The 230,686-nt window shown below is 59.5% G+C and carries 200 protein-coding genes and 2 tRNA genes (2 of these 202 running past the window's edge); 102 read left to right on the forward strand and 100 right to left on the reverse strand.

What is annotated here, in order from left to right:
* The 15 genes from LOC68_RS22390 to LOC68_RS22460 all read right to left on the reverse strand — a co-directional run.
* A protein-coding gene (locus LOC68_RS22390) for a sialidase family protein (RefSeq protein WP_230222876.1) crosses the window boundary here: on the reverse strand, window positions 1-103 show its 5' portion. The gene continues 1,178 nt to the left of window position 1, outside the view; the window shows 103 of its 1,281 coding nt (coding positions 1-103); the start codon lies at window positions 101-103; its stop codon lies beyond the left edge, outside the window.
* A gap of 8 nt (window positions 104-111) precedes the next feature.
* Window positions 112-519, reverse strand: a complete 408-nt coding sequence (locus tag LOC68_RS22395; RefSeq protein WP_230222877.1) for a FixH family protein — start codon at window positions 517-519, stop codon at window positions 112-114.
* Between the two features lie 73 nt (window positions 520-592).
* Window positions 593-1,504: a DUF1559 domain-containing protein gene (locus tag LOC68_RS22400; protein WP_230222879.1), complete on the reverse strand. Its 912-nt coding sequence runs from the start codon at window positions 1,502-1,504 to the stop codon at window positions 593-595.
* A gap of 89 nt (window positions 1,505-1,593) precedes the next feature.
* Window positions 1,594-2,250, reverse strand: a complete 657-nt coding sequence (locus tag LOC68_RS22405; RefSeq protein ID WP_230222881.1) for a GntR family transcriptional regulator — start codon at window positions 2,248-2,250, stop codon at window positions 1,594-1,596.
* A gap of 37 nt (window positions 2,251-2,287) precedes the next feature.
* Entirely contained in the window at window positions 2,288-3,379 is a 1,092-nt protein-coding gene (locus LOC68_RS22410) for a sialidase family protein (RefSeq protein WP_230222883.1), read from the reverse strand.
* Window positions 3,380-3,568: 189 nt separating this feature from the next.
* Window positions 3,569-4,648, reverse strand: coding sequence for a dipeptidase (locus LOC68_RS22415; RefSeq protein WP_230222884.1), 1,080 nt, complete (start codon window positions 4,646-4,648; stop codon window positions 3,569-3,571).
* Window positions 4,645-5,604 (reverse strand): 3-hydroxyacyl-CoA dehydrogenase family protein, encoded by a 960-nt coding sequence (locus LOC68_RS22420; RefSeq protein WP_230222886.1) that lies wholly within the window; start codon window positions 5,602-5,604, stop codon window positions 4,645-4,647. The genes LOC68_RS22415 and LOC68_RS22420 overlap by 4 nt, the downstream gene beginning before the upstream one ends.
* Before the next feature lie 12 nt (window positions 5,605-5,616).
* A complete protein-coding gene (locus LOC68_RS22425) occupies window positions 5,617-6,462 on the reverse strand; it encodes an amidohydrolase family protein (protein ID WP_230222888.1) in 846 nt (281 codons plus the stop codon).
* On the reverse strand, window positions 6,459-7,376 hold the full coding sequence (locus LOC68_RS22430) for a dihydrodipicolinate synthase family protein (protein ID WP_230222890.1): 918 nt from the start codon (window positions 7,374-7,376) through the stop codon (window positions 6,459-6,461). Before LOC68_RS22430 ends, LOC68_RS22425 begins: the two co-directional genes overlap by 4 nt.
* The gene (locus tag LOC68_RS22435) at window positions 7,373-8,485 is read right to left on the reverse strand and encodes a D-TA family PLP-dependent enzyme (protein WP_230222892.1); all 1,113 of its coding nucleotides are present in this window, start codon (window positions 8,483-8,485) and stop codon (window positions 7,373-7,375) included. Before LOC68_RS22435 ends, LOC68_RS22430 begins: the two co-directional genes overlap by 4 nt.
* Window positions 8,479-9,264, reverse strand: coding sequence for an SDR family NAD(P)-dependent oxidoreductase (locus LOC68_RS22440; protein ID WP_230222894.1), 786 nt, complete (start codon window positions 9,262-9,264; stop codon window positions 8,479-8,481). Before LOC68_RS22440 ends, LOC68_RS22435 begins: the two co-directional genes overlap by 7 nt.
* Window positions 9,265-9,271: 7 nt before the next feature.
* Window positions 9,272-10,276, reverse strand: a complete 1,005-nt coding sequence (locus LOC68_RS22445) for a Gfo/Idh/MocA family protein (protein WP_230222896.1) — start codon at window positions 10,274-10,276, stop codon at window positions 9,272-9,274.
* Entirely contained in the window at window positions 10,276-11,106 is an 831-nt protein-coding gene (locus LOC68_RS22450; protein WP_230222898.1) for an HpcH/HpaI aldolase family protein, read from the reverse strand. Before LOC68_RS22450 ends, LOC68_RS22445 begins: the two co-directional genes overlap by 1 nt.
* Before the next feature lie 79 nt (window positions 11,107-11,185).
* Window positions 11,186-12,070, reverse strand: coding sequence for a hypothetical protein (locus LOC68_RS22455; RefSeq protein WP_230222900.1), 885 nt, complete (start codon window positions 12,068-12,070; stop codon window positions 11,186-11,188).
* 33 nt (window positions 12,071-12,103) lie between these two features.
* Entirely contained in the window at window positions 12,104-13,252 is a 1,149-nt protein-coding gene (locus LOC68_RS22460; protein WP_230222902.1) for a substrate-binding domain-containing protein, read from the reverse strand.
* A gap of 388 nt (window positions 13,253-13,640) precedes the next feature.
* On the opposite strand from LOC68_RS22460, the gene LOC68_RS22465 reads away from it, so the two are divergent.
* From LOC68_RS22465 to LOC68_RS22495, 7 genes are all read left to right on the forward strand, one after another.
* Window positions 13,641-14,618: a DUF1559 domain-containing protein gene (locus LOC68_RS22465; RefSeq protein WP_230222903.1), complete on the forward strand. Its 978-nt coding sequence runs from the start codon at window positions 13,641-13,643 to the stop codon at window positions 14,616-14,618.
* A gap of 46 nt (window positions 14,619-14,664) precedes the next feature.
* Complete coding sequence (locus LOC68_RS22470; RefSeq protein WP_230222904.1) at window positions 14,665-15,096, forward strand: hypothetical protein; 432 nt, start codon at window positions 14,665-14,667, stop codon at window positions 15,094-15,096.
* A 61-nt stretch (window positions 15,097-15,157) separates the two neighbouring features.
* The gene (locus LOC68_RS22475) at window positions 15,158-16,609 is read left to right on the forward strand and encodes a hypothetical protein (RefSeq protein ID WP_230222905.1); all 1,452 of its coding nucleotides are present in this window, start codon (window positions 15,158-15,160) and stop codon (window positions 16,607-16,609) included.
* A 74-nt stretch (window positions 16,610-16,683) separates the two neighbouring features.
* Entirely contained in the window at window positions 16,684-17,685 is a 1,002-nt protein-coding gene (locus LOC68_RS22480; protein ID WP_230222906.1) for an exo-alpha-sialidase, read from the forward strand.
* A gap of 116 nt (window positions 17,686-17,801) precedes the next feature.
* Window positions 17,802-18,536, forward strand: coding sequence for a phytanoyl-CoA dioxygenase family protein (locus tag LOC68_RS22485; RefSeq protein ID WP_230222907.1), 735 nt, complete (start codon window positions 17,802-17,804; stop codon window positions 18,534-18,536).
* 73 nt (window positions 18,537-18,609) lie between these two features.
* Complete coding sequence (locus LOC68_RS22490; RefSeq protein ID WP_230222909.1) at window positions 18,610-19,074, forward strand: RidA family protein; 465 nt, start codon at window positions 18,610-18,612, stop codon at window positions 19,072-19,074.
* A gap of 184 nt (window positions 19,075-19,258) precedes the next feature.
* Entirely contained in the window at window positions 19,259-20,668 is a 1,410-nt protein-coding gene (locus LOC68_RS22495) for a D-arabinono-1,4-lactone oxidase (protein ID WP_230222911.1), read from the forward strand.
* 5 nt (window positions 20,669-20,673) lie between these two features.
* On the opposite strand, the gene LOC68_RS22500 is transcribed toward LOC68_RS22495, so the two are convergent.
* The 4 genes from LOC68_RS22500 to LOC68_RS22515 form a co-directional block, all read right to left on the reverse strand.
* The gene (locus LOC68_RS22500; RefSeq protein WP_230222913.1) at window positions 20,674-21,567 is read right to left on the reverse strand and encodes a dienelactone hydrolase family protein; all 894 of its coding nucleotides are present in this window, start codon (window positions 21,565-21,567) and stop codon (window positions 20,674-20,676) included.
* A gap of 134 nt (window positions 21,568-21,701) precedes the next feature.
* Window positions 21,702-24,782 (reverse strand): error-prone DNA polymerase, encoded by a 3,081-nt coding sequence (locus LOC68_RS22505; RefSeq protein WP_230222915.1) that lies wholly within the window; start codon window positions 24,780-24,782, stop codon window positions 21,702-21,704.
* Between the two features lie 2 nt (window positions 24,783-24,784).
* On the reverse strand, window positions 24,785-26,335 hold the full coding sequence (locus tag LOC68_RS22510; RefSeq protein WP_230222917.1) for a Y-family DNA polymerase: 1,551 nt from the start codon (window positions 26,333-26,335) through the stop codon (window positions 24,785-24,787).
* The gene (locus tag LOC68_RS22515; protein ID WP_230222919.1) at window positions 26,271-27,002 is read right to left on the reverse strand and encodes an ImuA family protein; all 732 of its coding nucleotides are present in this window, start codon (window positions 27,000-27,002) and stop codon (window positions 26,271-26,273) included. Before LOC68_RS22515 ends, LOC68_RS22510 begins: the two co-directional genes overlap by 65 nt.
* Before the next feature lie 111 nt (window positions 27,003-27,113).
* Here LOC68_RS22515 and LOC68_RS22520 point away from each other — a divergent pair, with 111 nt between their 5' ends.
* On the forward strand, window positions 27,114-27,794 hold the full coding sequence (locus LOC68_RS22520) for an SOS response-associated peptidase (RefSeq protein ID WP_230222921.1): 681 nt from the start codon (window positions 27,114-27,116) through the stop codon (window positions 27,792-27,794).
* A 21-nt stretch (window positions 27,795-27,815) separates the two neighbouring features.
* Here LOC68_RS22520 and LOC68_RS22525 read toward each other — a convergent pair whose 3' ends face one another.
* Together LOC68_RS22525 and prfH are read right to left on the reverse strand one after the other, a co-directional pair.
* Window positions 27,816-28,724 carry a hypothetical protein gene (locus LOC68_RS22525; RefSeq protein WP_230222923.1) on the reverse strand — a complete coding sequence of 303 codons (909 nt, stop codon included), beginning with the start codon at window positions 28,722-28,724 and terminating at the stop codon, window positions 27,816-27,818.
* A gap of 703 nt (window positions 28,725-29,427) precedes the next feature.
* Window positions 29,428-30,048: a peptide chain release factor H gene (gene prfH / locus LOC68_RS22530; RefSeq protein ID WP_230222925.1), complete on the reverse strand. Its 621-nt coding sequence runs from the start codon at window positions 30,046-30,048 to the stop codon at window positions 29,428-29,430.
* Window positions 30,049-30,368: 320 nt separating this feature from the next.
* Between prfH and LOC68_RS22535 the strand changes: the two genes are divergently transcribed.
* Window positions 30,369-31,640 carry a lactonase family protein gene (locus LOC68_RS22535; RefSeq protein ID WP_230222927.1) on the forward strand — a complete coding sequence of 424 codons (1,272 nt, stop codon included), beginning with the start codon at window positions 30,369-30,371 and terminating at the stop codon, window positions 31,638-31,640.
* 85 nt (window positions 31,641-31,725) lie between these two features.
* Here the strand turns inward: LOC68_RS22535 and LOC68_RS22540 are convergent.
* From LOC68_RS22540 to rpmG, 3 genes are all read right to left on the reverse strand, one after another.
* A tRNA-Pro gene (locus LOC68_RS22540) sits at window positions 31,726-31,799 on the reverse strand.
* Window positions 31,800-32,016: 217 nt separating this feature from the next.
* Complete coding sequence (gene recJ, locus LOC68_RS22545; protein ID WP_230222929.1) at window positions 32,017-33,777, reverse strand: single-stranded-DNA-specific exonuclease RecJ; 1,761 nt, start codon at window positions 33,775-33,777, stop codon at window positions 32,017-32,019.
* Between the two features lie 132 nt (window positions 33,778-33,909).
* On the reverse strand, window positions 33,910-34,074 hold the full coding sequence (gene rpmG / locus LOC68_RS22550) for a 50S ribosomal protein L33 (protein WP_002651666.1): 165 nt from the start codon (window positions 34,072-34,074) through the stop codon (window positions 33,910-33,912).
* Window positions 34,075-34,478: 404 nt separating this feature from the next.
* Between rpmG and LOC68_RS22555 the strand changes: the two genes are divergently transcribed.
* From LOC68_RS22555 to LOC68_RS22605, 11 genes are all read left to right on the forward strand, one after another.
* Window positions 34,479-36,005, forward strand: coding sequence for a hypothetical protein (locus tag LOC68_RS22555; RefSeq protein ID WP_230222931.1), 1,527 nt, complete (start codon window positions 34,479-34,481; stop codon window positions 36,003-36,005).
* 240 nt (window positions 36,006-36,245) lie between these two features.
* Window positions 36,246-37,745 (forward strand): prenyltransferase/squalene oxidase repeat-containing protein, encoded by a 1,500-nt coding sequence (locus tag LOC68_RS22560; RefSeq protein ID WP_230222933.1) that lies wholly within the window; start codon window positions 36,246-36,248, stop codon window positions 37,743-37,745.
* Window positions 37,746-37,761: 16 nt separating this feature from the next.
* Window positions 37,762-38,481, forward strand: coding sequence for a HisA/HisF-related TIM barrel protein (locus tag LOC68_RS22565; RefSeq protein ID WP_230222935.1), 720 nt, complete (start codon window positions 37,762-37,764; stop codon window positions 38,479-38,481).
* A gap of 425 nt (window positions 38,482-38,906) precedes the next feature.
* Window positions 38,907-40,262 carry a Na(+)-translocating NADH-quinone reductase subunit A gene (locus LOC68_RS22570; RefSeq protein ID WP_230222937.1) on the forward strand — a complete coding sequence of 452 codons (1,356 nt, stop codon included), beginning with the start codon at window positions 38,907-38,909 and terminating at the stop codon, window positions 40,260-40,262.
* 2 nt (window positions 40,263-40,264) lie between these two features.
* The gene (locus LOC68_RS22575; RefSeq protein ID WP_230222939.1) at window positions 40,265-41,518 is read left to right on the forward strand and encodes an NADH:ubiquinone reductase (Na(+)-transporting) subunit B; all 1,254 of its coding nucleotides are present in this window, start codon (window positions 40,265-40,267) and stop codon (window positions 41,516-41,518) included.
* On the forward strand, window positions 41,505-42,314 hold the full coding sequence (locus LOC68_RS22580; protein WP_230222941.1) for a Na(+)-translocating NADH-quinone reductase subunit C: 810 nt from the start codon (window positions 41,505-41,507) through the stop codon (window positions 42,312-42,314). Before LOC68_RS22575 ends, LOC68_RS22580 begins: the two co-directional genes overlap by 14 nt.
* Window positions 42,307-42,936: an NADH:ubiquinone reductase (Na(+)-transporting) subunit D gene (locus LOC68_RS22585; RefSeq protein ID WP_230222943.1), complete on the forward strand. Its 630-nt coding sequence runs from the start codon at window positions 42,307-42,309 to the stop codon at window positions 42,934-42,936. The genes LOC68_RS22580 and LOC68_RS22585 overlap by 8 nt, the downstream gene beginning before the upstream one ends.
* Before the next feature lie 3 nt (window positions 42,937-42,939).
* The gene (nqrE, locus tag LOC68_RS22590) at window positions 42,940-43,548 is read left to right on the forward strand and encodes an NADH:ubiquinone reductase (Na(+)-transporting) subunit E (protein ID WP_230222945.1); all 609 of its coding nucleotides are present in this window, start codon (window positions 42,940-42,942) and stop codon (window positions 43,546-43,548) included.
* A gap of 48 nt (window positions 43,549-43,596) precedes the next feature.
* The gene (gene nqrF, locus LOC68_RS22595; protein WP_230222947.1) at window positions 43,597-44,820 is read left to right on the forward strand and encodes an NADH:ubiquinone reductase (Na(+)-transporting) subunit F; all 1,224 of its coding nucleotides are present in this window, start codon (window positions 43,597-43,599) and stop codon (window positions 44,818-44,820) included.
* On the forward strand, window positions 44,804-45,832 hold the full coding sequence (locus LOC68_RS22600; RefSeq protein WP_230222949.1) for an FAD:protein FMN transferase: 1,029 nt from the start codon (window positions 44,804-44,806) through the stop codon (window positions 45,830-45,832). Before nqrF ends, LOC68_RS22600 begins: the two co-directional genes overlap by 17 nt.
* A gap of 3 nt (window positions 45,833-45,835) precedes the next feature.
* Window positions 45,836-46,099 (forward strand): hypothetical protein, encoded by a 264-nt coding sequence (locus LOC68_RS22605; RefSeq protein ID WP_230222950.1) that lies wholly within the window; start codon window positions 45,836-45,838, stop codon window positions 46,097-46,099.
* A 186-nt stretch (window positions 46,100-46,285) separates the two neighbouring features.
* Here the strand turns inward: LOC68_RS22605 and LOC68_RS22610 are convergent, their stop codons facing one another.
* Together LOC68_RS22610 and LOC68_RS22615 are read right to left on the reverse strand one after the other, a co-directional pair.
* Complete coding sequence (locus tag LOC68_RS22610) at window positions 46,286-48,049, reverse strand: AAA family ATPase (protein WP_230222952.1); 1,764 nt, start codon at window positions 48,047-48,049, stop codon at window positions 46,286-46,288.
* An 828-nt stretch (window positions 48,050-48,877) separates the two neighbouring features.
* Window positions 48,878-50,356, reverse strand: coding sequence for a sulfatase family protein (locus LOC68_RS22615; protein ID WP_230222954.1), 1,479 nt, complete (start codon window positions 50,354-50,356; stop codon window positions 48,878-48,880).
* Window positions 50,357-50,483: 127 nt separating this feature from the next.
* Here LOC68_RS22615 and LOC68_RS22620 point away from each other — a divergent pair, with 127 nt between their 5' ends.
* The gene (locus LOC68_RS22620; protein WP_230222956.1) at window positions 50,484-50,957 is read left to right on the forward strand and encodes a nucleoside deaminase; all 474 of its coding nucleotides are present in this window, start codon (window positions 50,484-50,486) and stop codon (window positions 50,955-50,957) included.
* Window positions 50,958-50,982: 25 nt separating this feature from the next.
* Here the strand turns inward: LOC68_RS22620 and queF are convergent, their stop codons facing one another.
* Window positions 50,983-51,354, reverse strand: coding sequence for a preQ(1) synthase (queF, locus tag LOC68_RS22625; protein ID WP_230222958.1), 372 nt, complete (start codon window positions 51,352-51,354; stop codon window positions 50,983-50,985).
* A 94-nt stretch (window positions 51,355-51,448) separates the two neighbouring features.
* Here queF and LOC68_RS22630 point away from each other — a divergent pair, with 94 nt between their 5' ends.
* Entirely contained in the window at window positions 51,449-52,135 is a 687-nt protein-coding gene (locus LOC68_RS22630; RefSeq protein ID WP_230222960.1) for a 7-carboxy-7-deazaguanine synthase QueE, read from the forward strand.
* Between the two features lie 7 nt (window positions 52,136-52,142).
* Here LOC68_RS22630 and LOC68_RS22635 read toward each other — a convergent pair whose 3' ends face one another.
* The 11 genes from LOC68_RS22635 to LOC68_RS22685 all read right to left on the reverse strand — a co-directional run bounded on the left by LOC68_RS22635 (window position 52,143) and on the right by LOC68_RS22685 (window position 59,976).
* A complete protein-coding gene (locus LOC68_RS22635; protein WP_230222962.1) occupies window positions 52,143-52,499 on the reverse strand; it encodes an amidohydrolase in 357 nt (118 codons plus the stop codon).
* A gap of 6 nt (window positions 52,500-52,505) precedes the next feature.
* Window positions 52,506-53,084 (reverse strand): hypothetical protein, encoded by a 579-nt coding sequence (locus LOC68_RS22640; RefSeq protein WP_230222964.1) that lies wholly within the window; start codon window positions 53,082-53,084, stop codon window positions 52,506-52,508.
* 97 nt (window positions 53,085-53,181) lie between these two features.
* Window positions 53,182-53,958, reverse strand: coding sequence for a PIG-L deacetylase family protein (locus LOC68_RS22645; RefSeq protein WP_230222966.1), 777 nt, complete (start codon window positions 53,956-53,958; stop codon window positions 53,182-53,184).
* A 13-nt stretch (window positions 53,959-53,971) separates the two neighbouring features.
* Window positions 53,972-54,898 carry a glucosamine-6-phosphate isomerase gene (locus tag LOC68_RS22650; protein ID WP_230222968.1) on the reverse strand — a complete coding sequence of 309 codons (927 nt, stop codon included), beginning with the start codon at window positions 54,896-54,898 and terminating at the stop codon, window positions 53,972-53,974.
* Between the two features lie 77 nt (window positions 54,899-54,975).
* Window positions 54,976-55,671, reverse strand: coding sequence for a hypothetical protein (locus LOC68_RS22655; RefSeq protein WP_230222970.1), 696 nt, complete (start codon window positions 55,669-55,671; stop codon window positions 54,976-54,978).
* A gap of 41 nt (window positions 55,672-55,712) precedes the next feature.
* Window positions 55,713-56,405: a hypothetical protein gene (locus tag LOC68_RS22660; protein ID WP_230222971.1), complete on the reverse strand. Its 693-nt coding sequence runs from the start codon at window positions 56,403-56,405 to the stop codon at window positions 55,713-55,715.
* Window positions 56,406-56,431: 26 nt separating this feature from the next.
* Window positions 56,432-57,103: a hypothetical protein gene (locus tag LOC68_RS22665; protein ID WP_230222973.1), complete on the reverse strand. Its 672-nt coding sequence runs from the start codon at window positions 57,101-57,103 to the stop codon at window positions 56,432-56,434.
* Window positions 57,104-57,140: 37 nt separating this feature from the next.
* The gene (locus LOC68_RS22670) at window positions 57,141-57,848 is read right to left on the reverse strand and encodes a hypothetical protein (protein WP_230222975.1); all 708 of its coding nucleotides are present in this window, start codon (window positions 57,846-57,848) and stop codon (window positions 57,141-57,143) included.
* Window positions 57,832-58,557 carry a hypothetical protein gene (locus LOC68_RS22675; RefSeq protein ID WP_230222977.1) on the reverse strand — a complete coding sequence of 242 codons (726 nt, stop codon included), beginning with the start codon at window positions 58,555-58,557 and terminating at the stop codon, window positions 57,832-57,834. Before LOC68_RS22675 ends, LOC68_RS22670 begins: the two co-directional genes overlap by 17 nt.
* Window positions 58,554-59,279 carry a hypothetical protein gene (locus tag LOC68_RS22680; protein ID WP_230222979.1) on the reverse strand — a complete coding sequence of 242 codons (726 nt, stop codon included), beginning with the start codon at window positions 59,277-59,279 and terminating at the stop codon, window positions 58,554-58,556. The genes LOC68_RS22675 and LOC68_RS22680 overlap by 4 nt, the downstream gene beginning before the upstream one ends.
* A gap of 4 nt (window positions 59,280-59,283) precedes the next feature.
* On the reverse strand, window positions 59,284-59,976 hold the full coding sequence (locus LOC68_RS22685; protein WP_230222981.1) for a hypothetical protein: 693 nt from the start codon (window positions 59,974-59,976) through the stop codon (window positions 59,284-59,286).
* A 68-nt stretch (window positions 59,977-60,044) separates the two neighbouring features.
* Here LOC68_RS22685 and LOC68_RS22690 point away from each other — a divergent pair, with 68 nt between their 5' ends.
* The 7 genes from LOC68_RS22690 to LOC68_RS22720 all read left to right on the forward strand — a co-directional run bounded on the left by LOC68_RS22690 (window position 60,045) and on the right by LOC68_RS22720 (window position 66,541).
* Window positions 60,045-60,974, forward strand: coding sequence for a hypothetical protein (locus tag LOC68_RS22690; protein WP_230222982.1), 930 nt, complete (start codon window positions 60,045-60,047; stop codon window positions 60,972-60,974).
* Window positions 60,975-60,995: 21 nt separating this feature from the next.
* Complete coding sequence (locus LOC68_RS22695) at window positions 60,996-61,916, forward strand: hypothetical protein (protein WP_230222984.1); 921 nt, start codon at window positions 60,996-60,998, stop codon at window positions 61,914-61,916.
* Complete coding sequence (locus tag LOC68_RS22700) at window positions 61,917-62,885, forward strand: hypothetical protein (RefSeq protein WP_230222986.1); 969 nt, start codon at window positions 61,917-61,919, stop codon at window positions 62,883-62,885. It begins immediately after the preceding gene.
* A 189-nt stretch (window positions 62,886-63,074) separates the two neighbouring features.
* Window positions 63,075-63,962 (forward strand): MlaE family ABC transporter permease, encoded by an 888-nt coding sequence (locus LOC68_RS22705; protein ID WP_255670759.1) that lies wholly within the window; start codon window positions 63,075-63,077, stop codon window positions 63,960-63,962.
* Between the two features lie 8 nt (window positions 63,963-63,970).
* Entirely contained in the window at window positions 63,971-64,798 is an 828-nt protein-coding gene (locus LOC68_RS22710; RefSeq protein WP_230222988.1) for an ABC transporter ATP-binding protein, read from the forward strand.
* A 6-nt stretch (window positions 64,799-64,804) separates the two neighbouring features.
* Window positions 64,805-65,881 (forward strand): MlaD family protein, encoded by a 1,077-nt coding sequence (locus LOC68_RS22715; RefSeq protein WP_230222990.1) that lies wholly within the window; start codon window positions 64,805-64,807, stop codon window positions 65,879-65,881.
* 126 nt (window positions 65,882-66,007) lie between these two features.
* Window positions 66,008-66,541 (forward strand): hypothetical protein, encoded by a 534-nt coding sequence (locus LOC68_RS22720; protein ID WP_230222992.1) that lies wholly within the window; start codon window positions 66,008-66,010, stop codon window positions 66,539-66,541.
* Window positions 66,542-66,555: 14 nt separating this feature from the next.
* Here LOC68_RS22720 and LOC68_RS22725 read toward each other — a convergent pair whose 3' ends face one another.
* Entirely contained in the window at window positions 66,556-67,443 is an 888-nt protein-coding gene (locus tag LOC68_RS22725; RefSeq protein WP_230222993.1) for a hypothetical protein, read from the reverse strand.
* A gap of 323 nt (window positions 67,444-67,766) precedes the next feature.
* Window positions 67,767-69,071, reverse strand: coding sequence for a radical SAM protein (locus tag LOC68_RS22730; protein ID WP_230222995.1), 1,305 nt, complete (start codon window positions 69,069-69,071; stop codon window positions 67,767-67,769).
* Between the two features lie 183 nt (window positions 69,072-69,254).
* On the opposite strand from LOC68_RS22730, the gene LOC68_RS22735 reads away from it, so the two are divergent.
* The 10 genes from LOC68_RS22735 to LOC68_RS22780 all read left to right on the forward strand — a co-directional run bounded on the left by LOC68_RS22735 (window position 69,255) and on the right by LOC68_RS22780 (window position 81,672).
* The gene (locus LOC68_RS22735; protein ID WP_230225188.1) at window positions 69,255-71,087 is read left to right on the forward strand and encodes a prenyltransferase/squalene oxidase repeat-containing protein; all 1,833 of its coding nucleotides are present in this window, start codon (window positions 69,255-69,257) and stop codon (window positions 71,085-71,087) included.
* A 13-nt stretch (window positions 71,088-71,100) separates the two neighbouring features.
* Window positions 71,101-72,951: a polyprenyl synthetase family protein gene (locus tag LOC68_RS22740; RefSeq protein WP_230222997.1), complete on the forward strand. Its 1,851-nt coding sequence runs from the start codon at window positions 71,101-71,103 to the stop codon at window positions 72,949-72,951.
* 44 nt (window positions 72,952-72,995) lie between these two features.
* Entirely contained in the window at window positions 72,996-73,538 is a 543-nt protein-coding gene (locus tag LOC68_RS22745; protein ID WP_230222999.1) for a hypothetical protein, read from the forward strand.
* Between the two features lie 265 nt (window positions 73,539-73,803).
* Window positions 73,804-74,034, forward strand: coding sequence for a DUF3311 domain-containing protein (locus LOC68_RS22750; RefSeq protein WP_230223000.1), 231 nt, complete (start codon window positions 73,804-73,806; stop codon window positions 74,032-74,034).
* A gap of 2 nt (window positions 74,035-74,036) precedes the next feature.
* Complete coding sequence (locus LOC68_RS22755) at window positions 74,037-75,587, forward strand: sodium:solute symporter family protein (RefSeq protein WP_230223002.1); 1,551 nt, start codon at window positions 74,037-74,039, stop codon at window positions 75,585-75,587.
* A gap of 149 nt (window positions 75,588-75,736) precedes the next feature.
* Window positions 75,737-76,006, forward strand: a complete 270-nt coding sequence (gene rpsR / locus LOC68_RS22760; protein ID WP_002651629.1) for a 30S ribosomal protein S18 — start codon at window positions 75,737-75,739, stop codon at window positions 76,004-76,006.
* Window positions 76,007-76,125: 119 nt separating this feature from the next.
* The gene (locus tag LOC68_RS22765; RefSeq protein WP_230223004.1) at window positions 76,126-76,548 is read left to right on the forward strand and encodes an acyl-CoA thioesterase; all 423 of its coding nucleotides are present in this window, start codon (window positions 76,126-76,128) and stop codon (window positions 76,546-76,548) included.
* A gap of 18 nt (window positions 76,549-76,566) precedes the next feature.
* Window positions 76,567-77,490 carry a prenyltransferase/squalene oxidase repeat-containing protein gene (locus tag LOC68_RS22770; protein WP_230223006.1) on the forward strand — a complete coding sequence of 308 codons (924 nt, stop codon included), beginning with the start codon at window positions 76,567-76,569 and terminating at the stop codon, window positions 77,488-77,490.
* A gap of 15 nt (window positions 77,491-77,505) precedes the next feature.
* The gene (locus LOC68_RS22775) at window positions 77,506-78,174 is read left to right on the forward strand and encodes an ABC transporter ATP-binding protein (RefSeq protein WP_230223008.1); all 669 of its coding nucleotides are present in this window, start codon (window positions 77,506-77,508) and stop codon (window positions 78,172-78,174) included.
* A gap of 24 nt (window positions 78,175-78,198) precedes the next feature.
* Entirely contained in the window at window positions 78,199-81,672 is a 3,474-nt protein-coding gene (locus tag LOC68_RS22780) for an ABC transporter permease (RefSeq protein ID WP_230223009.1), read from the forward strand.
* 110 nt (window positions 81,673-81,782) lie between these two features.
* Here LOC68_RS22780 and LOC68_RS22785 read toward each other — a convergent pair whose 3' ends face one another.
* From LOC68_RS22785 to LOC68_RS22795, 3 genes are all read right to left on the reverse strand, one after another.
* Window positions 81,783-83,177 carry a DUF11 domain-containing protein gene (locus LOC68_RS22785; RefSeq protein WP_230223011.1) on the reverse strand — a complete coding sequence of 465 codons (1,395 nt, stop codon included), beginning with the start codon at window positions 83,175-83,177 and terminating at the stop codon, window positions 81,783-81,785.
* Window positions 83,178-83,198: 21 nt separating this feature from the next.
* A complete protein-coding gene (locus tag LOC68_RS22790) occupies window positions 83,199-84,092 on the reverse strand; it encodes a hypothetical protein (protein WP_230223013.1) in 894 nt (297 codons plus the stop codon).
* A 154-nt stretch (window positions 84,093-84,246) separates the two neighbouring features.
* On the reverse strand, window positions 84,247-85,395 hold the full coding sequence (locus LOC68_RS22795) for a hypothetical protein (protein WP_230223015.1): 1,149 nt from the start codon (window positions 85,393-85,395) through the stop codon (window positions 84,247-84,249).
* A gap of 315 nt (window positions 85,396-85,710) precedes the next feature.
* Here LOC68_RS22795 and LOC68_RS22800 point away from each other — a divergent pair, with 315 nt between their 5' ends.
* The 4 genes from LOC68_RS22800 (at window position 85,711) to LOC68_RS22815 (ending at window position 90,211) form a co-directional block, all read left to right on the forward strand.
* Window positions 85,711-86,562: a hypothetical protein gene (locus tag LOC68_RS22800; protein ID WP_230223017.1), complete on the forward strand. Its 852-nt coding sequence runs from the start codon at window positions 85,711-85,713 to the stop codon at window positions 86,560-86,562.
* Between the two features lie 118 nt (window positions 86,563-86,680).
* Window positions 86,681-87,172, forward strand: a complete 492-nt coding sequence (locus LOC68_RS22805) for a hypothetical protein (RefSeq protein ID WP_230223019.1) — start codon at window positions 86,681-86,683, stop codon at window positions 87,170-87,172.
* A gap of 130 nt (window positions 87,173-87,302) precedes the next feature.
* The gene (locus tag LOC68_RS22810; RefSeq protein WP_230223021.1) at window positions 87,303-87,926 is read left to right on the forward strand and encodes a hypothetical protein; all 624 of its coding nucleotides are present in this window, start codon (window positions 87,303-87,305) and stop codon (window positions 87,924-87,926) included.
* A 137-nt stretch (window positions 87,927-88,063) separates the two neighbouring features.
* Entirely contained in the window at window positions 88,064-90,211 is a 2,148-nt protein-coding gene (locus tag LOC68_RS22815; RefSeq protein ID WP_230223023.1) for a TIM44-like domain-containing protein, read from the forward strand.
* A 3-nt stretch (window positions 90,212-90,214) separates the two neighbouring features.
* Here the strand turns inward: LOC68_RS22815 and LOC68_RS22820 are convergent, their stop codons facing one another.
* The 4 genes from LOC68_RS22820 to LOC68_RS22835 all read right to left on the reverse strand — a co-directional run bounded on the left by LOC68_RS22820 (window position 90,215) and on the right by LOC68_RS22835 (window position 96,672).
* Window positions 90,215-91,147 (reverse strand): ABC transporter ATP-binding protein, encoded by a 933-nt coding sequence (locus LOC68_RS22820; RefSeq protein WP_230223025.1) that lies wholly within the window; start codon window positions 91,145-91,147, stop codon window positions 90,215-90,217.
* 18 nt (window positions 91,148-91,165) lie between these two features.
* Window positions 91,166-93,394: a hypothetical protein gene (locus LOC68_RS22825; RefSeq protein WP_230223027.1), complete on the reverse strand. Its 2,229-nt coding sequence runs from the start codon at window positions 93,392-93,394 to the stop codon at window positions 91,166-91,168.
* A gap of 120 nt (window positions 93,395-93,514) precedes the next feature.
* Window positions 93,515-93,844: a MazG nucleotide pyrophosphohydrolase domain-containing protein gene (locus LOC68_RS22830; RefSeq protein WP_199186942.1), complete on the reverse strand. Its 330-nt coding sequence runs from the start codon at window positions 93,842-93,844 to the stop codon at window positions 93,515-93,517.
* On the reverse strand, window positions 93,841-96,672 hold the full coding sequence (locus LOC68_RS22835; protein WP_230223029.1) for a tetratricopeptide repeat protein: 2,832 nt from the start codon (window positions 96,670-96,672) through the stop codon (window positions 93,841-93,843). Before LOC68_RS22835 ends, LOC68_RS22830 begins: the two co-directional genes overlap by 4 nt.
* Window positions 96,673-96,807: 135 nt before the next feature.
* On the opposite strand from LOC68_RS22835, the gene LOC68_RS22840 reads away from it, so the two are divergent.
* The 4 genes from LOC68_RS22840 to LOC68_RS22855 all read left to right on the forward strand — a co-directional run bounded on the left by LOC68_RS22840 (window position 96,808) and on the right by LOC68_RS22855 (window position 100,439).
* The gene (locus LOC68_RS22840; RefSeq protein ID WP_230223031.1) at window positions 96,808-97,128 is read left to right on the forward strand and encodes a Rieske (2Fe-2S) protein; all 321 of its coding nucleotides are present in this window, start codon (window positions 96,808-96,810) and stop codon (window positions 97,126-97,128) included.
* A 52-nt stretch (window positions 97,129-97,180) separates the two neighbouring features.
* On the forward strand, window positions 97,181-98,119 hold the full coding sequence (locus LOC68_RS22845) for a mechanosensitive ion channel family protein (protein ID WP_230223033.1): 939 nt from the start codon (window positions 97,181-97,183) through the stop codon (window positions 98,117-98,119).
* Between the two features lie 75 nt (window positions 98,120-98,194).
* Window positions 98,195-99,292: a hypothetical protein gene (locus LOC68_RS22850; RefSeq protein ID WP_230223035.1), complete on the forward strand. Its 1,098-nt coding sequence runs from the start codon at window positions 98,195-98,197 to the stop codon at window positions 99,290-99,292.
* Between the two features lie 55 nt (window positions 99,293-99,347).
* Complete coding sequence (locus LOC68_RS22855; RefSeq protein WP_230223037.1) at window positions 99,348-100,439, forward strand: hypothetical protein; 1,092 nt, start codon at window positions 99,348-99,350, stop codon at window positions 100,437-100,439.
* A 63-nt stretch (window positions 100,440-100,502) separates the two neighbouring features.
* Here LOC68_RS22855 and LOC68_RS22860 read toward each other — a convergent pair whose 3' ends face one another.
* The 5 genes from LOC68_RS22860 to LOC68_RS22880 all read right to left on the reverse strand — a co-directional run bounded on the left by LOC68_RS22860 (window position 100,503) and on the right by LOC68_RS22880 (window position 107,806).
* The gene (locus LOC68_RS22860; protein WP_230223038.1) at window positions 100,503-102,749 is read right to left on the reverse strand and encodes a glycoside hydrolase family 5 protein; all 2,247 of its coding nucleotides are present in this window, start codon (window positions 102,747-102,749) and stop codon (window positions 100,503-100,505) included.
* Window positions 102,750-102,972: 223 nt separating this feature from the next.
* On the reverse strand, window positions 102,973-104,436 hold the full coding sequence (locus LOC68_RS22865; RefSeq protein WP_230223040.1) for a neutral/alkaline non-lysosomal ceramidase N-terminal domain-containing protein: 1,464 nt from the start codon (window positions 104,434-104,436) through the stop codon (window positions 102,973-102,975).
* Between the two features lie 55 nt (window positions 104,437-104,491).
* The gene (locus LOC68_RS22870; protein ID WP_230223042.1) at window positions 104,492-105,958 is read right to left on the reverse strand and encodes a neutral/alkaline non-lysosomal ceramidase N-terminal domain-containing protein; all 1,467 of its coding nucleotides are present in this window, start codon (window positions 105,956-105,958) and stop codon (window positions 104,492-104,494) included.
* 172 nt (window positions 105,959-106,130) lie between these two features.
* Window positions 106,131-107,213: a protein arginine kinase gene (locus LOC68_RS22875; protein WP_230223044.1), complete on the reverse strand. Its 1,083-nt coding sequence runs from the start codon at window positions 107,211-107,213 to the stop codon at window positions 106,131-106,133.
* A 59-nt stretch (window positions 107,214-107,272) separates the two neighbouring features.
* On the reverse strand, window positions 107,273-107,806 hold the full coding sequence (locus tag LOC68_RS22880; RefSeq protein WP_230223046.1) for a UvrB/UvrC motif-containing protein: 534 nt from the start codon (window positions 107,804-107,806) through the stop codon (window positions 107,273-107,275).
* Window positions 107,807-108,151: 345 nt separating this feature from the next.
* Here LOC68_RS22880 and trpE point away from each other — a divergent pair, with 345 nt between their 5' ends.
* Window positions 108,152-109,651 (forward strand): anthranilate synthase component I, encoded by a 1,500-nt coding sequence (trpE, locus tag LOC68_RS22885; RefSeq protein ID WP_230223047.1) that lies wholly within the window; start codon window positions 108,152-108,154, stop codon window positions 109,649-109,651.
* Window positions 109,652-110,222: 571 nt separating this feature from the next.
* Window positions 110,223-110,876 (forward strand): hypothetical protein, encoded by a 654-nt coding sequence (locus LOC68_RS22890; RefSeq protein WP_230223049.1) that lies wholly within the window; start codon window positions 110,223-110,225, stop codon window positions 110,874-110,876.
* Window positions 110,877-110,997: 121 nt separating this feature from the next.
* On the opposite strand, the gene LOC68_RS22895 is transcribed toward LOC68_RS22890, so the two are convergent.
* Together LOC68_RS22895 and LOC68_RS22900 are read right to left on the reverse strand one after the other, a co-directional pair.
* Complete coding sequence (locus LOC68_RS22895; protein WP_230223051.1) at window positions 110,998-112,881, reverse strand: metallophosphoesterase; 1,884 nt, start codon at window positions 112,879-112,881, stop codon at window positions 110,998-111,000.
* Window positions 112,882-113,017: 136 nt separating this feature from the next.
* Entirely contained in the window at window positions 113,018-113,506 is a 489-nt protein-coding gene (locus tag LOC68_RS22900; RefSeq protein WP_230223053.1) for a M50 family metallopeptidase, read from the reverse strand.
* Window positions 113,507-113,706: 200 nt separating this feature from the next.
* Here LOC68_RS22900 and LOC68_RS22905 point away from each other — a divergent pair, with 200 nt between their 5' ends.
* Window positions 113,707-116,631, forward strand: coding sequence for an FAD-binding and (Fe-S)-binding domain-containing protein (locus LOC68_RS22905; protein WP_230223055.1), 2,925 nt, complete (start codon window positions 113,707-113,709; stop codon window positions 116,629-116,631).
* Between the two features lie 161 nt (window positions 116,632-116,792).
* On the opposite strand, the gene LOC68_RS22910 is transcribed toward LOC68_RS22905, so the two are convergent.
* From LOC68_RS22910 to LOC68_RS22925, 4 genes are all read right to left on the reverse strand, one after another.
* Window positions 116,793-118,250 (reverse strand): sulfatase family protein, encoded by a 1,458-nt coding sequence (locus tag LOC68_RS22910; protein ID WP_230223057.1) that lies wholly within the window; start codon window positions 118,248-118,250, stop codon window positions 116,793-116,795.
* A gap of 125 nt (window positions 118,251-118,375) precedes the next feature.
* Window positions 118,376-119,266 (reverse strand): diacylglycerol/lipid kinase family protein, encoded by an 891-nt coding sequence (locus LOC68_RS22915; protein ID WP_230223059.1) that lies wholly within the window; start codon window positions 119,264-119,266, stop codon window positions 118,376-118,378.
* A gap of 158 nt (window positions 119,267-119,424) precedes the next feature.
* Window positions 119,425-121,758 (reverse strand): hypothetical protein, encoded by a 2,334-nt coding sequence (locus LOC68_RS22920; RefSeq protein WP_230223061.1) that lies wholly within the window; start codon window positions 121,756-121,758, stop codon window positions 119,425-119,427.
* 418 nt (window positions 121,759-122,176) lie between these two features.
* The gene (locus LOC68_RS22925; RefSeq protein ID WP_230223063.1) at window positions 122,177-122,761 is read right to left on the reverse strand and encodes an RsmD family RNA methyltransferase; all 585 of its coding nucleotides are present in this window, start codon (window positions 122,759-122,761) and stop codon (window positions 122,177-122,179) included.
* A gap of 161 nt (window positions 122,762-122,922) precedes the next feature.
* Here LOC68_RS22925 and LOC68_RS22930 point away from each other — a divergent pair, with 161 nt between their 5' ends.
* Complete coding sequence (locus LOC68_RS22930) at window positions 122,923-123,180, forward strand: hypothetical protein (protein WP_230223065.1); 258 nt, start codon at window positions 122,923-122,925, stop codon at window positions 123,178-123,180.
* Window positions 123,181-123,298: 118 nt separating this feature from the next.
* Here LOC68_RS22930 and LOC68_RS22935 read toward each other — a convergent pair whose 3' ends face one another.
* The 3 genes from LOC68_RS22935 to LOC68_RS22945 form a co-directional block, all read right to left on the reverse strand.
* Window positions 123,299-124,834 (reverse strand): ammonium transporter, encoded by a 1,536-nt coding sequence (locus LOC68_RS22935; RefSeq protein WP_230223067.1) that lies wholly within the window; start codon window positions 124,832-124,834, stop codon window positions 123,299-123,301.
* A gap of 549 nt (window positions 124,835-125,383) precedes the next feature.
* Window positions 125,384-126,043 (reverse strand): pilus assembly protein TadG-related protein, encoded by a 660-nt coding sequence (locus LOC68_RS22940; protein WP_230223069.1) that lies wholly within the window; start codon window positions 126,041-126,043, stop codon window positions 125,384-125,386.
* A gap of 35 nt (window positions 126,044-126,078) precedes the next feature.
* A complete protein-coding gene (locus LOC68_RS22945) occupies window positions 126,079-126,564 on the reverse strand; it encodes a TadE/TadG family type IV pilus assembly protein (protein WP_230223071.1) in 486 nt (161 codons plus the stop codon).
* A gap of 355 nt (window positions 126,565-126,919) precedes the next feature.
* On the opposite strand from LOC68_RS22945, the gene LOC68_RS22950 reads away from it, so the two are divergent.
* The 13 genes from LOC68_RS22950 to LOC68_RS23010 all read left to right on the forward strand — a co-directional run bounded on the left by LOC68_RS22950 (window position 126,920) and on the right by LOC68_RS23010 (window position 137,780).
* Window positions 126,920-127,105: a hypothetical protein gene (locus LOC68_RS22950; RefSeq protein ID WP_230223073.1), complete on the forward strand. Its 186-nt coding sequence runs from the start codon at window positions 126,920-126,922 to the stop codon at window positions 127,103-127,105.
* A gap of 96 nt (window positions 127,106-127,201) precedes the next feature.
* Entirely contained in the window at window positions 127,202-127,666 is a 465-nt protein-coding gene (locus tag LOC68_RS22955; protein WP_230223075.1) for a hypothetical protein, read from the forward strand.
* Between the two features lie 16 nt (window positions 127,667-127,682).
* On the forward strand, window positions 127,683-129,269 hold the full coding sequence (locus LOC68_RS22960) for a hypothetical protein (protein WP_230223077.1): 1,587 nt from the start codon (window positions 127,683-127,685) through the stop codon (window positions 129,267-129,269).
* A complete protein-coding gene (locus LOC68_RS22965) occupies window positions 129,266-130,528 on the forward strand; it encodes a hypothetical protein (RefSeq protein WP_230223078.1) in 1,263 nt (420 codons plus the stop codon). The genes LOC68_RS22960 and LOC68_RS22965 overlap by 4 nt, the downstream gene beginning before the upstream one ends.
* An 11-nt stretch (window positions 130,529-130,539) precedes the next feature.
* Window positions 130,540-130,947, forward strand: coding sequence for a hypothetical protein (locus LOC68_RS22970; protein ID WP_230223080.1), 408 nt, complete (start codon window positions 130,540-130,542; stop codon window positions 130,945-130,947).
* Between the two features lie 114 nt (window positions 130,948-131,061).
* Entirely contained in the window at window positions 131,062-131,451 is a 390-nt protein-coding gene (locus LOC68_RS22975; protein ID WP_230223082.1) for a hypothetical protein, read from the forward strand.
* Between the two features lie 178 nt (window positions 131,452-131,629).
* Window positions 131,630-131,986: a Flp family type IVb pilin gene (locus LOC68_RS22980; RefSeq protein ID WP_230223084.1), complete on the forward strand. Its 357-nt coding sequence runs from the start codon at window positions 131,630-131,632 to the stop codon at window positions 131,984-131,986.
* A gap of 137 nt (window positions 131,987-132,123) precedes the next feature.
* On the forward strand, window positions 132,124-132,480 hold the full coding sequence (locus LOC68_RS22985) for a Flp family type IVb pilin (protein WP_230223086.1): 357 nt from the start codon (window positions 132,124-132,126) through the stop codon (window positions 132,478-132,480).
* Between the two features lie 238 nt (window positions 132,481-132,718).
* Window positions 132,719-133,255, forward strand: coding sequence for an A24 family peptidase (locus LOC68_RS22990; protein WP_230223088.1), 537 nt, complete (start codon window positions 132,719-132,721; stop codon window positions 133,253-133,255).
* 179 nt (window positions 133,256-133,434) lie between these two features.
* Window positions 133,435-134,358: a Flp pilus assembly protein CpaB gene (gene cpaB / locus LOC68_RS22995; protein WP_230223090.1), complete on the forward strand. Its 924-nt coding sequence runs from the start codon at window positions 133,435-133,437 to the stop codon at window positions 134,356-134,358.
* A 44-nt stretch (window positions 134,359-134,402) separates the two neighbouring features.
* Window positions 134,403-135,845 carry a CpaF family protein gene (locus LOC68_RS23000; RefSeq protein WP_230223092.1) on the forward strand — a complete coding sequence of 481 codons (1,443 nt, stop codon included), beginning with the start codon at window positions 134,403-134,405 and terminating at the stop codon, window positions 135,843-135,845.
* Entirely contained in the window at window positions 135,845-136,777 is a 933-nt protein-coding gene (locus LOC68_RS23005; RefSeq protein ID WP_230223094.1) for a type II secretion system F family protein, read from the forward strand. The genes LOC68_RS23000 and LOC68_RS23005 overlap by 1 nt, the downstream gene beginning before the upstream one ends.
* Window positions 136,778-136,811: 34 nt before the next feature.
* Window positions 136,812-137,780, forward strand: a complete 969-nt coding sequence (locus tag LOC68_RS23010) for a type II secretion system F family protein (RefSeq protein ID WP_230223096.1) — start codon at window positions 136,812-136,814, stop codon at window positions 137,778-137,780.
* A 6-nt stretch (window positions 137,781-137,786) separates the two neighbouring features.
* Here LOC68_RS23010 and LOC68_RS23015 read toward each other — a convergent pair whose 3' ends face one another.
* The 3 genes from LOC68_RS23015 to LOC68_RS23025 all read right to left on the reverse strand — a co-directional run bounded on the left by LOC68_RS23015 (window position 137,787) and on the right by LOC68_RS23025 (window position 141,207).
* The gene (locus LOC68_RS23015) at window positions 137,787-138,830 is read right to left on the reverse strand and encodes a tetratricopeptide repeat protein (protein WP_230223098.1); all 1,044 of its coding nucleotides are present in this window, start codon (window positions 138,828-138,830) and stop codon (window positions 137,787-137,789) included.
* Between the two features lie 61 nt (window positions 138,831-138,891).
* The gene (locus LOC68_RS23020; RefSeq protein ID WP_230223100.1) at window positions 138,892-139,518 is read right to left on the reverse strand and encodes a hypothetical protein; all 627 of its coding nucleotides are present in this window, start codon (window positions 139,516-139,518) and stop codon (window positions 138,892-138,894) included.
* A 66-nt stretch (window positions 139,519-139,584) separates the two neighbouring features.
* Window positions 139,585-141,207: a type II and III secretion system protein family protein gene (locus LOC68_RS23025; RefSeq protein WP_230223101.1), complete on the reverse strand. Its 1,623-nt coding sequence runs from the start codon at window positions 141,205-141,207 to the stop codon at window positions 139,585-139,587.
* Between the two features lie 381 nt (window positions 141,208-141,588).
* Between LOC68_RS23025 and LOC68_RS23030 the strand changes: the two genes are divergently transcribed.
* From LOC68_RS23030 to LOC68_RS23065, 8 genes are all read left to right on the forward strand, one after another.
* The gene (locus LOC68_RS23030) at window positions 141,589-142,191 is read left to right on the forward strand and encodes a hypothetical protein (protein WP_230223103.1); all 603 of its coding nucleotides are present in this window, start codon (window positions 141,589-141,591) and stop codon (window positions 142,189-142,191) included.
* 162 nt (window positions 142,192-142,353) lie between these two features.
* Entirely contained in the window at window positions 142,354-142,854 is a 501-nt protein-coding gene (gene ruvC, locus LOC68_RS23035) for a crossover junction endodeoxyribonuclease RuvC (RefSeq protein ID WP_230223105.1), read from the forward strand.
* Between the two features lie 62 nt (window positions 142,855-142,916).
* A complete protein-coding gene (ruvA, locus tag LOC68_RS23040) occupies window positions 142,917-143,543 on the forward strand; it encodes a Holliday junction branch migration protein RuvA (RefSeq protein WP_255670754.1) in 627 nt (208 codons plus the stop codon).
* 27 nt (window positions 143,544-143,570) lie between these two features.
* Complete coding sequence (locus LOC68_RS23045; protein WP_230223107.1) at window positions 143,571-144,692, forward strand: zinc ribbon domain-containing protein; 1,122 nt, start codon at window positions 143,571-143,573, stop codon at window positions 144,690-144,692.
* A gap of 7 nt (window positions 144,693-144,699) precedes the next feature.
* Entirely contained in the window at window positions 144,700-145,683 is a 984-nt protein-coding gene (locus tag LOC68_RS23050; RefSeq protein ID WP_230223109.1) for a zinc ribbon domain-containing protein, read from the forward strand.
* 105 nt (window positions 145,684-145,788) lie between these two features.
* On the forward strand, window positions 145,789-148,683 hold the full coding sequence (locus tag LOC68_RS23055) for a hypothetical protein (RefSeq protein WP_230223111.1): 2,895 nt from the start codon (window positions 145,789-145,791) through the stop codon (window positions 148,681-148,683).
* 111 nt (window positions 148,684-148,794) lie between these two features.
* Window positions 148,795-149,481, forward strand: a complete 687-nt coding sequence (locus LOC68_RS23060) for a hypothetical protein (RefSeq protein ID WP_230223112.1) — start codon at window positions 148,795-148,797, stop codon at window positions 149,479-149,481.
* Between the two features lie 27 nt (window positions 149,482-149,508).
* Window positions 149,509-149,985, forward strand: a complete 477-nt coding sequence (locus tag LOC68_RS23065) for a TIGR03067 domain-containing protein (protein WP_230223114.1) — start codon at window positions 149,509-149,511, stop codon at window positions 149,983-149,985.
* A 91-nt stretch (window positions 149,986-150,076) separates the two neighbouring features.
* Here LOC68_RS23065 and LOC68_RS23070 read toward each other — a convergent pair.
* A tRNA-Ser gene (locus tag LOC68_RS23070) sits at window positions 150,077-150,158 on the reverse strand.
* Between the two features lie 433 nt (window positions 150,159-150,591).
* Between LOC68_RS23070 and LOC68_RS23075 the strand changes: the two genes are divergently transcribed.
* Together LOC68_RS23075 and LOC68_RS23080 are read left to right on the forward strand one after the other, a co-directional pair.
* Window positions 150,592-150,825, forward strand: coding sequence for a carbon storage regulator (locus LOC68_RS23075; RefSeq protein WP_230223116.1), 234 nt, complete (start codon window positions 150,592-150,594; stop codon window positions 150,823-150,825).
* Window positions 150,826-151,037: 212 nt separating this feature from the next.
* Entirely contained in the window at window positions 151,038-151,370 is a 333-nt protein-coding gene (locus tag LOC68_RS23080; protein ID WP_230223118.1) for a hypothetical protein, read from the forward strand.
* Window positions 151,371-151,564: 194 nt separating this feature from the next.
* Here LOC68_RS23080 and LOC68_RS23085 read toward each other — a convergent pair whose 3' ends face one another.
* Window positions 151,565-152,089 carry a GrpB family protein gene (locus LOC68_RS23085; RefSeq protein WP_230223120.1) on the reverse strand — a complete coding sequence of 175 codons (525 nt, stop codon included), beginning with the start codon at window positions 152,087-152,089 and terminating at the stop codon, window positions 151,565-151,567.
* Between the two features lie 165 nt (window positions 152,090-152,254).
* Between LOC68_RS23085 and LOC68_RS23090 the strand changes: the two genes are divergently transcribed.
* Window positions 152,255-156,136 (forward strand): family 10 glycosylhydrolase, encoded by a 3,882-nt coding sequence (locus LOC68_RS23090; protein WP_230223122.1) that lies wholly within the window; start codon window positions 152,255-152,257, stop codon window positions 156,134-156,136.
* 157 nt (window positions 156,137-156,293) lie between these two features.
* On the opposite strand, the gene LOC68_RS23095 is transcribed toward LOC68_RS23090, so the two are convergent.
* The 6 genes from LOC68_RS23095 to LOC68_RS23120 all read right to left on the reverse strand — a co-directional run bounded on the left by LOC68_RS23095 (window position 156,294) and on the right by LOC68_RS23120 (window position 162,864).
* Window positions 156,294-157,319, reverse strand: coding sequence for a phosphatidate cytidylyltransferase (locus LOC68_RS23095; protein ID WP_230223124.1), 1,026 nt, complete (start codon window positions 157,317-157,319; stop codon window positions 156,294-156,296).
* Window positions 157,320-157,330: 11 nt separating this feature from the next.
* Window positions 157,331-157,948 carry a lysophospholipid acyltransferase family protein gene (locus tag LOC68_RS23100; protein ID WP_390623401.1) on the reverse strand — a complete coding sequence of 206 codons (618 nt, stop codon included), beginning with the start codon at window positions 157,946-157,948 and terminating at the stop codon, window positions 157,331-157,333.
* 130 nt (window positions 157,949-158,078) lie between these two features.
* A complete protein-coding gene (locus tag LOC68_RS23105; RefSeq protein ID WP_230223128.1) occupies window positions 158,079-159,287 on the reverse strand; it encodes a glycosyltransferase in 1,209 nt (402 codons plus the stop codon).
* On the reverse strand, window positions 159,284-160,837 hold the full coding sequence (locus LOC68_RS23110) for a lipopolysaccharide biosynthesis protein (RefSeq protein WP_230223130.1): 1,554 nt from the start codon (window positions 160,835-160,837) through the stop codon (window positions 159,284-159,286). The genes LOC68_RS23105 and LOC68_RS23110 overlap by 4 nt, the downstream gene beginning before the upstream one ends.
* A complete protein-coding gene (locus LOC68_RS23115; protein ID WP_230223132.1) occupies window positions 160,834-161,721 on the reverse strand; it encodes a polysaccharide deacetylase family protein in 888 nt (295 codons plus the stop codon). The genes LOC68_RS23110 and LOC68_RS23115 overlap by 4 nt, the downstream gene beginning before the upstream one ends.
* A gap of 33 nt (window positions 161,722-161,754) precedes the next feature.
* The gene (locus LOC68_RS23120) at window positions 161,755-162,864 is read right to left on the reverse strand and encodes a GNAT family N-acetyltransferase (protein ID WP_230223134.1); all 1,110 of its coding nucleotides are present in this window, start codon (window positions 162,862-162,864) and stop codon (window positions 161,755-161,757) included.
* A 407-nt stretch (window positions 162,865-163,271) separates the two neighbouring features.
* On the opposite strand from LOC68_RS23120, the gene LOC68_RS23125 reads away from it, so the two are divergent.
* The 3 genes from LOC68_RS23125 to LOC68_RS23135 are packed head-to-tail and all read left to right on the forward strand — an operon-like array spanning window position 163,272 to window position 166,982.
* On the forward strand, window positions 163,272-164,753 hold the full coding sequence (locus tag LOC68_RS23125) for a hypothetical protein (RefSeq protein WP_230223136.1): 1,482 nt from the start codon (window positions 163,272-163,274) through the stop codon (window positions 164,751-164,753).
* A gap of 46 nt (window positions 164,754-164,799) precedes the next feature.
* On the forward strand, window positions 164,800-166,203 hold the full coding sequence (locus LOC68_RS23130) for an O-antigen ligase family protein (protein WP_230223138.1): 1,404 nt from the start codon (window positions 164,800-164,802) through the stop codon (window positions 166,201-166,203).
* Entirely contained in the window at window positions 166,200-166,982 is a 783-nt protein-coding gene (locus LOC68_RS23135; protein WP_230223140.1) for a WecB/TagA/CpsF family glycosyltransferase, read from the forward strand. Before LOC68_RS23130 ends, LOC68_RS23135 begins: the two co-directional genes overlap by 4 nt.
* A 158-nt stretch (window positions 166,983-167,140) precedes the next feature.
* Here the strand turns inward: LOC68_RS23135 and hemE are convergent, their stop codons facing one another.
* Both hemE and LOC68_RS23145 read right to left on the reverse strand, forming a co-directional pair.
* Window positions 167,141-169,069 carry a uroporphyrinogen decarboxylase gene (hemE, locus tag LOC68_RS23140; protein ID WP_230223142.1) on the reverse strand — a complete coding sequence of 643 codons (1,929 nt, stop codon included), beginning with the start codon at window positions 169,067-169,069 and terminating at the stop codon, window positions 167,141-167,143.
* 113 nt (window positions 169,070-169,182) lie between these two features.
* Window positions 169,183-170,847, reverse strand: coding sequence for an alkaline phosphatase (locus LOC68_RS23145; RefSeq protein WP_230223143.1), 1,665 nt, complete (start codon window positions 170,845-170,847; stop codon window positions 169,183-169,185).
* Window positions 170,848-171,212: 365 nt separating this feature from the next.
* Between LOC68_RS23145 and LOC68_RS23150 the strand changes: the two genes are divergently transcribed.
* Genes LOC68_RS23150 through LOC68_RS23185 form a run of 8 tightly spaced genes read left to right on the forward strand, consistent with a single transcriptional unit; the run spans window position 171,213 to window position 182,098 of the window.
* Window positions 171,213-172,253, forward strand: a complete 1,041-nt coding sequence (locus LOC68_RS23150) for a vWA domain-containing protein (RefSeq protein WP_230223145.1) — start codon at window positions 171,213-171,215, stop codon at window positions 172,251-172,253.
* Complete coding sequence (locus LOC68_RS23155; RefSeq protein WP_230223147.1) at window positions 172,237-173,361, forward strand: hypothetical protein; 1,125 nt, start codon at window positions 172,237-172,239, stop codon at window positions 173,359-173,361. The genes LOC68_RS23150 and LOC68_RS23155 overlap by 17 nt, the downstream gene beginning before the upstream one ends.
* A gap of 9 nt (window positions 173,362-173,370) precedes the next feature.
* Window positions 173,371-174,165, forward strand: a complete 795-nt coding sequence (locus tag LOC68_RS23160; RefSeq protein ID WP_230223148.1) for a MotA/TolQ/ExbB proton channel family protein — start codon at window positions 173,371-173,373, stop codon at window positions 174,163-174,165.
* A 15-nt stretch (window positions 174,166-174,180) separates the two neighbouring features.
* Window positions 174,181-174,597 (forward strand): ExbD/TolR family protein, encoded by a 417-nt coding sequence (locus LOC68_RS23165; RefSeq protein WP_230223150.1) that lies wholly within the window; start codon window positions 174,181-174,183, stop codon window positions 174,595-174,597.
* An 11-nt stretch (window positions 174,598-174,608) separates the two neighbouring features.
* Window positions 174,609-175,034, forward strand: coding sequence for an ExbD/TolR family protein (locus LOC68_RS23170; protein ID WP_230223152.1), 426 nt, complete (start codon window positions 174,609-174,611; stop codon window positions 175,032-175,034).
* Entirely contained in the window at window positions 174,988-177,630 is a 2,643-nt protein-coding gene (locus tag LOC68_RS23175) for a hypothetical protein (RefSeq protein WP_230223153.1), read from the forward strand. The genes LOC68_RS23170 and LOC68_RS23175 overlap by 47 nt, the downstream gene beginning before the upstream one ends.
* 25 nt (window positions 177,631-177,655) lie before the next feature.
* Window positions 177,656-181,171, forward strand: a complete 3,516-nt coding sequence (locus LOC68_RS23180; protein ID WP_230223155.1) for a hypothetical protein — start codon at window positions 177,656-177,658, stop codon at window positions 181,169-181,171.
* Window positions 181,172-181,174: 3 nt separating this feature from the next.
* Window positions 181,175-182,098, forward strand: coding sequence for a hypothetical protein (locus LOC68_RS23185; RefSeq protein WP_230223157.1), 924 nt, complete (start codon window positions 181,175-181,177; stop codon window positions 182,096-182,098).
* A gap of 4 nt (window positions 182,099-182,102) precedes the next feature.
* Here LOC68_RS23185 and LOC68_RS23190 read toward each other — a convergent pair whose 3' ends face one another.
* The 7 genes from LOC68_RS23190 to LOC68_RS23220 all read right to left on the reverse strand — a co-directional run bounded on the left by LOC68_RS23190 (window position 182,103) and on the right by LOC68_RS23220 (window position 189,253).
* Entirely contained in the window at window positions 182,103-184,613 is a 2,511-nt protein-coding gene (locus LOC68_RS23190; protein ID WP_230223159.1) for a response regulator, read from the reverse strand.
* A gap of 21 nt (window positions 184,614-184,634) precedes the next feature.
* Complete coding sequence (locus tag LOC68_RS23195) at window positions 184,635-185,552, reverse strand: ATP-binding response regulator (protein WP_230223161.1); 918 nt, start codon at window positions 185,550-185,552, stop codon at window positions 184,635-184,637.
* Between the two features lie 741 nt (window positions 185,553-186,293).
* Window positions 186,294-186,959, reverse strand: coding sequence for a sulfite oxidase-like oxidoreductase (locus tag LOC68_RS23200; RefSeq protein WP_230223163.1), 666 nt, complete (start codon window positions 186,957-186,959; stop codon window positions 186,294-186,296).
* 179 nt (window positions 186,960-187,138) lie between these two features.
* A complete protein-coding gene (locus tag LOC68_RS23205; RefSeq protein WP_230223165.1) occupies window positions 187,139-187,408 on the reverse strand; it encodes a hypothetical protein in 270 nt (89 codons plus the stop codon).
* The gene (locus LOC68_RS23210) at window positions 187,389-188,258 is read right to left on the reverse strand and encodes a radical SAM protein (protein WP_230223167.1); all 870 of its coding nucleotides are present in this window, start codon (window positions 188,256-188,258) and stop codon (window positions 187,389-187,391) included. The genes LOC68_RS23205 and LOC68_RS23210 overlap by 20 nt, the downstream gene beginning before the upstream one ends.
* Window positions 188,259-188,270: 12 nt before the next feature.
* Window positions 188,271-188,786, reverse strand: coding sequence for a MarR family winged helix-turn-helix transcriptional regulator (locus LOC68_RS23215; protein WP_230223168.1), 516 nt, complete (start codon window positions 188,784-188,786; stop codon window positions 188,271-188,273).
* 74 nt (window positions 188,787-188,860) lie between these two features.
* The gene (locus LOC68_RS23220; RefSeq protein WP_230223170.1) at window positions 188,861-189,253 is read right to left on the reverse strand and encodes a hypothetical protein; all 393 of its coding nucleotides are present in this window, start codon (window positions 189,251-189,253) and stop codon (window positions 188,861-188,863) included.
* A 351-nt stretch (window positions 189,254-189,604) separates the two neighbouring features.
* Here LOC68_RS23220 and LOC68_RS23225 point away from each other — a divergent pair, with 351 nt between their 5' ends.
* Entirely contained in the window at window positions 189,605-191,179 is a 1,575-nt protein-coding gene (locus LOC68_RS23225) for a 30S ribosomal protein S1 (RefSeq protein ID WP_230223172.1), read from the forward strand.
* A 230-nt stretch (window positions 191,180-191,409) separates the two neighbouring features.
* On the opposite strand, the gene LOC68_RS23230 is transcribed toward LOC68_RS23225, so the two are convergent.
* Complete coding sequence (locus LOC68_RS23230; protein ID WP_230223174.1) at window positions 191,410-192,018, reverse strand: MarC family protein; 609 nt, start codon at window positions 192,016-192,018, stop codon at window positions 191,410-191,412.
* A gap of 72 nt (window positions 192,019-192,090) precedes the next feature.
* Complete coding sequence (locus LOC68_RS23235; protein WP_230223176.1) at window positions 192,091-196,137, reverse strand: PVC-type heme-binding CxxCH protein; 4,047 nt, start codon at window positions 196,135-196,137, stop codon at window positions 192,091-192,093.
* A 220-nt stretch (window positions 196,138-196,357) separates the two neighbouring features.
* On the opposite strand from LOC68_RS23235, the gene LOC68_RS23240 reads away from it, so the two are divergent.
* A complete protein-coding gene (locus LOC68_RS23240) occupies window positions 196,358-197,572 on the forward strand; it encodes a VCBS repeat-containing protein (protein WP_230223178.1) in 1,215 nt (404 codons plus the stop codon).
* A 125-nt stretch (window positions 197,573-197,697) separates the two neighbouring features.
* Complete coding sequence (locus LOC68_RS23245) at window positions 197,698-198,705, forward strand: Gfo/Idh/MocA family protein (RefSeq protein ID WP_230223180.1); 1,008 nt, start codon at window positions 197,698-197,700, stop codon at window positions 198,703-198,705.
* 173 nt (window positions 198,706-198,878) lie between these two features.
* Here the strand turns inward: LOC68_RS23245 and LOC68_RS23250 are convergent, their stop codons facing one another.
* From LOC68_RS23250 to LOC68_RS23260, 3 genes are all read right to left on the reverse strand, one after another.
* A complete protein-coding gene (locus tag LOC68_RS23250) occupies window positions 198,879-199,388 on the reverse strand; it encodes a hypothetical protein (RefSeq protein ID WP_230223182.1) in 510 nt (169 codons plus the stop codon).
* A 229-nt stretch (window positions 199,389-199,617) separates the two neighbouring features.
* Entirely contained in the window at window positions 199,618-200,775 is a 1,158-nt protein-coding gene (locus LOC68_RS23255; protein WP_230223184.1) for an HlyD family secretion protein, read from the reverse strand.
* On the reverse strand, window positions 200,776-201,198 hold the full coding sequence (locus tag LOC68_RS23260) for a DUF3302 domain-containing protein (protein WP_230223186.1): 423 nt from the start codon (window positions 201,196-201,198) through the stop codon (window positions 200,776-200,778). It lies immediately after the preceding gene.
* A gap of 512 nt (window positions 201,199-201,710) precedes the next feature.
* Here LOC68_RS23260 and LOC68_RS23265 point away from each other — a divergent pair.
* Window positions 201,711-202,073: a hypothetical protein gene (locus LOC68_RS23265; protein WP_230223188.1), complete on the forward strand. Its 363-nt coding sequence runs from the start codon at window positions 201,711-201,713 to the stop codon at window positions 202,071-202,073.
* Between the two features lie 1,184 nt (window positions 202,074-203,257).
* On the opposite strand, the gene LOC68_RS23270 is transcribed toward LOC68_RS23265, so the two are convergent.
* Window positions 203,258-204,919 carry an alpha-keto acid decarboxylase family protein gene (locus tag LOC68_RS23270; RefSeq protein WP_230223190.1) on the reverse strand — a complete coding sequence of 554 codons (1,662 nt, stop codon included), beginning with the start codon at window positions 204,917-204,919 and terminating at the stop codon, window positions 203,258-203,260.
* A 124-nt stretch (window positions 204,920-205,043) separates the two neighbouring features.
* A complete protein-coding gene (locus tag LOC68_RS23275; RefSeq protein ID WP_230223192.1) occupies window positions 205,044-205,637 on the reverse strand; it encodes a hypothetical protein in 594 nt (197 codons plus the stop codon).
* 336 nt (window positions 205,638-205,973) lie between these two features.
* Here LOC68_RS23275 and LOC68_RS23280 point away from each other — a divergent pair, with 336 nt between their 5' ends.
* Window positions 205,974-206,321 carry a P-II family nitrogen regulator gene (locus tag LOC68_RS23280; protein WP_230223194.1) on the forward strand — a complete coding sequence of 116 codons (348 nt, stop codon included), beginning with the start codon at window positions 205,974-205,976 and terminating at the stop codon, window positions 206,319-206,321.
* A 12-nt stretch (window positions 206,322-206,333) separates the two neighbouring features.
* Here LOC68_RS23280 and LOC68_RS23285 read toward each other — a convergent pair whose 3' ends face one another.
* Window positions 206,334-206,969, reverse strand: a complete 636-nt coding sequence (locus LOC68_RS23285) for a TlpA family protein disulfide reductase (protein WP_230223196.1) — start codon at window positions 206,967-206,969, stop codon at window positions 206,334-206,336.
* A 352-nt stretch (window positions 206,970-207,321) separates the two neighbouring features.
* Between LOC68_RS23285 and cyaB the strand changes: the two genes are divergently transcribed.
* Both cyaB and LOC68_RS23295 read left to right on the forward strand, forming a co-directional pair.
* On the forward strand, window positions 207,322-207,870 hold the full coding sequence (cyaB, locus tag LOC68_RS23290; RefSeq protein ID WP_230223198.1) for a class IV adenylate cyclase: 549 nt from the start codon (window positions 207,322-207,324) through the stop codon (window positions 207,868-207,870).
* A gap of 313 nt (window positions 207,871-208,183) precedes the next feature.
* Window positions 208,184-209,521, forward strand: coding sequence for an MFS transporter (locus LOC68_RS23295; protein WP_230223200.1), 1,338 nt, complete (start codon window positions 208,184-208,186; stop codon window positions 209,519-209,521).
* A gap of 12 nt (window positions 209,522-209,533) precedes the next feature.
* On the opposite strand, the gene LOC68_RS23300 is transcribed toward LOC68_RS23295, so the two are convergent.
* From LOC68_RS23300 to LOC68_RS23320, 5 genes are all read right to left on the reverse strand, one after another.
* A complete protein-coding gene (locus LOC68_RS23300; RefSeq protein WP_230223202.1) occupies window positions 209,534-210,598 on the reverse strand; it encodes a metallophosphoesterase in 1,065 nt (354 codons plus the stop codon).
* 84 nt (window positions 210,599-210,682) lie between these two features.
* Entirely contained in the window at window positions 210,683-211,174 is a 492-nt protein-coding gene (locus LOC68_RS23305) for a hypothetical protein (protein WP_230223204.1), read from the reverse strand.
* Between the two features lie 40 nt (window positions 211,175-211,214).
* Complete coding sequence (locus LOC68_RS23310; RefSeq protein ID WP_230223207.1) at window positions 211,215-211,691, reverse strand: hypothetical protein; 477 nt, start codon at window positions 211,689-211,691, stop codon at window positions 211,215-211,217.
* A 2-nt stretch (window positions 211,692-211,693) separates the two neighbouring features.
* Window positions 211,694-212,185: a hypothetical protein gene (locus LOC68_RS23315; RefSeq protein ID WP_230223209.1), complete on the reverse strand. Its 492-nt coding sequence runs from the start codon at window positions 212,183-212,185 to the stop codon at window positions 211,694-211,696.
* 6 nt (window positions 212,186-212,191) lie between these two features.
* Window positions 212,192-212,536, reverse strand: a complete 345-nt coding sequence (locus tag LOC68_RS23320; protein ID WP_230223211.1) for a histidine triad nucleotide-binding protein — start codon at window positions 212,534-212,536, stop codon at window positions 212,192-212,194.
* Window positions 212,537-212,836: 300 nt separating this feature from the next.
* Between LOC68_RS23320 and LOC68_RS23325 the strand changes: the two genes are divergently transcribed.
* Window positions 212,837-213,454, forward strand: coding sequence for a hypothetical protein (locus LOC68_RS23325; protein ID WP_230223213.1), 618 nt, complete (start codon window positions 212,837-212,839; stop codon window positions 213,452-213,454).
* 82 nt (window positions 213,455-213,536) lie between these two features.
* On the opposite strand, the gene LOC68_RS23330 is transcribed toward LOC68_RS23325, so the two are convergent.
* Together LOC68_RS23330 and LOC68_RS23335 are read right to left on the reverse strand one after the other, a co-directional pair.
* Window positions 213,537-214,736, reverse strand: coding sequence for a hypothetical protein (locus LOC68_RS23330; RefSeq protein ID WP_230223215.1), 1,200 nt, complete (start codon window positions 214,734-214,736; stop codon window positions 213,537-213,539).
* A 362-nt stretch (window positions 214,737-215,098) separates the two neighbouring features.
* A complete protein-coding gene (locus tag LOC68_RS23335) occupies window positions 215,099-216,547 on the reverse strand; it encodes an arylsulfatase (RefSeq protein ID WP_230223217.1) in 1,449 nt (482 codons plus the stop codon).
* 319 nt (window positions 216,548-216,866) lie between these two features.
* On the opposite strand from LOC68_RS23335, the gene ruvB reads away from it, so the two are divergent.
* Window positions 216,867-217,865 (forward strand): Holliday junction branch migration DNA helicase RuvB, encoded by a 999-nt coding sequence (gene ruvB, locus LOC68_RS23340; RefSeq protein WP_230223219.1) that lies wholly within the window; start codon window positions 216,867-216,869, stop codon window positions 217,863-217,865.
* Window positions 217,866-218,489: 624 nt separating this feature from the next.
* On the opposite strand, the gene LOC68_RS23345 is transcribed toward ruvB, so the two are convergent.
* The 4 genes from LOC68_RS23345 to purD form a co-directional block, all read right to left on the reverse strand.
* A complete protein-coding gene (locus tag LOC68_RS23345; protein ID WP_230223221.1) occupies window positions 218,490-219,038 on the reverse strand; it encodes a DUF4190 domain-containing protein in 549 nt (182 codons plus the stop codon).
* Window positions 219,039-219,102: 64 nt separating this feature from the next.
* On the reverse strand, window positions 219,103-219,654 hold the full coding sequence (locus tag LOC68_RS23350; RefSeq protein WP_230223223.1) for a hypothetical protein: 552 nt from the start codon (window positions 219,652-219,654) through the stop codon (window positions 219,103-219,105).
* Window positions 219,655-219,758: 104 nt separating this feature from the next.
* Window positions 219,759-220,349: a DUF4190 domain-containing protein gene (locus LOC68_RS23355; RefSeq protein WP_230223225.1), complete on the reverse strand. Its 591-nt coding sequence runs from the start codon at window positions 220,347-220,349 to the stop codon at window positions 219,759-219,761.
* A 338-nt stretch (window positions 220,350-220,687) separates the two neighbouring features.
* Complete coding sequence (gene purD, locus LOC68_RS23360; protein ID WP_230223227.1) at window positions 220,688-221,986, reverse strand: phosphoribosylamine--glycine ligase; 1,299 nt, start codon at window positions 221,984-221,986, stop codon at window positions 220,688-220,690.
* 852 nt (window positions 221,987-222,838) lie between these two features.
* On the opposite strand from purD, the gene LOC68_RS23365 reads away from it, so the two are divergent.
* The 7 genes from LOC68_RS23365 to LOC68_RS23395 form a co-directional block, all read left to right on the forward strand.
* On the forward strand, window positions 222,839-223,627 hold the full coding sequence (locus LOC68_RS23365) for a cupredoxin domain-containing protein (RefSeq protein ID WP_230223229.1): 789 nt from the start codon (window positions 222,839-222,841) through the stop codon (window positions 223,625-223,627).
* A 374-nt stretch (window positions 223,628-224,001) separates the two neighbouring features.
* Window positions 224,002-225,312, forward strand: a complete 1,311-nt coding sequence (locus tag LOC68_RS23370) for a c-type cytochrome (protein ID WP_230223231.1) — start codon at window positions 224,002-224,004, stop codon at window positions 225,310-225,312.
* Window positions 225,313-225,361: 49 nt separating this feature from the next.
* Entirely contained in the window at window positions 225,362-226,183 is an 822-nt protein-coding gene (locus LOC68_RS23375; RefSeq protein WP_230223233.1) for a cytochrome c oxidase subunit II, read from the forward strand.
* 3 nt (window positions 226,184-226,186) lie between these two features.
* The gene (locus tag LOC68_RS23380; protein ID WP_230223235.1) at window positions 226,187-227,974 is read left to right on the forward strand and encodes a cytochrome c oxidase subunit I; all 1,788 of its coding nucleotides are present in this window, start codon (window positions 226,187-226,189) and stop codon (window positions 227,972-227,974) included.
* A gap of 15 nt (window positions 227,975-227,989) precedes the next feature.
* A complete protein-coding gene (locus tag LOC68_RS23385) occupies window positions 227,990-229,012 on the forward strand; it encodes a COX15/CtaA family protein (protein ID WP_230223237.1) in 1,023 nt (340 codons plus the stop codon).
* Window positions 229,009-229,917, forward strand: coding sequence for a heme o synthase (gene cyoE / locus LOC68_RS23390; protein ID WP_230223239.1), 909 nt, complete (start codon window positions 229,009-229,011; stop codon window positions 229,915-229,917). Before LOC68_RS23385 ends, cyoE begins: the two co-directional genes overlap by 4 nt.
* A gap of 26 nt (window positions 229,918-229,943) precedes the next feature.
* Window positions 229,944-230,686 carry the 5' portion of a cytochrome c oxidase subunit 3 gene (locus tag LOC68_RS23395; RefSeq protein WP_230223241.1) on the forward strand. The gene runs 469 nt beyond the window's last position, so 743 of the gene's 1,212 nt are visible here — the first part of the coding sequence; it begins with the start codon at window positions 229,944-229,946; the stop codon falls past the right edge of the window.

Raw genomic sequence — 230,686 nt, forward strand, 5'->3', positions numbered from 1 at the left:
TCACGCAGGGCGTTGGCGACTCGTTTGCGTACAGGCTTGCGCAGCTGGAGACGACAAGAAGCGCCAAGCAGACGCGAACGCTTGGAGCGGCGGCAGTTGACATGCTGTTTCCTAGTTAAGTTCAAAGTCTTTTTGCTGCGCGCGGTCTCCCTGACTGACCGTGAGCGGTTCGAGCTTTGACTTGGCGTTGTACTGGGCCGGCAGAATTTGCTTGCGTTGCGAGGCTTGTTGTCCCGCTTCGCTCAGCGGCAAGTCTTCGCCTTCAAACCCTTCAATCTGAATCTGATACGTACCAGGCATCAGCGAAAAACGCCCCGCCAGTTCGTAGCTGCCGTCGATCACCTGAGCGACGCGAACCGGCGCACTCGAGTTTTCGGCGGGGACAAAGCGAACGACGCCGTCGGTGATCGGCTTTCCTTGGTATGAAACGGAACCGCTGATCGGGATCATGTTCGGATCAGACGATCCGCAACCAACGGCCAACAGCAAAACGAACGTGGTAAGTGACAAAGATTTCATGAGTGAGCGGCGCTCCAGCAGGCGTAGATCAAACAGGGAGTAGGAAACGAAGGAGTAGAGAGTCGTCGCCCCATTAGTATTCGGGGACGACTTCATTTCCTTTGATGGTGGTCAGATCGAGCAGCGTTGACAGCTGAATCGTTTCGGCGATGAAGCGAACCGAGCCGTCGGCCAACACCGCCTGACAACCGCCGGGGTGATAGCTGGAGGGGCCATTAAACGCATCGTTGCCTGAAAAGGCCCAGCCGCTCAAATTCGGGAAGTTCGCGTTGATGCCGCCGCTAGTTCCCATGCCGCCGCTGTAAGTTCCCCAGCCCCACAAGCGATGACTGCCCGGCTTGTTGCCGACACTTTCGGCGATCGCGAGGGTATTGGTCGTGCCGTCGACAATGTCGCGGAATCCATTTTTGGAGTTCAGGTAGAAGAGACCGTCTTTGCGATAGCCGACCGAACTGGCCAAGTCGCGAGCGACGACGCCGTTGCGTCCGCTATGGGCGACCGGAACGTAATGCGTTCCCCAGCAATCGTCGTCGCCAGGAATGCTGCCGGTGTAGCTGACCCCTTCGTCCTGCGGATTGCTTGGGCATAGAAAGGCTTCGACGCGAGGTTGATATTTTCCCCAGTTGACGGGGTCGCCGAACCCAGCGTTAAAGTCGATCGTATCGTAGAGCGCCTTTTGTTCGATAAACGGCAAGAGCGCGGTCAGGCCGGTCTGCGAGCGATAGAGTTGGGGGTTGGGGCTTCCAAGTCCCGATCCTTCGGCGGCGCCGCTGCGTCCATACGGAAAGACCAGGTGCGTGTCATGATAGTTGTGCAGCGCCAGACCAAGCTGCTTCAGATTATTCGAGCAGGACATGCGCCGAGCCGCTTCGCGGGCCTGTTGCACGGCCGGCAGTAACAGGGCGATCAAGACGCCGATGATGGCGATGACGACCAATAGTTCGACCAGCGTAAAGCCCGGGCGATTTTGGGATCTGTTCAACATGAAGGAAGTCTCCCGAACGTAAAAAGTAGAAAAGGATGCGTTGGATAAGGGGCGTTTGCATGAAAAGGGGGCGGGAAGCGTCGTCGTCGCTAGTCGCTGACCGACGGTTGCGACATATGGCGTTCCAGCAATTGAATCGCCTGGTCCGTTTTTCCGGCCATCACTAGCCGGCAGATTTCGCGATGTTCGTTCATTGTTTGAGCTCGTTTGCTTCGGGCCACTTCGACCGTATCGACCGGCGACAAGTTGAAAATCAACTGCGCCGAATGAGAATACATCTGAATCAGACGCGAGTTTCCCGAGAGCGAAACGAGCGTCTGATGGAACATAAAGTCCGCTTCGCAAAAGCCGAGCTCGATAGCGGCTTCGTGCAGCCGCTGCATCGTCTCGCACAAGTCGAGTAGCGGCTGAAACGCCGACTGCGGAAGTTGACGAGCGGCAATCAACTTGATTGCGCCGGTTTCCAGCACGCAGCGGGCCTGCATGATTTCTTCAAATTCAAAGTCGCCGAGGATCGGAGCGAAAAAGCCCCCTTTTTCGCCTTGCGTGAGTAGACCGTCATGCTCCAGCAGCACGAGCGCCTCACGCAGACCGCCGCGATGCACTTCGAGCCGTTCCGACCATTCCACCTCCGGCAGCCGCGAACCAGGCAGGATCTGCCCGCAAATCAGCATGCGGCGGAGGACGTCGTAGCACTTCTGACGTGCGGACAGTTTCGCGTTGTTGGAATTTTCGGCAGTAGCCATGGGGCGACTCCTGAAGTCAGGGCATGAGCGGGGGCGGTTACTTCTCTTGGTCGTAAATCCAGTCGAGACCGAACTTGTTGACCTTGGTGGCGATTCCTCCTTTGGACATGTCCCAGTAGGAGATCAAGACGTCGTCACCGTCGAAATGAATTGCGGTATAGCAGAACCAGCCGTTCGGATTTCCTTCCAGCGTCTTCTGGTGGGTCCATGTTTGGCCTTCATCGCTCGAAACGGCGACCGAAAGCGGCGAACGTTGACGACCAGGGTTGTCGTTCCAGATCAGCAGCAAGTCGCCGGTCGAAGGGATTCGCTTGATCGAAGCGGGCGCCAGCGGGCTGGCGAAGTTCCACTTCTGCGGCTTGGTGAACGTTTCGCCGTCGTCGTCCGAGTAGGCGTAGAGTTGGGCTTTCACGTCGGCGCGAATCCAGAAGAGGATGCGGCCATCTTTCAGCTCGACGACGCCCGGCTCTTGGGTCACGATGCGGCGACCGTTTTCGTCATGGGCGGCGAACGTTTGCTTGCCGCGGCGCCAAGTTTTTCCGGCGTCGTCAGAAACGAAGCAGACCATGTCGGCGGCGCCTTGCCATTTGTCGTCTCGCATGTGAACCGCAGCCGGCGCGATCAAGCGACCGCTCTTGGTCTGAATGATGCGATCGTTGTTGACGACGAAGTAGTTGTCTTCCCCCGGCATGCAATCGACCGGTTGGCTCCAGGTGGCGCCTTCGTCGCTGCTGGTTCGCATCGCCAAGCGGCAATCTTTGATCGAGTTCTTCACCAGGTAGAAGAGGGCGATCCGCCCATCTTGCAGACGGAGGAGCGAGACCGACATGTCATTTTCTTTGCCAGTCTTCGGGACGAGTGGCTCGTCGGTTTCTTCCCAGGTCTCGCCGTGATCTTTGGAGACGCAGCTGGCCAGGAAGCCGAGCGCGTCGTCGCCGTGATGCTTCCCTTGGAACCGGGTGTAGATGTAGAGGATCGAGCCATCTTTCAGCGTAACGAAGGCGCCCTCTGAGTTGCGCGGATTGTTGGGGCCGGTTTCCTGGATCAGGACTGTTTTCGGCTCTTCGGCCATTGCGGCCAGCGGAAGTGAGACAGCGAAAAGGAAGAGGAGCGGAAGTAGGCGGGTCATTGGCGTCTTCTTTCGGCGGGAGTGGATTTGCCTTGGATTGAAGTCATTGGCCTCTCTGTTCTGTCGCCAATATATGCTTAAAAATGTCGACAGCAATAGTTAGGTCAAAAAAAGACCACATATCCCTCTAGGGGGTATGTGGCCTGCGTGGTCTTCTTCAGATATGGGAAATTACCGAGATTTATCGATTTAGGGGAGATTCTCCAGGAAAAGACGGAGATAATTGCCGTCAAAAATGCCCGTAATATCGGCGTCAGAAGATCCCCGCTCGGAGAGGGTGTCGGCCAGCTGCTGGAGGTCGGCGATCGAGTTCAGGTCGTGCGGAGTCTGCTCGGTGCCGAAGCCTCCATCGAGGTCGCTGCCGATGCCAACGTTTCGCGTGTTGCCGGCGATCTGGCAGATGTGATCGACGTGGTCGGCCGCCGCGGCGAGCGAAACGGAAGCAGGCGAAGTTTCGCCCCGAACCCAGCCCGGCTTCAACATCCAAGCGTCAAACGCCATGCCGATCACCGCATCGCGAGCAACCAGCGCTCGGATCTGATCGTCGGAGAATTGGCGATCGCCGGGGACCAGCTCGCGGCACATGTTATGGCTCGCCAAGACGGCGCCAGGAAACAGTTCGAGCACTTCAAAGAAGGCTGGCTCCGCGCAGTGGGTCAGATCGACGACCATCCCCAGCCGCGCAAACTCTTTCAGCATCTCGCGTCCGCCGGGAGTGAGCGGACCTTGAATGCCGGTCCCAGGTGCGTAGGGACCTTGTGCGTAGTGCGACAGCGAAACGCACCGCAGTCCCAGATTCCACCACATCTCCGCTTGCTGCGGCGTGTGAATCGGGTCGGCGCCTTCCATCGCCAGGATGACGCCAAGCGGTTCGCTCGGGTTCTCGCTGACGGCGGCGAGGTGTCGCTTTAGTTGTTCCGCCGTGCTGATCAGCTTGATCTCGCCGAGTTTGTCGAGCAACTGGTAGTAAGCGACTTGTCCCATGCCGGTCGCGTGGGCGATCGTCTGGTTGCGAAAGTCGAGATCGGTTCGCGAGAAGCCCTTTTCGGGGCAGACTTCCGGCTTCGATCGCGTCAGGACCGTCGCAAGGCAAGTATGAATTCCGGCCTTTTTCATTTCGGGAAGTGTGACCGTTCCGCGGCCGCGCGCCGGATGATCGGTCATGTGGGCTTCGTGGCGGCGCATATCGTCGAGCGATTGCGTCAGGTCACGATTCCACTGAAGTGCGTTCCAGGCCAAATCGAGGTGGGCGTCGAAGATCGGTCTCACGCGAGGTCCTTCGCTGGGTGGTGGGATTGAGAGGAGAGCTGGCGGACGGCATGGACGTTGGCGACCAGTTTGTCGCGCCACGCGTCCGCCTCTTCTGCGGTGTAGGAGTAAAAGCCGCGTCCATTAGCGATTCCGCGGGCCCCTTCGTCAATCATCCTTTGGAAGGATGCGGGCGTTTCGGTCGCTTGGCTCAGTTCGGGAAATAAACGCCCCATCGCTTGGGCGTAAGCGGGCAATCCGCTCAGGTCCATCCAGCGGAACGGACCGGCGACATTCGCCCAAACCGAGATCGCGTTAACGAACGCCCGGTCGATCGTGTCGACATCGGCGACGTTGTTCTCGAGTAGCCAAAACGCCTCGCGATACATCGCGTACGCCAGGCGATTGACGATAAATCCGGGGACGTCGCGCAGTACGATTGTTGGATCTTTGCCGAGCAGTCGACCAAGATCAGCGGCCGCTTCTGCAGTTGCGTCGTTGGTCTTCTCGCCCCGAATGATTTCCAGAAACCGAGTGAGATGACATGGTTCGGCCCAGTGCATGCCGACGATTCGCTGCGGATACTGACACTGCTGCTGCAGCAGCGAGATCGGCAGCGCCGACGTGTTGCTGGCGATCGGCACGTCCTGCGGGAGAAGTTGTTCGAGCTGCGTGATCGCTTGTCGCTTGACGACCGGATCTTCCGGAATGCTTTCGATGACGAAATCGCAATTGCTCATCGCCGACAGGTCGTCGGTTAGTTGAAGGTTGCTTTGCCAGTCCGTGGGAATGACTTCCGAATCGACGGGATGCTGGGCAAGCTCTGCCAGCGAGTGGGCGATATGCGACTGAGCGGCGTCGAAGCTGACGGGGTCAATGTCAAAGGCGACGACCTGCATATTGTTCGCCAACAGCGACGTGCAGATGCCGCGCCCCATCAGCCCCAAGCCAACGACGCCGACCTTACGAATGTTCATGTGGAGGGATCTCTAGGCGAGGTTTAATAGAGGGAGGCTGTCGCGATAGATCATCGCTTCGATCTTTTCTTCGTTCAGTCGCGGCAAATTGGTCCCTTGCACCATGTTGTTCAAGTTGCGAATGCCGGCGATCGAATCGTTGACGGTCGTGAAGGGATAGTCGGTGCCGAACAGCACCTTGTCCCAGACTCCATACTCCTGCACCAGCATCAGCGAGTGATAAAGCTGAAATGGGCGATAGTGAAGCGCGGAGACGTCGGCGTAAACGTTCGGGTGCTTCCGGATCACCGCGACGCATTCCCCTTCATACGGATGTCCCAAATGTGCCAGGATCATCCGCTGCTGCGGATATTGAGCTGCTACGCGGTCAAGATGTCGCGGCAGCGTGCAGTCGAGCGGCGCTTGAGCGACGAACGTGGTGCCGGTATGAAGCAGTACGGGCAAGTCATGTTGCGATGTGTATCGCCAGAACGGCTCCAGGTGTTCGCTGTCTGGACGAAAGCCGGCGTACATCGACAACAGCTTCACGCCGCGCAGTCCGAGCGTTTGGTGCCCGTAGACCAGTTCGTCATACCAATCGGGCTGCGTCGGATCGACGGACAAAAAGCCGATCAGGTGATCCGGATGACCCGCCACGTAGTCGGCGACCGATTGATCGTCGACCCAGATGCCGCTCAGTCGCGCCTTGCCGCCAAAGACGATGGTGCGAACGTCGGCAGGCGCGGTCGCGCGATATTCTTCAAAGCGAACGGTCAGATCAACTTCGACGCCGGCCCGAGCTCGCGACGCTTGTTGGCGAAAATCGTCGGTAAAGTGCTGAGGATAGGACCAGACATGGCTATGGACGTCGATGATCACGGCTTCTCCAATACGTCGCAAAGCAGTTGGTACAAGCGATCGATCTCGGCGACCGTTTCGCGGTCCAGACGATAGGCTCGTGGACCGCGGACGATCGTGTTCTGGAAGATCCCTTGTTTGACGAGCAGATACTTTTCAATCGCCAGGAAAGCGTCGAGGCTATGTTGCGCCGCGACAATTGCCGAGATTGGTAGCGACAATTCGTAAACGCGCCGCTCGTTCCCTGCTTGGAGCGCCTGATAAAGCGCCACGATGCCGCGGATCAGGTCGGCGCCGGGCATCGTGCCGACAATGCCGCGGCGATAGCTGTCGACCAGCGCGATGCCGCCGGTTCCTTCAAAGATGCGCGCCTGGCCATCGGTCGCATCGCGTAGAGCCGAAAGTCGCGGACCGATCGGCGTCGCTTCCGGCTTGAAAAAGATTCGTTCAGCGCCAAAGCGGTGGAGTAGGTCGGCCTGCATGTCGATTGACATCGGTTTGCCGACATAGCCGCTGGCGTCTTGCACGACGACCGGCAACGAAATGGCGTTCACAATCGCTTCGTAGTAGGCGACTAACTCGACTTCCATCGCGCCGATCGAGACCGGCGGAATCGCCATCACAGCGGTCGCGCCGACGCTTTCGGCATGCTGGGCATTTTCAATCGCGATCTTGTTCGACTCGCCGCCGACGCTGATCACGACAGCGCCGCGGCCGTCGACTATTTCGCAAACGCGCAGGGAAAGCTGACGACTCTCGGCAGTCGTTAGTCGAAGCACTTCCGAAACCATCGCCATGACGACGCCGTCACTGCCGCATTCCAGCAGCCAGTCGATTTCACGCTTGAGCGTGGCGTAATCGATCTCGCCATTTTCCAGATAGGGCGTTTGGAAGACCGGCAACACGCCGCTGAGCGACCCTTGGTAGCGGTTCATGCAAGCAATCCTCGTGCGTCGACGTTCAGCTTTTCGATTCCCTCGGGCGTCTGCAGATAGAACTGATCTTGCAGGTTGACGCAGGGGCAGATGTGGTTCGGGATGATGGTGACCCGCTCGCCAAGCTGCGGAGTCTGGTCGCAACCGGAGAAGTCGATCTCGCCATGCTCTTCGCTGAGACGAATGATGCGAGCCTGCGGATATTCGACGACGTGTCCATGCCCGGAGTCCGGTTGCAGCACGTTGCGATCGCTGGTCAGGGTCTTGTTGCCGGCGTCGATCACGCATTTGCCAGGAACGGCGGTGCTGACGACGGTGGCGATCACCGCAGCGGCGCAGTCGTCCAGTTCGCAGAAACCGGCCCGGACGGTGTTCATATCGTTGAAGATGTTGGTGCCGGGGCGAATTTCGGTCAGTGAGCGAACGAAGTGGGACTGAAACGCGGTAGGGGTTGAGCCGCCGCTGACGATGTCGACGCTGAGACCGTGTGCCTGCCAAAGTTCAATCGTCTCGGCCAGCTTCTGATCGATCTGCGTCAAGATTTCCTCTTGTTGATCGGCTGGCGCCCAAACGTGACCGGGATAGATTAAGATCCCGTCGAGTCGCAGGTGCTTGCCGGCTTGTACGACTTGCTGCGCCAGTTCCAATGCGGCGGCTGGAGTTGGTACGCCAGTGCGTGGGAAGCCGATGTTCAGGTCAACCAGGATGCCGATGGTTGTGCCGGCCGCTTCCGCCGCGGCGGCCAAGACGCTGACCCCATACTGCGAGTCGACCGCAACGCGAACGGTGTGGGTGCGGGCTAGTTCAGCGACGCGGCGGCGACGATCGGGATCGATCGCCGGATAGGCGATCAGAATGTCGCTCGACTCTTGTCCCATTACTTCCGCTTCCCCCAGCTTGGCGACGGTCAGGCCGACGCTGCCATGCTCGACTTGCATGCGGGCGAAGCGTCGCGATTTGTGCGTCTTCGTGTGGGGGCGAACCTTCAGGCCATGCTGGTCGGCGTAGCTATGGAGACGCTGCAAGTTGCGCTCGACCGTCGGCAGGTCGACGACCAACGCCGGAGTAGCGACCAACTCCTGTTTCGCCAATTCAAAACGATTTACCACGCGGTCCATCCTCCATCGACCAACAAGTTTTGTCCGGTAACGTAGCTCGCTGCGTCGCTCGCTAAAAAGACGAGCGGGCCGACAAGCTCTTCGGGGCGTCCCATCCGGCCCATCGGCGAATGGCTGCAAAGTCGCTCAACCATCTCCGGCGCCGCTTTTTCGGAAGGGAAGGGACCCGGCGAAAGGCAATTGACGCGCACTTTGTCCTTCGCCCAATAGACCGCCAGGTGGCGCGTCATCTGCACGACGCCCCCTTTCAACGCATGATAGGCGACCGGGCTGGCCGAATTGACTCCGGCGTAGGCGTCCGGATACGAACCGACGACGCCATACATTGAACCGAGAAAGATCACGCTTCCTTCGCCATCGCGGGCAACGACATGTTCATGCAGCAAGCGAGCCATAAGGAAATAACCGGTCGCATTTTGCAGCTGCCGCGTGAATTGCTCCGGGGTCACGCTGGTCCAATCGGCGGCCAGCGGTTCGTGTCCGTTGGCGATTAGCGTATCGATCTGGCCGGCAAGTTGAATCGCTTGCTGGAAGCCTTGTTCCAGCGAAGCGGCCTCCTGATGATCGATTGCAACCGCATGATGCTTGGCATTGCCGACGATGGGGAGATTGGCAGCGATTGATGTCGCTTGTTCGAGATTGCGACTGCTGACGACGACGCTCGCGCCCGCTTCGGCCAAGCCGATGGCCATTGCGGAACCGAGATAGCCCGAAGCGCCGGTTAACAGAACGGTACGATCTTGCAGCGAAAATGGATTGCGAGTGGTCATGTTGCGGCTATGTGTTTCGCCAGGCGCCGCTGCGCCAACTTTCGAGGGCGGCGATGTTGGCGCGAAGCGTTGCGATTCCTTCGGTCAGTGAGCATAACGGCGCCGATTTCTCTTCCATCGCGTCGAGGAAGGCGTTGGCCTGGCGAATGAAAAGTTCGTCGCGCTGAAGCGGCTCGAACTGACAGTCTTTCCAGCGAACATCCGGTTCGGTCACGACGCGCCAGCGGTGTTGGTGATTTTCCCAGCGCAAAACGCCGCGCTCGCAAACGACGGTGAAGGTCATCTCGTTGGCGGCCTGGTGCTGGTTGAGCGTGTAAGTCGCCATGACGCCCTCTTCGTAGCGGGCGATCGCGTGCACGGTATCTTCCACTTCCACGCCGTCCAGGACCAGGTGGTCGGCGTCGACGACGATCTTCTGCATGTCGCCGACCAGCCATTGTCCGGCGTTAAACAAGTGCGTCAGCGCATCTTGAATCGCGCCGCCGCCGCTGGCGTGATCGCGGTAGTAGGTGTCGCGATAAGCGGGGCGATAGGTCGGAAAGTTTTGGCCGCCGTAAGCGATCAATTCCAATGGACGACCATATTCGCCGGAGCGAATCGCATCGCGCATTTGGCTCAGAACCGGATTCGCGCGGTAGACGTAAGCGACGCCGATCACCGCAGGCGATTTTTCGGCCGCGGCCGCCAACGCTTCCGCTTCTTTCAGTTCCAGCGTCAGCGGCTTTTCGATCAGCAGGTGAAATCCGCGCTCAAGTAGCTGGAGCGATTGCGGCACGTGCATCGGCGCCGGGGTTGCGATCACGGCGCCGTCGAACTCGGCCGAATCTATCGCCCCTTCGAGCGAAGCATAGCCGATCGCCGCCGGATATTCGGCCTTGATGCTTGCCCGAATTTCGTCCCGCGGTTCGACGAATGAAATCGCCGTTCGCTCGGTCGCCAGGAAGCAGCGGAGGTGGCGAAGCCCAATCGAACCGGCGCCGACGATCAGCAGGTGATGCGCGGGCTGCGGCATTAACGCGTCTCCTGGTAATGCTTCGCGGCGCCGTTCCCGAGAATGCCGGGGATCGGTTGATTCAGGGCCTGGGCCATTTCGTTTTTGATTTTTTCGAGTCCCTGCTTTACGCAAACAATGTCGCAGCCATGGAACAGCATCCGAGCGCCTCGGTCAGCGAACGCCTTCGCTTGGGCGACCGAACCGCAGGTCGCAGCCCAGGTTTTGCCGGCGTTCAGGGCGGCCTGAATCACTTTTTCTTGCGCTTCGAGAACCAGTGGATGATCGAACTGGCCAGGAATGCCGGAGAGGATCGAAAAGTCGCCGGGGCCGAGCATCAGCATATCGACTCCGGGGACCGCGGCGATTGCATCGACATGCTGGAGCGATTCCGGATCCTCAAGCTGAATGATCAGGAACGTCTCTTCATTCGCGGCGGTCAGGTATTCGGTCAGCGGAGTCAGCATGTAAGGAACGTCGGGACCGCTGGCGTCGCAGCCTCGCTTGCCAAGCGGAGCGAACTTCATCCACTGCACCACTTCGGCCGCTTCTTCGGCCGAGCAGCAGCGGGGATACATGATGCCGCTGGCGCCAGCTTCGAGCATGCGGCCGAGTCGCATGTATTCTCCCTTGGCGGGGCGAGCGACGACGTCGGCGCCGCCGGCTCTGGCGGCGCGAATCAAATTCGCGGCCGACTCCACGGTGGTCGCATGATGCTCCATGTCGAGCCAGATGGCGTCGAAGCCCATCAGGCCGGCCATCTCGTAAACGTCGGGCGAATTCAAATGCAATGCGGTTCCGAACGCCGGGACGTCGTTTCGTACTTTCGCCAAAACCTTGCTGCGTCGCATGGTAATTTCTTCTGCGTGAAGGAAAGGGGGCGGCCAGAGGCCGCATGGGAAAGGAAGGGGGCGAGCAATCGCTCGAAGGTTATCGGCTCGAGTTCGCTTGGCGATTTCGCGGTTGGGCGAGAATCGCAAACGCCGCCGCTTGACGTAGCGCCAAGGGGCGCTCCTCGGCAAGCTCGGCGGTCAGATCGAGTCGATTATCAACGTGACGCAGCGTCAATTCCTTGATCGCGAGCGCCTTGTGGGTTGGATTATCGGAATCGGCAAGTTTTGGCAGGTTGGCGGGATCGGTAGCGATCGCCAGAAAAGGATAGGCGATTGAATCGTGCGGTTCTACCGCCAAAAGTTGCTCCAACTTGGCTTTTGTTGCTTGGGGGAGAGGATGGCATTGCCCCAATACGAACGCCGCACGCAGGCGACGGACTTCGTCATCGCTTGCAGCTTCTTCCAGTAGTGGCTCATAATCCTTCCCCGTTGGCTTGGACGGAATTAAACGCCAGAGCGCGAAGGAGCGGCCCGGGTCGGCTGGCGTTGCCGCCACCTCCTCGACAATGCGGCGTTCTTCCGGCGTGGTGATCGGCGCGTTCAGTTTGGCGAGCGATTCCAGTGCGTGCAGGCGGTCCGGGGCGTTCGTATTCAGGAGCACGCTCCGGATTTGCTCGACGAACGCTTGGCGTCGCTGGGGCGACGTTTCCGCTTGAGCGAGGACGCGCCAGACGCCGATTCGGTACTGCGGAATCTTGCACTGCGCTTGCGGCTGAAACGCGGCGAGCGCCTTGGGCGCCTCGTTGAGTCGAATCAGGTATTCGGCCGCATGAACGCTGCTCCACTCGCCGGTTGCCGCTAGGGATTCGGCCAGGATCGCTTCGCTTTGCGCTTCGAGAGGTAACGGCGGTTCTGCGGCTCGCAAAGACGCGAGGAGCAGGAGGGGCGCGATGATCGTAAGGTATCGGCAGTTGCGAAGCAAAGGACGAAAATCCTGGATAGGGGCGAAGAAGGGCTACTTCTTGACAGGTGCGTCGGCCAGCGTGCTGCCGGCGTTAAAGGAGAGGGGGAGCTGGCGGACTTCGGTCGAATCGATCGGCAATTGTCCGTTTCGCATTTTGGAGAGCAATTCGATCGCTTGTTCCCCCATGCCGATTTCGTCGATCGTCACCGACGACAAGTGGTTAGCGATTCCGCCGCCGCGATGCGTTCCGCCGAAACCAATCAGCGAGACGTCTTGCGGCACGCGAATGCCTCGTTGCGCCAGGAGCATGTAGATCGTCTCGGCCAGCGAGTCGAACCCGCAGAAGATCGCTGTCGGCGTGTCGGGTTTGCCAAACAGAGAGTCGATCGCTTCCGAGCATTCCCGCTGGAGCCTGGCATAGTCGGTCGGCTGGCCAGTGCCGACGAAGACGTCGACCTGAACGCCGCCGCCGAGCGCCTTTCGCAGTCCTTTTTCGTAGTAGTCGGTCGCAATGCCATGCGCGCTGCCGAAGAAGGCGACGTGCTGGTGACCGGCCTGGCGGATTTTCTCGCCGGCTCGTTGGCCGACTTCTTCAAACGGGATCGCCAGCAGCGGCGCTTGCACTCCCTGGACGGGGCGCGAGCAGCAGACGACCGGAATGTTGTTTTTCTGGAGTTGGCGAATATGGAACGACGGAGTCGGGGGATTGGTGGTCGGCACGATGGCGACGCCGTAGACTCGCAGGTCGATCAACTGCAGAATGGCGCTGGCCTGCTTATCGATGTCGTTGTTGGAGTTGCAGACGACGACCTGGTTGTGGAGTTCGGCGGCCGCGCGTTCAAAACTGCGCTGCAGCGATGGGTAAAAGGCCGTTTCGGTTTCGGGAACGATCAGAGCGAACAGGTCTTGCGACTTGCGGAGACGCTGCTTCGCTTCGTCATGAACGAAGGTCCCTTTGCCATGAACGCGGAGAACGAGCCCGTCTCGTTCGAGCGCTGCGAGCGCTTGTCGCACCGTGCTGCGGGCGATCTGCAAATTTTCGGCAAGTCGGTTCTCGGAGGGGAGCGCGGCGCCGGCCTTTAATGCCCCTGATTCAATCTGCGAAACGACGTATTCACGCAGTTGTTCGTACTTCGGCTGGCTCGAAGTTTCGTCCGAGCCGGCCAGTTCGGTCATTTCTTTCAGATTTAGGGTGGACATTCCAGGGCCTTTTTAGGGTGGTTGTATGTACAAGATGATACCAGGAGAAATGCGGCGGTCAATTGCTGGCTGTGGATGGATGATGCAATTGCGGTATTTTTGCCTTGTTTTAGCGTGCTTTTTGGGATTTGCGTTTGGTGGATGGCTCAGGGCGAGTTGTTTGTGTAACTGCCGGAATTTAATTTTGCGAAAAGTTGTGTGTACCTATTGCAATCATGTTGGGGCAGGGATAGCCTAGATGCGTTACCTTCGGAAGTCGTATCTGAAGGTTTGGGATTCGGCGGTTCCGAGGCGATATCAAACGAGCGAGGCAGATCTAGGCGACAAGCGAGCTATTCCCCCTCTCATGCAATGGTCTTATCTATCCGTTATCTAGGGAGAGCGTTTCATGTCCGTGATTGCATCTGGTCGAGGCGTTTCGCGTTGCGGCTTTACGTTGGTTGAGTTGCTGGTGGTGATCGCCATCATCGGCGTGCTGATCGCGTTGCTTCTTCCCGCCGTCCAGCAAGCGCGGGAGGCGGCCCGGCGAATTCAGTGCGTCAACAACATGAAGCAAATTGGGTTGGCGCTGCACAACTATCACGACACCTTTTTGACTTTTCCGCGAACTCCTTACTGGTTCAACGGCTCTGGGAGCGGGAACTCGTCGACCGAGTTTTTCAGCGGCTTTGGCTGGCGCTCGATGTTGTTGCCGTTCATCGAGCAATCGGCTCTGCATGATCGAATCAACTGGAGCCTGCCCATCAATGACGCCAGCGGCAGTCCCTCGAACTACGAAATTGCGCGGACGCCGATGGAGCCGTATACTTGTCCGAGCGATCCCACTGGACTGTTTACCAAGAGCGGCAATCAGTACCTGTGGAGCAACTGGTGTTTTCCAAATTCCGGTTGCCAACAGAACAATCCGATCGGCGTTACGAACTACAAGGGGTTCGTCGGGGTCAAATTCGATTTGGCCCTTTCGGGGACGACGGCAGTTCCGTACCCGTCGGCGATGTTTGATCGCCGCAAAGGTCAGGCGTTGCGGATGCGGGACGTCATCGATGGAACTTCCAACGTGATCTACATCGCCGAGGTGACGCCGGAGTTCTACGCGTGGTCGGGCTGGGCCTCGTGGCATTCGGACGTCATCTCCGAGAATAGCCCCAACTATGCGTTCCGGTATTTTGGCGCGGTCAACGCGAGATCGTCGACGCAGCATGGCTTTACCCAGGGAGAAAACGCCGGCAGTTTTCATCCTGGCGGCGTCAATATCCTGTCAGTCGACGGCAGCGTTCACTTTATCCCGGAAACAGTCAACCTTTCCACGTATCAAGGACTTGTCAATCCGCAGGACGGAGCGCCAGTCGGCGGCTTCAATCTGTGATCTCGCATCGAACGTAGTTTCCTAGACTTAAGCAGGAGTAAGTTGGATGCAGATCAAGCGAATGGGATGGCGCGTCGGCGCCCTTACGATAGTGATCGCGACATGCCTGGCGATGGGTTGCGCTCCTTCGCGAGATGAAAACCTTCCCGAAACGGCGCCAGTTTATGGCGTTGTGACGCTGAAAGGAGAAAAACTGCCGGAAGGAACCGTTCGTTTCCTGCCTGAAAATCCATTGGCGAATCCTGCCAGTGGAATGATTCTGGCGGACGGCAGTTTTAAGCTTTCGACCTACGAGCGGCATGACGGCGCCGCCTTGGGGAAACACAAAGTGACGGTCATCGTAGAACCGCGACTCGATGGAAGCTCGCCCGATCCGCCGTTTCTCATTCCGAAGCGATACCAAAGTGAGAAGACGACTCCCCTGGAGGTCGAAATCGTCAAGGGAAAGCGTAACGAAGTAGTATTCGATCTGGACTAGACGCAAAAGTCTCCGCCGCTGCATCTGTGCAGAGAGGCGGGAGTTTGGAGGAGTAAATATCGTGAACTGGAAACTTGCCGCGATTCTGCTCGCCTGCTGCCTTTCGCAGACGGCGCAAGCGGAACCGATCGCCATCGACGGGCGACGCGAATTATTCGTCGACGACTATTTGATCGACTCCCTGGAAGGGGCGGAGCTGTTTTTGCATCAGCCGCACGATGAAGGAATCGTCTTTCGGTTCGACAGGCCATGGGAAGGCCTGTTCTGCGGTTACTGCACGATCATCCATACGGACGACAAGTACCAACTCTATTACCGCGGCATTCCCACCTCAGGCTCCGACGGCCGCGACAGCGAAGTGACCTGCTACGCCGAGTCGAAAGATGGCGTCCATTGGGAGCGGCCGGCGATCAACCAGTATGTCGTGCATGGGATCAAAGAGAACAACGTCATCCTGGCCAACGCCGCTCCGGTGACGCACAACTTCTCGCCGTTTCTCGACACCAACCCCAAGGTCGATCCGAAGCAGCGTTACAAAGCGATCGGCGGAACGTCGACCAGCAACCTGGTCGCGTACGTCTCGCCCGATGGGATTCACTGGAGCAAGTTGCAAGCAGAGCCGGTGATCAAAGACAAAGGGTGGGTGTTCGATTCGCAGAATGTCGCCTTCTGGTCGGAGAGCGAACAATGCTACGTCGCCTACTATCGTCGCGCGTCGGAGAAAGTTCGCGCGATCGCCCGAACGACGTCGAAAGATTTCATCCATTGGGATGAGCCGGTTCAAATGACCTACGACAACACCGGCAGCGGAACCCCACGCAACCATCTCTATACCAATCAAACGCATCCCTATTTTCGGGCCCCGCAGATCTATGTCGCCACCGCGGCTCGCTTTATGCCGGGGCGGCGCGTGATCACGCCGGAGCAAGCGGCGGAAATCGGCGTTCACCCGCAGTACTTCAACGATTCGGCTGATGCGATCTTGATGACGTCACGCGGCGGATCGGAATATGACTGCACGTTCGATCAAGGTTTCGTCCGCCCAGGCACGGCGCTGGGGAACTGGGTTTCTCGCACGAACTATCCGGTGTTGAACGTGGTGCAAACCGGCCCGGAAGAAATGTCGCTGTACGTCAACCAAGAGTATGGCCAGCCGACTTCCAACATCCACCGCTATTCGTTGCGGTTGGACGGCTTTGCGTCGGTCCGGGCGCGTCGCGAAGTCGGCACGTTGGTGACGAAGCCGCTTATGTTCGCCGGCGATCAGCTGGAATTGAACTTCGCCACGTCGGCTGCTGGCGGCGTTCGTGTGGAGATTCAAGATGAACAAGGTAAGCCGATTTCCGGCTATTCGCTGAACGACTCGAACGTGACGATCGGCAACGACGTCGCGCGGATCGTTTCCTGGAAAGGGAAGGGAAGCGATCTGGGCGGGTTAGCCGGCAAGCCGATTCGCTTGAAGTTTGAGATCGACGACGCTGACCTTTTTGCGTTTCGATTCGTCCCCAAGTAGACCGACTGGCGTTCTCCTACTGACCTGCCAGTCCCCCTCCATTTCCACCCTGCCATTTTTAACGTGAGAATCCAATGTTGCGTACAAATCTTCTTCGCTTGGCGGTCGCCCTGACGATCGCTTTGCCGGCTACCATGGCCTCGGCCGCAGAGCCCGCCGAAATCGTCAGCGTCAAAAAGATCTGGGATCAGGCGAACCACAATGCGTTCACCGACCTGGTGCGGTTCAAAGATCAATGGTTTTGCGTCTTTCGCGAAGGGGACGGGCACGTCTCGAAGGTCGGCTCGCTCCGCGTGTTGAAGTCCAACGACGGCGAGAACTGGGAGTCGGCGGCGCTGATTACTTCCGATACTTCCGATCTGCGGGATGCGAAGATCTCGGTGACGCCCGACGGCAAGCTTTGCCTGGCCGGCGCCGGCGCATTGCATCAGCCGGCCGCAGCGAAGCATCAGTCGTACGTTTGGTATTCCGACGATGGAAGCAAATGGAGCGACGCGATCGCAATCGGCGATCCGAACTTCTGGCTGTGGCGCGTCGTGTGGCATGATGGCGCCGCGTACGGCGTCGGCTACAGCACCGTGACGCCGCGAGCGGCTCGTTTCTACAAGAGCGAGGTTGGCAAGACCTTCAAGCAGGTCGGCGAAGAGTTCGCCATCGACGGCTACATGAATGAAACAGGCCTGGTCTTTCAGGCAGATGGGACGGCGTTTTGCCTGATTCGTCGCGACGGCAATCCGAATGACGCGTTGCTCGGAACCGCCCAACCGCCGTACGTTGATTGGAGCTGGAAGAGCGTCGGTCAGTATGTCGGCGGACCGCAGATGATTGAGCTGAAAGATGGACGGTTCATCGTTGGAGGTCGCAAGTTGCCGGGCGGCGCCAAGACGGCGATTTGGCAGCTCGATCCGAAGACCGCCAAGCTGACCGAACTGGCTGTGCTTCCCTCGGGCGGCGACACCAGCTATCCCGGCCTGGTTTTCCACGACGGCAAGTTGTGGGTCAGCTACTACTCATCGCACGAAGGTAAGACGAGCATCTACCTGGCGCAAGTCAAACTGCCCAGCGCTAAGTCGTAGCTCGAAAGCGTCCCGGAGGAAGCCTGCCTGGCGATTGCCGCTAGAGCAGGCTTCCTTCTTTTCGGGACGCAATTCATCCACGTCTATAATCGAAGCGATTCTTAAGGTGCGCAGCGATGCGAAATGAGGAGCAATTGCTTTCCGACTATCGTCGCGACGGGGTCGTTTGTTTGCGTTCTTTCTTGTCCCCGGCGAAAGTGCAGGAGATTCGGGACGAGATTGATCGCTACGTTCGCGACGACCTGCCGACCCGACCGGAGGACGCTTGTACGCGAGAAGCGGACGGGCAAACGGTTCGCAATCTTTGGCGGTTGGAGCGATATGACGACTACTTTCGCCAAATGGCTCAGGATGAGACGCTGCTGGAGGTAGTCGCTCTGCTGCTGGGCGGAGAGCCGGTCCTATTGGGCGTCGAAACCTTCAGCAAGCCGGCGCGCGTCGGTTCCGGCGTTCCCTGGCATCAAGACAACGCCTATTTTTGTCAGTCGCCGCCAGACGTGTTGACCTTATGGATTGCGATCGACGCCGTGACCGCCGAGAATGGGCCAGTTCGATTTATCCAAGGATCGCATCAGTTGGGAATGCTGCCGACGGTGATGTCGGGCGTGCGCGGCAATTCGATCGGCCTGGCCGAACCGCCGTCGACGGAAATGGGGAAGGAAGTTCCAGCGATACTTGCTCCCGGCGACGCGACGATTCATCACTGCCAGACCGTTCATGCGTCGAGCCCGAACAATACCGACAGTTCCCGTCTGGCGTTGTTGTTCGTCTATCGCGCCGCGACGACGGAAACTGACCCCACCCTGAAATCGACCTATGCGGAAGCGGTCGCCGTGACGCCGCCCGCCTGATCGGCTTGACCTGAAAGAGGGCGAGCGAAACGAAATCTTTACGCTGTTTTAGAACCATTAGAAAAGTGAATCGATGAGTCCAAGAGAAGCTCGCTTGCAGGAGTTGGGATACGAGATCGAAAAGACGACCCCGGAAGGTTCGTTGGTCGACGCCGTTTCGATCGTCGGCAATATTATCTATGCGTCAGGTCAGGTGCCGTTTGACGGAGACCAGCTGAAGTTCGTCGGTAAGGTGCCGTCGCAAGTTTCGCAGGACGATGCGACCCAGGCCGCCGCACTGTGCGCCGCCAATGTCTTGCGGGCCGTTCGCAAGTCGCTCGGTTCGCTCGAAGCGATCGAACGCGTCGTCCGCATCACCGGCTACGTCAACAGCGAAGCGGACTTCACACTACAGCATCTGGTCATCAACGGCGCGTCGCAATTGGTACGCGACGTCTTCGGCGAAGCGGGCCGTCATGCGCGCACGGCGGTCGGCATGCAGCAGTTGCCGCTCGGCGTTAGCGTCGAAGTCGAAATGATCCTGCTGAAGAAGGATTGAGCTTCTGGCTGAAAGGGGCGAATTGGTTTAGGTGCGAACTGTAGCGTTCGTCAATCCGCTTTTTTTTCGTTTTGCGGTTTTCGTCTTTGCGCTCTGGCTTTAAAAAGTAAACGCAGCTTCCCTTTGTTGTTGCTCGCTTGATCTGCGACCTTGTCGCTCCAGCTTGGAAGCCAGGATTTGCCGGATGCCAGAGATCGTCAATTTTGGCGGGAACGTTCGTTTCGTTCCCGCCGAGTATGTGGAGCCTGCCGACGAGCAAGAGCTGTTGGCGGTACTCGCCCGGCATGCGTCGTCCAAGATTCGCGTCGTCGGTTCGCGGCATTCGTGGAGCGACGTCGTCGTCACGGCCGGCTGCCTGATCAATATGAATCGGTTTCGCTCGATCGAGATTCGCGAGATCGATGGTCAGACCTACGTAACGGCCGGAGCCGGATGCCAAGTCAAGCAACTTCTGGCGGAGCTGAATCGGCAGGGGCTGACCTTGCCGTCGGTCGGTCTGATCTCCGAGCAAACGATCTCCGGCGCGACCGCGACCGGGACGCATGGTTCGGGCAAGCATAGTCTGTCGCACTATCTCTCAGCGGTGCGCGTCGCTTGTTTTGCCGGGGAAGATGGCGCCGCGACGATCGTCGACATCGAAGAGGGGGATGAGCTGCGAGCGGCCCGCTGTTCGCTCGGTTGCTTGGGAGTGGTCGTCGCGGTGACGCTCCCCTGCGTGCCGCAGTATCGCGTCGCCGAAAAGGCGACTCCCTGCGAGACGTTGGAAGAAACGCTGGCGCTGGAAGAACGTTCGCCGCTCCAGCAGTTCTTTTTCTTTCCCCACAGCTGGAAGTTCTTCGCTCAAGAGCGGGCGAAAGTGGACGAACCGAAAAGCAGGTCGGAGCCGATCTACCGCATCTATTGGTTCCTGGGGATCGACATTGGTTTGCATTTGCTTGTCAAATTGAGCGCCGCGTGGCTCCGCAGTCGGGCGATGGTGCGGTTTTTGTTTCGCCACCTGATTCCGATGTGCCTGTTTCCGAAATGGCGAGTCGTGGGGCGCAGCGATCAGATGCTGATCATGGAGCACGAACTGTTTCGCCATCTGGAACTGGAGGCGTTCGTTCCGGATCGCAATTTGGCGGGGGCGCTCGAATTAGTGCGAATCATCGTAGGGCAAGCGAGCGGCGCGTTGGAAGAAGTTCCGCAGGAGTGGAGCGAACGCTTTGCGGAAGCGGGGCTGACGGAAAAGTTCGCCAGCCTCAAAGGCGTGTTCATGCATCACTATCCGATTTGCATCCGGAAAGTCTTGCAAGACGACACGCTGATTTCGATGGCGTCTGGCGACGATGCGGCCTGGTATGCGATCAGCTTTATTACCTACGTAAGACCGCGCGACGCCTTCTTTCAGATGGCGACCTTTTTGGCGGAGTCGCTGGCCCTCTTTTACGAAGGGCGAATCCACTGGGGGAAATGGTTTCCGCTCGAGGCCAAACAGGTCGAGCGGATGTATCCGCATGCCGAGAGATTTTTGGAAATCACGCGGCGTTTTGATCCGCACGGCGTCTTCCGCAACGACTTTGTCGAGAAAGTCTTGCCGCGCCGCGATCCGTAGCGATTTTACTTCGCGTCAAGCTGTTTGTGGAAGAACTCCAGCGTGCGGCTCCAGGCCAACTTGGCGGCCGCTTCGTCGTAACGCGGCGTGGTGTCGTTGTGGAAGCCGTGATTGACGTCCGGATAGACGTACGCTTCGAACATCTTGTTGTTCTCTTTCAGCGCCTTTTCAAGCGCCGGGGCGCCTTCCAGGATGCGTGCGTCGAGACCGGCATTTTGAATCAACAGCGGCGTTTTGATTTTCGACACATCCGCCAAATCAGGTTGGCGTCCATAGAACGGCACACCGGCGTCGACGAGGTCCGGCAGTCGGATCGCCACTTGGTAGACCATGCCGCCCCCAAAGCAGAAGCCGACCACGCCCAGTTTGCCGGTTGAGTCAGGACGTGCGTCCAGCCACTTCGCGGCGGCGACAAAGTCGTTGATCATCTCTCCTTGATCACGCTTCGCCTGCATCGCGCGGCCGTCGTCGTCGTTGCCGGGATAACCGCCGAGCGGCGTTAGCGCGTCGGGTGCGAACGCCAAGAAACCGGCGACCGCCAGGCGACGCGCAACGTCTGCGATATACGGATTGAGGCCGCGGTTTTCGTGGATCACCAGCACCGCGGGGAATTTCGTTCCGGCGCTCGGCTTGGCGAGCAACCCTTTGATCGTACCGCCCCCGTCCTTCGATTCGTACGAGACCATTTCGGTCTTGATTCGCGGATCGTCCGGTTTGACTTCTTCAGCCCATGCGTAGTTGGGAGACAAGCCTGACATCAGCGCTTCGACCGTCAGGCCGCCGACGGCGAACGCGCCCAACTTGCGCACGTAGTCGCGACGCGAAAGTCGCCCGTGTGCGTAGTCGTCGTACAAGTCGAGAACTTCCTGGCGAAACTCGGAGGCTTTCTTGCGGGTCATGATTGCTCCTTCGATGTGCGGGGCGAGATAGCTCCGATCCGCGTGCGATCTTACGGGCGTTTGATTCTTCGCTCGCAGTGCGGCGGGGCTATCTACTTTTTACCAGGACGGACGGGGCGTCGCATCGCTTCCGGCTAACGAAAATCGCGAGATTTCACCGGCAGCGCCCGCAGACGGACCGTCATATCCTCCAAACGGCGGACCAAGACGTGGATCACGCTGTCTTTGGTTTCGACTTTGCCATGCACGATCCAGGCCTGCGAATGCCGAGTGATCTGCCGGAAGCGTTCCCACGTTTTGTAGTGCACCACCAGGTTGGCGACGCCGGTTTCGTCTTCGATCGTGACGAAGGTGATCCCTTTGGCGGTGCTGGGACGTTGCCGCAGTAGCACGATGCCGGCGACTTTGACCGCTGCGTTATTCGGCAGGCGGGCCAGTTCCGCCGTGGACACGATTCCCAGTTCGTTGAGCCCTTCGCGATGAAACGATAGCGGATGAGCGCGCAGCGAGAGCCCGGTCGTCCGATAGTCGGCGTGCACTTCTTCTTCCGGCGACATCTGCGGTAAGCGGGCAATGGGTTCGGTCGGCGGCGCCACGTCATCGAACAACGTCTTTTGCCGCATTCGCGGTTCGACGCCAAGTGCGCCCCATAACGCATCACGGCGAACGTCGTTCAAGCTGCGGAGCGCATCGGCTTCGGCCAGTTGCAGGATCTGCGCTTGCGGCAGCGCCGTTCGTCGTGCGAAATCAGTTAGCGAGCGGAACTCTCCTGCCTGGCGAGCGGCCGAAATTGCAACTGCCGCTCCTTGCTGCAGACCGCCGATCATCCGCATGCCGAGTCGTAACGCGCCTTGCTCGATCGTGCAGTCCCAGTCGCTATGATTCACGTCGATCGGCAGGATGGCGACCTCATGGTTGCGGGCATCTTGAATCAGTTGCGCCGGCGCATAAAAGCCCATTGGCTGGCTGTTGATCACGGCCGCGCAGAAATGCGCCGGGTAATGACGCTTGAGCCAGGCACTGACGTAAACCAGCAGCGCGAAGCTGGCGGCATGCGACTCGGGAAAACCATATTCGCCGAAACCGCGGATCTGAAGAAAGACCCGCTCGGCGAAGTCGCCGGTCAGGCCATGCTCGGCCATCCCGTCGATCAACTTTTTACGAAACTGATCAATCACGCCAGGACGTCGCCAGGCGCCCATCGCGCGGCGCAGCTGATCCGCTTCCCCCGGCGTGAACCCGGCCGCGACGATCGCCAACTGCATGCACTGTTCCTGAAAGAGAGGCACGCCGAGCGTTTTCTCAAGGACCGCCTGGATCGCGGGATTGGGATAGTCCGGCGCTTCTTCGCCCGATCGCCGCCGGAGATAAGGATGCACCATGTCCCCTTGGATCGGCCCGGGACGAACGATGGCGACTTCGATCACCAAATCGTAAAACTCGCGTGGTCGCAGTCGCGGCAGCATCGACATCTGCGCGCGCGATTCGATCTGAAAGACGCCGATCGTGTCGGCGCGGCAGATCATGTCATAAACTTGCGGATCTTCGGCCGGTACGTTGGCGAGCGTATATTGCCGCCCGGTCGTTCCTTCGATCAGCGTGAAGCATTTGCGAATCGCCGTCAGCATGCCAAGCGCGAGGCAATCGACTTTCAAAATGCCAAGATCGTCGAGGTCATCCTTGTTCCACTCGACCACCGTTCGCCCTTCCATCGCGGCGTTTTCGATTGGAACCAGATCATGCAGCGGACCGCGGGTGATCACCATGCCGCCGGTATGTTGCGACAGATGCCGTGGAAAGCCGATCAACTGCTGCACCAAGTAAAGAAACTGCTGGCCCACTTCGCTTCGCCCGTCGAGGCCCGCCTCTTTGCACCGCTGCTGAAAGTCGGTCGCCGCACGATAGTGATCGGCGTTCTTCGCCAAGCGATCGACCAGGTCGAGCGACAGCCCGAGCGCCTTGCCGACGTCCCGAATTGCCGAGCGGGGGCGATAGGTGATCGTCACGGCGGTGATGCCGGCCCGATCGCGACCATATTTTTCATAGACGTACTGCAGCACCTCTTCGCGGCGCTCATGCTCGAAGTCGACGTCAATGTCTGGCGCCTCGTCTCGTTCGCGACTGATGAACCGCTCGAACAGCACATTGATCCGATCGGGATCGACCTCGGTCACGCCGATGCAAAAGCAGACCGCCGAGTTGGCGGCCGAACCGCGTCCCTGGCACAGGATGCCGCGCGACCGCGCGTACCGCATCAAATCCCAGACGGTCAGAAAATAAGGTTCGTAGCGCAGCTCTTCAATCAGTTGCAGTTCGTGATTGATCAGGCCGCGGACTTTCTCGGGAACGCCATCGGGATAGCGTCGCTCGGCGCCTTCCCTGGTCAATTGTCGCAGATGCTCGATCGGCGTCATGCCAGGGGGCGCAAGCTCTTCCGGGTATTCGTAGCGCAGCTCATCAAGTCGAAACGTACAAGCGTCCGCAATTTCGAGCGTCCGTTCCACGGCGTGCGGCAGACGAGTGAAGAGCTGCGCGATCGTGTCGCGGCTGCGTAAATGACGCTCGCCGCTGGTTTGCAAGTATTGGCCTGCCAAGGCGACGGTAGTCCGGTAACGAATCGCGGTCAGCACGTCATGGAGCGGTTTCCGCTGCGGCGAATGAAAGAGGGCGCCTCCGGCGGCGACCAGCGGCAGGTCCGCTTGCTGCGAAAGTTGCATGAGCCAATCGATCCGATCTTGATCATGCGGACCGCGAAAGAGTTGGGCCAGCAGATAGGCGGACGAGCCGAAGATGTCGCGATAGCGGAGTAGATCGTCGGGGGAAAGATGTTCGTGTTCGGCGGGAGGGACGACGCCGGCCAGTAAACCGTCGGTGTGAGCAGCGAGATCCTCGAGCGTGAGCTGACATTCTCCTTTCGGCGCACGACGTCGCCCAAGGGTGATCAGCCGGCAAAGATTGGCGTAGCCGCTCCGGTTTTTCGCCCACAACACAACCGGCGGACCGTCGAGCGGCACGATCTCGCTGCCGATCAAGATTTTTAAGCCATGCTCTTTGGCGGCGGTGTTGGCCCGGACCACTCCGGCCAAGGTGTTGCGATCGGCGATCGCCAGGGCGGAGTATCCCAATTCTTGCGCCGTCGCGACCAGTTCGTCGGGATGGGACGCCGCTTCGAGGAAGGAAAAGTTGGTGCGGCAATGAAGCTCGGCGTATTGCATCGCTACAGCAATTCTCCTTGCCAGAACCAACGTGCATCCTGCAAACGCCGGAAGATCCAGAGTCGCGCTCCGCCGGTCGTTTCGATCCAGTAGTAATCGCGGCGGACGTACGCTTGCCGCCACCACCGCGATTCGATCCGCTCCGGCCCCCAACAATCGGCGACGTCGAACCGCAGATGCTTCCAGAAGAGAACGCTCGGCGGACCATCCGGCAGAACTGCTACGACGTCGAGCGGACGAGGTTCGCGAAATAATGCCGTGGGACGATCGAGCGGTTGAAACGGTTGCACGAAAGGGGCGGTAGCGATCGCCTCTTGTTCCTGCAAACTGCAATCGCCGGTCGAGTATTCCGGCACCGGATCAGGCAGGAGCCGAGCCCGCGACACCAACTCTTCTCCCAAGCGACTGCTGAGCCGATTGATCAGCGTCGACAATTGCCGCGCATCGTCTTGCGATTCTCCCCGTAGCCAATCTTGCTGCGCGGCGGCCAGCGGCGTAACGTCGAGCGCTGTAAGCGACATCTCTACCAGCGGCGCCGTCAGTCGCCACGTTTCCAGCTTCAGTCGCAACAACTCTTGCAAGTGCCGCTCATCCGCGGTCGCCGCACAAAGGCGCAGCGACTTTTCCCAGCGGCGACGATCTTCCTGCAGCGCGAGAAACAAAATCCCCTGCAGCCCCAGATGCCGGGGACGTAGCATGTGGAGGAGCCGCGTCAGCAGCGACGTCCAAATCCGCTCGATCGCCGCCGTTTGCGTGATTCCAACTTCCAGGCGGCGCTCCACCTGAAACTTGGGAAGAGGGCGGCAGGGAGTGATCAACTCCGGCAGTTGGCCGCTCCACTGATCGAGTCGCAACAAGACCTGCGTACCGAAACGCTTGGCGAGCGAAGCGCGATCGAGCCCGCGTAACTCGCCGATTGTATAGATGCCGAGACGTTGCAGCTTCGTTAGCGCCGTTTCCGGCAAACGGAGCGCCGGGAGCGGCAGTTGATCGAGCGATTGTCCTGCAGCGATCACCGCTTCGCGATCGGCATGCGCCAAGCAATGAGCGGCGCCCCAAGCGCGACCCAGCGAATCGGCGATCGCGATGCGTCCTTCCAGGCGGCGCTTTTGCAGCGCATGACGCAGCTGCAGGGCCAGCGACGCCTCGTCGTCAAAAAAGTGCGCGATGCCGGTGACGTCCAGCAGCAAACACTCCGGCGCTTCCTCCTCTTCCAGGCCGACGCAAAAGCTGAAGCGTTCGCACCACAACGCGACTTGTTGCAAGCTCTGCCGGTCGGCGTCGGCTTGCCACGGCTCAATGGCTAGGCGATCGCTCCGCTGCGCGAGAGACCGGGCTTCCGATATCGGCATGCCGCGGCGGACGCCGCGTTGCCGGGCGATCCGATTGCAGGCATAGACGAACTGGCCTCGGTGGTTTTCGCTGGCGACGATCACCAGCGAAGTGGCAAGCTCCGGCTGCGCGGCGATCAACCGCTGGACCGGCCACTCAGGAAACCAGAGACAAAGGATTCGTCGCGTGGGGGTTAGTGGAGAGGAGGCTGGCCGATTCATGCACCATCCCCGTAAATCGGTTGATCTGAACGCCAGCCTTGGAGCGTGAAGTTCGTCCCTGACTGTAGACGCTTTCCACCTGGTAAGTTGGAGAGGCGTCGCGCGACCTGACGCTGCGGACCAACAACCGGGCGTCGGCCCAGGAGGTGTGGCGCAGCGCCAATTCGGGGCGCAAGAGAAAACCGACTCCCTGCGACGCTTCGACCGCTAGCTGCCAACGGCGAAATTGCGTGGTCGGTAAATGTTGGATATCGGCCCATACGAGACCGACCGCCGCACAACGCAGCGCTTCTTCGCCTGTCCACCAAGCCTCCTGCTTCGTTTGAGGACGCACGATCCATACTTTCGACAGATCGAAACCTAAATTGGCCAGCGCCGCCGGCGCAATTCGTCGCTCGGCGTCGATGATCACCACCGTTTTTTCGGCCGGGCAAACCTGGCGGGCTGCGATCAGCGACAAGGTCCCGGCGCCGCCGCCATGCGTCTGAGCAATCCATTCGATCAGACCGCCTCGTCGGACTCCCCCGCCTGGTAAAAGTTGATCAACCGCCGTACATCCGGTCGAAACTACTTCAGCGGCGCCCCACGCTCCACGTTCGCAAACCCCAATCTGCCGCTGCAGTTGGGCGATCGTTTCCAGACGCGTTTCGGTGGGCATGTCCATCATGGTTGTGACCTCGCCATTGAACATATACAGATGTTCACTATTCGTCAACCGGCTGATTTTCCAAGATGGAAAAGTCGGGCATCAACTCTTGAATGCGAAACGAGTTAGAAAATGTGCGGACGGTACACGCTGCGAAGTCGCCTGAACCGGGTCCTGGATCAATTCGCGGTCGAAACGGCCGATTTCGAGTGGGAGCCGCGCTACAACATCGCCCCCACGCAAACCGCCCCGGTCCTGTTGTTCGAGGAAGGGGAGCGAACCGTGCAGCCGCTTCGCTGGGGACTGATACCGAGCTGGGCGAAAGAGGCGTCGATCGGCGCTCGCATGATCAACGCCCGGGGTGAAACGGTCGCCGAGAAGCCGTCGTTCCGCGCGGCGTTCAAACGTCGCCGCTGCCTGGTCCCGGCCGACGGTTACTACGAATGGAAAAAGGAAGGGACCGCGAAGCTGCCTTGCTTCTTTCACCAAGCCGACGACCAACCGTTCGCCATGGCGGGACTGTGGGAAGAGTGGACCGGCGAGATCAAAGGCGAAACGAAGCCATGGCGAACCTTCACCATCATCACCACCGCCGCCAACGCGCAGTCAGCGCCGATTCATGATCGCATGCCGCTGATCCTGGGCGAAGAGGAGTGGGACCTCTGGCTCGATCCCGAGTTTGAAGACAAGCAAAAGCTACAAGCGATGATCGAGCCGCTCGCCGATGAAGAGTTCTTTGAAATTGATCGCGTCAGCACAAAGGTGAACTCACCGCGGAATGATTCGGCCGAGTGCGTTGCGCCGGTTGGTTAGACGCAAGTCGAGCGAAGTCGCTCAGTCTTTGTCGTCTTCCCTCGAGCCGTTCTTATCGGTCCTATTGGCTTCGAGAGGCAGCAGCGTTGTTTTCGCAGGTTCCGGCTCATTCTCAAGGGGCATGAGCGTCGTTTCGGCCGGCTTCGGCTCTTCTTGGAATTGCAGCAGGATGACCTCTTCCGCTTGCGAGCTGTCCCGGAAAAGTCCCTCAATGACTTCCTGCACGCGCTCGCGGTGCTCTTTGTCCAAGTCGCCCAGCAGACCCTCGATCTTTTCTCGAATCGTTTTACGATCTACCAGACGCACCACTCCTTGGGCTGACTTGGAGTCCGTCAAGCGTTTTACTCCTTGCGCCGAATCGGAGTCGGCAAGCTTCAGCACGCCTTGGGCGGACTTTGGATCTGGAGCGTCAGCGGGTAGGACCGTCAACTTCCCCAGGGCGCCTCGCGTCGCGGCAAAGCCTGTCATGCTGGAAATAACGTGATATTTCGAGTCTTCGTCGACCTCCTTCATCCGCTCGGCAATCTTTCTCAAGATGTCGTGATCGGCGGGACTAAGCTCCTCTTTCGATTGGGCGATCTTTTGCAGGTCATCAAGTTGCAAATACTTCATCCAGCCGGCGGCTTGCTTCGTACGCTCCAGCGCGTCGACCAACCGCACGACGCTGGCAGCGACGCGTGCTTTCTGGCGTGCGACCCGATCCTCGGCATACTCGGGTAGACCGTTGCGGAGCGTCTGAAATTCCCACGACGCGGTTACGGTTCGATAGTTGGGGTTGCGAGCCGTCTCCTCGAATCGCAATGCGATCTCATTCAGCAGTCGCCGCGTCGCCAGGGATGGCGCTTCAAGACCTTGGCACGCGATGGCGCTCTGCAAAGGCGCCGTCGCCAAGTAATTGCGCCAACCTTCGCCGCCGCGTATCGTTTCCAAATCGTTTTCCAGACTCAGTACCGCGATTAGCAACAAGCGTCGCTGCCGTTGCGGCGAAAGTTCTGCGAATTGTTCGCGCGTTAGCGCGACACGTTGCGATGACGCGGTGCTGACGCGTGAGGGGGCGGATTGAATCGGATAGGTCCGGCGAGGCTCCCCGAACGTACGGTTCGAAGCGTCGTCGCGAACAGGGACGTTCGGCGACGGTAAAAAACTTTCCAGCATTCGCTGGACGTCTTGCGGGGCGATTCCCCGCGGGCCTTGCATTCCTGGGGGAATTGATTGCGAAGAGCCTGACGCGGCTTGACTTGGCTGACGCGAGGTTCCCCAGGGATTGGTGGGCGACAGCAACCGACCTTGCAGAGTTGGTTCATTTGTCAGCAGTAGTCTCTGGCCATTTACCACCGCACACAACGCGAATGTCAGAATAGACGCCAACAAAAGAATTCGAGGAAACATGCGACACCTCGCTTGCCGGAATCACGCCGGCCAAATGACTTGCCATTCAGCCTCTATTTGAATTATTGCATCCAGGGCGAGTGGAGCGACGGGCGGCTCCTTTCGCCTGCAGGCAGGCATCCGCGCAGTTCGTGTCGTTGAGAGTTTGAGCAAACCTCGCCCAGGGGGGCGTCGCAGCTTCTGGGAAATTGAGAAGAGCCAATCTTGCTGCTGCGAATGGTCGATCCTGTCGATCGTCTAAAGTCTAGTCGAGCGTAAAATTAGGCCCCCGGTAGATCCGGACTTCGTTGCCGCGTTCCAGGCTCCAATGTTCCGACCACAACTCTTTCTGCTTTTCGTCGGCGGCGCCTTGCTCGGCTTGCTCGAAGATCTTCGCCAATCGGGCGAACGCCAGCGCTCGGTTACGATGTTGCGATCGTTCTTCCTGGGCGACGACTGAAATGCCGCTGGGCAAATGCGTGATGCGAACGGCCGAGCTGGTTTTGTTTACATGCTGTCCGCCGGGACCGGAACTGCGCATCGTGTCGATTCGCAACTCACTGGGGGACCATGCAGGCGTCTCCGGCGGGGCGATGTTCCGTACGCCGGCGTACCAGTTTTTTCGTTTGTGATTCGCGCGATAGGGACTGGGGCAGATCCACTTGTGCGTTCCAACCCAACGATCGACGAAGAGGGGCAGGTTTTCTCCTTCCAGGCTGAGCAGCGCTGACAATAGCGTATCGCGCCGTTCACCTACGCCGCTGCCGATCAGGCCTCCATCCAGATCATGCGCCGCCGCATCGCGCAGGATCTCCTCGGCGAGGTGCGCGACAAATCGCTGGCACTCGACGGGGCCTTGTCCCGATGTTAGTTGCAGCCAGTTCATAAGGGGCTTTGAGGTCGAGTGATTGCCAGATCGTCGGAATAACAAACATGCCTCCTTTGCCAGGGCGGCAAGTTGCGGCAGACCTGGGACATGCGTACGAGCCGCCAAGTTCGCCTCCAAAATCGCAAATCGTCGTCGATTTTAAGTTTCCCCCATTTGAGCGGCAACGAACTTTTCAGGCAGAGAATCCTGCACGGGGCGGGATGCTATGGTTAAATGGAACAAAGTCGCGACTGACTGCTCAAGCCAGCGCGACGGATCCCTCCATCTCGCCTACCATCCTCCCCTCGCCGTTTCCTATCTCGAAAGCGCCAGTAAACATGACGTTCCAGCATCCGTCTCGACGTACCTTCCTGACTTACAGCATCGCGATCGCCGGCGCGAGCCAACTGACTGGCCCGTTGTTTGCCGCCGAAGGCGCCGAAGGCGCCGAAGGGCCGCTGATGGCCTATGTCGGCACCTTCAGTTCGCCGCTCAAAGATGTCTTGAAGACGCAGGTTGATCTTCCGCCGGGCAACGGCCGCGGGATTCACGCCTTTCGAGTGAACCGCGAAACGGGAGCGCTGAAGGCGGAGTTCGAATATGAAATGGGAACCAGCCCCAGTTGCCTGACGATCAATGCGGCTGGGACGCGTCTTTACTCGGCCAATGAAACCGATCGCGTCGGCGACGACAAAGAGGGAACGGTGAGTGCGTTCGCCATCGATCCGGCCAGCGGCAGCTTGAAGTTGCTCAACACGGTGCGATCTGGCGGCGCTGGTCCGACCTACGTGAGCCTGCATCCCTCGGGTAAGTTTCTCTTCGTCGCCAACTACTTCGGCGGTTCGGTCGCCGTGCTGCCGATTCTGGAAGACGGGCGGCTTGGAAATCCAACCGACGTCAAGAATGACGCCGGCGAGATTGGCCCGACCAAAGCGGTTCATGCGCCGCCAGGAAGTTTCGCGATCAGCGGGCACGATCGCACGCACGCCCACATGATTGAGTCCGATCCGGCAGGGCGTTACGTCCTGCATGTCGATCTGGGATTGGATCTGATCTACATCTGGAAGTTTGACGCGGCCCACGGAAAACTGATCGCGAATGATCCGGCAACCGTTTCGTTGCCGCCAGGCGATGGCCCGCGGCACTTCTACTTTCATCCCAATGGTCAGTGGTTCTACTCCATTCAGGAAGAAGGCTCGACCATCGTGCTGTTCGATTACGACGCGGAGAAGGGCCGCTTGTCAGAGCGGAAGACGATCTCGACACTGCCGCCGCACTTCGCCGGCAGCAACTTCTGCTCGGAGATTCTCGTTTCGCAAGACGGCAAGTTCGTCTACGCCGGCAATCGACTGCACGACAGCATCGGCATCTTCGCGGTCGGAAGCGACGGCGAGCTAACGCACGTCGCCGACGAGTGGACGCGCGGCGACTACCCACGGAGCTTCAACTTTGACCCGACCGGCAAGTTTCTCTACTGCTGCAATCAGCGAGCGGATCACGTGACTGTGTTCCAAGTGAACCGCGAAACCGGACAGCTCAAATTCACCGGCCACTACGCGCCGGTTGGGAATCCGTCGTGCATTGCGTTTCTTGCTCTTCCTAAGCCTTAGTGAGGCGAAGGGGGCGGATTGGCTTGCCAGCAATGTAGAAAAGAAAAAAGCCTCGCAGGCGATTGGCCTGCAAGGCTTTAAAAAGTCGGGGCGACACGATTTGAACGTGCGACCTCTGCGTCCCGAACGCAGCGCTCTACCAGGCTGAGCCACGCCCCGATGTTTACCTGTTTGGGATAAATCCCCCAGGTCGAAAGTCCGTTTATAGATGTCCGATGCCTGAGCGTCAATAGCAGGAGGCGCTTCTGGCGGCGGCGGTTCGCAGAAAAATTGGGAGCGTAACCTGCCGCGAGAAAACGACTTCCGGCGTCACTCCGTTTCTCGGTCATTTTGGCCGAGTTGTGGGAATATCGCCGCGGCGTGTCGGGCGTTTGCGCTACGTTGGCGGCGTGTCGCCGGCGTGCGGTTTCCAGTCGACCAGCTGGAGCTCGACGTTGTTTCGGCCCCGGAAGTTGTTGATGACCGGCTGGAAGGCGATGTCGAGCAGTCCCTCGTGCTTGCTCAGCGGTTCGGCCCAGTCTCCTTGGCCGAAGGCGACGCCCCGGATGCGGACGCCGTGATGTTCCAAATGGACCGAAAGGTGGCGTTCGCCCCCGCCGATTCGCTTCGGTTTGTCGACCAACTTGGCGCCGCTGGCGCACATGATGGGGCGACGATTCCCTTCACCAAAGGGGGCGAGCATTTCGATCTGGTTGACTGTTTTGTAGGTCAGCTGGCTGATCGGGGCTTCGGCGTCGATCGTCAGTTCGGCGACTTGCGACTCGTCGGTCACTTCCGCCGCCGCGTACTCGACGAACTCCGCCCGAAACGCTTCGATCTTGTCAGGCATGATCTGCAAACCGGCCGCAGCCGCGTGCCCGCCGCAGCCGAGCAAATGGTGCTCGCACGACTTCAGCGCTTCGTGCAAATTCAGTCCGCACGCGCTGCGAGCCGAGCCGACCCCGGGTTTGACGCCGGCCTGGTCGAGCGCGATCAGCACGACCGGGCGATTGAATTTGTCGGCCAGGCGACCGGCGACGATGCCGATCACGCCGACGTGCCAGCCATGACCAGCCAGGACAAGCGCCGGATCGTTGACCGGATCAAACTCTTCCTTGGCCTGCTTGGAAGCGGCGAGATAGATGCTTCGCTCCAAGCTGCCGCGGCTGTCGTTCAGCTGGTGAATGTACTCGGCGAGGGCCTGGGCCCGTTCGCGAGAGTCGGTCGTCAGCAGTTCGATGGCGAGTTGGGCCTGGCCGAGTCGCCCGGCGGCGTTCAGGCGGGGGCCGATCGTGAAGCCGATATCTTCGCTGGTCAGCTGCTGTTTGTCCCCGAGCTTGGCGACTTCCAGCAGCGCTTCGATCCCGGCGACTGGGTATTCGCGCAGGCAGTTCAGCCCGTGACGAACGATCAGGCGGTTCTCGTCGACCAGCGGCACGACGTCGGCGACGGTGCCGATCGAAGCGAGGCCAACGGCGGTTAGCAGGAAGTTGCGAAGGCGATCGGTCACGCGCTTGGCGTTGCTCGCCTTTTGGCAAAGCGCCCAGGCAAGTTTGAAGGCGACGCCGGCGCCGCAGAGCCCGCCAAAGGGATAGTTCGTGCCGGGAAGTCGCGGATGGACGATCGCGGCCGCTTCGGGAAGCCGGTCCGCCATCTCGTGGTGGTCGGTGATGATCAGCTCCAGGCCGAGCTCTTTGGCGACTTCCGCCTCTTTGACGCTCGCGATGCCGCAGTCGACCGTGATCAGCAGCTTGGTCCCGCGCTCGACCAGCTTCTCGACCGCTTCGCTGTTCAGGCCATACCCTTCGTCAAATCGACTGGGGACGTAATAGCCGACGTCGGCGCCCAGGATTTGCAGGCAGCGGTAAAGGATGGCGGACGAGGTGATTCCGTCGGCGTCGTAGTCGCCGTAGACGGTGATGCGGCGTTTGGACTGGACGGCGTCATAGATCCGCTCGACGGCGGCGGTGACGCCGGGCAGCAGTTCCGGGTCGCGCAGGTCCGAGAATTTCGCTTCCAGGAAACCGCGGATGGCGCTTGGGTCCGACAGACCGCGGCTCAAAAGAAGCTGGGCGACGACCGCCGGCACCCCGGCGGTTGCCTCGAGTTGCCGAATTCGAGCGGCGTCGTGCGGGTAGATGCGCCAGCGCTTTTCCATCGCGGAAGAAAACTCCAGTCCGTGGCGAAGGGATCGAAACGGACGTGAGTCTGACGCATTTCGGCCCAAAAATCAACGAACCGCCGCAGATGCGGCGGTCGGAGGCCAGCAAGTCGCGGCGATCGGCCGAGACTACTTCTTCTTTTCGTTGTGCCAGGTGTGCTTGCGCAGACGGGGGCAATACTTCTTCAGCTTCAGCTTTTCGCCCCCCGGCTTACGCTTCAGGGTGTAGTTGTAGTCGCCCGATTCTTCGCAGACGAGGAAGACGGTTTCCGCTTTTTTGCTCTTTTTGGCCATGACGCCGGGTCCCAGGACAGCTTTGAGTGAATTAGGACGATGCCTAGCTTATGTGTTGGAATCCCGCAATATAGCGAATCGGACCGGAGGCCCGCTAGTCCCTTTCCGCCCAAATGGCGACCAATCGCGGTGAGTACATATCAAATTGAAAATCGCTAAGGAGTCGTGGAATATTCGCACAGGGTGGAAACGAATGTCTCCATAAGAGGATTGTTGGCGAAATTTCCCCTCTTAGGGGGTTTGGCGGCAGTTGATTCCCTCTAAGATTCATTTAATGATGTAATGATCAGCGTCAGTATTTTTTGCTGACAGCTGCTTTTCCCTGCGGCAAATCTGCTTTCGACCTTTCTTTTCTCCCTTCAAGGACTGATTCCGCGCGGCGTTGCGGAGCGAAGGTAACTGATATGGCGACTCCCAATCCTCCCCAAAATGACATCGAACCGGATCATGACGAAGAGGTCCGTTCGGGCGTAAGCAGCCGTTTCATCCTGCTCACCGCGGTTCCCTCGTGGCTGGTCAGCTTGGTCGTCCACTTCCTGCTGATCCTGATCCTGGTTTTGCTGCCGGTTGCGCAGCGATCGAACCAGAAGCGGGACATCATTGTCGACGATACGGCCGACGCGGAAGAGATCGAAGAATTCGAGATGCAGGAGTTTGAGCCGGTCGACGAGATGAAGCTCGACTTCGACAAGCCGCCAGAGCAGATGGAAGAAGCGGTCATCTCCGAAGAGAACATCATCTCCGACTTCCAGGAATTGGAAGCGGCGCCGACGCAAATGGACCTAGTCGACTTTGCCGATCAGACTGCTCCGTTTACCGATATGATGACCAGCGATGCTGGGCAAACCGGCAACGGCACCAGCGGCCGCGGTCAAGCGCAGCGTACCAAGATGCTGACCGAAGGTGGCGGCAACGGCGGTAGCGAAGCGGCGGTCGTCTTTGGCATTCAGTGGATCGCCGATCACCAGTTGCCGGACGGGACCTGGAATTTCGATCATCGCCGCGGCGCCAAGAAACCGGCCGAATCGAAGAACTTTGGCGAATTCAGCAATTCGCCGCGTGCGGCGACCGCAATGGGGTTGTTGCCGTTCCTGGGCTCGGGTCACACCCACAAAGAAGGCAAGTACAAAAAGCAAGTTGGCGCCGGTTTGACCGCGCTGGTTCGCTTGATGCAGGTCCGCGGACGCGAAGGAAGTCTGGTCGAATCGCAAGGAAACATGTACTCGCACGGGCTCGGCTCGATCGCGCTGTGCGAAGCGTACGCGATGACGCAGGATAAGGACCTGGCCGCCCCGGCTCAGGCTTCGCTGAACTACATCGTCTCGGCCCAAGACCCTGTTGGGGGGGGGTGGCGTTATCAGCCGCGACAAGCGGGCGACACCTCGGTTGTCGGTTGGCAGCTGATGGCGCTGAAGAGCGGTCATATGGGCTACTTGGAAGTTCCGCGCAACACGATCGCCGGCTCGATGAAGTTCCTCGATCAGGTGCAAAGCGACGGGGGCGCCAAGTACGGGTACGTCGATCCAGGCGCCGGTCAGGCGACCACCGCTGTTGGTTTGCTGTGCCGCATGTATCTGGGCTGGAAGAAAGACAATCCGGCGCTGGAGAAGGGGGTCGAGTACCTGGCGAAGACCGGTCCGTCGCTCGGCAACAACTCCAACATGTATTACAACTACTACGCGACTCAGGTCATGCGTCACTATGGCGGTCCGAAGTGGGACGCGTGGAACGTGAAGCAGCGCGACTTTCTGATCAACTCGCAAGTGAAGCAGGGGCAGCCAGAAGCCGGTAGCTGGCACTTCGCCGGCGGACACGCCGACAAAGGGGGCCGCCTCTACAACACCTCATTGTCGCTGTTGACGCTGGAGGTTTACTACCGCCACCTGCCGATCTACAAGAACACCGCCTCGGAAGAAGACTTCCCGCTGTAATCGCGAGGGCGACAAATTGCGTAACCGAAAAGCCGCTCCCAACAGGGGGCGGCTTTTTTCGTTCGTCCGCCAAAGTGCGGGGTTACGGCAGCAAGGCTGGGATCTCAGGCCTTTTCGTCCCTTTTCTTTGCGTAACATTTGCGAGCAACGCGTCGTTTCGGCCAAGCTATAGTTGTCGGTAAACGTGGTACTGCGCGCCGATTTTGCGGCGTTTGCCTGTTGTTCTGAATGTAGTGACTGATGCGCATCCTTTCGGCATCGACGAGCGTCGTCGAGACTCCGGCTTCTAAGAAGGCGGAGAAGAAGGAGAGTGCGCTCGTCGTCTGGCTTTCGCGGCGGTTCAAAGGATCGGCCGGCTGGATGAGCAGCTTGCTGTTTCACATGGTGCTGATCTTGGCGCTGGGGCTGTGGGTGTTGCGGGACGATCGTTCCGAAGGACCGGTGGGGATTATCGTCGGCGAGGCCGACCCGGTTGTGCCGATCACCGAGATCCCGAAGTGGGAGCCGCAGGTCGCCGACATCCAAGGAGAAGTCGTCAACGACTCGACCTTTGCGATTAACGAACTGGCGCAGCAGCTCGCGCAGACGGCGCCGTCGGAAACGCCGATGAGTGCGATTCCGCCGCCAGCGATCATGTTCACCGACTCGGCGCCGCTGACCAGTCTGCCGCCGGCCGGAGCAGGCGGTTTCGCCGGTCGTGATCCCGCCAATCAAGACGGCCTGTTGCAGCAGCGGGGCGGTTCGCAGGCGACTCAAGACGCCGTCGAACGCGCGTTGGCTTGGATCGCAGCGCAGCAAAACGAAGATGGCCATTGGGACTTCAATCATCGCAACGGCCCGCTCGGCGCTCGCGCGACGGATCCTGGATCAGCGAAAGCTCTGATGGGAGCGACAGGCCTCGCTTTGTTGCCGTTTCTGGGTAAAGGGTACACCCATTTGCGTGAGAGTCCCTATCAAGAGACGGTCACCAACGGGCTCTACTATCTGCGAACGCACATGAAGATCAGCAACAAGGGAGGCGACATGACCGGCGAAAGTCCGTTCGGCATGTATTGCCACGGCTTGGCGGCGATCGCCCTCTGCGAAGCGTATGCGATGACCGAAGATCCCGAATTGCGGCAAGAAGCGCAGGAAGCGGTGAAGTTTATCGAGTTCGCTCAACACTCTGGCGGCGGCTGGCGTTATCAACCGGGAGAGCCGGGAGATACTTCGGTCTTCGGTTGGCAGTTGATGGCGCTGAAGAGCGCGTTGATCGGCGGGCTTCAGGTTTCGTCGCCGCGAATCGGTTTGGCCGAGCACTTTCTCGATACCGTTCAATCCGACGGCGGCGCCAACTACGGTTATCAACGCCCTGGCAAGCAACCGTCGACGACGGCGATCGGGTTGCTCTCGCGGATGTATCTGGGATGGAAAAAGGATGATCGGCGACTGCTGCGGGGAACGAAGTTTCTGGCGAAAGAAGGCCCGTCCAAACGCGACATGTATTACAACTACTACGCCACGAACGTGATGGCGCATCAAGGCGGACCCGACTGGACGAAGTGGAACGACGAGTTGAGCAACTACCTGATCAAGACGCAGTCGAACGCCCTGTTTGACGCCGGAAGTTGGCGATTCGACGATCCCTACATTGCGGAAGGCGGGAGGCTCTACACGACCTGCCTGGCGGCGATGATCTTGGAGGTCTACTACCGACACATGCCTCTCTACTCCGATCAGTCCATTGACTTCAAGTTCTGAGCTAAGATCGGCGATCTTGCCGGTTATTGATCTGATGGGAGGGAAAGTCGTGCGCGGCATCGGCGGCGTACGGCATAGTTATCGACCGATTGAAAGTCGGTTGTGCGGATGTGCAGATCCCGGCGAGGTCGCCGCGGCTCTGGTCTCTCACTTCTCGTTTACCGACGTCTACGTGGCCGATCTCGACGCGATTGTGGAGCGGAGCCCGCAGGTTGACTGTTGGCGCAGGATCGCCGCCAGCGGAATGCGGCTACATCTCGACGCCGGCTTGGCGACGCTGGCCGCTTGTCGGGAAGCGATCGCGGCGTTGGGGGCGGAGAATCTCGCCTCGCTGATCGTGGGGCTCGAAACGCTCGAGCGGTGGTCCGACTTGCGGGAAGTCGCCAGTGAACTGGGAGATGCGGCCACGTTCAGTCTTGATCTGCGGCATGGACGTCCCTTGAGGATCGTCGGCGGCGCGATTTCTGCCGAGGAAATCGCCGAGAATGCGATCGAATGTGGGGTGCGGCGTATGGTGCTCCTCGACTTGGCTCAGGTAGGGCAGGGGCGCGGGACCGGGACGGAGACCTTGTGCCGTGAGCTTGCGTCGCAATATCCAGGCATTGAGTGGATTACGGGGGGCGGGGTCGCCACGCGAGGAGAAATTGCGGGGCAATTAGCAATTGGCGCCAGAAGAGTTCTTGTATCTTCTGCGCTGCATCAAGATGAAAAAATATTAATAGCTGCGGACGAGTAATCGCGTTGGAATTGGATTACGGCAGAGAGCTTTTTGTCGTTGTTTTTTAACGGATCGGTATTTTCCCAAGTATCTTTTGCGGTCCGCCGCGCCCTTTTGTTGTCGCTACAAACAGCGAGTTGCGTCCTCTGGAAATGCCTGCGGGAAACGTAGGGCGAGGAATTCTCCCCTTGCGACTCAGTCCTTAGCCGATATTATTTCGAAGATAGCGAGACAAATTTCGGACATGCCTGGGGTGGCATCTTCTTCACGGCGAGCATTTTAACGCACAGCTTCCTGAGTTCGCCGCAGACGATTTGAACGACATATCCCAGGCCTGCATGTCATTTACATTGTGAAACTTTTCACAATCTGAAGTTGCTCGCTCTTTGACGCAGCGATACGCAGTAATTTCCAGGGCCAGATTTGCCCGTTCGGAGCCGCGGATGCCACGAACTATTACGTTGAAACGAGGGCTCGACCTGCCGATTTCGGGTCGTCCTCAGCAGACTATCGAGTCGGCCGGATCAGTGAGCCGCGTCGCACTTCTGGGAGACGACTACATCGGCATGCGGCCGACGATGCTCGTCACCGAAGGGGACACGGTCAAACAAGGTCAGGCCCTGTTTGAAGACAAAAAGAACCCCGGCGTGCTCTTCACGTCGCCGGCAGCCGGCAAGGTGGTCGCGGTCAATCGCGGCCCCAAGCGTCGGTTTCTGTCGGTCGTCGTCGAGAAAGAAGGGGACGCCCAAGTCGAATTCACCTCGCACGGCGATCAGTCGCTGTTGTCGCTGACCCGTCAGCAGGTGGCCGACGGAATGGTCGCCGCCGGGCTTTGGCCTGCGTTGCGGCAACGCCCTTACGGCAAGACTCCTTCGCCGACGGCGACTCCGCTGGCGCTCTTCGTCACGGCGATCGACACGAACCCGCTGGCGGCTGATCCCGCGGCGGTGATCGGTCCGCGCAAGGCGGAGTTCACCGCTGGGCTCGAAGCTCTCAGCAAATTGACTGACGGCCCGATGTTCGTCTGTCGCGCTCCTGGCGCCGACATCCCGGGCGACGATCTCCCGTTCGCCGAAGTCGTCGAGTTCTCCGGTCCCCATCCGGCTGGTCTGCCTGGCACGCACATCCACTGCTTGTATCCGGCTGGCCGCGATCGCTACGTCTGGTACATCGGTTACCAAGACGTGTTGGCGATCGGCTCGCTGTTCAAGACCGGCCGTTTGGACGTCAAGCGAATCTTGTCGCTGGCTGGTCCGGCGGTCAGCTCGCCGCGACTGATCGAAACGACGCTGGGCGCCGACCTGACGCAATTGACCGCCGGTCAGTTGAAGGCTGGCGAGCTTCGCGTGATTTCGGGTTCGGTCTTCGCCGGCCGCACTTGTGCCGATCCGAACACCTACCTCGGTCGTTACCACAACCAGATCTCGGTTCTGGTCGAAGGGAACAACCGCGACTTCATGGGTTGGCTCACGCTCGGCTTCGGCAAGTTCTCGACAAAGCCGGTCTTCCTGTCGGCTTTGACCGGCGGCGGTAAGTCGTACGACTTTACGACCTGCAGCGAAGGTAGCCATCGAGCGATCATTCCGACCGGGATGTATGAAAAAGTAATGCCGCTCGATATCGAGCCGACCGCGCTGCTGAAGTCGCTGGTCGTCAACGATATGGAATCGGCCCAGGCGCTGGGCGCTTTGGAATTGGAAGAAGAAGACTTGGCGCTTTGCACCTACGTCGATACCGGCAAGCACGACTTCGGCAGCGCCCTGCGGAAGAACCTGACCCGCATTGAGGCCGAGGGGTAATCATGAAGTTTCTACGCAATCTGCTCGATAGCGCCGCTCCGATGTTCCATAAGGGCGGCAAGTTCGAACGTCTTTACCCGCTTTACGAAGCGGGCGATACGTTCCTGTTTACGCCGGGCGAAGTGACGCACGGCTCGACCCACGTTCGCGACGGTCTCGACCTGAAGCGAATGATGGTGTTCGTCGTCATCGCTTTGACGCCGTGCATCCTGATGGCGATGTGGAACACCGGCTATCAAGCCAACGCCGCCATCCATTCGGAAGCTGGAACCGCGATCGACAGCTGGCAGGAAAGCCTCTTTACGTGGCTGGGGATGACCCACGACCCGAGCAGCTTCCTGTCCAACGTCATCCTGGGCGCGATCTACTTCCTGCCGATCTACATCGTCACGATGACGGTCGGCGGTATTATCGAAGTGACCTTCGGGATCATTCGCGGACACGAAGTGAACGAAGGGTTCCTGGTTACCGGGATGCTCTTTCCGCTCACGCTGCCGCCGACCATGCCGCTCTGGCAAGTCGGGCTTGGTATCGCGTTCGGCGTGTTGATTGGTAAGGAAGTGTTCGGCGGCACCGGCAAGAACTTCTTGAATCCGGCTTTGACCGCTCGTGCGTTCCTCTACTTCGCTTATCCGAACCAGATCACTGGTAACGTCTGGGTCGCCGCCGACGGTTTCAGCGGCGCCACCACCTTGGGCGCTTTGGCCGAAAACAAAGATAAGCTCGACGTCGGTTTGGACGCGGTTTTGAAGACGGTCGATGGTCATGGCATCACCTGGATGGACGCGTTCCTCGGAACGATCAGCGGTTCGATGGGGGAAACCTCAGCGCTCGCCTGTCTGCTGGGCGCCGCGTTCCTGATCATGACCGGCGTCGGTTCGTGGAAGATCATGCTGGCGACCATCCTGGGCGCCGTGGGAACTTCCGGAGCGTTCTATCTCGCCAGCCTGTCCGGCATCGAAACCTCAGCCCTGTTCGCCTTGCCGCCGTGGTGGCACCTGGTGATCGGCGGCTTCGCGTTCGGTTGCGTCTTCATGGCGACCGACCCGGTTTCGGCCGCGATGACGGAAAAAGGTAAGTGGTTCTACGGGATCTTGATCGGCGTACTGACGATCTTGATTCGCGGCATCAACCCCGCGTTCCCGGAAGGGATCATGCTCGCCATCTTGTTCGGTAACGTGATGGCGCCGCTGATCGACTACTTTGTGATTCAAGCAAACATCAACAGAAGGATGGCTCGCTATGCTACATCGTGATAGCGTTGGCGGAACGTTCCTCGTGGCCGCCGTCCTTTGCATCGTCTGCTCGGTAGCGGTTTCCGCCACGGCGGTTTTTCTGAAACCGACGCAGGACGCCGAAATCAAGCTCGACCAGCAGAAGAACATTCTGGCTGCCGCCGATGCGTTGCCCAAAGACGAGGAAGGCAAGTTCAAGCAGGTCAGCGCCGCCGAGGTGACTGAACTGTACAAGCAGGTCGAAACGATCGTGATCGATCTCGACACCGGCGAACGGGTCGACGATCGCAAAGAAGATCCGATCACGCTCGAGAATCTCGAAAAGAAGCAGAAGATGGAAGAAATTCCGACGGACGCTCCTCCGGCCGAAAAGCTGGGCGAGATCAAAGAACGTGAAGAGTACTCGCAAGTTTACATCCTGAAGAAGGACGGCAAGATCAGCGCGATCGTGCTGCCGTTCTACGGTAAGGGTCTCTGGTCGACCATGAAGGGCTACCTGGCTCTCGAAGGGGACGCCAAGACGATCAAGGGTTTGACTTACTACTCGCACGGCGAAACTCCGGGTCTCGGCGGCGAAGTCGATAACCAATTGTGGAAGGCCCAATGGCCGGGAACCACCGCGGTTGATGACGACGGCACCGTCCTGGTCCACGTCACCAAGGCGGGCCAGACCGCCGGCATCGACACCAACATCGACGGCCTGTCGGGCGCCACCATCACGACCAAAGGGGTCGACACGATGGTTCGCTACTGGCTCGGCCCAGGCGGCTTCGGTCCGTTTTTGGCGAAGGTTCGCAAGGGAGACTTCAATGGCTAAAGATACAGCAAAAGACATTCTGCTCGCGCCGGTCTTCAGCAATAACCCGATCGCCTTGCAGGTGCTCGGCATTTGCTCGGCCCTTGCGGTGACCTCGAAGCTCGACAAAGCGCTCACCATGGCCCTGGCCGTGACGATCGTGACCGGCTTCTCGAACCTCAGCGTCAGCCTGGTTCGCAAGTTCATCCCGAGCAGCATCCGCATTATCGTGCAGATGACGATCATCGCGTCGCTCGTGATCATCGTCGACCAGTTCCTGAAAGCCTACGCGTTCAACGTCAGCAAAGAGCTGTCGGTGTTCGTCGGTTTGATCATTACGAACTGCATCGTGATGGGCCGCGCCGAAGCTTATGCGATGAAGCATGAGCCCGGCATGAGCTTCCTGGACGGCATCGGCAACGGTCTCGGCTATAGCATGATTCTGTTGGTCGTGGCGTTCTTCCGCGAGCTGTTCGGCTCGGGCACGCTGTTCGGCTTCACGATTCTGCACAAGGTTTCGGACGGCGGCTGGTACACGCCGAACGGCTTGATGCTGCTTCCGCCGAGTGCGTTTTTCATCATCGGCGTCATCATTTGGGTCTTGCGGACGTTCCGTCCCGACCAGGTTGAGACGGAGGGCTAACCCATGGACTACGTCAATATTGCTCTGAAAGCGGTCTTCAGCGAAAACCTGGCGCTCGCTTTCTTCCTGGGAATGTGCACGTTTCTCGCCGTTTCCAAAAATGTGAAAACCGCCCTCGGTCTGGGCGTCGCGGTGATCGCGGTGATGGCGATCACCATCCCGGCCAACAACCTGATCTATCAGCATCTGCTGAAGAAAGGTTCGCTGGCCTGGCTCAGCTCGGACCTGGCTGATACCGACCTGACCTTCCTCGGGCTCATCATTTACATCGGCGTCATCGCGGCGATCGTGCAGATCCTGGAAATGGGTCTCGATCGTTACTTCCCGCCGTTGTACAACGCGCTCGGGATCTTCCTGCCGCTGATCACCGTGAACTGCGCGATCCTCGGCGGTTCGCTCTTCATGGTCGAACGCGACTATGACTTCGCCCAAAGCTGCGTCTACGGCGTCTTCGCCGGGGTCGGTTGGGCGTTGGCGATTTGCTCGTTGGCGGGCGTTCGCGAAAAATTGAAGTACAGCGACGTGCCGGCCGGTCTGAAAGGACTGGGCATCACGTTCCTGACGGCCGGGCTGATGGCCCTGGCGTTCATGTCGTTCGGCGGCATGCTGTAATTCCTGAGAATACAAACCAATATTCGGAAACGAATAGGACGAGCCAATATGATCCAGATCCTCGTCGGCGTCGCGATGTTCACGCTGGTCGTGCTCCTCTTGGTGGCGATCATTCTCGCCGCCAAGTCGGTTCTCGTCGCGGCTGGCGACGTGAAACTCGTGATTAACGAACAGAAAGAAGTTCACGTTCCCGCTGGCGGCAAGCTGCTCAACGCACTCGCCGATCAGGGAATCTTCGTGTCGTCCGCTTGCGGCGGCGGCGGTACCTGCGCTCAGTGCAAGGTGAAGGTTCTCTCCGGCGGCGGCGACATCCTGCCGACCGAAAAGTCGCACATTAACAACCAGCAGGCCCGCGAAGGGTACCGCTTGTCGTGCCAGGTCGCCGTCAAGCAGGACATGAACATCGAAGTCCCGCACGAAGCCTTCGAAACGAAGAAGTGGGAATGCGAAGTCATCTCCAACGACAACGTCGCGACCTTCATCAAAGAATTCAAGCTGAAGCTTCCCGAAGGGGAAGAGGTCGATTTCAAGGCGGGCGGTTACATCCAAATTGAAATCCCCAAGCACGAAGTCGCCTACAAAGACTTCGCCGTTCAGCCCGAATACCACGAAGACTGGGACAAGTTCAACATTTGGCGCTACGTCTCCAAGGTGGACGAACCGGTCATTCGCGCTTACTCGATGGCGAACTACCCGGGCGAAAAGGGCATCATCATGCTCAACGTCCGTATCGCTTCGCCGCCGCCGCGAGCTCCCGAAGGAACTCCGCCGGGTAAGGCCTCCAGCTACATCTTCAGCAAGAAGCCGGGCGACAAGGTGACGATCTCGGGTCCTTACGGCGAGTTCTTCATCAAAGACACCGACGCCGAAATGGTCTACATCGGCGGTGGCGCCGGTATGGCTCCGCTCCGCAGTCACATCTTTGAACTGTTCCGAGAACGCAAGACCAACCGCAAGGTGTCGTACTGGTACGGCGGTCGTAGCGTTCGCGAATTGTTCTACGTCGACGAATTCCGCGAAATCGAAAAAGAGTTCCCGAACTTCAAGTTCAACATCGCTCTCTCGGACGCGATGCCGGAAGACAACTGGACCGGGCTCAAAGGTTTCATTCACCAGGTGCTCCTCGAAGAGTACTTGAAGAACCATCCGGCTCCGGAAGATATCGAGTACTACTTGTGCGGTCCGCCGATGATGAACCAGGCGGTCTTCAAGATGCTCGACGACCTCGGCGTTCCGCCAGAAAATATCGCCTACGATGACTTCGGCGGCTAAACGAAAACTCGAAATGACCCTGGGAGCGGCGGTGCTGCTCCTGGCGGTCGGATGTCTGCAACCGCCCGCCCCGATCGAAGTGACGGGGCGGACGATGGGGACGACCTACTCGGTCAAATTCATCCCGCCGGACCGCGACTTCGACGCGAAGCCGCTGCAGCAGGAGATCGACAAACGGCTGGTCGAAATCAACCAGCAAATGTCGACCTATATCCCTGATTCGGAGCTCTCTCGCTTCAATCAAAGCAAAGCCGGCGATTGGTTTCCGGTCTCTCCGCAGTTGGCCGAAGTGGTTCAACTCGCCAAGCAGATCAACCACGAGAGCGGCGGCGCGTTTGACGTTACGGTTGGACCGCTGGTCAACCTCTGGAACTTCGGCCCCGATCATCATCCCGAACAAGTTCCCAGCGATGAGGCGATCGCCGCGGCGCTGGCCAATATCGGCGACGACAAGCTTGAAGTTCGCTTGGATCCGCCGGCCCTGAAAAAGTCGGTCGATGGTCTTTACGTCGATCTCTCGGCGATCGCCAAAGGGTACGGCGTCGATAAGATCGCCGAACTGATCGCCGAGTCGGGACGCAAATCGTACATGGTCGAGATCGGCGGCGAAGTTCGCGCCGCTGGCCAAAAGCCGGATGGCTCCCCCTGGCGGATCGCGATCGAAAAGCCGATCCCTGGCGCCCGCGCGATCCAGGAGGTGGTTGAACTGTCGAACCAATCGCTCGCCACGTCAGGCGATTACCGCAATTTCTTCGAGGTCGACGGCCAGACTTTTTCGCACACGATCGACCCGAAGACGGGGCGTCCGCTGGCTCATACGCTCGCTTCGGTCAGCGTGCTGCATCAAGACTGCGGTTCGGCCGACGCCCTGGCGACCACGCTCATGGTCTTGGGACCGGACCGTGGATACAATTGGGCCGAAGAGCAAAAGTTGGCCGTATTGTTTCTGATCCGGGACAAGGATGGGCCGGTCGTACGCCGCACGTCGTTGTGGCCTAATGCTGGAGAGTGACCTGTGCTAATCACCATCTTGATCGCCGTCGGCGTCTTCGCCATCGCACTCACCGGGATGGCCATCGGCGTCATTCTCAGCAACCGCAGCATCAAGGGAAGTTGCGGCGGCTTGAATAACTTCAAAGACTCAGTCGGCAACCCCATCTGCGACGCCTGCACCAATCCAAAGCCCGACTGCACCGGCAAAGGCCCCCGCCACGAAGCCGAACACTGCGATTCGCACCCGGCCGACGCCGAAAGCGACGAAGAACCGGTTCATTCGTAAGCCCGCAGCGCAAGCGCGCCCCATAGTAGCCCGCAGCGCAAGCGAGGGAAAAGCGGTCGGGAAGAAAAGCGGAAAGCGGAGAGCGGAAAGCGGCAAGAAGCAAAACACTAGCCCGAGGCGCAAGCCGAGGGAATGCGTCCGCAAGCCAAGTGCCAAGATCGAATTGCCAAAGATCGCCCGCTCGCGCTAGCTCGCGATTGACCCACATCGAGAATCAACCGACTGGACCGCAGCCCCCAATTTTTTTTCATCGCGTAGCGCATCTCCCGTAGGGTCCGCTGTGCGGACCGCCGACGCGTCAATCGACCTGGCCAATCTGTTATCGCTTCCCATGGTCCGCACAGCGGACCCTACGAGAGGAGTGGACTCGACCGCGTCTTTTTTTTCTTGGGCCGATTGGATCAATCGATACTTTGGATCGTAAAACCGTTTCTCGTCAACGATCTTCTCAATCTCCCCCGCCGCAACCATCCGGTCCCAACCGCGGGCGAACTTCGTGCCGTTCATGCCGCAGTTTTCGCGAACCCGCAGCTTCGTCGCATGCGCTTCGCCGAGGTCGGTCATCGCCAGGCGAATTCGGGACCGCATTCGTTGATCGAGCGCGGCGTCCTTTAATCGTTCCGCTTCATCTTGCAGCGTATCCGCCTCATGCACGATCGTCTTCCAGCTTCGCCCGTTCTTGGTCGTAGGGCAGGCCGTGCCTGCCGCTCTTGTTGCGAGCATCTCCATTTCGGCCGCTCTGCTTGCGAGCGTCTCCATTTCGGCAGGCACGGCCTGCCCTACGTTGGTCAATCTTCCTTCGTCGACATCGACGCCCCATTCGCCCCCTTGCCCGGCGTAGCCGCCGAGCGCTAGCCAGAGGCGATGCTCTCCGCTCCCCGGCGCATAACTTTGGCGGCGATTCACCAACAGCCACTGCTGGGCGAAGTCGAGATTGCCGGCGAGGATTGAAGCTTCCAACTTGCCAGGCTTCATTTCCTTGCGAGTTTGCACGCAGAGTATCGGCGTGGCGCCGTTATCGAGACAACACTGCGCAAGCGTCTGCAGCGCTTCGGCTTGCTTTCGTTTCCCCGTCGACGAGAGACGAATCGCATCGATCACCACCACTTCTAACTCGTGCTTCGTGATCCAATCGCGAAGTTTCCCCACGGTCTCGGGATCGGCTGGATCGTCGGTGGTCAGTAGCCACATCAGATTATCCGTGGCCGGCGCCGACTTACGAGCTTCGCCCCAACGCTGCGTGAGATCGGTCAGCGTTTGCTGTTGATTACTGCTACACGCGAAGCCGACGCGCAGTGGCTTTTCGGCCGCGAAATGATTCAAAAACTTTCCTCCGCTGGCGAGCGCCGCGCATAGATCGACGGCGAGCGAGCTCTTCAGCGTTTTGCTCGGGCCGACGATGACTGCTGGTTCGTTACGTGTGAGGAGATTCGCTAAGAGCCACTCGCGCGGCTGTTGCTCGGCGAACAGTTCTTCCGTGGTGAGCGTTCGAAACGAACTGCCGCCGCCCAGTTCGAGACGGACGATTTCTCCATCCGGCGGCAATTCGACCGGCTCCGGCGTCAGCCGTTTTCGTAAGGTCGCCGCGTAGTCGGTAATGTTGTTCAGGTCGCCGCCGGAGTGCATCACTGCTTGAATCAATGCTGACGCGGTCAGCTTGTCGTAGCCGTAGGTGAGGAGGTCGGCGAGCAACTGATGGTCGTCTCGATCTTCGTCGCCAGTGAGGTGCAGCCCGAGGAGGGCCGAGTAGATGTCGCGATGACACGGGACGCGGAAAACTTGCAACGGGAGCGCATCTTCGCTCAGGCGCTCCGGGTACATCATCATGCAGGCGAGCCACTGCGCTTCGACCAGCTCTTCGCTGGCCGAGACGCTGTTCGCGTCTTTGTTCTTTTTCTTTTGCTTCGCGCGCAGCAGGGCGCCGAGGCGCCGAATTCGGGCCTTTCGCATTTGGCGTTTTCCTCAAACAAGCGCGCACGGCCATCCCGGCGAGAGTTTCGCGCTTTGGAAAAAAGAGGCCTCGGTCCGATCTCGAGGCGGAGAGAAAAAGGGACGCTGGGCGGTTGATCAGACGCCCGCATCTTGAGGGGTGTAGTATACAAAACGCCAGTGCGTTTTGCAAGCGAGATTTCTTGGCCTGGGTGGCCCGACCAGTCGGTGACGACTGGTTGGGTCGCTTTAGCGACAAGATGCCGCGCCATGCGGTTGGAGGTGGTTGAGCGTGCGAGTTTTTGAGACCGGATGGCGCTGCATCTTGTTGCTGCGCAACCCAGCCAGTTCTGTGGGGAACTGGCTGGGCCACCCTTTTTTAAGAACTTGCGGCCGCATTTCCCTCGCTTGCGCTTCGGGCTACTATTCTTGCCGTGTTCTTACCGTGACTTGTCCGTGGCTTCCGTGTTCTATTCTTCTTTCGGCCGCATTCCCTCGGCTTGCGCCTCGGGTTAGTGTGGGGAGTTGCCCGTCTTCGTCATTGGAGAATTCGTGCTTGATTCGTCATTCGAGCTTCGACATTCGTCATTCACTTGCGGCCGCATTTCCCTCGCTTGCGCTTCGGGCTACTATTGGGCGCGCTGCGGGCTACTATTCTTGCCGTGTTCTTACCGTGACTCGTCCGTGGCTTCCGTGTTCTATTTGTTCTTGCGGACGCATTCCCTCGCTGGCGCTGCGGGCTAGTGTTTGCGAGGTGCGCATGAAAAAGGGCGGGCTCTTTGGGTTGAGACCGCCCTTTTGTTTGGGACGCATTCCCTCGGCTTGCGCCTCGGGTTCGTGATTAGCGAATTACTCGCGGGTGCGGCCGGCGTCGCGGATCGTTTGGAGGCGGATTTCCATCTCTTTCAGCTTCTCCGGCGACGAGTTGGCGAGGTTCTTTTCTTCGCCGATGTCTTTGGAGAGGTTGTAGAGCTGGGCCTTGTTCTTCCCTTTCGCTTCGACGTACTTCCAGTCGCCGCTGCGGAGCGAAAGTTTGGAGAAGGCATGTTCGACCAGTTCGTCGCGGCCGATCTTCGTCTTGCCGAGCAGAGCGTCCGCAACGTCAAGGCTATCGGGCGCCGCTTCGGCCGGCAGCGATTGGCCGGTCAACTTGGCCAGTGAAGCGAGGAAGTCGATCTGGCAAACCAGGGCTTCCGACTGGCCCGGTTTCACTTCGCTCGGCCAGCGGACGATGGTTGGGACGCGGGTGCCTCCTTCGTACTCGCTGTACTTGCCGCCGCGATAGGGACCGGCCGGCTTGTGATCGCCAAGCAGTTCGACCGCTTGATCGACGTAGCCGTCATCCAGGACCGGGCCGTTGTCGCTCGACAGAATGACCAAGGTATCTTCGGTCAGCTTGTTGCGATCAAGCGCTTCCAGGATCTGACCGACGCACCAGTCGAACTGCAGGATCGCATCGCCGCGCGGGCCGTGACCGCTTTTGCCGACGAACCGCGGATGCGGAACGCGGGGGACGTGGATGTCGTGCGTCGAGAAGTAGAGGAAGAACGGCTTGTTGGCGTTGTCGTCGATGAACGCGACCGCTTTTTCGGTGATGTCGTCGGCCATGTCTTCGTCGACCCAGCGCGCCGATTGGCCGCCGGTCATGTAGCCGATGCGGCTGATGCCGTTGACGATCGTTTTATCGTGACCGACCGAGAGCTTCATCTTCAGCAGTTCCGGATGTTCCTTGCCGGTCGGTTCGTCGCCAACCGGTTTGCTGTAGCTGACTTCGATCGGATCGTTGGGGTCGAGCCCAACGACATGATGGTTTTCGACATAGACGCACGGGACGCGGTCGCCGGTCGCTGGAATCAGGAACGAATAATCGAACCCGCATTCGAGCGGACCAGGGGCGATCTTTTCGTTCCAGTTGACGTTCCCCTTGCCGAGGCCGAGATGCCATTTGCCGACGACGCCGGTCTTGTAGCCTGCGTCACGCAGCATCGAGGGGAGGGTGACTTCGTCGGTCGGAATGATCAGCGACGCGTCCCCCGGCAGAATGCCGGTTCCCTTCTTGCGCCACGCGTAACGCCCGGTGAGGAGCGAATAGCGGGAGGGGGTGCAAGTGGCCGAGCCGCAATGTCCATCGGTGAACTGCAAGCCTTCTTTGGCGAGCCGATCGACGTTGGGGGTGGAGAACGATTTGGCGCCGTAGCAGCTGAAATCGCCATAGCCGATGTCGTCAGCGTAGATCAGGACGATGTTTTTCGGCTGGACGGCCAGGGCCGGAGCCGACAGCAAGCTGACCAAAAGTGCGGCCAGGGCCAGATTTCTCAGGTGACGCATGAGTACCTTAACTAGCGAAAGGGGGAAAACGCGGAGAAAATGTCGCTATCGCCCCGCAGGGACGATATCACCTATTGTAGGCAGAAGCGTTTCTCCATTTCTTCCAATCTTGTTACGAAAATCGCCCATGATTTCGCCTTCGGAACTGATGCAGCTGGCTATCGACAAAGCCAAAGAGGGGATCGCCGCCGGCCAGTCGCCGTTTGGATGCGCGATCGCGCTCGACGGCCAGGTGATCGCCGTGTCGCACAATATCGTGTTGCAAACGACCGACGTGACCGCGCATGCCGAGGTCACGGCGCTGCGGATCGCCTGCAAAAAAGTAGGCGAAATCTTGCTGCCGGGGGCGCAAGTCGCGACGACCTGCGAGCCCTGCCCGATGTGTGCGACGGCGCTGCACTGGGCTCGGGTCGACGAAGTTTATTACGGCGCGACGATCGAAGACGCAGCCGAGACAGGCTTCAACGAGTTGCGGATGCCCGCAGGCCAGCTCTACCAGATCGGCGGCAGCGCGACCAAGCTCGTCAGCGACGTCGAACGGGCGGCTTGCCGCGAATTGTTCGACCTGTGGAAAGCCGGCGGATCGGCGATTTATTATTGATGCCGCCGGTGGTCAGACCGCCTGACTATTCCTCTTCCGACGTCTCGGCGTAGTGCTCGACGGTGACGTTGGTGCTGATGCCGCCGCGGGGCGTGAAGCGAGCTTCCAGGTGCATCCAGCGGGGCGACAGGACGGCGACCAGGTCGTCGAGAATTCGGTTGGTGACGTTTTCGTAGAAGATTCCCTCGTTGCGGAAAGCCTGGAGGTACATCTTCAGGCTTTTCAGCTCGACGCACTTCGCTTCGGGAATATAGTTGAAGATCAGCGTGCCGAAGTCAGGCTGGCCCGTTTTGGGGCAAACCGACGTAAACTCGGGGCAGACGATTTCGATGTTGTAATCGCGCCCAGGGTTCTGATTTTCGAAAGTTTCTAGAATATCGCGAAACTGAGTCGCCATTTGCGCGTCACTCCTACTCGGTAAACTGGTATTTTGGCTTAACCGCCCCGCGACGAAAAGCGGGGCTTTGACCTTTTAGCGACAGTTCCTACGCGTGCGTATCGCCGAAATCTATCGTTCCGTCCAAGGCGAAGGGGCCCTTACCGGGGTCACCAGCACCTTCGTACGCGCCTCGGGCTGCAATCTCCGCTGCTGGTTTTGCGACACGCCTCACGCGTCGTGGCGGCCGGAAGGGGAGGATCTGTCGGTGGCTGAGATCTTGGGGCGGATCGCCCTGCTCGATTGCAGCCATGTCGTACTGACCGGGGGCGAGCCGATGTTGTTCGCCGAAATGATCCCGCTGTGCGAAGGAATCCACGCCGCTGGACGTCATATCACGATTGAGACGGCCGGAACGCTTTACCTGCCGCTGGCCTGCGATCTGATGTCGATCAGCCCGAAGATGTCGAACTCGGCCCCGGCGCCGGATGATTTTCCGCGGTGGCATCGTCGGCATGAGCAGACCCGCGTCGCGCCCGACGTGATCCGCCGGTTGATCGACGAGCACGCCTATCAGTTCAAGTTTGTGATCGATCGCCCGGCCGATGCGGAAGAGGCGCTGCGGTACTTGGATCGGTTCCCGCAGATTGATCGCGGCAGCGTCTACATGATGCCGCAAGGGACCGAAGTGAGCGAACTGGACGCCATTCGCGAGTGGCTGCAGCCGTGGTGCGATCAGCATCAATTGCAGTTTGGCCCGCGACGGCAGATTGAATGGTTCGGGGCGCTGCGCGGGACGTAATACCCTTCTATGCCAACAACCGTTCCAGTTCCGCGATCACCGTCTTGCAGCTGGCCGCGGCCATTTTGAAGTTGGTGTGGTCCGAGATCTCGGGCTGGATCTCTTGGAACAACTCGCCGGCGCGGCGGAGTTTGGAAAGCTTTTTCTTCGCCAGCTTGAGATAGGCGGCCGTATCGCCGCCTTCCAACGGGCCGCCGAGCGCGAGCATGTAGTCGTACAACGCACGCGCCACTTCCTGCAGTTCGTCGTCCTCTTCGGTTTCTTCCGCATGCTTCAGAAACGTGCGGACCATCCAGAGATGCGCGAGTTGGGCGTCGATCGCCTCCACGAGGCGTTGATCGCGGCTGTCGTCGTTCATCGTCATCGCTGGCTATTCGGCGGCCGGTTTGGTTTCGGCGTCGGCATGTGCGGCCGGCTTCTCGGGAGCCGAAGCGGCCCCATGGTCAGCCGTCGCAGCGTGAGCCGGTTTGCCGCGGGGAGCGAAGAAGAGGAGGGTAACCGCTCCGGCGATGATCATGATCAACCCGGCGTAGTAGATCGGATGCGCGTCTCCCCACAGACCCTTCGTCGTCATCGAGATGAAGGTGATGATGACCGGCGCCGTGCCGAAGACCAGCGGCATCACGATCCACGGCTTCGACAAGCTGCTGCCGGCGCTGAACGCCAGAATGATGCCGAGGGCGCCCAAGGTTCCGCAGACGCCGGCGGCGCTGCTCCAGCCGATGCCGCCGAAGCTCCAACCTTCCCACAGCTTGCCTTGCGAAGCGAGAATCGCGCCGGGGATGAGGATCGCGACGACGAAGTAGGCGAAGCCGACGCAGATCAGCGGTTTGAACGAGCCGCCGAGTCTCGCCTGGCCTTCATGCAGCACAGCGCCATACGAACCCCAGCAAATTGCCGTAAGCGCAACGCCGCACAACATGAACGCCAACTTTTCGAGACTTTCCATATCCGGCTCCCCGAACCCCAATTAATTGTTAGAACGACTATTCACGCTATTGTAACAGCCGCGTTTAGGGAAGGGCAGGGCGAACGGAATTGCGCGATTAGTAAGCTGGATTACGAAGTGCACGCTCGGCCAGCGCTGCGGACAGCGGATCGTCCCCTGGATCGCAGAATCCGGCGTACAGATGCCGGCGATATCCTTCGGCGAAGGCGAATTTTTCCGACAGCCCGCCGATCTGGCGATCCATGTTGCGGAGCGCCTCGAGATAGGAGCCCAGCCCCTGGCTTTTGTCGAGCCATTCCTTTTGGCTCTTGTGACAGGCCAGCATTTCGACCTTCCGCTCGACCAGGTCGGTCGTATCGACGAACAGCTCCGGCATCACCAGTTTGCCGAGCGGATCGCGGTTCTGGTAAGGCTGAGCGTGGTAGACCGTTACCTTTTGCCCGATGATCGGTCGCGGCGGATCGACCGGAAAGTTGGGAATGCCGCGGCTGAACGCGCCGGTTACCGCCAACCGAGCGACTTGCATGTGGTCTTCCATGTAGTCGCTGGGCGCGTGAGTCAGGATGATTTGCGGCTCGATCTCGCGGATGACCGAGGTGACTTTCGAGAGCAGCTCGAGGTTGTAAAAGACTTCCAGATCCGCGCAGAGCGGCGGATGGAAGGTGGCGCCGATCGATGCGGCGGCCGTTTTCGCTTCTTCCAGACGAATGCGGGCAGTCGTCTCGCGATCGGTTTCCAAGCTGCCGCAGCAGCCGTCGGCGATGTTCCAATAGTGGAGCTCGTACCCAACGTCGGCGAGCGCCATCAAGGCGCCCGCCATCATGAATTCGATGTCGTCTGGATGGGCCGCAACGGCCAGTACGGAACGAGTCATTGGCGCATCTGTTCTAGTGCATTTGAACCGTGCAGGTACCCAAGCCGCCGCGGAAGTAGTTGAAGCGGACGTTCGGGTGGTCGGCCAACAGCGACATCGGCACCGCCGAGTCCGGAATCTTCTTGGCGATCATCAGCGCCGTCAAGCGTTGGCCGAAAGGATTGTCGTGGGCGCCGGCTTGCCAGATCGAAACGCATTCCGACTTCCAGGTTTCTTTCGGTCCGACCGTCACGGCCGAAGTCGGCACTTCGGTCACCACGCCGCCGCCGCTGGTCCGTGCGTTTTGCATCACCGTGACCGGGTGCAGATCCACGACGCGAGTGCCGAGCTGGCGATATTCTTCTGGCGAAGGGGGAGCGTCGACGTAGGCGCCGGTTCGCGGGAAGGGATCGTTGAACGCCCAGTGCTTGGCGTCCCCTTGGCCCCCCTGCATCACCAAACAGCGGGCCAGGTCCCACGACGCGACGTACTCGCTGACGTCCGCCTTGGGGAAGTGAATGTTTTCTTTCGGCATGCGAAGTTCCGGCTTGATCCGATCGAACAGCATGTCGGTGTCAGCCTTGGCGAAGCCGAGCGGAAAATCAAACGGCACTTCCTTGCCGTCGATCACCCACTCGTCCATCCCCCAGAAGTGCGCGTGCTTCAGGTCGAGCTCCAGTTCGTTCACCAGGCGAGCGACCAGCGGCAGTTGTTCGGTCGGGCCGATCGGACCGCAGATGCCACACGGGTTGTCGGCGGTCGCCTGCTTCCAGGCGGTGATGTATTCAAGCGCTTCGGCCAGGTAGAAATCTTCGAGCGTGTCGTACATCCGCACCTCAAAGCCTTCGCGGGAGAACCCTTCGATGTCTTCCAGCGTCAGACGGGCGGCGTCGTCCAACAGTTCACGGTCGAGGGTAGTGAAGTCCCACCATTCGGGAGCGAGGATGCTGCGCGGTCGCATGTCAAAATCTCTCTTGGCGATAACAAGGAAGGGGAGTGGGGCGAGTCGCCCGATTGTGTCGCCGCCGGTGCGGCGTGTCAATCTTTGGAATGCGAAGTTCCTGGTGATTGTATAAAACCTGCCGCGTGTGTGCGCAAGATGGCTTCGACTTGCTCGCGCAGGTGGGGCGCTACTTTGATTCGGTAGGCGAAATAGGTTCCTACTTGCAGCACGTCAGGATAGAGTCGATCCCAGCGGGCGATGCTTAGTTTTTCCCAAGGAATGAACACTGGCCCCCAAACAAAGCCGTTTTCATGCAACCGCGGATGAGGCGGCGGCCAGATCGCATGAAAGACGCACATTGCCGCTACAAAAGCGAATACGCCAGGAAGGAAAGGGGACTTCGCAAGGAACGCCCGACCGGCTTGCGGAGGAGATGGCAGCAAGATGTAAAAGAGAACGATCCCGACGTTAAAAATAGTCATGAGACTCATGAATCCGCTAAACCCCAAGCTCTTTGTTAGCGAGGCGCGGTCACGAAGTTCGAGCAACAGCGTGCCGGCCCGCTTTTGAGCGTAATATCGCGGAATCAGTCCGAAGAGGCCAACGGCGAGAGCGCCGGCAGAGAAGCCGACGCCAGTCGCGGCGATCATCATCCAGCGTTGACGATCGAAGTCGCGCAGCAGCGGGGCGCTGATCGCAATCACGCCGGCCGCAATCGCCGTCACGATCAGCAAATGACGCAGGCGAAACTGCGGGCGGTGTTCGTTGTTGTTGGCGTCGTCAGGCGACATAAATTCAAGTTGGGATTGCGTGGTAATCGAATCGCAGATCATTACTCGGAAAAATCAGCGCTTCGGTTGTTGTCAAAAAGTGAACGGCGCTCGCGCAGAATCGCTTCGACTTGCTCGCGCTGATCGGCGCGAACCCGAATCTTTTTGTCGGGCGTGTAGCTCATCCGCAGGTAGAGCGGATCGAGCATTCCTCCCCGAATGATCTTCAAGCTTTGCCAGGGGACTAGATAGGCGCCCCACAACAATCCGTTTTCGCACAACTGCGGTTCGGCCGCCGGGACAAACAGATGCCCGACGAGAACTGCCAGGATGCCGAAGACGATTTCCATCTCGAACAAGCGATGCGACTGGAATGCAGAATTGGACAACGTGGCCCCCTCGTTCCAGAACGAAGCGAATCTCACGAAAACCCAAAAGGCGACCACGAAGACGCCCCCGCGTAAGCTGGCCCAATCGGTCAGCGTATAGCCGCCGCCGAACAGTGTAATCAGCGGCGTGCCCGCGTTTTTTCGCGTCAAGCGACGGGGAATGAGAATCCCAAAGTGGAATATTCCCGTCCCCAACGCGAGTCCTGCGCACGCCGCCCCCATCAACATCCACTGGTTGGCGTTCGCGACGCGCACAAACGGGGCGACGATCGCCATAATCACGCCGAGGATCACCATCGCAATCAACAGATGGCGAATGCGAAACTGCGGGCGGTTCTTGGGCGGCGGAGTTTCGGAGGTGGACATCGACGCAGACGTGCCCCGATCGGCGACTAGTGATGGGTTTCGTCAATAAAATCCAAACAGTACTTCTTTATGATCGCGGCGACTTTCGCCCGTTGGTTCCATTCGACCGGAAACTGCCAGAGAGTCGCTGCGCTGATTTCCAGAATCTGCGGGTTTCGACGACTCCAGCGAACGGTCAACTTCTCCCAAGGAGTAAAGAAGGCGCCCCAGAGGACCCCATTCTCGCGTAGCTGCGGATGGGGAAAGGGGAATATTCCGTAGCCGAAGACGAGCGTCGTCGCGATGAAGAGCGACGCGACCTGCAGCAGTTCGTAGTCGGTAGGAGGATAGGAGGTGAGAAAGCTGCGATTCCAAAGTCCGGAGAAAACCGTCAGCGTCGACATGGTCCAGCCAAAGAAGCTCAGACGAAGCAAGGCGATGAAGTTGCTCCAGCCGACGCTATTGTCCAGGTTCTGCAACAGTAGGCCGCTCCGCCGCTGCGCGATGTAGCGGGGAAAGAGCACGACAACGCAGAAGAGCACGCCGCCGAGAAGGATGCTGAGTAGCGCCGTGCCGATCAGCGTCCACTCGCCAGGGGTAAAATTGCGGGCCAGCGGCGCCATGATCCCCGCGATGACCGCCACCACCAACATCACGACCAGCAGGTGCACAATGTGAAACTGCGGTCCGGTCTCGGGGATTTCTTCGTGCGTTGACATGGGCCTGGTTGCGGCGGAGCGAAGTTGGGGGTGGTTGCTAGTCTACCGCAGCCGCTTCGTCGGCGGAAAATAAATTGGGGCAATACTCGCGCAGGATCGCCTCCACGCGTTCGCGATCTTCGGGCGGAACCGCTAGTTCCTCCACGCCATAAGAGCCGATTCTCAGCACGTCCGGTTTGAGCGAACTCCAGCGGGCGGTGGTCAGCTTTTCCCAGGGAGTAAGTTTCAGCTCGACCAGCAGACCCTTTTGGCGTAGCTGCGGTCGCAGTTTCGGGGCCGTGACGATGATTCCGATCGCAGCCATAGCGGCGGCGACTCCGGCGATCGGGAGCAAGTGAGAAAATTGCAGCGGAAACTTTTCGTAGGTCGGCGTTTGAAACAAAAATGCGATCAGAGAGATGGGAACGCCAAACAGCAGTGTGATCACTCCTTCGCAGCCGACGCCAACTGCCGTTTCCCAGACGACGCCGCCTGCCGCATTGTTTGGTGGGAGCTCAAGCAGGAGGTCGCCAGATCTGTTGCGAGCGACATAGCGAGGGTAATACGCAATCAAAACGCCGGCAGCGATTCCCAGGCAGAAGCCCCCGCTCACCGCCCCGATGATTAACCAATGGTTGCGATTGAAATCGACCACAAATGGGGCGATCAGCGTGAAGATGCCGGCAAAGATTGCAATCACCGCCAACAGACAGCCAAGATCAAACTGCGGCGGCTTGTCGCTTGGCGATTCAGTGGGATTCGGCATCGATCGGTTTCACGTCTGGCGGTAGCTTCCCGTTTTCCGCGGTCGATGATGGGGACCCGCCGCAACGATCTCCAAGAATCGATTCGATCTCTTCTCGTTGCTGAGGCAAAACGTCAATCGCCGCAACTTGCATTTGATGCGCGTAGATCAGCAGCTTGTCGGGGGCGACGCTGCTCCAATTCCAGTGGTCGATTTGTTCCCAGGCAAACCACTGAGCGCCGCCGAAATAGAGACCATTCTCATACAATCGCGTTGAGCTGTCGCGGCGGAGAAAGAAGCACGCTTGATAGGAAAGTTGCATCGGAATCAGGCACTGCATCAGAAACCAGGTGAAGAGGTCGGATTGCGGCAGGTGCTCGTGCGATTCGATTTGCAGCAGTCCAAAAAAGAAGAGACTCGCAGCGAGGAGGGCGCCCAGAAAGTAGTAAGCGATTTTTCCATACTTCGAACCGGACGTACGCACGCTGGCCAGTAAACGACCCGCGTTGCGCCGGATATGTTGATAACGGAGTTCGTACATAAGCAGATAGATGATGGCGCCGACCGCCACGCAGCCGACAAATCGCAAGAGGATCAGCCAGTCGGTCGCGGTCCATTGCCGCAGCCAGGGCGCCGCAATCGCCAAGGCGATCGCCGCTACGAAAACGACGACGCCGACGTGACGCAGTTGAAACTGCGGTCGCTTTTCGACGTTAGGCAGGTCGATCATGGTTGGACGTTTCCTTCACGAAAACGCTCCCCGGCGTTCAAGTTCGGCGAAGCGACCGGCTCCGCCACAATATAGGAGTTTATCTTACGCTGGAGTATGTTCTCTACCTGCGTGCAGTGGTTTGCCGAGACTGTCACGTCGGCGACGAGGGGACCGCCGATTCGGAGTTGATCGGGACTGGTCCGGCTCCAATAACAAGTGTCGACTTTCTCCCAGGGGGTGAAGACGGTTCCGATCAAGACGCCATACTCTCGCAGTTGGGGCCGTCTGGCGGCGAACAAAGCGTTGCAGAAACTGAGGGCGATGACCATGGTGAGAAACAGGGGTGAGACGAACTCGATGAGCGAATGACGGGCGTCGGCCGCTCGGTCGAGCGAAAAAAAATAGAGGACGTAAAGGAGCAGCGTCGACCACGCGAGCGCCGCTGAGACTTTCATGTCGCGGACGGTTTCACGCGACGCGTGAGCAGGAAACTCGAAGAGAAGCGGACCGCCGTTAATGCTCGCTTGATAGCGGGGAACGAGTACGATCGCCGCAAAGGAGAGAACGCCGAACGCAACGCCTGCGGCGCTGCAGCCAAGCGTCAACCATTGAACGAGGTTAAATTCGCGAAGCAGCGGCGCCGTCGCGGTCGCGATTACCGCCGCGATCGCCGTCGCGAGAATCAAATGCCAGATGCCGAACTGGAAACGCTCTTGTCGCTCCGACACTTCCGGTTTCATGCGACTATGCCTTGGGGGCAGACTGGCGCTCGGCCAGTACGGTACTGAGAACCTGGTCGACTTTCGGCCGATCGCGCGAACTGACCGGAACTTTGTAGATCGTTCCCCAGCCGATGAGCAGGACGTTTTGTTCGTGCGTGCTCCAGCGGCAGGTCTTGAGCTTGTTCCAGGGAGTATAGGTGAGGCCCAGGATGGCGCCGTTTCGCCGCATCTGCAGCAGGTCAAAGTCCCAGAGGCCGATGCAGATTAGGATCGTGGCGGCGGCCAGTAGCGGGAGGGTCATTTGCCAATTCAGGATGGTTGCATTGCCGTTTCCGGACAATGCGTCAAGATCTTCGAGGAAAGAGCGAATACTCATTTGCAGCAGGAAAAATCCGATAACAATGATCGCGTCATGATCCCACGCGGTGAACAACCGATTCCAGTCTCGGTTGAGTTCCTCCAAGAGCGGGCCCGCCTCCTTTTCGAGACGCCGCCGCCGCGATCCGTAGACGAAGACGAACGCCGCGAAGGCGATCGCCAGCGTGCCGAGATGGGCGGCGATCAGCGTCAGCTGCGCATTATTCAAGTCGTACAAATGAGAAGCGGAACTTCCCAGCAGAACTACCAGCAGCGAGATCAAGATCAAGAATCCGCGCGGGGTGACCAACGGCGCCGGCGTCTCGGTCAGTTCTTCCGCGATCGGTTCGTTTTCCACGTGGCGATTTCAAAGGTGTTACAATCGGGCGGTTCGCGAATCGTTAACTTAAACGGGGCGGCGTGATCATGCAAGAAAGCGGGGAGCGACCACCGATATCGCTGCGCAGTCGGCGCTGGGCGCTGCTGGTCGTTCTGACGGTCTTGTTCCTGGGCTTTGATTATTTGATGACCGGGCTCTGGCGATTGTCGGAAGGGCGTGAGATGGCGTTTCCGCAGGGCGCCTACGTCGGGCTGTTCGTCTTGCAGATCGATCTGATTGCGTTTTGGACGGCATTCGGTTTGGGGCGAATCGTCGTCCGGCTGCCCTGGGCGCTGTTGGCGATCACGCTCACTTATATCGCGCATCAAAAAGGCGCCTCGCGGTTTATCCCGTATGAGGTGCCCCCGTCCGAACAATTGGTGTTGGCTGGGATCTTGCTGTTTGGATGGTTGGCGGCGACGCTGAGCTTGCTCGGATATCGCCTGGTCACACGCAGGCGACTGACGCTTTCCGATCAGGCGACCGATTCCTCACGCAAGTTTCATTTGCAGCATCTGATTCTGGGGACGGCGCTATTCGGCGTGACTTTTGCGATGCTGAATTGGTTCGGGTATCCGGTGCCCGACGTATTTCACTTCGAGGGTCAACTTCTGTTCGCCCTGTCGGTCGCCGCGGTGGTGAACCTGGTCACGGTCATTCCGGCGATCGCCTGCGCCTTTCGGCTGTGGGAGAGTTGGCCTGCGCGGCATTTGATTCTAGCCGTGATTTGCCTGACGCTGACCGTCGTCGAAATAATCGTGCTGTGCGCTGTGCTAGGAATGCCCCCTGACTTCGCCCGGGCGTTTGCGTTTCTGGCGCTCATCAACTTCGTGCAGGGGTTTGGATTGTTCTGGACGCTATCGTGGTTTCGGCTGGCCGGTTACGACCTGCGCGTGGTTGACGGCGTTTTGAAGTCGGAAACGGAAGTCGAATCGCCGCCGCCAATCGATGCGGATCCATGGACGCAAGACGACTAGCGCAAGGACGAAGGACGCCCAATGGAACCGATTGCCAACCAGAATTCGGCGACCAACTTTGCGAAGCGGGGAACGCTGATCGCGCTGGCGATCGCGTTTTTGACGTTCGACTTACTGGCCGCGTCGATCTCGTGGTTGTCGAACAACGAGGGGCCCCCTTGGGCGCCGCTATTCGTGATCGGATTGGTCACCGTACAAATCAATTTGATCGCCTTCTGGACGGCAGTTGGACCGGGACGGATGGTGGTGCGGATTCCTTGGATGGTGCTGGCGATTACGTTGGCTTACGTCTGTTTGCACACCGGGGCGGAGCTCTTTTCAGGCGAAAGGATGCGGCAAGAGGAAAAGAGCTTGATCGCTGGGGTGATGTTGTTCGCCTGGTTGGCGGTCACGCTGACGCTGGTCGTCTATCGGGCGATTACGCGACGGCGGCTGATCCGCACGGATCAATCGAGTGCGTCGAGCGTCAAGTTCCATCTCCGGCACTTGATCGTTGGGACAGCGCTCTGCGGCGCCACGCTGGCCGTCTTGAAATGGGCCGGCTACCCAGTCTTTGGCGTCTTCGATCTCGATCGCAATTTTTATATTGGGGTTGGAATCGCGGCGGTCGTCAATCTGCTGATTACGATCCCCGTGATCCTCGCGGCGTTTCGCTGGTCCGCTCTCTGGTGGCGGAGAATCGTAACTTTGGTTTCGATTACCGTCGTCGTGACGACGTGCGAAGTCTTCATCTTCACCATGCTGGAGGGAATGGACGACCTGTGGCTAGTCTTGGCGATTTACCAGATGATGAACCTGACGCAATGTTTTGGTCTGTTGTTATCGCTGCTAGTGATTCGTTACGCGGGATATGAACTGCAGGTTGCGGATGGCGCCCGCGATGCGGCGACGGATGAATCGCCGGTTGCGGTCGTTGCCGATCCTTGGACGGAAGAGGGCTAAGTGAACGAACCGGAAAACTGGCTGGCGGCCGCAGGGGAAACGCCGGAGACGGCGCCGACGGGGCAACTCGCGTCTTTGCGGACGAGGATTGGGTTGTTCGCCTTGCTGGCGATCGGATTTGGGGTCGTCGATCTAATCTATTACCCGCTCATGTTTTTCGTCGGCTCGGGGCCCCTCTTCGTCTTCAACGCCGCCATTAGCGCGGCGATCGGCGTGCAGATCGATTTGATCGCATTGTGGACGGCGCTGGGGCCCGGACGGATGATCGTGCGGTTGCCGACCGCCTGCTTGGCGTTGATGGGTTCGTACGTCTTGTTGAATACGGGCCGCATGTTGCGGTGGGGCTTGGAGACGCTGCAAGAACTGGAGGCGATGACGGCGGCGAATCTCGTTTTAGGTTGGCTGGCGGCCACGATGGCGATCTTCACGTTTCGCAGCGTCACGCGGCTGCGACTCGCCTATGGCGACAATCCGGTCTCTTCTTCTTCCACGTTTCATCTCCATCATTTGGTTATCGGGACGGCGATTGCCGGCGTGACGCTGGCGCTATTCAACGTGTATGGTTCGCCAGGCGGGGCCGAGAACTTGCTGAATGTGATTTATATTTCTCGTTGGTGCATCGTACTGTTCCTTAACCAGGCGATTCTGCTGTTCGCGATCGCCGCCGCGTTTCTGTGGAGCGGATCGTGGGGGCGTCGCTTGCTCAAACTGCTCGGAATCGGCGTGGCGATCAGTATCGCTAATGTGATGGTGTTTCTAGCGTTTGATGGTCTGCGCGGTCCGTCGATATTCATTTTGCATCCCCTCTTGGCGGGCGTCTCGCACTGCATGGGGTTGATGGTCGTCTTGTCGCTGATTCGCGGGTTGGGATACGAACTGCGCGTGGTCGACAGCGTCGCGTCCGCCGTCCCGAAGGCGCCGATCGTCGCAGCCGATCCCTGGTCGGAAGAGGAGGCCGAAGCCCGCTAGCACCGCTGTCGCTGCGCGTGAATTACAACCGTTTCACGCTCTATTTCAGGCGCCGCGGGCAAACCTTCGCCAACCGGCGTAGCTTTCCTCAAGCTGATCGCGGGGGGACGTCGAAGTTATTTTTGATCCCCCGAGGTGCGCGCGCATTTCGACTGTAGCTAGCACGCATTCGTCCCCCCGAATATTGCGATGGCGACCGGAACAGCAGACAACAACTCGAACCCTTCGCCGAAGCCGCGGCATTTGACGTGGCTCGAAGAGGCGTTTTTCAATTGGATCGCCGATTGGGGAACGCTCGGCATTGAGTTCACGATTGCGGTGGGGGACATGTCCCTCTTCAGCTTGCGGACGATGAAGTGGCTCTTCAATCGGCTGCCGAAGCGAGAGACGCTGGTCCCCAACTTTTACCAGGTAGGCGTGATGAGTCTGCCGGTGGTGGCGCTGACCGGGACGTTCATCGGGATGGTGCTCGCCGTGCAAAGCTACTTCCAGTTTCGCCAACTGGGACTGGAAACGCGATTGGGCGCCGTGATCAACATGACGCTGGTTCGCGAACTGGGCCCGGTGTTGGCCGCGACGATGCTGGCCGGTCGCGTCGGCAGCGCCATGGCGGCCGAACTGGGGACGATGCGAGTTACCGAACAAATTGACGCGCTCGACAGTATGGGAACCAACCCGATTCATTATCTGGTGGTCCCCCGATTTCTGGCGTGCGTGATATTGATACCGGCGTTGACCGTGATGGCCGACTTCATGGGGTTTGTCGGCGGCTACTTTTACTCGGTCAATATCCTGGGGATCGATCAGCACTACTACATGTACAACTCCGAGCAGTTCGTGCAGTCGTGGGATATTTTCTATGGTCTAATTAAAAGCGTCTTCTTCGGCGGGACGATCGCCCTGGTGAGCTGCCACCGCGGCTTCCATTGCGAGCCGGGCGCCGAAGGGGTCGGCCGAGCGGCGACCGCCGCGTTCGTTTATTCGTTTGTGTTTATTTTGGCGATCGACTTGGCGTTGGGGATTTCGCTCGATTCGCTGCACGACTGGTTTTGGCCGGATCATAAAATTACGTTTTGAGGTTACGCTTGCACGCCCGCTTGGAAGACGAACGCGCTGATCCGATTCTGGATGTCGACTCGCTGCATGTGCAGTTCGGCAGTCAGACGGTGCTGCGCGACATCTCCATCAAGGTTCCGCGGGGGCAGACGTTGGCGATCATCGGCGAAAGCGGTTGCGGCAAGACGGTGCTGCTGAAGACGTTGATCGCCCTGATTCGCCCAACCGAAGGGACGGTCACCTTCGACGGCCAAGACCTGCACATGATTTCGGAACGGGAACTGACCAAGCAGCGAATCCGCTACGGGTTCGTCTTCCAGGGCGCCGCCTTGTTCGACAGCATGACGATCGGCCAGAACGTCGCCTTTCCGCTGAAACAACATACGAACAAGCCGATCGAAGAGATCCGCCAGATTGTGTTCGGTTTGCTCGCCGACGTCGGTTTGCCGGACTCGATCGTCTGGAAGAAGCCGGCCGAACTGTCCGGAGGGATGCAGAAGCGAGTCGGTCTGGCTCGTTCGCTCGCCTTGACGCCGGAAGTGATGCTCTATGACGAACCGACGACCGGGCTCGACCCGATTATGAGCGACGTCATCAACGAGTTGATCCTGCGAACCCGTTCGCGCTATCCGGTCACCAGCATTGTGGTGACGCACGACATGCGGACCGCCCGGAAGACGGCCGACCGCGTGATCATGCTTTATCCTGCGGCGCGACTGAAGGGAGACGAGCCGCAGATTTTGTACGACGGTCCGCCGGAAGGGCTGGACGAATGTAAAGATCGCCGCGTGACGCAGTTTATCCACGGCGAGGCCGGGGAGCGTCTGATGGAAATGCGCGAAGCGGCGAGGGCGTAAGGCGACATGGACGATCGCATCCTACAATTTCGCGTTGGAGTCGTCATGCTGGCGGCGATCATGATCGCCGGCATCCTCCTCTTTTTGCTCGGCGAGTTCCCGACCCTCGTCACCGATCGCAATACGCTCTACGTCGTCTTTGATCAGGCGCCCGGCGTGACGGTCGATACGCCGGTCCGCACTTCGGGCATCTTGATCGGCCGCGTCAGCGACGTCGCGCTGCAAGAAGATCGCGACGTGCTGGTGACGCTGAAGATTGATCGCAAGTACATGCCGCGGTCGAACGAAGTCTGCCGCATCTCGTCCGGCTCGATTCTAGGCGACGCGCTGCTCGAGTTCGTCCCTGGCGAACGACCGACGCAAGAGGTGACCGTCCTGTCGGACAAGGCGGTGATCGAAGGGCTGGTCGGCAACAATCCGCTCGACGTGCTGGTCAACCTGGAAGACAAGTTGATCGGGACTCTCTCGACGATGGACAACGCCGGCAAGGAAGTCGGCACGCTCGCCCACAACGCGAATCAGACGCTGGTCAACAACCAGGATCGTTTCCAGCGGATCATGGAAAAGTCGGAATTGGCGCTCGATCGGTTTGATAATGCGATGATCGCGGTCAACGAACTGGTCGCCGACAAAGAGTTGAACGCGCGGCTGCATGAAGCGCTGCAAGGCTTGCCGGAAACGCTCAACGAATCGCGCGACTTGATCGAGCGGATGAAGGGGGTTGTCGAAAAAGCGGATACCAACCTCGAAAACCTGGAAGGGTTTACCGAGCCGCTCGGCGCTCGCGGCGAACAGCTGATCGCCAATCTCGAAACGAGCACCGAGAACCTGAGCGACATGATCGAGCAGTTGGCGCGTCTGGCTCGCGCCGCCAACAATCCGGACGGCACGCTTGGTCAGTTGATGACCAATCCGGAACTTTATCAGCGGTTGAACATGGCGGCGGATAACGTGCAAGAGATCTCGACCAAGCTGAAGCCGATCATCAACGACGTCCGCGTCTTCACCGACAAGATCGCCCGCGACCCGCGGATCTTGGGCGTGAAGGGGGCGCTGAATCGGAATCAGTCGGGGATTAAGTAGTTTTCCTGGCGCCCCGGATCCCCGTGGGAATCAATTAGGTTTCCCTTCGCCGTTCGGCTACGATGTCGTAAGGAAACGCCGCTTTGGGCGGCGGACAGCGCACGGCCTTTCGCGAGAGGGTATGTCATGCGTCGCGTTTCGCAAATCGCCCTGGCTTCGTTTGTTTCGTTTGCCGCGGTTTTGTTCGGTGCGTGCTCCTCTCAATCCTCCGTTACGTCAGGGCCTGCGGGGGAAGGGGCGGATCTGCCGGGCGCGGCAGAGGAGGCGGCTATCGATCCTCCGGTAGCTGCGGAGGTCCCAGTGGCGGTTCCCGACGATTCTCAGCAATTGCAGGAGTTGCTCAAACGTCGGGTGCAACACCTTTCCAGGGGCTCCAAGATGCTCGAAAATCAATACGAGGGAGGAATCGTCCCGATGGAGCGGTTGCTCGAAGCGCGCGAGAAACTCACGGAGGCGGAGATCGAAGCGGCGGAGACTCCTGAGGCGCGCGTGGCGGCGCTGGAGAAGCTTTTGGTGTTAGCAAAACAAGATGCGGACGTCGCGAAGACGAAATTTGAAAGTGGGACCGCTTCGTCGGTGGACATGGAGTTGGCGCTGGCGGCGGCGACGACGGTCGAAATCAAATTGCTTCTGGCGAAACGAGAATTGAAGGCTCCCTAACGGCGAAGGGATTTCTAATTCCGATAGTCGACGTGACAAGCGTTGCACGACTTTTTGAGCTTCGCCAGGTCGTCGCTCAGCCCGGTCGTCGCGCCGCTCTTCAGTTTCGCTTCGATCGACGTCGCAACGACTTCCGACGCTTTCAGCAGTTGGCGGAACTTCAGGTCGTACTTGTCGGCCGGCAGCAGCCTTCCCATCTCGTAAAAACCTTCCCGCATCAGCAGCGCTTCGCCGGTAGGCGTTAGATCGGGATGGTCGGCCGGCGTCTGCCAATTCGCTTTGTCGATCAGGACCAGGTTGTCGTAGACCCGGTCAATGTTCGCCATCGCGGCGGCGAGCGATTCAACTTCGGCCGTTTCGACCAGCATCGGCCGAGGGATGTTGGCGGAGATCGGTTGGAACTCGTGGACGTTTTTCCAAAGCCCGGTGTAGTCGCCGCTGGTGCCCGCCTGATGCATGAACGCTTCGGCCTGGGCGGTGGTGAGCGAGCCTTCGGCGAGACAGGCGATCGCGACTCCGGCCGGGCCGCGATGTTTGCCGTGATGGCAGTGGAAGTAGATCTGGCCGGGATACTGCTTCATCACTTCGGCGAGCTGCAGTTGGGCCTCTCTCGGCACCCCGTCGTAGCCGAACGGAATGTGGACGTACTTGATGCCATGCTTTTTCGCTTCGGCGACGTCGGGCTTGGCGCCGTCGACCGAGACGACCACTTTGATCCCGATTTTCTCCAGCGACTCAAACCCTTCGGCGCCATGCGGCTGACTGCCGCTGAAGACGCGCGGCGTCACTTGAAACAGATTGTGGACCCCAGGCGGATCGACCTGTTTGGCGGCGGGACCTGCCGGCGGCGTCGGATCTGCAGCAAGCAGAATCGGCAACAGCAGCAGCGGAGCAAGTTGCATGACGAGAGTCTCGGCCGGAAAAGTATTAAGCTTGCGAACATTCTAGCCGGGACGCGCAGACCGTGCCAGTAAAAGGTGGCCCGAGAATCGTAGGGTGGGTGGAGCAAGTGCAGAAAGGGAAGTTTGCGCGTTTGACGTCGGCGGCTTGGACAGAGAGCGTCCTACATTAGCCCGCAGCGCAAGCGAGGGAATGGGGGCGCAAGCAAATGACGAACATCGAGGTTCAAATGACGATCGTTGGCCAATTCGTCATTCGGGTTTCGACCCTCGTCATTTAGCCCGGCGCATTCCCTCGCTTGCGCTGCGGGCTAGTGTTGGGCGGATTAGTCGCTTGACTTTGACGGCGTCGTTTCGAGTTGCACCAGCGGCGGATGGGGTTGATTAACGGCCTGGCCGTCTTTGATGGTCGGGCGCCAGTTCTTCAGATCGAAGTGGCGGCCGTAGGCGCCGTAGTCATGGAAGGCGAACTTCTTCAGCAGCCAATAGGCCCAGCTCTTTTCCGGAACTTCGCGGCCCGGATTGTATTGCGAAGGGCTCGTTTGCAGATGATCGAGTTCGTCGTAGGCGGCGTGGCGAACGGTGGTGTCCTTCGCCTGGTGCTGACGCGCGTAGTCGTTCAGCAGGTCGGGACGTTCCAGAATGATGCAGCCGCGGGTGTTGGTCGCCGCCAGCTCGCGGAAGCCGCGGAGGAATTCCGATTCCTGGAAAACCTCTTTCAGCGGCCGTTCGTCATAGATCGATTCTTTGGCGAACTGGATCACCGGGCAAGGTTCGATGTCGCCGTACGGCGAGATGTGATGGGTGAAGCCGGTCGCCGCTGGGCAGAGAGCGTTGCCGTCAGCGTCGTAGTAGGCGTCGATGATCGCGATCGGCTTCTTGCAGCGCATCTCGACGACGAACTTGCGGGCCTGATATTGTTGCTCAGGAGTGAGAGCCAACTGCGGGTTCGGTTCCGGACCGACGATCCGGTAGATGTGGTACCACGCGTAGAAGACCCCCATCTCGATCAAACGATCGAGCCACTTCTCTTGCAGCAGGTCGTCAAAGTTGGTTTGGCAAAGGCTGGTGCAGACGCCGGTCAGCAGTTTGTTGCGGGTGCAGTTTTCGATTCCTTCCATCGACTTGCTGTAGACGCCGCCGCGACCGCGACGTTCGTCGCTGATGATCTCGGTCCCTTCAATGCTGATCAGCGGCGTGACGTTGCCGAGCTTCCGCAGCTTCTTGGCGACTTCGTCGGTGATGAAGTGTCCGTTGGTGAAAACCTGGAAGTAGGCGTCCTGGTGCCGCTCGAAGATTTCGAGCAAATCGGCATGCATGAAGGGTTCGCCCCCTAAGATGCCGAAGAACGAGTTCCCCATCGCTTTCGCCTGGTTCAGCAAACTGTCCATCGCGGCGACGTCGATTTTCTCTTGCTTGGCCGAGACGTCGACCCAGCAGCCTTGGCAGCGCAGGTTGCAGCTGTTGATCACCGAGATGTAGAGGAACGGCGGAAAGAACTCGCCCCGCTTCAGCCGCGACTTGTGCTTGACCACGCTGCGCAGCCCTTTGTACCCCATCAGCCAGGCGAATTTGGCGACCAGGCGTTTGTCCGTTTCGAGGAGGGCTCGTTTGGCGAGTCGCAGGTACATAAGCTCAAGACTGTCGGGGGACGAAGCGCAGGGAAATAGGAAGGCCGGAGGCGGTCGTTCATTCTACCACCAAGCCCTCCCGGAATACAGGAACGCCGCTCCGTCGACAGGGGCGCCGCCGCATCGTAAACTGAATTACCCCGACTTATCCCACCTTCCGCTCGCTTGGATACCGCCTTGTTGATGGACCTGGATCGACTTCAGCGCTGCTATGCGATTGCCCGCGATGATCTTCTCGCCCAGCGAAATTCGCAGGGACATTGGATCGGCGAGCTGTCGACTTCGGCTCTTTCGACGGCGACGGCGGTCAGCGCCCTGCAGCTGGTCGTCCGCAATGATCCGTCGCAAACCGAGCTTTTGCAGCCGCTGATCGAGGGGGGAGTACGCTATCTCCGCGAAAATCAAAATCCAGACGGCGGTTGGGGAGACACCGACCGCAGCTATTCCAATATCGCCACCACGATGCTGGCGGTCGCCGCCCTGACGATCGCCGATCGGGGCGAAGAACTCGCCGATCAGATCGCCTTCGCCGAGAACTACATCGAAGCGCATGGCGGGCTTGCGGGACTCCGCCGTCGGTACGGCAAAGACAAGACGTTCGCCGTCCCGATTTTGACGAACTACGCACTCGCGGGACTGGTCGATTGGCGCGAAGTTTCGCCGCTGCCGTTTGAGCTCGCTTGTCTGCCGCAGAAGTTTTACAAGCTGGTGAAGCTGCCGGTCGTCAGCTATGCGATTCCGGCTTTGGTGGCGATCGGGCAAGCGCGGTACTTCCATCGTCCTCCGCTCAATCCGCTGATGCGCGGGCTGCGTGCGGCGGCGGTGAAGAAGAGCTTGTCAGTACTTACGCGGATGCAGCCGGCCAGCGGCGGTTATCTGGAAGCGGCGCCGCTGACCAGTTTCGTGGTGATGAGTCTGGCGAGTATCGGGCAAGCGAAACATCCGGTCGCAAAAAATGGCGTTCGGTTTTTGATCGATTCCGTTCGCCCCGACGGAAGCTGGCCGATTGATACGAATCTGGCCAACTGGGTGACGACTCTTTCGATCAATGCGCTGGCCAGCGGCGGCGATGATGTGGCGCAGCTCGATTGCTTGCCGTGGGTACTGTCGAACCAATACCAAGAGGTTCATCCCTTTACCGGCGCCGATCCGGGCGGTTGGGGTTGGACCGATTTAAGCGGTTCGGTTCCCGATGCGGATGATACGCCGGGGGCTATGTTAGCGATCGCACATTTTTTTCATTCCCCGACCAGCGACAATAAGACGCGTCAGCAAATCGCCGCGGCGGCGCGCAGCGGAGCGCGTTGGCTGCTCGACTTGCAGAACGGCGACGGCGGTTGGCCCACCTTCTGCGAAGGTTGGGGAACGCAACCGTTTGACCGCAGCGGCAGCGATTTGACGGCGCATGCGATTCGTGCGCTGCATGTCTGGCGCGACGAGCTAATGGACTTGCCGATCGAGCGGGCGATCGAGCGCGGGTTCCGTTACTTGCAAAAACAACAGCGAGAAGATGGTTCGTGGTTGCCGCTGTGGTTTGGCAATCAGGACCAGCATGATGACGAGAACCCGATTTACGGGACGGTGAAAGTTTTGTTGGCGTACCGAGATCTGGGAAAAATGAGGAGCGACCCGGCCCGCAAAGGGGTCGCGTGGCTCGCATCGCAGCAGAATTCGGACGGCGGATTTGGGGGTGGAGCGAGCGTTCCCACTCTTTGCGGGGGGGCGACCCCGAGCAGCGTGGAAGAGACCGCGCTGGCGGTCGAAGCCCTGCTGGGAGCGGACAAACGCGATATTTCGCCCGAAATTCTCCCCCAAGCGATCGGTTGGCTCTGCGACGGGGTTGAAGAGGGAAGCTACGTAAACTGTTCGCCAATCGGTTTTTACTTCTCGAAGCTGTGGTATTATGAAAAGCTCTACCCGAGAGTCATGACGGTTGCGTCCCTGGGCGCCGCGCTGCAAGCCTTCGCCAGCGTCCCGCCTGCGCCAGCGACAGCAACCACGATTTCCGATCAGTAAGGAACGTTCTCCCTTGGCCATTGCACCGATCGACTCCAACAGCGCAGACTCCGAGCCGGGCCGCAAGCGCAAGTCGCGTCGTCGACAGACGGCGCACTTGAAGCAGGTTCCTCAATCGAAGCAGTTGCGCGAGACGATTCGCGCCGCCTGCGTTGCGGTCGCCGCTGCGCTCGACAAGTCTCGTCCGCTGTCGAAGGACGAGATGGAGAAAATCGTTCGCGATCTTTTGGCGAAGCTGGAGCAGCCTGATTCGTTCGTCGGCTGGACGATGGTGATGCTCGCTTCCGAATTCTGGCGCGATCAAATCGCGGCGGTTCCGCACGAGCGCCGGTTGTTTCTGCTGCCGCACTGCCTGAAGCATGCCGAAGGGTGCCCGGCCGACTACGACCAGTTTGGTCTCGACTGCAAAACGTGCGGCGCGTGCAGCATCGCCGACTATCGCACCATCGCCGAAGAGATGGGTTACAAGGTGCTGGTCGCCGAAGGCTCGCCGATCGTGATGAAGATCATCGTCAGCGGGCATGTCGACGCGATCGTCGGCGTCGCTTGTTTGAACGTCCTCGAAAAGGCGATCGACAAGATTCTGATGGCCGGCATCCCGTGCATGGCGGTGCCGCTCCTCTCGAGCGATTGCCGCAACACGTCGGTCGACGAAGACTGGGTCCATGACATGATCCAGGTGCCGCATCAGCAGCCGCAACAGACGACCCGCAGCTACGTCCACTTGATGCGAGCCGCGTCGGCGCTGTTTGAAGAAAAGGAGCTGACCCGCTTGGTTCAGCCGCAGCGGAAAGGTCCGACGCTGGCCGAAGTGAACGGCCATGGCGCCGCGGCGCTCGATCCGATCTCGGCGACCGAAAAGCTGGCGCTCGACTTTCTCGCGCGCGGCGGGAAGTACTCGCGCCCTTTCACCACGCTAGCCGTCTATGACGCGCTGACCGGCGGAGAGGGAACGACCGGCAAGGGCGCCGATCGCGTTGCGGAGTATTCCGATTCGGTCCGGCGAACCGCCCTGGCGATCGAAACGTTCCACAAAGCGTCGCTCGTTCACGACGACATCGAAGACGACGACGCCTACCGTTACGGCGACATCACGGTGCATCGCAAGTATGGCGTGCCGACGGCGATTAACCTGGGCGACTACATGATCGGCCTCGGGTATCGCCTGGTAAGTCGCGATCGCAAAGAGTTGGGGTGCGACAAGGCGGCCCGGATTCTTGATTGCCTGGCCGACTGTCATATGCGTTTGTCGGAAGGGCAGGGCGCCGAACTGTTGTGGCGCGACGCTTCGGACAAGTCGCTGAAGCCGGTCGACGCGTTGAAGATCTACGCTTTGAAGACTTCGCCGGCGTTTGAGGCGGCGCTGCAGTGCGGCGCGATTCTCAGCGACGCCGAGCAAGACTATACCGAGCCGATGCGGCTCTTCGCCCGCCATGTCGGCATCGCCTTCCAGATCTTGAACGACCTGAAGGATTGGCGCGGCGATAGCGACAACAAAATGTCGGCCGGCGGCGACGTGTTGGGTGGTCGCCCGACCGTCCTGTGGGCGCTGGCATTAGAAAATCTTAATGAGGCGCATCGTACAGAACTGATGGGGCTGATCGGCGATGATTCGCAGAGTGCGACGTCGCGAGTCGCCCGCGTTCGCGAGTTGTACGCGAAGGCCGGGGTGTTTGACGCCGCCCAGCGTTTGGTCGAAAAGTACCGAGCGCGCGCCGAGGAAATTGCCGATCAGTTAGAGCCGGAAGAACTGCGCCGACTGATGTATTACTTAGCAGACACCATCCTGGACGACCCGGCCGCCTCGCAACCGCCGGTCGTCGTCCATACGTTGACGACCGACCTGGCCGTCACCCCCGCCTAAAAACTGCCCCACCGACTGACCTGTGGATTGCGAAAGGAGCGGAGTTGAACGACCGTCAACGCACGACGCCTGACCTGGACGAGTTGGTGCGGCTGTTTTACGACAATCCGAGCGAGTTGGCCGATTTCACCGAAGTTTCGGCCGCCGAGACGCCGGAGCCGTTCAAAGAACTGCTCGCGCACGATCACCACATGACCGTCACGGTCGAGCGATTTCATCAGTCGCCGGTCGACGTGCAAGTGCTGCAGACCGATACGGTCGGAGCGGCCTACTCGCGAAAGATTCTCCTCTCGAAGCAGACCGACGGCAAAGTGGTGCAGTTCGGAATCGTCCGACTTCACTGCAATCATCTGAGCGCCATCGTCGAACAGGAGATCAAGAGCGAACGGATCCCGGTCGGCCGCGTCTTGATCAACCACAACGTCTTGCGTCAGGTGCAACTGACCAGCTTGTGGCGCGTCGTGCCCGGCGAAGAGCTGCGCGATTTGTTGGCGCTCGAGCCGGGCGAAGTAATCTACGGCCGCACGGCGCTGATCTTCTGCGACGGCGAACCGGCCGTGGAGCTGCTGGAGATTGTGACTCCGTAGTTTGAATGCTGGCGCCATGCTCTTACGGCGACTTCGACGGAAGAGCATGTCTTCAGTGCGTTCTGCCAGGGCAAAGACATGCTCATCCCGCGAAGACGCGGCAAGAGCATGGCGCCAGTCTGTTGGTGTTCGGCCTCTCTACGCCATCTTTTTCCTTGAATTTGTCTTTCGCCGGGCGCCGGGTTCTTTTAAGATAGGCGTTTAAACAACTGTTGTTTGCACTGGTAGCAAGCGACGCTTCGCCTCACCCGCGCACGTCTGCATCATGAAATATCTCATTTGGTCGCTCGTGGCGGCCCTGATCATCCTGCATCAGGACTTCTGGAATTGGGACAACGCCAATCTGATATTTGGCTTTCTCCCGGTCACCCTCTTCTATCAGATCTGCATTTCGCTTGGCGCCGGGCTGACCTGGTTCCTGGCGGTCCAGTTCGCCTGGCCGGCGGAGCTGGAATACATCGAGCAGCAGCTGGAAGAGAAAGAGGGAGAAGATTAATCATGACGTTTGAACCAGGCGTAACGCAGCTTGTCATCATTTGCATCTACCTGGCGCTATTGCTGGCGCTCGGATTGTTTTCGAATCGCCTGTTCAGCGGTTCGAGCAAAGACTACATGCTGGCCAGTCACTCGATCGGTCCGTTCCTGCTGCTGATGTCGATCTTCGGTACGACGATGACCGCGTTCGCGCTGGTCGGTTCGACCGGCGAGTCGTACGTGGAAGGGGTCGGCGTTTACGGGCTACTCGCTTCGTCGAGCGGTATCGTTCACTCCCTCTGTTTTTTCGTCCTGGGGGTCAAACTGTGGTCCTTCGGCCGCAAGTATGGCTACACGACGCAGATCGAGTTTTTCCGCGATCGGCTGGAAAGCGACAAGCTGGGGATCCTTCTCTTTCCGATCTTGGTTGGGTTGGTGATTCCGTACTTGTTGATCGGCGTGATGGCCTCAGGCACGGTGATCATGGCGGTGACCAAGGGAGCGTTTCCGACGTTTTTTACCGCGACCGGCGGAGGAATTCCTGGTTGGCTCGGCAGTCTGGTCGTCTGCGGCGTCGTGCTGATTTACGTTTTCTTTGGCGGGATGCGCGGCACCGCGTGGGCGAATACCTTTCAGACGATCGTCTTTATGATTCTCGGCGTGGTGACCTTCTTCGTGATCGCGTCGCAGATCGGTGGGGCCAAGGGGATCTGGGAAAACTTGAAGATTGCGTCGGAGTCGATTCCGCACGACAAGCTGGTTCGCGCCGGCAATCACAATATGACCTACCTGAAGTTTGCGACGTACATGTTCGTGCCCCTTTCGGTCGGGATGTTTCCCCACTTGTTCCAGCATTGGCTGACCGCCAAAAAGGCGAGCAACTTCAAGCTGGCGGTGGTCGCTCATCCGCTGTTCATCATGATCGTCTGGGCGCCGTGCGTGTTGGTCGGAGCTTGGGCGGCCGGCAACCTGGTCACGATTCCTCCGGCAGTCCACGACAACCCGAATGCGATTTTGCCCTTCCTGGTGAAGAAATTCTCCAACGACGTGCTCGGCGGCTTTTTGACGGCCGGGGTGTTGGCGGCCATCATGTCGTCGCTCGATAGTCAGTTCCTCTGCGTTGGGACGATCTTTACCAACGACATCGTCGTCCACTACGGCGGCAAGGGACGGTTCAGCGATAAGCAGATCGTGGTAATCGCGCGAGTCTTCATTATTTTGATCGTCGCGATCACCTACGCTTTGAGCCTATTGGACAATCCGCGCGTCTTTACGCTGGGGATCTGGTGCTTTAGTGGGTTCTCGGCCCTCTTCCCGCTTGTGTTCGCTTGCCTCTATTGGAAGGGGTTAACCAAGGCCGGCGCTTACGCCTCGGTCCTGACGGCGATTGGGATGTGGTGCTATTACTTTTACCAATCCGACTTTGCCCTGAACCCCGACTACTCGGTGCTGGGAATGATGCCGGTCGCCCCGATGTTGCTCGGTTCGACGCTGGCTTTGATCGTCGTTTCGCTGATCACTCCGAAGCCGAGCGAAGAAACCCTGCAAAAGTTTTTCCCGGCCAAAGATTCGTAAGTTATGTTTCCACTTGGATTTGCGAAAATCGTGCGGGTTCTCCTCTCCCGCAGTTCGGCCCTTGCTGTCGGCCGCGATTCCGTTAAAATCTGAGGTTTCGACTCGATACAAAACAATCGCTAGTAGCATTTTCGAATTCGTAGGGTGCAATGAAGCCTGCCAACCGATTCAAGGCTCGTAAACGGGCGAAGACCAAAGCCCGCGTCACACGTAAAGATCCGATCTTCGTCGACGGCAAGCGTCCGCGGCCGATGTTCGTGGATTACAAGGACGTCGAGCTGCTGAAGAAACTGACCAACCGCCACGGCCGGATCGTCGGTCGTCGCAAGAGCGGCTGCACCGCGGTCAGCCAACACGCTGTGACCCAAGCGATCAAACGCGCCCGGTTCATGGCTTTGCTGCCGTACGTGAAGGACTAACGTCCTTTTTTAAGGACGTCGCGCCGACGCACGCTGCGAACGAAGGAAGCCTGCCCACCGTGCAGGCTTTTTGCGTGCGCTGATTCGAACCGAAACGCCAAGCCCAGCGGACTCGCGCCATGCCTGAGGTTTATCACACGAAGCGACGCGTCGAATTTCGCGATACCGACGCCGCCGGCATCATGCACTTCTCGGCGTTCGCCGTTTACATGGAGCAGGTCGAGCACGAATTCCTGCGCCATGTCGGGCTGTCGGTTCATACGCCGGACGGCGACGCGACGATCAGCTGGCCGCGGGTTTCGATCCGCTGCGACTTTCAGAGCCCGGTCCGCTTTGAGGATGAGTTCGACATCTCGATCGTGGTGAAAAAGATCGGCGCGCGGAGCGTGACGTACGGCTTCGCCTTCTCGCATGACGGTCGCCCGGTCGCAACCGGCGAAACGACCGCCGTCTGCTGCCGCATTTTCCACAAGCAGCCGCCGAAGTCGATCGACATCCCTGACTGGTTTCGGGACAAGATCGTCCCCTATCTCGTCGCCTAATACGATCGGCCTGCCGCGATGAACAACTATCTGCCCGAACTGACGGTCCGCATTGCGACCGGCCTGGGAGTGGTCGACGCCGAGATCCGTGATCGCCACACGCGGTTTATCGTCGCGCGTCAGCAGGCCGACGGCGGCTTCGGCGGACGTGAAGGCGCGAGCGATCTCTATTACACCTCGTTCGCATTGCGGTCGCTGGCGATTCTCGGCGAACTGCATGGGGACCTGGCCGAGCGCTCTTGTACGTTTCTCCGCTCGCGATTGGGTGGACAAGAGACGATCGTCGACTTTCTGTCGCTGATCTACAGCGCAGGACTCTTGGAAACGGCGGCGGGGCTCGACGTCTTCGCCGCTGCGGCCGACGATTGGCGATTGCAAGTCGCCGTGGCGCTGGAGAAACTGCGGCGCGACGACGGGGGTTACGCCAAGGGAGAGTTGGGTTCGGCCAGCAGCACCTATCACACGTTTCTGGTGCTGCTCTGTCTGCAACTGATCGAGCAGCCGATTCCGCAGCCGGAGCGAATCCGCGACTTTCTCCTTTCGCAAGAAGCGGAGGATGGCGGCTTTCGCGAAATCAAAGCGAGCAAGCGCGCCGGGACCAATCCGACCGCCGCGGCGATCGGGGCGCTGCGAATCATCGACGCGCTGGAGCAGGACGTCGCCGATGGGGCGATCGATTTTTTGCTCGAAATGCAAAATGACGAGGGGGGGCTGCGGGCGAACACCCGTATTCCGATCGCCGATCTGCTGAGCACGTTCACCGGTTGCCTGACGCTGACCGATTTGGGGGCGTTGCACGAGATCGACACCGCCGCGGCGATGCGTTACGTTGAAGGCTTACAACAACCGGGCGGCGGCTTCTTTGGCGCCGCTTGGGACGAAGTCGCCGACGTCGAATACACGTTCTACGGTTTAGGCGGCCTCGCGATCTTGCATCCCTAAACGCCCCGCGACGCCATGGCCGATCTCGAAGTCGTTTCGCTGCGTAAACAATACCCGACCCGCGGCGAACCGTTGGTCGTCCTCAAAGAAGCCAACCTCGCGCTCAACGCCGGCGAGAACCTGGCGATCCTGGGACCGAGCGGTTCCGGCAAGAGCACGCTCCTCTACTGCCTCGGCGCGCTCGAATCGCCGACCAGTGGCACGGTGACGCTCGAAGGACTAAATCCGTTTGAGCTGCCGGAGCCGAAGCTGGCCGATTTCCGCAATCGCAAAATCGGTTTCATCTTTCAGGACCATCATCTGCTGCCGCAGCTCTCGGTCCTGGAAAACGTATTGGTGCCGACCTTGGCGGCCGGCGCTGCGACCAATGCCGAAATCGAGCGTGCCAAGTATTTGATCGACCGAGTGGGACTGACGAAGCGAATCAGTCATCGCCCGGCGGAACTATCTGGCGGCGAACGACAACGAGTCGCGGTGGCGCGTAGTTTGATTCATCAGCCGCGATTGCTGCTCGCCGATGAGCCGACCGGTAATCTGGATCGAACCAATGCCGAGACGATTGGGCGATTGCTCCTTGATCTGCAAGCGGCCGAGAACGCGATGCTGGTCGCGGTGACGCATAGCCAGGAGTTGGCCGAGATGTTCGCCGAGCGGCGGAACTTGGACGATGGACGCCTTCAATAAACAAGCGCGCAGGAGAAAGTCGGTATGAACCGAATGCGACTCGCGCTTCGCAGCGCACGCTATTATCTGGCGATTAACCTGGCGGTTGGCTTGGGAGTCGCCGCAGCGACCGCGGTGCTGACCGGCGCACTGCTGGTCGGCGATTCGATGCAAGGCAGCTTGCGTGATCTGTCGCTTGATCGGCTGGGTGAAGTGACGCACGTCGTGCTGGCCGATCGCTTCTTCGCCGTCGAGCATGCCGACAATTTGGCGACCGGCGATCAAAAAGCAGCGCCGATGATTTTGCTCCGCGGCAGCGTCGATCATCCTGGCGCCGAACGATTACGTCTGGCTGGGGGCGTTTCGATCTTTGGCGTCAGCGACGCTTTCTGGCAAATGAACCCGAAAGCTACTCCGCCGAAGTTTGATGGCGATAACTCCATCATCCTGAACGAACCGCTGGCGGCCGAACTGAAAGTGGCGGTCGGGGATGAAGTGGCGATTCGCTTGCCGTCGTCGAACGATGTGCCGGCCGATAGTCCGCTCGGCAAGAAGACCGGGCGGGTCAAAGGGATTCCGCGCCTGAAGGTGGCGGCGATCATTCCGGCGAGCGGTTTGGGGCGATTTGGACTCTTTCCGAACCAACAGGCGCCGCTGAACGCGTTTGTGCCGCTGCCGCTGCTCCAAGATTCGCTCGACCAGCCGAACAAAGCGAATGCAATTCTCCTCGCAGCGTCCGATCCGAATCGGTCGGCGGAAGATTTGGCGGCGGAGTTGACGTTGTCGCTCGACGATTTCGGCTATCGACTGGATGAAGTGCGGCAAGAGTTCGCCGCGGATGGCAAAGATCCGCAGACGATCTTCGATTATCTCCAGTTCAGTTCGTCGCGGATGATTTTCAGTGCGGCGGCGGAAGAGGAGATTCTGAATGGGACGGCGCCGGAATCGTTTCCGGTTTTCACTTACTTGGCGACGACGATCAAAAAAGAGGGCGCCCCTGAGAGCAAAGAGATTCCTTACTCGACGGTGACGGCGCTCGATCCCGAACAACTCGCCTATCCGCTGCTCAATGAGGATGGAGACCGGATTGGGGCGATCGGCGCGGACGAAATCGTGTTGAATTCGTGGGCGGCCGAGCAAATGGAGGCGACCGTCGACGATCAAATCGAGATTACGTACTTTGAGCCGGAGAGTTCGCACGGAGTCGCGAAAGAGACGACCCGCAAGTTCATCGTGGTCGCGGTGACTCCGCTGACCGAGCCTGATCGACCAGCGTCGCGTCGCCGACCTGCTCAGTTCGAAATGTCGCCGACGACCGCCAACGATCCGCAGTTGACGCCGGAAGTGGAAGGGATCACCGATCAAGATTCGATCGACGACTGGGATCCGCCATTTCCGTTCGACAACCGCCGCATCCGGGGCGTCGACGACGAATATTGGGAAAACTATCGGACCACGCCAAAAGCGTTCGTCTCGCTCGAAGCGGGGAAAGAGTTGTGGGGGAGCCGCTTTGGCGCCGCGACGTCGATCCGCGTTCCTGCGAATAAGGTGGACCGCGAGAAAATGGTCGCCGATGTGACGACGGCGCTCAACAAACGGAAAGAAGATCTCGGTTTCCGCTTCCTGCTCGCAAGGCAAAACGCCCTGCGAGCGGCGAGCGGTACGACGCCGTTCAACGGGCTCTTTATCGGCTTCAGCATGTTCATCATCGCCGCGGCGCTGATGCTCGTATCGCTGTTGTTCCAACTGGGCGTCGATCAGCGGGCGAAGCAGATTGGCCTGGAGTCGGCGCTTGGTCTGCGGATGAAGGCAATTCGCTCGATGCTGCTCATCGAAGCGACCATCGTGGCGACGCTCGGCGGTTTGGTCGGCGTGGCGCTCGGCATCGGCTATGCCTGGGTGATGTTGTATGGCCTGCGAACCTGGTGGGTGGCGGCCGTAGTGACGCCGTTCTTGCAGTTGCACTTGGATAATCCGGCGACGCTGGTGATTGGTCTGGTCAGCGGCGTGATGACGTCGTTGGCGGCGATCTTGTGGGGCCTGTGGAAGTTGCGAAAGAGTTCGCCGCGAGCGCTATTGGCCGGACAAACGGCGTCGGCGCGCGATCTGCAACCCGGGGCGGGACGCTGGATGATCTATGTTGGGATCGGGTTGATCGTTGCGGCGGCGGGACTTGCCGGTTTGGCGACCACCTTGGCGGGCGAAGCGCAAGCGGGCGCCTTCTTTGGCGCGGGAGCGGCGATGCTTGCGGCGCTGATGCTGCTAGAGCGACGCTATTTGCTGTGGCGGGCGACCGAGCGTTCGGCGGGCCATGGTTTTCAATTGTCGGAGCTGGCGCTGAGCAACGCGGCCCGTAATCCGGGGCGAAGCACATTGACGATCGGTCTGGTCGGCGCCGCCTCGTTTTTGATTGTGGCGATCAGCAGCTTTCGTTTGGCGCCGACTGACAGCGGCGCCGGCGGGATGGATTTGATCGCAGAAAGTTCGCAGCCGATCTTCCACGATCTGAACTCGCCCAGCGGACGCTACGATCAAGGATTCCATGAAGAAGACGAATCGCTGCTGGCGAAGTCGACGATTCTGGCCTTACGCGTGCAGCCAGGGGATGACGCGAGTTGTTTGAATCTTTATCAGTCAAATAGCCCGCGCGTGCTGGGGGCGACGCCGCAGTTTGTTGAACACTACTCGCAAGAGGGCGTCACCTCGTTTGAGTGGGCTGGTTCCGCTGCGACAACGCCAGAGGATACTGCCAATCCGTGGCTAGCGCTGGAGAAGCCGGCCGATGGAGAGGATACCCCGATTCCTTGTGCGCTCGACAAGAACACCGCGATGTACGCGCTTCATTTGTACGGCGGCGTCGGTGAGATTTTCGAGACGACCGATCCGGATGGACGCATCACGAAGTACCAGGTCGCCGGCTTGCTCTCGAACAGCATCTTGCAGGGAAGCTTGATCGTCAGCGAAGCGAATCTGCTCGATCGCTTTCCCGATACGAGCGGCTACCGGATGTTCCTGGTCGAAACGCCGCCGGGGGAGACCGACGAAGTGGCGTCGATCTTGGAGGATCGGTTGAGCGAAGAAGGGTTCGATGCGACCGACGCGAAGGTTCGGCTGGTCGATCTGTTGGCGGTGCAGAATACGTATCTCTCGACGTTTCAGAGCCTCGGCGCCTTGGGGCTCTTGCTGGGGACGTTCGGCTTGGCGACGGTTCAGGCTCGCAACGTGATCGAACGTCGGGGAGAACTGGCGCTATTACAAGCGGCCGGGTTCCGCCGCCATCGATTGGTGCGGCTGGTGCTGCTAGAGAACGCGGTGCTGCTGATCGCCGGGCTAGGAACCGGCATCGTGGCCGCCTTGGTTGCCGTGTTGCCGCACATGCTGTTTGGCGCCGCAGGCGTACCATGGCTGACGCTGGCGACGATGTTGGGGATTATCTTCGTCGTCGGTTTGATCGCGGGGCTGTGGACCGCGCGAGCGTCGCTGCGCACGCCGCTGATACCGGCGCTACGCGGCGAGTAGATTCGTCATATAGGTTGGGTGCAGCGAAGCGCGACCCAACGATGCGGCGTGCAAGGCGAAGACATGCTCATCCGGCGAAGACGCCGCAAGAGCATGGCACCAAGAGGTTATTAGCGGACCTTGCACTTGAAGCGGCAGACGCCACCTTCGCCGACGTCGAGCGGCTGTTTGATCTCCCAGCGGAGGACCAGCGAGTCTTTCTCGTTCGGCTGCGTCAGGAAGTCGGCGTCGACGCTGCACTGGGCCGAGCCTTCGACCAGTTCCAGACGCGGCGAGAGGTTGTCGAGGATTGTGACGTTGCCGACCCGCTGATCGCCCAGGTTGTCGAAACGCAAGGTGAACTCGACGATGTCGCCGGGTTGTGCGTCGGCGACCGAAGCGACTTTGACGATGCGGATGCAGGGCTTGCCGTCGAGGTCGAACATCACCGCTTCTTGAGCGGCCTTGTCCGATTCGAGTTCGTGCGCCTTGCGACCTTCGATCATGACCTGCACGGCCTGATTTTCGGTCCACGCAATCGCATTCTGGATGCTGGTCGCGAGCACCAGTTTCTCGGTCGCGTCGAAGATGCCGACCTTCATGATGTTGAAGTCTTCGAAGGCCTGAAACTCGCGAACGAATTCGATCAGGATCTGCTGATTGGCGAGTTCGACCCCCAGGGTCCGATCGCGAAAGGTCTGGGCCATCTTTGGACCCAGGTTCGCGACCGGCTGCACCGGTTGGTTGACGTTGGTCGGGATGCCGTTGTTGATCTGACCTTGCAGCTTGAGGTTGGCGTCATTGGCGATCAGCCCTTCGTTGGTCAGCTCGGCGTTGAGGCCGTAGATCTTGCGGACCGCAGCGAACCGCGGAGCGTAAATGCAGACCTTGTTGCTGGGGCAGACTTCGCGGCAACCGGCGAGCGTGTCGTAGTGGACGACGGTATCTTCAATGTCGAGGCCGCGAATGCTGAAGTCGTCGCCGATCTTGGTGTGCAAGTGGCTGTCGCCGCCGTCGCAAACCCACTCGTCGTACGAATTGCATGGCATCGGTTCGCCGCTGACCATCCCGTCGTTGCAGCCATAGGGACCGCAGCCGCCAGGGCCGCAACCGCCGGGACCGCAGTTATATCCGCCGCCAAAGCCAGGACGGCAAAAGCCGCTGCGGCAAGGAAGCGACGCGACCTGCTGCGGAACCGGGGCCATGTGTTGGTAGTATTGTTCCGGCGGCGGCATGTCGATCGGCTGTTCGCCGGAGGTGAGCTGCACCGGATATTGAGCTTCGGCCGGCCGATACTGAGCTTCCATCGCCGGCGGCGTTTGCACCGGGGGAGCCGCGGCGTATTGCGGCTCGGGCGGCGTCATTTCCGGCTGCTGCGCCGGTTGACCTTCGTTGAAGCTCACGCCGGTCATCGGCTTCGTCGGACCATAGGTCGTTTTGACGTCGGTGATTTTGCAAGCCGGCAGGGTCAACAGACCCATCGCCGCGGCCAGCAAAGCGAGTTGTCGCAAGTTCCGAAGTTTCATGACGGCTGTTCGGCGAAGGTGTTAGCGAGTTTGGACGTTACCAGGGGGAGCGTACAGCGGACGTTCGGCGACGTTCGGCGGCAGATAAGCGGTCGGCGGAACGTACGGCGGCATCGGTTGGCGAAGCGCTTCGCGCTGGACCGGCGGCTCAACGTAAACCGGCGGTTCGCCTTGAATCGGCGGTTCACCTTGAATTGGCGCCATGTCGGGGCCGAGCGCGGCGCGATCGAAAACCATGATCGGCGGCGAGCGATAATCGAACTCGCCCATCCGTTCGTCGTCGGTCGGCGTACGCGAACCCATGCGGAGGATCGCGACGGGGCGGCCCAGTTCGTCGGCGATTTGAATCGGATCGCCGCCGGGAGGAACCTCGAAGAAGGGTTGGAAGTCTTTGTCTTGCGCTTCCGGAATCGCATCGCACGGCGGTTCGACGTAGATCACGCGGACGACGAGCTTCCCTTCCATCGCGTAGCGAATTTCTTCCTGCGTGATGTGGACCGGAATCGGGAACTTCAGCTCTTTACCCGGAGGCGGGCAAAGGCGATCGACCAATTCGATCGTCGGGTAAAGCTCGACGCCGGGGTTGAGCGGGATTTCGCTGAGACGCATCCGGTAGACCTGGCCGATCAAGCAACCGGCCAGCGCCGGCGAAGGAACGTCAGGGCCGAACGCCCCGTTGTTGACGAACGAGACTTTCGTGCCGGCCGGAGGAACGATTTCGACCGGTTGGAAGTAGCCGACGACCGGACGCTTTTTGAGCAGGGCCATCTGGCCCATGGCGCCCGGCGGCAGACCTTCGTGATACAGATGGTGGGGATCGGCCGGCAGAGGCTCTTGAGCGACGACGATTTGTCCGCCGACCCCAAGCGCGGTCAGCGTCGCCAAAGTCAGGAAGCGGCGTAATGTGCTATTCATGCAAGATCCATCTCGCTGCAGGCTGCGCCAATTTTCTGACGAACATCCTTGTTCGCCGGGGGGATCCCTGTCATGGGAAAAGGCACGGTCGCGCTTTGCAGCCGTCGACCGTGCCGTAGGTTTCACGTTGGCTCATAGAGCCGGAGCCGACAGCTTACTGCGGAGGGCAGTAGGCGCCGCCATCCGGGCTCGGCATGTACTCGCGGCGATCCGCGTGCGGTTGGCCGAAGAGCGGAGCGTGCTGGACGTTCTCTTCAACAATCCAAGCCTTGTTCGGCGGAGTCGGATAACTCAGACCCGGCTTCTGCTTGACGTGGATGTTGACCTTGTCGGTCGGACCCGGGATGTGCTGATACGTGTGGTTGGTCATCACGTGTTTCTGCAGACCGGCCGGACCGCCGAGCGGAATGTGAGCCGGACCAGGCAGCCCGATCGGCGTGCCGACGTACGGCATGCCATATTCAGGCGTGGTGACGCCGGCGACATAAGGAGTCGAGTAAGGAGGACCGCCCGGCAGACCGGGGTAGCCCATCGGACCAGGCATTCCGCCCATTCCAGGCATGCCGGCCATGACGTTCGGATCGAAACCGCCCTGCATGCCGTCTTCCGGCATTTCCAGGTCTTTGTTACCCAAGCGAATGATCGCCATGATCGTACCGCGGCAATCGGCTTCGCGAATCGGGTCGACGCCCGGATCCAGGCGAGTCGAGACGAGCGTTTCGACGTCGGCCAGGGCGAGTTCTTGATAGTTCGGATCGGGCAGGTAGATCACCTTGGTCACGAAGTTTCCGCTGCGAACCTGAGCGAAGTCTTCTTCGGTGAACTGCACCGGAATCGCGTTGTGAGCGAGGAAGGCGTCGGTGCGCGGCGTAGCCGGTCCGACTTCGATCGTCGGATAGAGCTCGGCGCCCGGGTTGCCCGGAATGTTGGTCAGCTTCAGGCGATAGATGCCGCCCTGCGGGAAGTTGACCGGGAACGGCACGACGCGCGGGGTCGAGTCGTAGTAGCCGATGCCGCCGACGTCCCACTGGACCTGCATGCCGTCCGGTTTGACGAACAGGATTTGGCTGGTCGACATGGCGCCGGGAGCTCCGATCCCCATGTTCGGGTCCATCGGCATCATGGCCGACACCGTTTGGATCGGCGGCGGAGTCAGCACGCCAGGACCAGGGCCGTCAACGCCCGGACCGGGGTGACGAAGTTGTTGGGCCGGCGGCAGATTGTGCGGCGTATGCATGGCTTGACAGCCGATCGTCGCGGCAGTCAGCGACAGCACGGTCCACTTCCAGAAAGTCTGTCTCATGGTTTTCCCCCTCACTTTGCTCCTGCCGCCGATTCGTAACCGACATGGGTCAGTACAAGAGCTGAAGCGATTCGCTATCGTTCGGTTTGGTTCACTCAGTTGATTTGCCAAACGTCGCCGGCGTAACCGCCGATTGACGTGGACCTTTTTGTGCCACAGAGCGTAAAATCGCCGCTCGACTTCGCAAGCGGCTCCCGCACGAATAACCGCGCAAGGAAGACTCCGTGGCATTATTGTTCGGCCCGGAACGATGCGAATCTTTGGGAAAACCGACAAAACCTTGGCATGAGCGATAATCGGCGCAATTTGACACTGGTGGCAGCTGGCGTTTTGCTAGCGGTTTTGACCGCCTTGTGCGCCTTTGATCTTTCGTCGCTTCCGTATTTTGCCAGTTCGGCTCAAGCGCAGAACGTCGATGTCGCTAGCAATGACGACAGCGCTGCGGTCGCCGCCGAGGAAGTCGTGAGCGGCGAGGCCGTTCCGCTGGTCGCCGATGCGCTGCGGCGGATTCTTAGCTACTCGTCGATCGAAGCTCGCATGGAGTACGCGACCAAGACTCCCGTCACCAATGGCGCGGGACGCTACTGGGAGCAAGGGCCGCTTCTGCGACGCATGGAGCTGAAGCTGCGCGGCGTCGAGGATTCGCTGCTGCTGCAGGTCAACGATGGGAAGACGCTCTGGACGCGCTGCGAGACGCCGCGCGAGACGGTGACGGACTCGATCCGATATCAGTTGCCGCTGCGGAGTCCGCAGCTCTATCTCGGCAAGCTGGGACTGGCCGGGCTATTAACCCGATTGCAGGAGGACTATGACCTGGCGGTGGTCGGTTCCGGAAATCTGGCCGGGGAGCAGGTCATCGTCGTGAAGGGGGCGTTGAACAAGGACGCCCTGACGCGGATGTTGCCAAAACGTGAAGAGGAGATCCGCTCTGGCGAATTCTCGACTTGGAGCGAACTGCGAACTGGGGTGCCGGTGTCGATGCTGATCGCCTTTGGCGCAACAGACGCGGTGCCGCGGCGCATTCAATATCGCGCCGTCCGCGATGGAGCGACGCTGCGCGATTGGCGCCAGTGGGAGACGCAGGAAACATTGACGATCGACCTGCGCGAGGTCCTCTTGAACCGCCCGATCGCTCCCACCGTCTTTACGCATTCCGAGGGCTGGTGATTTCGGCCGCCTAAACCGGGGGGCGAATTCGTTGGGAATAGCAGCGCACCGTCGGTCGAGGTTAGAATAAAAAGGGAAGAGATCGCACTCGACGCTTTTTTCGCCTGGGGAACTATCGATGATCGCCGCTGCCGAGCTGGGAGGCTTTTTCGCTGCGCATGCCATTTGGTGCGTGTCGGACGGCGACTTGCTGATTCCGATTCTCGCCTATGCGACGCCGGATGGAGAGCGGCAGATGGAGCGTCTGTCGCATGACGACATCGAGATCGCGGTCGAAGCCGGCGTCAAACGGCTCGAAGCGAACGAGATGGAAGCGGATGACGGCGTGCTGGTCTTTGACGGCTGCGTGACGCTCGACGAAACGTCGCACGACGCGATCATTCTAGAACATCGCGCCTATCTCTGGCCCGAATCGAAACTGGTCGTCGCGGTCCCGTACACGCCGCTGGAAAGCGGTCAGTTCAAAGTGCGACGGCCGATCTTGCTCGCCTATGAAAACTGCGACGACTGCGACGCCGACATGGCGATGCGATCGTTCTTCCACGGCGTCGCCGAACATGAAAAAGGCGCCGAAGTCTGGAAGAACGCGTTCGACGAAGGGGCGTCGTAGGGAACGCATTCTTTTTTTCGTCAAAACGGATGAGAACCGCGCGTCGTCAAGATAGAATCGACATCGCCGCGGGAGATCTTAGCTCGGCTCTCTTGTTTGCGGTTGGCGAAAATGGAGGCGAGGTTCCCTGATGACGATTGCGCTTTGTTTTAATTGCGGCGAGACCAAGTGGGGCGCGCTTTGTCCGTGCGAGAAATGCGGCTGCAAAGGGACTGGCAATATCGAACTGGATATCGTCTTTAGCGATCACCATATCTCGGCTCGTTCGCTGGAGGATTTGGGAAAACTGATCAAGCGCCTGCATGCTGCGGATACGTCCGGTCAGGAGGGGGTCTGCTTTTGGGCGTTCATCGCCTACATTTCGCAGCATCCGAGTGAGTTGTTAAAGGCGAACCCGCCGGCCGAGATTGCCGCGGACGTCGACCGCTTGCTGACGCAGGCCAGTTTGCCGCAAATTGAAATCGAGATGGCCGAGAGGAGGTTTTCTGGTCCTCCGGCAAACGCGATTCCATTGCCGTCGCGACTTTTTCGCATCTATATCGAGTCGTTTCCCTTTGAGGTCATCGCCCGCGTTGAGGTGCGCGTTCGCGATGGCGGCGTCATTCGCGCCGATTTAGTGAACAACGGGGGCGAAGGGATGCTGCTGGTCGACGAATCGCGCAAGTTTGACGCCAAGGATATCTTGGCGCTGCGGCGGCGCAAGTCAGGTCTCTTGGGTTGGTTATTTCCGGAACGTTGGGTTTTGGCCGGATAACGTTCGGAACAAAACGCCAAAACGTGATGTCTCGCTGCGGTTTGTGGGGTAAAATGCTCGGCGCTTCCAAGATTCTCATCCCGCCGACGAATACCTAGCGCCTTTTCGCATTTTCTCCTCCAACCCCTGACTTTATCGTGCGATTTGCCCGAGCTCTCGTCCTGTTGCTGTCAGGCTTGATCCTGATTCCGGCGGCTGACGTTTGGGGACGTGCAGGAAACGGCGGATCGTTCTCTGGGGGCAGTTCGCATTCCGGAGGAGGTTTCTCCGGCGGCGGATTCTCTGGGGGTGGTCATTCGTCCCACTACGGCGGACATGGCGGCAGTGGAGGCGGACAAGCGCTGGGGCGTCTGATTGAGTATCTCTTTCGACATCCAGTAATCGGCATTCCGACGCTGGTGATCGTCGTTCTCTTCTTCGTCTGGTACGTCAATCAAGCGAACGAACGTCAGCAGCGACGATTCATTTCGCGTTCGTTCGACAAACTGGATCATGACTTTATCGACTCTTGCTTGGAGTCGCTGCAGGAGAGCGATCCCTCGTTCGACCTCCAGCAATTCAAGCAGCGGGCCGAGCATGCGTTCCGCAAGATCCAGGACGCGTGGTGTCAGCAAGATCTGAAACCGATCCATGCGTTCGTCTCGGACGGCGTTTACGAACGATTCTCGCTGCAAATCGCCGAGCAGAACGAGCATGGCTACCGCAACGTGATCGAAGACGTGCGCATCCTGGGGATGACGCCGATCGAGATCATCGCCAGCCGTAATGATCTGACCGCGTTTGACGTCATTTCGCTCCGCGTCTCGGCCCGGGCGAAAGACTACCGCGTCGATCGCGCGACCGGCAAGATGATTCCCGGCTCGAAGTCCAACGAGTCGTTCACCGAAGTCTGGACCTTCCTCCGTCGTCGCGGCGCCAAGACGAAGCCGGAGAAGGCGGGCCTGATCGAAGGAAGCTGCCCCAACTGCGGTCAGTCGATTCAAATCAATCAGTGGGACAAATGCGGCTCGTGCGGAAGTTTGCTCCGCAGCGGCGAACATGACTGGGTGCTGAGCGAAATCACGCAAAGCGACGCGTGGAAGCCGAACGCAGGGCTCACTTTGAACAGTGCGACCCGCTACTGGATCTCGCACGATCCCGGTTTCAACACGCATCACCTGGAAGATCGCGCGAGCGTGATCTTTACCCGCAAGGTGACCGCCGATCGACATGGCGAAATGCGTCCGCTGATCAAAGTGGCGCACGACATGTATTGCGACGTCCATCGCGGCGAACTGGAAGGCAAGAACCGCACCTTCTATACCGATTGCGGCGTCGGCGCCGTTGACGTGATCGGCGTAGCGACCGACAAAAACTTTGACCGGGCGCTGATCGACGTCCGTTGGTCAGGTCGCCGCAATCAGAAGAAGGGGGATGGCGTCGATACGGCCCGTTCGCCCAGCACGCTGCGGACCTTGATGGTCCTGGGGCGCAAGCATGGGGTGCAGACGAAAGTCGAAAAGAGCGTCTCTTCGCTCCAATGTCCTGGCTGCGGCGCTCCGGAGTCGGACGCCGCTTCCAACTGCTGCGAATTCTGCCACATGGTGTTGAACGATGGCGCCAGCGATTGGGTGTTGGTCGATTGGCTCCCGTTCAGTTCTAACGAAGCCCGCGACCTGCGCAAGCGAGCGAATGAAGGAATCGAAATGGCGATCGCCACGATTCCGACCGAAATGCAATACGACGAGTACGAACGTCCGGTCTTGGATCGACCTGCGACGTTCGTCTACGGCCAGATCGTCGGGCAAGTCTCCGGCAGCGATTTGGATCGGGCTCAGATCAACGGCCGCAGTTTGCGCGAGTTCGCCAAGATTGACGACGTCGATTTAATCGCATGGGTCGTACAAGTCGCGGCGGCGGACGGCAAGCTCGACGCGAAAGAGCAGAAGCTGCTCAAAGAAGTCGCCAAGGCGCATAAGGTGCCGCTCAGTCGCATTCAGGGAATGCTAAATGACGCCGCCAATGGTCAGTTGGAAGTTGCGGAGCCGGATAGTCGAGCGTCCGGCGTGCAGTGGCTGACGCGGATGATCGACATGGCGCTGATCGACGGCCACCTCGATCGTCGCGAACAGAAAGTGATCGCGGCAACCGGCAAGCGGCTGGGCATGACCGACTATGACGTCGCCCGACTGTTGGCCAAACGCAAGTCGGAGCTTTACCGCGAAGCGAAAGAGCAACTGAAAGAGCAGAAGAAGGAAGCGGCTCGCCGGAAGATTCGGGACGGCTATCGGCCGAACGACGAATAACGGCTACGTCTTCTTTCCCATCCCCTTGGTCAGCGCCATAAAGGCCGACTCGAGGTTGATTTCTTCTTCGCGGAAGAGGGTCAGCTTGTGACCGGCTTGGATCAGCCAGGTCGGCAGATCGCTGTAGTCGGTCATTCCTTCTTTCAAGGTGACGACCAGGAAGTTCGGACGAGGCTCGATGCTTTCGATCACTTCCGATCCTTCCAGCACCTTGGCCGCCGCTTCTTGATCGCCGGCGACGCCGATGTGCAGGACCGTCTTTTGGCGAACCTGCTTCATGACCTCGTCGACCGACGCGTTGACCGACATCACGCCGCGGTCGATGATTCCGATCTTGTTACAAACGTCGGCCAGTTCGGGCAGAATGTGGCTGGAGACGATGATCGTTTTGCCCATGTCGCGGAGCCGCTTCAGCAGGTTTCGCATCTCGATACGGGCCCGAGGATCGAGACCGCTCGCCGGTTCGTCGAGCAGCAGCACTTGCGGATCATGCAGCAGCACGCGGGCCAGACCGAGACGCTGCGTTTGACCGCGCGACAAGGTGTTGGCGAAGGCGTCCCGCTTGAAGTCGAGATCGACCAGGTTGAGCATCTCGTCGCAGACCTGGCGACGCTGGGCGCCCCGAATGCGATAGGCGGCGGCGAAGAACTCCAGGTACTCGATCACCTTCATGTCGTCGTACACGCCGAAGAAGTCAGGCATGTATCCGACCAGGCGGCGGATTTCTTTCGGGTTGGTGTAGATCGAATGGCCGCAGACGTACGCTTCGCCCCAGGTCGGATTGAGCAGGGTCGCGATGATCCGCATGGTGGTCGTCTTGCCGGCGCCGTTGGGGCCGATGAAACCGAAGACGTCCCCTTGCTTCAGGTCGAGCTCGATCCCTTTGATGGCGAAGAAGTCGCCGTATTTTTTCGTCAGGTCGTGGGTTTCGATCATTGGGCGCCTACAAGTGCGTTATTCCGGCTCAACCGGATAGATCAAGCGAACGTAAGTCCAACGCTGCGTCTCCGGCTCTAGCGAAACGTCAGTTCCGGCCGCTTTGACGTTCAGCTCGGTCACCGGCTGCTTCGACTTGCCGACCAGCACCGCACGTTGCGTTTGCGAATGCTTGGAGAGGTCGATGAAGCCTTGGTAGCGCTGGATCAGGTTGGTGTAACCGCGACCGCCGGCCGATTCGTGGAACAGCGTCACTTCCATGATGCGATCGATGTCGGTGTTTTCGCGGTCCCACAGTTCCGACACGTCGCGAGCGTCGGCGACGCGCGTCTTGCGGAGCACCTTGTCGGAGTTTTTGCCCGACTTGCCCGACAGGGACAACACGCCGCCGGCCGGCAGTTTCGGAAAATTCCAAGCCCAGCGGCCGTAGAAGACGTAAACGTCTTCCAGGTCCAAGTTGGTTGGATTGCGAATCACGCCGTCGAGCAATTGGTTGTTGATTTCGGTAAGGGGCTCCGGCGCTTTCCCTTCGAGCTCGGCCCAGCCGCGGCCGAACATGCTGCGGGACGACCAGATTTGAATCGGCAGGTTTTCGAGCTGAACGGAATCGTCCGCTTCGGCCAGGAAGTACGGATTTTGCACGGTCGCCAATGATTGTCGCGAGTCCATCCCGCCCAGCGATTTGCCCGGCAACCCTTGCCACGCGAGGATCTGCTTCCAGTCGCTCGTTTGCGACGGCGCGGTGTTGCGGAGCTGAATATCCAGCCGCTGCGTCTGCGGGCTGTAGAGATGGGCCCACGTGGTCGAGCGAACGACGCGGCTCGAGAGGTCGCAGTCGAGGACGTCGACCTGGTTCATCCGCAGCGTGGTTCCTTTCGCCCAAAAGGCGACGCCCCACGAAACGGCACAGGCCAAAACCACAAATAGCGGAAACGTGACCCAGGTCCATTCCATGCGAGGAAGGTAATTTTTCAGCAGGAAGTAGTCCCCTGGTCCGATCAGCAGCAAGTAACCGACGATGATCACGCCGATCAGCAAAAACGAAATCAGGTGGACCCCTTGGAACTGATCGAGCGCGACGCGCAATTGTCCCGAGAGATCTTCGTAGCCGACATGCGCGGCGCTTTGTCCGGCCAGCGACACGGCGCCAACTTCCTGTTGCTGCGAATCGCCGAATAGCAAGCGATCGAGCAGCCCGCGTCGTCCGTCCCAGCCGAGGACCGGCTCTTGGTTGAGATCGAACGCGACAAATTCGATCAGGCCGAAGCCATGCGCCGAAATCGAAATCAGCGGCGCCGGATTGGCCGAGGCTCGCTGCACCAGCACGACGGCGCTAACGTCACTGAGCGCGGCGACTTCCAGCGTCGGCGCATCAGGACGATCGAGTCGGGTCGACTTGCCGGCGAACTTTTCGAGGTCGCCGGTTTCTCGTTCTTCTTCCCAGCCGATGAACTTGCCCGGCAGAAAAGAAGCCAACGGAGCGTCCGCCGCCAAGAGTTGCGGCGAATCGACGCCAGCGGCCAGAAAGATCCGTCCGCCCAGCTTGGTCCACCAGTCGAGAGCGCTTAGCTGCTCGGCCGACAACTTCTTCCAAGCGTCCGCTTCGCCGCTGACGACGAGCAAGCGATCGGCGCCTTCGAGCATGCGCCAGTCGTCCGGAATTTGATCAGGGGTAATCGTCGCCAACTGCGACGCTTCGCTTGGTTGCACGCGCTGCAGACGCATCATGTCGTCGATGCCGGTCAGCTCGCCGGCCAAGAGCCAGAGCTGTTGACTGGCCAGAACCGGTTGGCCCAGTTCGGCGACGTTGGCGTTCCAGACCGAGCGCTGTTGGACGCCGTCGGTTTCGCTTTCCAGGATGACGTCGATGCGGCTGTTGGTGCGGCCAACTTTGACCGGCAGGACGAACGACTTCGTTTGGCCTGGGGCGATCTCGGCGGGCTCGTCTTCGCTCCAGCGATGTTCGACCGGGATGCCGTCGGAGTCGAACGACGCGATGTGAATCTTGGCGCTCAGCGACTCTTCGCCGGCGGTGAGCGAGACGCGAATCGGCGACCAGACGCCGACCTTGAATCGACCGCCAAAGCCAAGGCTCGCTTCGATCTTGGCGACGTCATGCCGCTGTTGCGTCCAATCGCCGGCCCAGGCTGGGACCGCCGAGAGGGCGACGAGAACGATCGTGATTAGAAAAGTGCGACTGAGCGGCAACATCAACGTCGAGCGGGTTTCGCAAAAGGGGGGCGCCACAGGGGGAATCGCCGGTTGATTGGAAGCTATTTAGCATAGTCGGCGGGCCGCTTCGCCGCGAGTTGACGCCGGGAGCCCGGTGGGCAACTTCGCGGGAAGTTAACGCCGAATAGAGCGATTTTACGGCTTTTCAGCGTCATCGCAGACGCAGAGGAATTGTCCGCAGCCGGGGCAACCGCTCCCATATTTCTGGTTTACCGCGTCGGCCAGATCGACTCCCGCGACGTTGGCGATGGTCGTGAGCCAGGCCAGCACGTCGGCGAACTCGCCCACGCGCTCTTCATGCGTCCCGCCTCGCAGTGCGGAAGCGAGTTCCCCCACTTCCTCCATCAGCCACATGAAAGTCCCTTCGACCCCGCGGGTCTGGTCCTTTTCAAAGTACATGTCGCGGATCAATTTCTGGAACTGACCGAGGCTGACGTCGACCGGCGGCGAAGATTCTTGGTTCACGGTTTGATTTTCTCTAACAACTGTTTGGCCGCCGCGTTGGACGGCGAATGTTTGAGGACAGCTTCCAGGATTTCCTGGGCCGCCGCTTCGTCACTGACCGCGATCAGCGCCTCCGCCGCCGCGATTCCCCAATCTACTCGATCGGGTGATAAGCGAAAAGCGACCGCCAACTCACGGGACGCCGCAAGCTTGTCGCCGAGTTCTTGTTGAGCGCGGCCGTTGATCTCGTGGGCTTGCGCGTCGGCGACGTCAATCTGAAACGCCTCTTCGGACCAGCGAGCGGCGCCTTTCCAGTCCTCTTTCGCGGCGAGGAGCGTCGCAAGTTTCTTACGGATCGCGACGTCATGATGTTTTTGCGCCGCTAGAATTGGGAGCAATTTTATCAGTTCGTCGTCATTTCCTTGCAGCAGATGGACGCGGACCAGCGCTTCGGTCCATTCTTCGCTCTCCGGTTCGGCCTTGGCGCCGCGGTCGTACAGCTTGATCGCCGACTTGTAATCTTTCTGCTTCAAGCGAAGTCCCGCCAACAGCGCCACCGGGCGACGATCGTAGCGATCGCCGGTCGCACGCTCGAGCAACTCGATCGTCTTCTGAGCGTCGCCGATCGAGAGATAGAGCCGAGCCATCACGTACAAGCCGAGTGGATGTTCCGGATCGATTTCCAGGGCCTGCTCGGCGTACTTGCGAGCGCTGGTGTTCGACTGCCGCTGCAAGTAGGCGTAGGCGGCGTCGGCCTGGATGTCGGCGTTCTTCGGCTCATCGCGAGCTTCTTTGATCAGCTGCGAAAAGCTTTTGTCAGCCGTCGTATCGACCTCGACGTCGCGGACGACCGTCACCAGGTAGTCGCGATACCCACGCTCAAAGTCGGCCTGCTTCGTGTGAAAGGTTTGCTCGAGGATCTGATCGGTCGTCAGCGACTTGGCGTAACCGTCCAGCATCTTCAGCAGCGCGTCTTCGCCGAAGCGTTGTTTCAGGTAAACGGCGTAGTGATAGGCCTGGCAGTAGGCCATCGTCCAGTCGTCTCCATCTCGCGGGCGGATGAAGCCGTAGTTGATCGAGTTCAGATCGAACAGGTCGTTGGCGGCGATCCGCTTGGCGAGCAGACGTTTCCAGTCGGGGGGCTGCACTTCGGTTTCGTAGGTGACCGCCATCGCCTCGGTAAACCAGTGTGGAATGTTGAAGTCGGTCTGCTGCAAGTTGACGACGTGGACGAATTCGTGGCGGAGCACGTTCCCCCAGTTGTACTTCTGCGGCATCGACGAAGGTGACGCCAGCGCGAGCATCTTGCCGGCACATGCGCCGACCGTGCCGATGTAGGGCAAGCCGACCATGCGAGCGCTGAACCAACCATGGCCGCTGGTGTTCTTCGCCTTGCTGAAGAATTCGATCAGCGTCTTGTCGGCCGGTTCGTAGCCGAGCGCCTTGCAGATCGGCGCGTAGACGTTGTCTTCCAGGTGGCGAGCGGCGTACTCGGCCAGCAGCTTGTCTTTCGGATCATAGCGAATGACGAAGTGATCGGTTTCGAGCGTTTCGTAAGTCGCCAAAACGTCGAGCACTTCGAGCGTGTTCTTCACCCGCACATGAAACGGGTCGGCCGCGAACGCTTCTTCCAGCACGACGCGGGCTTCCGGCTCTTCTCCCATTCGCATCAGCACCATCCCAAGCTCGGCATGGGGACGAACCAGTTGCGGCATCCGCTCCGTCGCCGCCCGATAGAAGCTGGCGGCATACGGATACTTCCGCAACAGTTCGCATCCTTCGCCGAGCCCTGCGAAAAACTCGCCGCAGTGCGGATTGGAAAGAGAGGCCGTTTCGATCAGTTCGCCATAGCGGGTCGACTCTCCTTCGTCGGTTTCCAGCTTTGCGCCGTCGGCAGCAAGATAGGCGGCGGCGAGCAAGCCGGCGGTCGCCTGGCGTTTGTCGTTGATCTCGCGAGCTTTCTTCAGCGCTTCGATCGCCTCCAGCGGACGGAAGTCAGCGAGGTAGGCTTTCGCTTTCGCTTCCAGCGCCGGGACGTAGTCGCCGCGGATCGCGAGCGCTTGATCGGCGGAGGCGACGGCCAGATCGACGTTGTAGCCGGTCAGGTCCATCTGCGACTTCAGCGTAAAGAGTTCGGCCGAGCTCGGATTGATCTCGAGCGCCTTGGTCCATTCGCTGCGCGCCGAGCCCATGTTGAACTTCTCGGCGAAGAGGTCGGCGACGGCGATCCGGGCTGGCCAGTAGTTGGGCGAACGTTCGAGAATGGTCGGAAAGAGGGTGTTGACCAGGTAGCTGAATTGTTCGCTGTTCTTCGTCCAGCGGGCGAACTCGGCGGCGCCAAGTCCGGCGTAGTAGAGCTGATCGGGATCGTCCCCAACGTCGTTCGCGTTGAAGTCGTCGACGAACCATTCGTAAGCGGCGCCGGCTTCTTCAAGTTCGCCCCGTTCGCGATGGAGCTGCGCGGTGATCCAGCGGGCGACCGGTTGTCGCTCGTCGAGCACGAGCGCCTTCTTGCAGTTGGCGGTCGCTTCGTCCCATTGGCCGTGGTCAAATTGAAGGCGAGCCAGTTCGGCGTAGAGTTTGGCGGTCGGCTTCTTTTCGATCGCCGAATTTAACGTTTTCGTCGCTTCGGTCGACTTGCCGATGGCGATTTGGGATTTCGCTTTCAGCAGCGATGCGTCGGCGTCGGGCTGTTCGATTTTGTCGAGGGCGGCGATCGCTTCGGCGTATTTGCCAGAGTAGTAGAGCGACTCCGGCGAAGTGGGCTCGGCGCCTTGGACCAGCGAGCAGAAAGTGAGCCAGGCGGCGCATGCGACGAGCGTGAAGACTGGATTACTTGCAAGCGGCATCGTGCGACCAGCGGAAGGGTGGGAAAGGACTGTCAGGAAGCGCAACCTCGGCGTAAAATGGTCGCGATTGACAGCTTACGTACATTCTAGCCCCCGCAGGCGCCGCGGCGAACCCTTTTTCATTTGGGCATATTGATGGCAGATTTTGTGACCGTCGCGAAAGTTGGCGACATTCCCCCCGGCCAAGGTCAGGCCTTCAACGTCAGCGGCCGAATGGCGGCTGTTTTTCACCTGGCCGACGGCAGTTATCAGGCGATCGACGATTTTTGCCCGCACATGGGAGCGTCGCTGGCCGGCGGCTACGTCGAAGATGGCGTGGTGATGTGCCCCTGGCATGCGTGGGGTTTTCAGCTGTGCGATGGCGCCTGGCTCGATAATCCGAAGGTGAAGGTCGATTGTTTTGACGTTCGCGTCGAAGGGGACGAGATTCAGGTACGCGTCAAACCCAAAGAATAATTGCCCAGAAGCGCCGTTTTTTTGACCTCGACACTTACAAGGAGCGACCGCCATGTTCTTTCCCTTGCTATTAGCTCAGGCTCAAAACGGCGCTGAAAAACCGGTCGCCGACAACGCTGGCGCGATCGACGTCAGCCAGAAAGCGTCGGAGACGTTGTCCGACGTGCAAAACTGGGGAAACTCGGCGGTTGTCTTTTTGCAGGATCAAGGTCCCGAGTGGATCTTGCGCATCGTCACTGCGATTTTGATTTTCGTCGTCGGTCGCTGGATCTCGATCTGGGCGAGCGGTTTCCTGCGGCGTTTGATGGAGCGGGGGAAAGTCGATCAAACGCTCGCCCTGTTTCTATCGAATATCGCTTATGGTTTCTTTCTGACGCTGGTGATTGTGGCGACCCTCAATCGCTTGGGGATTGATACGACCAGCGTGGCGGCGGTGTTAGCGGCCGCTGGTTTGGCCGTTGGTCTGGCGCTGCAAAACTCCCTCTCGAATTTCGCCGCCGGGGTGATGATCATTTTCTTCCGACCTTTTTCGGCCGGCGACTTTATCGAAGCGGGCGGAACCTCCGGCATCGTCGAAGCGGTGCAGATTTTCCACACGCAGCTGAAGACGCCGGACAACAAGATGATCATCGTCCCCAACAGCAATATCACCAGCGCCAACATCATCAACTATTCGACCAACGCGACGCGCCGCTTCGACTTGACGATCGGCTGCGGCTACGACGACGATCTGCGAGCGGTGAAGCAGTTCTTGATCGATCTGCTCAACAGCGATGAACGCGTCTTGAAAGACCCCGCCTCCGAAGTCCGCGTCACCGCACTCGCCGACAGCAGCGTCAACTTCGTCGTCCGCGGCTGGGTGAAGAAGGAAGACTTCTGGGCGGTCACGTGCGACCTGACCGAGCAGATCAAGCTTGGGTTTGACGAACGAGGGTTCTCGATTCCGTATCCGCAGAGCGACGTGCATGTGCATCAGGCGGCGGCTACGTAGTTGGCAAGTAATCGAATCATGCCGAGTTTCGCTTGCCGCGTGACTCGGCGATTCAGTTTCGTTAAGCGAGGCCGCATGGAAGAATCGGTTGCCCCATCGACTTTGCCCCAATCGGCGACGACAGTACGCACTTGGATATCGCGCACCGCCAAAGCGACGTTCTTTCTGCTGATCGCTTTGCCACTTACCTGGATTTGTTTCGCTGGGGAAATGGTGCATCAGAGTGGGCTCATCGCGGTCACAAGCGTCTCGGTGGACTACGATCAAGACTGGGAACATGGTTGGCCGTACGTGTTCCTGGAGCGCGAATACCTTGGACCAGGGTCGTCTCCTTTGGCGTTTGATGAAGGTTCGCCAACTTTTAGCTGGACGTGGCTTCTCGCTGATTTATTGATCTACGTGGGTCTTCTGAGTTTGCTGCTGTGGCTATGTTGCGCGAAGCGTGTCGGCGATCGAGGGCGATTCTCATTTTCACTTAGAACGGCCCTAGTCGGGACAACGTTGTTAAGTCTGTTGATGGCGAACGTGAGTAACTGCTACCTGCAATCGCAACGTGAAGCGGAAATTGGACGGCAGTTGAAATCGGAAGGGCAACTCGTCCTTTCGAAGTACATTGGCCCTCGATGGTTTTCGCGACTCGGGCTAGATGAAATTACTCCGCTAAAAATGGAGGGGATCGAGCTTGTCAGGATTCGGTCGGATGAGCTAAGTGAGGAGCAACTCACCGCGATCTATTCTAAGCTCGCCGAGTTGTCGCGGCTTTCCTACCTTCACTTTGGCGGCAGCGCTCTTACCGACGAGGAAGTCGGCAGGTTGTTGGCGGCGCGACAACGCTGGCCAATTCGTAAGTTATGGATTTTTGGACCGAGTTTCCGCGGGCATTCACTGGAAAATGTTCGGTCGCTTCCGTCGCTGGTGGAGTTGCGGATATTCTCCTCGGGCTTTGACGATAAGGGGTTCAGCGCCATTTCCCAGTGGTCATCGCTGGAGGGAGTTTGCGTACCAAAAACGTCGGTGACAGCTGAGGCTGTTCAATTGGCCGCCAAGATGCCAAATCTGCGATACGTCGATTTTTACGACACCGAAATTACTGAAGAAGATTGCGAGGTACTCGAGGAGCGCGGTATTGAGTATGGGGTCGGAAAAACGGTTAACCCGTCCGCGTCCGATTGACCAAGCCGAACAGGCTCGCCCTTAACACGCGGCGATTTTCGCTGCGCTAGATCGAATGGAAGACGACGCCCCCAACGCAATTTCAGCGCAGACGACCACCAAGCGAGGCTGGTTGGCGGTCGTTGCGCGGTGGGGACTCTATGTCGCCATCGTACTGTTGGCTGCCTGGATTGGTTTTGCAGGGGAAAGAGTCGACGCCTGGATGACGATGGGCGGGTTGATGGGAACCTACGCTGGCGTTTCTGATAAGGACAACGCTGTCGTTGAAATCTGGCAGCATGGCTGGCCGTTCGTCTTCTTGAATCGTCGTACCGAGGTCTATTTCTCGCATCCATTCGCCTTTTGGCAGGGGTTCACCGAGTTTCGCGGCTGGGCGCTGGTCGGCGATTTGTTGGTATGGGGCGCGATCATCGGCGCCGTTTGGGTACTGCGGCGGACGCGCACGGACGTCTCTCCACGGAGGTCTAGATTCTCTCTTTCGCTAAAGATGCTCCTTTTGTTCGTGACGTTCTTCTGCGTCATGGGCGCTAGTCTGGGCACGAGCCATCTGCGATCGCTGCGCGAGATGGAAATCGGCGCCAATCTAGAACGCTTGGGGCACCATGTCGAGTATGAATACATTGGGCCGATTTGGTTCTCCCGTCTGGTTGGTCGCGATCTCCCTTGGTTGCCGATCCAAGGAGTCAGCAGTTGCCGCATTGACAGAGACGCCGCAATAGATTGGCCAGAAAGGACGCTAGACGCTGGAGTTGGCGAACTGGCGAATCTAAAAAAGTTGGACTTCGGCTCTTCTCAGACTGACGATGCGGGACTCAAGCGACTATTAGCGGGACGACGCTATTGGGCGATTCGAGAATTGCATTTCTACGAAACGCCCGTAACGGGAGCAGCGTTTGAAAGCTGTGATGCGCTTCCCCAGTTGCGGTATGCGAACGGATGGGGCTCAAAGCTTAATGACAAAGGGTTCGCCGCTCTAACGAAATTGCCGCGTGTCGAAAACATTAACGCCAAGGGAACCGGCGTCACCAACGACGCGGTCGACAGCGCGCTGCAGGCCCCGCACTTGCGTGACGTCGATTTCAATGAGACGAACGTCGATCGAGCGAGCCTGCAAAAGTTGATTGAGAAGGGAATTGACTGCTGGTAGGTTGAGATCGTGGCGGATTGACGCTGGGAAGCTCTCTCCATTCGCCGACAAGCTTGTCTCCACCTACCGCGTCCGCTTCAGCTCAAACTGCTTCCCTTCCAGCGCCTCTTTTGCGAACTTCCCCCAGAACGGCGTCGGGGTATATTTCCAGTCGGAGATCATGATCGGCGACGACTTGGGGTGAAAACACCAGCCGGTCCAGTTTAGTTTGTGCTTCTGGATGAAGCCGAGCATGTCGGGGACCCAGGTGTAGGGATCTTCTTGGGCCGCTGCCGGGATGAAGCTGAACTTGGTGACGTCGGCGCCGACTTCACCGAGGAAGATCGGATACTTCTCGCTCGTCGCGAGCATCTTTCCTTCCCAGTCGTTGTGCCAGTGGTAGGTGTGCCACGAGTACATGATGCCGTTTCCACCTTTGTCGTCGAGGGCGTATCCTTCAGTGATCTTCGACAGGTCGTTGCACCACGACATGCCGCCGGCGATCACGATGTTTTTGGCGCCGGTACTGCGAACCGCGTCGACCAGGCCTTGCATGCCGACCGACTCGAAGCCTTGGTTCTTTTTCTTTTCCTCTTCGCTCAAGAACGCCGACTCGTCGGTTCCTTCTTTCGTGCCGACGAAGCCCCCGTTCTTCCAAACGTCCCACGAGATTCCGTGCGGTTCGTTGAAGACGTCGAATAAGACCGCCGGGTGATTCTTGTACTTCGCGGCGAAGTCTTTCCAGAAGTCGGCGTGCTCTTGCTTCGGCGCGCGGAAGCGATGCAGGTCGACGGCGACGTAGGCGCCGCGGTTGGCGGCTAGCGTGATGATCTGGTCGATGATGTCGCGATACCCTTCGCCTCCATCCTTTTGATACGGGCTCTTGCCGTACCAGAACGCTTCGTTCATCGGCAGGCGAATGCAGTTGGCGTGCCAATCTTCGATCGCGACGACGGTCGACTTGATCGGCTGGGTGTCTTGCGGCAAGGTTTCGAGCCCGCCGGCGTTAACTCCTTGCAGCCAGACTTCGGCGCCTGATTCGTCATGCAGACGATTGCCGACCACATGCAACATCGACGGCCACTTGTCGCGCTTGGGCTCTTCGCGGGGGACGAACTTGAACGCTTGCTCTTCGGCCCGCAACTTGGCGGCGGCCAATAGCGGCTCGGCGGAAGTCGGCTTCAAGACGAGATCGTCGATATCGAACGTGCCGGCCTTCACCTGGAAGAGGCACGGCATCATCACCAGGGTGAGCGCATCGGAGGGAACCAGGAACGTGTGGCGCTTTTCGACCCAGCCATCAGTATCTTTTTGCGAATAGGACGGGGCAGGGGAGGGCTTCACTTTTTTGCCGTCAATCCCCAGCCAATCGAGCATGATGCGGGCGTCGAAGTGGGGAGCTTCCCCTTTCTTCAGTCCGGTGACCCGCTGTCGCCAGGTCAGCTCCAATGCTTCGACTCCGGCTGGAACGTCGATGGTGCGATACTCCATCACCATTTCGCCCGGCTTCGGCGAGGTCATTCGCAGGTAATGGTTTTCTGCGTCGACTTCGTAGCTGCCGCCGACTTTCAGCTTGCCCCAATCGTCGGGCCAGCCGGCCTGCTTTTTGTCGGTTTCAAAGTTGCCGTTGGAGATCAAGTTGCCGCTTTCGGCCAACCGGGCGGCCGCTTTGTCACGGCGCTTTTTGGCGTCCGCTTCCAGCTTCGCTTGTCGAGCGGCCAGGTCCATCGCCGCTTTCTCACGCAGCGGTTGCGGATCGACGCTTTGTAGAACGAGATCGTCGAGATCGAATTGCCCTGACTCGACCTGAAACAGGCACGGCATAAACTTCAGCGTCTTGGCGCCGGTCGGGATGAGGAAGCTGATCTTTTTCTCGACCCAGCCGTCGGTATCTTTACGCGATGTCGGAGCGCCGGGCGTCGGCGTCACCTTGTTGCGAGCGGCGTCGAGAAACTCCAGCAAGATCCGCGCGTCGAACCATGACTGCTTGCCGACCTTCAAGTCGCTGACCCGCTGCTTCCAGGTCATCTCGATCGCTTGCACGTCGGCAGGGATCGGGATCTCTTGGTAGAGCATCACCATCTCGCCGGGACCGGTACTGCTCAGCCGCAGGAAGTGATTGTCGTTTTCGGATCCCCAAGTGCCGCCGGCTTTCAGCGTGGCCCAACCGTCGGGCCAGTTGTCGCCGTCGGCGTCGGTTTCAAAATCGCCGTTGGGCGTGAGCGTATCGCCGATCGCGGCCGATGCGTTGGCAGCGACCGAGGCCAGAAAGAGAACGACGAAAATCGCTTGCCAGGCGCGGACCGATGGCGACAAAAACGGGCGAAGCATAATGCGAGACCGGGGCTGATTGCTACAGGATCGGCGATGACAACCGCCAAAAAGGGGCAGTTGTCATCATAGTTCGATCGCAGGAAGGGGACAATCAACCCGGATTTCTTCGTGCCTGGTGCCATGCTCTTGCGGCGTCTTCGCCGGATGAGCATGTCTTTGGCGGGTTCGAAGACATGCTCACTCGGCTATCGCCGTGAGAGCATGCCACCAGTTTTCCGGCTTATTTGGCCGGCAGTAGCGATTCTTCCAGCTTCAGCAGTTCGTCCACCAGCTTGATCGACGCTTCTTTCTCGACCGAGTTGGTCCCCATCCAGGTTTCGTAGCCCCCCAAGCGATGTTGCTCCGGCGTCGGCAAATAGCCAAACGAGCCGTTCGCCAGTTCGATGGTGAACGATTTGGCGAAGGGAGTGCGGGCCTTCAGTTCGAGCCCCGTTTCGGTGAACGTTTCAAACGGGCTGGTGGTGATCGCCAGGTCGCCGATGCGGAGGGCTTGCAGCGGCACGTCGACGGTCTCGGGGCATTGCATCAGGAGGTCGGCCCGATCGGCGTAGATCAGTTCGCGGGAATGTTCCGGCTTCGCTCCATCTTTGGCGCGTGCCCGGACTTCGGCGAAGTGCTCCAGGATCTCGGGAGTCGGCTTGCGAACTTTCAGCGTCAGGTCGGTCGTCGCGGCGTCGAGCGTGACGTCGTCTTTGAATTCGATCTTCTCGTTCGCGTCGGCGACTTTCGAGGCAATCTTGTCGGCCACTTCCTGCATCTTTTCGTAACGGCCGTAAGCCTTGCCCCCCTTTTCGGCGAAGTTGATGTTGTTGACGTCGCCGCTGGTTCCGTTGGAGAGGACGCCGACGAATGCCGGAGTCAGGTCGGACGCACTCAGCTTCTGCTCAATGAACTTGGCGAAGTAGCCAAAGTAGTCGGCCGAGACGTCGCCGCTCGGGACGCCGCCAACATAGTGGAGCGAGTAGTTCGCCAACAGGGCGATCGGGCGTCCTTCTTTGCTTTGGATCGAAATGAAGCTCACTTCCGGATCAACGGGGCCGGCCGGGCGATCGAGCGCGTCGCTCCCCTTCGGCGGATTCATCCGAACCTGATCCAGTCCGCCGAAAGGATTGGAGAGAAGGGTCGCGTTTTTCACGTACCAGCGGCGATTGAAAACTTCGGACGGTTCTTCGACCGAGCCCCAGCCGATTTTCGCCGGTTCCAACTGATGAATCGCACAGCGAACGCCATCGGCGATCCGGCGGGCGAGGAACGTCTGATAGAAGGTCGGCTTCTCGTTCGGAATGATGTAATAGGGACCGCGGGCGGTCGTCGCGGAGTGGGTATGGGTCGCCGAGATCATCACGTGACTCGCCGGAATGCCGGTCTCCTTTTCGATCAATTCTTTCGCCGCGTCGAGCACTTCGCGAGGGATGCCGACGTTGTCGCAGACGACAATCGCCAACTTCGTTTTCCCGTCGTCCAGCACGATGCAGCGAGCATGCAGCTCGTCATGAATGTGCGTCGCCGGAATGGGGACCCAGTTGCCGACGATCGATTCTCCGAGTGGAGGCGTGATGTTGGCGGCATAGGCGCCGGCGCGAAAGACCGGTTTGGCGTCGTCGGCGGCTTGGGCGGTCGAGACGTTGAATGTCTGCACGAAGGCGAAAGCCACGAAGAGGAGCGGCGTGAGGATGCGAGTCATTGCGGAAGGTCTCCGGCGAGCGGCTGATTGAAGGTGGGAGCGAGGAAAAGAGCGGCTATTGGCGATCTTTCAAGGTTTGCTGCAAGTCGAGCAGCGTCTTGGTCAACTTCGTCGAAGCTTCGTACTCGACGACATTCGTGCCGAGCCAGGTTTCGTACCCGCCCAAGCGATGTTGCTCGGGTGTCGGGAGATAGCCATACGAACCGTTCGCCAATTCGATGGTGAACGTGCTAGGGAAGGGAGTGCTTCCTTTCAGTTCGAGACCGATCTCGACGAACGTTTCAAACGGGCTCGCCGAAATCGCCAGGTCGCCGATCCGTAGCGCTTGCAGCGGCACGTTGACGGAATCAGGGGACGCCAGAATCTTGTCGATTCGGTTGGCGTAGGTCACTTCGTGGACGAAGACCGGCGGCTCGCCTGCCTTTTCGCGCTGACGAACCAAGGCGTAGTTCTCCATGATCTCCGGCGTCGGTTTACGAACTGCAAGCGTCAAGTCCGTGGCGATCGCGTCCAAGGTGATGTCGCTGCGGAACTTCAGGTCGGCGTGGGCGTCGGCGACGCGATCGGCGACGTTCTGGGCGACCTCCTGCATCTTTTCGTAGCGAGCGTACGACTTGCCCCCTTTTTCGGAGAAGTTGATGTTGTTGATGTCGCCGCTGGTGCCGTTGGAGAGGATGCCGACGAAGGCAGGCGTCGTTTCTTTGGCGTTCAGCTTTTCGGTGATGAACTTGGCGAAGTAGCCGAAGTAATCGGCCGAGACCTCTTCGGGACCGACGCCGCCGACGTAGTGGAGCGAGTAGTTGGCCAACAGCGAGATCGGGCGTCCATCTTTGCTTTGCACCGAGATGAAGCTGATCTGCGGATCGGTCGGGCCGGCCGGGTGATCGAGCGCGTCGCTTCCCTTCGGCGGATTCATCCGAACCTGGTCAATTCCGCCGAAAGGATTCGAGAGGAGGGTCGTGTTTTTGACGTACCAGCGACGATTGAAGACTTCCGTCGGTTCGTCGACGGTTCCCCACGCGATTTGCGCCGGCTCTAGTTGATTGATCGCACAGCGAATGCCGTCGGCGATCCGACGAGCGAGAAACTTCTGGTAGTCGGTCGGCTCCGGATGGTCGAGCAGGTAGAAGGGACCAAGCGCGGTGGTGGCCGAATGGGTATGCGTCGACGCGATCAGTTGGTGACTGGCCGGGATGCCGGTTTCCTGTTCGACATACTTCTTCGCCTGATCGAGGACGACGCGGGGAATGTGGAGGTTGTCGCAGACGACGATCGCCAGCTTTGTTTTGCCGTCGTCCAGCACCAGGCAGCGAGCGTGGAGTTGATCATGAATGTAAGCGGCTGGCGTCGGCTTCCAACCGCCGACGATCAATTCGCCCAGCGGCGGAGTAATGTTGCTGGTCGCCGCGCCGGCGCGAAAGACCGGCTTCGCATCTTCGGCCGCGAGCGCTGAACCGAAATCTGATATTACGAGAAATCCGATGAGCAAGAGGAAGTGCGCGAGGACGAATCGGCGTGGCATCGAGAATCTCCGTCAGACGTCGAGAAAGAGTTGGGCCGCGGAAGGAAGGGACGCTTCACGCCAAGGGAGCGATGCGGCGTCGAAGGGGCAGGATCGAGATTTTATAATATCGAATCGCCCAGCGACCAGCAATCAAATTCCGCATGGCGGAACGAATTCTGCGTAGGGCGCCTTAGTTCTGATCGGCGCCGTCTTTTTCTTTTTGCGAGAGATAGCGGCGCAGGTAGAGAGCCCGTTCTGAGTTGCGGCCGGCCGTGTCGAGCGGACCGCCGCGCAGCTTTTGCAGGTGCGCCGGCTGCGTGTCGACGAACAGCTTGTTGATGTCGGCGATCACCAGGTCGTCGATTAGGCCGAGATTGACTCCCATGCGAACGCTGGAGAGCAAGTGCATCGTCTCTTCGCTGCTGATCGTCTGCGCGGTTCGCAAGATGCCGTAGGCGCGGCTGATCTTGTCGTGCAGATCTTGTTGGTTCTGCTTCAGCAGGAAGTCGCGAGCGCGACGTTCGTAGTCGATGATCATCGGCACGACGTCGTGCACCTGGTTGCGGAGTTCAATTTCGCTCCGGCCGAGGGTGATCTGATTGCTGATCTGGTAGAAGTCTCCCATCGCCTGCGAGCCTTCGCCGTACAGTCCGCGGACCGCCAGGTTGATCTTTTGCAAGCTGCGGAAGACCTTTTCGATCTGCTGCGTGATCACCAGCGCCGGCAAGTGCAACATCACGCTGACCCGCATCCCGGTTCCTACATTGGTCGGGCAGGCGGTCAGATAGCCGAGCTTTTCGTGAAACGCGTATGTCAACTTGGTTTCGAGCAGGTCGTCGACTTCGTTGATTTGATCCCAAGCGGCGACCAGGTCAAAACCGCTTTTCATCACCTGGATGCGGAGGTGGTCTTCCTCGTTGATCATCAGGCTCAAGCGTTCGTTCTGATCGATCGCGACGCTGCGGGCGCCTTCGGCTTCGACCAGTTCGCGACTGATCAACTGACGTTCGGCCAGAAAGTGACGATCGACGTCCGAAAGTTCGTCGACGCGGAGGTAGGCCAGGTCGGTCAGCTGCGGAACTTCGGCCAGACGATCGCGAACCGCTTTGTCGATCGCGGCGCGATCGGCGGCGGTGCAGCGGCGGATGAACGGAAACTCGGCGATGTTGCGGGCCAAACGAATTCGGCTGCTAATGACGATGTCGGACTGAGGGCCTGCACCCTTCATCCATTCGCCGGCTCGTCCTGTCAATTCGTTTAGATCCACGTTCATCCTTGGCACACGTTTGATGTGGCGATTGCTATGAAATCAATTCGGCGGGAAAGCGCGTCTTAGACGGAATGCTCGTCGCCGGGTTGGTCTTCGCTTTCTTCCAGATTGCGAATCGTATCGCGAAGCTCGGAGGCGCGTTCGTATTGTTCGAGACGAATCGCCTCGTTCATCTCTCGCCGCAATTGTATCAGTTTCGTCTGGCTCTCGGTGCTACGCTTGTGCGTGAGGGGATGTTTCCCCTTATGAACCAGGTCGCCATGGATATTGACGATCAACGGCTCCAGTTCGCTCGCAAAAAAGACGTAGTCGTGCGGACAACCAAGTCGCCCTTGGTTGCGAAACTCATAAAAGCTGATGCCGCAGATCGGGCAGCACTTTTCATCCAGCTTCTCGAGCTCTTTGGCGGTGTCGGCCACCTTCAGCTGCTGAGCCAGCATCCCGGCCAGGCTCGCCTTGCCCGGCATGCCGGTTCCTGGGGTCTGCATCAGGTATTTCTGCGCACAACCCTCGCAGAGATGGATCTCTTGCGGCTCTGCGCCGGTCAGTTCCGTGATATGGAACGTCGCCGGTTTTTCGCATTGTTGGCACTTCACGCGGATTCCCCTTTTACGTCGAAGAGCGACCGGCGAAGCGAACCTTTGCTCGAACTTCGCCACTACATCAGAGCGTCTGGCTGCGGATGCGTCGACCTAAAGTCAGCCGCCGGGCCTAGATATGCCGCCGACGGACAACTGGATTCTATCGGGGCAGGGGACTGCGTCAAGACGATCGTACCCCAGCGGACGGTCGCAATCGCGCGGCCTAAGTCGTGCATTTGCACTGGCTTACCGCTGCGCCGGCATTGCCGCTGAGCCGCCCCCTTGCTAGGCTTGGACGCAGCCCGTTTGGTCACCTAGCTATCACCACTAGCCGGCCTTCGCTTGCCGCCCAAAAAACTGATGCCGCACGCACCTGACTTCGCCCAATTTTCCAAACTGGCCGCTAACCACGATCGCGTCCCCGTTTTTCGGCGGTTGATCAGCGATTCGCTCACCCCCGTTTCGGCGTTTCACAAGCTCGATGACGGGCGGCCGGCCTGTTTGTTCGAGAGCGTGATCGGCGGCGAAAAGATCGGCCGCTACAGCTTTTTGGGGTTTGATCCCGACTACCATCTCTCGGCGACCCGTACCGAAGTGACGGTCGCCACCGGCGAAAAGGTGGAGAAGTTCTCGTGCGAAAATCCGCTGGAAGAACTTCGCCGCCGTCTGGCGGACGTTCGCGTCGCCCACCTGGATGGGTTGCCTCCGTTCACCGGCGGCGCCATTGGCTATGCCGGCTACGACGTAATTCGCTACGTCGAAAATCTCCCCCACGCCCCAGAAGATGATCGCGGGCTTCCTGATCTTTCCTTCGGTTTTTATCACCGGTTGGTCGTCTTCGATAACGTCGCGAAAACGGTCGACGTCATTGTGCTAGCCAAGTGCGACGCCAAAGGTGAGGCCGAGCTGAAGAAAACGTACGAAACCGCCTGCGGTGAAGTTGACCAGATCGTCGCCAAGTTGACGGCGTTCGACGCCCAGCTAGTGCCGACCGATATCGACACCGGCGGCCCGGTCACCTTGAAGTACACTTCCAACTTCACCCAGGAAGAGTTTGAAAACGCCGTCCGCAGCTGCGTCGAATACATCAAAGCGGGCGACATCTTTCAGGTGGTGCTCAGCCAACGGCTGCAAACCGAAATCAGCTGCGATCCGTTCGAGATCTATCGAACCTTGCGGATCGTGAACCCGAGCCCCTTCATGTTCTTCCTCCGCACCGCCGAAACGACCCTGGTCGGCAGCTCGCCAGAGATCATGGTGCGGGTCGTCGAAGGACATGTCACCGTACGTCCGCTCGCCGGGACGCGTCCCCGCGGCAAGAACGAAGAAGAAGACAACGCCCTGGCCGAAGAACTGCTCGCCGATCCGAAGGAACGTGCCGAGCATGTGATGCTGGTCGACCTGGGCCGCAACGACGTCGGCCGCGTCGCGCAGTACCGAAGCGTCGAAGTCTCGGACGTGATGGTGATCGAACGTTACAGCCACGTGATGCACATCACGTCAAACGTCACGGGCCAACTGCGCGACGACTGCGACGCGTTTGACGCCTTGGCCGCTTGCTTGCCGGCCGGGACGGTCTCCGGCGCCCCGAAGGTTCGGGCGATGGAGATCATCGACGAGTTTGAAACCCGCCGCCGCGGCCCGTACGCCGGCGCTGTCGGCTACGTCGACTACAGCGGCAACATGGATACCTGCATCGCACTGCGGACGATTGTGATCCAAGGGAACACGGCGTACGTCCAAGCGGGCGCCGGCTTGGTCGCCGACAGCGTCCCGAGCAGCGAGTTTCAAGAGACGCTGAACAAGGCCCGCGGGTTGCTGAAGGCGATCGAAATCACGGAACGCCGGGCGGGGAAGTAGTTCTTCAACTAGCCCGCAGCGCCAGCAAGGGAATGTGGTCAGCTCGCATTTAGTAGCCCGAAGCGCAAGCGAGGGAAATGCGTCCGCAAGCCGACACGGCGGCGCGAGTCGATTACTCGTTTCCCACGTTCGTTTCTCATCGCCAGACGGGGTGAATTGCAGAGAGCGTTCTTTGGCGGCAGAACGACGTTGGCGTTTCAAACCCCGTCGCCCATTGAGCACGCATTTCCCTCGCTTGCGCTTCGGGCTACTAATGGCTTGCGCTGCGGGCCGGCCGTTTCTAGGTGACCTCCGCCGCCGGGGATCCTGGTGGCCGGGGCGCCCTGGACCGCTTGGTTTTCTTTGATCGGACAGGGGCGTTCGTACGGGCTTGTATGCCCTGACCAGACGAGGTCGGCGTGGTATTTCTCGACGAGGGGAGCAAGCTGGCGAACCCGACTTGCCGCGGTCTTTTCGCGGCGAAATGGCCCAGAAATTTTCTACTGTCCACCTTTGCGGCGAAATGGCCACTATCTGGTAGAGCCAAGCCGCTTTTGGCAAAACAAGCAACCAACAAAACTAGGGCAATACCATGAAATTCTCTCTGATTACGCTGTTCGGTTCGGTGGTGATTCTGGCGTTAATCTGCGGATTCGCCGAAGAAGCATCGGCCCAATTTCCCAAAATCAAAAACACTCCCTTCGACACCAATACCTGGCCGAAAGTAAAGATCGGCAGCGGCAATCAGAACAACTCGAATTTGATGGTCTATTCGCCGCCGTACATTGATGCGAACGGCAACGTCTACAGCGCGACCAGCAACACCGGCCAAACCGCGCGATATTTGGGCAAGGCGAAGATCGAGAAGCTTTCCGACGGCTGTTACTACGTCGCCTACGTCAACGGAAGCGGGCGAATCACGCGAAAGACAAAGTGCCCCAGCTGGATGTCCTCGAATAATACGGGGGGCAATATTCAGTTCGACAACCAGGTCAAAAAGAAAAAGATCCAGAAGCCCTCGAGCCAATCGACCACCCAACCCTTGACCATTCCCCAACAAACGACCAATTCGACTTCTCAGCAAAACGCCAACGCTCAGCTTGCGGCCGGTATTCTCGACCTCATCGGTAAGGGAATCCAATCCGCTCAGGAAAACGAACGCCGCCAACAGCAGTGGCAGCAAAACCAAAATCGTCCCTACCAGCAGCAAGGCTATCCGAACTGGCGACAAAACCGCTGGCCGTAGTCCGATCGACCATTAGCAGCAGCTAAAATCGCAACACGCCCTGGTATATCCAGGGCGTGTCTTTTTCTTGCGAAACGAAACTGGCGACCGCATTCCCTCGCTGGCGCTGCGGGCTAGTGTTCTACTTCGCCTTCTTCTCAATCGTAAACGTATCGAACAAGTGATTATCAAGGTCATACGCCTTGAACTCCAACTTCCCGTGGTTCACATAGACCATCGCCCAGTGGTGGCCGCGGTAGATGTTGTTTTGGAAGTAGGGACGCGTGGGGCCGGCCGTTTCTAAGTGACCTCCGCCGCCGCCGGTGATCATGTAGACCGGGGCGCCATCCTGGACCGCTTTGTTTTCTTTGATCGGCCAGGTACGTTCGTACGAGTGAATGTGGCCGGACCAGACGATGTCGACGTGGTATTTCTCGTAGAGGGGAGCAAGCTGGCGAACCCGCAGGTCGCCGTGCGTTCCTTTGTTTGTCTTCCAGAGATTGCCGTAGTCGTCGCCGTCGGACGAATAGGCGGGGTGATGGTGGCAGACGATTTTCCAAACGGCGGTCGACTCGGCGAGTTGCCGCTCGAGCCATTTGTATTGTTCGCTCTGGGGATCGACCTTCTGGTTGGTGTCGATCATGAAGAACTGCGTGTTGGCGTAGCGGAAGGTGTAGTAGTACTCCGGATCGGGGAGCGACATGTAGCGATAGTAGTTGATCGAGCGGCCATCTTTGTAGCGATAGGTCTCGTGGTTGCCGATCACCGGATAGAACGGGACGCGGCTGATCAGCGGGTTCATGCTGCTGAAAAACTCGTGCGTCCATTGGCGATCGTCGCTGCCGGTGTTGACCAGGTCGCCGGCATGCAGCAGAAAGCTGGGACGCTGTCCCCACGCATACTCGGCCAACTTGCCGGAGACCGCCGGATTCCCCTGCGTGTCGCTCATGACCGCAAAGGCGAACGGCGTGTCGCGATCGTCGATCGCGGTGCGGAAGGTGAGAACGTCGCTCGTGAGCTTCGCCCCGTCGGCGGCGACCGTTTCGGTGCGATAGAAGTATTGCGTGTCTGGCGTTAGCCCTTCGATCCGCACTTCGTGCATCTCGTCGGCGCCGGCCGCTTCGACCTGTTTGGTGCAGGCGTCGGTCTCGCCGTAACGAACGACGGTCGTCCCTTTCTTATTGGTTCGCCACATCATCGTCATGCCGGTCTGCGTGCCGTATTGCAGGTAGGGCTTGATGATGTAGCTGAGGGGACCGCTGACGTCGAACGCCGGGAGTTTGGCGAGCGCCTGGCCATGTTCAAAATCATGCGCGACCCACGCCGCTTTGGCCGCCATGTCGTAAAGCGAAAGTTCGCGGATGCGGCCATGCATTGGGTGGTTTTCGTTGGAGTCGCGATAGCCGCCGACGACGACCGGCGCCGACTTCGGATAGAGGATCTCGCCTGACTGCTCGTCGCTCGAAGCGTCGAGCTTGCCGTTCACGTAGAGTTCGAGCAGCTTGCCGTCGTAGACCGCAACGACGTGATAGAGCTTGCCTGGCTCGTACTTCGTTTGCCCTTTCAGGTAGGTCATCTTGCCGTCGCCGTCATCGGCGCCTTTGGTCGCCAGACCGACGTAGAACGACTGCTGGTCGTAGCCGAGGATCCAACCTTGCTCGGCGTTGCCGTTGTCTTGGATCGCGCCGAGGATCCCGCCCCACTCGGTCGGCGAATGAACGGCGACCCACGCGGCGACGGTAAAGTCCCGCTTCGGCAAGAACTCGGCGACGCTTTTCAGATCGTCGGCGAGCACGCCGCCGGTTTGTTGACCAGAGAAGAGCAGCGACTCGCCGAGATCATCCTTGGCGATCGCATGATCGGTCGCCAACTTCACGTCCGGTCCCAGTCGCGACTTTAGCGTGTCGCCGTCGATCGACTCGGCTCGAAACTTCCAGTGGGCGACCGGGTCAGGCCCGTCATGCGCCAACAGAGGGGAAGCGAACGTCGAAATCGTCAGCAGCAGAATTGCGGTGAGCCGTCGCATCAGGCGAGCCTCTGTGCGGTGAGCGAAGTGGTGGATTGGCGAGAAAACTCTACCTTATGCTAGTTCTTGCCGGCGGAAAGGGTAATGACAATACGCGCATTTCCATTGACCGTATGCACCAGCGGTAAACCGAGCGTTAACCGATCCACCCTTGGACGATTTCCTCGACCTGTTCGCCGTCGAGCGTTTCGTGGGCCAGCAGATTGTCGGCGATCACGGCGAGGGCCGCCCAGTGGTTTTCGGCGTCGAGCAACTGATGCAACTGCCGCGTCGCTTCCTCGAGATAGCGGAGTCGCTTCTGCTGGTCGCGGAACAACGGGTTCGCCGCTTCCCACGCGGCTTGCCAATCGTCGGCCCACTCGGCGACGTGCCCGGGATGAAAGGGCTCGCCGCTGTAGAGCATCTCGGCGACCGGTCCGGCCAATGCGACCAGGACGAATTTCTCTTGCCGCTGTTTGGGCGTGAACTGCGACAGCCGCCACTCGATCTGGGCGTCGCCAAACCTGCGCGGGCCCTCGTCATCTTCCGGTTCGATGGTGATGCGGCGCACGCGAGCGCCGACCAGGACCGCCATCAACGCGTGTCCCGATTCGTGGTAGGCGACTACTTCTTGATCTTCGTCCATGGCGACCTTTCTGCGTCGCGGCAGCATAGCAGATTGTAGCGGCGGCGACGATTTGCCGCCGGCGATTTGGTCAATTGGAGGGGGGCGGAATGAGGTTCTAGCGTGATTTGATCTCGGCGGTCTGGTAGACTTGCTCGGCGGCTCACCTTGCATCGCCTCTCTCGCTCCCTTCCTGCGCAATTTGATATATCGCCTCGGTTATGAAAAAGCTGTTCCAGCCTGATCCGCTTCTGATTCGTCCCGTTGATCACCAACCGACCGCCGATCGCGCGCCGGATGAAATCGCCGCCGGTTCGCCGGCCTGGCTGCGTGACGATCTGGTCGAGATGTTGGGCGCCGATCAGGTCCTCTCGCGACCGATCGACCTGATCAAGTACGCCAGCGACGCGAGCCCCTATCGGTTGTTTCCGAAGGTGATCGTGCTGCCGAAGCATGTCGAAGAGGTACGGCAGATCTTCGCTTACGCCAAACGAAAAAATCTGCCGGTGACGATCCGCGCGTCGGGCTCCAGTCTGAGCGGCCAGGCGCAAGGGGATGGCATCTTGATCGAAGCGCGGCGGCATTGGGCCGGGTGGACGATCGAAGAAGAAGGACGACGCTTGCGGGTACGCCCCGGCACGGTTCTCTTCCGCGCGAATCTCGCCTTGGCGCCGTATGGCTATCGCTTGGGACCTGATCCGGCGAGCGGCAGCGTCTGCACGATCGGCGGCGTGGTGGCGAACAACTCGAGCGGCATGTGCTGCGGCACGGCTCAGAATTCGTACCAGACGATTGAGTCCCTTACGTTCCTGCTGCCAAGCGGCCATTTGATCGACACGGCGTCGCCGACCGCTGCGGAAGATTTTGCTGCTGCGGCGCCTGAGCTGTGCGCGGGGCTGTTGGAAATCAAGCAAGAAATCGAAGCGGACGCTCCGCTGGTCGAACGGATCCGCCGCAAGTTCAGCATCAAGAACACGACCGGCTATCACATGGAGGCGTTTCTCGACGCCGATACTCCTCTGGAGATCTTCCGGCGGCTCTTGATCGGTTCCGAAGGGACGCTGGCGTTTCTCTCCGAAGCGGTCTTCCGGACGGTGCCGGACGACAAGCATCGCCTGACGGCGTTTCTGATCTTTCCCGACATGTATGCGGCGGCTGCGGCGGTGGCGCCGTTTGTCGAAGCCGGGGCTGCCGCGGTTGAGCTAACTGATCGAGCGTCGCTTCGTTCGGTCGAAGGGAAGCCGGGCGTGCCAGATCGTTGGCGGGAATTGGGAGAATCGGCGACCGGCTTGCTGGTCGAGTTTCGCGAAAGTACCGCCGAGCGTCGTGACGCCGCACTGTCTGCCGCCAATCGCGTGCTCGAAAAATTGAGTTTGGTCGAGCCGGCCGAGTTTACGACCGATCGCAAACTGGCGGCTCATTTCTGGAGCGTGCGGAACGGGTTGTTGCCGTCGGTCGGCGGATCGCGGCCGCCGGGGACTTCGCTTATTCTGGAAGATGTCTGCTTCCCGAAAGATCGTCTGGCCGACGGTGCGATCGACCTGCAAAAGCTAATGGCCCAGCACCACTACGAAGGCTTTGTGTTCGGGCACGCATCGGCCGGCAACTTGCACTTCCTGATTACCCCCTCGCTCAACACGCAGTCGGAAGTCGATCGGTACGATGCGTTCATGGCCGACGTCGTGGCGCTGGTGGTCGACAAGTACGACGGTTCGCTGAAAGCGGAACATGGAACGGGACGCAACGTCGCGCCGTTCGTCGTCCGCGAATGGGGACCGAAGCTGACCGGGCTGATGTGGAAGCTGAAGCGGCTGACCGATCCGGATGGGATTCTCTCGCCGGGGGTGCTGCTGTCGGAAGACTTGATGTCGCACCTGCAGAATCTGCACACGACGCCGATTGTCGAAGACGAAGTTGATCGCTGCGTCGAATGCGGTTACTGCGAACCAGTTTGTCCGAGCCGTAACCTCTCGACCACGCCGCGGCAGCGAATCATTTTGCGACGCGAGATGATGCGGCAACCGGTTGACTCGCCGGTGACGTTGGCGCTGTTGCGAGACTATGAATACGAAGCGATAGAAACGTGCGCCGGCGACGGGGTTTGCTCGATCGCTTGTCCGGTGAACATCAACACCGGGCACTTGATGAAAGAATTTCGGCGGCAAGAGCATACGGCGACGCAGGAATACGCGGCGAAGAAGGCGGCGCAGAACTGGTCGACCGTCGAAAGCGTCACGCGCACGGCGCTGCGGGCCAATCAATGGTCGGCCGGCACATTGGGCGAGTGGCCTGCGAAAGCGCTGACCGGCGCGGCGCGAGCCGTCGTCAGCGAAGATGTCGCGCCGGCGTGGCTTCCCAACTTGCCGGCCGCGGCGAATACGAAGCTGCCGAAGACCGATCCCGAGAAGGCGACCGCCGTTTACTTCATGGCTTGCGTGAACCGGATCTTTGGCGATTATCCTGGCGCCAAGCCGGCGATGAGTCTCGCCGACGCGCTGGTTGCTGTCTCGGAACGTGCAGGGATGCCGATCTTCATTCCGAGGGACGTTTGGGGGAACTGCTGCGCGACGGTCTGGCACTCGAAGGGATACGAGCAGGGGAATGCCTTCATGGCGAACAAGATCGTCGAGAGCCTTTGGCGATGGAGCGACGCCGGCCGCTTGCCGATCGTCTGCGACGCTTCTTCCTGCACGCTAGGGATCGCCAGCGAAATCATCGAATACCTAAACCCGGAGAATCGGGAGCGTCATACGCAGTTGTCGCTGCTCGATTCGATCGATTGGGCGCACGACTATCTGTTGCCGCGACTGACGATCAAACAGCCGGTCGGTTCGGTCGCGATCCATCCGACCTGTGCGACGCAGCATTTGGGACTCGGCGAGAAGCTGAAAACGCTCTGCGGCGAACTCGCCAAAGAGACGGTCGTGCCGATCCATGCGACCTGCTGCGGCTTCGCCGGCGATCGAGGACTTCTCCATCCCGAACTGACGAAAAACGCGACCGCCGAACAAGCGGCCGAACTGGAAGATCGCCAGTTCGATCGTTATCTCTCGAGCAACCGGACGTGCGAGATTGGTTTGAATCAGGCGACCGGCGCCGATTATCGCTCGGTGATTTTCTTGTTGGAAGAATTGACGAGAGACTAAACACTAGCCCGCAGCGCAAGCGAGGGAATGCGCTGGGCTAAATGACGAATGTCGAAACCAGAATGACGATAGGAAGAGGGTTCGTCATTCAAGCTTCAACATTCGTCAGGTTCTTGCGACCGCATTCCCTCGCTTGCGCTGCGGGCTAGTGTTGGGGGCGTCTACGGGCGTTTTTCGACGTCGATCTTGGCGTCGTTCGCTTGAGCGGGGCCAGGGGTACTGCGACCATTGTCGATGATGCGATCGAGTTCGCCGCGTAGCTCGGCGACTTTGTCAGGCATGTCAGTCGCCAGGTTATTGGTTTCGCCGAGATCATCGCTCAAGTTGTAGAGTTGCAGCGGGAGGAGTTTGCCGGCGGCGACTTGTTTCCAGGCGGGGCCAGGTTTCGGAGCGGTCCAGCCGCCGGACCCGGGACAGCACGCCAATTTCCAGACGCCGTCGCGGATGGCGAAATAACCGGAAATGGAATGGTGAATAACCGGCGTTCGCGGCTCGATCGCTTTCCCTTCCAACACCGGCAAAAAGCTGACGCTATCCTCGGCCGCGTTTGCCGGCAGGTCGACGTTCAACAAATCGGCGAGCGTCGACATGACATCAGTCAGGCAGACAAGTTGATCGGTGCGCGAGCCCGATTTGACGACCGCTGGCCACGATACGAGAAACGGCACGCGATGTCCCCCGTCCCAGATGTCCGCCTTCGAGCCGCGGAGATCGCCGCTGGGAAAGTGCCCCAGTTGTTGCAACTGCGACATTTTCGAAGTTGGGGCCGACGTACCGTTGTCGGCGCTGCAGATCACCAACGTGTTGTCATAGAGGCCATTGGCTTTCAGCGCGTCGATCACCTGGCCGAACGCATCGTCGGTTTGCATCACGAAATCGGCATGTTCGTTGAGCCCGCTCTTGCCTTTCCATTGGTCGCTGGGGACCACGGGGCTATGGGGCGAACTCCAGGGAATGTAGAGGAAGAAGGGCACCGTTTGATCCTTGCGGCTTCGGACGAACTCGACTGCCGTTTGCGCCAAGCGAGGGAGCATCTCGACCGGCTTGATCGTCGCGGTAACTTGATCGTTATCAATCCAGGTTTCGATTTGTCGCGCGTGGTGAAAACCATGGAACTCATCGAAGCCGCCCCGATCAATCGGACCATGCGTGACGCGGGCGCCGACCGGAACGGCGTCTTCTATTTTTTTGCCGTCAAACAACATGCCGAGATGCCATTTGCCGATGATCGCCGTGTGGTAACCTTGTAGGTGCAGCAGCTTTGCCACCGTCAGGCGATCGGCCGCGATCAACGACTCGCCTCCGGTGAGAACGCCTGATTGCAGACGTGTACGAAACGCATACCGCCCCGTCATCAGACCGTAGCGGGTTGGCGTGCAGACCGACGAACCGCTATGAGCGTCGGTGAAGATCATCCCGCTCGCTGCGATTGCGTCGAGTCGCGGAGTCGGAATCTTGCCGCGAGTCGGATTCAGGCATTGCAATTCGCCAAATCCAAGATCGTCCGCCAGCATGACGACGATATTGGGACGAAGCAGCGCAGACTCTTCGGCGGCCAGAGGCGTTGCCAGCGCCGTCAGGCAAAACGCCGTCAATACTTTCCAAGTGGGGCGATTCATGAGCGCGTTGGTCCAAGCGGTTCGGGGCGTTGTTGGGTTTCCCCCCAGCCTACTCGCTACGTCCGCAGAAAGAAATTGTGCGGCGTCGTTTCCGGCGCCCGAAAACTTGTCGCGCGGGCCGTCGCTTACGCGAAGTCGGGGCCGACGATGATCTTTTGGGCCTGGGGCAGGGTAGTGAATGTGAACTCGTGTCCGACGACCATCTCGCCATCAACGGAGAACTCGAACTCCTGTTCGCTGCGGAGGCGAATCTTGCTCGCTTGACGATGGAAGACCGACGGGTGCTCCAGGTAGGCGCCTTGCAGGAAGCTGGCGGCGATGGAACCGAGTTCAATCAGGCTTTCCCCTTGGAGGCCGGTCACCTCCAGAAGTCCATCGTCCACTTTCGCACGTGGCGCCACTTCAACTCCGCCGCCGACCGTCCGTCCGTTGGCGATCGTCAGCGTCCAGAGATCGATTGAAAACGGATCGGCGTCATCGAGCCACATCTGCAACTGGTACTTTTCGATCTCCGGCAGCGCTTCCAAACTGCAACGCGCATAAGCGAATGGTCCCCAGAATTGTTTTACCTCGTCGCTGACGCGCTCTTCGACTTTGCGTTGATTGCCGCCGGCGGCGACGTTGATGAACCAGCGCGATTCACCGTCATGGTCGAGCTGGATGACGTCGACGTCAGCGGTTTGACCAGCGCGAATCGCGTCAATGGCGGCGAGCGGATCGGGGGGATAGCCGAGCGAGCGGACGAAGTCGTTGCCGGTACCGAGCGGCACGACGGCCAGCGTCGGGCGAGTTTCGCCGGAGTGGAGATGGTGAATGATGCCGCTGATCCCGCCATCGCCGCCGGCGACGATCACCAGGTCTTCGTCGGCGACGTGCTCGAGACAGCGGCAGGCGTCCTCGAACGACTCCGTTTCATGAAACGAGTCGCCGGCCAGGGCGATCAACTCGGCTTTCGCTTCGGCGGCAGCGGCGCCTTGGCGAGCGTTGCGATTCCAGATGACGACGTAGCGGCGCATCGATACTTCCTAGAACGGGGAGAGAACCTTTTCCCCTGTTCTAGAGCAGATTGGGCGCCAAACAGCGCGGCGCCGATTCTGTGCGAGAATCAGACGCCGCTATTGGTGGAAATTGATCGTCGGGCGATCGAAGTTCGGGCGAAGTGATCGCCAGACGATCAATGCAAGATCTTTTGCAGAATAGCGCCGTGCCCGATGCGGACTTTCGGCTCTTCCGGCGTTTCGGCGGCGATCGCTTGCTTGGGGCTGATCGCCAGCGCAACCCAACCGTCGTACAGGGCGAGTTGCGTCAACTCGAACTGCTCCAGCCGCTTGTCGTCGGCGACTTGCGGCGGAATGATCGGAAGGGAACGTTGCTTGGAAAAGACCTTGGCGAAGACCCCACGTAGCGCGATTTGTCCGCCGAAGCCAAGCTCCGAACCGTCGAGTTTGATCGTGCCTTCGCGGACCAACTCGGCACGCAAGCCGTTGATCTGCGGCGCGTAAGAAACGAAGACGCGGAAGTTGCGATAGACGCGTGAGCCGCTGGTGAGTTCGGCGATCGCGATCGACATTTCGACCTTGCCGTCCTGGATCCGAATCTCGATCGGGTTCTCGTCGGCGAAGACGACTTCGACCCCTTCCGGAAGTTGATCGAGCAAGGCTCCTTCGGTCGGCGGCAGACGCGATTCGATTTTGCGAACGACCTCATCGAGCGAATAGCGGCGGCCGGCCAGTTTCAATTGGCGAACGCTGTTGTTAAGGCTCGACTCGTGCAGCTGGAGACTGAGAGCGGCGTCCTCGAAAGCGACCGGACGAGGCGTGTGCGCGGCAAGTTGCATGTCGCCGGCGATGCGGAAGCGGCCGATCAGTTGATCTTCGGTGGTGTTCATGTCGATGACGGCCGGCGAGAGCCCCATCTCACGCAGCGGATCGACTGCCAGGCTGACGAGTTTGTCTTGCCAGACGTCGACTTTGTCGTTGAGCCCGGCGTCGAGCTGCTGGATCGCGTTTTGTTCGACTTTCCGCTCGACCACATGGCGAGCTTCCAGTTGCTTCGCTTCCGATTGATTGCGAGCGACGGAGCGGACGATCGAACCGATGAGCGGCACGTCGTCGTAATCGGTACGCAGGCCGTTGATGCCGGTCGACGTTTGGGCCGATGCGGTCGCCGGCGAAACCCAGAAGCCAAGCGGATTGACGACGAGCTGCTTCGACGCGTAGTAGTGCGAGCGACCATGGTTGAAGACGGTCACCGGGCCGGAGCTGCTCGAGGTGTTGCTATCGACCACGCCGATGACGTCCAGCTGCACGCGCCATTGATTCGGATCAGGCGAAAGTCGCAGCTTCAAATCGGTTTCGCGGCGACTGCGTCCCAGGACGCGATTTCCCAGGATGTGATCGTCGACATCTTGTTCGGCCGGCTCCATCTGCGGCAGGAGCGCGTCGAGCAGCGATGAAGTGACCGCGATGCGACAGTTGGCGTTGCGGTAGTGTCCGTTAATCCGGTCGGCCAGCTCGACCACTTCGGGGTTGTCGCTGTAGTGCAACGAGAGGCAGTAATCGGCCAGACGCGTCGCGTCGTCGGAGGTCAGGGTCGATTCAAATCGTTCGATCTGCGAAAGGGCGGTCGCCAACGAAACGTCTTCCGCCGCCCATTCGATCAGCTCCTGCTGGAAAGGTTCAAACGGAGCGCTAGCGAGCAGCTTTTGTTGCGCCTCGTCGAGTTCGGTCGAATTCATCCGCTGCAGGACCTTGCGGGCCAGCTTGCGTCGTTCCAGTTCGGGATAGCCGAGCGACATCGCGTCTCGAATGTGATCGAGCATCAGAAAGTCGTTCCAGCTGAGGAGCTGACCGCCGACGCGCAGTTCTTGTTCGACGCCTGCCAGCGGAGTCGCCATCAGCTCGGGATTCAGCGACGGGCGTTTGGCGCCAACGACCGACTGAGCGCACGCATGGAGCGGACGCCAGATCGCGAGTCGTCGCTGCAGGGCGAAGCCGACTTGCAGCATATCGGTCCGCTTCCAGGAATAGCCGAGTTGTTCGGCCAGCGTGGATGCGTCGTTATGGATCACCACCAGTTCGTCGAGGATTTCGCCTGACTCGTTCGATTCGAGTGGGAGTCCTTCCAGCTTGTTCAGGGCGCCGTCGAGTCGCGCCGCCCAGGCTTCGCACTCGGGGTGAACCGCCACGCGGGCGACCAATGCTTTCAGTTGGGGCGTCGGCGGCCAGACTTCGCCCAGCGGCTTGGCAGGCGCCAGAGGCTGGGTGATGACCAGCGGGGCTCGCTGCGGCGCTTCTTCGGGGCGAACGGTCGCCGAGGCTCGCGGCAACGTCGGCAGCACCGGATCCGGCGTTTCGACGCGCGGAGCAGGCATCGCCAGCAGCGGTTCGACCGGCTGCATTTCTTCCGACGACGACGGCGACAGATCGAGCGAGAATTGCTTTTCGACGCGGGGGGCCAATTCGGCCTCCAGCGGACGCGTGTGCGGATCGGCTAGGGTCGGTCCCATTTGGGCGACCTGGGCTGGCGGCTGGGCGAGAGTCGGTTCTCCCTCGATCCGCGTTATCGGGAAGGTCGGAGTTGGTTCTTCCTTGGCAGGGGTCGGAGCTGGGGCTGGCGCAGCCGGCTTCGCTTCCGCTAAACGTGAAGCGGAACTGGGTGCTGCGGATTGCTGCCAAAGCCAGGGAGAGGCTGCGCTGAGCCCTAGCAACAATACGCCGTACGCCCAATAGGCCGGATGGAGGATTTGGGGATTCCGCCTAGAAGTCACCGTGGTATGACCCTCGAGAAGTGGCTTGTGCGCTGCGAGTCCGTAAAGGGACGTACCCCTAAAATCGGATTCTCCGCTCGCGTAGTGAAATCCGATTCGCGCAAACGGTACCGCGCGGCGGGCTTTTTTCACAAGCGAAGTAAACTTGCGCGCGACGCTAGCTGGCCAACTCGCTCCAATCGCGCAAGATTCCAACCACGGCTGGCGGATACTCGCGGACATCCCACGCTGCGGCGTGGGGGAGGCTAGCAAAGTCGAAACGCTGATCCGACTCGACCACGAAGACGCTCTCCAGCGGCGCCGCCGCTAGCAGCGTGCTAATCAGCGTCAGCATGTCGTCCGCCTGACTGATGAACAGCTCGTAGGGCGGGCTGCAAAAGACAACCCAGGGGGTGTCGTCAAACTTGGGCAAGCGTTTCGCCCAAAAGAAGGTGTTCGCCGCGAAGAGCTGGGAACGTTCGCCCAGTCCCAGGTTATCCAGGTTTTGGCGGACGAGTCGCGAGGTCGGGATGTGACGCTCGATAAAGGTGGCGCTGACGGCGCCGCGACTGAGCGCTTCGATCCCCAGCGCGCCGGTCCCGGCGAACAGGTCGATCGCGTGCTTCCCTTTGATGGACGGCCCGACCAGGTTGAAGACCGAGGCGCGAACCCGCTCCTTCATCGGGCGAGTCACGTCTTCGCCGGAGTAAAGGAGCTTTTTGTTCTTCAGCTCGCCGCCGATGATGCGGATCGGCGCATCCAAACGGAGCTCTTTCCCGCCAGAGGCTGGCTTCGACTTTGGTTTCGGTTTCCCAGGGCGGCTTGGCATTCGGCTACAATCAAACGCAGAGACGTCAAAACAATCCGATCAGACGACCAGAATCTGGGGCCGCCGTCAACCGGTTCCGCCCCACGGAAAACCTCATGAGCGACGCCGAGCCGATCAGCGAACTGGAGAAAGAGATTCAGCGACACCGTCGCGCCCAGATCTTGTCGGTGGCGATCGGCAATGGAGCGACGCTGCTGATGCTAATTGGGCTGATGATGCAGTGGAGCATGCTGGCGGTCGGGGGAGCGCTGACGACCGCGATTTGCTTCGTCTCGATTCTGTGGCGCGGCTGGAAGTCGGCCGCGGCGGCGAAGAAGCTCGATCAGAGCCGCCAAGAAAAAACCCCGGCCTGAAAGGGCGAGGCGGAACACCCTTACAGGCCATTGGGGTCGAACTTCTGGCCCAGGCAAAGGCCGAAGTATCAGCGAAAGGTGAGCCTGGCCGCAGCCAGACTCACCATGACATTTCTCACTAGGCGCCGTGGGTAACGGCTCCGGAAGTCGAGGACGCAGTCGCCGGGCTGCCGCCAGGGGTGCCGCCGAGCGATTCCGAGACCAAGTGCGGCGGGTAGGCGTACATACCGTGTTCGGTGATGTCCAGACCCTTGATTTCTTCTTCCGCCGGAACGCGAAGCCCAATGGTGAACTTCAGGAGGAGGAAGATGATCAAGCTGGTGCCGAAGGCCCAACCGAAGGCCGACGCGACGCCGATCGCTTGCGTGATCAGCTGAGCAGGACCGCCGCCGGTCAGGATACCGACGTCGCCAGCCCACAGACCGATCGCCAGGGTACCCCAGGCGCCGCAGACGCCGTGTACCGAGACGGCGCCGACCGGGTCGTCAATTTTGATCTTGTCGAAGAAGACGCAGCTGAAGACCACGATCATGCCGGCGATCAAACCGGTGATCGAGGCGTAAACCGGCGACATGATATCGCAGCCGGCGGTGATGCCGACCAGACCAGCCAGGGCGCCGTTCAAAGCGAACGAGGTATCCGGCTTCTTGAACATGATCCACGAGACCATCAGAGCGCCGATGGCGCCAGCGGCCGCCGACAAGTTCGTCGTGACGGCGATGTAGGCGAAGCTGCCGCCGCCAACCGCGGTGGTGCTACCCGGGTTAAAGCCAAACCACCCCAACCACAGGATGAACACGCCGAGAGCAGCCAGCGGAATGTTGTGACCCGGGATCGGCTTGATCTTGCCGTCCGCGGTGTACTTGCCGATACGGGGACCGATGACGATGGCGCCCGCCAGAGCAGCCCAACCGCCGACCGAGTGAACGACGGTCGAACCAGCGAAGTCGAGGAAGCCCTGGCCTTCGAGCCAGCCGCCGCCCGCATACAGACCGCCCCAAGCCCAGCTACCGAAGATCGGGTAAACGATCAAGGTGATCAGGAACGAGTAGCAGAGGTAAGCGACGAACTTGGTGCGTTCGGCCATGGCGCCCGAGACGATCGTCGCGGCCGTCGCGGCGAACACCGTTTGGAAGATCAAGAAGGCCCAGTTGAAGCCTTCGTTCGAGTTGGTTTCGAGAGCGGCTTCGCTGGCGCCGTCGAAGACGAACAGCGTCGTGCCGCAGAAGCCGTTGGTCACGCCGAACATCAAGCCGAAGCCGACCAGCCAGAACACCAACGAACCGACGGAGAAGTCCATCAGGTTCTTCATGATGATGTTACAAGCGTTCTTCGCACGGGTGAAACCGCATTCCACCAACGCGAAACCGGCCTGCATGAAGAAGACGAGAAACGCCGCCAAGCAGGTCCAGAGAGTGTCGACGTCGCCTTGGAAAGCGGCGAGGTCAGCGCTGAGCGATTCGATCGTCGGAGGGGCTTCCTCCTCTTCGGCTTCCGCTTCGGGAGCCATTTCGCCTTCCGCGGCAGCTTCCGCAGCGGGCGCTTCCGTCGCATTCGCGTCTTGCGCTCGCAACGGGGCGGCGACTACCATCGCAACCGCCAGTGCACAAAACATGCACCATAGTTTGGGATTAAGGGAGAGGGAACTCAACATGGGCCATTACCTTAAGTTGGAGTGAAAACAGTCAGCCTCTAATGCCAGGGCCAATTTCTTTTTTGGGTCCGCGTTTCATGTTTGCCCAATGCGGGCAACCGCCAGAATCACGAACCCGACGTGCACGTCTGGGTGGAAAAGCAACAGTTGTGCCACGCAGTGCTGGCGCCGTTTATGAAAAAGGGGGAGAAAATAATGCAAATAGCAACAAACCGTGTGGAGAGAAGTAGTTGCAGCCGACAACGGTTTGTTCATAAACCGGAAAGATTTTGCGCCAGTTGGTCACTTTGCTGCGATCCTGCGCATCGGTTCTGCGCGATCTCTTAGCAATCAGCCGCCTCAATCGCGGCATTTACTCCACCGATGGAAGATGAACGGACCGCAATAGGCCGTTTGAGCCAGTTAGAGGTAGATCGATTTCCAGAGGCCTTTTCCCCCCTTCGTCGCTGTGCCCTGACGAATCAGGCTGTTTGAGTGGGGAAAAGTTGCGGCGGAGAGCCTCCGGCGTCTAGGCTCCTTTGGTCGCCGCTTGCGCCAAAACCAGATCGGTTAGGGAGACGCGATCGAATCGATCCGGACAATCCGGGCTCGGCCGTCGTCGTCAATCATCGCGACGGTTTCGGCTTGGATCGCATAAGGCCCCAGCGTAAAGCCGCCGAAGCTGAACTCACTCGCGACCGGGTAAGCCGAACGCGCCAACACGGCATAGAAGTAGTTGGGATTGTGAGGGTCGGCGTTGGGGTCGAAGATCACGGTCGGCTGCACCTGGGTGATCGCTCCGAAGACGAGCACGCCTCCGCTCGACGCATTTTGGTTGCCATTGCCGTTGGAATGATGGTTCAGGCTAGGATCGTGCAGCGAGAAAGCGCTCCCGAGTACGGTATTGCTCGCAGCAAAGTCCGCCGCGACCTGGCGAGCCGCCAGCGTCGAGTTGGGACCATGGTGATCGGCGTGTGGATTTTGGGGAGGATGGGGATGCGGGTGAGGGCCGTGATGATGGTGGTGATGGCCCCATTCGATCACAGCGGCGAGAGCGGCCGCTTCCAGGGCATCTTCCACTTCGGCCCGAGCCAACCACAAACGTCCCGTTTCGATAGTCATCAGCAGCCCGATCAGCGCGAGCGGCAGAAAGACGATCAGCCACAATACAGAGACCCCGCGACGCGAACGGCGTGCGCGAGATCGACGATTTGGGGCGATGATCGACATGAAACTTGTTGTGCGTAATTAAGTAGTATCGCTGGTTAAGGGCCGCCGCTATGTTGCGGCGGATGAATCGGCATATCGTGGTGACGCAGCGTCGTCGTCTGCCAGACGATCCGCCCCGAGATATCCATTCCCAACGTCTTCAATAGATTGGGAGTCAGGCCGGTCATCGGCATTTGAACGGCGACGCGCACGTAATCTCGCGATGTCGGCAGGTTATTGAGCAGGTCGGTCGGGACCGGGTAAGTCGTGCCGGCGGTTAGTTGGTGCGTCCCGCCTTGGGTGTTGTGCAGCAGAATAATCTGTCGTCCGGGGAGATTCAGCGTTTCCAGTTGCCGATCGACGGCGACGATGACGCTGCCGGGTGGACTTCCGTTGGAGGGAAGGGGAATTCGCGATGCGACGAGCGCTCCGGCTCGGCTGGCTGCTTCCAGGCGAGGCAAGTTCGCGTATAGAAGATAGAACTCGACGATCGCTAGTAGCAGGATTAGTAATATCGGGAGCGTCAGAATCAGTTCCAGCACCACCCCGCCAGGCCGCCGACTAGTCGCGCGCTGGATCCCCTTAGGGCTCAAAAGTTGGAGGTTTAGGTAGTTCAAGCGGATCGTGACGCGTAGGGGAGTATGGTGGCCAGCGACAACTATTCATTAACGTGAGCGGGCTTCGCCACGTCAACTATTTACCGCCGTATCGACGCAAGTTTCGCCATATAAGTCGGTTATGCACATATTTTAACTGATGGGAAGTTGAAAGCGGTTGTCCGCGTCATTACCGTAGGGATTAAGCCAAAGAGCGCATTTGGCGAAGATTCGCTATCTTTGCAGGATAGCGAATCCTGGATGTTCCTCCCCACCCAGCAACTACGGATTTCGCGCGAACATGAATTTTTTGAAATCTCGATTGAGCAAACTTGCCGCGGATCAGGATGGCGGCGTGTTTGTCGAGTATCTGATCCTCCTCACATTGATCGGGATCGGGGCGATTGCAGGCTTGGCGACCGTGCGCGGAGCGCTATTGAACGAGTTGATTGATCTGGCGGATGCGATTTCGCAAATCCAGATCTAGCGGAGGCATTCCGCAGTTTGCGGATGCGTCTCTTCTTACTCGTTCATCGGTTTAGCGGAATTTGCTGCCTGTATGCGCGCCTTGATCTCAAACACGGTGTCGACGCGAAAGCGATTGCGCTCCGGCGTTCAAACGTTGGAGTTGGTAATCGCTTTTCCACTGCTCTTGATCACCTCGCTGGCGATCGTGCAGTTCGCTGCGCTCTCGGCGTTTGAAGCGACGGTCGAAGCGGCCGTCGCCGAAGCGGCTCGCGAAGCGGCGAAGACGATCGACCCGATGGACGCACCGCAGGCGGCGCTCGTCACCTTCAATCAGGCCATGCAGTTGCATGGACTCTCGACCAATACCCCCAAGATCGCCTTGGCGGTTGATCAGGTCGGCAAGCACACGGTATACGGCGATCCGATGTTCGCCCCTTCGCCGGGTTCGGTGATGGTGGGAGAAGTTCGGGTGACCGCCGCCATATCGCTGCAAAGCGCGCCGACGCTGAATTTGTTGAAAACGTTCGGGCTCGATTTCGACCAACGAACTATTGAGACGACCCATGTTAGCGGCGCCTAAGCAGGAGCACCTTGGCATGGATCCGGCCAACGACAAGTCGAACGACGCTTTGCAACCAGCGGCGACGCCGGTATTGAGCGATCGATACGCGCTCTCGGCGCTCGACTTCGCCGTCGTCAGCTTCTTTGTCGCCGCTTATCTCCTGTTTTACTACTTGCCGTTACCGACCGTTGGAGTTTGGCGGGATATCACGGTCGGGCGAACGATTCTGGAAGAATCTCAGCTGCCGCAACATCCGGTTCAACTTCCGCTCGCGGCGACCAGTTCGTACCGTGCGACCAATTGGTTGGCCGACCTGTCGTTGGCGCTGATCAATCGGGCCGGCGGACCGGAAGCGATTTCGCTCGCCTCAACGCTGGTCGCCTGCGGATTCTTGCTGTTCGTCTACTTCGTGCTTTGTCGCGGCGAGGCGCCGAAGTGGCTCAAGCTGGTCGCGGTCGCACTTGCGGCGGCGACGCTACTGTTCCAGTGGCAAGGGCTCACGCCGGCGATGGCTTCGTCGGTACCATTGGCTCTGTTGCTGGCGCCGCTGGCGATTTTCGCTCGCTGGCGAGAAGCGGAGGGAACGCCCTCGATCTGGACCTGGATCATCGCCCCCATCGCGATTGTCGCGTGGGCCAACACGCACTGGACGTTTATCGCCGGTCCGCTGCTAATCTCGGCGATCGCCAAGGGAGTCGCCTACGACTCGCTGTTTGCCGGCAAAACGCTGAGGGAAACGCTCGGCAGCCGCAAGGTGCAAGCGTGGGCCTGGCTCGCGCAGCTTTGCTGGTTCGCAACGCTCCTCAATCCATGGGGCTTTGGCGTTTGGGCCGAAGCATTCGAACAAATTGTCCGCCCGCTCGACGGTTCGGCGCCGCTGGTCTTGGCGTCTGGTCCTGGCGTGATTGTCGCGCTGCTGGTTGCGGCGCTCGCCTTTCTGCTCCGACGCTCCAAGGCGCCGGTCCATGGCGGCGACGTCATGCTGTTTGTGGTCGCGACGATTCTGGCCGCTTGCAATACGCATTTTGCGCTGACGCTGGTTGCGGTGGCGACGATGGTCTGTTTGCCGATGACGGTGGGCATGTTCCCGCAAAGAGAAGCCGCCAAGTCGCCTGTCTCCACCGAAAAGAACGAAGAGCCGCGTCCGCTACGATTCGCCTTCACGCTGTTGTCGCTGCTGGCGATCTGGATTGGTTTCGCGCTTAGCCCGATCAGCGCTTCGGTCTTGGGAGGAACTCCGCGGTCGCTCGCCAAAGCGATCAATGATCCGCCCTTGGGCGTGGTTCGTTATCTCAATGAACATCCGCGTGAGCGATTCATCTTCGCTCCGGTCGCGTGGAGCGACTTTATCGCCTTTGCGACCGTCGATTCGCCGGACATGTTCGCGACGTCCGACTTTGACCGGCTGCCGCAGCAGGCGAAGTTCGACTATCGCGGATTGGTCCAAGGGGGCGCGCAGTGGCAGCGCATTCTCGACCGGTACGACGTCGACACGCTGGTCATCGACAAGCGAACGCAAAGCGAGTTCGCAACGCAGGTCGTAGGGGACCTGAACGCCGAATGGGAACTGGCCTGGGAAAGCGATCGCGCATTAATCGTTCAGCGGAGGATCGCCGGATGAGCGTGACCAATTCCAGTCCGCGGCGCGGGATGTCGCCCAGTCTGTTCATCCTGGCGCAAGTCGTTTTGCTGGCGACGTTGTCGACCGGGATCGCTTGGGCCCTGTCGAGCGATCATCAGGCGAGCGTCCCGAGTTTGCCGCGCCTGCGAAATGCGCCGGAGCTGGTCGGCCCGCAGTACGACATGCGGGAGCTGATCACCGACGACCAACTGCGAATGGTCCTGGTTCGGCTGCGGCCTCGTCTGCGACACCAGCAACCGAAGATCAATCATGTCGACCACGCGCTCCGGTTCTGGGGAGCCGATGCGAAGTTCGCCGATCCTGAGTGCCTGTCGGGCGAAGAGATGCGGCGGATGCTGACCAACATGGACGTCTTCCATGAGTATTGGGGAGACGCGACCCGCGATTTGATCACGCCGGGCGAATCTGGCTGGGGCGTGCGAACGCAGCAAGGCGCCGCAACGGCGAGCCACGTCGATCACACCCTTGGCACGCTGGCCGAGATCGGCACGCCGCTTGATTTTCCGATCAAGTCGCACGATGCGACGTTGACGGTGCGTGACCTGCTTGTCGGCGCGCTTCGCGACTTCCGGTTGAATCAACAAGAGTACGAGTGGACGACGATCGCGGCCGCTTCGTATGCGGCCGACGACGGAGCGTGGGTTTCACGCGAAGGAGAGCGAATCACCTTCGATCAACTGGCGCAGCGGATCATGCGGCAACAGTGGGTGCAGGGAGTTTGCTACGGCAATCACCGCTTGTTCACCTTGGCCGCCTTGTTGCGATTGGACGAACAAGTCGGCCTGTTCCAAGACGCAGCGACGCGGGACGAGATCATTGCGCATCTCACCGAAGCGACGCGGCGTCTGGTCGCGAGTCAAAACGAGGCGGGCTACTGGGATCAAAACTGGTACGACGGCACGCAAACGCCGGTCGACGAAGGGCTGTCAGATCCGCTATCGCGGCGGCTGCTAGCCACGGGGCATGCGCTGGAATGGTGGGCGATCTCCCCCGCCGAGGTGCAGCCTCCCCGAGAAACGAAGATCCGCGCCGGCCAATGGCTAGCGACGGAAGTCGAGAAGATGAGCGACGACTCGATTCGCGACAACTACACCTTTTTAAGCCATGTCGGCCGAGCGCTGGCGCTGTGGCGGGGAGCTTTGCCCGCTGATCAGTGGAGTCGTCTCGAGTGCGACCAGGCCCTGCAAATCAACGCTACTCCTGCGGGCGAAAATGAAGATTCGCCCCCTTCCCAATGAGGTCCGCTAGCATGCGACTATTAAATCGCCTTTGGTCCGACGAATCGGGTTTCGTCAACTCGGCCGAGTTGCTATTGTTCAGCACGATTGTCGTGATCGGTCTGATCGTGGGTCTGGCGACCCTTCGCGACGGGATCGTGCAAGAGTTGGGCGACACTGGGCAAGCCGTCGGTCAACTTGATCAATCTTACGCAGTGGAGTTTCAAGACGGCGGACATCTACAAGTCATGGGGAACCAAGTCATCGTCGACAAGACGTACGGCGGCGTTCATGTCGTGACTGGCTTTCGAAACTTTCGGTATATCGACCGACCTGATCTCGGCGACGGCCCAGATGTCGCGGGACAACCACCAGGCGGAATCGTCATCGGCGGCAACGGCACAAATGAAAGCGGCATGTTGCCGAATCCCGTCCCCTAACCAGGGAGACGTTGTGCCTGTTCCGCGCAACGTCGTTTAGAAGAAAAATCAAAGAAGCCTGCTGGTCAATGCCGTTAAAGTCATCACAATCTACGCTGCCTACCAGATAGAATCATGAACCAACATAAAAGCACCTTCCGATTGATCGCCACTCGGCCGTGGTTACAGCTCTGGCGCGACGAGCGCGGAGTCGCTTCGGCGTATGCGCTGATCTTGGTCGCCGTGATCCTGATTTTGGGGGCGGTGGTTGGTCTGACCAACCTGCGTGACCACATCGTTCAGGAGTTTGGCGATCTCGGTGTGGCGATTGACAGTCTCGATCAATCGTTCGGCTATCAGATCACCGTGACTCCGCAGATGGGACCGCCGCAGGTCGTGGTGTCGGCGCTGTACATCGATCAAGACGAACTCGGTTGGAGCGATCCCAATGGCCAGGCGCCTGCTGGTTTGAGTTTCGCCCCCGGCTTCCCTGGCAGTCAGGGAGAAGACGGTCCGATTCCCTAACGAACATCCCTTGTGAAAAAGTTTGGTCGAGCGACGTCCCCTATCGTCTCGCGGCCCCACCCAAAGCAAACGATTCACTTGCTTGCCGAAAGTCGAATGGCGGACGAGCGGCGGCAACTTGAGCGTTGTTGATATTCAAGTTTTTTTCGATCCGCCGCAAATTGAGGAGTTTTCTGCAATGCAACTGTTGAAGCGATTGTGGAACGATGAAGCTGGTTTCATCGTCTCCACCGAATTGATTTTGATCGCGACCATCGTCGTGATTGGTCTGATCGTTGGCTTGGCCGCCGTTCGTGACGCAGTGACCGCCGAATTGTCGGACGTCGCCGGCGCGATCCAAGAAATGGATCAGAGCTACATTTTCTACGGAGTCGTAGGGCACTCGGCCGCCGTGTCGGGCAGCGATTACGCCGACCAGAAGGACTTCTGCGATACGACGGAAGCCACTCCTGGCACCATCGACAACTGCATCGTGATCGCCGCTGGCGGCAACACGAACGAACAAGGCGTTCTCCCCACTCCGAACAATCCCTAATTTAGGGTTTGGAGTGCACGCATTCAGGAGCCTCCCTGTTATTCCTGATTGCGTCTAAAGAATCGAATCGAAGTCGCGACTTGGATGTCGCGAAGATTACTTTCCGTATTTTCCCCAATGTTCTTGGAGAGTTTCTGATGTCTTTGTTGAAGCGTTTGTGGAATGATGAAGCTGGTTTCATCGTCTCCACCGAATTGATTTTGATCGCGACCATCGTCGTGATTGGTCTGATCGTCGGCTTGGCCGCCGTTCGTGACGCCGTGACCGCCGAATTGTCGGACGTCGCCGGCGCGATCCAAGAAATGGACCAGAGCTACGTCTTCTATAGCGTGCGTGGTCACTCGGCTGCGGTCTCGGGCAGCGGTTACGCCGACCAGAAGGACTTCTGCGATACGACGGAAGCCACTCCCGGCACCATCGACAACTGCATCGTGATCGCCGCTGGCGGCAACACGAACGAACAAGGCGTTCTCCCCACTCCGAACAATCCCTAATTTGGGGTTCGGAGTACACGTATTCAGGAGCCTCCCTGTTGATCCTGACTGCGTCTAAAGAATCGAATCGAGAGATCGTCGGCGATTGGGTCGGCGGTCTCTCTTTCGACTTCTTTGGAATCAGGGAAGAATCTTTGCGCAACGGACGCGCAACTCATCGACTCTCGTATCGAGAGAGTTGGATGAGTGTTGAAACCAGAGCGATTCGTCGCTGTGATTGAACCAAGATGAGCCGATTGTGGACAAGCTGAACTTCGTCGCCATCCTTTTGGTCGCCCTCTTTACGGCGGTTGCGTTTTACGTCGACCTGAGGTCGGGCAAGCTTCCCAATTGGTTGACGATGCCGGCGCTGTTGATCGGCCTCCTGTTTCACGCGGCGGTCAGCGGCTGGGGCGGTCTGCAGCATTCGCTGTTGGGCGCTGTAGTCGGTTTCGCCTTGCTATTCGTCCTGTTTATCATCGGGGGAGGCGGAGGCGGCGACGTCAAGTTTATGGCGGCGCTCGGAGCCTGGTTTGGCCCCGTGTTGATTGTGATTGTATTTATCGTCAGCGCCGTTTTAGCGCTAGTCATTACCGTCGCCATATTTGTGGGGAAGGTGATGTTTGGCGCCAAAACGGACAAGGAGGAGCCAGCGGAAACCGGCGACTCGAATCGGAAAAAGCTCGATATGGCCCGGCAAACGCTCCCTTACGGAGTGCCAGTTTGTCTGGCTAGTTGGGTTTTTCTGCTACTGAAACTGGTCGCCCTGTTGCAGACGCCGCTGGAAAACGGCTAATCGGCGGCAAATGCCCCAAAATATCGGTAGTTCCCTGAGTGGAAATCAGGGCCAGTAATTAAACTAGGAAACATTCCAAACTTTGGGAAACGACAGGAAGTTGTCCCGCTTACTCGGCATGGATCGCCGCTGAATTCAGATTTCGAAACAGCAACGATCGCGCTAGCGGAGCGAGCACTATGTCCCGGTTGAGTCCTGGAACCTTATTATTGGGCGTTGTCGCCATCATGTTCGGGTTGTTGTCCGCTTATGTGGTCCGCAAGAACATGATGCGAGAAACGCCGGCGCCGGTCGTGGAAACGCCTCCCCCGGTCCAGACCTTCGTCGTGCCGAAAGCGGCCGCCAATCTAATGGCGGGACGCACTCTTACGATGGGCGACGTGGTGATCTATCGCTACACGCAAGAGCAACTTGACGCCGAGCCGCTCCCCAGCGGCTACATGGTGAGCTCCGAGCAAATCATCGGCCGCACCCTGAAGCAGGAACTGGCCGAGAAGTCGGTCTTTACGCCGGACATGTTCTATCCGGAAGGGACCGGCCCCGGCATCGTCCAGGATCTGGAGCCTGGCCAGCGAGCGTTCACTGTTCGCGTCGAATATGACGAAGCGGTCGAAGGGTTCGCGCGTCCTGGAACCAAAGTCGACGTCCTCTTCCGCGTCGACGCCGACGACCAGAACGAGTTGCCCCAGACGACCGTTACGCTGCTGCAAGACGTCAAAGTCTTGTCGTTCGACGCGAGTCCTTCGTCGCTCAATCCGATTCCTGATCCGCGGACGCAACGTCAACGTCAGACGGCGACTGTCACGCTGGCGGTTCAGCCGCAGGATGTGATCAAGCTGCAAGTCGCCGAGAATCACGGCACCTTCGCTCTGGCGCTCGTATCGCCGGAAGGGAACGCCGTTTCGTACGACGGAGCGCCCCGCACGTTAGCCGAATTGCTCGAGCGTCGACCGCCGGCCCGGACGATGATGCGGGTCTACCGCGGCGCGAACATCTCGGAACTGGAGTTCCGTGAGAACGCCGCCGGCCGCGAGCAATTGTTCCGCGCTTCGGCGACGCAAGACGCAGCGGACGCTGCGGCGGACGTCGCCGTCGCCAACTAGTCGAATCTCCTTTTCTCACCTTCGTAGGCAACTGCGCGATGATCATGTCGAACCCCGCCGCGCCCGACCGTAAAGTCGACCAGGCTGAACTGGAGTTCCAGCGTCTGAAAACGTCGCTGCATGAAGAGATGGTCGACTCGCTCGACTTGGGCGCCGTGACCAGCCGCAACGAAGAGGCGATTCGCAGCGACATTCGCAATCTGTCGAGCAAGTACTGCCAGCGCAAGAACCTGAAGCTGGATGACGAGACGCGTCGCCGGCTCGAAAAAGAGCTCGACTACGAATTGTTCGGGCTCGGTCCGATCGAACCGCTGATGAAGGACCCGACGATCAGCGACATCCTGGTCAACGGCGCCAGCGAAGTTTACATCGAACGTCACGGCCAGTTAGAGCTAACCAACATTATTTTCGCCGACGACGCCCATGTGCTGCGAATCATTCAGCGCGTGGTGGGGCGGGTTGGTCGCCGGATCGACGAAGTGAGCCCGATGGTCGACGCGCGTCTGCCGGACGGATCGCGTGTGAACGCCGTTGTGGCGCCGCTGGCGCTCGGCGGACCGAAGATGTCGATTCGCCGCTTCGGCATCGAACATCTCCACCTGAAAAACTTGATCGCGACCGACTCCCTTTCGCAGGAGATGGCCGAATTTCTGCAAGCTTGCGTCGCGTCGCGGATCAGCTTTTTGATCTCCGGCGGTACCGGCGCCGGTAAGACGACCCTCCTCAACGCTTTGTCCGCTTCGATTCCGCACGACGAACGTATCGTCACGATCGAAGACTCGGCCGAACTCTTGCTGCAACATCCGCACGTACTGGGGATGGAAACGCGTCCGGCCAACGCCGAAGGCGCCGGCGCCGTCACGCAACGCGACTTGGTTCGCAACAGCTTGCGGATGCGGCCTGATCGCATCATCGTCGGCGAAGTTCGCGGGCCGGAAGCGCTCGACATGCTGCAAGCGATGAATACCGGTCACGAAGGTTCGCTGACGACGATTCACGCGAACGATTCGCTCGACGCTTTGGCGCGACTCGAAATGATGGTGGCGATGACCGGCTTTGAACTTCCGGTCAAAGTGGTCCGCCAATACGTCGCCGCCGGGATCAAGCTGGTGATTCACGTCGCTCGCTTGAAAGGGGGCGTTCGCCGCGTTACCCGTATCGCCGAGATCCGCGAAGTGAACGAAAACGGCGACTACATCCTGGACGACATCTTCGGATTCCGTCAGGAAGGGCTCGACGATCATGGACGAGCCAAAGGACGCTTCTACGCGACCGGCTATTGGGCCGTTTGTCGCGAACGCTTCGCCGACGCCGGAATTGAGTTCGACGAGAACGTGATGCGCAAGCATGAGTCGGGGCTGATTTACTCCAAGTACATCAACTCGGTCGGCCAGGTCGCGCTCTCAAGCGAAGAGTCGGGCGTGATCGATCTGGCGGCAGACGCCGACTATCAATCCAAGTCCATTGATCGAGAGGAGGGAGCGTAGTGCTCGATAATCTCGATCCCAACATCATGGCGTTGATCATCTTCGCCGGCGTCGCTTCGATCGCCGCCTTCATCTTTTTCGCGGTGAAGGAGTTGGCGTACGGCGGCGAGAGCGGTTCGTCCACTTCGGTCGGGCTGCGTCAGTTTCCGCCGCGGCGAACTTCGGCCGAAGGCTCATCGCTTGGCGAGTTCGATCATTGGCTGACGCGTACCTTGTACTTGTCTGGCGCCGATTTCGGGCCGACGATGGCCGTCACGTTGTTGCTCGCCGTTGGTCTGGTCTGCGGCACGGCGGCGTTCGTCCTGACCGAGGATCCGCTGGTCACGGGACTTGCAGTGGTGCTGGGCATCTTCGCCGGTTTGGGCGTGTTGATCTGGATCAAGCGTCGCCGTTTGCAGGCGTTTCAAACGCAGTTTCCGGGCGCCTTGGAATTGATCGCGCGGGCGGTTCGGGCCGGCGAAAGTTTTGAACAAGCGGTTCACCTGGTTGGCGAAACGAGCGAAGATCCGATCGGGATCGAGTTCCGTCGCGCCGCGAAGCAACTCGACATCGGGCTGTCGGTTCCGGCGGCGATGGAGGGGATGGCTGATCGGGTCGAATTGATGGACGTCAAGATTTTCGCCACCACGATCAGCGTTCACCGCGAATCGGGGGGCGCGTTGCCGGAGACGCTCGACCGTCTGGCGGCCGTGATCCGCGATCGCATGGCTTACCATCGACAGCTGCGCAGCATCACGAGCGCCGGGCGAATGTCGGCGACGATCATTTCGATGCTCGCGCCGCTGCTGCTGTTGTTCTTCCTGCTGTTCCAGCCGGAATACTTCAGCGAGTTCTTCTCTCATCCGTGGGGACGCTACTTGCTGCTGTTCGCGGTCATCAGCGAAGCGCTTGGTCTTTATTTCGTCTACCGACTGGTGAAGGCCGACTACTAAGCGAATCGCCGCTACGTTGTGAGTAACCCGTTTTATGAATAATCCCGCACTACTTGTCGTCGGCGCCTTTTTCGGCGTCACCCTGCTGATCTACCTGGTCGGCAGGTTGCTGCTGTCCAGTGATCGGAACCAGCCGGACGATATGTTGCATCCTGGCGCCAAACCTTCGATCGGACTCGGCGGAATGACTCGCGCGTTCGCCGGGATCGTGCCGATCTCGAAGTCGTCGTACGAGACGCTGCAAAAAGATATGGTCAAAGCGGGCTACTATCATCGCGACGCCGCCGACGAATTCCTGGCGGTTCGCAACGCGGCGTTGGTTGCGTGGATCGTTTTTGTTGGCGTCGCCTTGGTGGCGATTCCCGACTTGAGCGAAGCGACGACCCAGCTGGTGCTGATCGTCAGCCTGGCGGTGTTGATTCTGATTTTCGCGATTCCCCGCGTTATCATCAGCTCGCAGGCGTCGGCTCGCGTCAATCGAATTCAACACGCGCTTCCCGACGCGCTCGACATGATCACAATGACGACCACCGCCGGGCTGCCGCTGCAAAAATCAATCAAGCGGGTGAGCGACGAAATGATTCGTTCGCACGAAGATCTGGCGTGCGAACTGATGATCATCGATCGTCAGGCCGAAACCGGCTCGCTGACCCAGGCGATTCAGAACTTCGCCAAGCGACTCGACATTCCGGAAGTGAACGCCCTCTCGACGCTGGTGACCCAGGCGCAACGGATCGGCGGCAGCGTGGCGGGAGCGTTTCGCGACTTCGCCGACAGCATTCGTCGGACGCGTCGTCAGTTGGCCGAAGAGCGAGGGAATCAGAACTCGATCAAGCTGCTGATCCCGGTCATTTTTCTGTTGGCCCCGCCGATCTATATCTTGCTGCTGGGCCCATCCGCATTGCGGTTGCATGACTTTATGACGAACGGAACCCAAGAGGGCGGGGCGCTCGATCAGAACGTCTCCGCTTCACCAAGTCCGCTGGCGAATCGCTACGAGTAACGCTCGTTATTCGCTGCGGGTCGTATCTCTCAGCGAGTTCTCCGCAAAGCCGAGTCGTTGCGAGGCGCTCGGGTTGTCGCTCGCGCTCTGTCGCATCTGATTGACCTTCAGCGACGGCGGAACCGACATGATCTGCGGGTAGTGGAGCCCCGACTTGCTGGTCATCGACGATTCGACTTTCGTTTCAAGCGAAGCCTGACCGGCGTCGGCGACCATCTGCTGCGTTTTGGCGGCATCGGCGTTGGCCGGGTTGTGAGGCGCCATGTACGAGACCGGCGCGACTTGTTCCGGCGTGACTTCCGCGACGTTGGCCGTCGCGTCGTCGTGTTGAGCGACCTGGTCGGCCGTCGACTTTTCGCGATTGGTCGGGGTCTGCTGAACCGGCTGGATATGACCACGCTTGCCGGCGATCTGCACCAAGGCCTGAGCGGCGCGACGCAGTTCCGGATTCATTTCCAGGGCTCGGTGGTAGTTTCCTTCGGCCGAGTCCAAATCGCCCATTTGCGACTGGATGAACGCCAGGTTGGCGTAAGCTTCCCCTTCGTCGACCGCCAGCATGAAGTGCTTCAAGCTTTCTTCGTAACGCTGTTGCTCACCCAGGATCAGGCCAAGGTTGTTGTGAGCGGCGCGGTACGAACCGTCCACTGCGAGCGATTTCTGGAAGTATTGTTCGGCTGGCTCGGTTTTGTTTTGCAGGTAGAGCCAATAGCCGTAGTCGTTATAGAACTCGGCGGTGCGGAGGCCGCCCGCTTCGGCAGTTTGAAAGTAGGTCCCCGCGTCTTCCTGCAGTCCGCGTTTCGCAGCCATCACGGCCATGCGGTGATTGGCGACGACGTTGTCCGGCTGCTGTTTCAGGATCGCATGGTAAATACGTTCGGCCGATTCGGTCTTGTTTTGACGTTCGGACAAACGGGCCAGGCTCAACTGTTGGCTATAGTCGGTGCGGCCGGGCTGCATCGCGGTGAACAGTCCGCCGCCTCCTTGCGGCGCCGAAGCGCAGCCGACGCAAGCGACGGAGACGAGCAAAGCGATCGGAGCGTATTTGACCATGATGTTCGCTACTGAATACAGTTGAAAGTCAATCAATTCAAGGTGCGGGGGTCGTAAGCGATTAGAAGAAACCGCCACCGCCGCCAAATCCGCCCCCGCCAAAGCCGCCGCCGAAGCCGCCACCATATCCGCCGCCATATCCACCGCCGTTGCCGATGCGAGATCGTCCATAGCTGGTGGCCGCTTCCTGGGCGTTCAAACCTTCGGAGAACGACGGCGCCACGACGACGCGATTCTCGGCGTCATCGATCCCCATGTGGACCAGCGCCGAGACGACGACCTGGCGTCGACGTTCGTCGATCTCATCGTTGAAGTGGACCGGGTATTTGTAGGTGCTGCGCGGATCGACGCTCGTTTCGCTGCGTTCGATCACGACCGGGAAGGCGACCCCTTCCTTCAGTTTGGCGGCGATCTGTTTCACGTGATCCTCGCCGTAGTCGTTAAGCCGCCACGCTTGCACGTTGCGGATCTTTTCTTCCGGCACGCTCGCTTCAAATTCATGCATGTAGATGACGAACTTGGCCGCTTCGGCGTTCTGTTCCTGCGCCTCATTCATCTGATCGATGACCGAGCCGATCGGCGGATAGGGCGCCGGTTCGATGATGCCGTGACGGTGGCAGCCTGTCATGGCGCCGAACATCACGACCGACAGGCCGAATCCAGCGACAATGTTGCGGCGATTTTTCATCGGGAAGATCCCTCAGTGATGGCGAAGTTGTAAGTGGTTAGGGAAGGGCGAAGGGAGCGAGCGAGACTAGTCGGAGAAGCCGGCTGGTCCGTGGACGTAATACCCTTCGCTTTCCTGATATTGACCGCGACACTTGCGAGCTTCGCGTTGGAGCCGCACTTGTTCAAAGTTTTGGTGGTGGATCTGGTGACGGTAGGTCGGCCAGACCGTGCTGCGGAAGTCGTAACCGGGCAAGCCTTCGATCTGCTGGTGCAGGAAGAACTCTTTATCGGTCGGTTCCGTCACTTCCATCCCCGGCAGGTAAAGCGGCACCTGGTCGCGTTCCATCGGGTGAACCAGTTCCGGGCTCACCAGGATGACCAGTTCCGTTTCAATCCGCTTGGTCGACTGGCTGCCGAAGGCGGCGCCGACGTACGGGATGTCGCCCAGCAGCGGGAACCGCGAACGAGTAGCTTCTTGTTCGTCTTGGATCAAACCGGCGATCGCGAGCCATTGACCTTCGCGAAGATCGACCGTCGTGACGGCGCCCCGAATGTCGAGACCCGGCACTCCGTCGACGGTCAGGTTTTCGTTCACCGAACTGACCGACGGCGCGACCGACAAGCGAATCATGTCTTTATCGGTGACGGTCGGCGTGAAGCTGACCTGCGTACCGAAGCCGCGGAACGAAGTGCTGACGGCGCCGATGCCGCCGACGCCGACGGCCGTCGGCACGGCGAATTCGCCACCCGCAATAAAGCTGGCCGATTGGCCGCTCAAAGTCATCAAGGTCGGCTCGGCCAAGATCTTGGCGGTGCCGTTGCTGCTGAAGGCGCGGATGAAGAGTTCGACGTCGCCGCCATCGAGGATGGCCGACAAGTTACCGGCGCCTCCCATGATGGTATGGGCGATCGAGAACGATTCTTCCATGACCGAGAAGTCCATCCCCAATTCGCGAGCCGCTTCTCGCGACAATTCCGCGACGCGAACTTTCAGCATGACCTGTTGTTCGCCGGGGACTTCCAGCAAGTTGATCAGCGAGGTGGTTTCCAGATCATTCGCGTTCGGCAAGCGAGCTACTGAGCCGACGTTGACCGCGCCGCCGTTGGTGATGTTGCCGTTTTGGTTGACCGTTTGTTCGCCGACGACCGCCAGAATCTCGGCCGCTTCTTTCGCGTCGCGAGCCTGGCCGCGGATGATCAGCTTGTCGGCGATCGGGAAGAGCTGAACGCGGCTGTAGGGGAACAACTCGTTGATGCGAGCCTGCAGCTTGCCGTATTCCAGTTCGGCCCGGTCGTCTTCGTTGGTCACGATAATCAGGTATCGCAACGTCGAGACGGTGCCGTCTGGGTTGTTGAACCAGAGGGTCATCGTCGTTTGGCCGGCCTGCGAGCCGATCACTTCCAGCTCGTTCGGCGAGAATTCGTTCACTTCGACCAACGTCGGGTTCGTGATCGCGATGCGAAACACGGGCGCCTTCGTGCGGATGATCTTCGACTGCGATTCCAGCAGAGTGAAGATCAGCTCCGGTTCGAGCACTTCGTCGATCAAATTGGATTGCTTTTGCAGCGATTCCGCTTTGGGATTGGACAACTGCTCGATCTGATTGGGCGCCGGCAATAGTTCTTGCGCCTGACCGAACGCGAATCCTCCTAAACAGAGCAGGATCGCCAGAGTCGCGAATGCGGAGTTGATGTTACGCATTGTCATCCTATTGGTCTTTCTTAATCGCCGCCGTCGTTGCTTGACGTACGAATTTGCCGGCCCTCTGCAAACTCGAGATGATCGGCAATGTCATCAACAATCGGAAAAGTCACCCAACTCAGTTCAACTTGGTTGGTAAAATCTAACGATTTTGATGATTCTTCAGGCACTAGCAGAGGGATGATGGCACGCTACGTCGCTAGCAGACCGCCCCCAAAATGGAAATTCAGGAGGTTTGCGCTTTGCGCAGGAAGCTGCGCAAGGTCTCTCGGTTGATCCGGTTTTTCTGAGAACATGCGACTGGACGGTCGAAGTTAGGAGAGTGACGCGACCCGAGGAGTGGGGTGCGTCGTATTCCTGACGTTCTATCTGGGAAAGTAGCGGACGATGGTTCAACTCACGTTTCTAGTTGCCGTAGCGGCCGTTGCGGCCCAACCTGGTCATGGCACGACGCGACATTTGACCCCGCCGTCGCTCCGCGAGACGCCAGCGGTGCATATGTCTTCCGACGAAGTCGGAACCGGCGTCATGCAGCAAGTGAAATACAACGCGCCGACGATCGCCCAGTACCCAGAGGCCGAAATCATTGAGATGACGCCGGAAACGACCGAAATGTCGGTAATGCAGTATGACTCGGCGCCGGTCGAGTACATGCCGCACCACGGCCAAGCCTATTTCGATCGGACGTCGCGCCGCAGCGACCACTACTATCATGGTTGCGAGCAGTACTACAGCTTCTGGTCGAACCACTGCATGCCGGCCGTCTGGTGCTGCCCGGGCAACATGTGCCAGCACTATCCGTACGAAGCCTCGCCCCACTTCTACTATTACTTCCGTCCGTACAACGCGGCGATGATCGCGCCGCAACAAGCGGTCGCCGAGCAATGGGTCTCCAATCCTCGTCTGCCCTACTCGAACGACGTGTTCGACGAAGTCTATCGCGACTTCGACGCGAAGTTCGCACCGCCGGCCGAAGTGATCTCGCAGTAGGTTCCCATCCCCACGGGAATCTCGCGCGAATCCTCTTCAAAAAGGCCCCGCCGCCAACAGCGGGGCTTTTTGATGCGCCTCGCTCGAAATTAGGGATCCCGATACAATCAGAGGCGACGCGGCGGACCCGGCCGCTTTTGCAAAGAAGCTGGTAGGAATGCGATGGAGAGCAGACGAATTCTCGGAATTGACCCGGGGCTGAACATCACCGGCTATGCGGTGGTCGAAGCCCGGAATCGCCGCATTCAGATCATCGAAGCCGGCGTCGTCCGGGGCAAAACGCGCGGTTCGCTACCGGCCCGGGTACGCGAGATCTATGACGGCGTCCGGGACGTGATTGAGACGCTCAAGCCGCATGCGATGGCGATCGAACAGCTTTACTCACATTACGAACGTCCCAAGACGGCGATCATCATGGGACATGCTCGCGGCGTCCTTTGTCTGGCGGCTGAACAGGCCGGGCTGCCGATCCACCATTATTCGGCGACCCAGATCAAAAAACTGCTGACCGGATCAGGCCGAGCGCCGAAAAATCAGATCCAGCTTTCGGTCCAGCGCGAGCTGGGATTGGCCGAAATCCCCGATCCGCCCGACGTCGCCGACGCATTGGCTGTGGCCCTCTGCCACTATTATCTCGAGAGCACGCCGACGCAGGTTGCGTAACGGCGTCGGTATCCTCTAAAAACGTGGTTTCGCTTTCGTTTGCGCATCCAGGAACTCCTGCGTTGATTACCAAAATTACGGGAAAAGTGACTTCGGTCAGTGAAGCTGCCTGTTCGCTCGCCGTCGGCGCTTTTGAATATGAAGTTTTGATTCCCGAGTTCGTTCGTCGACAATTGCAGAACCGTCTGGGCGAGGAAATCTCGCTCCACACGATCGAATACCTGGACGGGAACCCTCAACAGGGGCGCCTGACGCCGCGAATCATCGGATTTTCGGACCGGATCGAACGGGAGTTTTTCGAGCTGTTTTGCTCGGTTGACGGGGTCGGCGTTCGAAAAGCTTTGCGAGCAATGGTCCGCCCGGTCCAAGAAGTCGCCTCTTTGATCGAAGAACAGGACGCCAAGGGCCTTTCGGCGCTGCCGGGGGTTGGTCCAGCCACCGCCGAGCGGATTGTGGCGAAGCTGCGCCGCAAGGTGCCGAAGTTCGCCCTGCTGGTCGGTCGGGACGACATTCCGGACGATATCGCTCCCCGCGACGTCATCTCGGAAACGTTCGAGGTGCTCCGCTCGTTGGGGCATAGCGAAAGCGACGCCCGCAAGTTGATCGACCGGGCGCTGGAAGGGAAAAAGAAGTACAAGGATGTCGAATCGCTCCTCCAGACCGTCTATCAATTAAGTCACTCCAGCTAAACCCTCTCCCCAGAGACAATCGCCCCGATGTCCTCCGCTGAGACGTTTTCGCACGAAGAGCTAGTCGAGCCGATCGTCGATGATGTGGTCGACGCGGAAGTCGTACCGCCGTCGGGAGAGCCCTGTCCTTCGTGCGGCTGTCCGGTCGACCCGCAAGACAAGTTCTGTCCGGCGTGCGGCACGCCGAGCGAAGTGGTCGAGCCGCTCAAACCGGCCGGCAGCGGCGACGACCAGCACAAGTTTTTTCAGTGCAACAGTTGCGGCGCGAAGGTGAGCGTCTCGGTCGATCAGCGGGCCTTCGTCTGTCCCTTCTGCGATTCGAACTACGTCGTCGAGTATTCGCCCGACGTCGCCGGTCGACAGCGTCCCGAGTTTGTGATCGGCTTTGGCGTGACGCCGGAGCAAGCGGAAGAGAAGTTCTTCGCTTGGATCAAAGACAACCAGTGGTTTCGCCCAGGCGATCTACGTCTGGCGAAAGTCGCTGAGAAAATGCGCGGCGTCTATCTGCCGTTTTGGGGATTCACGATGTTGGCCGAGAGCCGCTGGTCGGCGTCGATCGGTGAGTATTGGTATCGGACCGAAACGTACACCACGATGGAAAACGGCAAGATGGTCACCAAGACCCGGACCGTGACCGAGACCGAGTGGTGGCCGCTCGATGGCGAACATCATCAGTACTACAGCGGCTATCTCGTTTCGGCCAGCAAAGGGTTGCAGCAAACCGACGCCGATCGAATCAAGCCGTTCAATCTGCCGGCGCTGAAGCGCTACGAACCGTTCTACCTGGCCGGGTGGAGCGCCGAAGAGTACTCGATCGAAAGAGCGGAAGCGATTCAGATTTGCCGGCAAGAGTTCTATCGCCGCGAACAAGCGAACATCGCCGGATTCTTGCCAGGCAATACGCATCGCAGTCTGGCGGTCGAAACTCGCTTTAGCCGCGAGAGTTCGGACCTCTGCCTGTTGCCGGTTTATCTGCTCAGCTACCGCTACAAAGACAAGCTCTATCGCTTTCTGGTCAATGGGCAAACCGGCAAGATCGCCGGCGACAAGCCGATTTCGTGGCAGCGGATTGGCGGCGTCATCGGCGGAGTCGTCGGACTGATCATTCTGGTGGTGATCCTCATCCTGATTCTTAGTTCGTTGAAATAGGAATCGGATGAGCGAACGCCTGGAAAAGTGCCTGAATTGCGGCGCCTTGATCGACGAAGAGGATCTCTTCTGCGGCAACTGCGGCACCGAAGCGCCCCATCGCGAAGGACGCGAAGCGGACCAGGCGACGATGTCGACGCTCAGCTTCGATTGCGAGAGCTGCGGTGCGTCGATGAGCTACTCGGCGAAAGAGGGAACGCTCCGCTGTCCATTCTGCGGTAGTGAAAAGCTGAAACAGAAGAAGGATCATAAGACGATTGCGCCCGAAGCGGCGATTCCTTTTTCGATCGATCGCTCGCAGGCGGAAAGACTGCTTCGCGATGCGCTCAAGAAAGGGTATTGGCGTCCCAGCGATTTGTCGGACGCGGCGATCATCGAAAAGATCACGCCGGTGTACGTCCCGTTTTGGGTCTTTCAAGCGAAGGTCTTCAGCAACTGGACCGCCGATACGTCTGACTTGCCGTATGGCGCCCGCGGCGATTGGCGTCCCGTATCTGGTCAGCACAACGCCGAGTATCGCGGTCTGTTGGTCGGCGCGAGCGGCGCATTGACTCCGCAAGAAACCGACGCGATCGGGCCGTTTCATCTGAACGCCGCGGTTCAGCCGTCGTCGATTGACTTCGATTCATACACGGTCGAGGACTTCAAGGTTTCGCGCAAGTACGCTCGGCCGTATGCCCGTAATGGGCTGGAGGAACTGGAGCGTCAGGCTTGCGACGCCGAGTACGTTCCGCCCCGCAGCCGGAACGTCAAAGTGAATCTGCGGATCCAGGATATGTCGAGCGAGCCGATGCTGCTGCCGATCTGGATCATGGCCTATCGCTACAAGGATCAGGTCTTCCGCTTCCTGATCAACGGGCAGACCGGCAAGAACTACGGCCAAGCTCCAGTTTCGTACGCCAAGATCGGAGTTGCGATCGCGGTGACCGTCGGCGTGGCGCTCGTCTTCTTGGCCGCGATGGCCGTTTGTGCCGGAATCGCCGGGCGATAGCCCTTTTTTTCCGCAAATTGTCCCAATCCGGCGCCAGCTACGCGTTTGTGATTAGTCCCAACCTCCATCCGTGGGACCATCACCAACCATCTCTGGGAGCGGGCCATGAGCGACCGGCGTCAAGATTACGCCCAGGCGATTCAATTCGCCTTGCAAGCCTTCGAAGTCTGGCGACAAGAGGGATATCTATCGGCCGAACATCACGCTGCGATCGCGGGGCAGTACCGCGAACTTGCCGACAATCCGCTGGCGATGCCGCCCGGTGAATTGCCGCTGGCAGAGCAGGGAGAAGAGGAGGGGAGTCTGGCGCAAGAGTTCCGGTACCTGACCTTCCTTGACCGAGAGATCGATCGCCATCTGCAAAGCGGACGGCTTGATCTGGAAGAAAAGGAGGCGTGCCAACGCCGGAATCGCTCTCGCGGTCGCGAAGTTCGAGCGCAGTTGAACCGCCCGGCGAACACTGAAAAGCCGGCCCAGGAATGGACCGCGGCGGCGGAAGTGATCGAAGAGCCGCAGCGCAGCTTTCTGGAGGTGGCGCTCGATCCGAAGACGCTGCAGTACCTGATGGCGATCGGCGGCGGTCTGCTGATGATCGGGCTGGTGATCTGGCTGGCGACGATCGGCTTCTTTGACGATCCGCTGACGGTAGCGATTTGTTTAGGAGCGGGGAACCTGGCGATCTTGCTGGGAGGCGTCGCAATGATTCGCTGGTCGAAGTTTCAAACGGCCGGCCGCGGCGTCGCCTTGTTATCTTGCCTCTTGATGCCGCTCCATCTTTGGTTCTATGACGCACAAGGGTTGATCGTCTTGAACGAGGGAGGGCATCTTTGGATTCCGGCCCTGGTGATCTGCATGCTCTACGTCTTGATGGCTCGGCAGATCCGGGACGCGATCTTCGTCTATGTGGTTGTTGGAGGAGCGACTCTTACTGGGTTGTTAATTCTCGCGGACCAGCATGTCGCGCAGTTCTGGCAGGGAGCGGCCGCCGCTTCGCTGTTGATGGCGATCGCCGCGATTGCGATTCACGCCGAGCGGGCCTTTCCGGTCGGCGCGGGAGACTTCAGCCGCGACAAGTTCGGCCGCGCTAGTTTTCGGGCGGGGCAGATTCTGTTGCTTGGCGCCGTCTCGGTGCTGGTCGGTTGGTGCGTTGCGGCGTGGTGCTACCAGCCGCTACTAGTCGACGTCTGGCATGGTTGGTTCCGTGGTCCGCTGACGTTTGATCAGCCGCTGCTCGCCGATAACGTCGCACTCAAGACGCTGGCCCTCTTCCTGTCGGTGGGCGCCATCTATCTGTACGCCTATTCGCACTTCATGGTCGAGCGAAGCGGCAAGTACCTGGTCGCGGCGATCATCAGCTGCTTCTTCGCCGAGTTGATCTTCCTCGACTTGCTGCCGATCGAGATCACGCCGGAGACGCTGATCCTGGCGATGTCGTGCACTTCGCTGTTGATCAATGCGATCCGTTTGGTACTGATACGACCGGCCGATGATCGCAGCACGCAGCTGATCGATCGCCCGGCGGCCGAAACGATTACCCATGCGTTGGCAGTCATGCTGCTGGCGGCGCCGCTGGTGATCGGCATCTTCCAGTACTTGCGAATCGAATACTTTCAGCCGAGCCTCGGTTGGAGCTGGACCTATGTCGTGGCGATGGTGGTCACCGCGGTCAGTTGCCGCTTTGGCGCTCATGTCGCGCTGCAAGACGAAGGGAACGCAGAGCGAGTTTACTTCATCGCGGCGGCCCTGTCGGTGATGCTGGCGACGATCGGCGGACTGGCGCTGTTCGGGTTGGGCGCGTGGCATGTTGCGGCGCCGATCATGGTCGTGATTCCGGTCGCTTATTTGCTCGCGTCCCGCTTCTATCCGCCTCGTGCTGCCGGCGGATTGGAAATGGCCGCTCACCTGGCGACCGGACTGTTGCTCGCCCATGTGATCCTTTCGTCGCTCGGTTGGTTCCAGCCGAGCGATGCGACGCCGATCGAGGCGCGGATGGTTCACCTGCGGTTGGCGATCTTCTTTGGCGAAGTCTGCTGCTTCTACCTGTTGGCGGCGCGACTGCAACGTCAGGCGTTCGGCGTTTATCTGGCGACCGTGGCCGGCATCTTGGCGGCCTGGCAAGCGCTCTGGTACGCCGATGCTGGGATCGTCGCTGGGATTGCAACTTTCGCCGCGGCTGGTCTGGTGCAGCTCGGACTTTATCGCTGGCAAATCCTCGATCGCAACGAGAGCAAGACTGCTTCCAACGCGATGTTCATGGGGGGCAACCTGGTGTTGTCGCTCGCCGGAGCGGCGGGGATCTTGTACGCCCTCAATCGTTTGCCGCTGCGGGAGTTTGAGTTCAGCATCGTCGGTTTGATGCTCGGACTCAGCTTGGCGTCGCTCGTCGGAGCGGCGATGGTCGCGGCGACGCCGTGGCGCCGCGGTTACCTGGTGTTGGCCCTTTGCCAGCTGTTGACGATGGTGGTCTTCTGCGCCGCGTCGAGCAAGCTGCTGATCCATCAAAAGGTGGAGCTGGCGGCGACCGTGATCGGCGCCTTGGTGCTGATCGCGAGTCACGTCGGCTGGTATCGCGAAGACGACAAAAAGCAGGACGAAGTCTCGCTCGGCCTGTGGATTGGCAGTTTGCTCTTTGCGATTCCGATGACGGTCGCTCTGCTGTGGCGACGTTTCCAATTCGCGCCCGACCTGTCGGCGTGGGGAATGTTCCACGAGATCGGCGTGCTGGCGATCGCGTTGATCCTGGTTGGCGTCGGCCTGGTTTGCCGCGTGCGAGGAACGACCATCACCGGCGGCGTCGCGATGCTCCTCTACTTCGGAACGCTCCTTTGCTACGTGCAACTGCCGAGCATGCTGCAAAACGTTGCGGTCACCATGATGATCGGCGGCGGAGCGTTCTTCGGGATCGCGTTGGTGCTGAGCCTCTATCGAGATACCTTGATCGCTTTGCCGGAGCGAGCGAAACGTCACGAAGGGGTCTTCAAAGTGTTGTCGTGGCGGTAGGAAAGGAAGAGAATGCGGGGAGCCGAATCGTCGTCGCAAAACGATTCGGCTCCTTCGCTCGTCGTACCGAGAGCAAAGAACGACATTCCCCGTCCTACGAAGGATAAAGCTATGTTTACTCGTTTTCTCTCCGCCATGCTGTTGGCTGCAATCGTCGCTCCGTTGGCGATGTCGGCCGAATTGAAAGTCGATCCGAATCAAGATTGGTACGGCAAGACGCCTGACAACGCGCTGAAGAAACTGGCGCCGGAGTCGGGCTTCATCAATGACGGCGAGCAATTCAAGAAGCTGTGGAACGCCTGGCGGCCCGACGAAGCGTTGCCGAACGTCGACTTTGACAAGCAGGTCGTCTTGATCGGAATCGTCGACGGTCCAAATCGCGTGATGCTGCGACCTTCGCTCAAGGAAAACGACATCCAGTTTATCGCCGCCGGAACTCGCATGGCGGGACCTGGATTCGCCTATCGCCTGGTCGCGGTGAACAAGGGAGACGCACAGAGCGTCAACGGCAAACCGATCACGGCGTCGCAAAGTGGCGAAGGCTCGATCGAAGTGACGGTGATCGGCAAGATCGAGTCCGGCCTGGTCGCCATCGGCGGCGAAACGACCGGCACGACGATCACCGCAAGCGGCATCACCTGGGAACTGGAATTGGGGGAGAATGCGGAGTTTCGTAAACTGGCCGAAGAGCTCAGCGGCAAGCAGGCGAAGGTGGTGGGAAGCCTGGAGCGCCGCAGCGGCGTGGAAGTCAAAGTGCGGTACATCGTGACCGTCGAAAAACTGACCGCGGCGAACTAATCGATTTCCATTTTTGGCAGGATCGCGATGACTTCTTTTTTCCGTTGGTCGCTGTCGGTGCTTGCTCTAGTGGTGATCGCCGGCAACGTGTGCGGAGCGGAGCCGGAAGCGGAATCGCTCGATGGTCGCTGGAACGTCACGCGTTTGGTAATCGGCGGTACTGAGCTTCCCGTCAGGACGTCGCCAACCCCGTTCTTCTTTCAGATCGACGGGCAGCTTTGGCGTTACACGTTTGAGGTCAGCGGAAAAGAAGTGACGGCCGAATTTCGCGTCACTTTGGATACGACGGTCTCGCCGGTAGCCGTAGACGCCGTGCAGTTAGGCGGAAGCAACGAAGGGAAAACGCTCCGAGGTATCTGCAGACAGAACGGAGAAACGCTCACGCTCTACCTCCCCGAGAATCCGACGATCTCTCGGCCAACCAAATTTGAGCCGAAGCCAGGGGTGTGGCTGCATCTGTTTGAATTACAGCGACTGCCGGGTAGGGACGAAGCAGGGCAATAGATTTTGGCCCCGTTGAGTGGACCCAAGAAACAAAAAAGGACTTCGCGTCATCGACGCAAGTCCTTATCTCTTAGGTCTTTTCGGCCTGAAGCGGAGGGCAAGGGAGTCGAACCCTCAACCGGTTGCCCGGCGCCTGATTTCGAGTCAGGTTGCTAACCATTCGCGTACCCTCCAGGGGAAGTCCCTTAGTTTAACGTTGGACGCTTTATAGACAAGTCCGCCCCCGCGATGGTTCGTCAGGGAAATTCCTGCGGCGGCGTCTCATCTTGAAACAGTCGCGGGTCGCGTCTCAGCATGAAGCGCGCGTTGCGGGAATTCCCGCTCAATTCTGCTGTGCGATTCTGAACTGGAAGTGCGCCGCTTGAGAAGGCTAGCAACTGCCGTTTTTGGACAAAGTTGGCAGGCCAGAAACCAGGGTGGCGGGGAGCCTGTCGGCGGCACTCCGCAGCTTCGTGAGGGAATTCGCCGAAAAGTGACCAAAAATGAGAAAATTGTCCTTTGGGGAGGCTTTTCCCCTGTTTGGTTTGCCGTTTGCTTCTACAACCCTATCGCTCAGGCAAGGTAAATGGATTTCCCCTCGATTTTTCCCCCTAGGAGCTTAAGCATATGTTGGTTCTGACACGCAAACCTGGCGAAACCATCCGCATCGGCGATGACATTGTGATCACCATCAGCCAGTTGAAGGGTGGCCGCGTTCGCGTCGGTATTGATGCGCCGCCTGAGATGGGGATTCGCCGCGGCGAATTGGCAGCGTCGAGCGACAAGGGTTCGTCCCTGCCGGCCGCGATTCCGTTCTATTCGCACGCAGGGTCGCACGGCGAAAAGTCATACGTCGGTTAAGTTCAACGCCCTTGGCCGATGCATTAGACCGCGCTGGATCACCATGCCGGGTGGTGGGACGCGCATCGTGCGCATTGTGCCGCTTGTAGCCGATAATCTCGCTTTAAGTCCTTCTCTAGAAAACCTTTGTCTCTGCTAGCAGCCCGTCGATAACTATCCCTGTCGCCAAGAGCGATCGGTCCAAACGACGAGACACCAGCGGAGCAGGGATTATGGCAAAGAAGGATACTTACCGAATTGTGACCCGCGGACAAAACGGTCAACTGCGGATCAAAGATTACGATACCGCCGAACCTCTGCTGAAAATGCACATTCAAGTCGGCGTCGAAGATTGCAGCACTGATCTCGGTCTGCGCGGCATGCCGATCTTCCGCGGGCTGATCGGCCCGATGCCGGAAGGCAAAAACGTGATTCGCTACGAATCGCCTGACGTTTTTGAATCGCTCACCAAAGAGTGGAGCACGACCAAGACCAAGCGTCGTCGGCGCACCGCTCGTCCGGATGGTCTGTCCGCTGACGCCTCGAGCGACGACGCGATGGCGTAACGCTCGCTTTCTACCCGTATACCTCCCTGCGACTTTGGCGGGACCTGTTGCCGCAAAAGTCGCCGATGTGAGCCGAATGCCGGGGAGTCGAGAGGCGCTTTGTCGAACGCGCGACTGGGCGCCGAATGACTACTACCCCGAGCCTCTCCACTCTCCGGCCGGCTTGCGTTGCCGTTTCCTGCTGACGAAACGGCCTATTCCAGCTCTCCGCCGCTCTGCTGCTCTTCGATATGGCGGAAGAAGACGATCTTTGAGAGCTCGTACTGCGCTCCATCGACGCCTGACATCGCTAGGCGTCGTTTCAGCTGCGCATATCGTTCGGTCGAGCCGCCGCAGTGCGAAATCGCGGTGCGAAACTGAATCGCGCGTCGCCAGAAATCGTCGTCGACCGGAGTCAGCAACAAGCGATAGGCAGGCGTGCTGCCGGCACGCGGGCGACGGTATTCGGCCAGAACTCCTTCTTCCGCTAGCTGGCTGTCGACGGCCGTGAAGCGAAGGCCTTCGATGTAGGGAGCGACCAGGGCTAGTTTTTCGGCATTCTCAACGCCGACCAGCAGATCGACCACGCCGTCGCGGGCCGGAGCCATGGGAATTGCGGTGCCGCCGACATGCTCGACCTCGGAGATCAGCCCTTCGGCCGCAAACCGCAAGCTCGATTTCATCTGCTCAAAAGCTTGCGGCCAGCGGGGGTCATAGGCGTACAAGACAAGTTGGCTCACAGCGAACGCTCCTCGGTCAGTGCTAGCGGCATGCGGCAATTGCGATTCGATTCGCTCGATTGTCGCCCCAATCACTCTAGTCGTAAAAGGGAGTGCTGGCCTATAATCCGCGACCAGTATCTCACCATTGCTAGGATGGCATTTTAACTGAAAATCGACCAGCAGATGGCGTTTTCTCCCGGACAAGGAGGTCCGACGGCGAGACGTGCGCGGCGTTGCGGTACGCGTCTTGTCTGTCTCTATGCGCCGATTCTTTTGGCCTGGTCGCTGCTATGCGCAGGAAATTTCGCCGCCGCTCAGAATCCCAGCCAACCCGTTCAGCTTGATTTGCGGGTCGCTTGGGGGGGAGGACCGGTTCAGCGGTGGAACGGCGACGTTCGCGTTTCCGATGGGAAGATCGTGCTGAAACGTTTGCTCGGCATGGAAGCGGATGAGGCTCGATCCGTTCGCCAGGTCGAAAGCGGACTGGCGATCGAACATCGTACCGAACGCGCCTACGACGGCTTTGACCTTACCGTCATCGCGCCGCTAACGGCGCAGCTGCAAATTCACATCTATCCCCAATCGAGCGACGGCAAGTCGGAAGCGATCGTCGTGCCGCTGCAGATGCTGGTCGATCGCTCGCATAGCGCCGCGCTTGACGATCAAGGAACGCAACTGCTGATTCGCCGTACGCCGGGGGATGCGCTCCAGCCGGTTTTCGATCGGTCGAGCCTGGTCTTCGCACCGGGCGAAACTTTCTCGGTCCGCTACCAGGCGGTGCAGCCGCAATTGCCGCTTGGCGCTAAGTTACGGTTCGAGTTGAAACTGAGTCATGCCAGGAAGACTGACGCCATCTGGTCGCAAAGCGAAGCGGTCGTCGCCGATCGGAGCGGTGGAGTCGACTTGCCGACCACCTTCCCCGTCCCGCTGCCGAAAGAAGAAGGGGTTTACGAACTGACGGCGACGCTGGTCGAAGATCGACTGGCCAACCTTGTCTTTTCGGCGAAGCCGCTTCTCGAGCGGAAAGTGCAACTGGTCGTTATCGATCCGCTGAAGCCGGCGGAGTCGGAAGATGGACCGCTTCGTTCGGTTGTCGACATCGATCCGGCGAGTCCCGGTTGGTGGCAACGACTATCGCGACTTTCGCAATACAATCCATGGCGTCGCCAACGGCCGACCGAGCTGTTCAATCAGCCTCCGTCGACGCGGACCCATCTCGATCGGAAATGGACCGAACTGACGGTCGACGGTTGGCATGCGTTTCCGCTGGCGATCGAACATGTCGGCCAGCCGCACATCCTCGAAATCGAATACCCGAGCGACATTCCTCAGAGTTTGGGGATCAGCGTCATTGAGCCGAACGCCGCTGGCTCGATTTCGCCGATCGGCGTCGACGCAGGACTGGAGAATCGCGGCCTGGTTGGCGGCGAGACCGGCGAAGTGAAAACGCATCGGCTCGTCTTCTGGCCGAAGAGCGCCACGCCGCTGTTGGTGCTGACCAATCGTCGCGAAGAAGGAGCGGCGGTCTTCGGACGGATCCGCGTATTGGCGGGGCAAGCGGCGATTGCGCCGGCGACCGCCCAGCCGCTGGTCGACGGCCGTTTGGCGATCGCTCACTACGAGAAGCCCCTCTTCGGCAATACCTTCTCGGCGACGCAAGACGTGAACCCGGTATCGCAGCGCAGTCTCGACGATTGGATCACCTTCTACGAAGGAGGGGATCGCCTGGTGAAGTATCTGCAACACGCAGGCTACAACGGCGCGTCGATCTCGGTCCTCAGCGAAGGTTCCGCTCTGTTCCCCAGCCCCTGGATCCGCACGAATCCCAAGTATGACAAAGGGGTCTACTTTTTGGATGGGCGCGACCCGGTTCAAAAAGATGTGCTCGAAATGCTGCTGCGGCAATTTGATCGAGCAGGCCTAACCTTGTTCCCGGCGATCGAATTCAATGCGCCGCTGGAATCGCTGGAACAAATACGCGAGACCTACGGCGATAATCGACTCGACCTGGTCGACGAACAAGGTCGGACGGCGCTCGACGTCAGCAGCGCCGGAGGGCAGGGCGCCTATTACAATCCGCTCCGCAGCGAAGTTCGTGCTGCGATGGCGCAGGTCGTGCATGATCTGGTCGAGCGTTACGGCCATCACCCGTCGTTCGGCGGCGTGACGTTGCAATTGAACGCCAACGGCTACGCACAACTGCCGGGCGCCAAGTGGGGCATGGATCGCGAAACGGTGGCGCGGTTTCTGCATGAGACCCGGATCGCCAATTCGATCGAAGAACTGGGGCCACGCCCCTCGACGGCGATTCTGGGACAACATCGACAAGCGTGGCTCGCCTGGCGTGCGGAACAGCTGACGCAATTTTATGAGGAAGCGGCGCAACTGGTTCGTCGCAAGAAGCCGACCGGGCTATTGATGCTCGATACCGCCGGCGCTTTCCGCGGCTACGACTGGAACGATCGCCTGGCGCCGACGTTGCCGCGCAACATGACGCTCGATGCGGCCCTGCTCGAAGCGGGCGTCAGCCGACAACAACTGCAGGCCAGCGACGCGATCGCTCTGCTGCGAACCGGCTACGTTCGCCCGGAAGGGGAGCCTGCGAACCTGGGGGCGTACGAGATGATCAACGCGTCGCAGGAAGAAGCGGCCTACAGTCAACATGCGAATCGCGGCGTGCTCGAATTCCACGTTCCGGCGACGATGCGTCTGACGAAATTGGATGAGGCGAATCCGTTTGGGGGCGCCGACAACTATTCGTGGATCGCGGCCGAATTCGTCGGCGTCGGTCGCCAGGCGCGGCGTCCGCTGATCGAAGCGCTGGTCGACGTCGATGCGGCTCTTTTGCTACGCGGTGGCTGGACGGTTCCGCTGGGAGAAGAAGAGGTCGTGCGCGATCTGCTACAGACGATCACCGCTTTGCCGCGCGATCGATTTGACGACATCGTCTGGTCGAAGCCGAGCCCGGTCCAACCGGTGGTCGCGCGCCGCGTGGTGAAAAATGGCACGACCTACTGCTACTTCGCCAATGCGTCGCCGTGGCCGATCACGTTGAACATGACGGTCCGCCACGCGGCGGCAGCTGCGGCGACTCCGCTCGGTAAGGCGGCGGTCGAAAATGTGGAGCTGACGGCCGGAGACGCCGCCTGGTCGTTGACGCTGCCGGCCTATGGACTGGAAGCGTTCGCGATCAATTCGCCCGCTACGACGTTTGAGTCGGCGGAAGTGTTGTTGCCGTCGGCGATGTTGGCGGCGATTGATCAAAGCAACAAAGAATTCTCGCTGCGGCTGAGAAGCTTGCGGAGCGTTCCGCCGCTGACCGTGCTGAAGAACCCAGGCTTCGAATCGCCGCAGCAAGGGGAAGGACTTACCGGCTGGACCTTCAACTCGGCGAAGGACGCCAAGATTTCGCTCGATACCGACAATCCGCCGAACGGCGTCAACTCGCTGAAGATGGAAAGTTCCGGCGGAGTCGCGTGGATTCGAAGCGAACCGATTCCACGTCCTGCCACAGGGCGTCTCTTCGTACGAGCGCAGATTCGCAGCAACCGGGCGCAGTTGTCGCCGCCGCTGCGGATTTCGGTAGACGGCGACGTGAACGGCGAAGACTATTACCAACCATTGTCGCTGGGCGCCGGACCAAACCCGGCCGTCGAGCCGAACTGGCGGATCTTCGAGCATGGCGTTTACGACCTGCCGGCCAATCTGGATGATCTGAAGATTGGGTTCGACTTGATGGGCGCAGGCGACGTGTCGATCGACGAAGTCCAGGTCTTCGACGTCGGGTTCAGCGAAGGGGAGAAGCGAGAACTGCAAAAGCTACGGACCCTCTCTGACGGCAAGTATCATCAGGGACAGTTCGCCGACTGCTACCGGATCCTCGACAGCTATTGGGTCCGTTTCCTTCAGCAACGCGTCCCGATCGCGCCGGAGCTGACGCAACAGCCGAAGGGAGTCGAACGGACGGCGACGCTCCCCGATCGTCCGGCGCCGACGACCGAGCCGAAAGAAGAGTCGCGGTTCGAGTGGCTCCGCAAATACACCCCGCGCTTCCCGCGGTTCTAATCGACGCCCTACACTAGCCCGCAGCGCAAGCGAGGGAATGTGCTTGCGTATTGAAAAAGAAGCTTGTCCCGCTTCTATCTCATTCCGCTACTCGACGCTTTCCAGTGAAGTCCGAACGCATTCCCTCGCTTGCGCTGCGGGCTAGTGTCGGAGTTTTTTACCCGGCCAGCGTTGTGAAGTAATAGCGGGTAATGTGATAGAAGACCGGCGCGGCGAAGCAGATCGCGTCGATGCGGTCGAGTACGCCGGCATGTCCTTCGACCAGCGTGCCGTAGTCGCGGACGCCGCGGTCTCGTTTGATGGCGCTCATCGTCATCGTTCCGGCGGCGCCCATCACGGCGATCACGATCGACATCAGAGCTGATTGCCACGAGTTAAACGGAGTCGCGCCGGTGAGCGAGAGCGCCGCGCCAATGATCGCCGTGCAACCGGTGCCGGCGAAGAATCCTTCCCACGTTCGGCTGGCGTTGATCGACGGGGCGATCACGTTGCGGCCGATGAACTTGCCGCAGACGAACTGCAACAGGTCGCTGAGCTGGGCGATCAGGATGAAAAAGAAGAGGAGACCGGCGGACGTCGAATAGTCGGAGTTGGTCCACTTCTCGAGGTAGAGCAAAGCCGGGGCGTAACTGAGCGCGTAAACGCAGATGTAGAGCCCGACCTGAATCTTGGCGACACGCTCCAAAAAGCGTTTGTAGTCGCCCGCGATCGCAATGCGGGCCGAGACGAACAGAAACCCGTAAACCGGGATCAAGATCGCGAATAGTTCGTAATAGGCCGAACCCAAACCAACCAGCACGTACTGCGCCGGCGTCAGGACGAAGAAGACCCAGAACAAGGTGCGATGGTCGCCGAGTCGCGTCGGCGTCAGCGTAATGAATTCCCGCAGCGCCCAAAACGAGATCAGCCCGAACAGGATGACCGTGGCGACCGGCGTTGGAATCAAAAAGGTGACCGCCAGGATCGCGGTCATCAGCCACCATGCGCGGACGCGATGGATGAAGGCCTGAACGATCGCCGGATTGACGCTCGAGTCGGGCTGACGCTTCAGCACTTGGCCGGCGGCGGTGGCGATCAACAAGCAGCCGATCACAACTCCCAACAAGACCCCTGTCGGTCCATCGAGGAGATGTCCGCTAGGAGACTGGGCGAAGAGGGTGAAGATTTGAGAAAGCAAAGTCATTCCGTGGCCGATCAAATGTCTCGCAATCGCAGCACCGACTGACGCGCACGCGCCAGAAACTCATTCTTCGTTTCCCCCTCCTCAAGCCAAATCGGAGCGCCGAAAACGACGCGGCTCAAGAGCGGTACCGGCAGGAATTCGCCGCGCGGCAAAATGCGGTTCATATTGTCCATATAGACCGGAACCAGTTCCAGGTCAGGTCGCTTTTTATTCAGGTAATAGATGCCGCTTTTGAACTCGCGGATTTCGCCGCTGTCGCTGTGCGCTCGCCCCCCTTCGGGAAAGACGATCAGCGAGTACTTGTCGCCGATCTCCCGAATCATCATGTCGACGGGGCTTTGATGCACTTTGATTTTGTCGCGGTCGATCAGCAGAGCGTTCAGCGATTTGGCCAGATGTCGGCGAAACCAGCCCCGCGACCAGTAGTCTTTGGCGGCCGTTGGGCGCGTCACCTTGCGGACGTCCGGCGGAAGCGAGGACCAGATCACCATCGAGTCGACATGGCTCGTATGATTGGCGAAGTAAACCCGCTGACAGGTGTCCGGCTGGCAGTCGACCCAGCGCACGCTAGGGCCCGCGAATACCTTCGTTAGAGCTGTTAAAAATGATGCTGTGAGATTCAGGTCCACGGCAATTCTGCGGCGGCGGATCCTTCTGCCGCCCATCACGATAAGGGAAATGTCGCCGCCTCTATGGTATCGCGCCGCGCTCCCCTGGGATAGTCCGTCGTTAGATTGTAAGGTCTGTAATTGTGGGACCTTACGCAGTAGACGCAGGATTTCCGGGATATCCGGCGTGAGGGCTGATTGCCGCCGATTCCGGGTATTTTGCCGAATAGATCGACTCGATCAGCGTTTCGTAACCGTCGACCATCGTTTCGAGCGAGCCGTAGCGAATCGCTTTTTCGCGGGCCGACTTCCCCATTTGACGGATCCGATCGGGGGACGACAGGAGGCTTCGCATCGCTTCGGCGACAGCCGCCAAGTCGCTGGCGGGGTAGAGCAAGCCATTGGCGCCTTCGTCAACTGCCTGCGGAATGCTGCCGACGCGCGGAGCGACGATCGGCAGTTCGACCGACATCGCTTCGAGAATCGAGACCGGGCTCGCTTCGTTCTTTGACGTCAGCGCGAACAAGTCGCAAGCGGCCAGCACTTCGGGAATGTCGCTCCGGCTGCCGAGCATCAGCACTTGACGTTCGACCCCCAGCTCACGGCATTTCGCTTCAATCGCCGGGCGTTCCGGTCCATCGCCGACGATCAGAAATCGCGCTTCGGGAACCGTTTCCAACACCTGCGCCGCCGCGGCGACGAACAGGCAGTGATCTTTCTCAGGACGAAGGGCCGCAACGATGCCGCAGACCGGCGCGGTTTCGGAGATCTGCAGTTCACGGCGCAGTTTGCGACGGGCTTCCGCGTTCGGGCGAAAGCGTGCGGTGTCGATGCCGTTGCGAATGACGACAACTTTCTCCGGCGGGAACCCTTCGACTTCGACCAGGTGTTTGCCATGCGGATCGGCGACGCCAATGAAGCGATCGGTGATCGAAGTAAGTCGGCGATTGAGCCAGTTGATTGAATCGGGCCAGCCGGTCGAGTGAATCGCCGACGCGATCACCGGCACTCCGGCCATGTAGGCGGCCAAACGTCCCCAGAACATCTTGTCGCCGGCGCCGACCGTGACGATGGCGTCGATCTGGCGCAAGCGGAAGAGCTCGATCATGCGAGGCAGGACGCGCAGGTCATACTTGCCGCTCAACAGATGATCGAACGTCGGAATCTCGCGCGCCAGCTCTTCTCCGAGCGGACCGCGCTCTTTGGTGCAGCAAAGTTCCGGAGCGAAACGCGTTCGATCGAGCCGCCGAATCAAGTTGACCAGCAGCGTCTCGGCGCCGCCGACCGGCATGCTGGTGGTGATGAACATCACGCGCAAGGGACCACGGCGATCGAGCGGTTGACGGACGTAGCGGCTCATAACGCATCTCCTCGAGGGGCCGGTTGATTGCGACCAGCGTAGCGATTGCGGAGTTTGCCAAGTCCTTCGGCGATTTTCAGTTTTTCGTTGTTCGACAAGATCGAGCGACCGCAGGCAGCTTGCCAAACGCACACGATCCAGATCGGCGCGGCGATCATCAGGCCGAAGCCAAGCGTCAGCGGCAATAGCACCGCCATCCAGGTCGCCGAGTCGACTTCCATTCCCAAACGGCGGCACAGGCTGAGCCCGACGCAGAAGGTGATGCCGTTGGAGACGGCGGTCGCCAGCACGGCGCCTTCCAGTCCCAGTCGCGGCAACAGCAGAAAGTTCAAGCAGATGTTGAAGGTCAAACCGACCGCATAGAGCAAGCTGACCAGTTTCGCCTTTTCGGCGCAGTAGAGGTACAGCAGCGTCAAGCCGCCGATGCTGCTCCACGCACACGAAGCGACGGTCCAGGGCAACACGGCCAAACCGCCGTCGTACTTGCCGCTAAAGACGACGCCAAACAGCCAAGGCGCCGCCAACAAGATCATCACGCCGCCGCCGGTAAAGACGAGCGAGCCCAGTTTGACGATCAAGTTCGAGCTTTCGCCCACTTCGCGGCGACGTCCCGCTTCCCAGTCGGCCGACAAGTGGGGCAACAGCACGCCGATCACCAGCCCGGCGACCGAGGCCATCAGCCACGGCACGACGCGACTGCTGTGATAGTTGGCGACTTCGGCCGCCGCTTGTTCCGGCGTGAACCCGCCGAAGTGGACGATCATGTAACGGTCGATCACCAGGAACAAGTTTGAGAGTAAATTGGCGATCCACATCCACGCGGCGAACGGCGCCAGTTTGGCCCAGAACTCGCGATGGGTGGAGATTTCGGTTTCGGGGGGCAGCAGCCGATATTTGTTCGTCAGGAAGTAGGCGCCCAGGATGCAGGTCGCCGCACAAGCGATACCGTACGAAATGATCACCGACATCGAGGTTGGCGCCCAGAATTGAATCAGTCCCAGGCCAACGATGGCGAAGATCAAGCTATTCACAAACTGCAGCACCGACACGACGCGCATCTGCCGCATGCCGATGAAGAGTTCGACCAGGTAATTGAAGCCGACGACCGACGCTAACGTGATCGCCGCAGCGACCATCGTTTGGTACGACGTGCTTTCGTTGAACAGGACCATCGCCGCCTGGCGATCCCAGATGATCAGCACCGAGCAGCCCAGGATCGTCAGAACGAGCGAGACGACGCCGGTTCGCTTCAAGAACGTTTTCAGCTGTTGGCGTTGATTGTAATACTCGACGTAGCGGCCGAAGGTGCCGGGGACGCCGAGCACGACCAGTGGACCGGCCAGCATCAGGAAGCCGAACAGCAAGTCCCATTGGCCGAGTTGCTCTGGCGATAGCCAGCGGCAAAAGAGGACGCCCCGCAGGAAGCCGACCAGACGCTGCACCACCGTCAGCACGGCGAGCAGCATCAAGCTCTCGGCGAGCGGCGTGGCGGAGATCTGCGGCTTGTCGGTCGCGACCGAATCCGAGGCGGAGGTAGCGCCGACGCTCATACCATCACCCCTACCGCTTCCTGCTCGCAGCTCTCCGGCGTAGCGACGGCACGCATCGCTTCTGGGGTGTAGCGTGGGACCGAAAGCTTGCGCGGATCGATCGTCAGCCAGTTACGCAATCGCGACAGTTCCGGATCGCCATGAATCCGCTGCAGGTGAAATGGATCTTCCCCAGGCATGTTGTAGCCGCCGTACGCAGAGCAAACGCCGAGGAGCCCTTCTTCGCGGCACATCTCAAACGCACGGTCATTCAAGTTTTTCGGCAGACCATACGGAAAGGCGAAGTAGCGAATCGACTGCCCGACTTCGGCGGCCAGATCGCGGGTCGCCAACACGACTTCGTCGTATAGCTCGTCTTCGTTGTCGACCGCGCCGAGATCGGCATGGAAACGAGTGTGGGCGCCAATCTCACCGCCGGCGGCCGAGATGTTGCGGAGTTGTTCGATGGTGTTGACCGGCGCTTGGAACGCGGCGTCCGCTTCATGGGGAAACGGTTTGCCGGTCAGGATGTTGCCGGTGCTTACGAAGTAGGTGAACGGAATCTTCCGTTTGACGAGGAGCGGAATCGCTTGTTCGCAGTTTTCGGCGTAACCGTCGTCAAAGGTGATCGCCACGGCTGGACGCGGATTGTAGCGGAGGGCGATCCGCCGCTGCGCTTCTTCCAGCGAAACGAATTCAAAATGAGCTCCGATCCAGTCGAGATGTTTCTCAAACTGGCGATTCGAAATCGTCCAGCTGCTGGGGTTATCGTCGGCGACGCGATGATAAAACAAGATCATTACCGGCGACAAACCGACGCGCGCACGTCGATGGTTCCAGCGCAGTCGCCAGGGCAACGTGGCGCCGTAATAGACGTCGATCAGTCGTTCTCGCAGGATGCTCATAGCGTTTTTGGGAGGTTGGACGCCGCGGCCGAGTTATTCGGCCGTGGTGATGTTGAGCCCCGTCTTAACCCAGTTCTTCACTTCTTGTCCGGCCAGCCACAATCCATGGCGGACTTTCGCGGCGGCCCGATTGGGAGTCGCACGCAAATGAATGCAGCGGTGCGGAGTCGCCCGCCAGTGGGCTTTGTAAGGTTCGTCGCCGCGGAGGAAATCGATCGCAGTATGACGCTGCTCGATCGAGCGGCGAATGATCGCAGCCTGCATCAAGCTGCCGGGATCTTCGGTCAGACGTTCCGGATCGACGCCGGCCTGGTAGCAGTAGGGAATCTGCTGACCGAGGAAGTGGATCTCGGCGGCGATCGGCGCTTCGTCCAGATCGAGCCAGAGGATTTCGCACTTGCCGATTGCGATCAGTTCGGCCGCCGCGGTACGGAGGAAACGATCGAACTGCGGCGAAGCGAAGCAGCCCGGCTGTCCCAGACTACGGCGGCGACGCATATGCAGGTCGATCAGCACTTCCATCGCTTTTGGCAAGTCGCTGACGTTGTCGCAGACATGCAATTGGGCGCGATCGGTATCGAGGGTCCGCTTGTAGAAGCGGCGAATCTGTTTGCGATGAGATTTCGACTGCGAAGCTTCGTACGCTTCCAGGGTCTCAGGCAGTTCCAGTCGCCAGCACTGCAGCGCGTCGCGCTCGTGCAGCAGGTTGCCCGCTTGATCGAGTTCGGAGCGAAGCAGGGCGAAGCCTTCGTCGTCGGCCGCGATGTTTTCCAGTTCCAGCAGATCCCAGCTGTCGCCGCTGGAAGTTGCCGCTTCGGTCAGCCACTCGGCAAGCGCCGCACATACGCGCGGCAGATCTTCCGGCGTCGCCAAGACGCTACAGTAGTCAGTACAGACTTCGCCGTCGCCGACCAGACGGAGCATGTTCCCCTTGGCGGCGGAACGAGTGCGATACAGAGGAAGCAGACCGGCCAGACGATCGCCGTCGTAAACGGTCAGCAGATAAAGTTCGCCCGGCGCGTAGCTGTCCCACCAGGAAGCGAGCCACTGGGGACGACGAAACGGAACACCACGTACCAGCGACGACCAGTCGGTCGGACGGGAGATCAGGTCCGTAAATGTAGTCAGGCGTTCGACGCGCATATCGCTACCAAGGGGGTGGGGCGTACCGACAGAGCGTCGTTCCGATTCGGAAACGTCGTGCCGATACACAACAATTCGCCATGGTCACCTAAATGCAAATTGAATTAACAAAATGTCACCTGCGTGATGTTGCGAAAACGCAACAGGGGCGTTTCGCCGAATCATCACGTGGCGAAAAAGCAACGTCACGGAAGGGCCGTTTTCTCGGTATATTTGCGTGCAGAACAACGTTAAGTCGTTTCTTTGCAGTGGTTTAGGTGGGCGTTTGCGTGGTCGCCTGGCCGTCTTGGCACGCTGCCTGCATTATCGGTCCAGCACGAACTGGGTTGGAGTTGACCGAGACGCCGCCAAGTCAGGTGGCGTCTGGGCCCGCTCCTAAATCGTGCTCTTTCCCCCGGCTATTCGCCATGATCGACCCGCCCAAAATCCTCGCCCTCCTGCTCGCCCACCGATACCGCTGGATCGTACCGGCCGCCGTTATTACCATCGCGGCGGTCGGTTACGCCCTCCTGAAACCAAAGATGTGGTCCGCCTCGCAGACGCTGGTGCTGCGGGAAATCTCGATCGGCGGACTCGACCGACCTGGCGCCTTCGCTCGGCCGGAAGATATGAAGACCGCCCAAGAGACGATCCAGACGATCGCCCGCTCGCGAGAAGTCGTCACGCGGACGCTCGAAAAGATCGGCGCTCCGCCGACCGGTTTGTTCGGCCAATCGCCCGACGCATGGCCGACTGCCGACGATATCGCCACCTATCGCAATTACATCTCGGTCGGCTCTCCCTCCGGCACCGAGTTCGGCACCACCGAAATCTTCTTGATCCATGTCGAAGCCGAAACGCAGTCGCGGGCCGCGCTGTTCGCGACCACGCTCTGCGACGAACTCGATTATCAACTCGAACAAGTTCGCGATCACAAAGCGCAGAGCGTCGTCGCCGAGCTGGAAGAGAGCGAACGCTTGGCCGCTGCGGTTCTGCACAGCTCCACCGAGAAACTCTCGAAGCTGGAAGGAGAAGTCGGCAGCGATCTGGCCGAACTGCGGATTTTGAACGAATCCGGCTCCGGAGACGGTAATTTGCGGCAGCAATTCGTCCAGGTCGAAGCGGAACTGCGTGCCGCTCGCGACCAACAACAGTCGAACGATCAACTGCTGGCGCTGCTGGAAGCGGCGGCCGCCAATCCGCAGGAATTGCTCGCCACGCCGAATAGCTTGCTCGATTCGCAGCCGGCTCTGCGCCGCCTGAAAGATGGCCTGGTCGACGCTCAACTCCGTACTGCGGAACTGCAAGGAACGCGTACCGCCGATCATCCGTCGGTACAGTCGGCCCTGGGGGCCGAAAGTGAAGTACGCGATCACCTTTTCAAGGAAATCGCCGTCGCCGTCCGTGGTTTGAAGGCGGAACGGAGCGTCCTGAAACAGCGGATCGAAGGTTATACGAAACAGCGCGACCAGGTGAGCGATCGCATGGTTCATCTGGCCGAAGTACGGGCTTCTTACGGCAACCTCGAAAGCGAAGTCCGCCAGCGAAGCGAAAAGCTGGCCGAAGTGCAGCGCAATCTGTCTGACGCTCGGTCGTCGCTCGCTGCAGCTCATGCGACCAGCTTGCTGACCCGCGTCGGCTTGCCGGAGGTAAGCGACTATCCGATCGGACCGAGCCGCAAGGCGATCGTCGTCGCCGGGGTGGTAGGCGGATTGGTATGCGGATTTGGTCTCCTCTTCCTGACGATCAATCCCGCACAACTGGTAGAACCGGTCCAATCGGCGCCGATCCACCAGGGAGCGGTCAATGGGGCCCGCATCGAAACGGACCTGCAGCCGATCCGCAAACTATCTTTTACCGACGCTTTGAGACATCTCGCCAAACGTGCGTCGCAGGCAGGTTCGCGCTAGAAGTGCGCGGGCATGCGACGATCGCCCCCGTTGAACTGAACGCTTCATGACCGCCATCTACGCCATCCTGGCGATCGCCGGACTCCTGTGGGGAACCATCTGGATGATCCGCGGCTCGCTGCTGCACGGCTGCATGGCGCTGTTGGTTTGCACGTCGACCTTCGGCGTGCTCTTCTTCGAATTCAACGCCGGGATCAATCTTTCGATCGATCGTCTGGCGCTAGTCGGACTGGTCGGCGCCTTCATCGTGCAGTGGAAGCTTGGCAAAGTGAAGCTTCGCCCGTGGATGACGATCGACTACGTGATCGCGACGCTGATGGGGGTAATCTTTATCAACAGCTGCTTTCTCCCGTGGGGCGGCGAGTCGCTGGTCATTCAGCACTTTTTGAACGGCTATCTGATTCCACTCACCCTTTACGTGGTTGCGCGGAATCTTGATTACACCGAAAAGTCGGTCCGCCAGATCCTGGTCTTCTTTGTGCTGTTCGGCGTTTATCTCGCCGTGACCGGCGTGCTCGAAGGCTTGGGACAATACGGGCTTCTCTTCCCGCGTTACATCGCCGATCCGAAGATCGGGCTCCACTTTGGTCGCGCTCGCGGTCCGATGGTGCAGTCGGTCAGCTACGGCGTTTATCTGTCGACCTGCTTGTTGGCGGTCTGGATTTTGCGTGATCATATCGGCGCCAAGTGGCGGCCGTTCCTCTACATGTTGCTGCCGGTCTTTTTGGCGGCGGTCTTCTTCACCAAGACCCGCACCGTCTGGCTGGGCGCCGGCGGCAGTTTGCTGGTGGTCCTTTGGCTGACGCTGCAAGGTCGAGCTCGCACGATCGTAATCGCGAGTCTCTTCGCCGTGGCGCTGCTCGGCGGTCTGTCGAAGATGGACGGCATTATCGGGCTGAAGCGGGAAGGAACCGTGAAGGACACGCGGAACTCGGTCAGCATGCGGGCCAGCTTCGCGTATGTCTCGTGGAAGATGTTCCTCGACAGTCCGATCGTCGGGCATGGATTTACGCAGTTCAAAGCGGCGAAGCTTGACTATCTTGGCGATCGTAACGTCGATTTGGTCCTCGAATCGATCCGCGACTACGACCACCACAACACCTTTTTGAGCATCCTGGTCGACCTCGGCATTGTCGGCTTCATCCCGTTCCTGGCGATGTACTACTACTGGGCCCGCGATGGATGGACGCTCGCCCATCGACAAGAACCGCCGTGGGCCAAATCGCTGGGAATCCTGTTCCTGGGGGTGATCGTGATTTCGTGGATGCAGATGTTCGGCCATGAAATCACCTACACGCCGATTGACCACTTACTCATCTTCTGCGTCGCTGGGATGGCGATGGGAATCAAGCAACAATTCGACCCGGTTGTCGCCCCAGCGGCAAAAATCTCGCAGGTTGCGAGCCGCCAACAACCGACGCCGATCGTGATGGAAAGAAGAACAACATGAGCCGCCGCGTGAAACTGTTCGGCGTCGAGATCGACGCGTTACGAATGCCGGAAGTCGTGAGCGAAATCTGGCGCCAAATCGATTCGCCCGATTCGACCGCCCAATATGTGGTGACGCCGAACGTCGATCACGCTGTGCTGCTGCAAGAGGATCCTGGCCTGCAGTCCGCCTACGCCGAAGCGCGGTGGGTGTTGGCCGATGGTTGGCCGGTCGTCTGGGCGTCTCGCTTCTTGCGACAACCGCTGCCGGAGCGCGTGGCCGGATCGGACCTGGTGCCGAACCTCTTCGCCTCCGCGAGCGAAGAGAAAAAGCTGTCGGTCTTTTTGCTAGGCGCCGCTCCAGGCGTCGCGCAGCGAGCCGCCGCGCAAATCGAACAGCGCTGGCCAAACGTGACGGTCTGCGGCACCTACAGCCCGCCCCTTGGATTCGAACATGATGAAGCGGAAAACGAGCGGATCATCGAGATGATCAACGCCGCAGCGCCGCAACTTTTGGTCATTGGCCTGGGGGCGCCGAAGCAAGAGCTCTGGATCGCTCGCCATCACAGCAAGCTGAAGATCAAAGCGGCGGTCTGTGCCGGCGCGACGATCGACTTCCTCGCTGGCGAAAAACAACGCGCTCCCCGCTGGATGCAGCAAGGGGGAATCGAATGGCTCCACCGGATGCTGGTCGATCCTCGCCGTCTCGTCCGCCGCTACGTGCGTGACGCGATCGTCTTTCCGACGCTGGTGTGGCGCGAGTGGCTGCATGTCGGCGGTACGCAAGAGCCGCAGTACTAGCCAAGGACACTAGCCCGCAGCGCAAGCAAGGGAATGCGGTTGGACGGCAATAATAAAGCCTCAAAGACGAATGTCGCAAGAGCTTCGACATTCGTCTTTTTCATGCGCACGCATTCCCTCGCTTGCGCTGCGGGCTAGTGGGAAGACGTTGACGCTCTCTACTTCTTCGCACTCATCTCATGCACCATGTCGACCAGCGCGATGGCGTTGTCGACGGGGGTTTGTTGCAGGATGCCGTGGCCGAGGTTGAAGATGTGGCCAGGGCGTCCGGCGGCCTGATCGAGCACTTCTTTCGCGCGGCGGCGGATTTCGAGCGGGTCGGCCAGCAGCGTGACCGGATCGAGGTTTCCTTGCACCGCATAGTTCTCGCCGATCGTGTTCCACGCATCGGCCAGGCCAATTCGCCAATCGACGCCGACGACCGCCGGGCCGGCTTCGGCCAACAGCGGCAACAAGGCCGGGTTACCGGTCGCAAAGTTAATGATCGGCGTCCCCGGCGTAATGCCGGCGATGATCTCTTTCATGTGCGGCAGCAAATAGCGACGGTAGTCGGCCGGCGACAAGCAGCCAGCCCACGAGTCGAAGATCTGCACGCACTGCGCGCCGGCGGCGATCTGAGCGTTGAGGTAAACGGTGATCGCGCGGACCAACCGTTCCATCAGCGCTCGCCACGCGTCGGGGTCGCGATACATCAGCGTCTTGGTGAACAGATAGTTGCGGCTCGCGCCCCCTTCGATCGCATAGCTGGCGAGCGTAAACGGCGCTCCGGCGAAACCGATGACCGGGATATGTTCCGGCATGTCGGCTCGCGTTTGACGAACCGTTTCGATCACATAGTGGAGCGAGTCGGCGCTTTCCAGTTCGAGCACGCGATCAATGTCGGCGCTTTCACGAACCGGGTTGTGAATGACCGGGCCTTCTCCGTGGGCGTATTCCAGGTCGAGACCCATCGGCTCGAGAATCGGCAGCAGGTCGGAGAAGATGATCGCCGCGTCGACGCCCAGCTTCTTCACCGCGGTGCACATCACTTCGCTGCAGAGCTGCGGATTCTTGCAGAGCTCCAGGAAGGTGGTCTTGGCTCGCACTTCGCGATACTCAGCCATGTAGCGTCCCGCTTGACGCATCAGCCAAACCGGCGTGACGTCGGTCGGCTCGCGACGGCAGGCTTTCATGAACGGGCTGTCGTACCATTTGGCGGTGCGGGGATCGGCCTGGGGCGTGCTGGAGGACAAGACGGCTCTCACTTGTTTTTTGCGAACGAGAATAGCGTGGGACTGTTCGGCCGCCGCAGCGACCAGCGGTCCCATTTTGGGATGGATCGGCTCCACGTCGACCGGCAGGCCGAACTCGCGGAGACGTTCGCTCATCGTCGGTCCAACCGAGGCGATGACGATGCTGCGCAGCGCCGCGAGCAATTCGTCTTTGCGGCGCTGTTGTTCGGCCAGCTTCAGCAGATGGTTCAGCTGATTGGCCGAAGTGAACATGGCGACGTCGATGTCGCCGCGAATGATTCGTTCCAGGTTCTTGGCGAGCGGCTGCGTGTCGAGCGGCAAGTCCCAGTCGTAGACGTGCAGCTGAACCACTTCGGCGCCGCGGGCTTCCAGACCGGCGATCAAGCTGGGATTCACGACGCCATATTCCTGCAAGCCGATCTTGAGATTGGCGATCGGGAACTGGGCGTCGAGCGTTTGCAGCAGTTCGCGCCATGTGTTCGGTTCGGGAACGCGAATCGTCGGCGTCAGCCCTTCCGCTTTCATCGCCGCCATCGGTTTGGGGCCGCGGACGATCGTGGGGATGTCGGAGAGAGCGTTCAGAAACTGCTGGCGATCGACGTGACGTTCGATCGCTTTCATCAGGTGCTGAAAGCCGACGCCGGTCATGAAGATGACGGCGTCGATCTGGCCGGTGATGACATGGTTGGCGAAGTCGATCGCGTCCCGGTTCTCGTCGAGCGGAACTTCACGCATCGAGGGGCTGACGAAGGCCTGGCCGCCGAACTTTTCGATCAGCGATCCCATCTCTTCGCCCCGTCGACTTTCAAACGACGCGACGCGAAGCTGCTCGAAACTGCTTTTTCCCGATGCCATCAATTCGATTCCCCGGTCGAACACGGAAACACTGACGCCCGTAAGCGTTCAATTGTACGGGCAACCGGGCGTTTCGTCGTTGGGGGGACCCCAGGGGAAGTTTGGGCGGGATTCTAGCGGTTTTCGGGGCGGATCAGCAGTTCTGGCTTGTCCAGGAACATGTAGTGCCCGTGGTCGGCGGTCACGATCAGAACCGACTCGTTCCAGTTGCTGTTCGCTTCGACCCAATCGGTGATCGCTTTCACCGCAGCGTCGCCGCTGTTGACGGCGCCGATCGACGCGTCGATGTTGTTGGAGTGGTTGGCCCAGTCGACGTCCCCTGATTCGACCAACAGCCAGAAGCCCTTGTCGTTTTTCGAGAGAACTTCGATCGCCGCTTTGGTCATGTCGACCAGCGTCGGGTTTTCCTTCAGGTCGGCTTCGTCATACGCGATCGCCTTCTTGGCGACGCCGATCGCCGGATGGAAATCCCCTTCGGCCGAACGGAACGGCAAGTGACCGGCGCCGTCTCCCGAGCCGCCGACGCCGAAGTAGCCGAGGAGTCGCTCGCCCGACTTCGCCGCTTTGGCGGCTGCGGCGTCGAGAACCTGTTTGCCATCTTCGCCGGGGGTGCGAGTCGCGACGATATACTTGCCTCCGTTGTCGATATTCGCCTTCTTCAGATCTTCGTCGGCCAGGTACTTGTTGCCGCTCTCGTAGTTTTTGCCTTGGCCTTTGTCGTTGGGCGCGTTGACGCCGTATCCGGCGCCGATCACGACGTCCAAGCCGCGAAGCGGATCTTTCGGGTTGCTCGACGAGGGCAAACCGAGCATGTCGCGCGAGATGTCTTGGTAGTCGTTGCGGGTCACGTTGTAGGCGTACGACGAAGCAGGGGTCGCGTGGCTGATCGGCACGCTGGTGACCGCGCCGGCCAGGTAACCTTGTTCTTGGGCCAGGTGGGCGATCGTCTTCGGGCGTTCGCCATGCGGGCCGACGCCGATCGCGGCGTTGTACGTTTTAATGCCTCCCATCATGCTCGTCGCGCTGCTGGCCGAGTCGGTATAGGAGTGCTTCACGCCATCCTTGGTGCTCGACTTGCCGATCAGATAGAGGATGTCGGTCGGCTGTTCCCAGGGACCCGATCCGGCTTGCGTGACGTCGTAACCGCCAAAGAGTCCGCCGCCGGCGCTCTTGACGATTTGTTTGTTGACGTCGAAATCGGCGTCATCGCAAAACGGGCTGGTCACCATCAAACCGAACTGCGTGGTGCCGCCAGCGGCGTATTCCTGGAAGTGCGTTCCTTTCCCACGACCTTCGGTGTAGGGAATCTTTTGCGTGTTCCAGATCGCCGCGGCTTGGGTCGTTTGCCAGTCCATGCCGTCGAAGACGACCAGAAAGATGTTTTTCTTGCCTGCGTCGAGCGCCGCCTTTTGCAGATCAAAGATGTTGGTTTGATCCATGTAGTCGGCGTTGGGGTTTACGGTCGCTTCGGTCGGCTTGCCGAAGATGCCGCGGAGCTTGTTTTCGCTACGGTAGACGCTGTTTTCGCCGGTATAGCTGTTCAGATCGATGCCGGCCGGTTGTCCTTTGGTTCCAAAGGTATAGACCGGAATCAGGCGATTCGAGTGGCTCGTCCACGAACTGTACTTCTGCGCATCGGGACCCCAGTGAGCCGCATCCGAGTGGTTAGTAGTAATGCCTTGCTCTTGAAGCTGATGGATGTAGTCGCCGCCGAAAGCGGTCGAGACAATCACGCCGAGCAGAAACGAAAGCAATACGGCAAAGAACTTGCGGTCCAAAGCGACACCTAAAGGAATGAAAGTGGAGGGCTAAGGCTGGAGGGCAAACCGAAAATTATAGTTGGGAAGACTTTTCCGAAAATGACTCTACCGGACGTCTCTTGTCGTAAAAGTGAAGAAATCTAGTTCATTTTGCGAAGAAATGCGTTGTTGTCCCCCGAAAATATCGAGGTTTGCGGCTCGCCGTTAACGCGAAAAGGCGCCCCAAAATGATCTACTTAAAAAACCGTAGAAACTTTGCCGCGCATCTGCCAGATCGTTGACCGATATCCAGCAGGCCCCTACCATAAGGTCGTAAACAGTCAACGACTTGCGTCGACTCCTCCTTTCGCTGTTGCGCGGCATCTTTTCCCCTTCTGCCCCCTATGCAGCTTACCTGCTTTTATTGCGGCAACGTCCTGCGAGCCACCGCCGACCAGTTGGGCGGCGAGGTCGTTTGTCCTCATTGTCATAAGGTGGTACGGCTTCCCGAAGCTGAAGCTCTCGCCTCGGACCAGCCGCACCACGAAGGCTCTCTATTTCACTCCTGGCTGAACGACGGGATTTCCGGATTCATTTCGTTCATTATTCATGCCGGGTTGTTGATCCTTTTCGCCTCGGTCACGTGCAACTTCCAATCGTCCACAACCGGCGACGGGGTCGACGTGATGATCGGCGACATGCCGGAAGTGAGCCTGGACGATTCCGGCGGCGATTCGCTAGATACCGTTGCGGCGGCAAGTGAAGTCTCCGAAACGGTCGAAGTCGACGAACTCTTAAATGAAGTCGCTCCACCAAGCGCCGAGCCGACCGATATCGGCGAACTGATCGATACCGCAGCGCTGACGCCGAGCGGCGCGATGGGTGGCGGGATTGGCTCGTTAGCGACGATCGGCGGTGGAGGTAGCGGCGTCGGCGCCGGCGCTTCGTTCATGGGACTGCGAGCCGCAGGCCGCCGTTTCTGTATCATTGCCGACTGTTCCGGTTCGATGTCCGGCCCCAAGCTCGACTACGTGAAAGAAGAGATTCTGGAAACGGTCTCCAGCTTGCCGCGGGACGCCCAGTTCCAGGTCGTCTTTTTCCAATCGCAGGCGGTTCCTTTTCCGCAAACCGGTTGGCGTCACCCCAAACGTGATTTCAATGCGTTATCGGAATGGCTGAAAACGGTTGGACCGGCCGGCGGAACCAATCCGCTGCCGGCGTTTGAGATCGCACTGAAGTACTCTCCGCGGCCAGACGCGATCTTCTTCATGACCGACGGTCTGTTTGAAGACAATGTTGTGGGGGAAGTGAAACGACTCAACGATATGGGTGACGGCAAAGTTAAAGTTCATGCGATTTCCTTCATGGATCGCAGCGCCGAGCCGCTGATGCGCCAAATCGCCGCCGAGTCTGGAGGGGAGTATCGCCATGTGCAGGCGTTCTAGTCCGACCTTACTCCTTGCGATCTCGGCAGCGCTGTTCGCCATCTTGTGGTCGGCGACGCCGGCGTGGGCAGATCGGCTGATCCTGCGCAACCTCGAAATCCTCAACAACATCAACGTGGTCTCCCTGGACGAAGACGGGGTCAACGTCGAAGGGCAGGGGATCATCGGTTGGGATCAGATCGAACGAGGGACCGTCGGCAACAAGCAGGCCGAGTTCGACAAGCTGCTGAAGGACCTGGGCGGACCGTTGTTCCGTCTTCGTCAACGGCTCAGCGTCGGCGACTACAGCGGTTTATCCGAACAAGCCGAGGCGTTATTTTCCACGTACGCCAAGCGAGAAAGCGAAACCGCCTATCTCGTCTGCCAGGCGACGATGTGGAGCCGACAAGCGCTCGGCCGTCCTGCTGCGGCGCTGGAAGCCTATTTCCGCTGTCTGCGTATGCTCCGCAGCAAAGCGGGTTTGGCCTCGACCTTGCCCGGCGGCCGGAAGTTGAGCTTCGATACGGCGACCGGTTTGTCCCCTGAGTTGGAACCGATCTTCTTCGACTCGGCCGAAGCCCAAGCCGCATTACCGGCCGTGAAGGCGGCCGCGCAAGATTTGCAGCCTCCCTTGCCGCAGGCGGCGTTCGTCTACGTCGGTTCGTTGGCGATCTCGGCCGGCGACATGCCGCTGGCCGAAAAGTCGTTTGAAAACCTGCGTGCCGACAATCCTTTGGTCGCCGACTGGCGCGTGATCGCGCCGGCCATGGAGGACCTAACGCGGGGAGAAAATTCGCAAGCGATCGTCCAGCTCGAAGCGCGAGTGCCGGGGATGCATCCCTTCAACCGCGGCATCGCCCACTATCTGTTGGGGAAGGCGCGAACTGCGGACGTGATGACGTCGGCGGTCGAAAAGGGAGTGCTCGACTTCCTCTACGTGCCGGCGATCGAAGGCGCAAGACGGCCGGAGTTGTCGGCCGCTGCGTTGTACGACGCGATGAACGCCTTGAAAAAAACAGGCGATACGAAACAAGCGGGGAATCTGCGGAAAGAACTTTTAACGAACTATAGCGGCGCCTATTTCGGACAAAAGCTGCGTGACCAAATCAACCGCGGCGAAGACCACTGAGGAACAAGCATGAGACGCACCATAGGAGCCCGCGCCATTTTGGCGTACGCATTCGTCTTGATGGCCGGCGTGTACGGCATGACGCTGCTGGCTCAAGAGAATCCACCGGCCGGCGAAACGTTGTCGGTCGAGGAAACGGTCGAAGCGCCGGTTGAAGAAGACTCGACGCCGCAGCGGACGCTGCTTGATACGCTGATGGACGGCGGCGTGGTCGGCGCCTTGATCGGCATCTTGTCGATCGTCGCGGTCGGCTTCATCGTCGAGCACTTCCTCACGATTCGCAAAGAAGTGTTGATGCCGGAGGATATCGCCGTCAATCTCAGCGAACTGGTGGAGGAAGGGAGAGTCGACGAAGCGATCGAGGTTTGTCAGCACCCTGCCAGTCGCAGCTTGTTGGCGTACGTCGTCGAAGCGGGGCTCGCCCGGTATCGCAGTTCCGAGTTCGGTTTCGCCGAGTACAAAGCGGCGGTCGAAGAGGCGGGGGAAGAGCAAACCGGCCAGCTCTACCGCAAGATTGAGGTGCTCGGCCTGATTGGTCAGATCGCGCCGATGCTGGGGCTGACCGGTACGGTGCTCGGTATGATCAACGCGTTCAACACGATCGCCGCGACCGACGGGGCGCCCAAACCGGCGGAGCTTGCCGAAGCGATCGGCCAGGCGCTGGTCACCACGTTGTTGGGACTGGTCGTTGCGATTCCGGCGATGGTCGCTTACAGCTTCTTCGGCAACCGGATCGACTCGCTCGTTTCGGAAGCGGGTAAACGAGTCGAACAGATTCTGACTCCGCTCGGCCGTCGCCGCTAACAGGAGGCGACCGCCGTGAGACTTTGCAAAAGTCGCAATCGTCATTTGCCCGAGATGAACATCACGCCGATGATCGACGTGACGTTTCTGCTGCTCATCTTTTTCGTGACCGTGACGCAAGTGTCGCAGGCCAACCGCGAGCAATTGCAGTTGCCCAAGCAAGCGGGCGAAAAGGATCAGGATCGCTCGACGCTGACGATCAACATTGATCGCCCGGGCCGAATGTCGGTCGCCGGCGCGGCCGTCGATCGAGCCGACCTGGCGGCGCTGGTCGCCGCCGAACTGGAAAAAGTGGGGGGAGACCCGCGTCAGATCAATATCTTGGTCCGGATGGATCAAGGAGCGGAAACGCGAGCGATCAACCAATTGGTCGATCAGTTCGAACAGTTTGACGTCAAGATCGTAGAACTCGCCGTCGAAACGCCGCAGTAAAGGAACGTCACGTGAAACTAAGCGCCCACCGTACGACGCGCGACAAGAAGATCGACTTGAACATGACGAGCATGATCGACGTCGTGTTCCTGCTGCTGATCTTCTTTATCGTGACCGCTAGCTTTACGCCGACCGAACGTCGACTCGACGTCGCCGTCCAATCGGCCAATCCCTCCGCGGCGCAGGCGAGCGACTTTGATCCCGCGATCGTCGACGTGACGACGGTCGGCGACAGTTTCGGCTACAAACTCGGTAGCCGCACCTTTACGACGCAGGATGAACTGGAAGAAGTGCTGATCGCGTTTCCCGATAAGTCGGCGCCAGCAGTCGTGCGAGGGCAGGACGAGGCCCCATATGGAATGGTTTCCGCCGCGATCCAAGCGTGCAAGAATGCAGGTTTTCACGGAGTCCGTTATCAACCGTTCACCGGCAAATAGCGTTTCGATCTGGCTGATCGCCGCAGCGCTGCTGCTGCTGCCGCCGACTTCGTGGGCGGCTGCGCAGTCGTACGACAATCGCCCCCGCGAAGCGCTCGCCGAAGAGTTCAAACAGGTTGACGAGTATCTCTCGCGGCTCGATCTGACCGAACAGCGGATCCTGCTGAGCGAAGCGTACGTCGAAAAGCCGATTGACGATCAGACCCGCCGCAAGGCGCTGCGGGGTCTGGCCGATCTCTACGCCGGTCGACTGATGGAAGTGAGCGGCGATGAAGAGAAGTTCGCCGCCTATCGCCGCCGCGTGCAGCGCCTGATCGAAAAGTATCCGGCCGCCAACGCGCCGTCGCTGCAAGTGATGCTGATGCAGGCCGACTATCAGCGGGCCGAAACCGCCGCCTCGGAGTGGATCGCCGATCCGTCGAAGTTAGAACAGAAACGAAATGCGACGGCGATCCTGAGAGTGATCGCGCCGCATTTGACCACTGCCGCCAAGCAGTTGCGGGATGATATCTCCCGCGGGTTTGAAGAAGTCGACCGGATGCCGAGCGGCCCGAACGCCGAAGCCCGCGAACGGGAGATTCGTGCGCTGGAAGGAGTCGCCGGGCGAGCCTCTTACTTCGCCGCCTGGGCCAACTACTACCTGGCGGTGATCGACGGCGGCCCGCAATCGGCGGCGGTGCCGGAAGGGATGAAGCTCTTTCAAGGACTGCTCGACATCGACGGCAAGAATTACGCTTCTGTCGATCCGCTGCAATTGGGACTGATCGTCGAATGGCGAGCCCGGGCGTTGATCGGGCTGGGACTTTGCGAATCGCTCGTCGGCGATATCAACGACAGCCGCCGCATCTTCGAGATCTTGCGGCAAAGCGACGCGTCTCCGCAGATCATCGACCAGTCCGACTACTGGTTCATTCGCGGCTTGCTCAACGCCAAAAAGTATGACGAAGCGCTGGCCGAATCGCAGCGGCTGGTCAGCAACTTCCAAGGAGATGGAAGCGAAGGAAAGATCAGTCTCTGCGCCTTGATCGCCCAGGTCGGATTTCATCCGCCGGAGGGCGCCCCGGCCGATAAATTGCGTCAGCTGGGGATGGTCGGCATCGTCGGCCTGGCCAAACTGGGAAGAATCGGCGCTGCGATTCAACTGTTGGCTGAAAACCAGATCGACGTCAGCGGCGATCCTGGTTTCTATCTGCTGTGGCTAGAAGGCCAGCGGAAGTTCGCCGCCGCCGAAGAATCGAAAGACGAACGAGAATACAAAGAAGCGAAAGTCTTGCTGACCAAAGCGGTCGCCAACCCTGTCGCAGGAGACGCTGTCGCGCTGGCCGAGTGTCAGTATGTGCTCGGCTGGTGCTGTTATCGTTTGAAACAATTCGCCGAAGCGAGCGGCGCCTTTCGTCAGGCGATCGCCGGTTTGAAACTAACCAATCCGCAGAAAGCGGTCGAAAGCGCCTGGCTCGCCTTTGTGTCGCTTCAGTCGCTCGCCAAGGAAGACCCGCGCTACGCCGCCGCGGCGATTGACGTGCTGGAAGATCTGAAGCGTGACTTCCCCGAAAGCTCGTACGCTAAGAAGGCCGATCTGTTGATCGCCCGGCTCCAGCAATCGCGCGGTTCGCTGCGCGACTCGATCGATCAATTGATGAAGATCGCACCCGATGATCCCAACTACCTTGCCGCACAGTACGATCTGTGCGTGATGTTGCGGCAGCAGATTGATCAGACCGCCGATCACAGTCAGAAGGCGGGCTACGCGCAGCAGCTTGCCAAGGCTGCCGACGTCCTCAATGCAAAATTGACCGACAAGTCGACGCAGACCGATCGTTCTCGCGCACTGCGCACGTTGCTGATGACGGTCGATCTTTCCGGACGTGGTTTTCTCGATCCATTGGTTGGCGACAAGGGAATTGTTCGTGCTGCCGCCTTAGCGGCGCAGCTTCCCGCTTCCGACGGCGCGGTGGCCGAGTACCATCATCGCGCGTTGCTTCTCGCCCAGCAGAAGATGCAGCCGGATCAGATTCTGGAGCATGTTGACTGGATTCTGGCCAACGCTCCCGATTCGGCCTTCGCCACGTCGGCATTGGTGGTGAGAGCGCTTGATATCGATCGCCGCATTCAAGAGACCTCGACGCCGGAGGTGCGGACCGAGGCGTTTGAAATCTACCGTCAGCTGTCGCAGCGTCTTGGTTACTCGCCGAAGACGCTCCAGGAGAAGAAAAACGCCCGAGTCGCCGCCGGCAAGTTCGCCGAATATGCCGAACTAATTGGCCGACGGGCCGATGCGGCGGCTGTAATTTCCAGCTTGGCCGAGGCTTTCCCTGACGATCGGACCTACCTGCAACAGGCCGGCCGAGCCGCCTTTGACGCGGGAAAGGTAGAAATCGCCCTAGAACATTGGCGTAAGCTCCTTTTAGGGCTAGATCGTGGCTCTTCCGAATGGTTCGAGGCAAAGTTCTACCAATTAGCATGTCTTGCCAAAACGGACCCAGAGGGCGCCCGTAAGGTACTGGAGCAGTTTAAGTTGCTGTATCCCGTAGGCGGTCCGCCCCTCTGGCGTGATAAGATTAAAGCTGTGGAACAGGAACTGGCCTCGTCGCGGTGAAAAAAGTCGCCGCTGGAATCCCTGCATGACGTCTGATCAACCACCAGCGACAGATCCTCCTTCGGCTCGTATCGACGAGTTCCTGGGTCGAGCTACGTCGTTCATGGCGATCTACGGGGCGTCTGATCCAGCGCGGCTCAGTCAGTTGGCGATCATCGCCGATCATCTCGGGCTGACCAATCAAGAATATCAGGCCGCGCTGCAGCAACTACGCGAGCCGCACGCGATTACTCCCAATCCACGCGCGAAAACCCTGCCGACGACGACGCCGACCGAACCGGCCGAGTCGCCCCCGTCCGATCCGACCAGTTCGCGCTGCGTCATCACCGCATCGGATCCGCTCAAAGAGTCGTTCCTTCAGCAAGCCAGAATCTTGCTGGCCAACACCAACGCCGAGACGCCAGCCAACTTGCGGAAGCTCGCCGCCAAGCTGGGCGTTGACGATGATCAGTTGGAACGTTGGCTGGAAGAGATGTATGGTCCGCTGGTGATACCCGAACCGATTGCGGCGGAGGAAGAGGAAGCGTCGGAGGAGCCGAAAGAGCAGGGGCCTCCCAAGATCGCTCGCAAGCCGCCGCAGGAGATGTACGACGACTATCTCCACTTGGCCCTTGGCGCGATCTCGTCGGGAAGAATCAACGAACGTCGCGAAGCGAAGCTGATCGCCGAAGGGGTCGAGAAGCTCGGCCTGTCGCAGGTGTTGGCTCGCGACATGCTGTACGCCGCCGCCGCCAAGCGGAATTACGTTCTCCTCTCGCAAGAGAAAGTCGAACCGCCGGCGCCGCCGGTCGTCGACGAACAGCGGGAGCAGAAGATCTCTGCGTTTCAGCAGCGAGCCGCTACGATCATTGCCGGGCAGGGGGGCGTCAGCTCGGTTTGTCGCGCGATGATCGCCGACGCGGCCGCCGAGTTCGGACTTTCGCCCGAAGAGAAAGAAAAGGCCCTCGCAGCGCTGCAGCGACAGGCCGAGTCGCGACTCTCCGATCCGCTGGAAGAGCGGATCGAAGCGTTTCGCCGCTTCGCCGTACTCAAGTTGAAAAGGACCGAAAGCCAGACCGTCGGCGACTTGCTGACCAGGCAGTTGATCCAGATCGGCGTCGACCTGCATGGTTTGCCGGAAGAGACCGCTGCGGCGACGGCGCGAGAAGCGATCGCTTCGTCCGGTTTGCGCGTCGTTACGCTGGAACAAGCGATCTCGCACGTTCTGTCGATCGTTGACGACTTGCTGGCCGAAGAAGGTTTCATCTCGATCGAAAACCGAAAACGCCTGCTGGCCGAAGCGCGGCAGTGGGGCGTTTCGCGCGCCGAAGCGGGCCGCCTTATCGAAGAGCATATCGCCGAGATCGAACTTCGCGCCAAGCGTCGTCGTCGGCGTGTCTTCGCGGCGGTCATGATGTCGGTCCTGACGCTTTTCGGCGGCCTCGGGGCGATCTATTGGGGCAAACCGGAGTGGGCCGATTTCGGCCATGGCGCCGGAGTCTGGAGCGTCGGCGCCGCGGGCAAGCCCGTGGGCGATGCCGCCGATCCGACTGATGACGGGAGCGAAGCGTTCCACCGTCTGGCCTGGTGGAGCGAACCGCTGATGCTCGACCTGGTTCATTTGCGTCAGCGGCGGAATGACCTGCAAGCGGCGACGGCGGCGATCGCCAAGGACGATCCGGCGAAGCGCGGCGAAGGGTACGCCGAGTTCGCGCCGAAGTTCGTCGAGGCGCTGGCCGAAGATACCGACCCGAAACATTCGGAGCAGTTGCGGACGATCGTGCGCCGTCTGGCGATCGACGAACCGGACGAATCCGCCTATCACGCGCTGCTGCAAGCGCTGATGAAAGAAGTCCCCGCCAAAGAGGACAAGATCAGTCCCAGCGGCAAGTTCGCCCAGTCGTACGTCGCGCTCTCGCTGTTGGTCGACGTCGCCCAGCAGCGCGAATTGGCGGTCGCCAGACGCGAAGGTATCGTGCAGGGGTTGGAGCAGCGACTCGGCGTGGTGACCGTTCCCGCCGCCGATCTGGCCGCCATCTTTTCCGACGAACTGGCTCGCAACCAATACGCATCGCTCCAGCAATTGGCCGAATCCAACGTCGCTCAAGCGATGGAGACGCACCGCTTGTTGCAACGTGTCGTGCGAGCCAACGTCAACAAATCGTTGGCCAATAACCTGGATGGCGACGCGCTGTTGGCGATATTGCCGCTCGTCCCCCAAGACCTGAAGCTTTATCGCGGCGTCCTGGATGAACAGATCAACCAGCGCAATCTAGCGGTCATGCTGCGTCTGATCGAACTGCTGGAATCGGGCAAAGCGAGCGGACAAGTCGCTACCGAGTTACAGTTTTTGCTCGCGCGGACGATCAACGTGAAGACGGACGGAATGAAGCCGACCGAAGCCGCGATCGTGATGCGTAGCGCTCTGGCCGGCATCGCGGGACAAGGCGATGTAGGAGAAATGGCCCGCTTCTTTGTTGGCCAGGCCCAGCAGATCGATCTGTCGGAACAAAAGTTTGGTTCGCCTGACGAATGGCTCAACGGATCGGTCGAATTGGCGCGGATCTCGGCGCTCGGCGCCGCGGCCGCGCAAAAAGAATCAGGGCGTCGGCTGTTTCAATCTCTCTCGAGCGACGTGCCTGAGCAGATCCGTCCGACCAATTCCAACGCAAAGCGTGCTGCGTCGCAGGACCGACTCGATCGCATTCGCGAAGCGTTCCGGCAGCTGAGCCGGGCCAGGGACGCGCGTACGCGAATCATCGCGTACGACAACCTCGCGGTGATCGCCTCCGGCAGCGATGATATGGACTACTATCACGCCGAACGTCTGGTCAATTATCTGCTATCGAAAAAGTTGGCGGATGAGCATGAGATGGTCATGCGTCGGGTCAGCGATTTCCGCTCCTCGTCGTCGCTGCGACTCGCTCTCTCCGATCATCTGGAAGAGACGGTGATGCCGCTGTCGGAATTGCAGCGGCTGGCGACCGAAATCGTCGGCCGTCAGGTGCTGCTGAACGACAAGTTGACCTGGAAAGAAGATCTCCGGCGAGTCTTGCTGTCGGACTCGCTGCCGCTGTTGCAGACCGACACGAACGTCGCCGGCGAAGACGTTTCTGGAGAATCGCTCGAGCAAGCGGCGGCCGGCATTCTCGACTACTACCTGATTCAAGCCGAAATCGCCGGAGTTCCGTACGAACAGCGGATGACGCTGCGAACTCCGAGCGAAGCGCTCACCGCGATCATTCGCCTGCAAGCGGATCAACTGGCGGCGGCGAAGTTGTCGCCGGAGTTGCAAGTCCAACTGGAAGACGTGACGCTCCGCTCGCGGGTCGTCCCGCTGATCGCCCATAACGATTTGGCGAAAACGGTCGCGCTCCAACGGATCTGGCTCGAACTGTCGGCGATCGCCGCGGTGCGGGCTCAGCCGAATTCCCGCCTGGCGGCCGAAGAGTTGATCGCTCGCCTGCGTGAAGTCGATGGTGGTTCGAACAACATCTTTCAGCAACTCCGCAACGGCGAAGCGGCGCTTGTCCGCATGCAGCTGATTCGGATGGAGGCGTAACCGATGTTGCGAACCTCGCTCGCCATCCTGCTGGTTTGCTCGCTCGCGGTAGCGAATGTTGACGCGGCGGTCGTGCTGCTGCGCGGCGACGCCGACCCGGTCGCTGGCTATGTCGAAAGTCGCTCTGGGGGCGTGTTGCGACTGCGGATTCCGCAAGGGGGCGGGCAGAGTCTGACCCGCGAGATTCCGCTCATCGAAGTGGAGGAAGTGCTGGAGACGGTGTCGCCGCTCCGTCTGACCGAACTTCGCCCGGAGGACCCCGATAGTTATCGCAACTATGCCGAAGAGCTGGCGCAGAAGAAGGTCGACCCGGAAGCCCGCGAAACGGCGCTGCGACTCTTCCTGATTGCCGCTCGGCTCGATCCGACGCGACTCGGCAAAAGTTCGCTTCTCGGGATGACGTCGATCGCACGTTCGCCGGAAGAAGCGAATCGCTTTCAGGCGATGGCCTATCTGCTCGATCCGGAACATGACGCGCAGCTGATTCAGAAGCGTCACACGGTGCAGTTGACCAGCCCCGAACGGCTGGATGAGTGGTCCGATTTGATCATCACTGGGATGCGGAAGCTGCGTGGGGGCGACTATCGTTCGGCTCGCGCGATCTTGAAGCGGCCTGACGTCGAAAAGGCGTTCGACAGCATCGTCGGCGAAATCACCCACGACGAGTGCATGGCGATTCTCAACAAGACTTGCCCCGGCTGCGAAGGGGGCCGAATTCCGAAAGCGATGATTCGGAAGTTAGTCTTGGCCGAACTGGCGCTGCTGCCCGAAACGCACGACTCCAGCGATACCGAAAGCGTGCCCGAGTGGTCCGAGTTGACGGCGGCCGAGAATCACAAGCCGCTCGTGGCGTTGACGCTCGAAACGATCACCGAGTTCGATCCTCGCACCTCGGTCTATCGCAACAAGCAATGGGTGTCGCCGTAACTCGCTAGACGCTTCGTCCGGCGGTCGGCGTCTTACCATGTTCGAGCAGGAATTGCAGTTCCGGCTCGATCCCGGCGAAGACTTCTTTCAATGTTCGCAATGCGGCCGGCGCTTCGGCGAAGTTTTCTTCCGTGCCGAGCGTTTCCAGACGCATCGCCGCTTGTTGCCCTTCGGCCGCGGCGAAGTAGCCGAATGAGCCCTTCAGCGAGTGAGCGTTGCGTCGCAGTCGCGGTCCATCTTTGGCTTCGATCGCCTCGTCGATTTCGTTCAAGATCCGGCGAACGTCGGTCAAAAAGACGTCAACCATCGCTTGCAGCAGCGACTCATCTCCCGCGACGTTGGCGAGGGCCGCTTCCCAGTCGACCTTGGGCGCTGCATTGGAGCTGGTAGGAGTCGCTTCCGCCGTTGGTTGCGATTGCTCCGGCGCCGCTACGACGACGCCGGGCGATGTGGTCTGACTTGCGGCGAGCGCCTCGTCGATTGCGTCGTAAAGCGCCTGGGCGTTGATCGGTTTGGTGACGTAACCGTCCATGCCGGCGTCGAGACAACGTTCGCGGTCTCCCTTCATCGCATGCGCGGTCATCGCGATGATCGGAATGCGGGCGCCGGTCTCTTTTTCCAGGCTACGGATTTCGCCGGTCGCGGCCATGCCGTCGAGGACCGGCATCTGCACGTCCATCAGGATCAAGTCGAAGCCCCCTTCGCGAAACGCCGTGACCGCTTGCCGCCCATCGTTGACGACGGTCGCCATGTGCCCTCGTTTTTCGAGCAATAGGACCGCCAGCTTTTGGTTGACCAGGTTATCTTCGGCCAGCAGGATGCGACGTCCCCACGAGCCGAGTTTCGGTTCATGTCGGGAAGTATGCGGAGCGAGGTCGCCCGCCGCGTTATATCCCATCACGTCCATTAGCGCGTCGAACAGATCTGATTGCTTGATCGGTTTGGAAAGGACCGAATCGACCCGCGCTCGTTGCGGATCGAACGGCTCTTCATCGAAAGTTCCGGTAGTCAGCAAGATCGATTTGGCGCCGGCGCCGCCTGGAACGTTTTGAATTCGCTCCAGCAGTTCCGTCCCTTCCATCACCGGCATCTGCTGGTCGACGATCAGCACCTGGAAGTTGGGAATCGCCAATTCGTCGGCATAGAGCGACAACGCTTCGACCGGGCTGCTGACGACGGTCGGCTCCATGCCCCAGTTGGTGAGCATCTCGGCGATGATTTCGCCGCAGGTGTCGTTGTCGTCGACGATTAACACGCGCGTTTGCCGACATTGGTCGGGAGGAACATGCCGCTGATCGTAACTGTTGGCGTCGAGTCCCAATTTCGCCGTAAAGTGAAACTGCGATCCGACGTCGACTTTGCTTTCGACCCAGATGCGACCATGCATCAGCTCGGTCAGGCGGGAGCAGATCGAGAGGCCCAAGCCGGTGCCGCCGAATTTGCGGGTCGTGGTGCCGTCCGCTTGTTCGAAGGCGGCGAAGATCTTTTGCAGCGACGCATCGGGAATGCCGATGCCGGTATCGGCGACGGTGAAGTGGAGCAGGGCGTCCGACTCGGTCACTTCATCGACTTCGACTCGGACGACGATCTCGCCGTGCTCGGTAAACTTGATCGCGTTGCCGACCAGGTTGACCAGTATCTGTCGCAAGCGTCCTGGATCGCCGATCATCCGCCAGGGGACGTCGGGACGCACATGGGCCACCAGTTCCAATCCCTTCCCATGGGCGCGAAACGCGAGCGTCTTCATCAGGTCGCTCAGGTTTTCTCGCAGTTGGAACGGAATCGATTCGATTTCCATTTTGCCGGCCTCGATTTTCGAGAAATCGAGGATGTCGTTGATCACCGAGACCAGGCAGTCGGCCGAGGTCTTGATCATCTGCAGATACTCGCGCTGCTGCGCGGTCAGTTCAGTCTCCAGCAGCAGCTCGGTCATGCCGATGATGCCGTTCATCGGCGTGCGGATTTCGTGGCTCATGTTGGCCAGAAATTGCCCCTTCGCCCGATTGGCGGCGTCGGCCGCTTCCTTTTGCGACTGGATGACGTCCTTCGCGATCGCCAGCAAGTGGGACTGCGCCTGGATCAGCATGTGAACCGACAAGACGCGGAACGTGCCGTCCTTGCGACGAACGGCGAGCGGCTCGTAGGCGGCGTCGCGAGGTCGGCTGAGCGCGGCGCGGGCCGCTTCGTGGATGCTCGCGTCAGCCGCGACTTCCAGGTGCGGGATGTTCATCGATTCGTAGAGGATACGGACCGGCCGCTGCGAATAAAGATCGCGCGAAAAGAGCCGGCTCATATACTCCAGAAACTTTTCCCGCGAGATCAGGCCCAGCAGTTGATCTCCCACCATGATCAGCACGCCGGGAAGGTCATGCCGCTTGTCGAAGATCTCTTCGACTTCCTTTCCATGGGTCGACGCGTCGACCGAAGCGTGATGCGCCGGCAGCTCAGCCAAGGTGGCGTCGCTGCGGAGCTTGTTCAGTTCGGCGTAGATCGTCTTGTCGTCATGTTGCGTCACGGGAGGTCTCCTGCAGAAGAACTAGACGCGGGCCGCAACCGGCGCTCGACGCTTGACCATGGTGATCGTCGTGCCGTCTTCATCGAACGTCGCTTCGTCCATGAACGCTTGCATCAGCACCAGGCCGCGATTGCCGAGTTTGTCGAGCGCTTGCGGATCGTTCGGTTCCGGAATCGAAGCGACGTCGATGCCGGGCCCTTCGTGACGAATGACGAACGAGCCCTCCTCTTTGCTGAGCGAGGCTTGCACGTGCAACACGCGCGACGCGTAAGGTTCGCTTGAACGGCGCTGTTCGACCAGGGCGATCGCTTCCGGCTTGTCGAGCTGCAGCGCTTCGAGTTGATCGAGATCGAGCTCCAAGTTGCCGCGGTAGTAGGCGCTGAAGAGCGCCCCTTCCAACGCCATCCCCAGACTGACCTGGTTGCTCGCTTCGCACAGTCCCATGCTGCCGGCGATCTGTTGCATCATTTCGACCAGGCGTTCGCAGAGGAGCGGATCGCTGGTCAGGCGAAATTCAAAGTCGGCTTTCGCCATCGCTTGAGTCAAGCGTTCGTAGTTCCGCTCGGCGGCGCACATCGCGCGGACTTGTTGTACGGTCGAGACGAGACGTTCGGCCAGGTGGGTCTTCGGCACATAGCATGCGGCGCCTTGTTGCAGCGCTTCGACCGCCAATTCTTCGCTGCCGTGCGCGGTGGTGAGCACGACCGGGATCTGCGGATAGATCGACTGCATCCGGTTGACCAATTCGAGCCCGTTCATCTCGGGCATGTTCAGATCGGTGACGACGACGTCGACTTCGTCCGAAACGTCCTGTAGCAATTCGAGGGCCGCCATCCCGTTGGTCGCTTTGGCAATTTTATTTTGCGGATCTTTCTTCAGAATTCCTTCTAGTAGCACTAAATCGACCGGGGTGTCGTCTACGATCAAGACGGTCGGCATCGTGAGAGTCTCCTAAGAAATTGGCGCCAAGTTCGCGAAAAATTTTTTCCCGTTCTTGGCGACGAAAAATGGGCCCGATAGCTGACCTTGCTGACGGCGCAAGTGCTTCTGCCGATCCCTCTTTATAAAGAGCGGATGTTAAAGAACGGCGTAGATCGGGTGGGAAAATCTTCGCGCATTTGGGGGGAGCGGAGAGGCCGGATTCGCCCCGATCGTCCGAGTCGGGTTGACTTTGACGGCGGACTCGCAACAATGCGTAGCCCGATCGAGATATTCGCCAAATTGCTCTACAGCAGAGGGGAGAATATTGCCGATCAGGGAACTTGTCTCCTCAACAAGCCTAGCAGGTTTGATTGCGGGGACTAAAATAAGAAAAGAAGCCTTCGGTGCATTTTCCGGCAGAGGGACCAATTTATTGCGAGGGCCGGATTCAACAACGGCTAGTGCAAGTGCACGCCAGAGTCTCGCCCTTCTCGCAGCGACTCCACTCGTCGCAACTTGACCGAAGGTTTTCTTATACATGAGAGCCGCCGTGCTGCTTGCAGCCGGCGGTTTTTTTATGACCTACAGTTGTATTGGCGGCGACCGATCGGTCCCCCTCCTCATCCCACTCGCGATTTCGCGAAGGTTTCGAAGAGAGATCCAATGCAACAAGTTTACGTACTGGTCATCCTGGCGATCTGTTTTGCAGCTGGCAGCCTCGTCGCGCAGTTTTGTATTCAGTAACGACCGTTACGACCGCTAATATCCGAACCGCTCTTCGGTCCAGGGATCGCCATGATTGTGGAAACCGCCGCGCTCCCAGTAGCCCGGCTTATCCTTGGCGGTCAATTCAATCCCGCGAATCCATTTCGCACTCTTCCAGGCGTATAGCCGAGGAACCATGCCGCGCACCGGACCGCCATGGGCGTCGTTGATCGGCATCTCGTCGTGCGTATCGGCCAGCAGCGCGTCATCCGCGAGAAAATCCTCGAGCGGCATATTGGTCGACCAGCCGTTGTCATAGGCGTGACAGACGACGTACTTCGCTTCCGGTTTGACTCCGGCGAGCTTCAGCAACGTTTGCGTCGAAACTCCTTCCCAAATGTTGCTTAAACGGGACCAATGAGTCACGCAGTGAAAGTCGGCGAAGACTTTGCACCGCGGCAGCGCCTGAAACTGATCCCAATCGAGATCGACTTCCCGCTCGACCAGTCCAAATATCTTCAGCCGCCAATCTTCGGGCTCGACGTTCGGTACGTGCGACGCATGCAGAATCGGCCACTTTCGCGTCCGCGATTGTCCCGGCGGGATTCGCTGGCTGCGATACGTATCGGGACTGATGATGATCCCTTCTTCGGTGATCTCCTCCGGCTTCAGCGGCTCGCCAGACTGATACTTCGCGTGATCGTGTTCGGAATCAAACATACGGCACATGGGAAAGGGAACGAGGTGACGACGAATCCCAGGGATTGTATCGGCGCCGGAAGAATCGACCAATCTTGCGGCCTAGAAGTTGGGTGGCACTGCTGGCTTGTCCAGCAGTGTGCAGCTATTACAGGGTTCCCACTTCTGGACAAGCCAGCAGTGCCACCCCAAAGTCTTTGCTATTCCGCCGTGCGGCGTTTCGCCCAGAGGAGCAACAGCCAGATTCCGAGAAAGCCGAGCGTGCAGCCCAGTACCAATACCGGGCGGCGCAGGTCGAAGCGATCGGCCGCTTCGCCGCTGAAGTTGAGAAAGACCCCCACGGCGAGAAAGACTCCCCAGACCGCCAGCGCGCCAATGATGATCGCCATCAACTTCTTCGAGCCTGGGGCACGCTGCAGTCGCGGGGATTCGTTCGCCGGCGATTCCTCTTTAGTAGTTGGAGGTTCCATAGTACGCCTCGGCCGTGAGGCCCGTTTCGTCGTGCACCATTTTCACGATCCGATCGACTTCTTCATCGCTGATTGGCGCGACAAAGTCTTCGGCCGGGCGACGCGCGACGGTGTAGATCTGAATCAGCTTGAGCTTCCCGCCGGCGGCGGTCACATCACGCAGACGTCCGCAGTAGGCGGCCAGTTCGGCGTCGGTCGGGCCGACGCCGTTGACCTTCATGAACAAGGTTTGAATCACCAGCGGGCGAACCTGCGACGCGGCGGTGATATTGTCCAGAATTCGCTGATAGGGGATTTTGGTCCGCTCAATCAGGTGGTAGTACTCTTCGGTCCCGGCGTCGAGCTTCGCCCAGATCTCGCCGTTGTTGGCGTCCAGAACTTCCAGGCCCTTTTTGACGACGTCGCGATGGAACATCGACGCGTTGGTGATCAGCACCATTTTGACGTCGTCCATGCCGTGCTGACGCTTGATCTCGGCGGTTCTGCCGACCAGTTCGTCAAAGTTGCGATAGGTGGTCGGTTCGCCGTCGCCGCTGAACGCGATGTCATTGACGCGGCGCAAAGAAACCGGCGTCTCAGCGAACTTGGGGGTCGCCCAAATATCGCCTGACGCCGCCAGGCTGAGCATTTCGTCGATTTCGTGGAAATAGCGGTCGGTTTCGACGAACCGCGTTTCGCTTTCTTCTCGGCGATTGACCTGGCAATAAATGCAATCGAAGTTGCAAATCTTGTCCGGGTTCAAGTTGACGCCGATGGACAACCCGCGGCTGCGCCGCGAGAGAACGGGATAGACGAATTTGTTGTCGTCAAAACTGCGCTGATGCAGCGTGTGCAGCCGATGGGTCGTCATGCAATCTAAGCGTTAGTCGACACGCGCCGTCTCGCTACCGACTTTCACCGGCCCGGTAGGCGCAACCAGGGTATTGGTCGGGACAGGCCCCAACACGTTTTCCCCCATATTATCACGCATCGCCGACAAAGTGCGGCGCATAACTTCCAGATCTTCTTCCGGAATGCCGACGATCGCTCGGGCACGGACCGCAAGAGCGCAGTTGACCATCTGTTCCCAGACCGGCTGCACCTTGTCGGTCGCGCGAATGATTTTTTTGCGGCGATCGCACGGATCAGTCTCGCGGGTGATCCAGCCGTCTCGTTCCATGCGATCGATCACGCCGACCAAAGTCGGGGCTTCGATCCGCATTTGTTCGGCCAATTCGCTTTGCGTGATCTCACCATGGTAGGAGAGCCATGCGAGGACCTCCCATTGGCGGTAGGTGATGCCGTGCGACGAGAGTTCCTCGTTCATCGCACGCGAGAGCATATGTCCGGTCGAGAAAATCCAGTACCCGACGCTCTTTTCAAAGTCAAAACGGATCATGACTGACAGACTCCTAGCGAATTCCCCAGACTAAGTATTCTAGCGATAAGACAAAAAGATGAGAACAATCAGAATTACGCGCCAAACGCTTCCTGCAGGCAGTAGTCGAATAAAAGCCGCCATTCCTCGGCAGCCGTATGAATTAGGATTTCTTGATTGTCGCTCCGGCCTCGCGCGACAGCTTCGCAGCCGTCGACCATCGCCATCGGGTCCCAATCTTGCCCCGCAGCGAGAAAACGAGTCGCCGAATCCAATTCTCCGCCAGAAGCGATCTCCGCTGCATTGGCAGCTAGATCATGCATAATCGGGTGACGCCCAACGCGTCGGAACCAATACTTTGCGTTGCCATAATCAGGCTCTCGGCGGTGCATAATGCCATGCCAATAACTGCCTGAAATGGACGGAAGGTTTTGACTTATTTCGTGGGATTCGTCCAAAAAGTTGTAGAGCAGCCAGATGCCTGACATGCAAGCGTCAGCCATCTCTTGACTGCGGATTGGCCGCCCCCCCGACAAATCATCGTAGGTCAGCCGAGACAACTGATCCCGAACCGAACGAACCGGCGTGCCTGGGCCGAGTGGACATTTCGGCGCCGCCTGGATCAAGTTCGCGATTGTCTCGGGATACGAGGTCAACATGAATATTTAGCGCGCCATTTGTTAAGGAAAAAATCGGCGTTCTTCTATACTACTGTTTTTTCCGCAATTTCGGAAACCCTACCCAGCGGTGGGCGCCGGTGATAAACTAAATTCCTTTCGGTCTTTACGCTGAGACCGACGGGAACGCCGTTTCCTCTTCTCGATACGGAAATAGTTGATATGTCTGTTGATCCCAGCCAGGATCCGCAAGCCCAGGGCGAAATCCCTGCTGAAGCTTCCACCCCCGCCCCTGAAAACGTTTCCCAGCCGAGCGAAGACGCCGATGCGCCGAAGCGAAAGCTGCTGATTGGCTCGCAACGCGACGAAGACAAGCCCGCGCCTGCCCCCAAGCCGGCGGCTGCGGCGCGTCCGCAACGTCCGGAACGGCCAAAGCCTTCTAAGACTGAATCGGAAGAAGATCCTACGGCTATTCCCGCAGATCTCACTTCCTTGGAAACAAATCGAGAAATCGAGAAACTTCCGGTCTCTTCCGACGGCCGCGTTGAGGTGCCGAATCGTCGTCAAAAGCTCGACGATATCGAGCGCGAAGTCGAAGCGGCGCTCGGGGGGCTCTCTCTCGACGACATGATCGCCGGCGAAAAGGCGATGCAGGGCATCTCCGGAAAGACGCTGGAAGTCGACAGTCGTCAGCCGGCCACTGTCCTGCGTATCCATCGCGAAGAAGTTTTCATCGATCTGCCTGGACAAAACCAAGGCTTCGTATCGCTGCGTACCTTCGTAGCGCCCCCCGCTGTTGGCGACAAGCTGGAAGTGGTCATCGTCAAATACGATCGTGAGCAAGGTCTCTACGAAGCGGTCGTTCCTGGCTCTTCGGTCTCGGTCGTCGATTGGGGCGATCTGAAAGAAGGGATCCTGGTCGACGCGGTCGTGGACGGCGTCAACAAGGGCGGTCTCGAATGTGCCGTCGGCGGCGCTCGCGGTTTCATCCCGGCCAGCCAGATCGCGCCGCATCACGTCACCAAGATGGAAGATTACCTCGGCCAGAAGCTGCAGTGCCTGGTGACCGAGGCGAATCCGGAACGTCGTAACCTCGTGCTCAGCGCTCGCGCCGTCGCCGAAAAGGCGAAGGAAGACAGCCGCAAAGAAACGATGGGAACGCTGCAAGTCGGTCAGATGCGCGAAGGGACCGTCACTCGCATTCAAGACTTTGGCGCCTTCGTCGACATCGGCGGCGTCGACGGCCTGGTTCACGTCAGCCAGATCAGCTGGGACCGGATCAAACATCCGAGCGACGCGCTGAGCGAAGGTCAGGCGGTTCGCGTCAAAGTGACCAAGATCGATCCCGAGACCGGCAAGATCGGTCTTTCGATTCGCGACACGATGGAAAACCCGTGGCAGAAGGTCGCCTCGGAATTCGCCGTCGGCGCAATCGTCAAAGGCAAAGTGACCAAGATCATGGAATTCGGCGCGTTCGTCGAAATCGGCCCGGGGATCGAAGGTTTGATTCACGTCTCCGAAGTGAGCCACACTCGCGTCAGCCGCATTCAGTCGGTCCTGAAGGTTGGCGAAACGGTCGAAGTGAAAGTGGTCAACATCGACCAAGAGAAACGCCGCATCGGCCTCTCGATCAAAGCCCTCGCTCCGGCTCCGGCCAGCAAGAGCGGCGGCAAGAAGAAGGAAGAGGAAGAAGTCGACGTCGATCGCGAGCTGAAGGTCAAACCGACCGCCGGCGAACTGAAGGGCGGCATCGTCAACGAACAAAGCGAAGGCTCGAAGTTCGGCCTGAAGTGGTAAGACGCTTCCCGCTAGTCAATAAAAAAGCCGTCCCCATCGGGACGGCTTTTTTTATTGGCATTCAACACTAGCCCGCAGCGCCAGCGAGGGAATGGGGTGGGAAATGTCTAATGACTAAGAACCAATGTCTAATGCGGAGAAGCTGCTTCTTTCTTCCTTAGTCCTTAGGCCTTAGTCATTTACTTGCGACCGCATTTCCCTCGCTGGCGCTGCGGGCTAGTGTCGGAGTCTTAGCTCCAAAGCTTCTGCACCGCTTCGACGCAGTTCTCCGTCGCCAGGGCACAGAGGATCAGCCCCATCACCTTTACGATGATCGTTCCGCCGGTTTCGCCGATCAGGCGATGGATTGGATTGGCCAGCAGCATCAAGACGTAGGTGAGCGCCAGCACGATCGCCAACACGACCGACGTCTTCGCTTGCTCCAGGATCGTGAAGCGATGATTATCCGTCAAAATGACGACCGCCAGGATCGAGCCGGGGCTGGCGATCGAGGGGATCGCCAGCGGAAAGACGGCGACATCGTGACCCGCTTCCGGTTTGGGAGGTTCGACCGCCGGACCGACGCCGAAGACCATCTGCAAACCGAGCAAAAATAAAATGATGCCGCCGGCGAGTTGAAACGACTCAAGTCGAATATCGAGGGCGCCCAGGATGAACTGTCCCAGGATCAGAAACGCGAGCAGCACCGCGCCGCCGATCAGGGTCGCTTTCAGCGCGATCCGGGGGCGATCTTCCTTGGCCGATCTGCGCGTCACGCCAACGAAGATCGAGAGCGTGCCGATCGGGTCGATCGTCGCTACCAGCAACAGGAATTCGCCGAATAGAAGCTCGAAGTTCATGCCGATCGGTTTCGCTAAAAGACGTGGGTCACTCCGTTGACCCGCAAGGATAGCTTACCGTTGCGGTATCGACTATTCGGATGATTCCAATATTTCCAGCTTCAGGTTGCGGAAGCGGACTTCGGTCGGGCCGCCGGAGTGCAATTGCAGAGCGAAGACGCCCCGCTTCGCTCCCTTGGCGTCGGTTAGATCGACGCATGGTTTGCCGTTGAGGAAGGTCTCGACGTGGTCTCCCTTGGCGACGATCTCGTACTGGTTCCACTCGCCAGGCTTTAGGTGCTCTTCGCCCGACTTGTCCCACAAGAGTCCGCGGCCATGCTCTTCGTACAGTTTGCCCCACCAACCGGGGCCGACGTCGGCCTGGTATCCTTTGACCGATCCGCCTGGCAGCGCCTCGCTACGGATCTGCACGCCGCTATTCCCTTCGTTCTTCACGAGGAGAATCTCCAGCTTCAGCCGGAAGTCGCTCGCCGCCAGGTCGCTAACCAGAAAACTATTCGCTTTGATCCCGGTCGCGGTCTTGGCGATGATCTCGCCGCTTTCGACCGACCAGAGATTGGGATCGCCGTTCCATCCGGTCAGATCTTTGCCATTGAACAGCTCGGCGGCCGTTTCCGGCGTGGCGAGCTGCGGCGTTTGTCCTTTCCCTTGCAGGTAGGCGACCAGCGAACGGACGTCATGCTGAGTGAAAGGACGCAGTTGATCGTCCGGCATCATCGACTTGTCGCTCGACTTCCGCTCTTCGATTTCCTCCTTGGAGATGAGGAGCGTCTCTTCGGCCGTCTGCAGCGTGATCGTCTTGGCGTCTTCGGCCTTCACCACGCCGGTGATGACGCGGCCGCTATCGAGCAGCACGATTGACGGCTGGTATTCTTTCGCCATCACGGCGCTCGGATCGACGATGTTCGTGAGCAAGTATTCCAGATTCGCCCGGTTCGAGCCGGTCAGATCAGGGCCGACATTGCCGCCGACGCCATACAGCGTATGACAGCGCTGACAGGTCTTCGCAAAGATCGCGCGGCCCAACATGGGATCAGCGGCCGGCAGCGACTTGTTGGCGACGAGCGCTTTGTACTGCTCGATCAACTTCGCTTTTTCTTCCGGCGTTTCGCGGACTGTTCCCCAAACGTCGGCCAGCTTGGCGTCGATCTCTTTATCTCCCAGGTTCGAGAGCTGGCGAACCATATCGGCGGTCAGTTCGCTGCTGGAGATGCTCCCGGATTCGATCGCCGCCAACAGAGGCTTAGCGTAACTCGGTCGCGAGCTCAAAGTCGCTAGCGCGAGCAGCTTGTTGTTCGGCTGCATCTGGCCGTAGTGAGTCAAGATGGCGTCCGGCGTGGCGGCGTTTTCGTGCTGCGCCAGTCCCTTCAAGGCGACGTCGCACAGCTCTGGATCGGCCAGCAGCTTTTGCAGCGTCGGGGGCAACGTCGCATCGTCAATCGACAAGAGCGAGTCAATTGCGAACTTGCGGACGCTCGTCTCTTGTTTGCCATCTCGGATGAGAATTTGAAGATACGATCTTGAGGTTTCGGAACCGAACGTCGCGTCAAGCGCCGTCGCTTCGAGCATCACCTCTCGATTGCCGCTATTACGTAGATCAAACGTGACCTGGTTCCAAGCTTCCGGCGGCGTCACTTTGCGCTGACCGGCTAGCGACTTCCGAATCGAGCGGAGGAAGAGGAGCTGCGTCGGTACGTCGTCAATTTGCTTTAGCCCGCTCACCAGCGTCGCCAGCGCGCTCTTCGCATCGCCGCTGCCGATCCGCCGCAGCATGAACTGCCCGACTTGCGGGATCGTTTGGCTGGCGGCCAGACCAAGCGCAAGAGCCCGCTCCGGCGACTTGTCGGCCAGCGGTTCGGCCGCGTACCAGTACATCAGCGGCAAGTTGTGATCTTTGGCGTCTTCGGCATGCGCGAGCAAATTGTTCAGCAGATCCCACCGCGAATCGAGATCCATCCGCTGCGCCGCCGAGGCGAGATAAAGCCGCACGATCGGCGAAGGATCATCCGCCGCCATTTTGACCATCTGGTCCAGCAGAGCACGGTAGGGCTGGTGATTCACTTCCAGCGCCAGTTGCAGCGCCCAGCCGCGGATGAACGGCTCGGCGTCGGTCAGCATTTGCTCGACGGCTCTTGGGTCGAGGTTGCCGGTGACATGCAGCGCCCAATAGGCCCGCAGGCGACGCGTCGCATCGTCGTTCGACTTGGCGAGCTCTAGTAAACGAGCGAGCGCATCCCCGGCCAGCTTCCGCTCGGCGGCGCGTTCCTGCAGCACCTTGCGAGCATGTCGGACGTACCAGTCGTTCTTATGCAGCGTCAGTTCGGCCAGTTCCAGATCGCTCTGCTTGCGCAGGTCGACCTGCACGTTTTCCTGCTCGCCGTAGACGATCTTGTAGATGCGGCCGTTGCTTCGGTCATGTCGCGCCGGATCGCCGGTGTGACAGGCCTGCATGTCATACCAGTCGATCATGGTGGCGTTGCCGTCTGGCAGCGTGCGGATGTTCAAAATCTGCGACGCTTTGTCGCCGGTCAGCAAGAAGTCAGGACCATGGCTGCCGACATAGCCGGAGCCGACTTGCTTCAAGATGTCGACGTTCAGCCGCTGGCCATGAATGTTGTTCATGAAGATCTGCCCGCGATAGGCTTGCGGCCAGCGATCGCCGAGGTAGATCATGGCGCCGGCATGGGCATGACCGCCGCCGGCTTCGTCCGACTTGCCGTTGCCGCCGTGCGGCGTGCTGCCGAGATAGTGGCGATGGTCGGCGATTGTCTTAATGTCGTCGTAGGTGTGCGGATTAAAGTGGGCGCCGGCCTGACGTTGATAGCGGCCCCCTTGGATCATCTGGTAAAGGTGAGGAATCACGCAGGCCGTTTCAAACGCCTGGCCATAGTCGTTGAAGTCGACTCCCCAGGGGTTGCTGGTCCCATGGGCGAAGACTTCAAACTGATGACGGGTCGGGTGATATCGCCAGATCCCGGCGTTGATCCGGGTTCGCTCTTCGTCCGGCGTGCCCGGCTTGCCGACGTTGGAATGGGTGAAGACCCCATGGCAGCCGTAGAGCCAACCGTCGGGACCCCAGATAAATGCGTTGAGCGTTTCGTGCGTGTCTTGATAGCCCCAGCCGTCGAGCAGCACCTGCGGCTCGGCGTCGGGAACGTCGTCGCCGTTCTTATCGGGAATGAACATCAGGTACGGCGCCGCGCCGACCCAGACGCCGCCAAAGCCGACTTCCAAACCGCTGACCAGGTTCAACCCTTCGCAGAAGACCTTCCGCTCGTCGAACTTCCCGTCTCCGTCCTTGTCGGCGAAGATCAAGATCCGGTCTTTGCCTTCCCCTTCTGGAGCGCGCCGCGGATAGACGTACGCTTCGGCGACCCAGAGTCGACCCCGTTCATCGAGCGCCATCGCGATCGGTTGTTTGATATCGGGCTCCGCCGCGCTGACGATTACCGAGAAGCCATCCGGCACTTGCATCGCCGCGGCCGCTTCTTCGGCTGAGAGACCACCATAGGGATACATGTCGGCGACCAGCCGCGGCGGTTGATTCTTCGGAATCGGCGGCTGCTCGTTAAAGAAGCGGAAGTCGTCGAAGTTCAAATGTCCCCAGCCGCCCCGATGCTGATCGACCAGGCGAATGAAGATCTCTTCCCCTTGCAGCTTGCGAAGATCAACGGCGACGCGGCGCATCTGTTCGTTGTCGTCGCCGGACGTTTTGAAGAAGACCTCGCCGTTGGCTTTGCGAACCAGTTCGACGCGGGTTTGCTCGTGATGTCCGCCGTTGTGCAAAAAGGCGGCCCATGGGTGAGTCACTTTAAACGGAACCGAAGTGAGCGTGCCGATCGGTTCGTCGAGACCACGTTCGTATCCGCCGACCCAGAACTTTCCTTGGTGTCCGCTCCGCATGTCGCCGCGACGTTTACTGACCGTGTCTCCTTCGATCGGCTCCCCGGCGAACGCGTCGCCGTCCGCCTTCCAGTCGGCCATCGTGCCGGTTTCAAAATCGAAGTTGAGGGTTCCCCCATCCTCTCCTTTTGGCAACACGCCGACCGGTTCCGCCGCACCGGCGTAAGTGAGTAGCGAACAGGCCAAGGCCAGCGCAGGTAGAGAGCGTCGAATCATGGGGCGACTTTTCGCAGAAGTGGAAGGGGGCGATGGGGGTTCGCAAGGCAGGTTTTTTATATTCTGCCAGAATGGATCGCCGCGGCCATAAAAGATCTCACATTGATCGGAGATTTTTTACAGGCCGTTCTGGGGCGGTTTTGTAGTTAAAGCCTATCACATCGACCGCAAATCGGCCAAAATGATTCGACGCCAATTCCCTTCCTGCTTGAGGCTCCTCATGCTCCGCACCCCCTGCTTTCTGCTAGTCGCCTGCTGTACTTTCTCCGCTTTTGCCGGCGATCTTCGCTTTGAAGAACAAGAGTTGCCGACCAAACTGGGCGTCGGTTACGCCGTACGGGTCCTCGACATGAACGGCGACCAGAAGCTCGACATCGCGATCGTCGATTCGCAGCGCGTCTTGTGGCTCGAGAACCCGACCTGGAAAGAGCACATCATCACCGATGAAAAGCAAACCAAGGCCGACAACGTTTGCTTCGCGCCGACCGACATCGACGGCGACGGGCTGATCGACTTCGCGATCGGCGCCGATTGGCAGTTCAACAACACCCGCGGCGGCGCGACGTTACAATGGGCGACCCGCGAAGGAGCGGAGCAGGGCCCCTGGAAGGTTTTCTCGCTGCCGGCCGATCCGACGCTCCACCGGATCAACTTCGCCGACGTGATTGGTGACGAACGCCCTGAACTGATCGTCGCTCCGCTGAAAGGTCGCAACACCGATGGGCCGGAGTTCGCGGAGAATGGCATTCGCCTGATGGCGCTTTCGATTCCGGCCGACCCGGAAAAGGAACCTTGGCCGCAAACGTTGATCACCGACAAGCTGCATGTCGCGCACAACTTTTACCCGACCGACATGAACGGCGATGGCCGCGACGATCTGCTGGTCGCCAGCTTTGAAGGAGTGACGCTGGTCGAACGCGAAGGAGACGCGTGGAAGTCGACGTTGATCGGCGCCGGCGAACAAGAGCGTCCCTATCCGGCGCGCGGCGCCAGCGAAGTGAAACGCGGCAAGCTGGCCGATGGAAGTGACTACGTCGCGACGATCGAACCTTGGCATGGCGATCGAGTCGTCGTCTACACCAAACCGAAGGACGCTCCGCTTCGTTCTCTCTGGAAGCGGCATGTGCTCGATGCCGAACTGAAGTGGGGACACGCCGTCTGGTGCGCGAACATGGACGACGACGCTGACGAAGAGCTCGTCATCGGCGTGCGCGACGACGTCGGCGACAACACGCGTCGCGGTCTCCGCATCTACGATCCGGTCAATGCCGCCGAAGGCCAGTGGCGGCGCACTGTCGTCGATCCCGGCGGCGTCGCGATCGAAGATCTGACCGTCGGCGACATGGACGGCGACGGGCGCAACGACGTGGTTGCCGTGGGGCGACAGACGCACAATGTGCGGATCTACTGGAACAAAACTCAGACCGACCGGTAGAAATTTTCGGGCTGGTTTTCGATTTGTCGAAAGTCCCCCTTTCGCTCGGACTAGAAGGGCTTGGTTCGCGCGTTAAACTTATAGTATTCCTATCAAAAAATGTTACGAGTCGATTCGAGGAAGAGATGAGCAAAGTTCGCTGGGGCGTTCTTAGTACGGCGAAAATTGGCACGAAGAAGGTGATTCCCGGGATGCAAAACGGCGCCTACTGCGAAGTAGCCGCGATCGCATCCCGCAACCTGGCGAAGGCCCGTGCGGCTGCTAGCGAATTGGGAATCGCCAAAGCGTACGGTTCGTACGAAGCGCTGCTGGAAGATCCCGAAATCGACGCGATCTACAATCCGCTGCCGAATCACATGCACGTGCCGTGGTCGATCAAGGCGATCGAAGCCGGCAAGCACGTCTTGTGCGAAAAGCCGATCGGCCTGACCGCCGACGAAGGGCAGAAGCTGCTCGACGCCGCGCGCAAACATCCGCAGCTCCGCGTGATGGAAGCGTTCATGTACCGCCATCATCCGCAGTGGCAGAAGGCGCGCGACATCGTCCGCGACGGCGGCATCGGACAACCGGTTTCGATTCAAACCTGGTTCTCGTACTACAACGACGACGCCGGCGACATCCGCAATCAGCCGGAGTTTGGCGGCGGCGCCTTGATGGACATCGGCTGCTATCCGATCTCGCTGTCGCGGTTCATCTTTGAAGGGGAACCGCGCCGCGTGATGGCCAGCGTCACGATCGACGAACAGTTCAAGACCGACACCGTCACCTCGGCGATCATCGACTTCGGCGGCATCACCAGCACGTTCACGTGCAGCACGAAGTCGGCGCCGTACCAACGGGTACATATCTTCGGCACGACCGGCCGCGTTGAAATCAAGATTCCGTTCAACGCCCCGCCGGACGAACCGTGCATCCTCTACCACGAAACGGCCGACGAAATCCAAGAGCTGAAACTGCCGATTGCCGATCAATACACGATCCAGGGCGATCTGATGTCGAAGGCGATCCTCGACGAATCGCCGGTCCCGACTCCGCTGGCCGACGCCGTCGCCAACATGCGCGTCATCGAAGCGATCTTTCGCAGCGGCAAAAGCGGCAAGTGGGAAACGATCACCAAAGAGCCGTCCGAGTAACGTAAATGTTGGGTCCGCTCTGCGGACCACGAACCTGCTCGCCCGCCCAACACTAGCCCGAAGCGCAAGCGAGGGAAAAGGGGCCGCAAGCAAACCAACCAAAAGGCGCCTCCGCGAAAGCGATAGGCGCCTTTCTTCTTTCGAAGCCACCTACTTTGCGCGGGTCAGCACGCTTAGGCGACTTCCTCCAGCGCCACCATCACCTCTTTCTTCTCCAGCGTCGCTTTCGTCTCTAGCGATTGTTCCAGCGACTCGCGGACAAATAGATCAAGCTCTTGCAATTGGCGCGTCGGCTTGGCGATCGTAAACGTGTAATGCGCTACGCCAACGCGATGGTAGCGGATGGTGACCATCGCCAGTTCTTCGTAGCTGCACGATTCGTATTGATAGGCCGAGAACGTATCGAAGGCGACGCCGGAGGCTCCCCCGATCGCCTTCTTAAAACGGAGCGTAAAGACCAGGCCGATCCCAACGGCGCAGAGCCAGAGGAGGAGTAGTTGAGCCTGATGCCCCGGCGATTTCAAGTTCTCCGGAACAGTCGCGATCAGAACCGCCGCGATGACGAAGAATACGAGCGTTCCCTTCAGCGTCCCCCCCAAGCACTTCCTGACGATCGCGCCGCCCCCTTTGGCCAGCCAAAGGGGGCGCGGCGAGTCATACAAGGCGAACAGTTGCGAAGACATCCAGCGTCCTGGTTAGCAAAAAAGGGAACTGCCCAAGCGGCGCTCGCAATCGTACCTCGAAGCGCCGCCGACGGAAATGCGACCGCAAGAAAAGTAGCTTGGGGGCAGCGAAACGCAAGGGCGACAATCCGCTGGCAAGCCAAGGTGGGTTGCGCAAGCGAATCGCAGCGTACGAGCCAAACGACGTGCGACGCGCTTGCTCCACCCACCCGACAACTTTGCGAATTGCTCAGTGCTCGCCCGGCGGCATTTCGTGCCCGTCGGAAAAGACGAAGTTCGTCCACGATTTCATCCGCAAGAGCACGCGCCGCATGACTGCCATTCCCTCCATGTGGTCGCTGTAGACCGCCGTTTCGCCGGTGAAGCCGTCGGCGATTTCAAACCCGTCGAATTCGCTCTCCTCGAACTCGATCGTCACGTTCAGGCGTCCCTCTCCGACGATTTGCTCCGCATCCATGACGGTGCCGGTCGGTTGCAATTGTCCTTGGGCGATCGCGGTTCCGATCATGACCACTTTGCCTGGAAAGATGTAGCCGGGAGCGGCTGGAAATGCGACCTCGGCCTCGTCTCCCACTTTGATTCGCTGCGCACTGTTTTGCAGGAATGACGCGACGAACAGCCGCGGCTCGGCATGGCGAAAGATCAGCACCGGTCGCAGCGGCAGCGGCGTCGCCATCATGCCGGGGCGAACGAAGACTTGCAGCACGCGGCCGTCGGTCGGCGCGCGAACGATCGTCGAGTCGAGATCGAACTGAGCCGCGGCGAGCGCCGCTTTCGCCTCGGCGACTTCCGGCGTGAAGCCGTTGATGGTCGCATCGACTTCCAGCTTGGCGTCGGCGAGTTGCGCCTGCGCCCGACTTACCAGGGCGACCGAGCCGAGATAGGCCTGACGCGCCTGCTCATACGCTTGCTCCGAGACGGTATTGGACTGCCGCAGTTTCGTATCGCGATCGTAGATGTCCTTGGCGGCGTCCCGATCCGCTTCGGCCGCATGGACCGCTTCTTCGATGCCGGTCAGGTTAGCCTTCGCTTGTTCAAACCGCCGCTCGGCCGCCGCGAGGAGGGCCTGTTTTTGATCGACGATCGCCTGGTACGAAGTGGGATCAATTTTGAAGAGAACGTCTCCCGCTTTCACCTCTTGGGCGTCATGAACCGCGACCTCGATCACCGTACCTTTGACGTTTGGCACGATTGGAGTCGTATGGTAGTAGAAGCGGCCGATGCGCGAGTAGGGATGGTTGTAGTTCATGGTCGCGACGATCGCCGCCAACAGCCCGACTCCGCCCAAGACGGCGGTGACGATCGTGTAGCCATTGACCGGAATTCGGAAGAGCTTGAACGCTCCAATGGCGAAGGCGCCGTACGTCAACAAGATGAGCAGGTCCATTTACCCCTCCTCCCGTTCCGACTTGGCCGACTGCGAAGTCGCCTGGTCGGTCAAGCGCTGTTCGAGTTCCACAATCCGCCGCTCGAGCGCCTCCAGCGTTTCCGCATGTTTTCGTTGGCTCTCCGCTTCCGACTTGAGAGCGTCGGCAAGTTCTCTTTTTGCGGCGACATCCTCTTCCTCGGCTTTACGGCCGAGATACCCGGTCTCCGGATCGTACGAGTAGGCCCAGATCCAAAGGAATGGCCAGATGGCGTGGAGGGTAAAGAGACTGATCCAGCCCCCGGCATGAATCGCATCCTGATGCGGATGATTCCGCGCCTTGGCGATGTTGTAGGGGACATCGTGCAGCGCGATGAATCCGTATACCAGCGCAAGCAGCACGAAGAAGATAATCCCCAGTGCAAACCAGCTAAGCGCGTCCATCGATCGTCCCCCAGTTTCGACGCCAACTCGCTCCACTAACCGTAAGTCTAGCGGCACGAGAATCAGCGACTCAACAAAAAAGCGAGGAACAGGCCCCTTTAAGTTTTCCTGAAGATTACGCGAGTCGCATTATGGAAAATCGATGGAAGACCCTGCGCAATAGTAGCCCGAGGCGCGAGCCGAGGGAATGCGTGGGGAAGAAGAAATAGAACACGGAAGCCACGGACAATCCACGGTAAGAACACGGCAAAAATAGTAGCTCGCAACGCAAGCGAGGGAAATGCGACCGGAAGCTGGCAACGAAATCGCGAGCCACGCATCCCGCTTTCTGGCCTGTCTTCTCAGGCACGACGGGCCAACCTGGTCCAGCCTAGGGCCAGGTGGGAACGGCCTTTCATGCCTGGGAGATGTGACTTGGTTGGGGCGGAAGAGCGATAACCAATTTCGGTCTTATGTGTCCAAGGTAGGTTGTGATTGACCACACATTCGTTCCCCTGTCGACAACGCATGCCATGCAACTCCCCGCTCTTTTTCGTCGCGGCGTCGTACGTCCGCTGGATGATCACGCCGAACGTCAGTTGCTGCAGTTTTCGATTGAGGCTCCACTTCGCGTCGAATGGCTGCCGATTTTGGAGGATCCCTTCTTTGACGAGATTTGGGGGACCGGCCTATTTCAGCGGATCAACCAAGCGTGCGGGACGAACATCTCCGACTATGAAGAGGAAATCCTACCGGCGCCGACACTGCAAACTGCCATCGCCGCGATTCGCACGGGGCGTCCTTCCGGACGTTTGTCGGACGAGTTTTGTCAGCAACTAGAGGCATTGCTCACGGATGCCGCAGTGACGAATCGGAGCGTCTTTTTCGTCATGTAGACCAGTAGAATTCTAAAAGCGCATCATCGACTTCACCGGTTGCCAGTCCCCCTGGGCCGAGGCTCATCTCAACGATTTGTCTATTGCCTCGCTGGTTCGATTTTAGTATAAATATGTTCAGGCATGGGGTGGTTGGACGCCACGAGCAGGTTCCCGCTTTTGGGGAACGTGCCGGTGCGTGGAGACGCGTCGAAATTCCATGCCCCTGCGGACTTTCCCCTGTCAGGAGACGGGGTTGAGAGACTGCACAGATCTCGTTTCATAACCGCCATGTTGGATGGTCGGTCTCGTCGCACCCCTTCCGTTCGTGGAATATTGACCGCGAAACGAGAGAGAAGGCGCGCGCTATCTCGCCGCAAATTGGCGTTTGCGCTACCGGTGCGCGCTCACGGCGAAAAAAGAGGCGGAAAACGGGGCCGCGAAAAAAAATGTTGCGGTCCAGTCCACTGGTTGGTTGGAAAAAATCGCGTCGCGGTCCAGTCCAGTGACCGAGAAAAAAACGTGTCGCGGTCCAGTCCACTGGTTGGCGAAAAAAATCGCGCTGCGGTCCAGTCCAGTCACGGAGAAAAAAATTGCGAGGCGGTCCAGTCGATCGGCAACCTTCCATCGACGCTCTAAAAAATGCCCCAACGGGGCGAACTAACCTAGCCCAGGGTAAGTCGCCTCTGGCGACGCAGCCCTGGGTTAGCGCGACCCTAAGAAATGTAAGCTCCAACGGGGCGATCTAAATGGAAACGATCAATTCGCGTAGTCCATGAAAAAAAATCATCGTCGCGGTCCAGTCGTTTGGTTTTGACCGAACACCGGCGCCCGATTAGAACGCCCCTTGGGGCTTCGGAAACAATGGACGACCGTGACCCAGGGCTGCGTCGCCGGTGGCGACTTACCCTGGGCTAGATTGGTTCGCCCCGTTGGGGCGGATGGAAGAGAGTGCGCTGTTTGGCAATTCAGAATCGTTGCGCTGCGACGTGCGTCGTTCGCTTGCAAACGCATTCCCTCGGCTTGCGCCTCGGGTTAGTGTTTGGTTCCCTGTCGTATTCCTTCTTACCGTGTTCTCCGTCGCCTTGCCGTGGCTTCCGTGTTCTATTCTTCTTCCGACCGCATTTCCCTCGCTTGCGCTTCGGGCTACTATTGGGCGCGCATTCGCCTCGGGCTCGTATTGCGCGCGGCGATTCGAAAGCGGTTTAGATGTTGCGGCCCATGCGCGATGCGAGTCGGTTCAACGTTTCGCTGGCGTCTTGGTCCGACAGGTGAACGTGGATCACGCTCATGCCTTCACGATCGTTCCAGGCGCTGTGGAGCGCTTTGTGGAACTCTTTTTCGGTGCGGACTTCGTAACCGGTGCCGCCGCCGAGGACGTCGGGGAGTTTGCTGTATTTCCAGGGATGGATTTCGTTGTATTCCCAATCCCCGGCATGGAGCCAACGTTCGGTCCCGTAGCCATGATTGTCGAGCACGATGATCACCGGATCGTAGCCGTGACGGACGATCGTCGACAATTCCATCCCTGTCATCTGGAACGCCCCGTCGCCGATGATCGAAAGGACGCGGGCCTTCGGTTTGGCCGTTTGCACGCCAAGCGTCGCCGGGACGGCGAAACCCATCGACGTGTAATAGGCGGGGCTGATGAATTCGGATCGTCCGCGGGTGACCAGTTCGGTCGCCGAGAAGAGAGAGTCGCCGATGTCGGCGACCACAATCACGTCGTCGTCGAGCAGTTCGTTGATCATCGGCACCATCCGGCGAATCGTCAGCTGCTCGTCGGTCACTTCGCCGACCGGCTGCTGCTTCATCGCCAGACCTGGCGGAATCGCCCGTTTCGGCGGATGCGGTTTTTGGGCGGCGAGGGCCCGCATGAAGTCAGGCAGGGTCACGCCATGATAATGATGATGCCGCACGCGGAGCTGTTCGCTGGTCGCGTAGACGCACTTCGACGGATCAAGATTGGCGGTAAAGATCCCCAGGTTGATGTCGGTCATGAACGTCCCGAGGAGCAGAATCAAATCGCTATCCTCGACGAACTTCGTCACCTCTTCGCGCCCCATGGCGCCTTCGTAGAGACCGACGTAGAGCGGATGCGTTTCGCGGATGACGCTTTTGCCGAGCATCGTCGCCGCGACCGGGATGCCGGTCGCTTCGGCCAGAGTGGTCAGTTCGTCTTGGAGGGCGAAGCGATGCAGTTCGACGCCGGCGATGATCATCGGACGCTCGGCCGCGGCGATCAAGCGAGCCGCTTCGGCCGACGCTTCTTCAAGCGCTTGCGGATCGCTAGTCGTGGTCGGTTCCTGGAACGTATGGCTGATGTGCGGCACGACGTTGACCATGTCGCGCGGCAGTTCGATATAGACCGGTCGTTTGAACCGAGCGGCGGCGTCCAGGACGCGATCGATCTCGCGAAACGCGGTAACCGGGTCGACCAGTTCGGCGCCGGCGACGCACAGTTTTTCAAAGACGTCCTTTTGCGTGCTGAACTCGCGGACCATGTGGTGCAGCAGCGGATTGTTGATCCGCTCGCGTAGGCCTGGAGAACCGGTAAGGACGACGACCGGCGACTTTTCGGCATAGGCGCCGGCGATGGAGTTACAGATGCTGAGTCCGCCGACGCAGTAGGTGACGCAAACGGCGCCCATGCCATGAACGCGGGCATAGGCGTCGGCGGCGAAACCGGCGCAGTCTTCACGCGTACAGCCGACCATGTTGATCGGACTTTTCTCCAGCATCGAATAGAACGAGAGAATGTAGTCTCCCGGGATGCCGAAGATGTCCTGCAGGCCGTAGTCCTGCAACCGGCGGATGAGGTACTGGCCGATCGATAAACCGGCCACGCTGCTACTGCTGTGCGCCATGCTCGCCTTCCTCTGCGAATGGACTCGTTGGGTCTGCGAGAATTGTACGTTGTATTCGCAAACCCGGCCAATCGAGAAATTCGCGGCATGGCGCGCCGAAAAGGCCAAATTGTTCGGCCGGCGGTTACTTTCCTACGCGATCGAGGTGTTCCTGATACAGGCGTTTATCCATCAGTACCATGATCTTCCCGGTCTTGTCGTCATAACCATACATTTCGTAGCTGCGCAGTTTCGCAAACTCGACGTTGTTTTCTTTCATGATCTGCATGTATTCGTCGTAGGTCGGCCAACGTCCTTCGACCGCTTTCTTCATCTGGACGGCTTGTTGCATGCCGAGCGTGCTGACGCGGGCCATCGCGGAGAAGTAAGCGGAGCCGGCCGCGCTGAACGGATCAATCCCGTCGGCGGACGCACCTTCAGGAATGACGATTTCCGGATCCTGCAGCGCCTTGTGAACGTCGACCACTTTGTTGGTCGTTTTGCCGATGACGCCCCGTTCTTCCGGCTGAGCGGCAGGCGCGGTTTCGGCGGGAGGAGTTTCGGTCATGGCCGGACCGGACGGTTGGGCGCCAGGACCGACAGCAGCGGACGGACTTTCGACGCTCGGAAGGGCGACTCCGCCGGGAGCGACCGGGCCTGACTGACGTTTGCCGATCGGTTCGGCGTCGCAACCAACAAGAAAAGCGAGAAAACAGGCGGCCAGGGCGAAGCGCGACATGAGAGGAGATCCTGTGCAAAGATTCGTGGGGCGAAAAATGGCCCGCTAGGCTGCAATATCGATCATTCGGCGGGCAAATTCAAGCGCGGCGCCGGCATTGTTAGGTGTTGACGACCTTGTTCCCCCCGTGGGTAAGGGATAAATTCAATACTTACGCAGTTAGCAGCCAGTTGATTTTCTGACAGGCTGCTGGATCGCAAGGATGCGATTCCAAAATAGCGACGTAAGTCGATATTTTGCGAGCCGCGAAGAGCTTCCGCTCTGAGCCTGGCGAGGTTGTAAAATGCCACGATGGCATTTTTCGACTAGTAGTTAGCCCCGCAGAGACGAACCGATATGAAACTGGTCATCGCCATCATTCAGCCCAGCCGCTTGGAAGCGGTCAAAGAAGCGCTCACCGAAGTCGAAGTCTTTCGACTCACCGTGATGGATTGCCAGGGCTTTGGACGCCAAAAAGGACAGACCGAAGTTTATCGCGGGCACGAGTTCACCATCAATCTGCTCCGCAAGGTGCAACTGCAAATCGCGGTGAACGAAGAGTTTGTCGAACCGACTGTCGATGCGATCGTCAAAGGCGCGCGGAGCGGCGAAAAGGGAGAGATCGGCGACGGCAAGATCTTCATTTTGCCGATGGACGAATGCGTCCGCATTCGCACCGGCGAACGAGGCCCCGACGCCATTTAACGCGAGTTGGCGTTAGCCCTTGCTCAATTCCAGTTCGACCGCGTCGCGAAAGACGTCCATGTCGTACGCGCCGACCCAGACGCGCTGGATGACGCCGTTGCGGTCGACCAGGATCGTTGTGGGATAAGCGGCGAACGAAGCGAACGAATTGAGTTCGGTACGCGAGACGCCGGTCGCATCGGCGTAAACCGGCAAGCCGATGACGTTGATCCTTTGGAGGATGTCGGCCGAGTCGCCCGCCAGTTCGGTCATGTTTTCGCGACCTCCGAGCGAGTCGCGCGAGCAAGAGACCGGGATGAACTGAAACTCCGCTTCCTCTTTCAAGTCGCGGCTGAGACGAACCAGACCGGGCAGTTCGGCCAGACACGGCGGACACCATGGTCCCCAGTAATTGATCAGCGTCACTTTGCCCTGCAGACTGGCGGCGGTGATCGTTTGCTCGGTGTTGAGCAGCGGCAGGAACTCGACCGCGGACAGTTGCTGGCCGACCCAGGGATGCGATTGCTGCGGCGGCGGCTGCATCGCACGAATCACCAGAATCACGCAGAGCCCGATCAGCACCGCGAATAAGATGGCGGTAACCGCCGTGCTGATCCATTTTTCGCCTGAACGTTCAGGCCCGAGGTGATGTTCGTCGGATTGCGTCATCTTGGGGCGTCGCTGGAAATGAAATTGGCTCGCCGAGGGGTGAAAAACGTCGGCTGCTATTTTAGCCCAAGCGGCCGGTGAAGTCGGCAATTTCTTGGTGATTGTCAGGCGGATCTGGGGAGAATGAGCCGCGAATTGAGGCGGCCAGAGGCGGTTTCGCGTTAAAAGGAAGTGAATCTGGCTCGTGGTTCACCAGTTGGCGGAGCAGGGGGAATTAGAATCGACAGGGGAATTCGCTCTTGCGTTGGCGGACAACTCGCGGAAAATTTGCTAAGTTTGGAAGAATCTTCCTGGGAGGACGATCCTAGGAATCACGTCGGCAATTTCGTTCTCCGACCAATTGCGCACGAATATGAAGTTCGAAGTCGAATTGAAGTTTCCGGTCGATGATCTCCGTCGCGTCGAAGCGGCGTTGGCAGGTCTCGGCGCGGAAATCGATATCCCGGTCAAACAGTCCGATTTTTACTATGGGCACCCGTCGCGCGACTTCGCGCAAACCGACGAGGCGCTCCGGATTCGCAAAGTCGGCAGCAAGAATATCATCACCTACAAAGGCCCCAAGATCGACGCGACGACCAAGACGCGCCGCGAGATCGAAGTGCCGCTCGTTTCCGGCTCGGAAGGGGCGGCCAACATTATCAAAATGTTGGAGTCGCTCGGCTTTTCGCAAGTCGCCGAGGTGACCAAAAACCGCCGTAAAGCGAATCTCAACTTCGCCGACCAGCAGGTCGAAGTCGCGCTGGACGAGGTGAAGGGGCTGGGCGAATTTGTCGAACTCGAAATCTCGACCGACGAGGCGGGAGTCGACGCCGCTCGGACGGTGATCAACCAACTGGCCGAGAAACTGGGCCTCTCCGGCAGCGAACGCCGCAGCTACCTGGAATTGATCCTGGAAGCGTAGGGATCGCCCCTCTGTATGGGTGGTTTGTCCGCCTGAAATCGGCCGCGAAAAAAAATCTTTGACCCTCGGCGAAACCCCGAACAGCGAGCGGGGTTCATCCATTGTCGAAACGGGAATTACGCCCGCTTCGCCGCTCTATCAAAAGCGAATCAGGCGTTTAGCGCCTGTGGGAAACTTTGGGGAGCCCTGGGTCGTCAATACCGCGCAGATGGCCTGGGGCTCCTTCTTTTGTTTTCAATGAATTCTCGTCCCAACCGGCGAGGTCGCCAGAAGAGCGGAAGCCGCCAACAGCGGAATTTCTTATACTAAGGCGATGTCCTCTCTAGCCGCCGACAAGCAAAACTCCCCCGCCGAAACTCCTCCTTCTGCACTGTCCGCCGAACCGGATGACGGGTCGGAAACGCGGAACTTTTTCCTATTGGCCTTCTCGCAAGTGGTGCTCCGCTGCGGCTGGATCTTCAAAACCGAAAGCATCATCATTCCGGCGGTGCTCGATCTGATCGCCGGACCGGGCTGGATCCGCGGTCTGCTGCCGATCTTGAATCGCATCGGCCAATCGCTGCCGCCGCTGTTCTACGCACGTACGCTGAAGTCGATGCCGCAGAAGAAGTGGTCGCTGTGCGGGACGACGTTGGCGATGGGGATTTGCTTCTCGACGCTGGCGCTTTGCTTCGTGCCGCCGGTGCGCGATGCGATCAACGGTTGGTATCCCGATAGCGCCGTCTGGCCAAGCGCCTGGCTCACCGTCGCATTTTTGGTGTGCTACTTCTTCTTTTTCGCCGCGACCGGGCTCAATCAGGTCGGCTTCGGCACGGTGCAAGGGAAGCTGGTCCGCGTGACGAAGCGGGGACGCTTGATGCTGGTCGCCAACTTCGTCGGCGCGATCGCCGCGATTGGGTTAGCGGCGTGGCTGTTGCCGAAGTGGTTATCGAATGACGACGCCCAGGTGCACTGGATCTTTGGTTTTGCCGGGGGAGCGTTTCTGCTGAGCGCCGGCATCTCGGCGTTGCTGAAGGAACGTCACGACAAGGCGCCGCATGTTAAAGGAACCGCGGTCGAGCTGTTTCACGACGCGTTCAGCGTGCTGAGCGAAGATCGCAACTTCCGTCGGTTGGCGGTGGTCGCGTTTTGCTTCGGATGTTCGCTGATGCTCTTTCCGCACTATCAGGCTTTAGCCCGGGAACGACTGGGAGCGCCGCTGGAAAACCTGATCTTGTGGGTGATCATCCAGAACGGCGGGACGGCGGCGTTCAGCTTGCTCGGCGGGCCAATCGCCGACTGGAAAGGGAACCGCCTGGTCTTGAAGCTGATGATGTGCGGCGTCTTTTTGATGCCGCTGATCGCGGTGGTTCTGATCCACACCGGGCCAAGCGGCGCGATGCTGTTCAACTGGCTGTTTCTGCTGGTCGGCGTGACGCCGGTGATGTTCCGCGGGCTCAGCAACTATGTGCTGGAGATCTCCCCACGCAGCGAGCATCCCCGTTATCTGGCGGCGCTCAGCTTGTGCGTCGCGGCGCCGATGATCGCATCGCCGGCGGTTGGCTGGGCGCTGGATGCGATCTCGTACGAAGCGGTCTTTCTCACCATCTCCGCCATCTTGTTTGGCGGACTCTTGATGACCTGGACGATCGCCGAGCCGCGTCACACGTAAGCCGAGCGAAGGTTAAACCTTCGCCAACTGCAGCGAGAACTTGTTTTGCTCGGACGCGTTGGTTTGATTGCGCGTCGGCGAGTAGTCGACGACGTTGACCGTGCCGTCGGTGGTGAACTCCATCAGCCGCAGCCAACCATCGCCGCCGTTCGGCTTCATCTGGAAGTTGACCAGCATCTGGTGAACGTCACGTCCGCCAGGCGTCGTCGAAGCCATTCGTCCCAGGCCGTCGTTCAGAACGTGGCCATTGAGCGTGAGGATGAAGTTCTCGTGCTTGCTGACCAGGTTGTTCCAGAGCTCGGTTCCGTCCATGACGTCGTCGCCGCTGATCTTGGCGACCTGGTAGTCATGCGGGTTCCAGGTTTGCTTCTTCCCCTTTTCGGCCCAGTCGTACCGCGTTTCGTCGTAGTACATGTAGGCGTGGGTGATCAGAATCGCTTCGCGGTCTTTGTGCTTCGCGGCGATTTCATTGGCCCAACGAACGACGTCGCGACGTGGACCGAACTCAAGTCCGATCACGATGAAGTCACGACCGCCGGCGGAGAAAAGATGGTAGCTGTTTTCCATCTGCCGCGGCTCTTTGTCGTAGACGCCGCCGAAGGTCTCGAACGTGCGGTACTTGTCGATCGGGAAGTAGTCGTTCAGCGACGTCGTCCGATCATGGCACTTGCCGCCGCTGCTGTAGTCATGATTGCCGGGGACCATGAAGTACGGAATCTTTCCGTCGAGCTGGGCCATCGCTGAGGAGGCCAACTGCCACTGCTCGGCGGTATTTCGATTGGTGATGTCCCCCAGGTGAAGCGTCGCGGCGATGTTGCGCGATTTGCGATTTTCGACAAGCCACTTGGTCTGTCCCAGGAACCCATCAGGATGTCCTTCGCCATACATCTGGGTGTCAGGCAAAACGGCGATCGTGAACGAGCCTTTGCCGATCGGCGCCGGTTCCCCTTCGACAAACTTGGCGTCGGCGTACGGATCGGCGGCGAGCGACTGCGAGCCGACGAGCGAAAGGAACGAAGATCCGACGGCAAGCGTGGCGCCGGTCTTGAGCAATTGGCGACGATCGAGCGAAGTCATGGCAAGTTCCTGGCAGGCGAAAGAATAGCGGCAGAATGCAAATTATCGCAGCGCGGCCAGCGGCTGTAAACGCGCATCTGCCGACTAAAAGCGGGGAATGCCCCGCGTAAGCCCCACAAAAAAGGTAAGGAAGACGATCAACATCAGCAGGGGCATCAGTGCGGCGTTGGCTTCGCCAGGCAGGGAGAACCGACGCAAGCAGCCGCCGATAAACGCGAACAGCGCGGTGAACATAAGGTGGATTGTGAAGATCGGATTAATTGACTGTCGATCGACAAAAGCAAGGTAGAGCAAGATCGGCAGGAACACCAAGAACGGCGCCGCGAACGCCAATTGCGACGCTAGCGTGCGTGGATCCCAAGCGAGCAGCACTGCCGCTCCCAACGCGGGGGTGGTGAGAAACGCAACGTCCTGCGCGTCGCAGTTGCAAACAAAGGCGAGCAATCGCCAGTAACTGAAATAGACGCCAGCTACGAATACCGCCCAGAAGACGTGCGGCAGTGAGAATTGACGGTTTTTCGGCGACGCGTTTGCGGCGTTTGTTTTCAGCCCTCCTTCTTTGAACATTTCAAACATTGGGGAAGCTCTCCTCTACAGAGAGGAATAGGGACGGAGCCTATACCATCGTCGGCAGCCCGCAACAAAACGGAACGAACACGATCCAGACCAGCAGCACTTCTCCCAGCAAGCTTTGGAACGAAGTCAGGTACAACCGGGCGCCGCAACAACCGAGCATCGTCAGCCAACTTCCGATCAAGAGAATCGAGAAAGGGGTTTCGCTACTCGCCAGGTCTGTGCCGGTGATGATCCAGGGGAGCGCGAAATAGTAGAGGACGATCGGCGTCGCTGCAGTCAGTCCGCCGATCCAGGTTCGCGGTTCCCAAACGAGCGTTACCGCCGTTCCGATCGCCGGCGCCGCCAACAACAGCACGCCGGCGAAAGAAGAGCCGGCCGTCTCGGCCAGCAGGCGGATAAAGCCGAAGAGCAACGCGATGACGAAGGTCGACCAAAAGACGCGCGTCAGCGTGACTTGTCCCGGTCGCCGATCAGGCGAGGTCCACGCTGGCGACGGATTGGTCGGTGGCGACGTCATGACTAAGTCAGCAAGTGTTTCACGATCCCGGCAAGGTTCGCTATCACCAGCGCCGCAATCGGCGGCGTCCATAGCAACCTGGTCGAGAGGCTCTGGTGGCCGCGAATATGGAGCGCCATGCATGCGCCGAAATAGGCGAACATGATGCCGACGACGCCGAAAAACGACGCCGTCAAATCGTAACCAGAGTACGATCCGGCTGGGTCAAGTGAATGCGACAAACTCGCGATATACCCGATGGCAATAAAAGGGGTCCCCATCAACAGCGCCCCGCGAAGGGCGTACGGTTCCCAGGCGGTGATCACTCCAACCCCGATTGCCATCACAAGGGGAAATACCGCGACGCCATAGTAGCCGACCTCCCATAGCGGCAAGCAAGTGAGTCGCACATAGCCGCTGATGAGTCCGGCGATAAAGACGCACCAGAACATTCGCGGCAGCGTTAGCTGAAACGAACTTTGCGCAGGTTCGGCGGGTGGCGATTCTTCGTTCATGCAGCGCTAACCCGGCGGCCAGGTCAGTTTGCGTCCTCCCATCAAATGCAAATGAACGTGCGGCACTTCCTGACCACCTTCTTCTTTGCAGTTCACCACCACGCGATAGCCGTTTTCGAGGCCCAACTGTCGGGCGACGTCGCGCACCACCAGCCACAAGTGTCCCATGACGGCGGCGTCTTCATCGGCGATGTCGTCGAGCGTGGCGATTTCCTTTTTCGGGATCACCAGCACGTGGGTCGGCGCCTTGGGAGCGATGTCGCGAAAGACCAGGCAATGTTCATCTTCGTAAATGACGTCAGCTGGGATCTCTCCATCGATAATCTTCTTGAAGATCGTCTTACCGTTCATGCTGTCCTTTCGCTGCTGTCAGGGGTGGTGCTGTCGTCTACGGGCGCAGAATAGCAGCAAATTTCGGAATAGCCAATCAGTTGGTTTGGATGTGTTGTCGCTTACTGCATGACTTAGGGGCAATACGGGAAATGCGGGCCGCTAGCAGGCGAGTTTCGGTCAACTCCTAGCGGCAAGGTTGCCGAACATCCTAATTGAGTACGAGTCGTAGCCGGCAATGGATTGCCGCTACGGGAGACGCACGAAAGCGGCCAGCCTGCTCGGAGCGTTTCCATTTCTGTCTGAGATATGGGGGGACGCATGATGCTGAAGCGCGAGAATATCGCGTTGACCCTGGCATTCTTGCTTGGTCTGCTGATCGCTTTCGAGGTTCGTGCGCAACAGACGAACTACGTTCAAGAGAACGGGATCACCTATCGCGAAGTGATCGATACCGTCCAGCGCCCCGTCGTGGAAACGACGATGCAGCAACATACCGAGCAGGTTTACGTCGAGCGTTATACGACCGACATGCACGAGAGTCAGCGTACGATCTCGGTTCCGGTGACGGAATACCGCTGGGAAGCGTACACGCCGATCTCGCTCAACGTCTTCGCTCCGCCGCGCGTCGCTTACCGTTGGGTTCCGGTGACCCGTTGGGAGCAGCGCGTCGAAACGGTTCGCACGCCGGTGACGCGCCGCGATCTGGTTCCGGAAACTCGTACCGTTTCGCGTCCGGTGACTACGACCCGCATGGTCGACGAAAAGCGGATCTCCCGCGTCGCCGTCAGCAACACGCCGGGGACCTCGAACGGAGCGAGCAACGTCGCCGCCGCGCCGATCGAATCGCAACGCGTCGGCGGGCTCGGCATGCAAGCCGATCCTCCTCGCGTCGGCACGCGGCTAGATCCTGCCGCCGCCCCGTCCCGTTTCCGCTAGTCGCTTGTCTTTCGTAGGCTGGGTCAAGACCCAGCACTTGCCGGCGTTGCGTACTTCGCTGGGTCTCGACCCAGCCTACGAGTTACAAGCCTTCGGTTAACTCTTCCGGCAGTTCCGGCAGCGCGGCGCCGGTTTGGATCGCGTCGCGCGTCTGCTGGGCCAGGTCGATCGCCAGCGGCGTTACCTGCGGGCAGCGATCGGCGACGTCATTCACGTCCCAGCGATCATCCGGCTTGCCGAACAGTTGGCACTGGTGATCGCCATAGACGCGGGCTCCCCACGCTGCGGTCCGCAGGTAGAGCTCGTCTCCCTGCACGCAGAGCGTTCGGTCGCGGCCTGGCTCGTCGAGTTGCAGCAGCGAGCGAGTTGGGTCTTCGCTCCGCGTCGGTTTGGCGGCGCCAAACCAATCGAGCAGCGTCGCCGACAAGTCGCTGCTGGCGGTTAGTCCTTGCAGGCGCGTCAGCCCTTCGGCGGCGCCAGGCAAACGAATCAGCAGCGGCACTTGCGTCAGGTTCGAGTAAATGGCGAGCGGCAACTCAGCGTCGCGGCCGATCTGTTTGTGCAGTCCCAGCGGAATGCCGCCGCTCGACGTGACGACGACGAGCGGTTGCCGCTCGGTCGGCAACGCGTGGATCGCCGCGAGCAGCTCTTCCATCAGCGTGTCGATCAGCAGCACCTGGCCGCCGTACGCTTGCGATAGGCCGAGCAACTCGTCCGGCTCGATCTTGCCGGTCGGGCGAAGCGCCGGCGGCGTCACATAAGTCGGCGGATCCGGATCTTCTTCTTCGGCCAAACTGCGACGATAGTCGAGCGGCGCGTCCCATGCGCCCGCCATACCGCGAGCATGCGCCCAAACGAGTTCATCTCCCTGTTCCGATCCAAGCCAATCGCAGAGGATGGCGAAGATCCGGGCCAGTTCGGTGTCGTCTTCGTGCTCGGCGCTCTTCGGCTCTTCGCACGGCAGGAACTCGGCCGAGGCGAGCTCGAACGAACCGGCCGCGTCCCGCAACAGCGCTTCGTCGGTCAGCAAATGACACGCAGCGCCGATGCTGGCCAGCGCCGCCGCCAGGTCGAAACCGTCGTCGGGCGCCAGCGGATGAGCCGCGCGGAACCACGAACGATAGAGACGATCCAGGTTGAGCGTCTCTACCGTCGCATGCTCGATCAAAATCGATTCGGCCGCCAACTGATTCAGCGCCGGCGTCTCGAGCCACGCGGTTCCGTACGGGGACAGATACCCGGCGCTCCAGCCGTCGATGACCAATACAATCGCTCTACGCACGCAGATTTACTCGAACGAAACAGGAAGTGGCGAAAGGGAAAGCAAGCACGCAATACTAGCCCGAGGCGCAAGCCGAGGGAATGCGGGTAGACCCAAATGACGAATGTCGAATACCGAATGACGAGAGAATGACGAAGCACGAAACGTTCGTCATTCGAGCTTCGACGTTCGTCATTCTGCTTGCTGCCGCTTTCCCTCGGGCTAGTGCAACGTCAGACGAAAACTCCTGTGAGTTGGCGCCGTGCTTTTGCCGCGTCTTCGCGGGATAAGCATGTCTTCGATGCGTATCGAACAGGACAAAGACATGCTCATCCGGCGAAGACGCCGCAGGAGCATGGCACCAAGATTATCCGCTTTTCTTCCTACTTCTTCCCGTCCAAAACCGGAATCGCTTCCTGCTCTGACGGAGTGTGGGCTTCGGCCATCAGTTTGGCCAGTTTCTCGACCAGGTCCGGATGCTTGGCGGCCAGGTCGGTCGTTTCGCCGGGGTCGGCTTCCAGGTCGTAAAGTTCGATCTTCAGCGGATCGGGGTTCTTTTTGACCATCATGTTTTGGCGAATTCCTTTCCACTTGCCCATGCGGATCGATTGCTGACCGCCGTAGGCCGGGAACTCCCAGTAGAGATAGTCGTGCACCTTTTGCTCGCCGGTTCCGAGCATCGTCGGGGCGAGGCTATAGCCGTCGATCTTTTCCGGAGTCTTCGTTTTGGCGACTTCGGCGATCGTCGGCATCATGTCCCATAGGGCGCCTGGCAAGTGCGAAACCTGACCCGGCTTGATCTTGCCCGGCCAACGAGCGACCAGCGGAACGCGGACGCCCCCTTCGTACAAGCTTCCCTTAAAGCCGCGCAGGTTGGCGACCGACTCAAAAAAGTCGGAGTCCGACCCGCCCAAGCGTTCGTACGTCGCGCCGTTGTCCGAGGTGAACATCACCAGCGTGTTGTCGTCCAGTCCCAACGCTTCGATCTTGGCGAGGATCTTGCCGATGTCTTTGTCCATGTGGGTGATCATCGCAGCGTAGCCGGCCCGCGGCGTCGGGTGCTGCAAGTAACCTTTGTGGACGTAGTCTTCTTCCGGAATCGTGCCGGCGTATTCGGCGGTCGATTCGTCCGGCGCCTGAATCGACAAGTGCGGAATCGCGAACGGCAGGTAGAGGAAGAACGGCTTGTCCTTGTTCTCGTCGATGAACTCGAGGGCCACCTTCGTGAATTGATCCTGCGAATAGGTGTCGCCGGTCAGGGTCCGATCATTGCCGGGCTGAACTTCCTTTTCGCGGTTCCGCATCAGGAATTTCGGGTAATGGTTGTGGGCGTGACGCTGGCAATTGAAGCCGTAGAAGAGGTCAAAGCCTTGGGCGTTCGGATCGCCGGTCGAGCCGAACTGACCCAAACCCCATTTGCCGATCGCGGCGGTCGCATAACCACGCTGCTTCAGCATTTCGGCGATCGTCACTTCTTCGGTCGCCAGCGGACGTTGACCGCCGTACTCCAGGTCGAGCGCCTGCGTCTCCGGCGAAACGTCTTTCATCTCGCGGTTGTTGCGGATGTAAGCGTGGCCCGGATGCTTGCCGGTCATCAAGCAGCAGCGGGAAGGAGCGCAGACCGCGTTGCCGCTGTAGAAATCGGTAAAGCGAATCCCCTCGGCCGCCAGACGATCGATGTTCGGCGTTTTGATCCACTGCTGGCCGTAGCAGCCCAGCTCGGCGTAACCCAAGTCGTCGGCCATGATCAGCACGATGTTGGGGGCTCGGTCGGCGGCGAAGAGTCCGGTCGCAGCGGACAACAGCATCAGACAGGCAAGCAGTCGGGTCATCGATTTCCTCGGCGATTGGAAGGGGAAACGAGCGAGCAGGGAAGGGGACAGCCGCAATGCGGCGCGTCTGGGGTAGGACCGTACGTTCATCTTACGTGTAGTGGAGCCAAGATGCGCTCCTCTGCGAAGAAATAGCGATTCTGGGGAATTGGTGCGCCAATTCAGCAGAAAAAAGGGAGCCTGCCCCCCAGAGGACCCGAAAAGAGGCCGATTTGGGCCCGATTCGATCCAATTCGTCTCATCTTTTCCCCTTTTGCCGACGTTTGTTATAGTAAGGTCCATTGGTCTACAATTGTTCACTTCCAGCACGGCGTTACGGATGGCCCGCGAAGCTTTATTACAGCAGGGGGACGGCTACGGTCGCGACGAAGACCGGATGCTCCGCCCGCAGTCGATGGCCGACATGGTCGGACAGCGGGAAGTCGCCAAGCGGCTGCAGATTGTCGTCGATGCGGCGATGAAACGGGACGAGCCGCTCGGGCACATCTTGTTCGATGGTCCGCCGGGGCTCGGCAAGACGACCTTTGCGACCTGCATCCCCAAAGACCTCGGCGTCAACTTCCAGCTGACCAGCGGCCCCGCGATTCAGGCGCCCAAAGACTTGGTCCCTTATCTCACCAATGCCGACGAACGTTCGGTCCTCTTCATCGACGAAATCCACCGAATCCCCAAAGCGGTCGAGGAATACCTCTACACCGCGATGGAAGACTTCCGGATTGATATCGTCCTGGGAGAAGGGACCAACGCCCGGACGATCAACCTGCAGATCAAACCGTTCACGCTGATCGGCGCGACGACCCGCAGCGGGATGCTCTCGGCGCCGCTCCGCGACCGGTTCATCCTGCGTGAACATCTCGACTTCTACACCGACGCCGAACTGGCCGAGATCGTCCGCCGCAACGCCAAGAAGCTGGGAGTGACGATCGACGACGACGCGGCGCTCGAAGTTTCCAAGCGGAGCCGCAGCACGCCGCGCGTCGCCAACAATCGTTTGCGGTGGGTTCGCGACTACGCGACCAGTCGCGCCGATGGGCACGTCACCGTCGAGCTGGCCCGCGAAGCGATGGAGATGCAAGCGATCGACGAGCTGGGACTCGACAAACAGGACCGCGGCTATCTCTCGACCATCATCCGCGTCTTTGGCGGCGGTCCGGCCGGGATCGAAGCGATTGCCCATACGATGAATGCGGCGCCCGACACGCTGGCCGACGAAGTCGAACCGTTCCTGCTGCGAACGGAACTGGTCGTCCGCACCCCGCGAGGCCGCGTGGTGACGCCGAAAGCGATGGAACATCTGAAAACCATCAAGTGGAAATGACGAATGTCGATTTCCGAATGACGAAATTGGGACCGGACCCTTCTCGTTTTTTTTAAACGTCGTTTCGTCACTCGTTCGTAAGGTCGCGGCGTCTGCTTTCGGCCGCTGTGGCTGGACTGGACCGCCGCGTCCGTTTTTTTCTGCGGCGAATCGGCGAGCGTAGGAACCTCCTGTGCCATAACTACTTGCGCCGCCGTTGGGGGCAGTTCTTTCATTTCTTCGCTTCGCCCCAACTTCGCTGAACTGCCTATCATGTGGACCGCACGGCTGAAATTTTTTGCTGCGCGTCACGTTTTTGGGACCCATCGCTTTGCCCAACCGGACCCGGATTCCAATAAATGGGACCGGATCACGGTCCCAAAAATTCTCCTCCGGCGGCTGGGGCATCTTGCCTAGTTTCCGCGCATGCCGTTGGCGTAGTCGCCTTCGCTACGGCACAAAAATAAGATGGCCAGGAGGGTGAATTTCCTGCCCGTCGGACCCCCTTTCCCAATGGAGGTCGCTAGAAAGTCCGCTGCCTTGGGCAGTGATTAGAAGTCTGCGTCACGAAGGGTGATTTTCCCAAAAATCGAGCAGTCTGGCAAACAAATTTGTGGGCCTGGATGCCGGTGACTTTCGGCGGTTCTACTGGCCTTCCGAAGGGACATACGTGAAGCCGGGGCGGCGGTAATCGTCGGCGGTTCCTAGTTGCCCATCTAGGCCGGCATGGACGATGGTGTAGGTGCCGCGTTCTCCCGGCTCATAGGCGAGCGTTTTGCCGTCTGGATCTACTTGAATGAGGAGTTTATTCGCTTCCTGTTGGGTTGGCAGCCGACGATTGTTCTTGACGAAGTCGTCGAAGAGTTCGTCCGCCTTTTGAGTTCGCTCGATTTGATCGATCATCACGTGCACATTGTTGAGATGTTGTTTCGTGTTAAGGAACACGACGGCGACAAAAATGCAGCTGATCACAAGTAGGATCGTTCCGACCAGCCCCATCACAAATCCGGCGATCGCCAATCCCTTGGGCTGTTTGCGCATGCCGAACAGCGACAAAACCATGCCGATCGGCGACAACAAACCGCACGAAACAAGGCCGACGAGCGAGACGATGAACCCAGCCAGTCCCATGTTATTGGGGTCGCTTGGTTGGACGACTATGGTTGTGGAGTTTCCGTCCGATGCGTTCGCCATCGTTGGTGTCCGTGTTGTCGCAAAAGGTTGCGTGTTGAGTTGTTATCGGGCTGCGCGTGACGTTTTACTCTTCCCCTGGGGGCGGAAGAGGAGCGAATCCAGGATATTCCAAATCGTCGTCCGTTCCGGTTTTGCCGTCGGCGCCTGATTGCGTGAGCGTGAATGAGCCATGTTTCCCGGGCTTGTAATCGATGCCTTCGCCTCTTTCGCCAAGTTGAGAGAAGAGTTGTTGCGCTTCTTGTTCGTCGGGGAGGCGGCGGTTTTCGGCAGCGAAATCGTTCACCAGCTTGTCCGCCAAATCGGCCGTCTCCATTTGTTCAATCATGCGGTTCGCCCCGTTGTATTGCTCGCTCACGTAGTGGAACGCGACGGCGACCGCGACGAGGCTCAGGACGAGCAGGATCGTGCCAACGATTCCGAGGATAAAACCGGCTTTGGAATATTGGTTCGGATTTCTCCGCATTTCGGCATAGGACAGATACATCCCGATCGGCGCCAAAAAACCGCACACCATAATCCCGCTCAGCGAGACGATGAATCCCGTGAGTTCCCTCGGTTCGCGTTTTTTGGCCGAGGGGGCCGGCGTCGTCGGACTGGGACTTGTTCCATCCGCCATGAGGATTCCGTCTGTGAGCGTAAATGCGACTTACAACTGCTCGCCTGCGTTGCAGATGAGCTTGGGACGGCGCGCTCTTTGTTGAATTCGGACTTCGCGGGGCATTATTCCGCGGGCTTGTCCATCAACTCTCCTGAATCTTCCGCCTCGTCGAAGATGGGCGAATCTTCGTCGTTCTCTTTTGGCGCGAAAGCGTTCTCTTCCAGGTCAAGGTCGTCGAACGTATCAAATTCGTTGTCGGAGCCGGCCTCGACGACGGTGAAGTTGCCCGCTTCACCTGGTTCGTAACGGAGCCGGTCTCCGCTGGGATCGATCTCGGCGAACAACGTTTGCGCTTCGGCGACGGTCGGCAGCCGTTCATTTTCTTCCGCAAAGTCGCAGACCAGATTGCTCGCTTGTTGCACGCGACGCGCCTTATCGACCGCATCGGCGACGGCGCTCAGACCTAGGAGGCCGACGGCGAAGAACGAGCCGACGATTAGTAGCCCAATTGATCCAATGACCCCGTTTACAATCCCCAGGATGGCCAAGCCGCGCGGCTGTTTGAACGCACCGAAAATCGAAAGCAAAAGTCCGATTGGCGACAATATGCCGCAAGTCAAAATGCCGAATACGGAAACGATGAACCCCGCCAATCCCAGGCTGTTGTCCTGGATACGGTACGCGTTTCTGTTTCCGCTGGATGCGTCGCTCATGGTTGATTCTGATCAGAAGGATTTTTGGGTCGGGGCGGCGCGCAATGCGGCGTCGCAATTTCTGTCCCGATTGCCCCAGCGAGGGTCTCCCTCGGCGGTGGCGGCTCATTTATAGCGTAGCGGAGGGGGAGACGCAAAAGAGGTGGGGGCTGTTCGCCGGATTGGGAGTCGCTTGCGTAATCCACCTTGGCGGATTGCTGCGGCATTGTTGGGTTGCGCTTCGCTGCACCCAACCTACGTGACTGTTGGCGATTCGAGAGGTGAGCGTATCCTTGCGCGCGCATTTCCCTCGCTGGCGCTTCGGGCTACTATTGGCGGGCGATTTTCGCTGCGGCAATCTACGACGGCGTGATTTGCGCTTTGTCGGAGATGTCTTTGCGGCACCAGGCGCCTTCCCAGCGGATCTTTTTGACCGCGGTGTAGGCGTTCAGTTTCGCCGTGGCGATCGAGTCCCCCAGGGCCGTGACGCCCAGGACGCGGCCGCCGGCGGTGACGACGTCGGAACCTTTCATCGTGGTGCCGGCGTGGAAGACTTTCACGTCAGTCATTTCGGCGGCGTCAGAGAGACCGCGGATGACGTGACCTTTGGTGTAGTCGCCGGGGTAGCCGTCCGAGGCCATCACGACGCAGACCGCCGGACGCGTGTCCCACTGCAGCGGTTCGATCTCGGCCAAACGGCCGTCGACGGTCGCTTCCAGGATGTCGACCAGGTCCGACTTCAGCCGCATCAAGATCGGCTGGCATTCGGGATCGCCGAGCCGGACGTTGTATTCCAGCACCTTTGGACCTTGATTGGTCATGATCAGGCCCGCGTAGAGAACGCCGCGGAACGGACGACGCGAACGCTTCAGCGCGTGGACGGTCGGAACGAGGACTCGTTCTTCAATTTCCGACATCATGCTCGGCGTGACGATCGGAGTCGGGCTGTAGGCGCCCATGCCGCCGGTGTTGGGACCTTCGTCGTTGTCGAAGGCGGGCTTGTGGTCCTGGGCCGGCGCGAGAGTGACGATCGCCTGGCCGTCGGTGATCGCCAAGACGCTCGCTTCCTGACCGTCGAGACGTTCTTCGATCACGATCTGGTTGCCGGCGTCGCCGAAGATCTTATCCCGCGCGATCTGATGAATCGCTTCGAGGGCGTCTTCCGCTTTGTGGCAAACGGTCACCCCTTTGCCTGCGGCCAGGCCGTCCGCTTTCACGACGACCGGCACATCTTCCCCTTCGTGCGGGAAGCGGTCTTTGATGTAACGGGTGGCGCTGTCGGCGTCACGGAAGACGCGGTATTCGGCGGTCGGCACGTCGGCCTGACGGAGGATCTTTTTGCAGAACGCCTTGCTCCCTTCCATCTGGGCGGCGGCTTTGTTCGGTCCGAAGACCTTCAGCCCGGCGTCTTGGAACGCATCGACCACGCCGGCGACCAGCGGCGCTTCGGGCCCGACGACGGTCAGGCCGCAGTTGTTCTGCTTGGCGAACTTGATCAGGGCCGGGAAGTCGGTCTGCGAGATATCGACGTTTTCGGCGTCGAGCGCGGTACCGGCGTTGCCGGGCGCGACGAAAACGCGCTCGACACGCGAGCTTTGACCGATTTTCCAAGCGAGCGCGTGTTCGCGTCCGCCGTTGCCAATCACCAGTACGTTCATAGTGCGATAAGCCTTTGGGGGGCTGTGAGCCTTTTTGGGGCTAAGGTCCTGCGTCGAATTCGCCATTCTAGCGGGGAAGCGCGAAACTCGACAGATGCTGTTTTCTGCGGTTTGCGTCCGTTGGGCAAGCGCCGGCGAGGGGAATTGGGCGAGATCTCACGGCAAGCCGTAGCTCGGCGCTGACCTGGCGAGCTCTAAGTCGTGTGCATGGCGGTAGTTGAAAGGTCAGCGCAGCGATCGGGAATTCGGATTGGGGAAAATTGGCTCGCTGACGCCCCGAACTGCTGCCGGAAGGAAGCGTCGTACGTCGTATAGCTGGCGTCAGCGAAGGAGCGATCGCTGCAATGAACGCCCCCTAAACGCAATGAGGATCGGAGTTTGCAATATTTTTTGCGTCACATTGTTCCGATCAGCGGAGATTTTTATCCCAAGGCTCTTCCTTTGGGGCGGAGCTAGTTATACTCGCGACTGCGTCCACGGTACGAAACGAGCAAGATATTAGAGCCCTTGGTAATCGAAACGCGATTTCCCGAGTGTGAAAGATCTTCTCTCGGCTGACTGCGGTAACGGCCAGGACGCATTCGCCCTGAATGTTTCGCGGAAGCGGAAATCGCGCGGATAGGCGGTGGCTTTTACCACCCTGTTGATGTGCGATTTGCAGCGGAAGTCTGAATCGTGCCGAAATCGGTCCGAATTCGACAAGCGGCGGAAATTATTTTCCTCGCCCCCTACAAGGGTGCGGCGAAATGAATGGGCGACGGCGTCAAAATTGCTTATAATGAACAGCTTTCGCACGCGCCGTTATGGCCGCGTGCGTGAAAGCGACAAAAAACCTTGAAGGAGATTCCCACCATGAAATCGCTACATTTCAGCTCCGCCCTGTTGCTGGCTCTGTGCGTCAGCGGCATCGCCTCGGCCGAAGGCTGGGGAACGATCAAAGGCAAGTTCGTCGTCGACGGCAAAGTTGGCGATCCGGCTCCGCTGGAAATCACCAAAGACAAAGAAGTCTGCACCAAGACCAAGCTGTTTGACGAATCGCTGCTGGTTAGCGCCGACGGCGGTTTGAAGAACGTTTGCGTCTGGGTTTCGCTCGGTCGCCGCGACCCGCAGCCGCCGGTTCACCCGGACTACGATAAGACGGCTGACGCCACGATCTTGGTCGACAACCTGGCTTGCGCCTACGTTCCGCACGTCGCCGTCGTTCGTCCGTCGCAGAAGGTCGAGTTCAAGAACTCGGACCCGATCGCTCACAACTTCAAGGTGGACGGCTTCGCCAACAACCCGTTCAACACGTTGGTTCCGGCCGGCGGAACGTACGAACATCAGTTCCCGTCGGAAGAACGCGTTCCGATGGTCGCCGCTTGCTCGATTCACCCGTGGATGAGCGGCTTCATCGTCGTGAAGGAATCGCCGTACGTCGCCGTTTCGGCCGAAGACGGCACGTTTGAAATCAAGAACATGCCGGCCGGCGAATGGAAGTTCCAGTTCTGGCACACCAGCGGCGGTTACCTGGGCGAAGTGAAGATGGGCGGCAAGTCCGAAAAGGACCGCAAGGGCGAATACGAAGTGAAGGTGGAAGACGGCAAGACGACCGACCTGGGCGTCATCACCGTTTCGGCCGACATTTTGAAGAAGAAGTAAGCCCGTTGGCGTAACCAGTTGAGCGACGGACTGACTTCGTCGCTCGGTTGCCAGCGCCGCGCGATTCGCCCGCGATCGCCATGCATAACGAACGCGACCGGCCATCTCCAGGCCGGGTCGCGTTTTGGCGATTCGTAAGGCGAGCCTCCGAAAGGTGGGCGACGCCTGCCGCATCGGATCCCCCCCATCGCTGACCACGCAACTCGGCTCGCCGACGTGGTGGTCGCAAAGATGAGTTAACGATGACGCTCGATCCTTGGGACGAGTTCAAGAATCAGCGAGCGGACGTCGTCGACGCATCGCACCTTTAGCCGCTCCTTCGGTAGGGAAGAAGCGCTTCGCAGTTCGTAAAGATGCGACAAGAAATTACCAGCATGAATGCGGAAGATTGCAGTAGAACAGGACGCGGCGGTTGGGCTGGATGGGCGCTAGTCGTTCTCGGCGCGATTGCGACGACGGGCTGTTATTCGCCGGCGGCGAAGTTCGAACCGAACAAGATCGCGATTCACAAGAGCGAGCTGGAAAACGAGTATCAATTCTCTGAGCAGTATCAGCTGCAACCGATCGCCAAGATTCTGGCCGACGCGTTCGGTACGCCGGACGATCCCAAGTTGCCGCCGGTTCCGGGGATCGAAGACGTGCTTGATCTCGAGAAGATCAAGATGGCGGCCGGTCCTTACGGCAGCGACGAAAACGGCAAACAGCGCGGTCTCTATCGTCAACACTGCGTTCATTGCCATGGGATCAACGGCGACGGCGCCGGTCCGACGGCCGCTTTCCTCGATCCCTACCCGCGCGACTATCGCCCCGGCAAATACAAATTCAAATCGACCGGCACCGGCTTGCCTCCGACGCACGCCGACCTGAAGCGGATCATCGACAACGGCGCCGCCGGCACGGCGATGCCGAGTTTCAAGCTGCTGACCGAAGACGAAGTCGAAGCGCTGACCCACTATGTGAAGTACCTGTCGATTCGGGGTCAGGCCGAACTGTTTCTGATTGAAGCTCAGTTTGGCGATCTCTACCCGGCAGTGGTGAAGTCGCCGAGCGAGCGGAACGCCGAAGAGCAGAAGTACGTCGACGAACTGTCGCCGGAAGAAGTGGAAGAAGAGAAGGAAGAGTTCCTCGAAGAGGTGAAGTTCTTCGAGTCGGAAGAGAACATCGTCGAAGAGGTGATTGGTCCGATCGTCGACAGTTGGGCCGAAGCGATCGACGAAGTGACGATCGTCGACGAGAGACCGGGCAAGGTCGATACCGCGTCGATTGAGAAGGGACGCGAGTTGTTCTTCTCGGCCAAGACCGGGTGCGCCGGCTGCCATGGCGAATCGGCGCTCGGCGACGGACAGACGGCGGAAGCCGACTTTTACGACGACTGGACGCGGTTCTATTACGATCCGAGCGATCCGAGCACCTTGCCCGGCTACTTGGCGCTGGGCGCCTTGGAGCCGCGTAAGCTTCGCCCGCGTAATCTGCGGCAAGGGGTGTTCCGCGGCGGTCGCCGTCCGCTCGACATTTACTGGCGAATTCGCAACGGCATCGAAGGGGCGAAAATGCCGGCCGCGCCGCCGAGCGTTACCGACGAAGAGATTTGGCAGCTGGTCGACTTTGTACGACATGGACTGCCGTACGACGCATTAAGCGAAAACGAGCCGCACCAACCGGAAAACGCGCGCGTGAGGAATTAGCAGCTCGGACAATCGTCGGTCGTAAACCGACGTTCGACGGAGAGACAACGTGGGTAGAGTTTGGAGCATCCTGTTTTTGACGGTCCCGATCCTTGGGGTGTGGACCTTCGTGGCGGCCATGAATGATTGGTGGCCGATGAGCGAAGGCGCCTTCGGACCGGGACAATGGTTTCCGGCGCTCGACGTCAGCAACCATGTCATCGACCATTTGTTTTATCTGATTCTCTATTTGACCGGCGCCGTGTTCATCGGGACCGGGCTGGTGTTGTTCTGGTTCCTGTGGCGCTACGACGCCGCGACCAACAAAGATCCGGTCGTCTTTTCGCACGGCAGTCACGCGCTGGAAGTGGTCTGGTCGATCTTGCCGGCGGTGGTGCTGTTGTTTATCGCGATCTACCAGATGGACGCGTGGGCGAACGCTCGTATGCGACGTCCGCTGACGGCCGAGGGAGCGGTCAAGCCGCCGCTCTGCCGCGTGAGCGGACGTCAGTTTGAATGGCGAATTCAGTACCCGGGCGAAGATGGTCGACTCGATACGCCGGACGATTTGCATGTCTTGAACGACTTGTACGTCCCGGTCAACGAAGAGGTGGTGATCGAGATCGAGAGCTTGGACGTACTGCACAGCTTCTTCTTGCCCAACATGCGGGTCAAGCAAGACGTGGTGCCGGGGATGCGACAATACGTCTGGTTCCATCCGGTGAAAGAAGGGGTGAGCGACATCGTTTGCGCCGAGCTATGCGGTTGGGGACATTACAAGATGCGCGGGCAAATCTCGGTCGTAAACGCCGCCGAATATGATCGGTGGTTTTCGGCCGCCTACGCCGCCCAGGAAACTTCGGCGTACGACCCGGCGGAGGAAGAAGAATAGGCGATGAGCACGACGACTATTGATTCGCATACGCAGGCCGCCTCCCACGAAATGAGCGTGGGTAGTTTCCTGTCGACCTACGTCTTCTCCCGCGACCACAAGGTCATCGGGATCCAGTTCCTCTTCTCGACGTTGATCTGGTTCATCGTCGGCGGTCTGCTGGCGCTGGGGATCCGTTGGCAGTTGGCGTGGCCCTGGTCGAACATGCCGGTGATCGGCAACATGCTCTTCTCGGCGGAAGGGGGCCAGATCTCGCCAGAGTTCTACACCGTGCTGGTGACGATGCACGCGACGGTGATGATCTTCCTGGTGATCATTCCGATCCTGGCCGGCGCCTTCGGCAACTTTTTGATTCCGCTGATGATCGGCGCCGACGACATGGCGTTTCCGACCCTCAACATGCTCAGCTACTGGTTCATGTGGCCGGCCTTCATCTTCTTCGGCGCCGCGTTCTTTACCGATGGCTATGGCGCCGCGGCCGGTTGGACTAGTTATCCGCCGTTATCGGCGATGACGACCGCCGCGCCCGGGAGCGGCAACGCGCAGACTTATTGGCTGCTCGGCGTCACCTTCGTCGGCGTCAGCTCAATGCTTGGTTCGGTTAACTACATGACCACCATCATTCAGATGCGTGCGCCCGGCATGACGATGTTCCGGCTGCCGCTGACGATCTGGGGGATGTTCATCACCGCTTTGCTGCAAGCCTTCGCGTTGCCGGTTTTGACGGCCGCAGGCTTCATGCTGCTGGCCGACCGTTTGTTCGGGACCGGGTTCTTTCTTCCGGAAGCGCTTTCGGTCAATAACTCGCCGATGGTTTCCGGCGGCGGACAGCCGCTGTTGTGGCAGCACTTGTTCTGGTTCTATTCGCACCCGGCGGTGTACATCATGATTCTGCCGGCGATGGGGATGGTTTCGGACATTCTGGCCTGTTTCGCTCGCAAGCCGATCTTCGGTTACAAGCCGATGGTCTACTCGATCTGCGGCATTGCGGGGCTCGGCTTTATCGTCTGGGGTCACCACATGTTCGTCTCGGGAATGAACCCGGGGCTCGGCATGACCTTTATGGTGGCGACCATGATGATCGCGCTGCCGAGCGCCGTGAAGACGTTCAACTGGCTCGGCACGATCTACGGCGGCAAGGTGCGATTCGCCACGCCGATGTTGTTCGCGCTCAGCTTCGTGTCGATGTTTGTGATCGGCGGGTTGTCGGGGATTTTCATGGCGGCTACTCCGGTCGACATCGTGATTCACGACACCTACTTCATCGTGGCTCACTTCCACTACGTGCTGTTCGCCGGCACGGCGATGGCGGTCTTCGGTTCGATTTACTTCTGGTTCCCGAAGATGTTCGGCCGGATGATGAACGAAACGTTGGGCAAGATTCACTTCGCCCTGACGTTCCTCTTCATGAACGGCACCTTCTTCACGATGCATATCTTGGGCGCCGGCGGATTTCCGCGGCGGTTGGCCGATCCGTATCACTATCCGACCTTCAGCCATATGCTGTCGATGAATCAGTTCATGACGATTTGCGCCATCGGCATGGTCGCGGTGCAGGTCATCTTCGCCGTCAACTTCTTCTACAGCTTGTTCTGGGGACCGAAGGCGGGCCGCAATCCGTGGCATGCGAACGGTCTGGAATGGCAAGCGCCGAGTCCTCCCGGACATGGTAACTTCGACTTCCAACCGATCGTCTATCGCGGTCCGTATGAATATGGTTCGCCGGAGAGCGACGAAGACTTCTACCCGCAGACAATGCCGCCGAAACAAGAACGAGCCGAACTGGCCTAACTTGCTGAATTGCTTGTGACTGAACCGCAACCGACAACTCGATCACGCTGGCCACACCGCATTGCGGTGTTGTTGGTCTGCACGACCTTTCCCTTGATCTGGGTCGGTGGTCTGGTGACGACGAAGAAGGCGGGGATGGCGGTTCCCGATTGGCCGAACACGTACGGCTATAACCTGTTCCTCTATCCGATCTCGGAATGGGTCGCCGGTCCGTTCGACTTGTTCGTCGAACATGGACATCGTCTGCTCGGCTCGGCGGTCGGGATGATCTCGATCGCGCTGGTTGTGGCAGTCGCCCTGTTGGACAAGCGGCGCTGGCTGCTGACGCTGTCGATCGTTTCGCTGATCGCGGTGATCTTCCAGGGGATCTTGGGGGGCGCCCGGGTGATTCAAGACGAAGTGCTGCTCGCCCGCGTGCATGGTTGCTTCGGCCCGGCGTTCTTTGCGCTGACGGTCGGCCTGGCGGTCATCACGTCGAAACGCTGGGATGCGATTCAAGCGGTCAAGCATACCGGCGCCGGACGGTTGCAAGTCCTCGCGGTCATCACCGCTTCGCTCGCTTACGTACAACTGCTAATTGGCTCCTTCATTCGGCATGTGCCGGCCGGGGGAAGCCATAACGATTTCCGCGTCGCGGTGATCTTCCACGTGATCTTCGCGTTTCTGGTCGCCGCGAACGTAATCGCGCTGGCGATCCTGGCCTGGCGAAAGTTTCCCGAGGCGATCGCCGTGCGGCGACAGTCGCTGTTCGCCGCGTTGATTGTGCTGGTGCAAATCGGTCTGGGCGTTGCGGCTTGGACCTTTCGATATGGTTGGCCGACGTTCCTGCCGGGCAGGGACTTGGATCCGACGTTTGTGATTCATGCCGAAAGCGTCGCTCAGGCGGGCGTCGTGACGGCTCATGTCGCTACAGGTTCGCTGATCGTCGGCGTGACGGTCGCCATAGCGCTATACAGTTTCCGTTATTTTTCGACATCCCCGGCGTCGCTGGTTCCGCAAGGTGCGGATAAATCGACGCTTCGAGGCGTCACGATATGAGCACGACCCCAATCGCCTTTGAACAACGTCGCGCCGGTCGCTTGGCGATCGCCGCGGACTATGTCGAACTGACGAAGCCGAAGATCGCGGTGATGCTGCTGGCAGCAGTCGCCGTCAGCGGCTGCGTCGCCACGTGGGGACAGCCCGATTTGTGGCGGCTGTTTCATGCGATCGTCGGAACCGCACTGGTCGCCGCGAGCAGCTGCGTCTGGAACCAATGGATCGAACGTCGCAGCGATCTGCTGATGAAGCGGACCCGCGATCGTCCGCTACCTTCGGGACGAGTCGCCGCGAATTCGGCCGCGCTGTTTGGCGCTGTGCTTGGCTCGGTCGGCGTCTCGTACCTGGCAGCGACGGTTGGCTGGGGAGTCGCCGCGATTGGCGCCGCGACTTGGCTGTTGTACGTCGTCGTCTACACGCCGATGAAGCGGACGAGCCCCTGGAACACCGCCGTCGGCGCGGTCGCTGGCGCATTGCCGCTGCTGATGGGCTGGGCCGCGATGGGGACGCCGTTTGATTTGCGAGCGGCTGCTCTGTTTGCAATTTTGTTCTTCTGGCAGTTTCCGCACTTCATGGCGATCGCTTGGATCTATCGCAAAGATTACGCCGAGGCAGGCATGCAAATGCTGCCGGTGGTCGATCCGACCGGACTTCGACCCGGCCGCCAGGCGATTGGGGCGGCGCTTGCCCTGACGCTGGTGAGCGTGGTGCCGTTTTTGAACGCTCCGCTGGATGGCGCTCCGTGGTGCATCGCGGCGGCGCTGCTGCTCGGGATCGCGCAGCTGTTGTTGGCGATTCGGTTTTCGGTTCGTCGCGACGATCAGAGCGCTCGCCATTTGTTGTGGGCGTCGCTCATTTACTTGCCGGCCATGCTGGGCGTGTTGTTGGCGTTCCCGATTTTGTGACCTGTTAGCAGACCAGATTAAGACCTATGTCGCAGCATCACGACGATCATCACGAGCATGGTCATATTCAACTGGAATACCAGCCGGCGCTGCCGATTCCTAACGGCAAGCTCTGCTTGTGGCTATTCCTCTCGACCGAAATCATGTTCTTCGCGGGGTTGATCGGCGCGTACATCGTGCTTCGCTTTGGCGCTCCAACCTGGCCGTCGCCGCATGACGTCCACCTGAGCGAACCGATCGGCGCGTTCAATACGTTCGTGCTGATCTGCTCCAGCTTGTCGGTAGTTCTCGCGCTGGAAGCGGCGAAGTCGAACAAGACCGGGCTCGCCAAGTTCTGGATGTGCGTGACGTTTCTCTTGGGGCTCTCGTTCCTGGGAGTCAAAGCGTACGAATACAAAGAGAAATTCGCCCACGGCATCTACCCGGCATACCCGCACGGATTGTTGTACGACAAGCCGGACGTCTATTATGCGTCGGCGGTAAAGGTGGCGCTGGAAGACGCTGCGAAAGAGTGCACGACCCAAATCGACCTGGTCGACAAGTCGGCGGCCGACATCGACGCGGCCAAGTCTGAATTGGAAGAAGCCGAAAAGCCGGAAGATAAAAAGAAAGCGGAAGAGAAGCTGGCTGCCGCCCAAAAGGTGAACGAGCAAGCGGTCGCGATGGCCGACACTTACAAAGAACGTCGCGAGACGCTCGAACTGCTTCGCAACGGGCTGATCCAGTGGAACACGCGGCAAGCGACGCAAACCGCCAACCCGGTCGAAGG

It is taken from the genome of Blastopirellula sediminis, from assembly GCF_020966755.1.
Classification (GTDB): Bacteria; Planctomycetota; Planctomycetia; order Pirellulales; family Pirellulaceae; genus Blastopirellula; species Blastopirellula sediminis.

Excerpts from the sequence above, each read along its gene's own strand:
- LOC68_RS22445 (WP_230222896.1), bottom strand. The coding sequence starts at position 10,276 with ATGCCGCAGCCCGCGCATCACCTGCTGATCGTCGGCGCCGGTTCGATT.
- LOC68_RS22915 (WP_230223059.1), bottom strand. The coding sequence starts at position 119,266 with ATGCGCCGCTACGTCGTCATCTGGAATCGCAACGCTCGCCAAGGCGCC.
- LOC68_RS23185 (WP_230223157.1), top strand. The coding sequence starts at position 181,175 with ATGTTGCGAACCTCGCTCGCCATCCTGCTGGTTTGCTCGCTCGCGGTA.
- LOC68_RS22465 (WP_230222903.1), top strand. The coding sequence starts at position 13,641 with ATGTCCGTGATTGCATCTGGTCGAGGCGTTTCGCGTTGCGGCTTTACG.
- LOC68_RS23270 (WP_230223190.1), bottom strand. The coding sequence starts at position 204,919 with ATGGCGCACAGCAGTAGCAGCGTGGCCGGTTTATCGATCGGCCAGTAC.
- LOC68_RS22675 (WP_230222977.1), bottom strand. The coding sequence starts at position 58,557 with ATGATCGACCTGCCTAACGTCGAAAAGCGACCGCAGTTTCAACTGCGT.
- LOC68_RS23105 (WP_230223128.1), bottom strand. The coding sequence starts at position 159,287 with ATGAGCCGCTACGTCCGTCAACCGCTCGATCGCCGTGGTCCCTTGCGC.
- LOC68_RS22430 (WP_230222890.1), bottom strand. The coding sequence starts at position 7,376 with ATGAACCGCTACCAAGGGTCGCTCAGCGGCGTGTTGCCGGTCTTCCAA.
- LOC68_RS23370 (WP_230223231.1), top strand. The coding sequence starts at position 224,002 with ATGAATGCGGAAGATTGCAGTAGAACAGGACGCGGCGGTTGGGCTGGA.
- LOC68_RS22870 (WP_230223042.1), bottom strand. The coding sequence starts at position 105,958 with ATGCCACGCCGATTCGTCCTCGCGCACTTCCTCTTGCTCATCGGATTT.
- LOC68_RS22560 (WP_230222933.1), top strand. The coding sequence starts at position 36,246 with ATGCGCATCCTTTCGGCATCGACGAGCGTCGTCGAGACTCCGGCTTCT.
- LOC68_RS22965 (WP_230223078.1), top strand. The coding sequence starts at position 129,266 with ATGAGCGTGACCAATTCCAGTCCGCGGCGCGGGATGTCGCCCAGTCTG.
- LOC68_RS22860 (WP_230223038.1), bottom strand. The coding sequence starts at position 102,749 with ATGCTTCGCCCGTTTTTGTCGCCATCGGTCCGCGCCTGGCAAGCGATT.
- LOC68_RS22660 (WP_230222971.1), bottom strand. The coding sequence starts at position 56,405 with ATGTCCACCTCCGAAACTCCGCCGCCCAAGAACCGCCCGCAGTTTCGC.
- LOC68_RS22755 (WP_230223002.1), top strand. The coding sequence starts at position 74,037 with ATGACGTTTGAACCAGGCGTAACGCAGCTTGTCATCATTTGCATCTAC.
- LOC68_RS23150 (WP_230223145.1), top strand. The coding sequence starts at position 171,213 with ATGCAGCTTACCTGCTTTTATTGCGGCAACGTCCTGCGAGCCACCGCC.
- LOC68_RS22480 (WP_230222906.1), top strand. The coding sequence starts at position 16,684 with ATGTTGCGTACAAATCTTCTTCGCTTGGCGGTCGCCCTGACGATCGCT.
- LOC68_RS23060 (WP_230223112.1), top strand. The coding sequence starts at position 148,795 with ATGTTTACTCGTTTTCTCTCCGCCATGCTGTTGGCTGCAATCGTCGCT.
- LOC68_RS22910 (WP_230223057.1), bottom strand. The coding sequence starts at position 118,250 with ATGAATCGCCCCACTTGGAAAGTATTGACGGCGTTTTGCCTGACGGCG.
- LOC68_RS22635 (WP_230222962.1), bottom strand. The coding sequence starts at position 52,499 with ATGACGATGAACGACGACAGCCGCGATCAACGCCTCGTGGAGGCGATC.
- LOC68_RS22650 (WP_230222968.1), bottom strand. The coding sequence starts at position 54,898 with ATGCGACCGCGCAGCATCCTCGCTCCCGAATGGTGGGACTTCACTACC.
- LOC68_RS23225 (WP_230223172.1), top strand. The coding sequence starts at position 189,605 with ATGTCTGTTGATCCCAGCCAGGATCCGCAAGCCCAGGGCGAAATCCCT.
- rpsR (WP_002651629.1), top strand. The coding sequence starts at position 75,737 with ATGAAGCCTGCCAACCGATTCAAGGCTCGTAAACGGGCGAAGACCAAA.
- LOC68_RS22865 (WP_230223040.1), bottom strand. The coding sequence starts at position 104,436 with ATGACTCGCATCCTCACGCCGCTCCTCTTCGTGGCTTTCGCCTTCGTG.
- LOC68_RS22450 (WP_230222898.1), bottom strand. The coding sequence starts at position 11,106 with ATGCGACGCAGCAAGGTTTTGGCGAAAGTACGAAACGACGTCCCGGCG.
- LOC68_RS23335 (WP_230223217.1), bottom strand. The coding sequence starts at position 216,547 with ATGACCCGACTGCTTGCCTGTCTGATGCTGTTGTCCGCTGCGACCGGA.
- LOC68_RS23120 (WP_230223134.1), bottom strand. The coding sequence starts at position 162,864 with ATGCGCGTCGAACGCCTGACTACATTTACGGACCTGATCTCCCGTCCG.
- LOC68_RS22575 (WP_230222939.1), top strand. The coding sequence starts at position 40,265 with ATGAAGTTTCTACGCAATCTGCTCGATAGCGCCGCTCCGATGTTCCAT.
- LOC68_RS23315 (WP_230223209.1), bottom strand. The coding sequence starts at position 212,185 with ATGAACGAAGAATCGCCACCCGCCGAACCTGCGCAAAGTTCGTTTCAG.
- LOC68_RS22785 (WP_230223011.1), bottom strand. The coding sequence starts at position 83,177 with ATGAAACTTCGGAACTTGCGACAACTCGCTTTGCTGGCCGCGGCGATG.
- LOC68_RS23295 (WP_230223200.1), top strand. The coding sequence starts at position 208,184 with ATGTCCTCTCTAGCCGCCGACAAGCAAAACTCCCCCGCCGAAACTCCT.
- LOC68_RS22890 (WP_230223049.1), top strand. The coding sequence starts at position 110,223 with ATGAAATTCTCTCTGATTACGCTGTTCGGTTCGGTGGTGATTCTGGCG.
- LOC68_RS23010 (WP_230223096.1), top strand. The coding sequence starts at position 136,812 with ATGAATAATCCCGCACTACTTGTCGTCGGCGCCTTTTTCGGCGTCACC.
- ruvC (WP_230223105.1), top strand. The coding sequence starts at position 142,354 with ATGGAGAGCAGACGAATTCTCGGAATTGACCCGGGGCTGAACATCACC.
- LOC68_RS23250 (WP_230223182.1), bottom strand. The coding sequence starts at position 199,388 with ATGTCTTCGCAACTGTTCGCCTTGTATGACTCGCCGCGCCCCCTTTGG.
- LOC68_RS23030 (WP_230223103.1), top strand. The coding sequence starts at position 141,589 with ATGGTTCAACTCACGTTTCTAGTTGCCGTAGCGGCCGTTGCGGCCCAA.
- LOC68_RS23230 (WP_230223174.1), bottom strand. The coding sequence starts at position 192,018 with ATGAACTTCGAGCTTCTATTCGGCGAATTCCTGTTGCTGGTAGCGACG.
- LOC68_RS23050 (WP_230223109.1), top strand. The coding sequence starts at position 144,700 with ATGAGCGAACGCCTGGAAAAGTGCCTGAATTGCGGCGCCTTGATCGAC.
- LOC68_RS22580 (WP_230222941.1), top strand. The coding sequence starts at position 41,505 with ATGCTACATCGTGATAGCGTTGGCGGAACGTTCCTCGTGGCCGCCGTC.
- LOC68_RS22410 (WP_230222883.1), bottom strand. The coding sequence starts at position 3,379 with ATGACCCGCCTACTTCCGCTCCTCTTCCTTTTCGCTGTCTCACTTCCG.
- LOC68_RS22960 (WP_230223077.1), top strand. The coding sequence starts at position 127,683 with ATGGATCCGGCCAACGACAAGTCGAACGACGCTTTGCAACCAGCGGCG.
- LOC68_RS22765 (WP_230223004.1), top strand. The coding sequence starts at position 76,126 with ATGCCTGAGGTTTATCACACGAAGCGACGCGTCGAATTTCGCGATACC.
- LOC68_RS23090 (WP_230223122.1), top strand. The coding sequence starts at position 152,255 with ATGGCGTTTTCTCCCGGACAAGGAGGTCCGACGGCGAGACGTGCGCGG.
- LOC68_RS22670 (WP_230222975.1), bottom strand. The coding sequence starts at position 57,848 with ATGCCGAATCCCACTGAATCGCCAAGCGACAAGCCGCCGCAGTTTGAT.
- LOC68_RS23110 (WP_230223130.1), bottom strand. The coding sequence starts at position 160,837 with ATGAGCGTCGGCGCTACCTCCGCCTCGGATTCGGTCGCGACCGACAAG.
- LOC68_RS22460 (WP_230222902.1), bottom strand. The coding sequence starts at position 13,252 with ATGTCCACCCTAAATCTGAAAGAAATGACCGAACTGGCCGGCTCGGAC.
- LOC68_RS22900 (WP_230223053.1), bottom strand. The coding sequence starts at position 113,506 with ATGGACGAAGATCAAGAAGTAGTCGCCTACCACGAATCGGGACACGCG.
- LOC68_RS23285 (WP_230223196.1), bottom strand. The coding sequence starts at position 206,969 with ATGACGCAATCCGACGAACATCACCTCGGGCCTGAACGTTCAGGCGAA.
- LOC68_RS23280 (WP_230223194.1), top strand. The coding sequence starts at position 205,974 with ATGAAACTGGTCATCGCCATCATTCAGCCCAGCCGCTTGGAAGCGGTC.
- LOC68_RS22505 (WP_230222915.1), bottom strand. The coding sequence starts at position 24,782 with ATGCAATACGCCGAGCTTCATTGCCGCACCAACTTTTCCTTCCTCGAA.
- LOC68_RS23320 (WP_230223211.1), bottom strand. The coding sequence starts at position 212,536 with ATGAACGGTAAGACGATCTTCAAGAAGATTATCGATGGAGAGATCCCA.
- LOC68_RS22735 (WP_230225188.1), top strand. The coding sequence starts at position 69,255 with ATGGACCTGGATCGACTTCAGCGCTGCTATGCGATTGCCCGCGATGAT.
- LOC68_RS22940 (WP_230223069.1), bottom strand. The coding sequence starts at position 126,043 with ATGTCGATCATCGCCCCAAATCGTCGATCTCGCGCACGCCGTTCGCGT.
- purD (WP_230223227.1), bottom strand. The coding sequence starts at position 221,986 with ATGAACGTACTGGTGATTGGCAACGGCGGACGCGAACACGCGCTCGCT.
- nqrF (WP_230222947.1), top strand. The coding sequence starts at position 43,597 with ATGATCCAGATCCTCGTCGGCGTCGCGATGTTCACGCTGGTCGTGCTC.
- LOC68_RS23265 (WP_230223188.1), top strand. The coding sequence starts at position 201,711 with ATGCAACTCCCCGCTCTTTTTCGTCGCGGCGTCGTACGTCCGCTGGAT.
- LOC68_RS22395 (WP_230222877.1), bottom strand. The coding sequence starts at position 519 with ATGAAATCTTTGTCACTTACCACGTTCGTTTTGCTGTTGGCCGTTGGT.
- LOC68_RS23200 (WP_230223163.1), bottom strand. The coding sequence starts at position 186,959 with ATGTTTGATTCCGAACACGATCACGCGAAGTATCAGTCTGGCGAGCCG.
- LOC68_RS22615 (WP_230222954.1), bottom strand. The coding sequence starts at position 50,356 with ATGCGTCACCTGAGAAATCTGGCCCTGGCCGCACTTTTGGTCAGCTTG.
- LOC68_RS22795 (WP_230223015.1), bottom strand. The coding sequence starts at position 85,395 with ATGAGACAGACTTTCTGGAAGTGGACCGTGCTGTCGCTGACTGCCGCG.
- LOC68_RS23365 (WP_230223229.1), top strand. The coding sequence starts at position 222,839 with ATGAAATCGCTACATTTCAGCTCCGCCCTGTTGCTGGCTCTGTGCGTC.
- LOC68_RS22600 (WP_230222949.1), top strand. The coding sequence starts at position 44,804 with ATGACTTCGGCGGCTAAACGAAAACTCGAAATGACCCTGGGAGCGGCG.
- LOC68_RS23130 (WP_230223138.1), top strand. The coding sequence starts at position 164,800 with ATGACCGCCATCTACGCCATCCTGGCGATCGCCGGACTCCTGTGGGGA.
- queF (WP_230222958.1), bottom strand. The coding sequence starts at position 51,354 with ATGGCGACTCAGTTTCGCGATATTCTAGAAACTTTCGAAAATCAGAAC.
- LOC68_RS22485 (WP_230222907.1), top strand. The coding sequence starts at position 17,802 with ATGCGAAATGAGGAGCAATTGCTTTCCGACTATCGTCGCGACGGGGTC.
- LOC68_RS22875 (WP_230223044.1), bottom strand. The coding sequence starts at position 107,213 with ATGAACGTGGATCTAAACGAATTGACAGGACGAGCCGGCGAATGGATG.
- LOC68_RS22440 (WP_230222894.1), bottom strand. The coding sequence starts at position 9,264 with ATGACCACTCGCAATCCATTTTCGCTGCAAGATCGTACCGTTCTGTTA.
- LOC68_RS23205 (WP_230223165.1), bottom strand. The coding sequence starts at position 187,408 with ATGGAACCTCCAACTACTAAAGAGGAATCGCCGGCGAACGAATCCCCG.
- LOC68_RS22835 (WP_230223029.1), bottom strand. The coding sequence starts at position 96,672 with ATGCCGCTTGCAAGTAATCCAGTCTTCACGCTCGTCGCATGCGCCGCC.
- recJ (WP_230222929.1), bottom strand. The coding sequence starts at position 33,777 with ATGGAAAAGCGCTGGCGCATCTACCCGCACGACGCCGCTCGAATTCGG.
- LOC68_RS23175 (WP_230223153.1), top strand. The coding sequence starts at position 174,988 with ATGCAGGTTTTCACGGAGTCCGTTATCAACCGTTCACCGGCAAATAGC.
- LOC68_RS22850 (WP_230223035.1), top strand. The coding sequence starts at position 98,195 with ATGGAAGAATCGGTTGCCCCATCGACTTTGCCCCAATCGGCGACGACA.
- LOC68_RS22640 (WP_230222964.1), bottom strand. The coding sequence starts at position 53,084 with ATGGAAAGTCTCGAAAAGTTGGCGTTCATGTTGTGCGGCGTTGCGCTT.
- LOC68_RS22620 (WP_230222956.1), top strand. The coding sequence starts at position 50,484 with ATGATTTCGCCTTCGGAACTGATGCAGCTGGCTATCGACAAAGCCAAA.
- LOC68_RS22820 (WP_230223025.1), bottom strand. The coding sequence starts at position 91,147 with ATGATCGAAACCCACGACCTGACGAAAAAATACGGCGACTTCTTCGCC.
- LOC68_RS23025 (WP_230223101.1), bottom strand. The coding sequence starts at position 141,207 with ATGACAATGCGTAACATCAACTCCGCATTCGCGACTCTGGCGATCCTG.
- LOC68_RS23155 (WP_230223147.1), top strand. The coding sequence starts at position 172,237 with ATGTGCAGGCGTTCTAGTCCGACCTTACTCCTTGCGATCTCGGCAGCG.
- hemE (WP_230223142.1), bottom strand. The coding sequence starts at position 169,069 with ATGGCATCGGGAAAAAGCAGTTTCGAGCAGCTTCGCGTCGCGTCGTTT.
- LOC68_RS23245 (WP_230223180.1), top strand. The coding sequence starts at position 197,698 with ATGAGCAAAGTTCGCTGGGGCGTTCTTAGTACGGCGAAAATTGGCACG.
- LOC68_RS23380 (WP_230223235.1), top strand. The coding sequence starts at position 226,187 with ATGAGCACGACGACTATTGATTCGCATACGCAGGCCGCCTCCCACGAA.
- LOC68_RS23260 (WP_230223186.1), bottom strand. The coding sequence starts at position 201,198 with ATGGACGCGCTTAGCTGGTTTGCACTGGGGATTATCTTCTTCGTGCTG.
- LOC68_RS22775 (WP_230223008.1), top strand. The coding sequence starts at position 77,506 with ATGGCCGATCTCGAAGTCGTTTCGCTGCGTAAACAATACCCGACCCGC.
- LOC68_RS22405 (WP_230222881.1), bottom strand. The coding sequence starts at position 2,250 with ATGGCTACTGCCGAAAATTCCAACAACGCGAAACTGTCCGCACGTCAG.
- LOC68_RS22510 (WP_230222917.1), bottom strand. The coding sequence starts at position 26,335 with ATGAATCGGCCAGCCTCCTCTCCACTAACCCCCACGCGACGAATCCTT.
- LOC68_RS22495 (WP_230222911.1), top strand. The coding sequence starts at position 19,259 with ATGCCAGAGATCGTCAATTTTGGCGGGAACGTTCGTTTCGTTCCCGCC.
- LOC68_RS22420 (WP_230222886.1), bottom strand. The coding sequence starts at position 5,604 with ATGAACATTCGTAAGGTCGGCGTCGTTGGCTTGGGGCTGATGGGGCGC.
- LOC68_RS23220 (WP_230223170.1), bottom strand. The coding sequence starts at position 189,253 with ATGTCAGGCATCTGGCTGCTCTACAACTTTTTGGACGAATCCCACGAA.
- LOC68_RS22845 (WP_230223033.1), top strand. The coding sequence starts at position 97,181 with ATGTTCTTTCCCTTGCTATTAGCTCAGGCTCAAAACGGCGCTGAAAAA.
- LOC68_RS22985 (WP_230223086.1), top strand. The coding sequence starts at position 132,124 with ATGTCTTTGTTGAAGCGTTTGTGGAATGATGAAGCTGGTTTCATCGTC.
- LOC68_RS22725 (WP_230222993.1), bottom strand. The coding sequence starts at position 67,443 with ATGCAACTTGCTCCGCTGCTGCTGTTGCCGATTCTGCTTGCTGCAGAT.
- LOC68_RS22535 (WP_230222927.1), top strand. The coding sequence starts at position 30,369 with ATGACGTTCCAGCATCCGTCTCGACGTACCTTCCTGACTTACAGCATC.
- LOC68_RS22780 (WP_230223009.1), top strand. The coding sequence starts at position 78,199 with ATGAACCGAATGCGACTCGCGCTTCGCAGCGCACGCTATTATCTGGCG.
- LOC68_RS22905 (WP_230223055.1), top strand. The coding sequence starts at position 113,707 with ATGAAAAAGCTGTTCCAGCCTGATCCGCTTCTGATTCGTCCCGTTGAT.
- LOC68_RS22520 (WP_230222921.1), top strand. The coding sequence starts at position 27,114 with ATGTGCGGACGGTACACGCTGCGAAGTCGCCTGAACCGGGTCCTGGAT.
- LOC68_RS23275 (WP_230223192.1), bottom strand. The coding sequence starts at position 205,637 with ATGTCGCGCTTCGCCCTGGCCGCCTGTTTTCTCGCTTTTCTTGTTGGT.
- LOC68_RS23195 (WP_230223161.1), bottom strand. The coding sequence starts at position 185,552 with ATGCCGACCGTCTTGATCGTAGACGACACCCCGGTCGATTTAGTGCTA.
- LOC68_RS22500 (WP_230222913.1), bottom strand. The coding sequence starts at position 21,567 with ATGACCCGCAAGAAAGCCTCCGAGTTTCGCCAGGAAGTTCTCGACTTG.
- LOC68_RS22950 (WP_230223073.1), top strand. The coding sequence starts at position 126,920 with ATGAATTTTTTGAAATCTCGATTGAGCAAACTTGCCGCGGATCAGGAT.
- LOC68_RS23210 (WP_230223167.1), bottom strand. The coding sequence starts at position 188,258 with ATGACGACCCATCGGCTGCACACGCTGCATCAGCGCAGTTTTGACGAC.
- LOC68_RS23080 (WP_230223118.1), top strand. The coding sequence starts at position 151,038 with ATGGCAAAGAAGGATACTTACCGAATTGTGACCCGCGGACAAAACGGT.
- LOC68_RS23015 (WP_230223098.1), bottom strand. The coding sequence starts at position 138,830 with ATGGTCAAATACGCTCCGATCGCTTTGCTCGTCTCCGTCGCTTGCGTC.
- LOC68_RS22665 (WP_230222973.1), bottom strand. The coding sequence starts at position 57,103 with ATGTCAACGCACGAAGAAATCCCCGAGACCGGACCGCAGTTTCACATT.
- LOC68_RS23020 (WP_230223100.1), bottom strand. The coding sequence starts at position 139,518 with ATGAAAAATCGCCGCAACATTGTCGCTGGATTCGGCCTGTCGGTCGTG.
- LOC68_RS22805 (WP_230223019.1), top strand. The coding sequence starts at position 86,681 with ATGATCGCCGCTGCCGAGCTGGGAGGCTTTTTCGCTGCGCATGCCATT.
- LOC68_RS23055 (WP_230223111.1), top strand. The coding sequence starts at position 145,789 with ATGAGCGACCGGCGTCAAGATTACGCCCAGGCGATTCAATTCGCCTTG.
- LOC68_RS22515 (WP_230222919.1), bottom strand. The coding sequence starts at position 27,002 with ATGATGGACATGCCCACCGAAACGCGTCTGGAAACGATCGCCCAACTG.
- LOC68_RS23095 (WP_230223124.1), bottom strand. The coding sequence starts at position 157,319 with ATGACTTTGCTTTCTCAAATCTTCACCCTCTTCGCCCAGTCTCCTAGC.
- LOC68_RS23000 (WP_230223092.1), top strand. The coding sequence starts at position 134,403 with ATGTCGAACCCCGCCGCGCCCGACCGTAAAGTCGACCAGGCTGAACTG.
- LOC68_RS23255 (WP_230223184.1), bottom strand. The coding sequence starts at position 200,775 with ATGGACCTGCTCATCTTGTTGACGTACGGCGCCTTCGCCATTGGAGCG.
- LOC68_RS22935 (WP_230223067.1), bottom strand. The coding sequence starts at position 124,834 with ATGTTGAGTTCCCTCTCCCTTAATCCCAAACTATGGTGCATGTTTTGT.
- LOC68_RS23240 (WP_230223178.1), top strand. The coding sequence starts at position 196,358 with ATGCTCCGCACCCCCTGCTTTCTGCTAGTCGCCTGCTGTACTTTCTCC.
- cyoE (WP_230223239.1), top strand. The coding sequence starts at position 229,009 with ATGAGCACGACCCCAATCGCCTTTGAACAACGTCGCGCCGGTCGCTTG.
- LOC68_RS22555 (WP_230222931.1), top strand. The coding sequence starts at position 34,479 with ATGGCGACTCCCAATCCTCCCCAAAATGACATCGAACCGGATCATGAC.
- nqrE (WP_230222945.1), top strand. The coding sequence starts at position 42,940 with ATGGACTACGTCAATATTGCTCTGAAAGCGGTCTTCAGCGAAAACCTG.
- LOC68_RS22570 (WP_230222937.1), top strand. The coding sequence starts at position 38,907 with ATGCCACGAACTATTACGTTGAAACGAGGGCTCGACCTGCCGATTTCG.
- LOC68_RS23310 (WP_230223207.1), bottom strand. The coding sequence starts at position 211,691 with ATGACGTCGCCACCGACCAATCCGTCGCCAGCGTGGACCTCGCCTGAT.
- LOC68_RS23125 (WP_230223136.1), top strand. The coding sequence starts at position 163,272 with ATGATCGACCCGCCCAAAATCCTCGCCCTCCTGCTCGCCCACCGATAC.
- LOC68_RS22655 (WP_230222970.1), bottom strand. The coding sequence starts at position 55,671 with ATGTCGCCTGACGACGCCAACAACAACGAACACCGCCCGCAGTTTCGC.
- cyaB (WP_230223198.1), top strand. The coding sequence starts at position 207,322 with ATGAAGTTCGAAGTCGAATTGAAGTTTCCGGTCGATGATCTCCGTCGC.
- LOC68_RS23075 (WP_230223116.1), top strand. The coding sequence starts at position 150,592 with ATGTTGGTTCTGACACGCAAACCTGGCGAAACCATCCGCATCGGCGAT.
- LOC68_RS22680 (WP_230222979.1), bottom strand. The coding sequence starts at position 59,279 with ATGAAACCGGAAGTGTCGGAGCGACAAGAGCGTTTCCAGTTCGGCATC.
- rpmG (WP_002651666.1), bottom strand. The coding sequence starts at position 34,074 with ATGGCCAAAAAGAGCAAAAAAGCGGAAACCGTCTTCCTCGTCTGCGAA.
- trpE (WP_230223047.1), top strand. The coding sequence starts at position 108,152 with ATGCCGCACGCACCTGACTTCGCCCAATTTTCCAAACTGGCCGCTAAC.
- LOC68_RS22695 (WP_230222984.1), top strand. The coding sequence starts at position 60,996 with ATGGAACCGATTGCCAACCAGAATTCGGCGACCAACTTTGCGAAGCGG.
- LOC68_RS23300 (WP_230223202.1), bottom strand. The coding sequence starts at position 210,598 with ATGACTTCGCTCGATCGTCGCCAATTGCTCAAGACCGGCGCCACGCTT.
- LOC68_RS23215 (WP_230223168.1), bottom strand. The coding sequence starts at position 188,786 with ATGATCCGTTTTGACTTTGAAAAGAGCGTCGGGTACTGGATTTTCTCG.
- LOC68_RS22715 (WP_230222990.1), top strand. The coding sequence starts at position 64,805 with ATGGACGATCGCATCCTACAATTTCGCGTTGGAGTCGTCATGCTGGCG.
- LOC68_RS23355 (WP_230223225.1), bottom strand. The coding sequence starts at position 220,349 with ATGAGCGACGCATCCAGCGGAAACAGAAACGCGTACCGTATCCAGGAC.
- LOC68_RS22810 (WP_230223021.1), top strand. The coding sequence starts at position 87,303 with ATGACGATTGCGCTTTGTTTTAATTGCGGCGAGACCAAGTGGGGCGCG.
- LOC68_RS23115 (WP_230223132.1), bottom strand. The coding sequence starts at position 161,721 with ATGAGCATCCTGCGAGAACGACTGATCGACGTCTATTACGGCGCCACG.
- LOC68_RS23045 (WP_230223107.1), top strand. The coding sequence starts at position 143,571 with ATGTCCTCCGCTGAGACGTTTTCGCACGAAGAGCTAGTCGAGCCGATC.
- LOC68_RS22750 (WP_230223000.1), top strand. The coding sequence starts at position 73,804 with ATGAAATATCTCATTTGGTCGCTCGTGGCGGCCCTGATCATCCTGCAT.
- LOC68_RS22610 (WP_230222952.1), bottom strand. The coding sequence starts at position 48,049 with ATGCGAAAGGCCCGAATTCGGCGCCTCGGCGCCCTGCTGCGCGCGAAG.
- LOC68_RS23235 (WP_230223176.1), bottom strand. The coding sequence starts at position 196,137 with ATGATTCGACGCTCTCTACCTGCGCTGGCCTTGGCCTGTTCGCTACTC.
- LOC68_RS23065 (WP_230223114.1), top strand. The coding sequence starts at position 149,509 with ATGACTTCTTTTTTCCGTTGGTCGCTGTCGGTGCTTGCTCTAGTGGTG.
- LOC68_RS22975 (WP_230223082.1), top strand. The coding sequence starts at position 131,062 with ATGAACCAACATAAAAGCACCTTCCGATTGATCGCCACTCGGCCGTGG.
- LOC68_RS22920 (WP_230223061.1), bottom strand. The coding sequence starts at position 121,758 with ATGGGACCGACCCTAGCCGATCCGCACACGCGTCCGCTGGAGGCCGAA.
- LOC68_RS22645 (WP_230222966.1), bottom strand. The coding sequence starts at position 53,958 with ATGACTCGTTCCGTACTGGCCGTTGCGGCCCATCCAGACGACATCGAA.
- LOC68_RS23160 (WP_230223148.1), top strand. The coding sequence starts at position 173,371 with ATGAGACGCACCATAGGAGCCCGCGCCATTTTGGCGTACGCATTCGTC.
- LOC68_RS23135 (WP_230223140.1), top strand. The coding sequence starts at position 166,200 with ATGAGCCGCCGCGTGAAACTGTTCGGCGTCGAGATCGACGCGTTACGA.
- LOC68_RS23180 (WP_230223155.1), top strand. The coding sequence starts at position 177,656 with ATGACGTCTGATCAACCACCAGCGACAGATCCTCCTTCGGCTCGTATC.
- LOC68_RS22770 (WP_230223006.1), top strand. The coding sequence starts at position 76,567 with ATGAACAACTATCTGCCCGAACTGACGGTCCGCATTGCGACCGGCCTG.
- LOC68_RS22970 (WP_230223080.1), top strand. The coding sequence starts at position 130,540 with ATGCGACTATTAAATCGCCTTTGGTCCGACGAATCGGGTTTCGTCAAC.
- LOC68_RS22720 (WP_230222992.1), top strand. The coding sequence starts at position 66,008 with ATGCGTCGCGTTTCGCAAATCGCCCTGGCTTCGTTTGTTTCGTTTGCC.
- LOC68_RS22840 (WP_230223031.1), top strand. The coding sequence starts at position 96,808 with ATGGCAGATTTTGTGACCGTCGCGAAAGTTGGCGACATTCCCCCCGGC.
- LOC68_RS23350 (WP_230223223.1), bottom strand. The coding sequence starts at position 219,654 with ATGGCGGATGGAACAAGTCCCAGTCCGACGACGCCGGCCCCCTCGGCC.
- LOC68_RS22490 (WP_230222909.1), top strand. The coding sequence starts at position 18,610 with ATGAGTCCAAGAGAAGCTCGCTTGCAGGAGTTGGGATACGAGATCGAA.
- ruvB (WP_230223219.1), top strand. The coding sequence starts at position 216,867 with ATGGCCCGCGAAGCTTTATTACAGCAGGGGGACGGCTACGGTCGCGAC.
- LOC68_RS22980 (WP_230223084.1), top strand. The coding sequence starts at position 131,630 with ATGCAACTGTTGAAGCGATTGTGGAACGATGAAGCTGGTTTCATCGTC.
- LOC68_RS22585 (WP_230222943.1), top strand. The coding sequence starts at position 42,307 with ATGGCTAAAGATACAGCAAAAGACATTCTGCTCGCGCCGGTCTTCAGC.
- prfH (WP_230222925.1), bottom strand. The coding sequence starts at position 30,048 with ATGAACTGGCTGCAACTAACATCGGGACAAGGCCCCGTCGAGTGCCAG.
- LOC68_RS23345 (WP_230223221.1), bottom strand. The coding sequence starts at position 219,038 with ATGGCGAACGCATCGGACGGAAACTCCACAACCATAGTCGTCCAACCA.
- LOC68_RS22855 (WP_230223037.1), top strand. The coding sequence starts at position 99,348 with ATGGAAGACGACGCCCCCAACGCAATTTCAGCGCAGACGACCACCAAG.
- LOC68_RS22730 (WP_230222995.1), bottom strand. The coding sequence starts at position 69,071 with ATGTACCTGCGACTCGCCAAACGAGCCCTCCTCGAAACGGACAAACGC.
- LOC68_RS22705 (WP_255670759.1), top strand. The coding sequence starts at position 63,075 with ATGGCGACCGGAACAGCAGACAACAACTCGAACCCTTCGCCGAAGCCG.
- LOC68_RS22690 (WP_230222982.1), top strand. The coding sequence starts at position 60,045 with ATGCAAGAAAGCGGGGAGCGACCACCGATATCGCTGCGCAGTCGGCGC.
- LOC68_RS22470 (WP_230222904.1), top strand. The coding sequence starts at position 14,665 with ATGCAGATCAAGCGAATGGGATGGCGCGTCGGCGCCCTTACGATAGTG.
- LOC68_RS22930 (WP_230223065.1), top strand. The coding sequence starts at position 122,923 with ATGAGCGACGCCGAGCCGATCAGCGAACTGGAGAAAGAGATTCAGCGA.
- LOC68_RS23305 (WP_230223204.1), bottom strand. The coding sequence starts at position 211,174 with ATGTTTGAAATGTTCAAAGAAGGAGGGCTGAAAACAAACGCCGCAAAC.
- LOC68_RS23325 (WP_230223213.1), top strand. The coding sequence starts at position 212,837 with ATGATGCTGAAGCGCGAGAATATCGCGTTGACCCTGGCATTCTTGCTT.
- LOC68_RS22895 (WP_230223051.1), bottom strand. The coding sequence starts at position 112,881 with ATGCGACGGCTCACCGCAATTCTGCTGCTGACGATTTCGACGTTCGCT.
- LOC68_RS22400 (WP_230222879.1), bottom strand. The coding sequence starts at position 1,504 with ATGTTGAACAGATCCCAAAATCGCCCGGGCTTTACGCTGGTCGAACTA.
- LOC68_RS22790 (WP_230223013.1), bottom strand. The coding sequence starts at position 84,092 with ATGAATAGCACATTACGCCGCTTCCTGACTTTGGCGACGCTGACCGCG.
- cpaB (WP_230223090.1), top strand. The coding sequence starts at position 133,435 with ATGTCCCGGTTGAGTCCTGGAACCTTATTATTGGGCGTTGTCGCCATC.